We start from the raw sequence: 229,437 nt of genomic DNA, 5'->3' as shown, positions 1-229,437 counted from the left end.
CGCAACTGCGCATGGACAAGGGCACCACCGACCTGATCCTGATCGACCTGGGCCGTGGCCAGAACCGCATGGGCGCCTCGATCCTGGCCCAGGTGCACGGCAAGCTCGGCTCGCAAGCACCGGACGTCGACGATGCCGAAGACCTGAAGGCGTTCTTCGCCGTGATCCAGGGCCTGAACGCCGACGGTCACCTGTTGGCCTACCACGACCGTTCCGATGGCGGCTTGCTGACCACCGTGATGGAAATGGCTTTCGCCGGTCACTGCGGCTTGAACCTGACCCTGGACAGCGTGGCCGAGTCGGCCAGTGAGATCCCGGCGATCCTGTTCAACGAAGAGTTGGGTGCGGTGATCCAGGTTCGCCAGGACGCCACCCCGGACATCCTCGCGCAGTTCAGCGCCGCCGGCCTGGCCGAGTGCGTCTCGGTCATCGGCCAGCCGATCAACAACGCCCACATCAATATCACCTTCAACGGCGACACCGTCTTCGAAGGCCAGCGTCGCTTGTTGCAGCGCCAGTGGGCCGAGACCAGCTACCAGATCCAGCGCCTGCGCGACAACGCCGAATGCGCCGAGCAGGAGTTCGACGCGCTGCTGGAAGAAGACAACCCGGGCCTCAGCGCCAAGCTCAGCTTCGACGTCAACGAAAACGTGGCCGCGCCTTACATCAAGAAAGGCATTCGCCCGCAAGTAGCGGTCCTGCGCGAGCAGGGCGTCAACGGCCAGGTGGAGATGGCGGCGGCGTTCGACCGCGCCGGTTTCAGCGCGATCGACGTGCACATGAGCGACATCCTCGCCGGACGTGTCGACCTGAACGATTTCAAAGGCATGGTTGCCTGCGGCGGCTTCTCCTACGGCGACGTGCTGGGCGCCGGTGAAGGCTGGGCCAAGTCGGCGCTGTTCAACAGCCGCGCCCGCGATGCGTTCCAGGGCTTCTTCGAGCGCAACGACAGCTTCACCCTCGGTGTGTGCAACGGTTGCCAGATGATGTCCAACCTGCACGAGCTGATCCCGGGCAGCGAGTTCTGGCCGCACTTCGTGCGTAACCGTTCCGAGCAGTTCGAAGCCCGCGTCGCGATGGTCCAGGTGCAGGAGTCGAACTCGATCTTCCTGCAGGGCATGGCCGGTTCGCGCATGCCGATCGCCATCGCCCACGGTGAAGGCCATGCGGAGTTCCAGAGCGAGGAAGCGTTGCTTGAAGCCGACCTGTCCGGTTGTGTGTCGCTGCGTTTTGTCGACAACCACGGCAAGGTCACCGAAACCTACCCGGCCAACCCGAACGGCTCGCCGCGCGGGATCACCGGCCTGACCAGCCGCGACGGCCGCGTCACGATCATGATGCCGCACCCGGAGCGGGTGTTCCGCGCGGTGCAGAACTCGTGGCGTTCGGACGACTGGAACGAAGACGCGCCATGGATGCGCATGTTCCGCAACGCGCGCGTCTGGGTGAACTGAGGCGGTGTACAAGCTCTGTTTCTTCGTCCCGGCCAGCCACGTGGACGAGGTCAAAAGCGCCGTATTCGCTGCCGGTGGTGGGCGAATCGGCGACTATGACCACTGCGCCTGGCAAGTGCTGGGCCTGGGCCAGTTTCGCCCGTTGGACGGCAGCCAGCCGTTCATTGGCGAGGCGGGGCAGGTCGAGCAGGTCGAGGAATGGAAGGTTGAGCTTGTTGTCGCCGACGATCTGATTCGCCCCGTGGTGGAGGCATTGAGACAGAGCCATCCCTACGAGACACCGGCGTATGAGGTGTGGCGGTTGGAGGATTTCTGATCCTCCCCGTTTAAATGAAAAACCCGCTGATTGGATCAGCGGGTTTTTTATTGTGGCGAGGGGATTTATCCCCGCTGGGCTGCGCAGCAGCCCCAAATACTGATTCCCCGGTGTGTCAGGCAGATGGGGTTGCTGCTTAGGGGGCTGCTGCGCAGCCCAGCGGGGATAAATCCCCTCGCCACAGGGGTCAGACAGTCGGCGAAGGCCTAGGCTTTGACACCCGCCTGACGACTCGGCACCACCGCCTCCAACGCCCGCCACAACCCCGGCGCTTTCTCCCCCAGCAGTAAATGCCACACGCCATGCTCCAGCGAACTGACCCCCTGGCAACCCAGCGCCTTGAGCTGGCTTTCCGACAACCCCTTGCCATCGGCCAACCGCACGCGCAAACGGCTCATCGCCACGCAATCGAGCTGCAACACATTCCTGCCACCGCCCAGGGCATCGAGCCATTGCTGTGCTTCGGCCTCCGGGACAGTTGTCGTTAAGGCCGGCTCGACCACGGCGTTCGCGGGCGTACTGACGGCCTGATCGGAAGAGGGCAACGCCAAGCGAATCTCATCGGCAATGCTATCGGCCATCGGCCCCACCACCACCTGCAAGCTGCCGCCATTGCCGGGGCGGACCACCGCCATGGCGCCAAGGGCCTTGAGCTGGGTGTCGCAGGCCTTGTTGCGATCCACCATGTCCAGGCGCAAGCGCGTGGTGCAGGCGCCGACGGTAATCAAGTTGTCGGCGCCACCCAGGGCCTGGATGTAGGCGGCGGCACGTTGGTTCTCGGCGATGATCGGCTTTTCGCCCATCGCCACGTCTTCACGTCCCGGCGTCTTCAGGTCGAAGCGGCGGATGCAGAAGTCGAACACCAGGAAATAGACCGCCCCATAGACCAGGCCCACCGGTACGACCAGCCACCCATTGGTGGATTTGCCCCAGCCCAGGACCATGTCGATGAAACCGCCCGAGAAGGTAAAGCCCAGGTGAATATCCAACAGATTGGTCACCGCCATCGACAGGCCGGTGAGCAACGCATGGACCAGATACAGCAACGGCGCGAGGAACATGAAGGCGAATTCGATCGGCTCGGTGACGCCGGTCAGGAACGAGGTCAACGCCATGGACAACAGAATCCCGCCCATGACCTTGCGCCGCTGGGGCAGGGCATTGCGGTACATCGCCAGGCACGCAGCGGGTAGGCCGAAAAGCATCACCGGGAACATGCCGGTCATGAACTGGCCGCCCTTGGGGTCGCCGGCGAAATAACGGGTCAGGTCACCGGTAACCACGGCGCCGGTGGCGGGGTCAGTGAAGCTGCCGAAAATGAACCACGCCATGTTGTTGAGGATGTGGTGCAGGCCAGTGACGATCAGCAGTCGATTGAACACACCGAAGACGAACGCGCCGAAGCTGCCGCTGGCCATCAACAGCTCGCCGAAGCTGTTGATGCCGTGCTGGATCGGCGGCCAGATCAGGCCGAACATCACGCCAAGGCCCACCGCGCTGAAACCGGTCACAATCGGCACGAAGCGCCGGCCCCCAAAAAACGCCAGGTACTCCGGCAGCTTGATGTCCTTGAAGCGGTTGTACAGCCCGCCGGCCAACAACCCACTGACGATCCCGGCGAGCATGCCCATGTTGATCGTCGCGTCGAGCACCTTCAATGTCGCGACCATTACCAGGTAGCCGATGGCCCCGGCCAGTCCGGCCGTACCGTTATTGTCCCGGGCGAAGCCCACGGCGATGCCGATGGCGAAGATCAGCGCCAGGTTGGCGAAGATCGCCTGGCCGGCATCGTGGATGATCGCGATGTTCAACAGGTCCGTGTCACCCAGGCGCAGCAGCAGGCCGGCAATCGGCAAAATCGCGATCGGCAGCATCAGCGCCCTGCCGAGGCGTTGCAGCCCTTCGATGAAATGCTGGTACATGGCGTCTCTCCTTTTATTGTTCTGCGACGGTCTCAGCCCAGGGGCCAATGTTGATGACAGGCCTGGCGCACGGCGGCGGCGCTGGGCAGGTTCAGCAAATCGGTACTGACGCGGCGGCACTGCGCTGTGTCGAGGCGGCGCACGCGGTCCTTGATTTCGCCTACCTGCGGCGGGCTGACCGACAGCTCCCGTACACCCAGCCCGATCAGCACCGGTGTCGCCAGGGGATCGGAGGCCAGGGCCCCGCACACGCCAGCCCAACGCCCATGGCGGGCGGCGCCGGCACAGGTCTGGGCGATCAGCCGCAACAGCGCGGGGTGCAAGGCGTCGACGCGGGCGGCGAGACCGGCGTGGTCGCGGTCCATGGCGAGGGTGTACTGGGAAAGGTCGTTGGTGCCGATGGACAGGAAGTCCGCATGCTCGGCCAGTTGCTCGGCGAGCAATGCGGCGGCTGGCACTTCGATCATCACGCCCACCTGCGGACGTTCCTCCAGGCCCATTTGCGCACCCAGGACGTCAATGCGCTGGCGAATGTGCAGCAGCTCGGCGACCTCGGTGACCATCGGCAACAGGATCCGGCAGCGATGCAACGGACGGATTTGCAACAGCGCGCGCAATTGTTGATCCAGAAGTTCCGGGCGCACCTGGCCCAGGCGAATGCCTCGCAGGCCGAGCACCGGATTGGCTTCGGCCGGAAGCGGCAGGTAGTCCAATTGCTTGTCGCCGCCGACGTCGATGGTGCGGATGATCACCGGCTTGTCGCCCATGGCATCGAGCACGGCTTGATAAGCCTGGCGCTGCTCTTGTTCGTCGGGGGCGGTGTGACGGTCGACGAAAAGGAATTCAGTGCGCAGTAGGCCAACGCCATCGGCGCCGTTGGCAAAGGCCTGGCCGGCTTCGGCGCTGGAGGCTACGTTGGCAGCGACTTCGACATCTACGCCATCGAGGGTTCGCGCCGGGGCGTGGGCGAGGGTTTGCTGCTGGGCCCGCAGCGCTGCGCGTTGGCTTTGTGCTTGCCGCACCTGGGCCAGGCGCTCGGCGCTTGGTGTGAGTTCGAGGCGGCCACCGTCGGCGTCCAGCACCACCGGTTGACCGGGCAACTGCTCAAGCAGCGGATCGCCCAACGCAACCAGGCAGGGCAGGCCTTTGCCGCGAGCCAGGATCGCCACGTGGGACGTCGCGCCGCCCTCGGCCATGCATACGCCTGCCACGCCCTGGGCGCAGAGTTGCAACAGGTCCGACGGGGTCAGTTCCTGCGCGACAACAATGGCGCCCGCTGGGACGTCGAATTGCCAAGCCTCACCCAGTAGCGCCCGTAGGACTCGCTGGCGCAGGTCATGCAAATCATTGGCGCGCTCGGCCAGCAGCGTGCTTTGCAATTGCCGCAGCACTTGGCACTGTACGTCGATCGACCGGCTCCAGGCGTGGGCCGCCGCGCTCCCTTGCTCGATAGACAGGTACGCGGCATCCAACAGGACCGGATCTTCCAGCAACGCCAAATGAGCGCTGAAGATCGCTTGCTCATCGATGTGGCGCCGGGCCTTGGCGTTTTCGAGTGTCAGCTGGATTTCCTGACTGACTTGAGCCAGGGCATCGAGCAGTCGTTGGCGTTGTTCTTCGACATTGTGGCCGCCGGGATCTTTGGGTAATTGAATGCCATCCAATCGAACCAGCGGTCCGCTCGCCAGGCCGGGCGCGGCGCAGACGCCATGCAATACGCCTTCTTCGGCGGCGTGCCGGGTTGTCAGGACCTGCGGCGCCCTGCTGTGAGCTTCTTCGGCCAGAGCGGTGGACAAGCTCGCCAGCAGCGCTTGCAGCGCCGCTTCGGCATCGCTGCCGCGACAGCTGACATGCACTTCGGCCTGTTCGGTGATCGCCAGGCCCATCATGCCCATGACGCTGTCACAGGACGCCGACCGCCCCCCAAAGTGTAACTGCGAGCGGCTTTTGAATCCCCGTGCGGTCTGGCGAACCAAGGCCGCCGGCCGCGCATGCAAGCCGCCTCGATGGGCGATGCGAATCTGGCCGGACACTTCGATGCCGACGTCCAGGTCGTCAAGCTGTCCTGCACCGGGCGCCCTGGCGACGACGTGCAACAGAGGTTCGCCGACCTTGACCCCTTTCAGGGTGATAGGCCGTGCCTGGAAATGTTCGCCATTGGTGATGACCAACAGGCTGACCAGGCTTTTGCAGCGCTGGGCCACTTTGTCCAGGTCGTAGCGCAGCAGCGCTTGCCCGTTGCTGACGCGCGTGCCTTCCTTGACCAGCATGAAAAAGCCGTCGCCCTGCAACTCGACGGTGTCCAGCCCCAGGTGCAGCAGCAATTCGGCGCCGTTGTCGGCCCGCAGGGTCACGGCGTGGCCGGTGCGAGCGACGTGGATCACCTCGCCGTCGCAGGGGGCGTAGAGGGTGTCGTTCAGCGGGTCGATGGCGATCCCGTCGCCCATGGCGCCGCTGGCGAATACGGCGTCCGGAACGTTGGTGAGGGTGAGCACCGGGCCGCTGAGCGGGGCGCTGAGGGTCAGCTCTTTATTGTTGTTGGGCATGGGCTCGCTCTCTGTGTAATTTCATGGGCCTTGCATGGAAGAACGCCGTCGGGTCAGTGGGTCCGGGTGACCTTGCTCAAATGCCGTGGTTTGTCCGGATCCAGGCCCCGGGCAAGGGCCAGCCGGGCAGCCATGCCATAAAAGCTCTGGATCGCCAGGATCGGGTCCAGGGCCGGGTGATCGGCGCGGGACAAGGTCAAGTCGCGCTCGACGATGTCATCGGGAGCCGCCAGCAGCACCCGGGCGCCGCGCTGGCGCATATCGGCGGCCAGACCCAACACGCCGGCCTGCTCGGCACCGCGCGGGGCGAACACCAACAGCGGGTAGTTTTCATCGATCAGCGCCATCGGGCCGTGGCGGACCTCGGCGCTGCTGAAGGCCTCGGCCTGGATCGCCGAGGTTTCCTTGAATTTGAGCGCCGCTTCCTGGGCGATGGCGAACCCGGCGCCACGGCCGATCACCATGAGCCGCTGGCAATCACGGAGCGTTTCGACGGCGGCGCCCCAGTCCTGGCCTGCGGCCTCGCGCAAACCTTCAGGCAGCGCAGCGCCGGCGTCGAGCAACTCGGCGTCGTCCTTCCAGTGCGCGACCAAACGCGCGCTGGCGCTGAGGGTAGCGATGAAACTCTTGGTGGCGGCAACGCTGCTTTCGACGCCGGCGCACAACGGCACGCTGAATTCACAGGCCGCCTCCAGCGGAGAATCCTCTGCGTTGACCATCGCAACGCTCAACGCGCCGCGTTTGCGCAACAGGCGCAGGCTGTTGACCAGGTCCGGGCTCTGCCCCGACTGGGAGAACGCGAACGCCACCTGGCCACTGACCTTCAAAGGCGCCTGTTGCAGGGTCACCACCGACATCGGCAGCGACGCCACCGGCAAGCCCAATTGCTGCATGGTCAGGTAGGCGAAATAACTGGCGGCGTGGTCGGAACTGCCCCGAGCGATGGTCATCGCCACTTGCGGCGGTTGACGACGCAGGCGTCCGGCGATTTCCTCCAGCGTTGGGTCCAGCCGCTGCAGTTGGCGCTCGACGGCTTCGGCTGAGGCCTGGGCCTCTTCAAGCATTTTGCAAGTCAATGGCTTCTCCTTCGACCATCACGTCGATCAGGTTCAAGTTACGGTCGAGACGCACACAGTCGGCCCAGGCGCCGGGTTGCAGGCGTCCGCGCTCGGGCAGGCCGAGGTAGTCGGCGGGAAATTGCGACAGGCGTCGGGAAGCTTCGTCGATCGGCAGGCCGATTTTCACCAGGTTGCGCAGGGCCTGGTCCATGGTCAGGGTGCTGCCGGCCAGGGTGCCATCGGCCAGGCGCACGCCGCCCAGGCATTTGGTCACGGTGTGGCTGCCCAGCTTGTATTCGCCGTCGGGCATGCCAGCGGCGGCGGTGGAATCGGTGACGCAATACAGGCACGGGATCGAACGCAACGCCACGCGCATCGCACCGGGGTGCACGTGAAGCAAATCCGGGATCAGTTCGGCGTATTGCGCATGGGCCAGCGCCGCACCGACGATGCCGGGCTCGCGGTGATGCAGTGGGCTCATGGCGTTATACAAATGGGTAAAACTGCTGGCCCCGGCCGCGAGTGCCGCGACGCCTTCTTCATAGCTGCCGAGGGTATGGCCGATCTGCATGCGCACGCCGCGAGCGCTGAGGGCGCCAATCAAGGCATCGTGACCGGCGATTTCCGGCGCAATGGTGATCACGCGGATCGGCGCCAGGGCCAGGTACGTTTCCACCTCGGCCATCAAGGCGGTGTGGGCGAAATTCGGTTGGGCGCCGAGTTTGCCGGGGTTGATGTAAGGGCCTTCCAGGTGAACACCGAGCACCCGTGCGCTGCCGCTGGGCCGCTGTTCGCAGAATTCACCGAGGGCCTTGAGTACGCGGATGATTTCTTCGCTCGGCGCCGTCATCGTCGTGGCGAGCAACGCCGTTGTGCCGAATCGCACATGGGTGCGGGCAATGGTTTCGAACGCCGCCGCGCCTTCCATGATGTCCTTGCCGCCACCGCCGTGCACATGCAGGTCGATGAAGCCGGGCAGCAGGTAGGGCAGGTCGTTGCTCGTCGGGTCGCAGGGCTGGCCTTCGATGGACACGACCCTGCCGCGTTCATGGATCAGGCGGCCGCGTATCCAGCCGTCGGCGGTGAGGATGTTGTTTTCGGACATGGGATTCTCGGTCGTCTAGCGCCGCAACTCTGCGACGAAGTCGTAATAGTCGTTGCGGCAATAGGTGTCGGTGACTTCGATGGGCGTGTTGTCTTCCAGATAGCCGACCCGCGTCATCAACAGCATCGCGGTGCCGGGGGCGATGCCCACCAGGGCGGCGAATTCGTCCGAGGCGTTGATGGCCTGGATGTGTTGCAGGGCGCGCACTACCGGTTTGCCGATGCTGTCGAGGAATTCATAAAGCGAATCGCCCACCGCCTGCGGCTTGGCAATGATCGATGCGGGCAGGGTGCTCATCTCGATGGCCATGACCGTGTCGTCGGCCTTGCGCAGCCGTTTGAGCCGGGCGACTTTGTCGGTGGGCGAGAGGCCCAGGCGTATCAATTCCTCATGGGTTGGCGGGGTGATCTCCCGCTCCAGCCATTGGGAGCCGGGCACAAAGCCTTTGAGCCGGAGCATCTCGCTGAAACCGCTAAGGCGTGAGAGCGGTTGTTCCAGGCGTGGGGTGATGAACGTGCCCGAGCCTTGGTTGCGGCGGATCAGGCCTTGTTCGAACAGCACTTCCAGCGCCTTGCGCGCGGTGACCCGGGATATCCCCAATTGCTCGCTCAAGCTGCGCTCGGACGGCATCGCTTGTTCGGCTTTCCACTGGCCAGCATGGATGGCGGCTTCCAGATTGCGGGCCAGTTGCAGGTAGAGCGGGGTGGGTTGGGTGTCGTCGGGGCGCAGGGTCTGGATGTTCATTTGGGTGTCCGATGCGGTTTTTTGTGGGCGTTATCGCTCGGTGGCTTGGGGTGGAAGCTAATACCACTTGAATACCATGTCAACGCTGCTTTTCTAGGGTTGGCCTGTGTTTTCTGGGTATTTATTCGGGTGTTATTTAAGTGGTATTAGGGTGGTTTTTGTGGGGCGTGGAATTACAGCGTTGGGATGGGGTTTTTGAAGGTCAGTGGTATGCACGGAGGGCGGGTTGTGGAGTTTGATATTTATTTTTATGGCGACCGGTGGTAGTGCGTTTTGTGTGTATATCCGCCGGCACATCCAACATTCTCATTGACTGAGCCACCGCTATCGCGAGCAGGCTCGCTCCCACAGGGGAAACGCGAACACCCAGAACCAGGCCGCCTCGGGACGAGCCTTGATCTTCATCGCGAGCAGGCTCCCACAGTGGTTTCGTGTCGTTGACAAATATGCCAATCGACATCGAACCCTGTGGCGAGGGAGCTTGCTCCCGCTGGGCTGCGAAGCGGCCCTGAAACCTGACAGCGCGGTGTGTCAGGCAGATCGAGTTGACTACTTTGGGGTTGCTGCGCCCGAGGCGTCGGACCGTCCCAGCGGGAGCAAGCTCCCTCGCCACAAGAGCGCTTATCCACAGGAACTTCTTGCCGCAAGAAAATGGGCTACGGCCGAATCTCGATCATCGTCCCATCCGGCACAAGGTTCCACACCTCACGCATGTCCACATTGCGCATGGCGATGCAGCCGTCGGTCCAGTCCAGGGTGTGGAACAACTGCTCAGGGTTCTCCTCCGAGTCCGGCGTGCCATGAATCATGATCATGCCTCCCGGTTCCACGCCTTCGCGGCGGGCGCGGGCGGCGTCGCTGATGTTGGGGTAGGAGATGTGCATCGACAGGTAGAACCGGTCGCTGACCTTGCGCCAGTCGATCCAGTAAAAGCCTTCGGGGGTGCGCTTGTCGCCCTCGATCAACTTGGGGCCTTTCTTGGCGCCCTTGCCCAAGGAGATGCGATAGGTCTTGAGGGGCTTGCCGTCGTTGATCAATTGCAATTGATGGGCGGACTTGAGCACCAGGACTTTTTCGATGACTTTGCCGTTGTAGGTTCCCACGGCGGCGGCCTGGGACATGGCGGTGAACGACAAGCAGAACAGCACAAGCAACCAGCGCATTGAAACGATATCCCTAGAGGTGTCGCGGCTATATTGGATTTTCTGGGCTCTGTACGAAATGTATCCGCACTCGCCCATACTGCGTTGAAACGAGGCTCGGAATGCTCATGTACTCCAGTACACTGCGCTTCCTCGCCCCGTTTCGCCTTGTCTGGCCTTCGCGCGAACACATTTCGTACAGAGCCTACGTATTGGCAGGCTGAGTCAGCGGCGGAATCGACTCGGATCGCACCGGGTATTGCTCGGCCCGCCGGTCAGCGTAGAAGTATTCTAGGGTACGGCCCACGGTGCGGAAAGCCAGCTCGTCCCACGGGATGTCAGCTTCTTCGAACAGCTTCACTTCCAGGCTTTCGGGGCCCGCGGCGAAATCCTCGTCCACCAGCTCGGCGCGGAAGAACACATGCACCTGGCTGATGTGCGGAACGTCGATCAGCGTATAGATGCTCAGGTTTCGCACCCGGGCGCAGGCTTCCTCGGCGGTTTCGCGCACGGCGGCTTGCTCGACGGTTTCGCCGTTTTCCATGAAGCCCGCCGGCAAGGTCCAGTAACCACGCCGTGGCTCGATGGCGCGCCGGCACAACAGGACTTTACTGCCCCAGGTCGGTACACATCCGGCAACGATATTGGGGTTCTGGTAATGAATGGTGTGGCAGGTGTCGCAGACAAAACGCAGGCGCGAGTCGCCCTCGGGTATGCGCTGGGTCACCGGGTTACCGCACTGGCTGCAGAATTTCATGCTTGGATTCCTGAAGGCTGCGCCTATCTTGGCGTGTGCGGGCCGGTATCGGCAAGTTGTCGTTTCGCGACATGACGCGGTCCGGGGCTTGGGCCGCTTGCCTGATTGGTGCATGATGCTAGGCAGCGAATAAATCGAGAAGTCTCATGCTGGACGAGCTACTGCATCGAGTAAGCAACCATACGCCGCGCGATCTGGAGACCGATCGGCGTTTTCCTGAAGCGGCGGTGCTGGTGCCGATCACGCGCAGTGATGAACCGGAGCTGGTGCTGACCCTGCGCGCCAGCGGTCTCTCGACCCACGGCGGCGAAGTGGCGTTCCCCGGTGGACGTCGAGACCCGGAAGACCCCGACCTGATCTTCACCGCCCTGCGCGAAGCCGAAGAGGAAATTGGCCTGCCCCCCGGCCTGGTGGAGGTGATTGGTCCCCTCAGTCCACTGATCTCGTTGCACGGTATCAAGGTCACGCCTTACGTCGGCGTGATTCCGGATTACGTCGAATACCAGGCCAACGACGCCGAGATCGCCGCCGTGTTCAGCGTGCCGTTGGAATTTTTCCGCAAGGACCCGCGCGAGCACACCCACCGCATCGACTACCAGGGCCGCAGTTGGTACGTGCCCAGCTACCGTTTCGAGGGGTACAAGATCTGGGGGCTGACGGCGATCATGATCGTGGAGTTGGTCAACCTGCTGTACGACGCCGGCATCGACCTGCACACGCCGCCCAAGACTTTCATCAACACCTGATGCCCCGAGGATTCCCATGAAATACCGCTTGGGCGATGCCCGTGTCGAAACCCACCCACAGAGCTGGGTCGCGCCCAACGCCACGCTGGTGGGCAAGGTCCGCCTCGAAGAGGGCGCCAACGTCTGGTTCAACGCGGTGTTGCGTGGCGACAACGAATTGATCCTGATTGGCAAGGATAGCAACGTGCAGGACGGCACGGTGATGCACACCGACATGGGGTATCCGCTGACCATCGGCACTGGCGTGACCATCGGCCACAACGCCATGCTTCACGGCTGCACAGTCGGGGACTACAGCCTGATCGGCATCAACGCGGTAATCCTCAACGGCGCGAAAATCGGCAAGAACTGCATCATTGGCGCCAACTCGCTGATCGGCGAAGGCAAGGAAATACCCGATGGTTCGCTGGTCATGGGCTCGCCGGGCAAGGTCGTGCGAGAACTGACCGAGGCCCAGAAAAAAATGCTCGAAGCCAGTGCGGCGCACTACGTTCACAACTCGCAGCGCTACGCACGCGACCTGATCGAGCAGGAACAATGAACACACCTGAACGCCCGATTCCGTCGCCCTGCGTAAACATCTGCTCGCTGGACGATGACGACGTCTGCACCGGTTGCCAGCGCACCGTCTCCGAGATCACTCAATGGCGCAAGATGAGCAACGATGAACGGCGCAGCGTCCTGGCGTTGTGTCATGAACGGGCCAAGGCCAATGGATTGGTGTGGATGCTGCCGGCGAGGCGTTGATGTCCACTTGTGAATACAAAATCCCTGCGGAGAGGGAGCAAGCTCCCTCTCCGCAGGGGCGTCTCACAAGGCTTTAATCGATCGTCGTCCCAACCACCGATCCAACCCCACCACCCCCAGCGCAATCCCGACAAACCCGGCCAACACGCCCCCGGCATTGATGAACACCTGTGGATAACCCAGGCTCGTCACGTCGATGAAAGGGTAGGGATAGGCCGCCAGCAGATCACCCCGTAGCAGGATGTAGGCGAAGTACACCAGCGGGTAAATCATCCACAGCCCGACGTGGCCCAGGCGCAACGTGCCTTTGGGCACCCAGAGCCCCCAATAGATGATGAACAGCACCGGCATGATGTCGTGCAGCAGTTCGTCGGCGATAAATTGCCAGCCTTCCGGTTGCCAGAGATGGCGCAGCAATACGTTATAGGCCAGGCCGACCAAGGCGATGCTCACCGCGATGCCGCTGCGTACCGCTGGACGCAGGAACCAACGCCTCACCGCTGATTCACGGCGGGTCACTTCCCAAGTCAATACCACGGCGGCCAAGGTATTGGTCAATACGGTGAAGAAACTGAAGAAGTTGACCAGGCCGCCCAACAGGCTCGCGCCCAGTTCCCATCGGCCCAGCAGGATCAGGTAGAGCTGAATGCTCAATCCCACCCAGCCGAGCAATGCCAGCATCGACACGAAACCGGTTCGCACGTTCATGGTTCAGATAGGCCGCTTGGTGCGCATCAACTTGACGTACAAGCGCTCGACCTTCTCCCGTGCCCATGGCGTCTTGCGCAGGAAGGTCAGGCTCGACTTGATGCTCGGGTCGCTCTTGAAGCAACGGATGTCGATGCGTTCCGCCAGGCCTGACCATTCGTAGTGCTGCACCAGGGCATTGAGGATCTGCTCCAGGGTCACGCCGTGCAGTGGGTTGTTGTTCGGTTCGGTCATGGCAAGCCTTGCATGATGAGCTGTGAAGCCGCGCACCTTAGCCGAGGCGCTCTGCGGGGGGAAGTGCCGCCGTTATCAGGGCTTGTATCCCCGGCACACTGTTACCGAATTCGAGATGATCCATGTCAACAAAAGCGCTTTCGCTATTTGTAACAGGACATTATCCTTGCGCCGCTTGCTGAAACGCTTCTTCTGGCGTACCAGAGCCTCTGCGTCCAGCTACTCCTGTTGAAAGGTCTAAAGAATGCCGAATGTCGCGATCCTGAGAGACAGCGCTGTCTTGGTAAATTCCTGTGGGAACGAGCTTACTCACCATAGCGATTGCACATTCAACATTCGAGTCGACTGACACGCCTTGATCGCGAGCAAGTCCGTTCCCACAGCGACCGCGTCATCGAATTTGCCTTTTTCCAACTGAACCATGCCCCCTCAAGATCGTCATCTAAAGTGACTACTTGCGCGGGACTCTTTAAAACGTCACGGAGATACACACTATGAGCGCTGAGGGTGCTTTGAGTCGAAGCCGTCTGCTACCGAGCTTGCTCGGCATTCTGCTTCTATTGATGGGGCTGGCCTTGTTGGCTGGTGGGATCAAACTGAGCACGCTCGGCGGCTCGCTGTATTATCTGCTGGCGGGCATCGGCCTGGCGATTACTGGTGTACTGCTGATTCTGGCGCGCCGTGCAGCGCTGGGGATGTACGCGCTGGTTTTATTCGCCAGTACGGTGTGGGCGTTATGGGAAGTGGGCCTGGATTGGTGGCAATTGGTGCCGCGCCTGGCCATGCTGTTCGCCTTGGGCATCGTCATGCTGCTGCCGTGGTTCCGGCGCCCGTTGCTGACCGCCGATGCATCGCCGATGGGCACCCGAGCGCTGGGTGCGGCCGTTGTCATCGCGGGTATCGCCGCCCTCGCCAGCCAATTCACCAACCCTGGTGAGATCAAGGGCCAACTGGACCGCGACAGCGTGCCGGGCGTGACCAACACCGCACCGGCCATGCCGGACGGGGATTGGAACTCCTACGGCCGCAGCGCCCATGGCGACCGTTATTCGCCACTGGCGCAGATCACCCCTGAAAACGTCAGCAAGCTGAAGGAAGCCTGGACGTTCCGCACCGGTGACCTGCCAGGGCCGAATGACCCAGGCGAGACCACCGCGGAAAATACCCCGCTGAAGGTCAACGGCATGCTTTATGTGTGCACGCCCCACAGCCAGGTCATCGCTCTGGAGCCAGAAACCGGCAAGGAAATCTGGCGCTTCGATCCGAAGCTTTCTACGCAGAACGCGGAAAACTTCAAGGGCTGGGCCCACATGACCTGCCGTGGCGTGAGCTATCACGATGACGCCGTCTACGCCTCGGCCGAGCAGAGCCCGACCGGCGCCGCCAGCACTACGCCAGCCAGCACCGTTTGCCCACGGCGGATCTTCCTGCCGACGGCCGACACCCGCCTGATCGCCCTCAACGCCGACACCGGCAAGATGTGCGAAGACTTCGGCGACAAAGGCCAGGTCGACTTGAGCGCCAACATCGGTGGTTTCACGGCCGGCGGTTACTACTCCACTTCGCCACCGGCGGTCACCCAGAATTTGGTCGTTATCGGCGGCCATGTCACCGATAACGTCTCCACCGACGAGCCAAGCGGCGTGATCCGCGCCTATGACGTGCACACCGGCAAGCTGGTGTGGAACTGGGACAGCGGCAACCCGGACGACACCACGCCGATTGCCGAAGGCCAGACCTACACCCGCAACTCGCCGAACATGTGGTCCATGTTCAGCGTCGATGAAAAACTCGGCATGCTTTACCTGCCGATGGGCAACCAGACCCCCGACCAGTTTGGTGGTTTCCGTACCCCTGAATCGGAAAAATACGCCGCTGGCCTGACCGCCCTGGACATCGCCACCGGCAAGGTGCGCTGGTACTTCCAGTTCACTCACCACGATCTGTGGGACATGGACGTTGGTGGTCAACCGACCCTGATGGACATGAAAACCGCCGATGGCGTGAAGCCGGCTGTGCTGGCATCGACCAAGCAGGGCAGCATCTACGTGCTGGACCGCAGCAACGGCCAGCCGATCGTGCCGATCAAGGAGGTCCCGGTGCCCCAAGGCGCGGTGGAAGGCGACTTCACCTCGCCGACCCAGCCGATGTCCGACCTGAACTTCGTGCCGCCGGTCCTCAAGGAGCGGGACATGTGGGGCGTCACGCCGTTCGACCAGATGCTGTGCCGGATCGACTTCAAGTCGCTGCGCTATGACGGTATGTTCACACCGCCTTCGTTGCAGGGCTCGATTGTTTATCCCGGCAACTTCGGTGTGTTCGACTGGGGCGGCATTTCTGTCGATCCGGTGCGCCAGATCGCCTTCGTCAACCCGAGCTACATGGCGTTCAAATCGAAGTTGGTACCGGCGGCGGAAGTGGCCGGTGGCCCGGGTCGCAAGAGCGAGACCGAAGGTGTGCAGCCAAACAAAGGCGCGCCATATGGCGTGATCCTCGAAGCGCTGCTCTCGCCCATGGGGCTGCCGTGCCAGGCGCCTGCGTGGGGTTATGTCGCGGCCGTGGACCTGACCAACAACAAGACCCTGTGGATGCACAAGAACGGCACGGTGCGCGACAGCTCGCCGGTTCCGATCCCGCTGAGCATGGGTGTTCCAAGCCTGGGCGGCACATTCACCACCGCCAGTGGCCTGGCATTCCTCAGCGGCACGCTTGACCAGTATCTGCGCGCTTATGACGTGAAGAACGGCAAGCAACTGTGGGAAGGCCGCCTGCCTGCTGGCGCTCAGACCACGCCGATGACCTACACCGGCAAGGACGGTAAGCAATACGTGCTGGTCGTTGCAGGGGGGCACGGTTCCCTGGGCACCAAGCAGGGTGACTATGTGATTGCCTACAAATTGCCGGATTAAGCCCTACCGGCGCTCATGAAAAAGGCGACACCCTTGCGGGTGTCGCCTTTTTTTGTGCCGGAATCTGAACATAAGCGGCTTTGTGGCGAGGGAGCTTGCTCACGCTGGATGCGTCAGCATCCCCCTACGTGTGATGGCCGGCAAAGCAGGGGGCCGCTTCGCCCGAGGCGTCGGACCGTCCCAGCGGGAGCAAGCTCCCTCGCCACAGGGGTATTGTGTATGACCTTTACAACTCGATCTTGACGGCCTGGGAAGCCCGGGTCGCCTTGGCGCGGGCGGCTTCGATGGATTCGTCGCGGGCCAGGGCCACGCCCAGGCGGCGCTGACCGTTGACTTCCGGCTTGCCGAACAGACGCAGCGCCGTGTCCGGCTCGCTCAGGGCGGCGCCGAGGTTGGCAAACGCGGTCTGGGTCGATTGGCCTTCCACGAGGATCACCGCCGAAGCCGATGGGCCGAACTGGCGGATCAACGGTATCGGCAGGCCGAGGATGGCCCGGGCGTGCAGGGCGAACTGAGACAGGTCCTGGGAGATCAGCGTGACCAGGCCGGTATCGTGGGGGCGCGGGGAGACTTCGCTGAACCACACTTGGTCGCCCTTGATGAACAGCTCGACGCCAAACAGGCCGCGGCCACCCAAGGCCTCGGTCACTGCCTTGGCGACGCGCTCGGATTCGGCCAGCGCCGCCGGGCTCATGGCCTGTGGCTGCCAGGATTCCTGGTAGTCGCCCTTTTCCTGACGGTGGCCGACCGGTGCGCAGAACGTGGTACCGCCGACATGGCGCACGGTGAGCAGAGTGATTTCGTAATCGAAATCGATGAAGCCTTCGATGATCACCCGGCCCTTGCCAGCGCGGCCGCCTTCCTGAGCGTAGTCCCAGGCTTTCTGCACGTCTTCAACGCCGCGCAGCAGGCTCTGGCCCTTGCCCGAGGAACTCATCACCGGCTTGACCACGCAGGGGAAACCCAGCGTCTCGACGGCCTTGCGGTAGTCTTCCACGGTGTCGGCGAAGAAATACGGGGAAGTCGGCAGGCCCAGCTCTTCGGCGGCCAGGCGACGGATGCCTTCACGGTTCATGGTCAGTTGCGCGGCGCGGGCCGTAGGAATCACCGTGAAACCTTCGGCTTCCAGCTCCACCAGGGTGGCGGTGGCGATGGCTTCGATCTCCGGCACGATGTAGTGCGGCTTCTCGGCCTCGATCACCGCACGCAGGGCGGCGCCGTCGAGCATGTTGATCACGTGGCTGCGATGGGCCACTTGCATCGCCGGCGCGTTGGCGTAGCGATCCACGGCAATCACTTCAACGCCCAGTCGCTGCAGTTCGATTACCACTTCCTTGCCCAGCTCACCGCTGCCACACAACAAAACGCGGGTCGCGGTGGGCGACAATGGAGTTCCGATACGGGTCATCTGAAGGTCCTCAAAACAGGAGCGGATCATCGGGGGCGCGCGCCGGGCGAGCTTCCCATGGGGAGAAAGCGCGGCATTTTACATGAACCGCGTCAGCCGGCGACGGCCTGTTTGCGCAAACGCCAGGCCATGATCAGCCAGACGGCCGTGACCCCGGCGAATTTCGAGAGCAGGGCGGTGATTATCACGGCGGGCGTCAGGGCATCGATCAGGCCGAAGAAAATGAATGTGTCGAGAGGGATGCTCAGTGCCGAACTGATCCACAACCGGTCATGCAGCGGACGCTTGGTGACCGTGAACACCAGCCAGTCGATGCACTCGGAGACGGCAAACGCCGTGGCGCTGGCCAGGGCGATGGTTGGGTCGGAGGTGACGTAGGACAGCACCAGCGCCACCAGCATCGCCACGATGGCGCCATGGCCGAAGCGGGTCTGCACCATGTCCCGCAAGATAAACACCAGGCCCCCCCAGGCCGACCAGATGATGTCCAGGTGCGGCGCGGCTGAAAATGCGAAGTTGATCAGCACGACGCTGCCGATGTAGGCGATCAGGAAAAGCATGGGACCGGGTACCTGGTGGGGATGGAATGTCGGGTGAACCCTCAAGGACAACGAAGCCCCCTGTGGCGAGGGAGCTTGCTCCCGCTGGGCTGCGAAGCAGACCCAAAACCTGACAACTCGGTGGATCAGATAGATCGAGGTGACTGTTTTTTGGGGGGCTGCTGCGCAGCCAGCGGGAGCAAGCTCCCTCGCCACAAGGGCCATTAGTGTCAGAAGGTTACTTCAGCAGCAAGCCATCCCTCAATCTTCCTCACTGTCATCCAGCTTCCAATACCCCACGGCCTTCACAAAATCCTGGTCCAGGCCTTTCTCTTCCAGCAATACCTTACGGATCTGCCGGGACACCTTGCTCTCGGTCGCGACCCAGGCGTACAGCTTGCCGCCGGGCATTTCCAACTGCTGCACGGTACGTAGCAGGCTGTCCTGGCGCCCCTCACGCAATACCCAGATCACATGCACCTGCGCGGGGCTGTGGAGCACCTGCTGTTCGGCGCCATTTTCCACTTCCACTACCACCAAGGCTTTCCGGTTGGGGGCAAGGCCTTCGAGACGGCGAGCGATGGCGGGCAAGGCGGTTTCGTCGCCGATCAACAGGTAGCTGTCGAAGACGTCCGGCACAATCATCGACCCCCGTGGCCCGGCGATGTTGAGGTATTGGCCGGGCGCGGCCTGGGCCGCCCAGGTCGAAGCGGGGCCGTCGCCATGGAGCACGAAATCGATGTCCAGCTCCAGGGCGTCCAGGTCATAGCGGCGCGGGGTGTAGTCGCGCATTTCTGGCATCGGACCCTGCGCCTTGCCCGCACCGGGCGCGAAGTTCTCCAGGGCTGCGTGTTCCTCGGCGTTCTGGGGGAACAACAGTTTTATGTGATCGTCGGTGCCCAGGCTGACGAACCCGGCCAGTTCCGGCCCGCCGACGGTAATGCGGCGCATGCGCGGTGTCAGGTCGACCACCCGCAGCACTTGCAGGCGGCGGCGTTTGATCTCGTGGCTGACGCGGTGGATGGTGTTTGGATCGACTCCAGTCATGCTTTTACTCCGAAACGGTTGGACGGCCAGGGCCGTCGACAATGGCTTTGGCGGTGTCGTTGAGCAGGTCGCGTACCCGCAGGATTTCATCCGGGCTCCAGCGGCCATGGTGCATTTGCAGGGCGTGGCGCAAGTTATGGACCGCTTCGTGGATTTCAGCGGGCCGATCCTGGCCGCGCAGCGAACGCTTGCTCACTTCGATGCGCATCCTTACGCCGTCGAGCGCCACGGCTTGCTCTTCAAGGGATAGACGTCCGGCATCGGTCACGCTGTAGCGTTTTTTCCCACCGTCGGCGTCGCCGCTGATCATTTCGCTCTCTTCAAGGAACGTCAGCGTTGGGTAGATCACACCGGGGCTGGGGCTGTAGGCGCCGTCGAACATGCTTTCGATCCGGCGGATCAGGTCATAGCCATGGCAGGGTTGTTCGGCAATCAGCGCCAATAACAGCAACTTCAAGTCCCCAGGGGCGAATACCCTGGGTCCCCGGCCGCCGCGTTCGCGGCCTGGCGGGCGTTTGTCGAAGCCGTCGTGGGCGGCATGTTCGCGGTGGGGATGGAAATGCGGGTCTCTCATTTGTGTGTCCTCCAAGGTTCTTAAGATAGAACTTAAGATATATCTTTCTTTTGTGCACGCCTGTTTTCGATAAATCCGACGAGCAGCCGATTGTCCAACGGCGTGACGAGCACGCGTTGAGTGTGGGAATGGAGACGGGAATGCGTGGGAATCGGACGTCGCGTATCGCTCGTCCCTTAACGGCTCGTTACCAACGGCTGGCACTGGGTATGCGTGCCCGGTTGCAGGTAGGGAGAGAGAAACGGCGCCATGCCTTTGAGCACCTGGACCGGCAAGGCGGAGGTGAACTTGAAGTTCTGCGCCGACACGCCGGGTACGTAAGCGGTGAGCGTGCCGAAATGGCTGTCACCGATGTAAAACACGAACGTCGCGGTGCGGTTGATGGACTTGGAGCTGATGACCCGCCCACCGGAGCCGACGGCTTCGATACGGTTGTCGCCGGTACCCGTCTTGCCACCCATGGCCAGTGGCGTGCCATCGGCCAGTTTGAAGCTGCCGGCCACCCGTTTCGCGGTGCCGGCATCCACCACTTGGGACAATGCACCGCGCAACGCACGGGCCACTTCGACCGGCATTACGCGCTTGCCGTTGTCCGGATCGCTGACCACTCGCGTTTCATAGGGCGTGTCGACGGCAAACTGCAGGCTGTCGACCCGCAGCGCAGGCTGGCGGACACCGTCGTTGAGAATCGTCCCCACCAGCTCCGCAAGCGCGGCGGGGCGATCCCCAGAGCTGCCGATCGCGGTGGCAAGGGACGGCACGAGATGGTCGAACGGGTAGCCGACCTTCTGCCAGCGTTGGTGAATATCCAGGAACGCTTCGATTTCGAGCATGGTGCGGATACGGCTGTCCCGAGCGCTCTTGTGCCGGCTTTTGAATAACCAGCTATAGACTTCCTGGCGCTCGAACCGGCTGGCCTTGACGATCTGGCTGAACTTAGCGTCGGGGTTGTTCAACAGATAGCCCATCAGCCACAGGTCCAACGGATGGACCTTGGCGATGAAGCCTTGGTCCGGCAGGTCATAGGCGCCGGGGCCGTAGCTCTGGTAGAGCCGTTCCAGGCGTTCATCGGTGAGTTTTTCAGCACTCTTGGCCGACTTCAGATGAGCGCGCACGAAGCGGTTGAAGCTTTCCTGGCTGTCGCTGGGAAAGAAATAGCGGTGCACGGCGGCCAGGCGGATGGCGGTGGGGCGCATGCCGTCGAGGAAGGTCTCGAGGCGCTGGCCAGTGTCCTTTTTCTGGTACTTCTTCCAGAACCTGAGCAGGAACGAGGTGCCTTCACGATCAGCAAACTGGGCGAGGTATTCCTGGCGACGCGGGTCTTTGTCGTCCTTGAGCAGTTCGGAACTGTTATTCGGGCCGGCGTAGGTGGCGTAGCGCACCAGGTCGCGCATCAGGCGAATGAAAGGCAGGTTGATGGATTCACGCAAGGCGTCGCGCAGCGTGGGGTTGCGACCGTCGTCCTCCTTGCGAAAGTTATGAAAAGTGTGCAGCCCGCCGCCGGTGAAAAACGCCTCGCCGGGGCTGGCTGAATACGTGCGATCCAGCGCCGCTTCGAGCATCTTCGGCAGGCTGCGGTCGGTGTTTTCGATCAGGTAGTCCACGGCCCAGCGGGACAGGCGGTCCTGGTCGGCGATCTCGGTTTTTTTCAGGGCAGCCGGGGCCTGTTGCGCATAACGCTCGTGGAGTTCGGCGATGATCTGCAAGTACGTGGTCAGCACCCGCAACTTGGCGGTGGAGCCCAGTTCCAGTTTGCTGCCCTCATTGATGTCGAAGGGTTGGTCGGTGCTGTCGGTCTGGATGCGCACTCGCGAGCCGTCCGGGGTCAGTTCCAGCAAGGTGAAGCTGTAGCGCACCTGCGTGGTGCTGGTGGGGGTCAACAGGCGCTCTCCCATCAGGCCGATCTCGGCGGCGAATGCCGGGTCGGCCAATCGCTTGAGGTACTCGGTGGCCTGGGCCTGCAAATCGCTTTGCAACGTGCTGGTGGCGGACAGGTCGAGGCGGTCGAGGTCGTACAGCGGACGATTGAGCAGCGCGGCGATGCGACTGCGGGCGGCACTGATGCCCTTGTTGGTTTCGATAGGCTGGACCGTCGGGTCCTGGACCCAATCGCGGTAGCTGACCTTACTGGCTAGTGCGGCATCTGCGAGCGCGGCATCGATCACGCCGTTCTGGGCCAGCAGCCGGATGTGGCTGTCGGTGAGACGGGCGAGTTCGTCGTGCCCCTTCGAGAGATAGTGCGACGGGCGTCGCTGGGCGATCATCAACGACAACATTTCCCGCAGGGCCAGGCCTTTTTCCGCAAGGCTCTTGGGGTCGGTGGCGGTGCTGGACAATCGTTCGTTGGCCCGTCTGAAATCCGCGCCATACCAGACCCTCAGCCCTTCGGCCATGCCGTGGACCTCGCCATGCCCCGGCACGGCTGAAAGCGGCACGCTGTTGAGGTAGTCACGAATGACCCGTTGGCGGGCCTCGAGGGTTTGCGGGCCGGCCTGATAGGCGCGCACGCTAGCGGAAATCATCTGACGGATCTTCTCCGCGCCCGACACGGTCAGGCCCTCGGGGGAATGCCGGTATTTCTCCAACTGCGTCGCGAGCGTGCTGCCGCCGGCGGATTGCCCTGGCAGGCTCAACAATTTGGCGACCTGGGACCACGCCGCCATGCCGAAGCGTGGCCAGTCCACCGCGGGGTTGGCCAATGGTTGCTTTGGGTCGAGCAGGAAGCGGTTCTCGATGAACAAAAGGCTTTGCACCACGACCGGAGGAATATCATCGAAACTGGCGTAAAGCTGTTGCGGATACTTGAACTGATAGACCGGCGCGGCGCGGCAATCGGTAATGGTCAAGCCAGCCTGGATCTTTTCCGCGTAGGGCACGAACAGGCCTTTGTCGACATAGTCCATCAAGGCCGGAGAAAAACGCGCCTGGGCCTCGATCACGTAGTCACGCTTGAGCAAACGAGGCAGGAATTCCCCCAGGGAGCTGTAGCCCAATCGCTGATCGAACGGGCCCGCACCGGGGTAGACGATGGCGTCGCTGGGGCCGGGTTGCACCGCATAGGTCAGGGACGCCGCGTATTTGCTGAGCTCCTGGGCCTGGAACCGGGACGTGCGCATCTCCTTGGCCACGGCCAGGCCGACCACCACCACGATAATCAGCAACAACAACCAGAACGCCCGCCAGCCATGCCGGGCGCGGCGAGTTTTTTTGGGTAAAGGCGCTTCTTCCATACGTTCAGTCGGGACCACAGGTTTATTCGAATCGGTTTGCCACAAAGCGCCCATAGTCGACTGATCCATTCACGCAGATTGATCGGACTTGCTTGAAGCTTAGACGGTGGTTGGCGTGGGGGGAGGGGAAATTGTGGACACCGAAATCATGAGCGCTGAGGTTCCTGTGGCGAGGGAGCTTGCTCCCTCGCCACAAAAGCACTCAGAGCCAAATGACATCCCAGAGCGGGTAATCGCCAATGCGATCTACCAGGCCAGCGCGAAGGGGGTTGGCGATAATGTAGCGAGCGCAGGGCTGCAAATCCTGATTGTCGCGGATTGCCCTGTCGTGGAACCCGTTTTGCCAGATGGCGCCCGTCCGGCCCATGGCTCGATTGATCGCAAGGGTGCTGCGAGACTTGACCCCTTGCATCACTTCAGACAGTCGAGGTTGTTCCAGCTGCACCAACCAATGAAGGTGGTCCGGCATCACAACCCAGGCAAGCGAATTGACCTGATATCGCTCATGAGCCAGACGCATTTCTGCAACTAGCAAACGGCCTAGCTGAAAATCTTTGAAGATAGGTACGCGTCGGTGGATTACCGTGGTGACAAGATAACCTCGCCCCGGTTCTGATGAACGTCCATGACGTAGCCGATGAGAGTTTGGACGTAGAGGATGCATTCCGTGCTTCCTTTGGCTGAGTTAACCATAACGGTAGCCGTGCTTGTTCCGACCCGGCGCGTTGATGGTTGAACGACTTTTCCGAAAACAACGTAGTCATCGTGGCGAGGGAGCTTGCTCCCGCTCGGTCGCGCAGCGGCCGCCTGCAGTTGAAAGCTGAAAAGCGAGGGCGGCTTCGCCCCCCAGCGGGAGCAAGCTCCCTCGCCACGGGCTGGTTGGGTCTGAAAGCCTTGAGCCAGAGCCATCGACCCATGCCAGCGCATGACGCTGCACCATCACTGTGCAATACTCGGCGCAGCTTCTCAAAGATCGTCAGCTCAGATAATGCCTCTCCAGAAAGTCATTTTTGACTGAGGAACTACCTGAATTAACCTGCTTTTATAGTGAAACTTTCTGATCCGAGCTTTTTATACTGCACGACCCGCTGATCTTGAGGAATTTTCCTACAGGACGGTCTGCCCATAAGGCAGGCCCGGTTTCGGCAATGCCCGCAGGCCCATCCGCCCGCGGCTTTGGAGACTCGGTGGTCAATCCAATAACAAGACGAGGTTGTATCCCTATGCCAGTCGGCAATCCTCTGCCCCATGGCGAGACCGCGCAGGGTGGTCCGCTCAAACGTGAGCTCGGCGAGCGGCATATCCGCTTGATGGCGCTTGGCGCCTGCATCGGTGTCGGGCTGTTCCTAGGTTCGGCCAAGGCGATCGAGATGGCCGGGCCGGCGATCATGCTGTCCTACATCATCGGTGGCCTGGCGATCCTGGTCATCATGCGCGCCCTCGGCGAAATGGCCGTGCACAACCCGGTGGCCGGTTCGTTCAGCCGCTACGCCCAGGATTACCTCGGCCCGCTCGCCGGTTTCCTGACCGGTTGGAACTACTGGTTCCTGTGGCTGGTGACCTGCGTGGCCGAGATCACCGCGGTGGCGGTGTACATGGGCATCTGGTTCCCCGACGTGCCCCGCTGGATCTGGGCCCTGGCCGCATTGGTCAGCATGGGCTCGATCAACCTGATCGCGGTCAAGGCCTTCGGTGAATTCGAATTCTGGTTCGCCCTGATCAAGATCGTGACCATCATCGCCATGGTCATCGGCGGCGTCGGCATCATCGCCTTCGGTTTCGGCAACGACGGCGTGGCACTGGGCATCTCCAATCTGTGGACCCACGGCGGTTTCATGCCCAACGGCGTGTCCGGCGTGTTGATGTCCCTGCAAATGGTCATGTTCGCCTACCTGGGCGTGGAAATGATCGGCCTGACCGCGGGTGAAGCACGCAACCCACAGAAAACCATCCCCAACGCCATCGGCTCGGTGTTCTGGCGGATCCTGCTGTTCTACGTCGGCGCGTTGTTCGTGATCCTGTCGATCTACCCGTGGAACGAAATCGGCACCCAGGGCAGCCCGTTCGTGATGACCTTCGAGCGCCTGGGCATCAAGACCGCCGCCGGCATCATCAACTTCGTGGTGATCACCGCCGCGCTGTCGTCCTGCAACGGTGGGATCTTCAGCACGGGTCGCATGCTCTACAGCCTGGCGCAAAACGGCCAGGCCCCGGCCGGTTTCGCCAAGACCTCCAGCAACGGCGTGCCACGCCGCGCACTGCTGCTGTCCATCGCCGCCTTGCTGCTGGGGGTGCTGCTCAACTACCTGGTGCCGGAAAAAGTCTTCGTCTGGGTGACCTCCATCGCCACTTTCGGCGCGATCTGGACCTGGGTCATGATCCTGCTGGCCCAGCTCAAGTTCCGCAAAGGCCTGAGCGCTTCCGAGCGTGCCACGCTGAAATATCGCATGTGGCTCTACCCGGTCAGCTCCTATCTTGCGCTGGCATTCCTGGTGCTGGTGGTGGGCCTGATGGCGTACTTCCCCGATACGCGCGTGGCGCTGTATATCGGCCCGGCGTTCCTGGTGCTGCTGACGGTGCTGTTCTACACCTTCAAGTTGCAGCCGACAGCAGAGGCACCGGGTTCGGTGCGTTCGGTGTCGTAAGATAAGGCACGGTATAAACGAGAGCCCCGGTCAGACGACCGGGGTTTTTTTGTGCGTGAGCCTGACCGTCCGTCGGAATCGGTGCTCGACCTGTAAGATCTGACAGTAGACCGCCGCAGAACCGTCGCCTAGCTTGGACGCACGCCAATAGGGGAGTGGCAAGGTACCAAGATGAACGGGTCTTCTGCGTTGATGGTTATCGCACTGGTCAATGGACTGATCCATGGCCAGGTTTTTTTTCTGTTGCATGACGCCGTTGGACTGGTCCAGGCGACTAGCAACTTGGCTGCGTTCGGCGTGGCTGCGGTGTTTTCGTTTTATGTGAGTGGGCTTTACATCTTTCGGCCCGGGGAGTCGTGGCGCAGCTATCTGCTGTGCAATGGTTTGATGGGGACATTGAGTTACGCGGTCGGCTCGATGGGAGATGTCCTGGGTTCACCTGGATGGGTGACGGTGGCTTTCTATTGCCTGTTGAACCTGGCGATGGGGTACAGCTTGTTCCGGTTCAAATCGCTTCGTGCCTCTCAGCAGCCATGAACGAATTCCGAAAGGCAAGATGGAGCACTTTTTTTACTTATTCACTGGTCGGCCTCGCCAATACATTGCTTCATTGGCAAATATTCTTTGTGCTGCGCGTGGCGGTCGGTCTCGATCAGTCGATCAGTAATTTGGCTGCGTTTTGCGTGGCGGCTTCGTTCTCCTATTACCTCAATGCGCTCTATACCTTCGAGGCCAAACTCTCGGTAACGGGGTATGTGCTTTTCCTGTGTGTCATGGGAGCGCTCAGTTATGCCGTGGGGTATCTGGGCGATCGCTGGCGGGTACATGGGCTGTTGACGGTGGCGGTTTTTTCGCTGCTGAGTCTGGTGTTCGGATTTTTGCTCTCCCGGTTCGTGGTGTTTCGTGGACACCGTCCATGAAGATCTCGCTGATTGTTCCGGTGTTCAATGAAGAGCAGACCCTGGGACTGTTCTACAAGAGTGTCCGTCAGCACCCGGCGTTGGCCGGTTACAGCGTAGAGATCATCTTTATCAACGATGGCAGCGCTGACCAGACGGATGCGCTTGCACGTGACATCGCGCTGGTCGATAACCTGGTCGTGTTGATCAATTTTTCCCGAAACTTCGGCAAGGAGCCCGCCTTGTTTGCCGGAATCGAACACGCCGGCGGCGATGTGGTTATTCCAATGGACGTGGATCTACAGGACCCCATCGAGGTTATTCCCAAGCTTATTGCCGAATGGGAAAAGGGCGCAGAGGTAGTGTTGGCCAAACGTCGTGATCGGTCGTCCGACAGTTACATGAAGCGTGGATGCGCTGCGCTGTTCTATCGCCTGCTGGATCGGATCGCCTCTCCCCATATCGAGCGGAACGTCGGCGATTTTCGGCTGATGGATCGCAAGGTCGTGGATGTCATCAAGACCCTTCCCGAATATCAACTGTTCATGAAAGGCGTGTTGTCGTGGGCGGGGTTTACCACCGTTATCGTCGAATACGACCGCGCCGGCCGCGCCGCTGGTAGCAGCAAATTCAATGGCTGGAAGTTATGGAACCTAGCGCTAGAGGGGATCACTTCGTTCAGTACCGTGCCCTTGCGATTGTGGACTTACCTCGGCAGCTGCATCTCATTGGTTTCGCTGGCGTATGCCGGGTACATGGTGCTGGACAAGCTGTTCTTTGGGAATGATCTGCCCGGTTATCCATCTTTGATGACGGCGATTTTGTTTTTGGGTGGGGTGCAGCTGATCGGCATTGGTGTGCTGGGTGAATATGTCGGGCGAATCTATCTGGAGACGAAGCGTCGGCCGAGGTATGTCATTAGGGAGGTGGTCCGTGATGAACAGAGTACATCCCAAGGATGACGCTAGAGGGCGGGTGCTAAGTTATTTGTCTTCGATGTTTCGGTACAAAGTGCAATGGGCCGAAAAGACAATGAGTAAAAAAGAAGTGCTGGTCTTTTTTACTATTGCATCCTTTGTGTATGTTTTTCCTTTCGTTCATGCTGATTATGCTTATGTGGATGATAATTGGCGGTTGTTCTTGTTGGCAGACGATGATTGGTGTAATACGGGTAGGGTGCTTATTGAGGTTTTCGTAAAATTTCTTACGTTCAACAACGCTACGGTGAACATATTTCCTTTTCCTCTGTTGGTTGCCACGTTCGCTTTGGCTTTGGCGATGAGCCGCTTGACATTTCTTTTCTTTTCTCGGCCAGATTTTACGGCCTGTCTGGTTGTACTCCCCATTCTGTGCAGCCCATTTTTTATTGGCAATATAACTTACCAATACGATGGTCCGGGAATGATGCTTGCCGTGGTAGCTGCGATCTATGCAGTGACCTATAGCTTTGGTGGAGGTACATTTCGACGGCTATTAGCGGCTTTGCTTGTGACCGCTACGTTAAGTCTTTATCAGTTGGCTATCAGCGTGTACATAGGCCTATGTTTGATTGAATTTGTATGGAATATACGAAGCAGGAGAACAGCGAACGAAATTTTATGCGCTCTAACACAACGCGGACTACAACTGATGCTAGGTGCAAGTGTGTATTATTTGACGACCTTTCAGATGATTGATAATTCCCGGGGTGGGCTAATTTTTTCTGATCAAGCATGGCCGGAAATTGTAATTTCCAGATTGAGATATTCGCTGGAGAGAGTTTCCGAGCTTGTAACGGTAGGGAATTTTTATCTAGTGCTGTTGTTGTTGTTGGGGGCAGGTGCCGGATTGATGTTTGTGATTAAGGATGTTTTTTCGCTAGAAGGTAGCTGGAAGAAACGCATCTCAGTCCTAGTGTTGTTCGTATGTGTGATCCCAGCAATGATTGCTTGTATTCCTGGTGTTATGTTGTTTTTAGTGGATCAGCATCAAAACGCCCGAAACTATCTGGGTTTTTCCATTGTGTTGTTTTTCTTGTTTATTTTGAATTACGATTTTTTTGGACGTGTTTGGAGTGTGTTGAGGCTGTTTCTTATCGTTCCTGTGTTATGTATGTTTTCTTTTTGCTACGCGTATGGGCAAGTCATTATCGCAAAAAAAGAGCTTGAAACTGCAATGGCTACTTTTGTTGCTTATGACGTCATCTCAACAAAAGACTTTTGGAAGACCGATGTGGTTTACTATATTCCTTCTCTTACGAATAGGAATTGGCTGCCGAAGGGCTATCCTGCAATGAGTTATATGCCGACCTTGCGGTTTATCTTGAGCCGTGATAATGATTTACTGCACTCTCATTTTTTAGCTCGGCAGGGCATCAATAATGTAGTCGACGGAAAGAGGGCAATGTTTGATGCTGCTACATCCGTTGGCAAAACATATATGCGAATAGTGGACAAGAAGTTCTATTCTTTATATGTCACTGAAGCAGGTAATTTTATTGTCATGAAAGACATAACGGGTCCTGAAAAGTACATAGAGGATCCGCGGTGATAACATCCATCGAGCTGGGTAGGTTGTTCGCAGCCGCGTGGATCCGCGTTAAACGAGGCTGCGATCTTTCCCCAACTATTGAGTCCTAGGCGAAAGATCAAGCGATCGCAGCCTTCGGCAGCTCCTGCGCACAACCCAGCGGGAGCAAGCTCCCTCGCCACAGGGAGCGGGTGCGAATTATGCGGCGACGATTTCCTGCGGCTCAAAACTGTCCGCCCGCGCCAGTTGCCACATCCGCGAATAGAACTGTCCGTTCACTTCACCGGTCAGCAATTCCCCCGGTTTCAAGAACACATGCAGCTGCGAAAACAGTTTGATCTCGGTCGCCGACATGCGCCGCACCAGATGCTTGGGCTGCAATTGCGAGGGGTGGTCGAGGCCGGCGGCGGCGAGCATTTCGGCGAGGGCCTTGAGGGTGTTGCGGTGGAAGTTGTAGACCCGCTGGGCCTTGTCCGGGACGACCAGGGCGCGTTGGCGCAGGGTGTCCTGGGTGGCGACGCCGGTGGGGCATTTGTTGGTGTGGCAGCTTTGGGACTGAATGCAGCCGATGGCGAACATGAAGCCGCGCGCGGCGTTGGCCCAGTCGGCGCCGATGGCCAGGACGCTGGCGATGTCGAAGGCGCTGACGATCTTGCCGCTGGCGCCGAGCTTGATCTTGTCCCGCAGGTTCAGCCCCACCAGGGTGTTGTGCACGAACAACAGGCCTTCGCGCAGCGGCACGCCGATGTGATCGGTGAACTCAACCGGTGCCGCGCCGGTGCCGCCTTCCTTGCCGTCCACTACGATGAAGTCGGGCAGGATGCCGGTTTCCAGCATGGCCTTGGCGATGCCCATGAATTCCCACGGATGCCCCAGGCAGAACTTGAAGCCCACCGGCTTGCCGCCGGACAGTTCGCGCAATTGCTGGACGAACTGCATCAGCTCGATTGGCGTGGAGAACGCGCTGTGGCGGGACGGCGAAACACAGTCCTCGCCCATGAGGATGCCACGGGTCTCGGCGATTTCCCGGGTGACCTTGTGCTTGGGCAGGATCCCGCCGTGGCCGGGCTTGGCGCCTTGGCTCATCTTGATTTCGATCATCCGCACCTGCGGGTTCCGGGCCTGGGTGGCGAAGCGCTCGGGGTCGAAGCGCCCGTCACTGCTGCGGCAACCGAAATAGCCGCTGCCCAATTCCCAGGTCAGGTCTCCGCCGTGTTCGCGGTGGTAGGGGCTGATGCTGCCTTCGCCGGTGTCATGGGCGAAGTTGCCGAGCTTGGCGCCCTGATTCAACGCCCGGATCGCATTCGCGCTCAACGAGCCGAAGCTCATGGCCGAGATGTTGAACACCGAGGCCGAATAGGGCTGGGTGCATTGCGGGCCGCCGACCGTGACGCGAAAGCCGCTGGGGTCGCTCAACGGCGCCGGGCGCATGGAGTGGCCGATGAATTCGAAGCCGGCCTGGTAGACGTCGATCAAGGTGCCGAACGGTTTGTCGGCGCTTTCGTTCTTGGCCCGTGAATACACCAGCGAGCGCTGGGCACGGGAGAAGGGCAGGGCATCGCTGTCGGATTCGAGCAGGTACTGGCGGATCTCCGGGCGGATGCCTTCGACCAGGTAACGGATATTGCCCAGGATCGGATAGTTGCGGCGCACGGCATGGCGGGTTTGCAGCAGGTCGAACAACCCCAGCAGGCTCAGCAGCCCCGTCACCAGCGCTATCGGCCAGAGCCAGTCATGTTGCAGGAACGGCAAGCTGGCGAGGGTGAAGACCACGCAGCCAGCGAAGAAGGCGTAGCGGCTCAGCAACGATAGGCTCATGCGGGTTCCTTGGGGGGAGGGCGGTTGGCGAGACATTAGCTTGGAATGCAACCCTGTGGCGAGGGAGCTTGCTCCCGCTCGGCTGCGCAGCAGTCGTAAAATCGTATCCTACGCAACGACTGGATTACTGCGACGGGCCATTTGGGGCTGCTGCGCCCGAGGCGTCGGACCGTCCCAGCGGGAGCAAGCTCCCTCGCCACAAGAGCCCTCTCGCTGAAATTGGAAACTGCGGTCGCTCACCCCGCCAATTTCATCTGCCGCACCGGCAACTCCACCCGAAAGGTCGTTCCCACCCCCACTTCACTGCTCACCGTGATGTCGCCGTTGTGTTTTTTCACGATGCCGTAGGACAGCGACAATCCAAGTCCCGTGCCTTGGCCGATGGGCTTGGTGGTGAAAAACGGGTCGAAGATTTTCTGCAGGGTTTCCGGGGGGATGCCGGAGCCGTTGTCGGCGACTTCGATCCAGACGTTGTCGCCTTCCACCCCGTTGCGCAGGGTGATGGTGCCGCGTTCCGGGCCGATGGCCTGGGCGGCGTTGACGATCAGGTTCATGATCACCTGGTTGATTTGCGACGGCAGGCACTCGACCTCCGGCAACGGGCTGTATTGCTTGACCACGTCGGCCTTGTACTTGATCTCGTTGGCGACGATGTTCAAGGTCGAGTCCATGCCTTGCTGCAAATTGGCCATCTGCCATTCCTGGCTGGAGTCGACGCGGGAAAAGTCCTTGAGGTCCTTGACGATCTGCCCGACGCGGGCGATGCCGTCCTTGGATTCCTTGATCAGCACCGGGATGTCTTCCACCAGGAAGTCCAGTTCCACCTGCTCGCGCAGGCTTTTCAAATTCAGCACCAATTCCGGCGAGGCGATGGCTTGCTCGGCACTGCCGTAGGCCTGGAGCATTTCCTCCAGTTTGCTGAAGTAACCGCCGAGGGCGCCGAGGTTGGAGGAAATGAAGCCGATCGGGTTGTTGATCTCGTGGGCCACGCCGGCGGCCAGTTGGCCCAGGGAGGCGAGTTTTTCCGATTGCACCAGCTGGCTCTCGAGCATCTTGCGTTCGTCGATTTCCATCTGTAGCAACTCGCTGGCCTGTTTGAACGCCAGGGTGCGTTGTTCCACCAGGTCTTCGAGCTTGTTCATTTTCAAACGGGCGCGGGAGGTCATTTCCCATTTGGTGGTCAAGGTGTTGGCCATCTGCTGAACTTCGATGTTGTCGAAGGGCTTTTTCAGGATCAGCAGACGATCGTGGCCGTTGAGACGGTCGAGCAGCTCATCCCAGGAATAATCCGAGTACGCGGTGCAGACCACCACTTGCAGTTGCGGATCGACTTTCCACAGTTCCTCAATGGTCTTGGCGCCGTCCCAGCCTTCGGGCATGCGCATGTCGACGAACGCCAGGGCATAGGGTTGCTCCTTGGCCAGCGCCTGCTGCAATTTGGCCAGGCCTTCCTGGCCACCGTAGGCGGAGTCAAGTTCGAAAACGGTGGCGGCCACTTTCGGCGCTTCGCCGAACAGCGCGCTTTCCATGTCCTGTAGATCAGCGTTGCTCTCGTCCTCAGGCGTCAGGATCTTTCGGAAGTCGTCATGGATGGCTGGCGTATCGTCGATCAAGAGGATGCGCCGGTTGCTCAGGCTATTCATGGCTCACCTTCTGCGAGTTTCAAGGGCAGTTGCAATACGAATGTCGCCCCGGTCCCTGGCCCCTCGCTGTGCGCGGTGAGGTGGCCGTTCATTTCAATCGCCGCCAGTGCGCAACTGTGCAGGCCAAACCCGTGACCGTCCTTACGGGTGGTAAAACCGTGGGCGAAGATGCGCGTCATGTTTTCCTCCGGGATTCCTTCGCCTTCGTCCTTCACGCTGATTTGCAGCTCTTGATCTACGACCCTGGCTTTGAGCGTCATGTTCCGCGCATGGTTGGAAACCCCCGCCATGGCGTATTTGGCATTGCTGATCAGGTTGATCAGGATCAGCAGCATGCGGTGTTTGTCGCCCATGATCCGTGGCACTTCGCCGTACTCTTTGATCACCGTCACATGGTGGCGGGTCAGGGCCCCTGAGTTCATGCGCAGGGCGTCCTCGAGCAGTTCGCTGACCACCAGCGGCTCCATCAGGCTATTGGCGCCGGCGTAGGACTGCTGCGTCGAAACGATGTCCTTGATGTGGTCGACGCTCTTGCTCAGTTGCGCAAGCTCGTCGGTCAGGCTTTGTTGTTCCGTCGCGATGGCTTCCACCAATTGGTTGAGATAACCGGGTAGCAGCTTGCCTTTTTCGTCCTCGGTGAGGAAGTGCCCCAGGTCGTGGCTGTGCTCGTTGATGAGGTTCATCGCCTTGCCCAGGCCCAGGGCCTTGCTGCTGCGCAATTTTCGGCTGACCAGGTCGGCGGAAATGTTCACGCTGTTGAGCACGTTGCCGACGTTGTGCAGCACGTTGGTGGCGATCTCCGCCATGCCGGCCTGGCGGGCAGTGTCCATCAGTTCACTCTGGGTGTCCTTGAGCTGGCGGGTGCGTTCCTCGACCCGTTGTTCGAGCTCGTCGTTGGCGGTTTGCAGGGCGCTGTTGACCCGCTTGATCTCGCCGAAACTGCGCACCAGCCGAACCGCCAGCCAAATCAATATCAACGTCAGGAAGGTGGCGAACAAGAGCAAGAGAATGTGGTTGCGCTGATGTTTGGCAGCCGCTTTTTCCTGATCTTTTTCCAGCAGGCTGGTGATGGTGTCCAGGCGTGCGGCCAGGGGGACCGCCTCGAAGTCGTGCAACAGCTGATTGACCAACGGTTGCTCGCGCAAGATCAACGCGATGTGCCTGCCCAGGATGTCGACGGAGCTGACGATCCCCGCCGGCAGCCGCTCTTTGTTGACGTCCAGTTGATTGAGGCCCAGCAAGACTTCGGCGGCCTGCTCGCGGGTGGTGATCTGGGCGAACTCCATCGTGCTGAGCAGCAGGTCGTAGGTGTCGATGGCAACGTTTTGCAGTTCCAGTTTTTCACCGTCGGACAGTTGGGTGAACTGGCGCTGGATGTCGTCCTCGGCGGTGGGCAGGAATGCCAGGGAGTTGCGCAGTACCGCGTTATGGGACTTGAACTGTTCCACCAGGCGGGTTTTTTCCTTGATCGCCTTCAGGTATTCGTCGCGCTGGGATGACCAGAGCGTAGGCGCGTGGCGGCCGGGCTCCGACTCGATGGCATCGAGACGCTGCCACAGGCGCGTCATTTCACTCAATGGCGAGACCAGCGGGTCGTAATTGTGGCTCAGGGCGATCCGGGACTTGAGCACTTCGTTGTCCCAGATACCGTCCTGCTGCTTGAGCAGGCGGATCAGGTCCCGGGATTCAATGTGCGAGGCGGCTTGCTGGGCACCCGATTGGATGTACATGAACAGGAGGATCGAGGCCAGCAATACACCAATGAAAACCAGGCCGAGGCGGCGTGCGAGTGTCATAGCGGCTTGCCCTCCCATTCGCCGGTGAGGGTCTTGAGGAATTCGACGATCAGTTCGGTATCGTTCTTCAGGGGTTCGCGGCCCAATTGATACTTGAACATCACTTTTACTGCCTGCTCCAGAGTCTGTGCCGACCCTCCATGGAAATACGGCGCGGTGACGGCCACGTTGCGCAGGCTCGGCACCTTGAAGACCTGGCGGTCGGCTTCGTCGCCGGTGACGTTGAAGCGTCCTTCGTCGGCTCGGGTCGGATTGCCCCGGTCCTGAATGTAGTCGCCCATCACGCCGAATTTCTGGAACATATTGCCGCCGATGTTCACGCCTTGATGGCAAGCGATGCAGCCGTACTCCTTGAAGCGCTGGTAGCCGAACTTTTCCCGAGGCGTGAGGATGTCGGTATCGCCCAGCAGGTATTTATCGAAGCGCGAGTTGGGTGTCCGCAGGGTGCGCTCGTAGTCGGCAAGCGCCCCCTGGATATTGGGTTGGGTCACGCCGTCTGGGTACGCGTCGGCAAAATCCCTGGCATAGCCCGTATCGCCCGCGATGCGCTTGACCACCGTTTCCCAGTTACTGCCCATTTCACCGGGGCTGGTGACGACGATATGCACCTGTTCTTCCAGGGTGTCGACGCGACCGTCCCAGAACTGGTGGAAATTCAGGCTGGCATTGAACACCGTGGGCGTATTGACCTCCACTGGCTTGCCGTCGAAACCCAGGGATAAGGCTTTGTCGTCGGCGCCGCCCTTGTCCAGGCGATGGCAACTGGCGCAGGACAGGGTGTTGTTGACCGACAGCCGTGGGTCATTGAACAGCCGCTGGCCCAACTGGACTCGCTTGGGGTCCAGGGCGGGAGCGGGAGGCAGGGGTTTGAGCGGTTCGTCCAATGGCTCGGCGCGAGCGGTCACGCTCAGTCCCACCAGCAGGCCGAGAGCCAGAATCAGTCCGTGTGACGCCATGGGGTGCTTTCCTTTGAAATGCTGTCCCTTGAAACAAGGGGGTTATGACGCTGGCGCTCACGAAAACGGGTTCGGGCGTTGTTCCCATTCAGCCATCCATTGGCTGAAGGCTTGCGGTGCCACGGCCTTGCTGAAGTAGTAGCCCTGGGCTTCCTCGCACTGGTGGATCTTGAGGAATTCCAGCTGCTCCCGGGTTTCCACGCCTTCGGCAATGATGTGCAGGTTCAAACTCTTGCCCAGGCTGATGATGGTGCTCACCAGTTTCGCGTCGTTGCTGTCGATGCTCAGGTCACCGACGAACGACTGGTCGATCTTCAACACATCCACCGGAAATTTCTGCAGGTAGCTCAGGCTCGAATAGCCGGTGCCGAAGTCATCGATGGCCAGCCGTATGCCCAGATGCTTGATGGCATTGAGCGTGGCGACGGTGGTGTCGATGTTCTGCATGAGCACGCTTTCAGTGATCTCCAGTTCTAACTGTGTCGGGTCCAGACCGGTTTCCTTTAGGGTGCGCGCGATGCCATCGACGAAACCGCGCTGGCGGAAATCGATCGCCGAGACGTTGACCGACAGGTACAGCGGCCGCATGCCCTCGGCCTGCCAGCGACAGGCCTGCTGGCAGGCCTCTTGGAGCACCCACTGGCTCAGCGGGACGATCAGGCCGCTGTCCTCGGCCACGGGGATGAAATCCGACGGATAGACGAGCCCCTGATCGGGGCGATTCCAGCGCACCAACGCCTCGGCACCGACCACTTTACCGCTCGTCAGATCGAGCTTGGGCTGGTAATGCAGCACGAACTCCTTACGCTGCAAGGCCAGGCGCAAGCCAGATTCGATGGTCTGCTGCTGACGGGCGCGGCGATTCATGTCCTCGGTGAAAAAACGGAAATCGTTGGGGCCGTTTTCCTTGACGTTGCGCATTGCCGTCTCGGCCTTTTTGATCAGCGCCACGGCATCGAAACCATCGGCCGGATACACGCTGATGCCCAGGCTCGCTGTCACCGTCAGGTCGTGACCGTCGATGGGGTGCGGGGAGTTGATGGCCCCCAGCAGCTTTTCCGCCACGCCCTTGGTCAATTGTGGGTCGGCGATGTCGCCGAGGATCACCACGAACTCATCGGAGCCGTAGCGAAACACCGAGTCGGACTCGCGCACCACGGCCGCCAACGCCCGCGCCACGCGCTTGAGCATCTCGTCGCCCACCGGGTGCCCCAGCGCATTGTTGATGCGCTTGAAGCGGTCCAGGCCGATGAACATCACCGCCAACTGTCGGTCATGCCGGCGGCACTGGGCCAGGGCCTGGGTCAGGCGGTCGCCGAGCAGCATGCTGTTGGGCAGCTCGGTGAGCACGTCATATTGCAGCAGTTGGGAGACCTTGAGCAGCTCCTGGACCCGCTCTTCGATAGTGCGTTCCAGGCTGCGCATCTTGCGTGCGGCGTCCTGGGCCAATTGCCATTTCCAGGTCATGGCGCTGGCCATCTGGCGGATTTCCAGGGTGTCGAACGGCTTCTTGAGGATCAACAACTGATCGTCGAATTCGATGCGTTCCGACATGGTCTCCCAGGAGTAATCCGAATGCGCGGTGCACAGGGCGATCTGCAGGCGCGGGTCGGCTTTCCACAGTTGTTCGATGGTCTGCAGGCCGTCCCAGCCGGGCGGCATGCGCATGTCGGCGAACACCAGGGCATAGGGCTGGCCTTCGGCCTGGGCGCGCTTGACCAGTTCCAGCGCTTCCTCGCCCTGGTAGGCCGAGTCGATCTGGAATTGCACCCGGTTCACCTGCGGCGTGCCGAACAACAGGCTCTCGGTGTCGTCCAGCGAGTCATCGTTGCCTGCGCTGGGGCTGAGGATCTTTCGAAAGTCGTGGTGAATGGCGGGCGTGTCGTCCACCACCAGGATGCGCCTGTTTGCCGGTACGGACATGGGGTTCATGGGCTGCTCTCCGATAGCTGGCTCGCCGGCCGGGTCCAGTGGTCCGCCACCGGAACGATGGCGCCCGCCTTGAGCAGGGCGGCGGCCTGCTCACTGTCCACCACAGTGCTGAAATAGTGCCCCTGGGCTTGTATCGACCCGCCGCTGGACATCAGCGTCGTGCGTTGCTCCTGGGTCTCGACCCCTTCGGCGATGATTCCGATGCCCACGTCCCGGGCGAAGTTGATGATGGCCCGCAGGGTCGTGGCGTTCTCCGGATCGGCGTTGGCGCTGTCGAGGAAGCGCTGGGCGAGCTTGAGGTGGTTCACGCGGTAAGTCTTGAGGTAATCGAAGGATGAGTACTCGGTGCCGAAGTCGTCGATGGCGACCTGCACGCCCAATTCGCACAGGCGCGGCAGCACGTCGTTATGGGTCCATTTGGTCTGGGCCAGGGTTGCTTCGGTGACGTCGAAACGCAGGTCCCAGGGCGCCAGCTCCCAGCGCGCGGTGGTACGCAGCACGTCGTAGATCAGTTCCGGGCCGGTCTTGAGCTGGGTCAGGGACAGGTCGATGGCGATCACCGGTGGCGCCATTCCCTGGTCTCGCCATTGGCGCATCTGCTGGCAGGCCTGGTCCAGGACCCAATGGCCCAGGCCGATGATGATTCCGGTTTTTTCCGCGGCTGGCATGAAGGCGGCCGGTTCCAGCCAGCCGCGCGCGGGATGGTTCCAGCGCACCTGCACGCCCATGCCGAGAATCCGGCCGGTGCCAAGGTCGACTTCCGGCAGGTAGTGCAAGTGCAACTCGTTGTTTTCGATGGCCAGGCGCAGGTCATTGGCGAGGGCGACCCGATCCGTGACCTCCTGGTTAATTTCCTCGTTGTGGAAGTGATACTGGTTGCGGCCCTTTTCCTTGGAGCGGTACAGGGCCATGTCGGATTGGGCCATCAGGCTGTCGGCGCTTGGGCTCTGCGGGGAATAGAGGCTGATGCCGATGCTCACGGAAATGCGTACGTCGTTGCCATCCAGGGAATAGGGCGCCACCAGCGTGTCGCGAATCTTGGCCGCCAGCGCGGCGCAGTGGGTCGCTTCGTGGACGTCCAGTTGCAGGATGGCGAATTCGTCGCCACCCAGGCGCGCCACCACGTCGTTTTCCCGGGTGCAGCCCTTGAGCCGCGCTGCGACTTGTTGCAACAGCAGGTCACCGATGGGGTGCCCGAGGGTGTCGTTGATCCGCTTGAAGTGGTCCAGGTCCAGGTAAAACATTGCGAAGGGCGCCGCCCCCCGACGGGCGGCCGCAAAGGCCTGGTGCAGCCGCTCGATCATGGTGGCGCGGTTGGCGAGCCCGGTCAGGCCATCGGTGCGGGCCAGCAAGGCGATCTTTTCCTCGGCCAGCTTGCGCTCGGTAATGTCGAGGATGATGCCTTCGACTTCCAGCAGCAGGCCTTGCTCGTTGCGCACCGGGATGTAGCGGTTCTCTACCCAGCGGAACGTGTCGTCGCCAGTGCGCATGCGAAATTCGATGGAGGCACCCGCGGTGTCGCGGTCCAGGACGCGCACCATGGCTTCGTCGACCTTGGCCTGGTCGTCGGGGTGGATCAAGGTTTGCGCCCAGTCCGGCGAGCTGATCAGGCGCGCCGCGACATGGCCGAACTTGGTGATGTTGTGGGAGATGTACATCAATGGGAACGGCGGCTCGCCGCGCAGGCGATAAAGGATGGTCGGGCTGTTCTGCACGATGATGTTGGCGTCGGCCAGCTCCCGGGTGCGTTCTTCCACTGCCCGTTCGAGCATGTCCATTTTCAACGCGGCGTCTTCGGTCATCTGCCATTTGACGGTCAAGGTGCTCGCCATCTGGCGAATCTCGATCGCATCGAAAGGTTTCTTCAGGATCAGCAGGCGGTCGCCCAGTTCGAGACGGTCGGCGATGTCCTCCCAGGAATAATCCGAGTAGGCCGTGCACAACGCCACTTGCAACTTGGGGTCGGCGCGCCACAGCCGCTCGATGGTTTCCAGGCCGTCCCAACCCGGCGGCATGCGCATGTCGATGAAAGCCATGGCGAACGGTTTGCCCTGGGCAAGGGCGGTTTCGACCTTGTTCAGGGCTTCCATGCCCTGGAACGCCGATTCGAGCTCGAAGCTCTGGGCGCAAACCACCACGGGGGCGCCGAACAAGGCTTCTTCAGCATTGCTCAGGCTGTCTTCGGGCGCTGCGTGGGGGCTGAGAATCTTTCGAAAATCCTCATGGATCGTCGGCGTGTCATCAACGATCAGTATCCGCCGATTGGATCTTTCCATCGGCAGGCTCATGGCCGTGCACCGTCGAGATGCTGACTACGGAACCGTGGGTACATCTGATATCCCTTTCGCTGGCATGAGTATTCGGCCTGTACTTGGCCCTTCATGGGGTACAGCATAGTCGGCTCGTCGGAAGCGCGAGGTGAGTGATGGCGAATTGTGTCTAAATTTTCGCAATCTACTAGCCTGTTTTTTGGGGCTAAGGTAGAACGGTTGTCGATGACAGGAGGGGGTTCCAATGGAAGATCAAGCGCCGGGCGTTCCGGCAACAAAGCCGACGGTGTTGTTGGTAGATGACGAAGAATCGATCCTCAACAGCCTGCGTCGGCTGTTGCGCAGCCAGCCGTACGAAATCCTGGTGGCCGACAGTGGCGCCAAGGCCCTGGAAATTCTCAAGGAGCGGCCGGTCGATCTGGTGATGACCGATGCGCGCATGCCCAACATGGACGGCGCCACGCTGCTGGCGGAAATTCGCAAGCTTTATCCTTCGACATTGCGCATCCTGCTCACCGGTTATGCCGACGTGGACATGATGACCAAGGCTATCAATGAGGGGCAGCTCTACCGCTACCTCAGCAAGCCCTGGAATGACGAGGAGTTGGTGCAGGCCCTGCGCCAAGCCCTGGCCCACCAGCATTCGGAGAGCGAGCGTCAGCGCCTCGAAGCCCTGAATCGTGAGCAGAACCAGCAACTCAAGACCCTCAACGCCACCCTGGAAAAACGCGTGGCGTCGCGGACCGCCGAGCTGCAGCAGACCGCCGACATGCTCGACCTGGCCTATGAAGAGCTCAAGCGCAGCTACGTGACCGGCACCGAGGTGTTCTCGCTGATCGCCAACCTGCGCCTGCCCAAGGCCAAGCAGACCAACCGGCAGATCATCGAATTGATCCGGGTCTATAGCCGGCTCAATTTCCTCGACGAGTCCACCGACCGCGACCTGACCATGGCCGCCGCGCTCTACAACATTGGCAAGCTGAGCTGGACCGATAACATGATGGTCACGCCGGCGGACATGCTGCATCACAGCGAACTGGAGCTGTACCGCGCCTATCCGAAGCAGAGCGAATCGCTGCTGATGACCCTGGACCCGATGAAGGACGCGGCGCGGATCATCCTTCATCACCAGGAACGTTGGGACGGCAGCGGATTCCCCGATCACTTGAAGGGCGAGGCGATTCCGTTCGGCTCGCGCCTGTTGAAACTGGCGGTGGATTTCATCGAGTTGCAGCGCGGGTTGATCCTGGAGCGGCAGATGAACAGCGACGAAGCGCTGGTCTACATCCGCAAATACGCCGGCAAGCTGTACGACCCGAACATGGTCGAAGACTTCATCAAGGCCTGTGGCGAATACCTGGAAGACGTGACGCTGTCCGACCCGACCGTGAAAGTCACCAGCACTCGTGAACTGGAGGCAGGCATGGTTCTGGCGCGCAACCTCAATGCCGACAATGGCATGCTGCTACTCAACGCCGGAAAGGTCATGAGCGGCCCGCTGATCGAAAAGCTCATCGCCTTCGAAGCAATGGAAGGGGCGCGGTACAGCGTGTTCGTCAAGATCCCAGAGGAGGAGGCGGATCCTTCGGCGCCGAAGCCTATTTTGGGGTGACCGGGGTCTGACAGACCCGCTATCCCTTGTGGGAGCGAGCTTGCTCGCGATAGCTGAGTATCAGTCGGATATTTCTCGACCGACATACCGCAATCGCGAGCAAGCTCGCTCCCACAGAGGGACTGCGTCGATTTTCAGTCCGGCGCCAGGCTTTGCTCCCGCCGCTTGGATCTGTAACCTGCCCGGCATTTTCCGCCCGAGGCCCTTGTACATGACCACCCCTCTGATCCGCATCGCCGCCGCCCTGCTCATCGGCCCGGACGGCCGGACCCTGCTGGTGCGCAAGCGCGGCACCCAGGCCTTCATGCAACCCGGCGGCAAGATCGAAGCCCATGAGCAACCGATCCAGGCCCTGGCTCGGGAATTGGACGAGGAGCTCGGGCTCAGGATCGATCCGGCCCAGGCCCGTCATCTGGGGCAATTCAGCGCGCCGGCCGCCAATGAGCCGGGATTTATCGTGCAGGCCGAGGTGTTTTTGCTGGAGACCGATGCAGCGGTTTCCCCGGCTGCCGAAATTGAAGAAGTGCATTGGATCGACCCTTGCCGCGACAGCGAATTACTGCTGGCGCCGTTGACAGGCGAAGTGATCCTGCCGTTTTATCGAACCCACTGCCTCTCGACCTGCTGATTCAAGGAGCGACGCCTTCATGATCCCCTTGCCGGACCTGCTGATTTTCGCCGCCGCCGCGTTGCTGATGGTGCTCACGCCCGGCCCGAACATGATCTACCTGATTTCCCGCTCGATCTGTCAGGGGCGCAAGGCCGGCGTCACTTCTTTATTAGGCGTGGTGGCGGGGTTCTTCGTGCACATGTTCGCGGCGGCGGCGGGGCTGACGGCGGTGTTCCTCGCGGTGCCCATGGCCTATGAAGTCCTCAAGTGGGCCGGTGCGCTGTACCTGCTGTGGCTGGCCTGGCAAGCGGTGAAACCCGGCGCCCGCTCGCCGTTCCAGGCCCAGCAATTGCCAGCGGATTCGACCCGCAAGCTGATCACCATGGGCTTTCTCACCAGCGCCCTGAACCCGAAGATCGCGGTGTTCTACCTCTCGGTGTTCCCGCAGTTCATCAGCCCGGAGCACGGTTCACTGTTCACCCAGAGCATCATCCTCGGGCTGACCCAGATCAGCGTCAGTTTCAGTGTCAATCTGCTGATCGCACTGTTCGCCGCCGGCATCGCCTCATGGTTCGTCCACAACCCGACCTGGCTGGCGGCGCAACGGTATTTCATGGGCTTCGTGCTCGGTGCGCTGGCCCTGCGGTTGATGCTTGAGCAACGGCGTTCGGCGTGAGCATCCGACGGCTGAAGGCGGGTGACGCCCAGAGCTATCGGGAGCTGATGCTCCAGGCCTATGAATTCCATCCACAGGCCTTCACTTCCAGCGCCAGCGAACGGGCGACGCTGCCCATCAATTGGTGGGAGTCGCGCCTGACCAGCCGGCTCGAAGTGATCCTCGGCGCGTTCATCGCGCACGAGCTGGTGGGTATCGTCGGCCTGGCCCTGGAGCCTCGGCTGAAGGCGCGGCACAAGGCGACGCTGTTCGGCATGTACGTCGTCGAGGCCCATCGTCACGCCGGGCTCGGCGAACAGTTGATGCGGGCCGCCCTCGACGAAGCCCGTCGCCATCCCTTCCTGCGCCTTGTGCAATTGACCGTCACCGCCGGCAACGACCCGGCCATCGAGCTTTACCAGCGCTGCGGCTTTCTGTTGTATGGCCTAGAGCCGATGGCGATTCGCGTGGGGGACGAGTACCTCGACAAGATCCATATGTGGCTTGAACTCTGATCTCACCGCAAATTTGAGTGATGGAGCTTTGTGGCAATTACCGCACCGCGCTGACACCGTCGAGTGTGGAAAACGACGTGTCTTTTGCCGTCAGCAGAAAGTCGCGCATATACGGCGCGTCGAGCATGTCGGTGCGCACCGCCGCGTAGAGCGTGGCGAACAAACCTTTTTCCCCCAGCCGCTTGGCCTTCACGTAGCCCCGTGAGCTGTATTCATGCAGCGCCCAATGGGGCATGCCGCAGACGCCACGGCCGCTGGCGACCAGTTGCATCATCATCACCGTCAGCTCGGACGTGCGCACCTGGGCCGGTTCGATGTCGGCCGGTTCGAGGAAGCGGGTGAAGATGTCCAGGCGATCGCGTTCCACCGGATACGTGATCAGGGTTTCGCTGATCAGGTCTTCGGGCACGATGTAGGCCTTGCCCGCCAGCCGATGCTGGTTGGCCACCGCCAGCATCGCCTCGTAGGTGAACAGCGGCACGTAGGTAATGCCCGCCAGTTCAAGGGGATCGGAGGTGACGACCAGGTCCAGGTCGCCACGGGCCAGGGCCGGCAGTGGGGCGAAGGCGAAGCCCGAGGCCAGGTCCAGCTCGACTTCCGGCCAGGCATCGCGGAACTGGTCGATGGTGGGCATCAACCACTGGAAGCAGCTGTGACACTCGATGGCCATGTGCAAACGCCCGGCGGTGCCGCCCGCGAGCCGCGCGATGTCCCGTTCGGCGCTGCGCAGCAACGGCAGGGTGGCGTCGGCCAGTTGCAGCAAGCGCAGGCCGGCGCTGGTGAAACGGACCGGTTTGGTCTTGCGCACGAACAACTGCATACCCAGGCGTTCTTCCAATTCCTTGAACTGGTGGGAGAGGGCGGACTGGGTCAGGTGCAGGCGTTCGGCGGCTTCGACCAGGCTGTCGGCTTCGCGCAGGGCGTGCAGCGTCTTGAGGTGACGGAGTTCAAGCACCGGATTTGCTCCATGAGTAAAACTTGTGATCAACACGAAAAGATTGAGTTTGTCTCATGTGGGACTGGCTGTCGACAATGGCGTCATCTTTTACAAGGAGTACATTCCCATGGCCCTGGCCCATACCCTCGGTTTTCCCCGCATCGGCGCCGACCGCGAATTGAACGACCTGGAAGCTGATTGGAAAGGTACGCTGGGCTGGGAGCGGTTGTTCGACGAAATCGACAAAGCCCACGCCCAGGGCCATCGGGTCAAGCCTGCAGTCATCGGCCCGCTGACGTACCTCTGGCAGGGCAAGGCCAATGACGGCGACATTGACAAGCTCGACCTGCTGGAGCGCCTGCTGCCGGTCTACGGTGACGTCCTCAATCGTCTCAAGGCCCAAGGCGTGGAGTGGGTGCAGATCGATGAACCGATCCTCACGCTCGACCTGCCCCTGGCCTGGCGAAGCGCCTTCGAGCGGGCCTATCACGTCCTTCAGTACTCGCCGCTGAAAAAGTTGGTGGCGACCTGCTTCAATGGCCTGGACGACAACCTCGGCCTGGCGGTTAGCCTGCCGGTGGATGGCCTGCACATCGACGCCGTGCCCGCCCCAGACCAACTGGGCCGGGTGCTGGATCGCCTGCCGACCTACAAGATCCTCTCGGTGGGCCTGGTCAATGACCGCGATGCCTGGCGTTGCGAATTCGAGCAGGCGCTGGCGCAGTTGCGCCCGGCCCAGGAACGGTTCGGCGACAACCTTTGGGTCAGCGTCGCCAATGGGCTTGAACCATCGCCGGCCTATGGCTTCACACAACCACTCGGCAATCTTCATCAAACTGTCACGCAACTGTGGCAGCGCGCTTGAACGAACTTCATCAGACTCGCGCTCTACTGGGGTTCTGCGTTTTGGTGTTTGTTCATGCGTGTATTCATTTTCCTGGCCGCCTTGTTGTGCGGCTTGCCGTCGTTGGCGGCTTCTCGTTGTGATGTCAATGTCGCGACCCAGCGGGTCGACTTGGATCAGGTAAGCCTGGCGTACCAGAGCATCGGGCGGGCGTCCGACCCTGCGTTGCTGCTGGTGATGGGCTTGGGTGGGCAGTTGATTCACTGGCCGGATGAAGTGGTGGTGGCGCTGTGCGAACAGGGTTTTCGGGTGATCCGCTACGACAACCGGGACGTCGGTTTATCCACCTGGCGCCAGGCGCCCGGCAGCGCCAACCTGACATTCGAGGCGTTGCGCTACAAGCTCGGCCTGCCCGTGGCGGCGCCTTATTCGTTGACGAACATGGCCGCCGATGGCCTGGGCTTGATGGACGCCTTGCAGGTGCAAAGCTTCCATGTGTTGGGCGTCAGCATGGGTGGGATGATCGCCCAGCACATGGCCGCCATGGCGCCTCAGCGGGTCGAGAGCCTGACATTGCTCATGACCAGCTCCGGCGCCGCGGGCTTGCCGGCGCCCAGTGAAACGCTGGTGCAACTGTTGTCGCGGCGCAGTGCGCCGAATCGTGAAGTGGCGCTCGAACAGCAGGCCGACCTGCTGGCCGCGCTGGGCAGCCCGATGGTGGTCGACGATCGACAGGCTCTGCTGCACCAGGCTGCGGTGGCCTATGACCGGGCCTTCAACCCCGAGGGTGTGAAGCGCCAGATCATGGCGATCATGGCCGAGCCAAGCCGGGTGGCGCTGCTCAATCAGCTGCAGGTGCCGACCTTGGTGGTCCACGGCACCGCTGATCCCTTGTTGCCGGTGATGCATGGGGTGCATCTCGCGGCGCATATTCGCGGCAGCCGGTTGAAGCTGATCCCGGGCCTCGCCCATCGCTTTCAAGAGGCCTTCAAGGAACCATTGCTGGGGGCGGTGCTGCCCTATTTGCAGCAACACCGCGAAGACACCTCGCACTGGGCGCAGATCGAGCCGGCGCAGGCGCCGAATGTGCTCTAACTGACATCGGGGGGTGCTTTTGTGGCGCTACTACCGTGCTTGGGCCTGCTCCACCAACCAGTCCATTAGCTCCTGCAACTGGCCCGACACCTGCGGCCGGCGCGGATAGACCAAGTGATAACCCAGCCCGGTCCTGACCTTCAGTTCGAACGGCATCACCAGCCGGCCGGCGCTGAGGTCTTCGCCGATCAGCGACCAGTCGCCAATCGCCACGCCGGTGCCTTGGGAGGCCATGGACATCGCCAGGTCCAGGGTTTCGAAATGCTGGCCTTTGCTGACGTTGCTCAAACGCACGTCGGCCGCGGCCAGCCAGGCGTTCCAGTCGCGCTCGTCGGTGGTGGGATGCAGCAGCAGGTGTTGTTGCAGATCGAGGGGTGAATTCAACGGGACCGGACCTTCCAGCAAGGGGCGCGAGCACACCGGTGTAAGCTGCTCGTCGAACAAGTGCAGGCAGTCAAGCGAGGCGTCGGGCGGCGGGCCGTAAACCACCGCCGCGTCGAATGCCTCACGCTGGAAATCCACGCCGTGCCGGACCGTGGTGGTCAGCTCCACCGGCACGTCCGGGCGCTCTTTTTGCCATTGCAACAGGCGCGGCAGCAGCCAGCGCATCACACAGGTCGGGGCCTTGAGCTTCAGTGTCTGGCGCTTCTCGCCGATCTGCTCGACCGCCTCGCCGATCAGGCCGAACACCTGCTGCACCCGGGGCAGCCACGCCTGGCCCTCGGCGGTCAGGCTCAACCCGCGTGCCTGGCGCTGGAACAACGCATAACCCAGATGATCCTCCAGCCCTGCGATCTGCCGGCTCACCGCGCCTTGGGTGATGTGCAGCTGTTCGGCGGCGCGAGTGAAGTTGCAGCACTGGGCCGTGATCAAGAAAGTATGCAACGTCGGCAGCGGTGGGAGTCGTTTCATCTGGATCCAAGCCATGACGTGAGGACATGGCTAGTATGACTTTTTATCCATTGTTGCCGCTACGGCCTGGCCGTCCAATAACGCCATTCCCTCAGAGCAAAAGCGGCCCGCAGGTGTCGTGCGGGGTCCTTTTCAAGACAACAAAAAAGGCAATGGCAATGGCGACGTGCGGCGAAGTATTGGTCAAGTTACTGGAAGGCTATGGCGTGGAGCAGGTGTTCGGCATTCCTGGCGTACACACCGTGGAGTTGTATCGCGGGCTGGCCCGTTCAAGCATCCGCCATGTGACGCCGCGCCATGAACAGGGCGCCGGTTTCATGGCCGACGGCTACGCCCGTGTCAGCGGCAAGCCGGGCGTGTGCTTCATCATCACCGGCCCGGGCATGACCAACATCACCACTGCCATGGGCCAGGCCTATGCCGATTCGATTCCGATGCTGGTGATCTCCAGCGTACAGTCACGCAGCCAGCTGGGCGGTGGGCGCGGCAAGCTGCATGAGCTGCCGAACCAGAGCGCGCTGGTGGGCGGGGTCGCGGCGTTTTCCCACACGCTGATGTCGGCCGCCGAATTGCCGGGTGTGCTGGCCCGGGCCTTTGCCCTGTTCCAGGCCGGGCGTCCGCGGCCGGTGCACATCGAGATTCCGTTGGATGTGCTCGTTGAACAAGCCGATGACCTGCTCGCCAGCACGCCAGTGAGCATCAATCGCGCCGGGGCCGCGCCCAGTGCCGTGGAGCAAATGGCAGCCTTGCTGGCGACGGCCCGGCGGCCGTTGGTGCTTGCCGGAGGGGGGGCGATGGACGCCGGGACTGAATTGACCGAACTGGCCGAACGCCTCGGCGCCCCCGTGGCGCTGACCATCAATGCCAAGGGCCTGCTGCCGTCCCGTCATCCGTTGCTGATCGGTTCCACCCAGAGCCTGGTGGCCACCCGTGCCCTGGTGGCCGAAGCGGATGTAGTACTGGCGATCGGCACCGAGCTGGCCGAGACCGATTACGACGTCACCTTTGCCGGTGGCTTCGAGATTCCCGGTGCGTTGTTGCGCATCGACATCGACCCCGACCAGACCGTGCGCAACTACGCGCCAAGACTGGCGCTGGTGGCCGACGCACAAAGTGCCGCGCGGGCATTGCTCGATGCGTTGAAGCGCGGCGTGCCCGGCGCGAGAGACGACAGTTGGGGAGCGATTCGTGTCGAACGGCTGTGGACCGAACTCGATCAGCAATGGGACGTCCCGACCCGCGCCCAGACGGTGTTCCTCGATACGGTATTGCAGGCCTTGCCCGACGCGGTTTTCGTTGGCGATTCCACCCAGCCGGTCTACACCGGCAACCTCACCTTCAATACCGAACGCCCGCGCCGCTGGTTCAATTCGTCCACCGGCTACGGCACCCTCGGCTACGCGTTGCCGGCGGCCATTGGTGCCTGGCTGGGTGGTGTCGACAACGGCCATGGCCGCCCGCCCGTGGTGTGCCTGATCGGCGACGGTGGGTTGCAGTTCACCCTCCCGGAACTGGCCAGCGCGGTGGAAGCGCGCACGCCGGTGATCGTGCTGCTGTGGAATAACCAGGGCTATGAAGAGATCAAGAAATACATGGTCAACCGCGCCATCGAACCGGTGGGCGTGGACATCTACACGCCGGATTTCATCGGCGTTGCCAAAGCCCTGGGGTGCGGCGCCGAGACGATCGACGGCGTGCATTCCCTGCGCAGCGCATTGCTGGCCGCCAGTCACCGCCAGGGGCCGACGTTGCTCGAGATTGACCAGGCGCGCTGGATGGCGGAGGTGGCCGAATGAATTTCCCGACGACGCAAGACGGCCTGTACATCAACGGCGAGTGGTTGGCGGGCGATCAACCGCTGCGGGTGATCAACCCCGCGAACGAGGCGCTGCTGACCACTGTTTACGGCGGCGAGAAACCCGCCGTCGATCAAGCCTTGGAGGCCGCTACCCAGGCTTTTGGCCCATGGTCAAACACCTCGGGTGCCGAGCGCGGCGCGGTGCTTCGGCGTATTGCTGCCGGCGTGCGGGATGCTCGTGAGCGGCTGATGCATTTGCAATCGAGCAACAACGGCAAACCGTTGTTCGAAGCGGCCATCGACGTCGACGATGTGGTCGCGACCTTCGAGTACTACGCCGGTTTGGCCGAAGAACTGGACGCTCGTCAGGACGGTCCGCTGGCGTTGCCCAGCGATGATTTCTGCGCACGTCTACGCCGCGAACCTTGTGGGGTGGTCGGCTTGATCGTGCCGTGGAATTTCCCGATGGTCACCACCGCCTGGAAACTTGCCCCGGCCTTGGCCGCCGGCTGCTGCGTGGTGCTCAAGCCTTCGGAAGTCACGCCGCTGCCGGAGCTGGCGCTGGCCTCGGTCATCGCCGAATGCGGCTTGCCCGATGGCGTGTTCAACCTGGTCTGCGGCACGGGGTTGGCGGTCGGGGCGCCGCTGGCGTCCGACCCGCGCGTGGCGAAGATTTCCTTTACCGGCAGCAACGCGGTGGGGGTGCAAGTGATGCAACGGGCGGCGGAAACCGTGAAGGGCGTGAGCCTGGAGCTGGGCGGCAAATCGTCCTTGCTGGTGCTGGCCGACGCCGACCTGGACCTGGCGGTGGAGCTGGCCTGTGGCGGCGGTTTCTTCAACGCGGGGCAGATGTGCTCGGCCACCACTCGGGTGTTGGTCGCCGATGAGCTGGCCGATGAATTCATGCGACGGCTCAAGGCGCGGGCCGAGGCGATCCGCGTGGCCGATCCATTCGACCCGGACGTGGAGATGGGTGCGCTGGTCAACCAGGCGCAATACCAACGGGTGCTCGGGCACATCGATCGAGGCGTGAGCGACGGCGCAACGTTGGTGTGCGGCGGTCAACGACCCGCGCATCTGCAACGCGGCTTTTTTTTACAGCCAACGATCTTCACCGACGTGCCCCTCGACAGTGCGCTGTGGTGCGAGGAGATCTTCGGGCCGGTGTTGTGCGTGCGTCGTTTCGGCCACCCGGAAGAGGCGATTGCCCTGGCCAATGACAGCCGTTTCGGCCTGGTGGCGAGCGTGGTCAGCCGCGATGCCGAGGCGGCCGGGAAGGTCGCCGACGCCTTGCAGGCAGGGCTGGTGTGGATCAACGCACCGCAAGTGATTTTCCCCCAGGCCGCTTGGGGCGGCTACAAGCAGAGCAGCCTGGGTCGTGAATTGGGACCTTGGGGACTGGCCGCGTTCCAGGAAATCAAACACGTGATCCGGGCGGTCTGAAGGCTGCGAAGCCGAGGCGGCGAATGCTGTGCAAGTCCAGGATCAGACGGTCATCCGCAACCGCGCCAGATCCCGCAACGGCGGCGCGCCAAACAAACGGCTGTACTCCCGGCTGAACTGCGACGGGCTTTCATACCCCACTCGATACCCCGCCGCCGACGCTTCCAGCCCTTCGGCCAGCATCAACCGTCGAGCCTCCTGCAAGCGCAATTGCTTTTGGTATTGCAACGGGCTCATGGCCGTCATGGCCTTGAACCGATGATGCAAGGTCGAAACGCTGAGGTTGACCTCCCGAGCGAGGTCATCGATGCGCAACGGTTGTTCGAAATGGCCGTTGAGCCATTTGATCGCCTGGCTGATGCGATGGCTCTGGCTATTGGCAATGGCGATTTCATACAACCGATAGCCTTGCGGGCTGCGTAGCAGGCGGTAAAGGATTTCCCGGCGCACCAGGGGCGCGAGCATGGCGATGTCTTTTGGCGTATCGAGCAGGCGCGTCAGGCGTAGCACCGCGTCGAGCATCGGCGTGTCCAGGCGTTCCACATACAGGCCACGGCCGGCCGGGCGAGTCGGCACGCCCAAGGGGCCGGCATCGGCGATCAGCGCGGTGATTTCCGCCGGGTCGATGTCCAGGCGCAGCGCCAGGATCGGCTGCTCGGGCGAGACGTCGGCGATGCAACCGCTCAATGGCATCGAGACCGAGACCACCAGGTAATGCAGCGGGTCATAGTTGAAAAATTCGTCCGCCAGGCGCACCTGCTTGCTGCCCTGGGCCATGATGCACAGCGCCGGTTGCGCCAGCACCGGGGCAAACTTGTGTGGCTGGCTGTGGCGCGACAGGTTCAGCGAGCCGATGGCCGTGGCGTAGCTGCCGTCCTCGCTGGTGTTGCGGTCGATGATCGACGCCAGCTCGGCGCGCTGCTGTTCCAGGTACGTGTCCAGCGGGGCGTGGGCGTGATCGAGTGGCGACATGCCGGGATCCTCATGGCGAAGGGAGCGATAGGACAAAGCTTATGTTTGTGCAAGGCATGGCGGTAGTCACATCCTGTTGAAAGCTTGCCTGATCCTGCAAGGCGGCGGCGTGAAGGGCTGTGCAGCCTGGCCGAAACTTGCTTGAAACCTTTTGTTTCAACTCCCGGCAATTCCCACCCATCAGGCACGGATGGGTGAATTCCCAGGCGCAGAATCGTGCAATGAGTCGGCAGGAATCGACTAACGAAGCTGGCGGCAGCGCGCTTAACCTTTGATCCTGTCGCAGCCTGTCCCCGGCTGCCAACGGATGACCTGGGAGGGTTGAACATGACTACACAGATCCCCGTCAGTCACATGGCTTTTGTCCGGGCCCGCGCCGGTTGCTCCAAGCCATTGGGCGCACGCCTCAGCAGCTTGATCGTACCTTCGCGCCAGGCGCCCGGTTGCCTGCACTTTGCCTTGCAACAATCGCAATGCGACGCCGAGTTGTGGCTGGTGTCCGGGCTGTGGGTCAACCAACAGGCGATGGACGCTTATTTCAACTCACCGGCCATGGCGATCTTCGCCCAATTGGTGCAAGACCTGGTGGTCAGCAGCCTGGACTTCCACACCTTTCGGGAAGTGTCCGCCGCCCAGGCGACCGAAGGGTGCATGGCGAAGGTACACAAACTGGCCGGTTGAAGGTTTAATGACAGGCATTTCCCACCGCCAGGATGCGAAGTATGGCACGCAAAGCCTTTGAAACTTTTGAAGCTGTTTCCGCTGTTGTTCCCAAGGAAGGTGGCGGCTACTACGCAGCCATCGCCACCAAGGCCATCGGCAGTGCCGAGAAGCCGCGTTTCAATAAAGTGCTCGAAGAGCAGACCTTCGAGACCGCTTTCAAAGCCGATGAAGCGGCTGCCCAGCAGTTGACTCACCTCAAGGGTGTCGACGACGAAGGCGGATTGGTCTGGTAAGCAGCATTTCAAGGATTGCTGTTGTGGCGAGGGGATTTAGCGAAACGTCGCACCGCCCATCCTTATCGCGGGCGATGCATCTTGAACAACGCCTCCGGCCCCAGCTGGAAGTAATCCGCCGGCCCGCCGCCGCGCAAGATCGGCTCGGCGGCGGCGGTGTCGTAGACCCCGTCCTTCAACAGCCACTTGGCGATGTGAACGGCGACCACTTCGCCCAGAATCAACCAGCTCGGCACAGGCGCCTTGTCCGCTCGCTGCAACTGGATGATCTGCGTGACCTTGCATTCGAAGGACACCGGGCTCTCGGCGACGCGCGGCACCTGGATGATCCGCGATGCCGCCGGCGTCAGGCCCGCCAGCTCGAATTCGTTGACCTGCGGCGCGACCATCGCGCAGCTCTGGTTCATCTGCTCGGCCAGTGGGCGCGTGGCCAGGTTCCAGGCAAATTCACCGGTCTGTTCGATGTTGTTGAGGCTGTCTTTGCGACCGACACTGGAGAAGCCGATGATCGGCGGAACGTAGTTGAAAGCGTTGAAAAAACTGTAGGGCGCCAGGTTCAGGCGGCCTTCGCCATCTTGTGAAGAGATCCAGCCAATCGGCCGTGGGCCGACGATGGCATTGAACGGGTCGTGGGGCAGGCCATGGCCTTGGGCGGGTTCGTAGTAGTGAATGTCGTCGGGCATGAAGGATGTAGGTCCGGTGCGTGTCAGAAGGATCCGACGATAGTGCAGCGCCCTGACCCTTTTGTCAGCACCACAAAAAACCTGTGGGAGGTTGCTCGCTCCCACAGGTCTTGGTGTTGCCGGTTGGGATCAGTTGGTCGACGCCGCATCGCTAGGGTCGGAGCCGTCGGCAGCCACGGTGGGCTCGATGGCGTGGTTCTCGTCTTTCTTGGCAACGACGGCGGAACCGGCGCGCTCATGGCTGCTGGCGATGAAAGCGGCCGTGCCGGTACGCTCGAAGCCGTCGTCGGCGAACGCGCTACTGGCCAGTGCGGTGAGGGTCAGGGCGAAGATCAGTTTGGTTTTCATGGTCATACTCCAAGCATCGATAGTTGATGAGCGCGAGGGTGGAGTGCAGCCATTAAGTGGAAATTAATGTAGGAAATGACGCCGTCCCGGAACGACGAAAGGGGCGAACCCGTGCAGGTTCGCCCCTTTTTTTGTACGACTGGCCTGTCAGTCAGTCACGATCCGCGAGTGTTTGCGGGTGTCCTTCATGGTGATGTACACCAGCAGCGAAACCGCGATGCACGCCGTCACGTACCAGTAGTAGCCGGTCTCCATGCCGATGCTCTTGAACCACAGCGCGATGTATTCAGCGGTGCCGCCGAAGATCGATACGGTCAGTGCGTAGGGCAGGCCGACGCCCAAGGCGCGGATTTCGGTAGGGAACAGCTCGGCTTTCACCACCGCGTTGATCGAGGTGTAGCCGCTGACGATGATCAGCGCGGCCATGATCAGGAAGAACGCGCCCCACCAGGTCTCGATGGTGTGCAGGGTGGTGAGGATCGGCACGGTGAACAGCGTGCCGAGGATGCCGAAGGCAATCAGGATCGGCCGACGACCGATCTTGTCCGAGAGCCCGCCGATGACGGGTTGCAGGCACATGAACAGGAACAGCGTGGCGGCGGAAATGGTGGTGGAGTCGGAGATGCTCATGCCCACCGTGTTCACCAGGTATTTCTGCATGTAAGTGGTGTAGGTGTAGAAGGCCAGGGTGCCGCCCATGGTCAGGCCGACCACGGTCAACAATTCCTTGGGGTGGCGCATCAGGGTGCGCATGGCGCTTTCCTTGGCCTTTTCCTTCTTGGTGAACGACTCGGTTTCTTCCATGCCGCGACGCAGGTACAGCGCAACGATTGCACACAGCGCGCCGATGGCGAACGGGATGCGCCAGCCCCAGGCGTACAGCTGCTCGGTGGTCAGCAATTGTTGCAGCACGATCAGCACGCCGAGGGCGATGAGCTGGCCGGAAATCAGCGTCACGTATTGGAAGCTGGAGAAGAAACCGCGACGTTCCTTGGTCGCCATTTCACTCAGGTAAGTCGCCGAGGTGCCGTACTCGCCACCCACCGACAGGCCCTGGAGCAAGCGGGCGAACACCAGCAGGATCGGCGCGCCGACGCCGATGGTTTCGTAACCGGGGCTCAGGGCGATGATCAGCGAGCCAAAGCACATCAAGTACACCGAGGCCATCAACGCGCGTTTGCGACCGGCGCGGTCAGCGTACAGGCCCATCAGCCAGCCACCGATCGGGCGCATCAGGAAGCCGACGGCGAAGATCGCGGCGGTGTTGAGCAACTGGGCGGTGGTGTCGCCCTTGGGGAAGAAGGCTTTGGCGAAGTACAGCGAGAACGCGGCGTAGACGTACCAGTCGTACCACTCGACCATGTTGCCGACCGAGCCACTGAAGATCGACTTGATCCGGCTGGCGGTGGTTCTTTCACGGGCGGGCGCGGCAGCCGACCCAATGGGAAGGGCGTTTGAGTTATCCATTGAAGGATCCTTCGTTTAATTGTTTTTGTGGAGCGCGTAGGAACGCAGCCTGCCAGGGCTATAGCAGGAGCTGTGCCAGGTGGAAGAAGGCCGGTCTAGAGGGGATGTGGCTGTTTAGTGAGCGGAAATCCGCTTATTGCAGCCAGGGGTGTGGGCGGGGATCCGCTTATCAACAAGTAATGGGTTGGCTTCATCGCGAGCAGGCTCGCTCCCACATTCGCCCGGTATCCACAAATCCAGTGTGGGAGCGAGCCTGCTCGCGATGAGGCCAGTCCTGGCACCAAAAAATCAGGGCGACGAAGTCGAAGGCGTGAATTCCAACTTCAGCTCCCCCCGGTACTGCCCGGAATTCTTGTCGATCTGATTGAACGGCGGCGTGTCCAAGGTGATGGGCCAGGGCGTACACACCACTGGATACGGCACATTGGGTAGCTTCACGGCGCGGATTTCCGCATTGTTGATGCCGTTGAAACTCACTGGTTGCCCGGACACATGCTGCGTCTCGCCGAGGTTGGCGGTGCGGGTGCGCACCTTGTATTCAATGCGGTCACGCTCGCCGCTGCCGCTGGACGTATGGCGGACGAAGAAGCGGCCCTCCATGCCGGGCACGGGGTTGGTGCCGGTGACACGGATTTCATAACTCTGGCTGTTGGCGTTGTAGCCGTCGTAGAGGCATGCATCGACCACGGACCGACCGGAGACGATGCCGCCCGGGGCGGTGCTCAACGGGCGAGTACGCAGGTTGAGGTCCACCTGCGGTGTGCTGACGCCGTAGGCGGGCAGGTAGATCTGCATGTTGTTCTGGTCGGTGACGTCAAGCTTGAAGTCCACCGTAAAGGTATTGGCCGCGCTGATCGGTTGCGAATTGTACCGCTTGAGTTTCAGGATCATCTTGGCGGTCCAGATGCCTCCGGTGGGCAGTTTGGCGAATTCTGACTGGGGCACCCACATCGTCGTGGCCGTCCCCTCCGATCGCTGGGTAAGGTCATCTTCGTCTTCATTGCAGTAGACGGGTGATGTGGTGGTCAGGACGAATTGACGGCCATCCCATACCCCACCGCAGAGGTTGAGCGGATACCTGCGCTGGAGATAGCCTTTGACCACAAGGACATGGGTAAGACGGCTGCGCCGCTCGGTGAAGCGTAACGGGATCTCGGTAGTGCCCAGCCTGCCAAAGGACGACGTATGGCATTGGCCCGTTGCCGGGTCCGTGCTGGAGAGGCAGACAAAATGCATGTTCGTATAACCGGCGCCCGGTATGTGCTGTTCGCTCCAGCCGTGGACCATCCGATTCCAGAGGTAGTGATCGGCGGGTGGCGCCGAACGGTCGAAGTTGAGCACAACGGATTGGTAGTGGTCGCTGGGTACCACGCCCGCTAAGGCGGGTAACGGAGTGGTTGCGACGATGAGCGCGCTCAGCCGGCGGGCCCAACGGGTAAAAAATGTGTTCATTTGCGGGCTCTTATGACTGCATTGTTGAATGGAAAAAATCGGCGGCTTCACCGGCCCCATCGCGAGCAGGCTCGCTCCCACATTTGCCCGGTATCCACAAATCCAGTGTGGGAGCGAGCCTGCTCGCGATGAGGCCAGTCCAGACACCACCGATGCCTCAGGGCGAAGAGGTTGAGGGCGTAAACTCCAACTTCAGCTCCCCCCGGTACTGCCCGGTGTTCTTGTCGATCTGATTGAACGGCGGCGTGTCCAAGGTGATGGGCCACGGCGTACACACCACTGGATACGGCACATTGGGCAGCTTCACGGCGCGGATTTCCGCATTGTTGATGCCGTTGAAACTCACTGGTTGCCCGGACACATGCTGCGTCTCGCCGAGGTTGGCGGTGCGGGTGCGCACCTTGTATTCGATGCGGTCACGCTCGCCGCTGCCGCCGGACGTATGGCGGACGAAGAAGCGGCCCTCCATGCCGGGCACGGGGTTGGTGCCGGTGACACGGATTTCATAGCTTTGGCTGTTGGCGTTGTAGCCGTCGTAGAGGCAGGCATCGACCACGGACCGGCCGGAGACGATACCGCCCGGGGCAGTGCTCAACGGGCGAGTGCGCAGGTTGAGGTCCACCTGCGGCGTGCTGATGCCGTAGGCGGGCAGGTAGATCTGCATGTTGTCGCGGTCGGTGACGTCCAGCTTGAAGTCGACGGTGAAGGTTCTGGCGGCGCCAATCGGCTCCGAGTAATAGCGCTTGAGCTTGATGATCAACTTCGCCGACCAGATACCACCTGAAGGTAGCTTGGCGAGTTCTGATTGAGGGATCCAGACAGTCGACGCGGTGCCCGTGGTTCTGACCTCGTCGCACCAGCCTGACCCGGTTGCGTTCAGTACGTAGTCCTTCTCCCAGATTCCGCAACTGCTGTTCAGCGCATGCATGCGGGTGACGTAACCCTTGACCGACAAGACAGTCGACAGGCCGCTACGTCTCTCGGTAAACCGCAGCGGAATGTCTGTGATGCCATACCTCCCTGTATCGCCTCTGGTCTGGCATTGGCCGTTGGCTGGGTTGGTATCGGACAAACAAACGAAGTGCATGGTCGTATAGCCTGCGCCTGGCAAATCTTGCTCTTTCCAGCCATGGACCATTCGGGTCCAAAGGTAGTGATCGGCCGGTGGCGCCGAACGGTCAAAGTTGAGTATCACGGACTGATGATGGTCGCTGGGGATGATGTTCCCAAACGTCGGCAATGCGGTGGCTGCCACGATGAGCGCGCTCAGCCGGCGGGCCCAACGGGTTAAGAATGTGTTCATTGCGGGTTCTTATGACTGCATTTTTGAATGGGAAAAAATCGGCGGCTCCACCGGCCTCATCGCGAGCAAGCTCGCTCCCACATTCGCCCGGTATCCACAAATCCAGTGTGGGAGCGAGCCTGCTCGCGATGAGGCCAGTCCAGACACCACCGATGCCTCAGGGCGAAGAGGTTGAGGGCGTAAATTCCAACTTCAGCTCCCCCCGGTACAGCCCGGTGTTCTTGTCGATCTGATTGAACGGTGGCGTCTCCAAGGTGATGGGCCACGGCGTACACACCACCGGGAAAGGCACGTTGGGCAGGCGCACGGCGCGGATATCGGCATTGTTGATGCCGTTGAAACTCACTGGTTGCCCGGACACATGCTGCGTCTCGCCGAGGTTGGCGGTGCGGGTGCGCACTTTGTATTCGATGCGGTCACGCTCGCCGCTGCCGCCGGACGCGTGGCGGACGAAGAAGCGGCCCTCCATGCCGGGCACGGGGTTGGTGCCGGTGACACGGATTTCATAACTCTGGCTGTTGGCGTTGTAGCCGTCGTAGAGGCATGCATCGACTACCGATTGACCTGAGACGATACCGCCCGGGGCGGTGCTCAACGGGCGGGTGCGCAGGTTGAGGTCCACCTGCGGCGTGCTGACGCCGTAGGCGGGCAGGTAGATCTGCATGTTGTTCTGGTCGGTGACGTCCAGCTTGAAGTCGACGGTGAAGGTCTTGGCGTTACCGATGGGTTGCGAGTGGAACGTTTTGAGCTTCATGACCAACTGAGCGGTCCAGATGCCTCCAGAGGGCAATTTGGCAAGCTCTGTTTGGGGGATCCAAAGCGTTGAGGCGGTGCCGGTGGAGACGTTGACGCCATGACAGTCCGATGTTGTCGTTGAAGTGATCAGATAATCGAAAGGTAACCAGTCTCCGCCACAGGTGTTGTTAAGTTTCGTCCTGCGCGAGAGGTAGCCTCTGACATGCAGTACCGTGGACAAGCGACTGCGGCGCTCGGTAAACCGTAGCGCTACGTTGGTAATACCGGTTTGTCCGTAACTGCTTGTGCGGCATTGACCCGTCGCAGGGTCGGAATTGGACAAGCAGACCAAATGCATAGTCTTATAGCCAACTCCTGAGACTGGTTGCTCGTGCCAGCCATGCAGCATCTTGTTCCAGAGGTAATGATCCCCAGGTGGCGCCGCCCGGTCGTAATTGAGCGCCACCATCTGGTAATGATCGCTGGGATGAACATCGGCAAGCACCGGTAGCGTTGCAACCGAGCAAACCAGCGCTAACAGGCGACGGCTCCAACGGATGAAGGTTTCGCTCATGGCTGGTTCCTCTTGTCTGGCGAGAGCGCGGCGCTGCGGCGCGCGGTCCAGCGACCCAAGCGGTCGGGATCGTTCAGGTCCTTGGGCAAGGCGTCCAGGGTGGTGCTTTCACAGGTAAGAGTGCCGACCCGGCGCAGGCTGCTGTGGGCGGTGCGGCTTTGTACCGTGCAGGCGTGTACGCCGTTGAGGTCCAGGGCGAACAAGGGGTCGGGGTGATGGTTGAGGTCGACGACGAAGCTGCCGTCCTCGCCGGTTTCCATCATCGATGCATTGAGAATGGCGGCCTGCACCAGTGGCTCTCCCTGTGCATCCACCAGGCGGCCGACGTAGGTGTAGCTGACAGTGGACTCGATCCGTTGCACCGCCAGCTTGCCCGGTTGCAGGAACCACTCGCGGTTGCCGTTGCCGACGTTCACCGAACTGAGGTTCTGGCGCGAGGCGTCGGCGTCGCTGATCCGGGTGTGCGTGGCCTCGAAACCGTTGACCGGGATCAGCCGCTTCTCACCGAAGCCGATGCTGGTCTGGGCACCGTAGCCGCCGCTGACCTTGGCCGCCGCGCCCGTGGCGTTTTCCACCGGCGCCGCGATGATTCCCACCGCTGCGCCAGGGCCTGTGCCGCCCTGGCCCTGGCCCCAGAAAAAGCCCTCGCGGCCCAGGGCCAGGGACGAAGAGTGGTTGCCGCTGAACCCAGGTCGCGAGTCTTGTCGGTCGCCGCCACGCTGGGCCACCGCCAGGCTGCTTTCGCCCCAGTTGCGCTCGATCCGTCCGGCCAGTTCAGCGTCCCAGCGGCCCAGGTCGTCGTAACCAACCCCTGTGCTCACTTCGTTCCTGCCCTGTTCGCCGTCCCAAGCACGGGTATGGCCCAGGCTGGTGCGCAGGCTATCCGGGGCATTCTGCTCGCGGCGCGCATCCAGGCCGACGTTGCTCTGGCGATAGCCGCTGGTGGGCGAGCGCTCGTTATGTGACAGGCTCAGGCTCAGGTACAGGCCATGATCGTTCTCGCGGTTGCCGCTGGCATTGCGGAACGCGCCGACGCGATGGATGAGCTGGAACGGGCCCAGGGCATGTCCACGGGAAAAGCCCACCTGGAAAGTCCTGGCCCAGGTGGAGGTGGTCAGGTCGCGGGTGGGGTCGTCTTCTTCGGGAAAGTCGTTCCAGTAGGAAAACGGATTCACCTGGGCGTAGCGGTTGTAGTTGTAGCCGGCACTGAGGGTGCCACCGGCCAGCGGCAACGAGGCGTTGGCGGTCAATGATTCGTTGCAGCCGCTCTGCTGGTAGGCACGGGTATCGTGTTCGCACGACGGGCTCTTCAGCGAGTAGCGGTACACGCTCCAGGAGATTCCGTGGGTGAAGGTCATCTGCTGGCTGTTGCCGGTCGCGCCGTTGTTGCCGCGCAGCACGGCGCCTGACAACGACCAGCTGCTGGCGCCCAGCGTGCCGGCCCAATCCAGGCGGCTTTCGTTGTAGAACGTCGTGTCCAGCCAGGTAATCGCGCTGGTGAGCGCCAGGTCATCGCGCAACGGAATGCGCAGGCCGGTCTGGGCCACCGCGGAGGGATCCTGCTCATAAAGCGAATCTTCCGCCGTGCGCCCGCCCTGCAGGAACCATTGCACGGTGTCGTCACCCAGGCCATTGCCGTCGGTACGGCTGAAAGGCACGGTTTCGGTGCGGGTCACCTGGCCGTTTTCGATCACCCGCAAGGTCACCGGATAGCTGCCGTTGGGGAAGGTCCGGGTGTCGACATTCTGCACGCCGGCATCCAGGTAGGACGTCGACAACAGCTCTTCGCCACGGAACGCATCGACGCGCGAGCGCTGGGTCAGGATCAGCGAAATTGGCGTGCCTTGGCCGACCACCTCGCGGTTGAGGTAGGCCAGGGTGGTGCCGACTCGGGCACCGTCGATTCGCCCCAGGGGCAACAGGCTGAAGCTGAAGTTGCCGCCCTCGGCGCTGGACAGGTTGCTCATGTCCATGCGTCCGGCCTGGGCGTAGTGTTCGCGCTCGAAATCCTGGCGGTAATAGGCGTTGTTGAATTCCAGGCTGCTGTCGCTGCCGCGCTTGTTCTGATAGGCCTGGTAGTTCCAGGTAAAGCCAAAATGGCTACTTTCACCCAGGCCTACCGCGCCCAGGCCGCTGGCGCCCAGAGCGCGGTAACTGTCGGCCTGGGCGATATTGATGTTCTGTCGATGGACCAAGGCGTTCGCGGCCTCGGTCGGAGTGTGCAGGCGCAGCGCCGCCGTATCGCTGGCCGGCAGCCAATCCTTGCGCATGAGTATCTGCAGGCGCGCGCCGGCCTCGTCGAGAATCACTGCCACCGCGTCGGTGTCCAGGTAACCGCAGCTCGCTTCGCTGGCCAGGCCGTAGGAGCACGCCAACTGGCTGTTGCTGGGCAACGGTTCGGACAGCAGCGGCAGCAACTCTTCGGATGACGCCGAAGCCCCTGCCTCGATCAGCAGGGCCGCGATTCGTTCGGGCTGTTGGAATTCGATACGACCAGGCCGCACCACGACAGGGTGCAGGCCGAGATTACGGTTGAGCAATTGAAGTTCAAGTTGTTCCACCTGACCTTCAACCAGGGCCTCGAAACCGGCCGGCACCTGGGGCAGATCGGTGGACGCGACCGATACGGCATCGGCCAGCGCCCAGGTCAGGGAGATGGAAAGTGCGGTGAAGTGGCGTTTCATACAGGGCCTTGACGAAGGAAAAGGGAAGTACGACGACGCCGTACCTCCCTTTGGAGGAAAAACCGGCGGTGCTTAAGGTTGCTGGGTCAACAGCAGGGCGACGACGCCTTCGTAGCGACCCGCGTTGGTGATTGCACCCGCGTTGGTCTGCTGGATTTCCAGGAGTTGCTCGACCGAACCGCCAGAGGAGTCACCGCCAGGGAACAGTTCGACGGCGGGCAGCGTGACACCGGTGGTGTTCAGTGGGCGTCCGCCGTACCTGACACTCAGGGGCACGCCGGTGGCGGCGGGGTTGGTCGTGTTGGCCAGGACCGGACTGGCGATCAGTCGCAGGGTCATGTCCTTGTCGGTGTCATTGCTGTAGATCCGCGTACCCAACCGAGTCGGCTGGAGGCCGGAACCTGGCAGGTAGGCCATCTCCATGGAGCCCGGGAGCGGGCGGCCGTCCGACTGGAGGATTTCCAGGGTCGGGTCGACATTGGCGTAGATGGTGATGTTTTTTTCCACCGCCATGGCGGGCAGCGAGGTCAGGGCGACCAGTGCCAATGGGGCGAATTTCAACAGTTTCATGGGTGTTCCTCTTTTGCTGTGGGTGAACGGGGGCCCAACCACGTGCGCTGCACGTAGCTTGGGTCAATAAAATTGGGGTTACGGCTGAATGGCGAGGGTGCGCGGACGCCTGTCGTCGCTGGTCACGAAACGTACGATTACGTTACCGTTCGCGCCGGGGGCGGAGACGGGCAGGGTGCTGCCGGGATACAGGCTGCGGTTGACGTCATTCCAGATGCAGTCCTTCTCGCCCGCTGCGTCGGTACACCGACCCACTTGCAATACGCCGACGCGCAGGGTGCCGTCGTTGCGCAATTCGTTGCCTTTGGGTTGCAGTTTGATGCTGGTACGGCGCTCATCGGGCAGCAGGCGCACCAAGGCGCCCCAGATCAGGTTTACGCCGACCCTGGGCTGCACACCGGATTGTTCGAGGACGTCTTCATCTATCAGGTCGGGTGCTCCCACCGGTTCGAAATAGACCCGGTAGACGGTTTCCTCGGTGGGCATCGACTGGGCGATGATCCGCACCGTGCGGCTGGCGCCGGGGGCCAGTACCGTGCGTTGCGGCGATACGACGATACCCAGCGCATCGGCCGGCGACAGCGGGCTTTCATGTTCGTCCGGCGTGCCGGGACGTTGGATCTGGGTGACGCTGACCTTGATGTATTGCACTTTGTCGGACTTGGAGTGCAGCTGGATCTGGCCAATGCCGTCCTGCTCGGCGCCGATGGTGCTGTTCATCGGGTAGACCACCATGTTCGCGGCTGCCGGAAACGACAGGGTGACGGCGAGCGCCATGAGCGCCAGCTTGCCCATGACAGCCCAGCGATGGATAAACGTTTGATTCGAATGCATTTCAAACCTCAAACAAGGAAGATGGACGGTCACTGTTTTTATGCACCGAGTGCGGGTGGCCTGCTTCGACCGGACCGGCGCCAGGCAAGCAAAGCCAGCCTCTGGACAACGACCCTCGGGCCCTTTTTTTTCGTTTTTTTTGTCACTTTCACTCTCCGCTATTTTCTGTAGGAAATTTCCGGAGTAGATTCATGCTCAATGCACCCAGCGTGCGTGTTACTGCGAAATGGACAGGATTCCGAGTGCGCGCAGTCTCAGCACGGCCATGGTGCCGATTCTCTGTGAGGCAATGATGGCCGTTGTTTATGTCGGCGATTTTGGTGGGATATATACACCATGTCAATAGTTTTGGTGGAATATATCCACGTTCGGCTGCGCGAAGAGATTGATCGCTGTGGTGTTTCGCTGGCTGCCGCCTCCCGTGGGGCGGGCGAAGCGAGCCCGCAGCGCTTGAAGGAAGTCGTCTCCGGGCGGCAGAAATGTCCAGCCGATCTGGTGGCAAAACTGGCGGCTATCGGAGTGGATGTCCAATACGTCCTGACGGGCGAGCGCGTCCAGGCCGCGCCGGCATTGGCGCCTGATGAAGAGCTGTTGTTGGAAAGCTATCGCGCGCTGGATGTGGCGGGGCGCAAGCGCATGATCGCCCGTCTGATCTCGGGTTAGCCGACGGCGCTGGAGGTTCGTGCAAGACTTGGCGATGGCTTCGCGGCCAGCCGCCACGCCTCCTTAGATGTCCCGCACAAACATTTCCCGACTCAACCCATGCCGCTGCATCTTTTCATTGAAGGTGCGGCGCGGCAGTTGCAGTTCCTCGAGCACGGCTTTTACGTCGCCTTTATGCCGCGTCAGCGCGGCGCGCAGGCATTGGGCTTCGAACGCTTCCTGCTGGGCCGCGAGGGACTGGCCCGGTTCGGTGTCCAGGGCAGGCGGCTGGTCGAGTCCCAGCACTTGGCGTTCGGCGACGTTGGCCAGTTCGCGCACGTTGCCCGGCCAATCGTGGCTGAGCAGATGGCTCAGTTGCGGGCCATTCAAGGGCGCGGCGGGGCGGCCGAGGCGTTCGGCGGCGCCGTGGGTGAAATGCTCGAACAGCAATGGAATGTCTTCGCGCCGTTCACGCAAGGGCGGCAGGCGCAGCTCGGCGATGTTCAAGCGGTAGGCAAGGTCCTCACGAAATCGTCCGGCCCGGGCTTCGTCCAGCAAGTCCGGCTTGGTCGCGGCAATGATACGCAAGTCCACGTGGATGCTCTGGTTGGAGCCCAGGCGTTCGAGTTTCTTCTCTTGCAGGACTCTCAGCAACTTGGCCTGCTGGGCCAGCGGCATGCTTTCGATTTCATCGAGAAACAGCGTGCCGCCGTCGGCGTATTCGAGCTTGCCGATGCGTTTGCCCTGGGCGCCGGTGAAAGCGCCGCTTTCATGGCCGAACAGTTCAGCCTCGAACAGCGGTTCGGGGATCGCCGCGCAGTTCAGCGCAACGAAGGGTTTGCTCGCTCTCGGGCCGAAGTCGTGCAGGCAGCGGGCGACCAATTCCTTGCCACTGCCGGTTTCGCCACGGATCAACACGTTGACCGGTAATGTCGCCAGGTCCAGCACCTGGCGCCGCAGATTCTGCAAGGCGCGGGAGACACCCAGCAGCGTGGTGTCGAGCCTGACCCGAGCGTCGGCCTGCTCGTGCAGGCGACGGTTTTCCAATACCAGGAAGCGCTTGTCCAAGGCCCGACGCAGGCTGCTGAGCAGCGCTTCGGGGCTGAACGGTTTTTCGAGAAAGTCATAGGCGCCGTCGCGCATGGCTTCCACGGCCATCGGCACGTCGCCGTGGCCGGTCAACAGGATCACCGGCAGGTCCGCGTCGCGCTTGCGCACTTGCGCAAGCAGTTGGAGACCACTGAGACCGGGCATGCGTACGTCGCTGAGGATCACGCCAGCGAAGTTGTCCGGCAACCGCGCCAGGCAGTCTTCGGCACGGCTGAACAACTGCACTTGGAACCCCGACAGGCTCAGCCATTGCTCCACGGCCGTGCGGATGCTGTTTTCGTCATCGACGACTATGACCGAATCAAGCATGCAGCTGCGCCTCCTGATCGATGGGCAAGGTCACGCAGAATACCGCGCCGTTGTCATGATTGTCCGCTGTCAGCCGCCCACCGGATTCGTGGATGATCGCAAATGAAACCGCGAGCCCCAGCCCGAGGCCATCGCCCACCGCCTTGGTGGTGAAGAACGGGTCGAACACCTGGGCCAGATGTTCTTCGGCGATCCCGGTGCCGCTGTCGCTGACGGTCAGGCGCCACAGTTGTTCATCGGCTTGCAGGCGCACTTCAAGGCGCTTGAGGGGCTGTTCGACCATGGCGTCGACGGCGTTGCGCAGCAGGTTGATCAACACCTGTTCGAGACGGATGGCATCGCCGCGCACCCACGCCGGACGCGTCAGGTGCAAGACGGTACTGACGTTTTCGTCCCGCAGGCGCGTGTCGAGCAATTGCAGGGCCTGGTCGACTACCGCCGCCAGGTCAAGGCGTTCGCGAAGGCCGCTGGGGCTCTTGCGGGCGAAGGTCTTCAGGTGGCCGGTCAGGGCCGCCATGCGGGTCAGCATGTCGTCCACCGGCTTGAGGGCTTTATAGGCATCGTCGACGCGGCCGTGCTCCAGCAGCAGGCGCAGGGTCGCCAGTTGCATGCGCTGGGCGGTCAACGGTTGGTTGATCTCGTGGGCCAGCGCCGCCGACATCTGCCCCAGCGCCGCCAGCTTGGCCGATTGCACCAGGCCGTCCTGGGCGGTGCGCAATTCTCGGGTGCGTTCGTCCACCAGTCGTTCGAGTTCCTGGCGGCTGCGCTGGCGCAGTTTCGCCAGGCGCCAACGCTGGTTCAGAAACAGCAACAGAAACACCAGCGCCAGCCACAACCCGGCGGCGGCGAGCCCGGCGTTGCGCAGGTCTTCGAAGGCGATCTGTGGTCGACGCAGCAAATGCAGGGTCCAGCCTTCGCCGGCCAACGGCAGGGATTCCCAGAGGTACTGCGCCGTACCCTCGGGCGCCCCGACCAGGGTCAGGTGGCTGTTGTCGTCAAAGCGTCGCAGCGGATCGAAGGCCAGGGGTTGCAACGGTTGCTTGTCGTACTGGCGCGTGGCCTTGAGCTCGGCGCGGTCGCTGTCGGTCAAGGGTTGCAAATGGCGATAACGCCAACCGGGGCGATTGGCGATGAAAATGACCCCGCGCGCATCACTGACCAACAGGGTGTCGCTGCCCTGGCGCCATTCGCGCTCAAGCTCGGGAAACTCGAGCTTCACCACCATCGCGCCGAGGAACTCGCCGCTATCGCCAGTGACCGCGCTGGACAGAAAATAGCCCGGGATGCCGCTGGTCACGCCCACCGCATAAAAGCGCCCGGTGCCTTGGGTGCGGGTCTGGAGGAAATAAGGACGAAAGCCATAGTTGTGGCCGACGTAGCTGCTGGGCAACTGCCAGTTGCTGGCGGCGATCGCCAGGCCGGTGTGGTCCAGCAGCTCCAGGGTCGAGGACTGCGCGGCACCGTTGATTTTTTCCAGCTTGCGGTTCAAGGCATCCTGTTGCGCCGCGCTGACCGGCCCCTTGAGGGCGTCACGCAACTGCGGGTCCAGCGCCAGCACGGCGGGCAGGGCGCGGTAGCGTTCGATCAAGGTGTGCAGTGAGTTGGCGTACAGCGCCAATTGCTGGCTCGCGCGGCTGGCGTCTTCTTCCAGGGCCTCACGTTCAGCGTGGCGCACGGCCAGAGTGGCGGCCAGGGCGGCGCCGACGAGGATCAGGGCGATGGCAAGGAACAGGCGCAGGGTACGGGGAGTCGGCAGCATGCAGGCGCGAACCGGTAGAAGTCGGGGCCGAACCATACCATGTTGCTTGCGTGCGCCAAACAGGCCCGGTCGTCGTGCCAGAAAACTGGTTTCGGCTGGTTCGGATGGAGGAAGTCGTCTGGTTTCGCGGTTCACTTGTCACGGATGACTGCAATACATGACTTCTCTGCAGACAGGCCCACCTCGCCCGTTGAACACCTGAACTGGGCCCATTGCTCAGGCCCCCGGCTCCGTGTCGTTGTAATCGTGAGCACACTGGTACCACGGATGATGAACGTGCCAGGCCTCGTGCCCCTTGGCATTGATGACCTTGACCAGGCGTCCGGGTGGGTCATAGAACTGCTGGTCATGATAGCCATGCTCGCGCAGCGAGGCGTCGTTGATGTAGCGCCAGGCATCGGCGAAATAGGGGCGATAGACACGGGTCACCAGCCCCTTGTTGTTGTACTCGACCCGTTCGCTGACGCGCCAGCGCGGGTCGGCCTCGTACTGTATCGGTTTGTCATCGGGGCCCAACAGCAGCGAGCCGTTCTCGGCGACGGCGTAGGCGACGCCGGGCTCCACCAGTTGCTTGGTTTGCAAAGCGCGTCCGAATCCATCGACGGCGCCGAGGGCGATGCGGATCTGCTGCAAGGGGTCGTCCGGGTAGCGATCGGCACTCAGTACGACACGGTGGGCCGGCTCCCGGGCGGTGGCCTGCATGAGCGCCCATAGCAGCGCTTCGCCGGCGGTGCGGGTTTTCAACCGGGCCAGGCGCACCCGCGCCGAAGCGCGGATATGGCCGCTGGGCAGCACATATCGGGCATTGATCCATTCGTCGCGCTGCGCCGGCAGGACCAGCGACAAATCGAGCTCGCCCATCCAGCTCAGGTTGTCGATGCGCGCTGCGCTGGCGATATCACCCAGGGTGGCTTCGGGGTCCTCGATGGCGTGGCCGGGCGACAAATCATCGGGTGGCTCATAGTCATCGATGGGATAAAAACCTGCGGGAATGCCGTTCTCGGTCCCATGGAAACTGACGCCCAAGGGCAGGCCGGCGGGACCGTAAAGCGCCTCGTGAACGTTGTCGTTGGCGTCGATGATCCGGCAGGGCAACAGCGAGTGGTAGTCGTACCCGATATGGGTCGCACAGCCGTCCGGAAGGGTGACGGCGATGGGCATCAACTGATAGGCGTCGTATTCGCTCGTCGTGATGCCGTGGCTCAGGGTTTCCTGTAACGCGCTGATATGAAAAAAACCTTTGAGTGGCAGGTAGGTGGCGAAACCGACCTTTTTCGACCACAGGTTCCGCGCTGCGTCCTCCTCCGGGTCTTCTGGCAGGAACAGTTTCATCGGCTCGTAGCCGACCAGTTCCAGTTGCTCGCGGATATTGAACGGTTCGGGCACGACGTCGTAGGCCTCCAGCGCCTGCTTGTCGAACTCGGCCACTTCCAACGGACCGCGCAAGGCTTGGAACGGTGCGTCACTCAGGTAGCTTTGTTCTTCCAGGGCAATCAGCACGCGGGCGCTTTTCCATTCCTCGGAATCGCAATGTTCAAGCAAGCATTCGTAGCTGACCTGCTGCGGGTTCAGTCCGTTTGGAAGCGGGCCTTTTGGTAGCTGAAGCCCGTTGGTTCGTGCGCGCCAGGGTAGGCCCAGCCGTTGCCGGGGTCCATTTTCATCGAAAAGGTGTTTATAGGCGGCCAGGCTTTCGGTCAGGTGATAGACCTGCTGCTGATCGTCGTGGGCGTCACGCCACCAATTGTTCTCGTCTTCGTCCTCGAAGGGCGGCTCGTCCGCTGCGCTCAGGCGCCGGGCGTAATGGACAACGAAACCGTGTTCCAGTTGGCCGTAGAGGTCCCATCCGAGGTTGACGGTATGCAGGGCTTGGGGGTCGTTGATGAAACCGTCGTAATGGTGGAGGACCGTTTCCAGCGCCAGTATCAGCAGACTTTTATGGTGGTCATGGGGGTGGCGCAACAAATAGCGGTGCTGGGACACGGTATAGGGCTTGGTGGAGTCGGACGATTCGCCGTGGTGGGTCTCGCTGCGCAGTACATGACCGCCGAGGGCGTAGGCCATTTCCCTAGCGGTGTCCGGGTCGGGGACGATGATTTCGTCGGCTTTGTCCTGTTCATGAAGCCGGGTCAGCAGCGTGGGGCCCAGGGGCGGCGCGTCGGTGTCGGCATCGAAACAATCCCTGAGAGGCTGGTCGACGGTACGCCCGGTGTGGAACCAGGTCTTGACCAGTACCGGTGCGGTGAAATCCCTTTCCCGATTACCCGAAGGCACCTCGCTGTCGAGCTGATACAACCGGCCGAACCCTCTGAATTCGCGGTGATAGCTGTCGTAGTCGCCTTCGTAGTAAGTAAATCCCTGGGTCAGGCAGTTTCCGGTTATTTCATCCAGCTGTTGTTGCCGGGCCACCAGCGGCAAGGCCATGGGCAGATAGCAGTCCAGCGCTTCGCCCCGCGTCGCGCGCTGGGCTTTTTCGTCCAGCCAGAACTGCGCGCTGCTGCGGTGGACGACGGTGCTGCTCATGCCCATGTTGTTGTTCGTGGCGTTGAGCAAGTAGGGCCGTGCCGCGACGAAATCGTAGCGCCAATGGTGCGGTTTCATGTCCGCGCTGTGATGGGGAATACTCAGGAGCAGGCTGGCGCAGCCCAAACCTTGCAGATCGGCCAGGGTGACCTGGCAGAGGTTGTCGTAGCGCATGCCTTCCGGCCAGGGCACCCGCACGGGTGTCTGTTCAAGGCAATTGCCGCCATGGTTCAAGTAGATTTCGAAACAGTCGCTGCGCAGGTAGATCAGCGCCGGCGCGCCGGAACCGTCCAGGTCGGCGATCCGCACCCGTTCGGCGTTGAACTCGGTGTAGGTGAAGGGCAGCGCGCTCATCACAAAGCCCTTGCCGAAACGCCCATGGCCCAGGTTTGGCCAGCACTTGATTTCGTTGCAGCGGATACGGCACAGCTCGGTGCTGTCGCTCCCCAGCATATTGGCGAACAGCACCAGTTCGCTGCGATCATCGCTGAACAATGGCAGGGTGCTGTCCGGTTCGTGGGGAACGTCCACGCCGGAGGCGAACCCGAGGTGACGGAGGTTGGCGTACAGCCGCACGCTTTTGGGGCCGACCATCGCCAGGGAGCGCAGGCCGTCGCCCGTCAGATCGCCCAATTGCGCGGCGGGGTGCAGGAACTCCGTGGGGAAGCGCTTGAAGTCGTTGAACGTCGACCAGCTGCGGTCCGGGTTGAGCGTGTAGAAACCATTCATGCCGGGTTGGGCGATGACCCAATTGAGGCGGCCATCGCCGCATAGATCGGTCAGCAGTTGCATCACCGGCGTGTTGTCGGCGGCGATTGGAATGTTTGGCAGAAGTGTCCACGGGGTGTAACCGACTTCGTCTGGATCCTCACCGGGGGCGCGCTCGGGCTCGCGGTAGTACCAACCGTTGCTGTAGCGGCACAAAAAGCCGGGAATGCCTTCGCCGTAGAGATCGACGCACTGGTAGCGTCGGCTGTCCTCCAGGGCGGGCATGTTCTCCAGGGCAAAAAAAACCTTGGGTATCAGGTTCGGCTCGAACGCGTTGTATTGGAGTTCTACGGGGGGCGTGTATTCCACCCGATCCCTGGCGTCCCAGTGCTGGTAATGAGCGGCGGTCAACAGGCTGTAGCACAGGGGGGTGCTGGTGTATTCCAACAGCAGCCGGCGCACCAGCGCGGGTTCGTTGTGGGTTTCGGCGGGGAACTGATTGAACATCAACACCTGCTGGCAGAGGCGCCGCGTGCCCACCTCGAAACCATATCGATACACGTGCAACGGGTCGCTGCGCAGTTGCCAGGCGTTTTCGTCCAGGGCCGACCAAGCGGGTTTTTCATCCAGACCGAGGGCGCGTTGGCCATAATCGAACAGCAAGTGGAAGTGCCAGGGGAGGTTCGCCGGGTCTTCATCTTCGAAGCAATACAAGGTTTCGCTGGCCGTGGCGTTGCCGTAGCACACCCGCCGCAGGTAACGCTGGGCACGGTAGTCGTGAGCGCCTTGCGAGGGGCAGGGGTCGGCCTGGTACTCGTAATAGATGTGTTCGCCCAGGGGGCTGACCTCTTCCAGCAGCAGCCACTCGGCGATACGCGAGGGGACTTGCGGGTCGGCTATGCGCGAGTTCGGGCTTTTCCCATAGCAATACACGTGGCCGTTGCTGCCTTGCACCCGCCAGAACGGCTGGCTTTCGATGGATGTCCAGAGTTCGTAGATATCGAACGTGCCCTCGATCCTCGGAAAATACCGTGTCACCGCGAAGGTCTCGTCGCCGATTCTGCGGCTGGTCTGACTTTCGAGATCAGGCCAACGATCCACGCCGTCGGGGCCGACCATGACATCCTCGTCACCGTAACGGGGGACGCCTTTGCTGGTCTTGCGCCAGATGCTGGGGATCGACAGCTGCATGCCGATGCCGAATACACCGTTGCCGCCCTGGCTGTTGTATTGCAGGGTCAACGTCGGCGTCAGGTGACGGGCGCTCGATACCGGCAGGGGCAACTCGAAGGAGGCGGCGCCCCGCGTGCCGACCGGGCCGAGGCTGTTGCCGAAGGTGGCGATAGACGCACTGCCGGCGATCGTGGGCGTGATGATTTGAAGGGGGGCTTGTTCGGCCATTTGTCGTTATTCCCTTGGACCCTGGCCGGGGTTGATTCCCGGCCAGGGTGAGGATGCCAAGGGAGAGCAGGGGTGTAACCTGTCAGATCTGACAGGTCGGTGGGTTTACCCGATGAATGGTGTGCTCAATGACTTTGTGGAAGCGAGCCTGCTCGCGAAAGCGGCGGCACAGCCAACATCTTCACCAACTGACCCACCGCCATCGCGAGCAGGTTCGCTCCCACAGGGGGTTGTTGTGCGCTATAAAAAAGGCCGATGAGCGTGTCGCTCACCGGCCTTCTTCAGCGCGAGAAAATGCGTGTTACTGCACTTCCACCGCCAGGCTTTCGCTGATCTTCTGCTGCCAGATCGCCGGGCCTGTGATGTGTACCGACTCGCCTTTGCTGTCCACGGCGACAGTCACCGGCATGTCCTTGACCTCGAACTCGTAGATCGCTTCCATCCCCAGTTCGGCGAAGGCCAGGACTTTGGATTTCTTGATCGCCTGGGCCACCAGGTAAGCGGCACCGCCAACGGCCATCAGGTAGACGGCCTTGTTGTCCTTGATCGCTTCGATGGCGGTCGGGCCGCGCTCGGATTTGCCGATCATGCCCAGCAGGCCGGTTTGTTCGAGGATCTGGCGGGTGAACTTGTCCATCCGCGTGGCCGTGGTCGGGCCGGCCGGGCCAACCACTTCGTCGCCCACCGGATCAACCGGGCCGACGTAGTAGATGAAGCGACCCTTGAGGTCCACCGGCAGGGTTTCACCCTTGTTCAGCATCTCGACCATGCGCTTGTGCGCCGCGTCGCGACCGGTGAGCATCTTGCCGTTGAGCAGCACGGTTTCGCCCGGTTTCCAGCTTTGCACGTCTTCCGGGGTCAGGGTGTCGAGGTTCACGCGGCGTGCCGACGGGCCGGCTTCCCAGACGATTTCCGGGTAGGCGTCCAACGGTGGCGCTTCCAGCGAGGCCGGGCCAGTGCCGTCCAGCACGAAGTGGGCGTGGCGGGTGGCGGCGCAGTTGGGGATCATGCACACCGGCAGGGAGGCGGCGTGGGTCGGGTAGTCCATGATCTTCACGTCGAGCACGGTGGTCAGGCCGCCGAGGCCCTGGGCGCCGATGCCCAACTGGTTGACCTTCTCGAACAGCTCCAGGCGCATCTCTTCGATGCGGTTTTGCGGGCCGCGGGCCTTGAGCTCGTGGATGTCGATGGATTCCATCAACACTTCCTTGGCCATCACCGCGGCTTTCTCGGCGGTGCCGCCGATGCCGATGCCGAGCATGCCCGGTGGGCACCAGCCGGCGCCCATGGTCGGAACGGTCTTCAGGACCCAGTCGACGATGGAGTCGGACGGGTTGAGCATGGCCATCTTCGACTTGTTCTCGGAACCGCCGCCTTTGGCCGCCACGTCCACTTCCACGGTGTTGCCCGGAACGATGGAGTAGTGAATGACCGCCGGGGTGTTGTCCTTGGTGTTTTTGCGCGCGCCTGCCGGGTCGGCGAGGATCGATGCGCGCAGGACGTTTTCCGGCAGGTTGTAGGCGCGACGCACGCCCTCGTTGATCATGTCGTCCAGGCTCATGGTCGCGCCATCCCAACGCACGTCCATGCCCACGCGCACGAACACGGTCACGATGCCGGTGTCCTGGCAGATCGGCCGATGGCCGGTGGCGCACATGCGCGAGTTGATCAGGATCTGCGCCATGGAGTCACGGGCCGCCGGCGATTCTTCGCGCAGGTAGGCCTCGTGCATCGCCTGGATGAAATCCACGGGGTGGTAATAGGAAATGAACTGCAGGGCGTCGGCAACGCTCTGAATCAGGTCGTCTTGCTTGATCACGGTCATGAGTCGCGCTCCTCTCTAAGACGGGAACATTCAATAAGGTGCCGTCCGCTTGGGTGCATCGGTCGACGGACGGCACCTCTTAAGGCACGCCGGGCATGCTGGCGCGACGCTAAAAAGGCGCGGCAGTATATCGCAGGCAGGGAGGCCTGTGGGGGCGAGGTTGCTCGTGATCACGACGGATTGAACCGTTGGAAAGTGAAAACCGGTGCGAGGGAGCTTGCTCCCGCAGGGCTGCGAAGCGGCCACGGATTTTGCGATTGCTGCGCAACCGAGCGGGAGCAAGCTCCCTCGCCACGGGGGCATCGGCGAAGCCTGGCGATGCGTCAATCTGGGCCATTGCTTTGACGCCATTTTTCTGAGCCAGAATTGAATGGTCATTTGTCGAACACGCCACTAAAGTGGCGTCTGGCCTGTAGCGTAGGACAGCTCTATCAGTTCCTCTTTTCCATGGTGAGTCACCGATTGACCCATAACGCCATTCAACGTCTTTTGCTCAAACGCTTCGCCCTGGCCGCCACGACTTATGCGCTGGCACTGGTGTTGCTGTGGTTGGCGTTTTTCAGTGGCCATTACCTCGACTCGTTGCGTGGCGCCATCATCGGCACGCTGTTGGTGGTGCTGTGCCAGGCTGGTTTGTTCGCGCTGTTCATCACCGATCGCAACCTGCGCTTCGCCGACCCCAGCCTGACGGAAATACAGGTCTGGATCGGCCTGGGCTGGCAGACCTGGATGATGGCGCACCTGGACCAGGCCCGCGGCGTGTTCCTGGTGTTCTATGTGCTGATCCTCTTGTTCGGTCTGTTCCACCTGACGCGGCGGGCCTTTGTGCGCTGCGCCACGCTGGTGTTCATCAGCTTTACCGGCATCACGCTGTGGGACGGTTACTTCTTTCGGCTGCCCGATCCGACGCTGGCCGGTCTGCAAGTGTCCGTGCTGTTCATCGTGCTGGTGTGGCTGGTGTTGTATGCCCGCTATGTCCAGACCTCGCGCCAACGCATGCGCCAGCGACGGTTTGCCTTGCAGGCGCACCAGGACACCCTGCGCGGGATGATGCGCCAGCTCGAAGACCTGGTCGCCACCGACGAACTGACCGGCCTGTTCAATCGCCGGCATTTCCTGCGCCTGGCGAGTCGCGAACTCAATACCCTCAGGCCCGGCGTCGCCCATGGCCTGGCCTTGATCGACCTGGACCATTTCAAGCGCATCAACGATTTGCACGGCCATGCGGCGGGCGACCAGGTGCTCCAGGCGTTTGCCGGTGTCGCCACGGCGTGCCTGCGTGAAGGCGACGTATTGGCCCGCTACGGTGGCGAAGAATTCGTAATGTTGCTGCCCGCCTGCGACCCCGCGCGCCTGACGGCCTGTTGCGAGCGCTTGCGGCTGGCGTTCACCCAAGTGGAATTGACCGACCTGCGGGTGGGCACTCTCAGCCTGTCTGTGGGCATGACGATGCTGGAAATGGGCGATGACCTGGACAGCGCCTTGCAGCGCGCCGACCAGGCCTTGTACCGTGCCAAGCGAGACGGCCGCAACCGTTGTGCCGCCGCCTGGGAGAACGTCGATGCCTGAGTTGAAAGTCGCCGGCCGGCAATGGTCGGTGGCGGCGGGCAGTAACCTGCTGGATGCGTTGAACCAGGCAGGCGTGGCCGTGCCCTACAGTTGCCGCGCCGGCAGTTGCCATGCGTGCCTGGTGCAATGCCTGAGCGGCGACGTGCGCGACAGTCGCCCCGATGCCCTGGCCCCGGCGCAGCGTGATCAAGGCTGGCGACTGGCGTGCCAATGCCAGGTGGTGGAGGACGTGCAAATCCACACCTTCGACCCACAACGCGACGGCCAAGCCGCCAAAGTGGCGGCGGTGGATTGGCTGGGCTCCGACGTGCTGCGCCTGCGCATTACCCCGGAGCGACCGCTGCGCTATCGCGCCGGACAACACCTGGTGCTGTGGGCTGGCGACATCGCCCGGCCATACTCATTGGCGAGCCTGCCCGAAGAGGATCGCTTCCTGGAATTTCACCTCGATTGCCACGCCCCCGGTCAATTCATCGGCGCCGCTCGACGCCTGACCAGCGGCGACCCGATCCGCCTCGGTGAACTGCGTGGCGGCGCGTTGCATTACGATCCCGACTGGCATGAAAAACCGCTGTGGCTGCTGGCGTCCGGCACCGGCCTGGGGCCGCTGTTCGGCATCTTGCGCGAAGCGTTGCGCCAGCAGCATCAAGGTGCGATTCGGCTTATTCATGTGGCCCGTGATGCCGCCGGGCATTATCTGGACAAACCCCTGGCGGCATTGGCGGCCAAGCACTCAAACCTGAGCATTGAACTGTTGACCGCAGCCGAGGCGCCAGCGGCGCTCGCGAAGATGCGCCTGGCGTCGCGCCAGACCCAGGCGCTGGTTTGCGGCCATCCGGGCTGGGTCGAGGCGTTTGCCAAGCGCTTGTACCTGGCGGGTTTGCCGAGGAATCAGTTGTTGGCGGATGTGTTTCTTACCCGTGACGATGGCGGCGTCTGACCGAGCGCCATCGCGAGCAAGCTCGCTCCCACATAGGATTCGCGGCGCGCACAGAACCCCTGTGGGAGCGAGCCTGCTCGCGATAGCGCCCGTCCAGACACCCAATGTCCAAAAGCAAAAACCAAAAAGCCCCGCCATTCACATGGCGGGGCTTTTGTTTTTCAGCAGCAACCCATCATCAAACCATCGGGTCGCCAACGTGCAGGATCTTCATCCCGTTGGTGCCGCCGGTGGTGTGGTAGCTGTCGCCCTTGGTCAGGATGACCCAGTCGCCTTTTTCCACGACGCCGCGTTTGGTCAGTTCATCGATGGCTTTCTGGCTGACTTCGTGCGGCTCCAGCGAAGCCGGGTCGAACGGAATGGTGTACACGCCACGGAACATCGCGGCGCGCGCCTGGGCTTCGCGGTGCGGGGTGAAGGCGTAGATCGGCACCGAGGAGCGGATACGCGACATGATCAGCGGCGTGTAGCCACTCTCGGTCAGGGCGATGATCGCCTTGACGCCCGGGAAGTGGTTGGCCGTGTACATGGTCGCCAGGGCGATGCTTTCGTCGCAGCGGGTGAATTCCTTGCCGATGCGGTGGCTGGAGGTCTTGCCGGTCGGGTGCTTCTCTGCGCCGATGCAGATACGCGCCATGGCCTGCACCGCTTCGAGCGGGTAGAGGCCGGCGGCGCTTTCGGCCGACAGCATCACCGCGTCGGTGTAGTCCAGCACGGCGTTGGCTACGTCGGACACTTCGGCGCGGGTCGGCATCGGATTCTGGATCATCGACTCCATCATCTGGGTCGCGACGATCACCGCTTTGTTGTGGCGGCGTGCGTGCAGGATGATCTTCTTCTGGATGCCCACCAGCTCGGCGTCGCCGATCTCCACGCCCAGGTCGCCACGGGCCACCATCACGGCGTCGGACGCCTTGATCAGGCCGTCCAGCGTCTCGTCGTCGGCCACGGCTTCGGCGCGTTCGATCTTGGCCACCAGCCAGGCGGTGCCGCCGGCTTCGTCGCGCAGTTGACGGGCGTATTCCATGTCTGCTGCGTCACGGGGGAAGGACACGGCGAGGTAGTCGACTTCCATTTCCGCGGCCAGCTTGATGTCGGCCTTGTCTTTATCGGTCAGGGCCGGTGCCGTCAGGCCGCCGCCGCGACGGTTGATGCCTTTGTGGTCCGACAGCGGGCCACCGATGGTCACGACGCAGTTCAGTTCAGTGGCGGTGGCGGTTTCGACGCGCATCACCACGCGACCGTCGTCGAGCAGCAGTTCGTCGCCTACGCCGCAATCCTTGACCAGGTCCGGGTAGTCGATGCCGACTACCTGCTGGTTGCCTTCGGTCAGCGGGTGGCTGGTGGAGAAGGTGAATTTGTCACCGATCTTCAGCTCGATGCGCTTGTTGGCGAATTTGGCGATACGGATCTTCGGGCCTTGCAAGTCGCCCAGCAGGGCAACGAAACGGCCGTGCTTGGCGGCCAGGTCACGCACCAGCTTGGCGCGAGCCTTGTGCTCGTCGGGGGTGCCGTGGGAGAAGTTCAGACGGGCAACGTCCAGGCCAGCCAGAATCAGCTGTTCGAGAACTTCCGGCGAGTTACTGGCCGGGCCAAGGGTAGCGACGATTTTGGTGCGACGGACGGACATGCAAGACTCCTCAAGTTCAAGCGCCAGCGAAGGCTACTATGGTCTTTGGGTGTAGTCATTGTTCATATGCACTACTTATTCGTTTCTTTTTCGAAATGAACATTCCTGAAAATTTTTGCGCCTTTAACTGCTTAAGCCGAACATCGCTCTTGTGGCGAGGGAGCTTGCTCCCGCTCGGTTGCGTAGCGACCGCAAAAACCCGGGGCTGCTCTGCAGCCCAGCGGGAGCAAGCTCCCTCGCCACACACGTGTTCACCGAGGAGGTTTTTCATGCTGAAGATTTTCCCCGCCAGGTCGATACAGAGCTCAAGACAGGAGAACCTCCCCATGCGATTCGTGCTTTTTATTGCCCTGGCCCTGAGTATCACGGGCTGCACCCGTTGGTCGATGAACCACCACATGAACCTGGCCTACAAGGCCTATGAGCGGGGCAACTGCGAGCAGGTGATGCTCGAGCTGTCCAAAGTCGACCGCGCCAGCCGTGCCCGTCGCTACATGCAGCCGGAAGTCTCGATGATGCGCGGCCAGTGCCTGGAGCGGCAGAAGCTCTACGTCGACGCGGCGCAAACCTACCAGTTCATCCTCACCCAATACCCCAACAGCGAGTACGCCTACCGCGCCCGCGCACGGCTCGAGACCCTACAGAGCCTGGGTCATTACCCCACCCGCAGCGCCTCGGCGATCCGTCCCACGTCGTTCTGAATTTGATTTATTCGAAACCCTTCCGTGAGCCAGTTGTCGACCGATGACTGGTATCGAATCCGGCTGGCCGATGCTCCCGCTTGGACTATAGTTGTACAAAACGTGGCTAGAGCCAGAACTCTAATTTCGAAGCGTCACCTGTCACCGGTAGCATTTGGCCAGCCAGTATGAGGGTGTCTGGCATCGGGGTCGGGGAGAGCGGGCAGGGATGAGCCCGTTCCGAAGCACTGGATTGGCCGGGTTATCGGCTACTCAAAAAGTGATACAAGACATGTACAAAGAGCGGCAGATTGCACGACATCAGCTGGCGTATTTCCTTGAGGTGTTCAACGGCATAAACGGCAAACCCATTGGTTTTTTGGGCAACGTTTCGGAAAACGGCCTGATGCTCATCAGCCATTTGCCCTTGATGATCGGTGCGGATTTCGACCTGCGCCTGAAACTGCCCGCCGAGGAAGGACCGCAGCAACAGATCCGTTTGAAAGCCCATTGCCTGTGGTGCCGCGAGGACGTGACACCGCAACATTTCGACGCGGGCTTCAGCCTGCAGTGGGCACCGCCTGAATACGGACAACTGGTGAGCGCATTGCGGCAGTACTTCAGCTTCTATCAGCTACCAGAATCGGCGTGAGCCCTACCGCGTTGCGATAACCCCGTGGCGAGGGAGCTTGCTCCCGCTGGGGTGCGTAGCAGCCCCCTGGTTATCAACTGACACACCGCATGGGACGCTTCGCGTCCAGCGGGAGCAAGCTCCCTCGCCACGGGGACTTCATCGCCCGACGTATCGCGTTGCTATCAGCGCAGCACCTTCGCCTCGCCATCCAACAACTTCTCCAGCAACAACACCCCCATCTCGCCCATCTGATGAATCGCCAACGCCAGGTTGCGCGGGGCGCCTTCCAGTTCTTCCGATAAATCCAGAATCAGCGTGCTCACCGAGCAGAAGGTTTCGTAGCTGTGTACCAGCAAGCCTTCCGGGTCGGCGTCGGGGGCGACGATGAAACAGTCCAGTTGTCGTTGGTTTTTGGCTGGTTGGGTGGGGGCGGGTTTCAAGTAGTGGTCGAGGGCTTTTTTCGCGGCTTTGTCGAGTTTTTGCTCGTCGACGGTTTTGCGGGGAGCGGGTTTTGGGGGATTTGGGGTTGGTTTGATCATGAACGTTTTTCCGTAATTGGGGCTGCCACCCGTTTCGCGACTAAACGAGGGGTGGCGGCTGGACGCAGGTTAGTCGACCGGTGGAAAAACGAAGCCCGGCGCGCCCGAGGGCGCCCTGCGAACAGCCACCATCAAGTGCAGGACTTTGGCCCGACTGGATGACGCTTGTGCACACCGTTTTTCATAGCCGAGCGACTAAACCCGATCGCTGAGAGGTCAGCGACGCGAATCACGTTACGGGGCAAGGCCAAGGCGCACAAGCCGGCGGATTCTGGCGGATGTGTAGTCCGTTGCGCAAGGTGGTGTAGTCGGTTGGGCGTGGTTGGGGTTGCCGTTGGTCGAGACTGTCAGATCTGTCAGGTGTGGGAGGGGCGAGCGTCACGTTTACTGCGTTCATATCTCCCTTTCGAACAAGGTGGAGTTTGACCATGGAAACTGACGATAAAAATAACGAAGCTGAAGGCGCATCAGCAAATGAGACGGTAGCTCTTGTTACATCGGAAGTGGTCCGTGATGAAGGCCTGCTATCTATACATCAAATAATAGGTAGAAATGGGAACTATTATGCGATTCTCGAAGTTGAGGTTGTCTGGTCTGACGATGGAACTCGCTGTACTGTAAATACTCTGCGGTACTGGGCGTTAGGCAATGGACGGAACAAAGGAAATATTCATCTGCGACTTGTTTCTAAAGTCGACACCGGTTGGGAGGAGATCCTACATGAAGGAGGTAATCAAAACGGGCAATGGCATGATTTTTCACGCACCAAAAGGGTAGAGGGTAATGCGCATTCGGTATTTGTCGATTTTAGCTTTATTTACGATAGGGATAATGTAGGCGACGTCAATCTCACAGGAGATGTTACGGTTGAATACAAAGTTCCCATGCCTAGAATGAACGAACCTCGGGACGGACAAACAGTTCTACCAAACTTTGAAATGAGCGGCACCGGTATACATCGAGCCGAGATCCATATACATCGGGAAGGGTCAGGGCAAGTGCTCGCTGATCCAGTCACTGTAACTAATGGATCCTGGAGAGCCTCTTTGCTCCAATACCTGCATCCTGGGCGCGTTCCTATCACTTGCAGGCAGCTACACGCTGGCCTATGGTCGCCTTGGATTCCTGCCGTCAATGTCACAGTTCATTTTCCAGGACCCACTATCTCCGCGCCTGGTAATGGCGAAACAGTCGGGCAGCGGCCGGGGGTAAGTGGCTCCGGTGAAAATGGCGCGACGGTGCAGGTTTTCAGAGGTAATGACGCAGTAAGTAATAAGGCTAATATTACGGGCCGTGCATGGAATACAGTGCTGACCGTCGATTTGCCATGGGGGTCTAACACACTTACCGCTCGGCAATATTTCGGCGATGTACCTTCAGAGTTGTCAACTGCCGTTACCGTAAGAGTCCGAGCCGGGACGCCTGTTATCACTGGACCGGACCCATCAATCCCCCAGAACGAAACGTTTACTTTGTCAGGCACCGGTGGAGTCCCAGGCACCTTTATCCATGCTTATCGTTACCTGGGTGATGATAGTACGGAATTCGGGAACGGCCGAGTAACAGCAGATGCATGGAGCTGTGAGGTTAGGGTGACGCCTGGAGGCGAGTCACTGGTAGTCAGCTTAAAAAAAGATTCAGTTGATATATCGGACCGTAGCAATCCAGTCGCATTCAAGATAAAGCCACCAAAACTGACCGATATACAAGTGGACTACTCCAGCGAAAATACGGTTAGCTTTTCGGGCACCGGGTACAACGGTGCCAGAGTAGACCTACATATTCAGGGTAACGGTACACCGCAGGATAATACTGACGTAGCCTCGGGTGCGTGGCAGATCGATTGGCGCGACCAACCCCCCGAAAGTTACCGGATGCACATCCGGCAAAGTATTACCGATGGGGCGGGCGGCCGGATTTATTCTGATTGGGCTGACATCGTGCCGGTCACGATCCCCGTTCCGATACCGACGCTATATGTTCAACCCGGCCAGGATCGCAAGCCGGTGTTTTCCGGCACCGGCAGAACTTGGGACAGCAATATTACGTACATCGAGCTGCACGTCGCGGGACCTGTGACGCCTGAGATCCCTGAAATCCGTGTCAATGGAGTCAACTGGAGCTATACGCCAACGGCTGCGTGGCCTCCGGGGAGCTATGGAATTGAAGCCCGTCAAGTGTTCAAGGGCGTGCCATCGCTCCCGACTGTCGAAGTTACCTTGGTCCTTCCTGCTCCGCCACCCGTGGTAAATGTGGGAGATAACGGTCTGGAACCGAACTTCTCCGGTACGTGCCTGGCCGGTGCGCAAGTGAATCTCAGCTTTGAAGATGATCCCGATTCGCCCTATCCGGCGATCGTTGACGGTACAGACTGGACCTTCACCCGGCCAGAGGCCTTCATGCCCGGCGCTTATCTGGTCAGCGTGACGCAGACCATTAACCTGCAAACCTCCGTTCCGGTCGAGAGGCGCTTCAACGTAGCCGTCTTGACGCCGGTCATCACGGCTCCCATCGATGTGGAGGTGGACCACAACCCTGTCGTTCACGGCACCGGCGGGGTGCCCGGGGCGATCATGCGCGTGCTTGACGCGGTGTCGGAGGTGCAACTAGGCCAGGCATCCGTAGAAGCGAACGAATGGTCAGTCACTATCTCGCAGGATCTTCCATTTGGTACGTGCCAGGTGATACCCCATCGAAAGGAAGCACTACGATGAAGGCTTCACCGGTAGACATTGCCAAGAGTTTTTATGCACCGCTGGCCGATGAGCAGAACACTCGACAATTGGCTGCGCTTGACCAGTATCTTGACGACGGCGGATCAATTTGTGCGCTGGCGCGTAAAGGCATCATGGGGCTCGTGAGCGAGTATGAGCTTGACATTGAAGACGCCCAAGCCATCTCACTGCGTCTCAACGGTTTGGCTACTTGGGTGCTGCGCCGCTTCATCGAAAGCCAATTGGTTCTTGACGAACCACTACCCGCGCACTTGCGCCAGGGGCTCTTGGCATTGGTCGACGGGCCGACCTATGCGGATGTCTTCAAGCCAAAATTTGGCGCCAGGTGCCCGTGGGATGCGATCGAAGCCATCCATTCTCCGGTGGCTTATACGGTATGGCTCAAACACTGGTCTGAACAACGCTTTAGGCCTACCGAAAAGGCTTACCCCCTCTACACCCGACGGGTCGACCTCGGCCGTATGAGCATCGATCCGGTGGCCGTCCATGGTGTTGTGTCATCCGTGGAAGTGGTCAGCGGGGTGCTGGAAGCATCGATCAAGGACTCCCTGGGGCAGAGCACTGATATCGACAGGGCGCTGAGCGAGCGTCGCTACCCTAACGGACTGCCCTATCACCACCCCTGGACATCACTGGACGAGTTTGCCCGGGATCTGGGCATGTCCGTGGGGACGGTCGTGGAGATGTGTGATCCGGTGTCACCTTATTTCCTGCGGGAAGAGTTGCCTTGGGGAGCGACAGCCGATAATGCGCTGATTCAATCTGCCCGACTTAATCCTGGCTTGCGAGAGATCCTGACGGAAGATCGCCATTTCCCAAACGACAACGACACCAACGATGAAAAGGAGGCGTTCTATAAAGCCAATTTCGGGCTGCTGGATCTTGAACCGCTGAATCTGAACCAGGCTTATTTTTTCAACCAAAGGACCAAACTCAATCAATCGGCATTGGAAGCTCTGTTATCGGTTGAGTTGTTCGCCACAACCGTATCTGAGCATGTAGTACAGAAAGACGAACAGGTGACGCCTGGACATGCAGGCTCGGTGTTCGTCAACGACGGGCCGGCGAACACAATGAGCATTGACTACGGCGCAATCGAGCCACTCAATTTTATTCGCAACTACTCGGAGGACAGGGTCGATCGCCTCAACCGCAAAATCCGCTTGGACAACGCAACGCAGTTGCCCAGCCACGAAACCGATGCATTGCTCAGTGCGATCATCCGCGCGGAGCTAGACCCTACGTCTAGAGACACCTCGGCGCCCAGCTATTGGATGACATCCAACACGGTTCGGGCCATGGGGCTGTTTCAGCGGTTACCGGCGGCGACGTGAAGAATGGGCCCTGGCGCGAGATCAGGCAGCCTCTGAGCTGGTGATGATCGATGACAATATCATCGCCCAGGAACATGCGGTCGCGGCGGCGCAAGCCAATCTGGAGTACATCCTAAAAATCAATACCCAGACCCAGGTGCTCTATGACTTCCTGCTTACCCGGACTACAAGTGTCGAGTTGTATCGCTGGTACCTGGGGCGATGCAAGACGTTCCATTATCAGGCCTATGATCAAGTCGTCAGTTTGTGCCTCAGCGCGCAAACAGCCTTGCAGCTGGAGACGGCGGAGTTTGGCCTTTCCCACATACGCACCGATGCCTGGCTGGACAATCATTACGGCTTGACCGCCGGGGATGCGCTACGGCTCGATTTGCTCCGTATGGAAGCCGATTATCTGTTGCGCTACGAGCGACGCCTCGAATTGGTCAAAACCGTGTCTCTGCGCCAATTGTTCGACGATTACGATCAAGACGACGCTGATGATTGGGCCGGCGCACTGGCACAGTTGCGCGAAAGCGGCGTGTTGAATTTCAGCCTGTCTCAGTTGCTGTATGACCGTGATTATCACAACCACTATTGCCGCCAGATCAGCGCGGTGGACGTCACCCTGCCGACGTTGCTCGGTCCCCATGAAAATGTCTGTGCAACGCTGACACAGGTCAGCAGCGCGACGGCCATCAATCCCTCGCTTCAGTCGTTGCAATATTTCTATGAAGACGACGTCGTGATTGCCCCCCCCGACGTACTGTTGAACGTTAGCAGCGGTGAACACATGGCCATTTCCATCGGAGTGGATGATTTCGGCATGGCTGCGTTGAGACCCGAGGAGGGGTTGCGCAACCCCTTTGAAAACACCGGGGCCGTGTCTCGATGGACGCTGGCCTTCCCATGGGCAGACCAACCACGGGCGGAACAACAGTTGCAGGCCCTCACTGATGTCATCGTGAAGATCCGGTACACCGCCAAAACGGGCGGGCCGGCCTTTTCCAGCCGAGTCCAAACGTACGTGAAAGACTACACCGCCCGCGCAAGAGGTGAAAAATGAGCCAGGAACCCATCAACACCCGGACCAATATTTGCCTCAATGGGCATTTTGAGACGTCTGCACATTGGAACTTCGGCAGGCAGCCCCCTGCTAGGAAATTGGGCCAATGGGAGGGGCAGAGCATCTACTATTGTTCTCTCTGGAGTGGGGCACCATTGCATCAACAGGTATGTGCCCCTGCAACGCAAGCGACGGGTGCGCAATACACACTGAGCTTTCTCTACGGAAACCGTGGCGATGCCGCCGGTACTTTTTCTCTACGTCGGATCGACACAGAGGACTGCCTGGAAATCTCCCTGCCGCCGACGGGCAGCCGCATGGGCGATAGCGAACCTCTGGCACTGGAGCTGACACGCTGCACCTCGCTGGTACAGTTTGATGTCGATCAAGGCGACCAGTTCGAATTTGAAATAAAGAGTGACTCCACGGCCACACAAAGCACGGATCTCATCATCGCCCGGATCGATTTCCACCTTGAACTTGAACCGCTTGAACTCACCCACATCGTCAACGATGGCGAGGTGCACGCTGTCAATGGCAACCCCACCCTTTACCTTTGTCACGGTGCGACGGGCGATAGAAGCCACCCAATATCCTTCGAGCTCGCGGCGGATAGCCCATGGGCTGGAACCGAAGTGTTGTTGTGGAGCCTGGACAACCCTGAGGAAATGGTGGTCTTGGACCCAGATTGGGATGAAACCCAATCGATCGACGAGGTGTGGCTGGCCGACTGTCCGACGCCCACCAGTAATGACACGCTGCATTTCAACCTATCGATATACAGCAAGTACCACGCTGATCCTTATGAGATTGCCGTGTCGCTGGGGCACCATCGGTTACTGGTAGAGAGTGCTAGGGAACCGGCTTGCCAACCGGTGATCGAGCACAACCAGTCGGTCAAAATGGCCGTTTATGTGAAATCGTATTACCTGCGCGGGGCCATGCAAAATCATCCGGTGTCCTGGATGTTGGGTGAGGAGGAGCTTGGTATCAGCCATACCGATGCCGGCGGCTACGCCGAATTCGTGTTCGCTCCCACTATCGGGGGCACGCATGAGATAGAGGCCCGCGTTGACAGTCTCTTCCATGCCGGAGGTCATGCAGCGCACGCCTTCACGGTGCGAGCCCATGACGAAGATCCCTTGAAGGCTGTGCTGGTCAAGTTCCCCGATAGGGACACCCCACTTCCTTGGGGTAAAGAGCCTGGCCGACCTGAGCGTGGCGCAACGTATGAAATCGAGGTGATATTTCCCCACGACAGCCCTTTGCTCGGGGGCGATGTCTGGCTGGAGTATGACGGTAGCGACCCTGCGTTGATGGGCGTCACGGTCTCGCCTGACTTTAAACATGAAGTGCCTATCGAAACTTCATTAGCCTGGACTCTGGTTTCCGCAGAAGGGAAGAACGAGGAGTTCCAATTGCGCCTTGTCAGCGCCGACTTGGAGGAGCCTTCGGTACGAAACCACATGTTGTTGGCCCGCCACGGTCTTGAACTCCAGATCGGTGACGTCCGCGAAGCCAACCGGGTGCCGGTGGTGGATGAGCAAGACTACGTCTGGTGCATGTTGCAAGTGGTGGACCGAAGTGAAGAGCCCCTCGCGGATGTGCCGGTGGAGTGGGAAACCTCTGTAGGAATACAGCGCACCTATACCGGCGCGAGCGGCTGGGCCAGCGTGGTCGATCGACCTACGACAGACGGTGATTACACCCTGGTGGCACGGGTCAATCCCAAAGAGGGCGAGTCAGCGCTGGAGCAGGAGTTTGCGATCGAGACATTGCCGACCAGTGCATGGAGCACGGCGAGTTTCATGCTCGATGAAGTTGCGGTCGAGCGGGTGGGCGCGGGTGTGGTTTGCCGGATGGGGCAGACGTATCAATTGCATCTGAAGGTCGAGGCCGATAGTTCTCTGATCGGCAAAGAGGTTTCCCTGCGTTGGCAAGATTTGGCCAGTGCAGAGTCGATAGTCATTGCCGATATGGAAATCCCGATTCCCATTACCGAAGCTGGCGCGCAATGGAGCGTCGAAGCTTCGGTGGCAGAAACCAGCGGCGTGTTTGATTTGCATGTGATATCGGACGATATGGAGGCGCTGGACCTGGCGTTTCGTTTGCTTCCGGACGACTTGAGTGCCGAGGTCCAGTTGTTCTTCGACCAGGTGCCCCAAAACTGGGACGCCGATGTCACGTTGTACCCCTGCATCGGCACGACCCACGACCTGACGGTCGTACCCCTGAATAACCTAGGCGGTTTGCATGGGTTATTGCTCGAAACCACCGTGGAGCCCAGCTTGCCCTCGGACTGGATCATCAACCCACCGTTGTCGGAGCCTGCCGCCATGACAGCTGGCGGCGTGCGCTTTCACTGCGATTTCACCAGCGCGAGCATTGCCGCGCAGCATCGCTGGACGATCAATCTCCTGGGCGTTGGCGAGCTAGCCCAACCCTCGGCTTTGGAGGTGAACCTGGGCCACAACCTGGTCAGGCTCGATACGCCTTATGAGGTCGCGTTTGATCCAGTGTTGAGCAACGACGAAAGCGCGCGGTTGGCCCTGCGCTACGTATCGGGATTCACTGGCAAACCAGCGAGCGGTGTCAGCGTGGTTTGGGACGATGGCGAATCCTCCCTGAGCGCGGCGGACGGCATTGCCCAACACAACTATCAGCCATCGTCGGGGGGAGACCATGAGGTCGAGGCGTTGGTGCGCAATCCTTATGACGGGAGCGTGGTCAGGCACACGTTTAACGTTTACGCCCATGAGGAAGATCCTTGGCTTGACCTGAAGGTGCGAAGTTTTTCGAACAGCGAACGGCCTTGGGGGGAGCAGGCATTCTTCCCTCGTCTGCCGGACAGAACGGAATTGACGCTCAGCGTTCCTGAAGGCAGTCCGTTGCTCGACCAAAGGCTGGTGCTGGGGATGAGCGGCGCCCACGAGTTGGAGACGGGATTGATGTTCGAGCCGGTGGGCTTGGGGATAGAGCGGTCTTGGGACGACAAGGAGGAGCTGTCAGTCTTCCTCTCCAGTGGGCAGACCGACGCCGCGTTCTACTTGCAGCTATCGGCCTCGCGCTTGTTGGCGCGTTCGCCGTTGAATGCTTTTTCCCTGGGGAGCCAAGAGCCGACGGAGGTCCTGGCGAGCAGCGGTCAGGAAGGAAAGGTCGCCGACTGGGGCGAAACCTTGTCGTTTGAAGTTACCTTGATCAGTGCTTTGACGGGACAGCCGGCCAGAAGGGTCCCGGTGTCATGGGAAAGCACCGATGAAACGATGGAGTCTGCCGCCACAACGACGAACTTTTATGGCGTGGCTCGTATCAGTTTCATCGCAACGGCAGCCGGGTCGGGCAGTGTGACGGCCCGCTCAGCCGGGGGCAGCGAAGTTGTGACGTTCGATTACTATGTGAACGAGCCCTGTGTGATTGAAAGCCTGACCAGCGATAGGCTTGAAGGTGAGCCGGGAGAAGAGATCACCGCCGAGGCCGTGGTGGTCAGTGCCACTACCGGTGAATTGGTCGAAGGGGTGCGGGTGCACTGGTTTTTCAAAGGTGTCGTGCTGGAACCGGTTGTTACGGATGCGCAGGGCAAGGCTCAGATTACTTTTGTGATACCGCCAAGGAGCGGCGATTGCACGTTGAGTGCGTCTGTGCGAGGGGAGTTTGGTTGGGAATCAGCCAGTCTGTTGATAACGGTCAATAGCGAAAATTTTTGGCCTCGGCACTTCAATCTTTTCGTGGAGGGGCATTTTGTAGAATGGCCCCATGCGTATCTCACTCTAGAAGCTCCCGTCGAGATCACGATAGAGCTGGAATACGGCGACAGTTTTTTAGCGGGTGCTCCGGATGCCCAGGTCTGTCTTAAATACGTGCGAGGGAGTGAGTCCGAGAACCTGGTGTTTGATCCGCCGTTGGGAGAACTTTTGGTAATGGAGCGGGGGAGCAGTCCGTTGAGGTGGACTGTTTCAACCAACACGGTGCGAGACTATTCGTTTGCGTTGCAATTCTTGATGCCCTTATTCAGAGAGATTTCCCCGTCTCCCCCAATTTCTGGCACTGTCTTGAGTAAGATCTGACGTTATGTTCGATCACTTCCATTGGCTTTGGGCAACGGCTACCGGGACAGTGCTTTGTTTTTTATGACGACTGAACCGTCTGTTGCCTACAAATTCCCACCCTTCTTCCACCCCAGATACAACGTCACCAGCTCGGCCCCCAACTCCCCGGGCCGAGCTTGCAACACCGCCATCCCATGGGCACTCAACCGCTCATGCAACGTCGCCCGCGCACTCAAATATTCCACCGTCCCGCAATAAGCCAGCGCGTCAGACACGGTGTGCACCGGCGCTTGGCGCAGGCGGTCGAGGGCTTCTTCGCGCAGGCTTGCCACCAGCACGCGATGGCGTTGGCCCAGGCGTTTGACGGCGGCCAGCAGTTCTTCGTCGTCCTCGTCCCGCAGGTTGGTCACCAGCACTACCAAAGCCCGGCGTTTCTGCCGGGCGAGCAGTTGGGTGACGGCGGCCTGGTAGTCGGCGGGGTGTTGGCTGCTGTCCAGGTCGTAGACGCTGTTGAGCAACACGTTGAGTTGATCTGTGCCCTTGACCGGGGCGAGGTAGCGCGGCTGTTCGCTGGCGAAAGTGCTCAGGCCCACCGCATCGCCTTGGCGCAGGGCGGTGTAGCTGAGCAGCAGGCAGGCGTTGAGGGCGTGGTCGAAATGCGACAGCTCGCCGTCCTGGCTGCGCATGCGCCGGCCGCAGTCGAGCATGAAGATGATTTGCTGATCGCGTTCGTCTTCGTATTCCCGGGCGATGGGCGTGCGGTGGCGGGCGGTGGCTTTCCAGTCGATCTGGCGCAGGCTGTCGCCCTCGCGGAATTCGCGCAATTGATGGAATTCCTGGCCTTGGCCGCGGCGTTGCCGCTGGCGGATGCCGAGCTGGCTGAGCCAGTTGTCCACCGCCAGCAGTTCGCCGTCGTACAGACGGGCGAAGTCCGGGTAGACGCGGGTGCTGTCGAGCGTGTCGATCAGGCGTTTGTCGCTCCACAGGCCCATTGGGCTGGGCAGGTTGATTTCGCAATGTTCGAAGGTGAAGTGCCCGCGCTTGAGCGGGCGGACGCGGTAGCCCAGCTGGGTGAGCTGGCCGGGTTGTAGTTGTGCTGAAACAGGCAGTTGTTCGAAGTCCAGGCCATTGGGCACGTGATCGAAAATCTCGATTTCCAATGGCTGGGGCAGGTCGTGGCGGATGCCCAGGCGCACTTCGCTCCATCGGCCCAGGGCCAGGCTGCCGGGCAAATGGCGTTGGACTCCGGGCGAGGGCAGGCGCCGGACGCGCACCGCGTCGAGTATCGACAGGGCCAGCAGCGCCAACAGCAAGCCCCAGTGGATCGACAGCAAAGTCGAGGGCACCGCGATGCCCAGCGCGCGCAATGCACCCAGCACAATGCCGACGGTCAGCAGGATCGCGAGCCAGGCGAGCAGCAGGCGGGAGGGTTTCATGGTCGCGACTTTCCCGTGGCGAGGGAGCTTGCTCCCGCTGGGCTGCGAAGCGGCCCCCTGGATTTGACTGACACACCGCAAGGGGAGGCTGCGCCTCCAGCGGGAGCAAGCTCCCTCGCCTCGCAGAGCACTTCGGTCCGAGAGAAATTCACAACCTTGGCGCCGACACTTGATCGAGCAACTGCCCCAGCACCTGGTCCACCGAAAGCCCTTCGATGTCCAGCTCCGGCGCCAGCCGTACGCGGTGGCGCAGCACGGCCAGGGCGCAGCCCTTGATGTCGTCCGGAACCACGAATTCGCCGCCGCGCAACATCGCGCGCGCGCGGGCGCAACGCACCAGGGCAATCGAAGCCCGAGGCCCGGCCCCCAGGGTCAGGCCCGGCCAAGTGCGGGTGGCGCGGGCCAGGCGCACGGCGTAGTCGAGCACCTGGTCGTCCATCGGCAGCTCGCTGGCGATGCGTTGCAGCGCTTGCACGTCCTTGGCTTGCAACACCGTGCGCAACGGCTGAACGTCGAGCATGTCGGCGCGGGTCGAGCGGCTGACCTGGCGCACCATGTTCAATTCCTGATCGGCGTCGGGGTAGTCCATGCGCACCTTGAGCATGAAACGGTCGAGCTCGGCCTCCGGCAACGGGTAGGTGCCTTCCTGTTCGATCGGGTTCTGGGTCGCGAGCACCATGAATGGCTGGGCGATCGGCAGCGCGCGGCCTTCGAGGGTGACCTGGCGCTCCTGCATGGCTTCGAGCAACGCCGCCTGGGTCTTGGCCGGCGCGCGGTTGATCTCGTCGGCGAGCAGCAGGTGGGTGAACACCGGCCCCTTGCGCAACTTGAACTGCTCGCTCTGCAGGTCGTACACCGCATGGCCGGTGACGTCGCTGGGCATCAAGTCCGGGGTGAACTGGATACGCGCGAACTCCCCGCCAAAACAGCGGGCCAGGGCGCGCACCAGCAACGTCTTGCCCAGCCCGGGAACGCCTTCGAGCAGGACATGACCGCCGGCGATCAGCGCCGTGAGCACATCATCGATCACGGCTGCCTGGCCGACCACGGCCTTGTGCAGCTCGGTGCGGATCGCCTGGGCCAGTTGACTGGCGCGCTGGCGTTGCTGGGCGGCGTGGGCCTGGTTGTCTGAGGGCTCGTTCTGTTCAGTCGTCAATTCTGGCGTTCTCCTAACGGTTTATAAGGCATTCCTAAGGGTTTGCAAAAGGCCGACCTGACGGCAGAAGTCGGCGCTGGACAGGCGTTGTTTCGGCCGAGGGCTGAGGGCCTGGCTGATGGTTCGCGTGGGTTGGCGCGTCAGACGAGCTAGCACTTGCCATTGTTCGGCGACCACCAGTTGTTCGAAACCCGGATGAAGCTGGCGCGCCCGGCGCAGCACGTCCTGTTGCAGGCTGTGCAACAGGTGTTGCTGGCCGTTGTGGCGCAACTGGAAGGCGGCGCTGGCTTGCAGGTGTTCTTGCAGTTGGCGTCGCGCCTTGGGCGCCGGTTGTTGCAGCGGGCCATGGCGCACCGCCGACCGCCACAGCCAAAGGGTGATCAAGGCCAGCAGCGCCACGATGGCCTGAGGGAAGTAGCGCAGCAGCAGGGTCAGCAGGTTGTCGTGGTCGGTATTGAACAGCAGCGTGACGTCGTTATCGGCGCTCAGGTACCAGAGCAGCCAGGCGTTGTCGTACTGGTCGATCTGGTCGTTCTTCCACAGCTCGGCGTCGGTCAGCACGGTGATCGTGCCCAGACCGTGACTCAGTTGCATCAGGTGAGTCGCCGCCGCGCTGTTGGCCCAGGCCTGGGCGAGGTTCAGCGGGTCTTCGAGGTGAAAGTCGGTGTCGAAGCCGATGTAGGCCGGCGCCTCTTCGTCTTCCAGGTACAGTTTGGTCAATTCGGGGTAGGGATCCTTGATTAGCTCCGGCTCCGGTGCCTTGAGGTCCTTGCTCAAAAGTTGGCGCAGGCGCACGCGGTCCAGCAGCAGGTCGCCGCTGCTGTTCGTGCTGTCGTCCCACAAGGCCTCGGCGACGAACAGCAGGCGCCCGCCGGCGCGGGTCCAGTTCATCAACTGGTCGACTTCCCGTGGCGTCATGTTGCTGCGTTCGCCCAATAGCAACAGGCTGCGTTGGTGCGGTTCGAGCGTGGGCAGCACGTCCAGGCTGTTGGCGTGTTCAACGTTGATGCCTTGCTGGCGCAAGAATCGTTCGGCGGCCAGGTACGGGTTGGCCTGGGCTTCGGGGGAGGGGCCGTGCTCGATGGTTTCCTGATAGGGCACGGCCTTGAGGTACAGGTACACCGCCAACGCACAGGTCAACGCGGCACCGACTGCGCCGATCACCCACCCCGTGCGCTGGCTCATCGGGACGCTCCGGGGCCGAACAATTCGCGCCAGCCATTGCACAACTGCTGTTGCAGATGGGCGGGGGGAGGGCGGTGTCCATAGGCAATGTTCTGCCAATGCAGGGTCAGGTGCCTGCTGAAGGCCATCAGCGGTTCGTGCTGGAGCTGTTCAACCCGTTGCAACACCTGGCCTTCGGTGTCGGCCGGCTTGAGGGGCATGTTGAACTCATGGTGCAAACGGCTGAGCAGCGCTCGGTACAACAGGCCCAACGCCTCGCGTGGCGCGTCGGACCACAACTGCTCGGCGCTGGCCGCGACATCGTTCGGCAAGCTCTCTTCGCGGATATCCAGGCCAAACATGCGTGCCGGCGCGGGGCGCTCCGCCGGCAGGCGTTTCGTTGGCCGGTAGTTGGCGAGCGCCTTGAGCCGTTCACGATAGTGCCAGGCCAGCCAGACGATCGCGCCCACCAGCGTGGCCCAGAGCAGCGCCTGGATCAGCGCAGCGATCGTTTCGAAGCGTTTGGCGCTCCAGTTGAACATCGATTTCAGCCAGCCGGGGGCTTCATCGGTTTCGGCCGATTCGGTGGCTTCTTTGCCGAATCGATAGCGCGTCACGGTTTCCGGATTCTTGAAAGGGGGTGCGTCGAGGATCGCCTTGATGCGCTCGCGAGAGGCTTGGCTGGTGACGGGTTGGTTGAGCAGGCGAGGGCTCTGGGGTGCGTTGCTGTTGTCATCGGCCCATGCGGGTGGCGCCAGCGGCAGGAGGGTCAGGGCGAGCAGCGCCAGGGCAGGCGCTACGGTGCCCAGGCGTTGGCGCAGGCGGCGGAACACCAGCTCGATGTCCCAGGCTTCCAGCAGGGTGCGTCGATTCAGGTAGAGGCTGAAGCCGCAGGCGACGTAGATCGGCTCCCAGACAATCAATAGCAGCGGATAGAGGACATTGAGCAGGTGTTCGAGCCACAGCCAATCGTGTTCGGCGACGGCGATCAGGGTTTGCCAGTCCCATTCCAGTTCGACTTGTTGCGGCACGAATAGATAGAACAGGGCCATCAGGCCGAACCACAAGACGGTCTCCAGGTGCACGCCGAGGATGGTCAACCATTGCGCGGCGCCGCCGTTGCGTTGCAGCAGCACGCGCAAGCGCTGCTCTCGTGCCTCGCCGGCGAGCCCTTCGAGTTGCACGACGGGCATCAGGAAGCTGCGGCTCAGGCTCAGCCGGCGCCAGGTCAGGCTGGCCAGCAATTGTGGCTTGAGCAGCGTCGGCCATTGGCGCAAGGCCTGTTTCAAGGTCGGCGTCTCGCCAAACAGCGCCTTGGACAAGATGTACAGGGGCAGGCGTTCGAAGGCCGGTTTCAGCCACCAGAATATAAACACCACCAAGGAGGGCGAGTCCCACAGCAACAAGGTCAGTAGCGCATACACCGGCAGTGTGACGATGGCCCAGCTGGCCATCAGCAGCCGCCGGTGCTGCTGGGTCATCAGTACGCCGAGGTCCATGGCTTCCCAGGTGGTGCGTGGGCGGATCGCTACCGTGACGTCACTCAGGCGCATGCTGGCCTCGCCCGGCGAACAGCAGGTAACCGATCACCAGCAGCCACAGTAGCGCGCCGATGGTGTATTTGGTGGAGGGTGTCGCGGCGCTGGAGGACCAATAGGCCTCGACGAACGCTGCAATGAGCAGGAAGAGGATCACCCCGGCGATGATCAGCACGCTTTTGCCGGCGGCCAGTCGCAAGGCTTCGCCCCGCGTGAGGCGTCCCGGCGCGATCAGCGCCCAGCCCAGTTGCAGGCCCGCGGCACCGGCCAGGGTGATGGCAGTCAACTCGAAAGCGCCATGGTCAATGACGAACGACCAGAACGTCCCGCCCGAGCCGATCTGGGTCAGGTGCCCGGCCACCGCGCCAATGGTCAGGCCATTGAAGAACAGGAAGAACGCGCTGCCCAGGCCGAACAGCAAACCACTGGCGAATGTCTGAAAGGCAATCCCGATGTTGTGCATGATGTAGTAGCCGAACATCACCCAATCCTCGCTGGCGGCCCGTTCGATCGAGCGCCCCAGGTGCCCCGCCGCCGGGTCGTACATGCCGCGGATCTGGCTGACTTCCTCGACGCTCAGCAGGCTGTAGACCAGCTCGGGGAACAGGTACACCAGCAAGCCGACGCCGACGAGGCTGCCGATGAACATCAGGCCCGCCGCCAGGACGAATCGCCATTGTTCGCGCACCAGGCGGGGGAAGCCGGCCAGGATAAAAGTCGACAGGCCGGTCGAGGGGTGGCTGCGGTCCCGGTAGAGTTGCTGGTGTCCGCGCAGCGCCAGTTGCTGCAAGGTGTCCACCAGCAAGCTGCTGTAGCCCCGGGCCTGGGCCAGCGCCAGGTGTTGGCAGAGCTGTCGATAGGCGTGGGGAAAGTCGCTGCTCTGGGGGACGTTGCGGCGGCGCTCCAGTTGGTCGAGCAGGCGGGACAGGTGTTCCCATTCCCCTTGGTGGCGGCTTTCGAACAGGCTTTGCTTCATGTCGGCCCCAACAGGCCGCGGGCGATGCCATTGAGTTCAGCCACGGCCCCGGTGGGGTGCACCTTCAATGGCGCGGCCAGGATTGCCGCCAGTTCGGTGACCCTGGCGTCGGACAATTGTGCCTGGCGCTCGGCGAAACCCAGCACGGCGCGTTGTTCCACCAGGGCCAGGGCAAAGGGCGGGCGTAGCGGCCGGGCCATTGGCAATTCGGGACGCTTGACCGGTTGCTCGCGATAAACCACCAGCGTGCCAGCGGCCAGGTCGCCCAAGCGCTTGAAGGTCGGGTGTTGCAGGCAGCAGAGCGCTCCAAAGGTGTAGCCGAACGGCAGCATGTCGACGAAGCGCAGCAGGTTGCGGATCAACGAGGCCGACCAGCCGATCGGCCGACCATCATCCTGCACCACGCGCAACCCCATGATCTGCTTGCCGGGGGAGCGGCCCTGGTTCAGCACCTCGAACAACACCATGTACCACCAGCTGACGATGAACAGCAGGATCGAGCCCAGGCCGATCCCCAGTTCGCCGAAGAACGCCAGGACGACAAAGAACAGGCCGAGCACCAGCCCGCGTATCACCAGGTCGATGGCGAAGGCCAGCGCACGAGGCATCAGCCCCGCCGGGCGCAGTGGCAGGTCGATGCCTTCGGGCGTTTCGACCTGGTAACGCGTGTCCAGTGGCGGCGGCAGCGGCGCGTTCCTTTGCAGTGCTGTTGTCTCGAGCATGGGCAACCTGTGATGGCCGTTCGAACGTTCGATCTCGGCGCAGATGCTAGGGTCTGTATGAATGTGTTCGCGCGAAGGCCAGACAAGGCGAAACGGGGCGAGGAAGTGGAATGTACTGGAGTACATGAGCATTCCGAGCCCCGTTTCAACGCAGTATGGGCGAGTGCGGATACATTTCGTACAGAGCCTATCAGTCTTCGGGCGGGCGCACGATATGGCCGTGTATGTCATTTCATGGCCTGCAACAGGATTAAAGGCGCGAAGGCTGGCGGGCGCAGGGTACGAACGCCTAGACTTCGCCAGTCCTCAGCCCAGGAACACCCCGTGACTTCCATCTTCTGGTACGACTACGAAACCACCGGCATCAACCCACGGTGCGACCGCCCCTTGCAGGTGGCGGGAATACGTACCGATTTCGACCTCAACGAAATCGACGAGCCGGTGAACCTGTATTGCCGGCCCAGCGATGACATCCTGCCCCACCCGGCGGCCTGTGCCATCACCGGCATTACGCCCGCGTGCCTGGCGGAAAAGGGCTTGAGCGAAGCCGACTTCATGACACGCGTCCATGCGCAGTTGGCTGCGCCTGGGACCTGTGGTGCCGGCTACAACACCTTGCGCTTCGACGACGAAATGACTCGCTACAGCCTGTATCGCAATTTCTTCGATCCGTACGCTCGGGAATGGCAGGGCGGCAATAGCCGCTGGGACCTCATCGACCTGGTGCGCGCCGCCTATGCGCTGCGCCCCGAGGGCATCGTCTGGCCGCAGGAGGATGGCCGCGTCACCCTCAAGCTCGAACGCCTGACGGCCGCCAACGGCATCGATCATGGCCAGGCCCATGACGCGCTGTCGGACGTGCGTGCGACCATCGCCCTGGCCCGGTTGATCCGCGAAAAACAGCCCCGGCTCTACGACTGGTTGTTCCAGTTGCGCGGCAAGCAGAAGGTGATGGACCAGATCCGCCTGTTGCAGCCGATGGTGCATATATCCGGGCGCTTCTCGGCGGCGCGAAACTACATTGGCGTGGTGCTGCCGCTGGCCTGGCACCCGAAGAACCGCAACGCCTTGATCGTCTGTGACTTACACCTGGACCCCCAGGGCTTGCTTGACCATGACGCGCAGCTTTTGCGCCAGCGGTTGTACACCCGCCGCGAAGACTTGCTCGACGGTGAGCTGCCGGTCCCCCTTAAACTCATCCACATCAACAAATGCCCGGTGGTTGCGCCGCTGGCTGTCTTGCGCGCCGAGGACCAACTACGGCTGCAGCTGGACATGGAGAGCGTGCATCAGCGGGCGCTGCGGCTAAGTGACGCACAACACGTCTGGCAAGACAAACTCCAGGCTATTTACGGGCAAGAAGACTTCACTGCCAGCGAAGATCCCGAGCAGCAATTATATGCAGGGTTTCTCGGTGATCGTGATCGCCGTTTATGTGAACAAGTTCGCATGGCGGATCCGTCTGATTTGGCCCAACAGCAGTGGCCATTCGATGATGAACGCCTGCCGGAATTATTGTTTCGATATCGTGCGCGCAACTTTCCGGAGACCTTGGATCCAGCGGAACAACAGCGTTGGACACTTTTTTGCCAGCAACGCCTGTCTTTGCCTGAATGGGGCGCGCCGAATACGCTGAGCAATTTTGATGAGGCGATGACAGAATGGATGGACCTATCTTCGCCGTTGCAGCGCGATGTGCTGATGCAATGGCAGGGCTACAGCCAACAATTGCGCAAACGTTTTAGCCTCTAAACTGCCACGCAGCTATTGAAAGCCAGGGTAAAAACCCAGGCATAAAAAAACGCCAGCAAATCGCTGGCGTTTCTGCTTGCAGGCTCCACCTCTTAACGCGCGGCGCCGCTGGCGAGGCTTAGCCAAGCAGGGTTGCCCAGCCTTCTACCACGTCACCGCCCCACTTGGCTTTCCACTCTTTCAACGTCTTGTGGTTGCCACCTTTTGTTTCGATGACTTCGCCATTGTGCGGGTTTTTGTATTGCTTAACTTTACGAGCACGTTTGGTGCCGGTCGTTTTTACCGCGCCGCGGGGTGCTTTACCCGACTTGGCTTCTGGATCCAGCAGGGCAATGATATCGCGCAGGGACTTGGAATATTCGCCCATCAGCGTGCGCAGTTTGCCTTCGAATTCCAATTCTTTTTGCAGTTTGTCGTCTTTGGAGAGGTCGGCCAGACGTTGTTGCAATTCTTCAATAGCTTGTTTTGTGGCGTTGTATTCGGTGATCAGAGACATGGGGACTACCTTATGTAGGACGCTGGTGACAAGGAGACAGTGAAGCAATAGTAATCAGACAGTTTCATCAAGTAAACATTTAAGCCGTGTTTATTTAGTTAAATAGTGCGGGTGCCATGGAAATGGGCATCGCAAATAAATACTCGATGCTGTCTTCATATCCGTTCACACAATTGCGGCGCAGCCACAGGCCACGTCGCGCGCAGCCTCGGTGGTCCCGGGCGGGCAGGGTGTGCGATCGATACTGCAGTTTTGCTACGCAATGGCTAGAATGGCCGCCTTTTTGCGAAGTTCTGGAGTTCCCCTCATGCGCACTTTTCGGCTGGTGATCGCTTGCCCGGACCGCGTCGGTATCGTTGCTAAAGTCAGTAACTTTCTGGCGTCCCATAATGGCTGGATCACTGAAGCGAGCCATCACTCGGACAACCAAAGTGGCTGGTTCTTCATGCGCCACGAGATCCGCGCCGACTCGCTGCCCTTTGGCCTCGAAGCCTTTCGCGAGGCATTCGCCCCGATTGCTGAAGAGTTCTCGATGGATTGGCGTATCACCGATACCGCGCAGAAAAAGCGCGTGGTGCTGATGGCCAGCCGCGAGTCTCATTGCCTGGCTGACTTGCTGCACCGCTGGCACAGCGATGAGCTGGATTGCGACATCGCGTGCGTCATTTCCAACCATGACGACTTGCGCAGCATGGTGGAGTGGCACGGCATTCCTTATTACCACGTCCCCGTCAATCCGCAGGACAAGCAGCCGGCGTTCGCTGAAGTCTCGCGGCTGGTCAAGCAGCATGACGCTGAAGTGGTGGTGCTGGCCCGCTACATGCAAATCCTGCCGCCATCGCTGTGCAGCGAATACGCGCACAAGGTCATCAATATCCACCACAGCTTCCTGCCGTCTTTCGTCGGCGCGAAGCCGTACCACCAGGCATCGATGCGCGGCGTGAAACTGATCGGCGCAACGTGCCACTACGTCACCGAAGAGCTGGACGCCGGCCCGATCATCGAGCAGGACGTGGTGCGTGTCAGCCACAGCGACAGCATTGAAGACATGGTGCGATTCGGTCGCGACGTGGAGAAGATGGTGCTGGCGCGCGGCTTGCGTTATCACCTGGAAGACCGCGTGTTGGTACACGGCAACAAGACCGTCGTATTCTGATCCAACGCAGAACCCGGTGAGGGAGCAAGCTCCCTCGCCACGATTAGCCTTGAGAGGGCGTGGACCATGACCGATCCCTTGGACAAAGCCACCGCCAAAGCTCCGCCAACCGTGGGCGAGGGCTGCCTGAGCCGCTACGATCCCGACGCGTTGAGCCCCGAGGACGGCACTGAGTTTCCCGACGCCGCGAAGCTCTGGGACGAGCTGAACGACAAGCCTCAGGGCGACTCCGAACCCAATCAATAAAGGGTCAGGCCTGCCTGAGCCTGATCAGCTTCTTGATCAATGGTCGCCCGACCATCAGGAAAAACACTGGCCCTCCGGCCAGCAGATAAAAGTAATAGGTCACCGCTCGCCAGATCAGAATCGCCGCCGCCGCGGTGGATTTTCCTACCATGGGCGCCAGTAGCGCCGCCGAGGTCAACTCCGCCGCTCCGGCGCCGCCCGGCAGCAGGCTGAACTGCCCCGCGCTCAGAGAGAGCATCTGGATCAGGAAACTCCACGCCCATTGCAAATCCGCCCCCAGCCCTTTTAATGCCAGATAAAGCACGCTGTAGCGCAGCGCCCAGTGCAGGCAGGTCAGGCCGAACACTTGGAAAAGTGTCATTCGGGGCAACTTCAACGTATCGGTGAACGCCGCCAGGAAATTGAGGATCTTGCGTCCCCAACGCCGGCGAGTGCTGGTTTTCACCCGTAGGTGGCGCAGCACTCGGGCACCCAGCAGAATCAGCCGGCGATGGTAGCGCGCGACCAGGGCGCAGCAGGCCAGGCCGCCGAACATCGAAATCGCGCTCAACGCCAGCATCCATTCCATGCGCTGGCTGAGGTTCTGGAACAGCGCGTAGAACAGGATGCCCAGCAAGGCACACAGGAAAAACAGCAGATCGCTCAACTGATCCATCGCGAATACGGCGCTGCCATGGGCCGGGCGCACGCCGTTGCGCGCCAGCAGGGCCATCAGCGTCAAGGGGCCGCCGCTGCCGCCGGGCGTCGCGCACATGGCGAACTCGGTGGACATCACCACGCCCATGCTTTTGACCGCGCCGATGCGCCCACGGTGCTCGCCCAGCAGCAAACGCAGGCGCATCGAGTTCAGCGCCCAGCACAGCACAATCATGCCGAGCATGACCAACAGCAGCGACAACGGAAAGCGCTGCACCCGCGACCACATTTCCCCACCGCCCACCAGCATCGGCACCACAAGCGCGATGAGCAGGGCGGCGACCAGCCAGATCAATCGCTTCATGCGGCGTTACTGACCCGCAGGCTCTGGGTTGCCAGCCAGCCGGCCTTGGTCATCGGCACACGTCCGTCCTCAAGCAGGCGCTGCAGGGTGCATAGCCAATAATCCCGGGAAAAACCGTGGCGCATGTCCACCGGGTGCAGCCCCAGGCGAATCACAGGTGCCTGGCGCCAGCGCTGTTCGCGCTGGTCGCTGATGATTTTCGACAGGCCCCGGCGCCAGGCGCTGCGCGCGCTCCAGACCAGGCCCGGCGCATCGATCTGGGTGAACTCGGGCAAACGGTAAAGGTGTTGGGTATCGCTGGTGTAGCTCAGAGGCAGCTGGCGCAAGGCTTGCCGGGTGCCTTCGCTCATCAGCCAGGCGGGCGCGACGAAACCTTGGAGCGGCCATTGGTACCGCTGGAAGATTTCGATACCGGCTCGTAGGCGAGCGAGGGCGGCCTCTTCGGACAATCCATAGAACTCGCCTTCGTGGGTGTAGACCCGCCGCATGAAAAAGTCCTTGGGATGAAGGGCGGGCGGGCCGTCGTCGCAATGGTAGTAACCGTGCAAGACCAATTCATCGCCGCGCTCGACCCGGCCGTCCAGCAAGCGCCTGAAGCCGGGGTGATCGTCCAGCGCATTGGCATGATGGAAATCCGGCACCACCAGCCAGGTCATCGGCACCTGGCCAAGGGCGTCGACGGCTTCAACGAAGGGCTGGTAGTCGGGCCAGGTCTGGGGCGCGACGTCATGGAGCACCAACAGCAGGCTGGGGGTGGGATTCATTGCCATCGACGTCGCCTCAACCATTGGCCAGCAGCGGCATCTCTGCGCCGAGCACACTGTAGTAATGGCCCAACAGGCTATTGACCACCGTGTCCCAGGCGTAATGACGCTCTACGTGTCGCCGAGCCCTGGCGCCACGTTGCTCGCAACCTTCGGCGAACAGCTGTCGAACGGCATTAGCCATGGCCTGCGGATTGTCAGGTGTGCACAGCAGACCGCAGTCCTCCTGGACGATTTCGCTGAACGCGCCTGCGGCGACCGCTACCACCGGGATGCCGCTGGCCATCGCTTCGAGGATCACCAGGCCAAAGGTTTCCTGGTCGCCAGCATGTAGCAACGCGTCGGCGCTGGCCATCAGCCGGGCGACCTGGGGCGCCGGGCAGAATTCGTCGATGACGGTGACATTGTCCGGCACCAGGGCGGGCATCGAAGAACCGACCAACAACAAGTGGTAGCGCTCGCCCAGGCGTTTCATGCACTTGAGCAGCACCGGCAGGTTTTTTTCCTTGGAGCCGCGACCGGCGAAGATCAGCAATCGCGCGTCTTCGGCGATGCCCAGCTCCGCCCGCAATTCGGGGTCGCGGGCGGCGGGGTTGAAGGTCTGGAGGTCTACGCCCAAGGGCTGTACATAGACGTTCTTGACGCCCAGCCCGGTCAGTTTGTCGGCCATGACCTGGCTGGGGGCCAGGACTCGGTCGAAGTTGCCGTACAACTTGCTGACGTAGGCCTCGATGTTGGGCGTGAACCAGCTTCCCATGCGGTTGCTGACCAGCAGCGGCAAGTCTGAATGATAAAAACCGATGACAGGCACATCGAGCTGGCGCCGGGCATCGAGGGCCGCCCAGGCGGTGAGATAGGGATCGCCTACTTCAATGAGATCAGGCTGCAAGTCGCGCAGGACATTACGCCAGGGCGCCAGGCGAAGCGGGAAGCGATAACCCTTGCCGAAGGGGAGCGGAGGGGCTGGAACTTTATAGATTCCGTCCTGCTCACTCAGGTGAGCGCCAGGAATCAAGAGGCTATGGCGGATACCGGGCCGATTGCCCAGGCGCCGGTGCTTGGCATCCAGATAAGTGCGCACGCCACCGCTGGCGGGGGCGTAGAACATGGTTATGTCCGCTATATGCACGATGAACGTCCCTCCGGTCTGTGTTCTCCTGTGTTGACCTTTAGTAAGAATAGATGTTCGGTTGGGGTTGTGAGGGCGGGTTGTCAGCGGAGTATTGCTGGGTTTGACAGGGCCTCATCGCGAGCAAGCTCGCTGCCACATGGGACCTGTGCGTACCACAACCCTGTGCGAGCTTGCTCGCGATAGGGCCCGCCCTGATTCGCAGCTATTATTCCTGCTGCCAACGCCCTAATGCCCAGGCATGCTTTTATATAAGCGCGCAAAATGGCGTCATATCGCAAACACCACGGGTGACGAAATGCCTGACTCATCGCAACTGATCATCGGGGCCGACCTTGCCGGCCAACCTGTCGCCCAGGCCATGCGCCTGGCGAACCGCCATGGACTGGTGGCGGGTGCCACCGGCACGGGCAAGACCGTTACTCTGCAGCGCCTGGCCGAGATGTTCAGCGATGCCGGCGTGGCCGTCTTCGCGGCAGACATCAAGGGCGACTTGTGCGGCCTCGGTGCTGCCGGCGCTCCCCAGGGCAAGATCGCCGAGCGTATCGCCGGCATGCCTTGGCTTGGCCACAAGCCCCAGGCTTATCCGGTGACGCTGTGGGACATTCACGGCCAATCGGGTCATCCGCTGCGCACTACCTTGAGTGAAATGGGCCCGTTGTTGCTCGGCAGCCTTTTGGAACTGACGGACAGCCAGCAATCGGCGTTGTACGCGGCGTTCAAGGTCGCTGATCGGGAAGGCCTGTTGCTGCTGGACCTCAAGGACTTGAAGGCGCTGCTCAACCACCTCAAGGACAACCCCGAATTGCTAGGGGACGATGCCGCCCTGATGACCACGGGTTCCAGCCAGGCGCTGATGCGACGCTTGTCCACGCTGGAACAGCAAGGGGCCGACGCCTTGTTCGGTGAGCCGGCGTTGCAGTTGGAGGACATTCTGCAACCGGCCAGCGATGGTCGCGGCCGTATTCATCTGCTGGACGCCAGCCGCCTGGTCCATGAAGCGCCGAAGGTCTACGCGACATTCCTGCTGTGGCTGCTGGCCGAGCTGTTCGAGCAACTGCCCGAGCGCGGCGACGCGGACAAACCCTTGCTCGCGCTGTTCTTCGACGAGGCGCACCTGTTGTTTGCCGGCACGCCCAAGGCGCTGCAGGATCGCCTGGAACAAGTGGTGCGACTGATCCGCTCCAAGGGCGTCGGGGTGTATTTCGTGACCCAGTCGCCGGGGGATCTGCCGGACGATGTGCTGGCACAGTTGGGATTGCGCATCCAGCACGGCCTGAGGGCTTTTACCGCCAAGGAACAGAAGTCCTTGCGGGCGGTGGCGGAGGGTTTCCGACCGAACCCGCAATTCGATGCCTTGGCGGTACTCACCGAACTGGGCATCGGTGAAGCCCTGGTCGGCACCCTGCAAGAAAAAGGCACGCCGGAAATCGTCCAGCGCGTGCTGGTGGCGCCGCCGCAGTCGCGTATCGGGCCGCTGAGCGAGGCCGAGCGGGCCGGGTTGATTGCCAGTTCACCGTTGCAGGGACGTTACGACAAGCCTATTGATCGCGAGTCGGCCTATGAAGTGCTGATGGGCCGCAAGGGGCTGGAACCACAAGCCGAAGCGACGCCGGGCAAGCCCACCGCTGAAGAGCCAAGCTTTACCGAAAAGGCCGGGGAGTTCCTTGGCACCGCGGCGGGCCAGGCCTTGAAATCAGCGATGCGCCAAGCGGCCAATCAACTGGGCCGGCAGTTGGTGCGGGGGTTGATGGGGTCGCTGCTTGGGGGCAGCAAGCGGCGGTAGTCGAGACCGAGTCGCCCCATCGCGAGCAAGCTCGCTCCCACAGTAGGTTTCTGCCAGATACAAAATTTGTGTTCGCCTAGATCCCCTGTGGGAGCGAGCTTGCTCGCGATAGCTATCTAACAGGCGCCAGAAATCTCAATCCTTGGGCCGCGCATGTGCCGCCAACCGCTCCAGCGCCGCCTTCAGGTTAGGGTCGCTGATGCCCTCGGCGGTGGCCTGGATGGTCGCGGCCGCGTCGGTGGACAGGTCCAGGGTATGTCCCTTGGCGCCGGCCTGTACGGTCGGCGGCTGGACCTTGAACAGGATCCGCGTCAGGTTGGCGAATTCATCGAATGCCTGCAATTGACGCAGCAGGCGCTTCTGTTGGTAGCGCAGGCGCGTGGCCCAATGGCCGTCAGTGACGATCAGCAACAAGCTGCCTTCGCGCCAGGACGCTACGTGGCAATGCTCACGCGCGGCGGGCTGCAACTGGCTGTCCACCAGCCGTTGCAGATGACCGAGGCGCCTGGCGTGGCCGAAAATGGCTTTCAGCGGCTTGGCTTCGCGCAGCAGAACGGCGGGCGCCTTGGCTGGAAGAGGGCGGAAGGCCATGGTTGAATACCGCAAAATGACAGAGGCGCCATGGTAGCAGAAGCACCGGTCGCCCCGCCGCCCTGTCGCCCAGCGGCTTTTATCCCACACAATCAATAAGTAACTTATGCGCTTTGTGGGTTGAAGTTCGCGCAAAAGCCCTTATTTTAGGGAGGCCCCGTCACAGCGCTGTGCCAGCATCGTGGAATAACGCCACTTTCCTCACCATCGTTTCCGGGTAGAATGCTCGTTCGCATGCGGCCATGAGGGCTGCACGGGCGACTCACGGGGCCGCCCTCCATCCCTTTAGTGTGGAAGATCCTGCCGATATGTTTGCGCCTTTGTTAAAGAAACTTTTTGGAAGCAAGAATGAGCGTGAAGTCAAGCGCATGCTCAAGACGGTACAGATCGTCAATGCCTTCGAAGAGCAAATGGTGGCCCTTTCGGACGATCAGTTACGCGCCAAGACCGCCGAATTCAAGGACCGCATCGCCAAGGGTGAGACCCTTGACCAGATCCTGCCCGAAGCCTTTGCGGTCTGCCGCGAAGCCGGCAAGCGGGTCATGGGCATGCGTCACTTCGACGTCCAGTTGATCGGCGGCATGACCTTGCACGAAGGCAAGATCGCCGAAATGCGTACCGGTGAGGGCAAGACCCTCGTGGCGACCCTGGCGGTGTATCTCAATGCATTGTCCGGCAAGGGCGTACACGTGGTCACGGTCAACGATTACCTGGCCCGCCGCGACGCCAACTGGATGCGCCCGCTCTACGAGTTCCTCGGCCTGACCGTCGGCGTCGTCACGCCGTTCCAGCCGCCGGAAGAGAAACGCGCCGCCTACGCCTCGGACATCACCTACGGCACCAACAACGAATTCGGCTTCGATTACCTGCGCGACAACATGGCGTTCAGCATGGAAGAAAAATTCCAGCGTGAACTCAACTTTGCCGTCATCGACGAAGTCGACTCCATCCTCATCGACGAAGCCCGTACCCCGCTGATCATTTCCGGTCAGGCCGAGGACAGCTCCAAGCTGTACATCGAGATCAACAAGTTGATCCCGCAGCTCAAGCTGCACGTGGAAGAAGTCGAAGGCGAAGTCACTCAGGCCGGTCACTACACCGTCGACGAGAAGACCCGCCAGGTCGAGCTCAACGAATCCGGCCACCAGTTCATCGAAGAGATGCTGACCCGCGTCGGCCTGCTGGCAGAAGGCGAAAGCCTGTACTCGGCCCATAACCTGGGCCTGCTGACCCACGTCTATGCCGGCTTGCGTGCCCACAAGCTTTTCCACCGCAATGTCGAATACATCGTGCAGGACGGCCAGGTCGTGCTGGTGGACGAGCACACCGGCCGCACCATGCCGGGCCGTCGCCTGTCCGAAGGTCTGCACCAGGCCATCGAGGCCAAGGAAGGTCTGAACATCCAGGCCGAGAGCCAGACCCTGGCCTCCACCACCTTCCAGAACTACTTCCGCCTGTACAACAAGCTGTCCGGCATGACCGGTACCGCTGACACCGAAGCGTTCGAATTCCACCAGATCTACGGCCTGCAAGTGGTGGTGATTCCGCCGAACAAGCCGCTGGCGCGCAAAGACTACAACGACCTGGTGTTCCTGACCGCCGAAGAGAAATACGCGGCGATCATCAATGACATCAAGGAAGGCATGGCCCAGGGCCGTCCTATCCTGGTGGGCACCGCCACCATCGAGACCTCCGAGCACATGTCCAACCTGCTCACCAAGGAAGGCATCGAGCACAAGGTCCTGAACGCCAAGTTCCACGAGAAAGAAGCCGAGATCATCGCCCAGGCCGGTCGCCCGGGTGCGTTGACCATCGCCACCAACATGGCCGGCCGTGGTACCGACATCCTGCTGGGCGGCAACTGGGAAGTGGAAGTCGCTTCCCTGGAAAACCCGACCCCCGAGCAGATCGCGCAGATCAAGGCCGACTGGCAGAAGCGTCACCAGCAAGTGCTCGAATCCGGCGGCTTGCAGGTGATCGCTTCCGAGCGTCACGAATCCCGCCGTATCGACAACCAGCTGCGTGGCCGTGCCGGTCGCCAGGGTGACGCAGGCTCCAGCCGCTTCTACCTGTCGTTGGAAGACAGCCTGATGCGCATCTTCGCCTCTGACCGGGTGAAGAACTTCATGAAGGCCCTGGGCATGCAGCCAGGCGAGGCGATCGAGCACCGCATGGTGACCAACGCCATCGAAAAGGCCCAGCGCAAGGTCGAAGGCCGCAACTTCGATATCCGCAAGCAATTGCTGGAGTTCGACGACGTCAACAACGAGCAGCGTAAAGTGATCTATCACATGCGCAACAGCTTGTTGGCCGCCGACGACATTGGCGAAACCATCGCCGATTTCCGTCGTGAAGTACTCGACGCGACCATCAGCGCCCACATCCCGCCGCAATCGTTGCCGGAACAGTGGGACGTCGCTGGGTTGGAAGCCTCCCTGCGCAGCGATTTTGGCGTGTCGTTGCCGATCCAGCAGTGGCTCGACGAAGACGACCACCTGTACGAGGAAACCCTGCGCGAGAAGCTGCTGGCCGAACTGATCGCCGCGTACAACGAAAAAGAAGACCAGGCCGGCGCCGAGGCGCTGCGTTCCTTCGAGAAGCAGATCGTGCTGCGCGTGCTGGACGACCTGTGGAAAGACCACTTGTCGACCATGGATCACCTGCGCCACGGTATTCACTTGCGCGGCTACGCCCAGAAGAACCCGAAGCAGGAATACAAGCGCGAGTCCTTCACGCTGTTCTCCGAGCTGCTGGATTCCATCAAGCGCGACTCGATTCGTGTGCTGTCCCACGTTCAGGTTCGCCGCGAAGACCCGGTTGAAGAAGAAGCTCGCCTGCGCCAGGAAGCCGAAGCCTTGGCTGCCCGCATGCAGTTCGAACACGCCGAAGCGCCAGGGCTGGAAGTGGCCCAGGCGATGGAAGAAGGAGTCGACGTGGATGTTGCACTGGCCACCGCGCCGGTGCGCAACGAGCAGAAGCTAGGCCGTAACGAGCTGTGCTATTGCGGCTCGGGCAAGAAATACAAGCATTGCCACGGGCAGATTCAATAATCCCGTTTCAACGCTGAACGACCCGCGCCGCGACAGGTAACCCCTGTCGCGGCGTTTTGCCATTTGATTCGCCGTTTCGATGAAGACGGCGTCGATTTATCTATTAAGGAGCGCATTCATGGCTGTTGGTCTTGGTCCGTTGCCAACGTTGCACCCGGTTGCCGGTTTTGAACTCGGTATCGCCTCGGCGGGCATCAAGCGCCCCGGGCGCAAGGATGTGGTGGTGATGCGTTGCGCCGAGGGTTCGACGGTCGCGGGCGTGTTTACCCTCAATGCGTTCTGCGCCGCGCCGGTGATCCTGGCCAAGCAACGCGTGCAGGGACCGGTGCGTTACCTGCTGACCAACACCGGTAACGCCAATGCCGGCACCGGCGCGCCAGGCCTGGCCGCTGCCGAGCGCACCTGCGCCAAGCTGGCTGAACTGACGGGCGTCGACGCCAACCAGGTACTGCCTTACTCCACCGGTGTAATCGGCGAACCACTGCCGGTGGAGAAAATCGAAGGCGCGTTGCAAGCCGCCCTTGATGACCTCTCGGAAAACAACTGGGCCGCCGCCGCCACCGGCATCATGACCACTGACACCCTGCCCAAGGGCGCGAGCCGCCAGTTCCAGCACGACGGCGTCACCGTCACGGTCACCGGCATCAGCAAAGGCGCCGGCATGATCCGCCCGAACATGGCGACCATGCTCGGCTACATCGCCACCGACGCCAAGGTTTCGCGCCAGGTGCTGCAAGACCTGATGCTCGACGGCGCCAACAAGTCGTTCAACCGCATCACCATCGACGGCGACACGTCTACCAATGACTGCTGCATGCTGATCGCCACTGGCAAGGCCAACCTGCCGCAGATCACCGAGGCCAGCGGCCCGCTGTTCATGGCCCTCAAGCAGGCGGTGTTCGAAGTGTGCATGGAAGTGGCCCAGGCCATCGTCCGTGACGGCGAAGGCGCGACCAAGTTCGTGACCGTGCAGGTCAATGGTGGGGGCAATCACCAGGAATGTCTGGACGTCGGCTACACCGTGGCGCACTCGCCACTGATCAAGACCGCATTGTTCGCCTCCGACCCGAACTGGGGCCGTATCCTCGCCGCTGTCGGCCGTGCCGGCGTGCCTGAGCTGGACGTGAGCAAGATCGACGTGTTCCTTGGCGAAGTGTGCATCGCCAGCCAGGGCGCCCGCGCCGCAACCTACACCGAAGCCCAGGGCGCGGCCGTGATGCAGCAGGAAGAGATCACTATCCGCATCGAGCTGGGACGGGGTGATTGCAGCGAAACCATCTGGACCACTGACCTGTCCCACGAGTACGTAAAGATCAACGCTGAGTATCGGACTTAAGACCGAGGCGCTCCTATCGCGAGCAAGCTCGCTCCCACAGGGCAACAGTGTCGTTCGTGTGGGAGCGAGCTTGCTCGCGATGGGCCGGAACCGACTCCATCAACGCTGAGGAATAGCGCGGTGAAACGAATCCACGTAGCGGCGGCGGTCATTCGCGATGCCGCCAGCAGAATCCTGATCGCCCGGCGGGCCGATACCCAGCACCAAGGTGGCCTGTGGGAGTTTCCTGGCGGCAAGGTCGAGGCGGATGAATCCGTCGAGATCGCCCTGGCCAGGGAGCTTCATGAAGAATTGGGCATCGTTGTCGGCGCCGCTCGGCCGCTGATCAAGGTGCGTCATGACTACCCGGACAAGCAGGTGTTGCTGGACGTCTGGGAAGTCTCGGCGTTCAGTGGCGAGCCCCACGGTGCCGAAGGCCAGCCGTTGGCCTGGGTGACGGCCCGTGAGTTAACGAATTATGAATTTCCGGCGGCCAATCAGCCGATCGTCGCGGCGGCACGTTTGCCGGGCGAGTACCTGATTACGCCCGAAGGCCTCGAAACGCCGGCCTTGCTGCGCGGCTTGCAGAAGGCGATAGGGGGTGGGATCAAGCTGGTCCAACTGCGCGCGCCCAACGGCTACGATCCGCAATACCGTGATCTGGCGGTGGACGCGGTGGGGCTGTGTGCCGGCAAGGCCCAGCTGATGCTCAAGGGGCCGTTCGAATGGCTGGGGGATTTCCCGTCGGCCGGCTGGCACATCACCGCCGCACAACTGCGCAAGCATGCGGCGGCCGGTCGACCGTTCGGCAAGGATCGCTGGCTGGCAGCCTCGTGCCATAACGCAGAAGAGCTGTCCCTGGCGCAGCAGATGGACGTGGATTTCGTGACGCTCTCGCCGGTGCAGCCGACCCAGACCCATCCCGATGCCAAGCCGCTGGGATGGGACGAAGCGGCGCGGTTGATCGAGGGCTTCGACAGGCCGGTCTACCTGTTGGGCGGAGTAGGGCCGGATGAGCGGCAAAAGGCATGGGACGCCGGGGCCCAGGGCGTGGCGGGGATTCGGGCGTTTTGGCCTGAGGCGTGACAGTGTGGTGCAACAACTGACGCCATCGCGAGCAAGCTCGCTCCCACATTGGATTTTTGGCGGTCACAAAACCCCTGTGGGAGCGAGCTTGCTCGCGATGGCGGACTGACAGATCAGCCCCCAGGCTTGGCCGCCGCCTCCCAAAGTACCTCAGCCACCCCTTGGCGCCGGGCAATGACCCGCGCGGCCACGAACAATAGATCCGACAACCGATTGATGTAGGCCAGCCCCGGCCCGGCCAGCGGCTCTACTGCGTTCAATTGCTGGCAACGACGCTCGGCGCTGCGTGCCATGCTTCGGCAGACGTGGGCTTGGGCGATCAGGGAAGAGCCGCCGGGCAGGATGAAATTTTCCAGCGGCCCGAGCTCTTCATTCCATACGTCGATAGCCGCTTCCAGCCGTTCGACTTCCGCGTTGTCCAAAGCCTGGTAAGCCGGCATCGCCAATTCACCGCCCAGGTCGAACAAGCGGTGCTGACATGGCGCCAACACGGTGATGACGTCTTCCAGCGCGGGATGCCGGGCCGTTTCCTCGGCCAGACCGGCCAGCAACAGGCCCAACTGGCTGTTCAACGTATCCACTTCGCCGATCGCCTCGACCCGCGGGTGGTCCTTCGCCACGCGGCGACCATCCCCCAGCCCGGTTTCACCTTTGTCACCGGTGCGGGTGTAAATCTTCGACAGGCGAAAACCCATTGTTCAGCGCTCCACTTGCTTGTGTTCCTGGGCCACGATCGAAGTGCCCGCCAGCGGCAGGCGCAGGGTGAAGCAAGTGCCCTGGCCTGGCGCGGATTGCACTTCCATCTGGCCCTTGTGGTTGTTGGTGATGATGAAATACGAGACCGACAGCCCGAGGCCCGTGCCCTGGCCGATTTCCTTGGTGGTAAAGAACGGTTCGAAGGTGCGTTTGCGCACGTTCTCGCTCATGCCGATGCCGTTGTCCTCGACCTGGATTTCCGCCCACGGTGGATTCAGCCGGGTACGCAGGATAATACGGCCGGGCTCGCCGTCGTCCTGGCGCTGATGGATGGCCTGGGCAGCGTTTTTCAGCAGGTTGAGCAACACCTGCTCCAGTTCGTTGGCGGTGCCGGGCACCGGTCCCAGGTTCGGGTCGAACTGACGGATGATGGCCTGGCCTTTGAAGTCGAAACCGATCGCCAGGTCGAAATCGTTGCCGGCAATCTCCACGGCCTGGTCGATCAAAGCGGGCAAGTCGCAGGGGGCCATCTGCCGGGTGCTGCGTCGACTGAAGCTGAGCATGTGGGTGACGATCTTCGCGGCCCGGGCACCGGCCTGCTGGATGCCGTCGAGCAGTTGCGGGATTTCCCGGCTCTCCAGGTAACGGTAGATCACCGGCAACTCGATGCCCAACTGCTCGGCCTGTTCGAGGTTCTTCGGCAGTTCCGCCGACAGGCGTCGGCGGATGTTCTGCACGTTGTGCAGGATCGCTCCGAGCGGATTATTGATCTCATGGGCCATGCCCGCCGCGAGGCCACCGACCGAGAGCATCTTCTCCGATTGCACCATCATTTCTTCCAGCGACAAGCGCTGGGTAATGTCATCGATACGGATCACCACGCCCCGCCCGGCACCGCCCATCAACGGATAGAACGTGAGGGCGTAGTGCCGGGCTTCGTCGTCCTTGGTCCAGGTGACACGTTCGATCTTGGCCACCGTGTGCTGTTCGACCGTCTGCTTGAGCTGTGGCAGATAGGGCTTGAGCGGTTCGAAGGCGAGGAAGATCGGCTGGTTCAGCGCTTCGTCCAATCGTGTGCCGGAGAGCGCGCTGGCTTCCTGGTTCCATTGGGTGACGTAGAGCTGTTCGTCGAGGGCGATCAGGGCCGACGGCATGGAGTCGATGATGCTGTTGAGGTAGTTCTGGAAGCCGGTGAGTTTTTTCTCGATCTTGCTGCGCACTTGGACTTCCAGTTCCAGCTTGCGGTTGGTGTGGCGGGTTTCCTCCGCCAGCCCCTGGGCCTGGTCATAGGCGGCCTGGGAATCGTCACGGGCTCGCTTGAGTTGCTGTTCGCGGGCTTCGATGCGCGACAGCATGGTGTTGAACGCCTCGGCCAGGCTGCCGATTTCGTCGTGGTTGCCCCGGGCGGCGCGCAGGGAATAGTTTTCCTCGCGGGTCACCTGGCGCGACAACTCTTCGAGCTGGTGGATCGGTTGGGTGATCAGCCGCTTGATCTGCTGGGCAATGACCAGCCACAGCAGCACGCTGAAGATGAGGATGCCGAGGCTGGCGGTCAACGTGCCGGTGTAGAACGCGGTGGGCAATTCGCTGCTGGCGACCAGCAAGAGATGGCCCGGCGTGGTGCCGGGACGGGGCAGGGTAATGACCTGGTTGCTGCGGAACTCGCCGGCCTGCCAGGTTTGCATGTGGCGGAAATGTTCCGGCAGCCTGAGTTTTTCGCCCTGTTGCAGCTGGGCCAGCCGTTGGCCTTGGCCATCGTAGAGTGCCGCTGCTCGCAGCGGGGCGTAGCTGTTGAGCTCATCGAGCAGGCGTTGGGCGCTTTGCGGCGATTGCAGCGCGTCGGCGATCAGGCTCGGGTTGGCCACCAGCCGGCCAATGGTCTGCAACGCCTGGGGGGCCATGCTTTCCTGGGAAATGTAATAGGCCGCGCTGATGAAGGTCAGGTTGGCCACCAGCAAAACGGTGGTCAACAACACCAACAGGGCCGCCAGCAGTTTCTGGCCGACCGGTAGATTTTCAAGGCGCTGGCGCAATGGCATGGGACTCGTCGCTAACAAGGAACACGAGGGCCAGCGTAGCCGCTGCTCAGTCGCTGGGCAATCCAAGGTTGTGCAAGTGGGCGATCAGTCGCTCGCGCATTTGTCCGAGATGCGGCACCGTTACGCCATGCCGCTGGGCGACCGCGCAGGCATGGCCGAGCAGGTAGCTGATTTCGGTGCGCCGCTGGTTGGCGACGTCCTGGTACATCGAGGAATAATTGGCGGCGGTGGCCTGGATCACCCGTTCGACTTCCGTCTGCAAGTCTTCGGCCGCCGCTGGCTGGCCGCAACGTTCAAGCAGGTCGGTGAGTTCGGCGCAAAGGGTCGCCACTTCGCAGCGGTGGTCCTGCAGGCCACCGTTCTTACAATGGTGCAGTACCGTGAGTGGGTTGATCGCACAGTTGAGGGCCAGTTTGCGCCAAAGGCGGGTGAGGATATCGGCGCTCCATTCATGGGGGATGCCGGCGGCGGCCAAGTCATCCAGCCAGACCGGTGCCACCGGCTGGGCCGGATCGCCCAGCCAGGTGAAGCCGTGGCCGGCGAACACCACGCGCCAATCGCCATCGCGAAACGCGCCTTCGGTGCTGGAAGCGCTGATGCAGCGGGCCTGGGGCACGCGGTTCGCCACGGCGTCCTGGCTGCCGAGGCCGTTCTGCAACAGGATCAGTTCCGACTCGGCGCCCAGTCGATGGGCAATCGAAGCCACGGCTGCTTCCGCGTCGTAGGCCTTGCACGCCAGGAGCAGCCGCTGAATAGGCTCGGTGCCTTGCGCGGTTTCGCCGGGCACCGGGTAGCACTGCGCCTGGCCTTGTTCCACCAAGGTCAGGCCGCCGGCCTCGCGGTAAGCCTGCAACCGCTTTTCATTGCGCAGCACCAGCCGCACCGGCAGGCCGGCCCGGGCCAGGCGCGTCGCCCATAACGTGCCGAGGCTGCCGGCTCCCAGGACATGCCAGGTGGTGGACATCAGTTTTTTACTCGGTTTGGCGCAGGCATCTGAAGGGCTCGCGGTAAAGGCGGGAAAAGACCCGTTATAATGAGCCCGATTTTAACCACAAGCCAAGTGCGCGCCTTTGTCATGAGCGCGCCTTTTTATTTGGAGAACACTACATGCCGTCATTCGACGTGGTATCCGAACTGGACAAGCACGAAGTCACCAACGCCGTTGAAAACGCCGTCAAGGAACTCGACCGTCGGTATGACCTCAAGGGCAAGGGCAGCTTCGAGTTCAAGGAAAAGGATCTGACTGTCAACCTGACCGCCGAGGCCGACTTCCAGCTCGAGGCGATGATCGAAATCCTCAAGCTGGCGCTGGTCAAGCGCAAGATCGATGTGCAGTGCCTTGAAGTCAAGGACGCCTATGCGTCGGGCAAGCTGATGAAGCAGGAAGCCGTGCTCAAGGAAGGCATCGACAAGGAACTGGCAAAGAAGATCGTTGCCCACATCAAGGACGCCAAGCTCAAGGTCCAGGCCGCCATCCAGGGCGAGCAGGTGCGGGTGACCGGCAAGAAGCGTGACGACTTGCAGGAAGCCATCGCCGCGCTGCGCGGCAAGGAGTTCGGCATGCCGCTACAGTTCAATAACTTCCGCGACTGACACCAGGCTGTTCGCAATGACAGTGGCCCGATGCTGCTCACGCCGGTAAGGCAGCGACCAATCAAAAGGCGCTGCTGGGTCACCAGCGGAGGCGATGTTTGGCCACACAGTGTTTGCACGGGTGTTGCGTGCAACGGGAAAAAAGGAGAGCACGATGGACTTGAACGCTGAAGTGGACCACCTGGTCAAGGCCTCCCAGGCTTGGATACCGATGATCATGGAGTACGGCAGTCGTGTACTGCTGGCAATCGTTACCCTGGCCATCGGTTGGTGGCTGATCAACAAGGTTACGCAGAAACTCGGGGCGCTTTTGGCTTTGCGCAACGCCGACCTCGCCTTGCAAGGGTTCATCGGTACCCTGGCAAACATCATCCTCAAGATATTGCTGATCGTCAGCGTCGCGTCGATGATTGGCGTGGAAACCACGTCGTTCGTCGCGGCCATCGGTGCGGCAGGCCTGGCGATTGGCCTGGCCTTGCAGGGCAGCCTGGCGAACTTCGCCGGCGGCGTGCTGATTTTGCTGTTCCGTCCGTTCCGCATTGGCGATTGGATCGAAGCCCAAGGCGTGGCCGGCACGGTCGACAGTATCCAGATCTTCCACACGGTGCTGCGTACCGGTGACAACAAGACAGTTATCGTGCCGAACGGCAACCTGTCGAACGGCATCATCACCAACACCAATCGCCAGCCCACCCGCAAAGTCGTGTTCGACGTGGGCGTGGATTACCAGGCCGACCTGCAAAAGGCTCGGGAAGTATTGCTGGAGTTGGCCAAGGACGAGCGCGTATTGGCTGATCCTGCGCCAGAAGCGGTGATTTCGACCTTGGGCGATAGCTCGATCACGGTTTCCCTGCGTATCTGGGTCAAGACCGCGGATTACTGGAACGTGATGTTCATGCTTAACGAACAGGCGCGGGACCGCTTGAAGGAGGCGGGCATTGATATTCCGTTTCCGCAGCGGGTGATTCGGATGGTTCATGAATCCACGTCGGCGTAACCGCTTCGCTTGTCGGAACCGATCAGGCATCCAAAAGTAGCGAGCATAAAAAAGGCCCATCCGAAGATGGGCCTTTTTTTGATTACCGCAAACTGACTTTCGGCAATTACAGAACCGAAATCGGGTAGTCGACGATCAGGCGGAACTCTTTCACGTCGCCTTCGCCTTCGTCTTCGTTAGCGTAGTGCCAAGCTTGACGAATGCGGAAGGAGAGGTCTTTCGCTGGGCCAGACTGGACAACGTACTTGGCTTCGAAGTTGGTTTCGTTGTGCTTGCCGTTGTCGCCGTAGATGCCGGCGTAAGCGCTGCCTGTTGGGGTGTTGGTGCCGTCGATGTCCCAACCTTTGACGTAGCGAGTCATGAAGCTCAGACCTGGAACGCCGTACTCAGCCATCTTCAGGTCATAACGGACCTGGGCAGACTTCTCGTTAGGTGCGTTGAAGTCGGAGTACTGGATGGAGTTGGCGAGGAAGATCGAGTCGCCGCCGCGGTTGTTCTTGCCCACGCCGATGTAGTCGAACGGCGTGTCGCCGTTGACCTTCTGGAAGGCCACGGTGACGGTGTGTGCTTTCAGGAACGAGAAAGCAGCTGCCAGGGAGAACGTCGTGTTGCTGATGTCACCGGCTTCGGCGCTGCCGGCATCGGTGGTGCGGTAGATGTTACCGTCCAGGTTCAACGACTGATCGCCACCCATTGGGATGGTGTAGTTCAGGTTGGCGTAGTACTGGTTCCAGATGTCTTCCAGCTTGGCGCCGTACAGCGATGCGCTCAGGTTGTCGCTGATCGCGTATTTGCCGCCCAGGTAGTCGATGGTGTTGGCTTCGACGCCAGCGTAGGTTGCGTACAGGCCGCCATTGCGGGAGTTACGATCCTGGCTGGTACCCGAGTAGAAGTGACCGGCTTCGAGGTCAAGGTCTTTGACTTCGCTGCTCTGCAGTTGGAAACCGCTGGCAGTTTGAGGAAGGATACGGGAACCGCCAACGGCAAACACTGGAGCAGTGCTTGGCTGCATGTCACCGACTTTCAGCTCGGTCTTGGAGACGCGGAATTTGATCGCTGCGCCGGCCTTGCCCTGGCTGTCGTTTACATCGCCATCGGCGTCGCGGCTCATGTTGCCGGTGCCGCCGGTGCCGTCGCCACCGTCCAGTTTCAATGCCAGGTAACCGAATGCATCGACGCCGACGCCAACAGTACCTTGGGTGTAGCCGGAGCTGAAGTTGCCCCAGATACCCTGGGTCCAGTCTTTCTGGTCGTCGCCACCGTTCTTGTTATCACGGTTGAAGTAATAGTTGCGCAGCAGCAAGTCGAACTTTGCGTCTTCGACAAAGCCTTTGGCTTCAGACTGGTCACTTACGAAAGGTGCGGCCGTAGCCATTTGAGTACTGGCTGCTGCAGCAACGGCCAGTGCGATCATGCTCCACTTCATCACGCGCATCGTGATTTGCTCCTTTGGTTTTAAGAGTACTGCCGTCCCACCTGTTTTATTATCTGGGCGGCTCTTTCTTTTTGTGTCGGCGCAAACTTATATCACGCCGACATTCTTTGGCGATACTTGCCCATTCAACCTTTCAGCTTCTTTACGACCATGTCGCCAATGGCTCGATCCATGTCGTAATTCAGCTGCTCCGAGGTAGGTGGAAGACAACTTCAAGTTGCTCTTTTTTCCACCATCGGCGTAAAGAGTCCATAAGTACAACGCTTGAAGCTCCTGAGGGCAGCCTTGCCACTTTAATTCTCATGCCTGCAGGTTTCGCGTCCGGCGATGCCCTGTAGGCGATATGGGCATGAATGCAACAAGCATGCACAAACCCGGTTTTCGTTCACATTTTTTCACATTTTAGCTGCGGTTGCGGCGAAACCTCATGAAACCGGGCTCCAAAGGCCTTGTTTTAAATGGGGTTGACTGCTGGGCAGCTGACATGTTTGAAGCCGATAAACCTCGCGGGACAACCAAAAACGTTACCGGTTCACCCCGTCAGTGGGTAAAACACGGATGCCACGAACACAAAGCGTAGACGCATTGTGCCGTTTTGGTGCAAAAATTCTCAACGCTGGACGAAAAGAGAACAGCGCTTGTGCCAGCTACCTGCAAAATGCGCTTTTACGATTCCGGGCGCCCGGTATTGGTGCGCAGTGAACGTTGCGCCGTTCACAGGTATGCTGGCGGCCTGCGTCCGGTGGCAGCCCGAAGGGCGTCGCATCGGGCCATCGATCAACGAGCGAGGAGTACGCCGGTGTTTGCCTTAGATCCACGATTGCAACAAGACACATTGCCCATCGGCGATTTCCCGCTGTGCCGCTTGCTCTTGTCCAATGACTCGAACTACCCGTGGTTCATCCTCGTGCCGCGACGGGAAAATATCAGTGAATTGTTTCAATTGGATGACGCTGATCAATCGCAGTTGTGGAAAGAAACCACGGCACTGGCTGAAACGCTCAAGGACTCGTTCGATGCCGACAAGCTGAATGTTGCAACCTTGGGTAACGTCGTCAGTCAATTGCACATGCATGTGATCGTACGCAAGCGAGAGGATGCCGCCTGGCCGGCGCCGGTCTGGGGCAAGCACCCGGCCCAGCCTTATGATGCCGGGCAGGTAGCGGCCATCCGCGAACGGTTGCGAGCGGTGTTGACCGATGATTTCAAGTTTCTGGAGGGCTGAGACCATGAATCTTGAAGAGCGCGTAACAGACCTGGAAAGCCGCCTGGCGTTTCAGGATGACACTATCCAGGCATTGAATGACGTGCTGGTGGAGCAGCAACGAGTCGTTGAGCGTTTGCAGCTGCAGATGGCGGCGCTACTCAAGCGCCAGGAGGAAATGGCCGGGCAGTTCGAATCCTTCGAGGAAGACGCGCCACCGCCGCATTACTGACCGGTCCGAACGGCAGTCGATAAAAAACCGCGAGCAGCCAGGCTGCGTCGCGGTTTTTTTTTCGCCCGGATCAGCGGCGCGGTAGCGCGGCGATCACGTCTTCGGCCTGTAGGCCCTTGTCGCGATGCATCACCGAGAACTCCACGCGCTGGCCTTCGACCAGAACGCGGTGGCCTTCGCCACGAATGGCCCGGAAATGCACAAAAATGTCATCGCCGGAGTCGCGGGAAATGAAGCCGAACCCCTTGGAAGTGTTGAACCACTTCACGGTGCCGGTATCGCGGTTGGACATGTCGTAGTTCTGGGAGGCGGCCGCTGGCGACGACTTCTTGTAGAAGCTGACGGCCAGGTGCAGCAAGACAGCGAGCAATGCCGCGGCCAGGCTGGACAGGATGGCGGGTTGGCCGCCGATTTCCGGCATGGGCGCCAGCAGGGACAGGGTTTGCAAGGCAACAGCCAGTACCAGCAAGCCGCTGACAAGGTTTTGCAGTTGATGACGTGGACCTTTGTTCCAGTAAGGGATGACGGGTGCCAGGGTCAGGTTGAGCAGGCCGAAAAAGGCCAGGTACAGCGCGTCGGGATGTTGCAGGTAAGGTGTGGCTTCGGAACCCAGGCTAGGGATGAAGGACAGCAGCAGGGCAGCTGCGCCCATTAGCAAGTGGACGATTTTCAACATTTTGATTGGCTCACGGTTAAGACAGATCACAAGGAAGAGCTGGTCGGGGGCGGTTCGCTCCAGAAATGAGAGGCGTAGGAACACGCACCCGGATCAGCCTATGCGCGACGCCCGGAAAAATAGGCGTAGCGACACACTGCCTATTTAACAGCAAAGCCGGGGCCTTCTCAAACGTGTTACAGAGGCGCGGCACGCTGTTCGTCGGCCAGGGGCATGGGAGGGACGCTTGCCGGCGACGGGCAATGGATGTTGAATTTTCACCGTCTTGCCGGAACCGTCCGACGTCCCAGCTTGTCGGTTCAGGATGGCTGGCGATTTGTCGCAGGCTATCGACGGCGACACCCGCTAGAGTGAATTCACCATCGTCAGGAGATCAACCATGGCAATTGATATCGGTATCAGCGAAGAAGATCGCAAGTCCATCGTCGACGGACTTTCGCGGCTGCTGTCGGACACCTATGTGCTGTACCTCAAGACCCACAACTTCCACTGGAACGTTACCGGGCCGATGTTCCGCACCTTGCACCTGATGTTCGAAGAACAATACAACGAGCTGGCGCTGGCGGTGGATTCGATCGCCGAGCGAATCCGTGCGCTCGGCTTCCCGGCGCCTGGCGCTTATTCGGTGTATGCGCGTTTGTCTTCCATCAAGGAGGAAGAGGGCGTACCGGCGGCAGAGGATATGATCCGGCAATTGGTCGAGGGGCAGGAAGCGGTGACGCGCACCGCTCGCGGTATCTTTCCTTTATTGGACAAGGTCAGCGACGAGCCCACCGCCGACCTGTTGACGCAGCGTATGCAGGTTCACGAAAAAACCGCGTGGATGTTGCGTTCGTTGCTGGAAGATCGCTAGCCCCGGGCCGGCGATGGTGCTGCCGTTGGCGTCATCGCCCGCCACTGCGTGTAGGAACGCATGATTCATCGCCAGCGCCCTGTTGGCTTGTCCTACGTTGATGGTCAAAAAGTCATCTGGAACTGGCGATCCAGTTGAGCTTCCATAGCACCACAGATCGGTTGTTCCGACTGAGGTTCGTATGGCAAAGGAGTGTCAACGGTATGATCCAAGGAAAAGACCCCAGGGAAAGTGTGCGCGGACGACCGCAGTCCGTGAAGATCGACCCGTTCGTCAGTGGTTTTGACATGCAACTGGCGCGGCCGCTGGCCCGCTCCATCCGACTCAACGGATTCGCCACCTGCCTGCGGCTGGAGCAGGTCTATTGGGATATTCTCGGTGACCTGGCGCAGCTCAACAGCTGCTCCGTCAGCACCTTGCTGTCCCATGTGGACAGGGAGGTCCACCTGCGTCATGGCGGCGTGCGTAATTTCAGCGGGCTGGTGCGCGTTGTCTGCGTGGTTCACAGCCTGAAGGAAATGCACGGGAGTGATCCAGGTCTTGGCTGAACGATATTATCGGCAATGACTGTGCGGTCTTACGGCTGCACAGGCCGCATTTAATGGATATAATCCCGCTCTTTGCCGCAAAGCCGGGCTTTGCGTGAATAACCTGATCGCCGAGACAACCCCCATGCCGATGTACGACTATCAATGTGCTTCCTGTGGTCATCAGATGGAAGCCATTCAAAAAATCAGCGCGGCACCGCTGGTCGATTGCCCCGCCTGCCAGGCGCCGGAGCTGAAAAAGATGCTGTCCATGCCTGGTTTCCGCCTCGGCGGCACGGGCTGGTATGAAACCGACTTCAAGACCGGCGCCAAGAAGAACCTGGCCGGTGGCGACAAGGCTGACTGAGTTGAACACGCGCGGGTTCTTGCACGGGCAGGGCCTCCAACCGAATTTCGAATTACGAGAAGTGAAACCACTACCATGATGCGCAGCCATTATTGCGGCCAACTGAACGAAAGCCTGGAAGGTCAGGAAGTTACTCTTTGCGGATGGGTCCATCGTCGCCGTGACCATGGCGGGGTGATTTTCCTCGATATCCGTGATCGTGAAGGCCTGGCCCAGGTAGTGTTCGATCCTGACCGCGCCGAAACCTTCGCCACCGCCGACCGCGTGCGCAGCGAATACGTCGTCAAGATCACCGGCAAGGTGCGCCTGCGCCCGGCTGGCGCTGGCAACGCCAACATGGCGTCCGGCATGATCGAAGTGCTGGGCTACGAGCTGGAAGTGCTCAACGAGGCGGAAACCCCGCCGTTCCCGCTCAACGAATATTCCGACGTAGGCGAGGAAACCCGCCTGCGCTATCGTTTCATCGACCTGCGTCGTCCGGAAATGGCCGAGAAGCTGCGCCTGCGTTCGCGCATGACCACCAGCATCCGTCGTTACCTGGACGAGAACGGCTTCCTCGACGTCGAGACGCCGATCCTGACCCGCGCCACGCCGGAAGGCGCCCGCGATTACCTGGTGCCGAGCCGTACCCACCCCGGCAGCTTCTTCGCCTTGCCGCAATCGCCACAGCTGTTCAAGCAACTGCTGATGGTGGCCGGGTTCGATCGCTACTACCAGATCGCCAAGTGCTTCCGCGACGAAGACCTGCGTGCCGACCGTCAGCCTGAGTTCACCCAGATCGACATCGAGACCAGCTTTCTCGATGAAAAAGACATCATGGGCCTGACCGAAGGCATGATCCGCAACCTGTTCAAGGAAGTGCTGGACCTGGAATTCGGCGATTTCCCGCACATGACCTTCGAAGAAGCCATGCGCCGCTACGGTTCCGACAAGCCAGACCTGCGTATTCCGCTGGAGCTGGTGGACGTGGCCGATCAGCTCAAGGAAGTGGAGTTCAAGGTATTCAGCGGCCCGGCCAACGATCCGAAATGCCGTATCGCTGCCCTGCGCGTTCCCGGTGGCGCGAGCATGCCGCGCAAGCAGATCGACGACTACACCAAGTTCGTCGGCATCTACGGTGCCAAGGGCCTGGCCTACATCAAGGTCAACGAGCGCGCGGCGGGTGTCGATGGCCTGCAATCGCCGATCGTGAAAAACATCCCGCAGGACAACCTCAACGTGATCCTCGATCGCGTGGGCGCGGTCGATGGCGACATCGTGTTCTTCGGCGCCGACAAGGCCAAGATCGTCAGCGAAGCCTTGGGCGCATTGCGCATCAAGCTGGGTCACGACCTGAAGCTGCTGACCTGCGAGTGGGCTCCGCTGTGGGTCGTTGATTTCCCGATGTTCGAAGAAAACGACGACGGCAGCTTCTCCGCGCTGCACCACCCGTTCACCGCGCCGAAGTGCTCGCCACAAGAGCTGGAGGCCAACCCGGCCACCGCCCTGTCGCGTGCCTACGACATGGTCCTTAACGGCACCGAGCTGGGTGGCGGTTCGATCCGTATCCACCGCAAGGAAATGCAGCAGGCCGTGTTCCGCCTGTTGGGTATCGATGAAGCGGAACAGGAAGAGAAGTTCGGCTTCCTGCTGGACGCCTTGAAGTACGGCGCGCCGCCCCATGGTGGCCTGGCCTTCGGCCTGGATCGCCTGGTGATGCTGATGACCGGCGCCCAGTCGATCCGCGAAGTCATCGCGTTCCCGAAAACCCAGAGCGCGGCGGATGTCATGACCCAGGCGCCTGGCGTCGTGGATGCCAAGGCATTGCGCGAGTTGCACATTCGTCTGCGTGAACAGCCAAAGGCTGAGTAAGGCTGGCTCTTGAGAGGGCGCATCTTCGGATGCGCCTTTTCATTGGGGTCGATATTTTTGCTTGTCGGCTACCGCGCATGCGCGAAGGCGGGCAATGTTCCAGAGAAAAACCGGAGCGAGTTATGGCAGGTCATTCCAAGTGGGCGAACATCAAGCACCGCAAAGAACGTCAGGATGCCAAGAGAGGCAAGATCTTCACCAAGTGGATCCGTGAATTGACAGTCGCGGCCCGCCAGGGCGGCGGCGATCCGGGCTCCAACCCGCGCTTGCGCCTGGCATTGGATAAGGCCTTGGGCGCGAACATGAGTCGCGACATCATCGACCGAGCGATCGCCCGTGGCGCCGGTGCGACCGAGGCCGACAATGTCGAGGAGCTGACTTATGAAGGCTACGGCCCGGGCGGCGTGGCGGTGATGGTCGAATGCATGACCGACAACCGCAACCGCACCGCCGCGGCCGTGCGCCACGCATTCAGCAAATGCGGCGGCAACCTGGGCACTGACGGTTCGGTGGCTTATCTGTTCGAGCGCAAGGGGCAGATCAGCTTCGCGCCGGGTATTGATGAGGATGCCCTGACCGAAGCGGCCCTGGAGGCCGATGCCGATGATGTGGTCGGTCACGAGGACGGTTCGTTCGACGTGTTCACGTCGTTCGCCAGCTTCTATGCCGTGCGCAACGCCCTTGAGGCGGCCGGTTTCAAGCCTGCCGACGCGGAAATCGTGATGCAACCGACCACCAGCGCCGAACTCGACCTGGAAGGCGCCGAGAAAGTGCTCAAGCTGATCGACATGCTGGAAGACCTGGATGACGTGCAGAACGTTTATTCCAACGCTGATATTCCTGAGTCGGTGGCTGAACAACTCGGCTGATAGGTTCGTTGTAACTGCACGATCATCAATGTGGGAGCGAGCTTGCTCGCGATAGCGGTAGATCACCCAACGCTATGTTTGCTGACCCGACGCCATCGCGAGCAAGCTCGCTCCCACAGGCCCAGGTAACCCCCTTCAAACCGCAGGCGTTATGACTTTAATCCTTGGTATCGACCCTGGTTCGCGCATCACCGGCTATGGCGTGGTTCGCGACACCGGTCGCGGCTGCGTGTACGTCGCCTCTGGTTGCATCCGCACCGGCGCGGGCGAGCTGCACGAGCGCTTGCAGATTGTTTATCGCGGCGTGCGCGAAGTCATCCAGACCTACGGTCCGGTGACGATGGGCATCGAAAAGGTTTTCATGGCCCGCAATGCCGACTCCGCCCTGAAGTTGGGGCAGGCCCGGGGGGCGGCCATTGTGGCGGGCGCCGAGGAAAGCCTGGAGATTGCCGAATACACGGCGACCCAGGTCAAGCAGGCGGTCGTCGGCACTGGCGCGGCGAACAAGGAGCAGGTGCAGATGATGGTAATGCACTTGTTGAAACTGGTCAGCAAGCCGCAGATAGATGCCTCTGACGCCCTGGCCATCGCCATTTGCCATGCCCACACCCGTTCCAGCCTGTTGCCCCATGGCCTGGGAACCGCACGCAGTCGTGGCGGGCGCCTGCGTCTCTGATAGCATCAGCGCTTCATTCATGAGCCCGAGCGAATTGCGCCTGTGTCGTCGGCCTTCTGCTCGTGTTGTTATTCGCCAGCCAGTGGCTGGCCAACGCCCAAGGATCTGAAACGTGATTGGACGCTTGCGCGGCACCCTGGCTGAAAAACAGCCGCCGCACCTGATTCTGGATGTAAACGGCCTGGGCTATGAGCTCGAGGTGCCGATGACCACGCTGTATCGCTTGCCGTCGGTCGGTGAGCCGCTGACGCTGCACACTCATCTGGTCGTGCGCGAGGATGCGCAGTTACTCTATGGCTTCGTCGGCAAACGCGAGCGCGATTTCTTCCGCGAGTTGATCCGTCTCAACGGTGTTGGCCCGAAACTCGCCCTGGCCTTGATGTCGAGCCTGGAAGTCGACGAGCTGATTCGTTGCGTGCAGTCCCAGGACACCTCGGCCTTGACCAAGGTGCCGGGGGTCGGCAAGAAAACCGCCGAGCGTTTATTGGTGGAGCTCAAGGACCGCTTCAAGGCCTGGGAAGCCGTGCCGGCAATGTTCGCGCTCGTTCCGAACCAGCCGGATGCGCCCGCACCGGCAGCCAGTGCTGAAAACGATGCGGTCACCGCGCTGATATCCCTGGGCTACAAGCCTCAAGAAGCCAGCAAGGCGATTTCCGCGATCAAGGAAAAAGGCTTGAGTACCGAAGACATGATTCGCCGCGCCCTGAAGGGAATGATTTAAGTGATTGAAGCCGATCGTCTGATTGCCGCCACGGGCGCGCCCCGAGACCGCGAGGAAGTTCAGGACCGCGCGATTCGCCCCGTCAGCCTGGCCGACTATATCGGCCAACCGACCGTGCGCGAGCAGATGGAACTGTTCATCCAGGCAGCCCGTGGACGCAGCGAATCGCTGGACCACACCCTGATCTTCGGCCCGCCGGGCCTGGGCAAGACCACCCTGGCCAATATCATTGCCCAGGAGATGGGCGTGTCGATCAAGAGCACGTCCGGGCCGGTGCTCGAGCGCCCAGGCGACCTTGCGGCGCTGCTGACCAATCTGGAACCCCATGACGTGCTGTTCATCGACGAAATCCACCGGCTGTCGCCGATCGTCGAGGAAGTGCTGTACCCGGCCATGGAAGATTTTCAGCTCGACATCATGATCGGCGAGGGGCCTGCGGCGCGCTCCATCAAGCTCGACTTGCCACCTTTTACCCTGGTGGGCGCCACCACCCGCGCCGGCATGCTGACCAATCCGTTGCGGGACCGTTTCGGCATCGTCCAGCGCCTGGAGTTCTACAGCAACGCCGACCTGGCAACGATTGTCAGCCGCTCGGCCGGCATCCTCGGGTTACCGCTGGACCCGGACGGTGCGTACGAAGTCGCCCGGCGCGCCCGGGGTACACCGCGTATCGCCAACCGCCTGCTGCGTCGGGTCCGGGACTTTGCCGAAGTCCGGGCCAAGGGCCACATCACCAAGCCGATCGCGGACCTGGCCTTGAACCTGCTGGACATCGACGAGCGCGGTTTCGATCATCAGGACCGGCGCCTGCTGTTGACCATGATCGAGAAATTCGACGGTGGCCCAGTGGGCGTGGACAGCCTGGCGGCCGCCATCAGCGAAGAGCGTCACACCATTGAAGACGTGCTGGAACCCTACCTGATCCAACAAGGCTATATCATGCGCACCCCACGCGGGCGCGTGGTGACGCGTCATGCTTATCTGCACTTCGGCTTAAACATCCCGACACGAATGGGGGAGATGCCGGTGGTAGACGAGTTCCTCGATGCGGTAGACGATTGAGCGCGCGCTGTACGACGACTTTTTTTCAGTTCGTGCTGTCCCAGACCACGCCTGGAGCGTCAATGCGTTCGAGAATGAAAAAACAGTTGCCTGGCCGGATTGGCAACCTGAGGAGTAAGCACTAGAGTATGCGCGCGCAAAACGGGCTGGAGTCGTTCGCACATCGCTGTCGCGTTTATTACGAGGACACCGATGCCGGCGGCATCGTTTACTACGTCAATTACCTCAAGTTTATGGAACGGGCTCGAACCGAACGGCTGCGGGAACTGGGTTTCGCCCAATCCGCGCTGGCAGGGGAGGACCTGTTATTCGTCGTGCATTCCAGCGAAGCGCGCTACCACGCGCCGGCGCGACTGGACGACGAGCTTGTGGTGACTGCCGATGTCATCGAATTGAACCGCGTCAGCCTGCGCTTCAAGCAGCAGGTCAGGCGCGCTGCGGATAATGTGCTGCTCTGCGAAGGGCAGTTTTTGGTCGCCTGTGTGCGCACCCATAGTTTGAAACCCCGGGCCATTCCCGAAGCTCTACGCGCGGCCTTTGCCGGCGTGAGCGGCGCGGGTACACACTCAGAGCAGGAGATAAAGCGTGGAAGCTAACGTCGTCGACCATTCCTCCATGTGGAGCCTGGTCAGCAATGCCAGCGTCGTGGTGCAACTGGTAATGCTGACCCTGGTAGCCGCATCGGTGACCTCATGGATCATGATTTTTCAGCGCAGCAACATGCTGCGCGCCGGTCGTCGTGCCTTGGAGAGCTTCGAAGAGCGCTTCTGGTCCGGTATCGACCTGTCCAAGCTGTACCGCCAGGCCGGCAGCAACCCTGACCCGGATTCGGGCGTCGAGCAGATCTTCCGCGCCGGCTTCAAGGAGTTCTCCCGTCTGCGCCAGCAACCGGGCGTCGACCCTGAAGCGGTGATGGAAGGCGTGGCCCGTGCGATGCGCGTGGCCATCTCCCGCGAAGAAGAAAAGCTCGAACAAGGTTTGCCGTTCCTGGCGACCGTCGGTTCGGTCAGCCCGTACATCGGCCTGTTCGGTACCGTCTGGGGGATCATGAACTCCTTCCGTGGCCTGGCATCCGCCCAGCAAGCGACCCTGGCCACCGTGGCCCCGGGCATCGCCGAGGCACTGATCGCCACCGCCATCGGCCTGTTCGCGGCGATCCCGGCCGTTATCGCCTACAACCGTTTCGCTGCCCGCAGCGAAACGCTGACCAGCCGCTACTACACCTTCGCCGATGAATTCCAGGCGATCCTGCACCGCAAAGTGCACACCAGCGAAGAATAAGCAGGTATTTCCCGATGGCTTTAATCGCTCGAGCCCGAAACAAGCGCAAGCCGGTTGCCGAGATGAACGTGGTGCCCTACATCGACGTGATGCTGGTGCTGCTGGTCATCTTCATGGTGACCGCGCCCATGCTCAATCAGGGCGTGAAGGTCGATCTGCCCAAGGTTTCCAGCGAAGCCTTGCCGCAGGACAACAACACCCAGGTACTGACCATTTCGATCAAGGCTGACAAGACCTACTACTGGAATCTTGGCAGTGAAGTGGACACCGAGAAGCAGCAGGACCGGGCCATGACCTTGCCGCAGATGACCGACGCGGTGACCAAGATCATCAATGCCGGCAACAGCAATGGCAAGCGTACGCAGGTGTTCATTCGTGGCGACAAGACCGTCGACTACGGCGCCGTGATGGGCGCCATGGGCGGCCTGCAGAAAGCCGGGGTCGGTAATGTTGGCTTGATCACCGAGGCCCCCTGATGCAGCAACAGCGAGAGCCGTCCGCCTCGGAAAGCTACTTCTGGCCCAGTGTTCTGGCAATCGGCCTGCATGTGCTGGTGTTCGGCATGCTGTTTGTCAGCTTTGCCATGACCCCGGAGCTGCCGCCGGCCAAGCCGATCGTGCAGGCGACCCTGTACCAGCTCAAGTCAAAAAGCCAGGCCACCACGCAGACCAACCAGAAGCTTGCCGGCGAGGCGAAGAAATCCGCTGCGCGCCAGACCGAAGTCGAGCAGATGGAGCAGAAAAAGGTCGAGCAGGAAGCCGTAAGGGCAGCGGAACAAAAGAAAGAGGAAGCTGCTCAAAAGGCCGAAGAAGCGAAAAAGGCCGATGAGGCAAAAAAAGCGGACGAGGCTAAAAAGGCAGACGAAGCCAAGAAAGCCGATGACGCGAAGAAAGCCGCCGAGGCCAAGAAGGCAGAAGAGAAACAATTGGCTGATATAGCCAAGAAGAAAGCCGAAGAAGAAGCCAAGAAAGCCGCTGAAGAAGAGGCCAAGAAAGCGGCCGCTGAAGAAGCGAAGAAAAAGATTGTCGAGGACGCGAAGAAAAAAGCGGCCGAGGACGCCAAGAAGAAAGCTGAAGCTGAAGAGGCGAAGAAGAAAGTCGCCGAAGACGCGAAGAAGAAAGCCGCCGCCGACGCCGCCAAGAAAAAGGCCCAGGACGCAGCGCGTAAATCCGCCGAAGAGAAAAAGGCCCAGGCCCTGGCAGATTTGCTTTCCGACACGCCGGAACGCGAGCAGGCATTGGCCGACGAGCAGGGCGATGAAGTCGCCGGTAGCTTCGACGATCTGATTCGCGCCCGGGCGGCGGAAGGCTGGGCTCGTCCACCTTCGGCGCGCAAAGGCATGACAGTTGTATTGCAAATTGGCATGTTGCCCGACGGTACGGTTACCTCGGTCAGCGTAGCCAAGTCCAGTGGCGATGGTCCGTTCGACGCTTCGGCGGTCGCGGCGGTCAAGAACATTGGGCGATTGACGGAAATGCAAGGGATGAAGCCGAGCGATTTTGCTCCGTATCGTTCGTTCAAGATGACATTCACACCTGAGGATCTAGCCTTGTGAGAAACCTTCTTCGATCAATGCTCGTCGTTATCTGCTGCTTGGCAGGGATAGCGGTAGCAGAGGAAAAGAACATCCTGGTCACCAGCGGCAGCGACCGGGCGACGCCGATCGCCGTCGTTCCGTTCGGTTGGCAGGGCGGCAGTGTCTTGCCGGATGACATGGCTGAGATCATCGGCAACGACCTGCGTAACTCCGGTTACTACGCGCCGATTCCGAAGCAGAACATGATCAGCCTGCCGACCCAGGCCAGCGAAGTCATCTACCGTGACTGGAAGGCGCTGGGCGCCCAGTACATCATGGTCGGCAGCATCGTTCCGGCGGGCGGTCGCCTGCAGGTGCAGTACGCCTTGTTCAACGTCGCCACCGAGCAGCAAGTGCTGACCGGCAGCGTATCGGGCAGTGTCGACCAACTGCGCGACATGGCCCACTACATCTCCGACCAGTCGTTCGAAAAACTCACCGGCATCAAGGGCGCGTTCTCTACCCGCATGCTTTACGTGACGGCCGAGCGCTTCTCCGAGAACAACACCCGCTACACCCTGCAACGCTCCGACTATGACGGCGCGCGCGCGGTGACCTTGCTGCAATCGCGCGAGCCGATCCTGTCGCCGCGTTTTGCCCCCGATGGCAAGCGCATCGCCTACGTATCGTTCGAGCAGAAGCGTCCGCGTATCTTCGTGCAACACATCGACACCGGTCGCCGTGAGCAGATCACCAACTTCGAAGGCCTGAACGGCGCGCCAGCCTGGTCGCCGGACGGTTCGCGCCTGGCGTTCGTACTGTCCAAGGACGGCAACCCGGACGTCTACGTGATGAACCTGGCTTCGCGCTCGATCTCGCGCGTGACCAATGGCCCTGGCATCAACACCGAACCGTTCTGGGGCAAGGATGGTTCGACCATCTACTTCACCTCCGACCGCGGTGGCAAGCCACAGATCTACAAGACCAGCGCCGGTGGCGGTGGTGCCGAGCGAGTGACTTTCGTAGGCAACTACAACGCCAACCCTAAATTGTCGGCGGACGAAAAGACTCTGGTGATGATCCATCGCCAGGACGGTTTCACCAATTTCAAGGTGGCGGCCCAGGATTTGCAGCGCGGTAGCGTAAAAATCCTAACTGATAGCACTCTGGACGAGTCACCTACTGTTGCGCCCAACGGCACCATGGTAATCTACGCCACCCGCCAGCAGGGCCGGGGAGTCTTGATGCTCGTGTCCATTAATGGACGCGTGAGGCTCCCGCTTCCTACCGCTCAAGGCGAAGTCAGAGAACCGTCCTGGTCCCCTTACCTGAACTGACGCGGCGCAATACGTTTTACTTAACACACTGGGGTTCATTAGGAGTTTCACGATGGAAATGCTGAAGTTTGGTAAATTTGCTGCGCTGGCTCTGGCCATGGCTGTAGCTGTAGGTTGCTCGTCCAAAGGCGGCGACAACGCCGGTGAAGGCGCTGTTGATCCAAACGCTGGTTACGGCGCTAACACTGGTGCAGTTGACGGCTCCCTGAGCGAAGAAGCTGCTCTGCGCGCAATCACCACCTTCTACTTCGAATACGACAGCTCGGACCTGAAGCCAGAAGCCATGCGCGCTCTGGACGTTCACGCCAAAGACCTGAAAGGTAACGGCGCTCGCGTTGTTCTGGAAGGCAACACCGACGAACGTGGTACTCGTGAGTACAACATGGCACTGGGCGAGCGTCGTGCGAAAGCCGTTCAACGCTACCTGGTTCTGCAAGGTGTTTCCCCAGCTCAGCTGGAACTGGTTTCCTACGGCGAAGAGCGTCCAGTTGCTACCGGCAACGACGAGCAGTCCTGGGCTCAAAACCGTCGCGTCGAACTGCGTAAGTAATTCGTCATGCGAACGTGCCGTCGTGCTGTAACTGTCCTGGCTCTCAGCCTCGCGCCGCTTGCGGCGTGGGCTGCGGTTCCTGTGGTCGATAACGACTCCGGCTATAACAATAGCGGGAGCAGCTATCCGCCTGCGGGTTACGGTACGAACGGCGCCTATGCCGGGGGAGGGGTTTCGGCCCCTGTCTCGGCACAGGGCGAGCTGTTCAACCAACTGCAGCAAATGCAGGATCAACTGTCACGCCAACAAGGCGCGATTGAAGTTCTGCAAAATGAAGTGTCGCGCATGAAGCAGGAAAGCCTGGAGCGATACCAGGATCTTGATCGGCGCATAGGAACCGGCGTTGCACCTGCCGCGACTCCTGAGAATTCTCCAGCCGGTGGCGACTTGAACGCCCCCGGTGCAGCCGCAGGCGCTGGGGCTAGCGCTCCAGCAGCACCTGCAGCCGGTGGCGAACCGGCGGATCCGGCGAAGGAAAAGCTCTATTACGATGCTGCCTTCGACCTGATCAAGGCCAAGGATTTCGACAAGGCCAGCCAGGCCTTTACCGCTTTCTTGCGCAAATACCCCAACAGTCAATATTCGGGTAACGCCCAATACTGGCTGGGCGAAGTGAACCTGGCCAAGGGCGACCTGCAAGGCGCCGGCCAGGCGTTCGCCAAGGTTTCGCAGCTGTATCCCAAGCACGCCAAGGTGCCGGATTCGCTGTACAAGCTCGCTGACGTAGAACGCCGCCTCGGTCACACCGACAAGGTCAAGGGCATTCTGCAGCAGGTGGTGGCCCAGTATCCGGGGACTTCCGCCGCCCAGTTGGCCCAGCGTGATCTGCAACGCATGTAAGGCTGTTTGACCTACTTTGAAGAAACCCGCGCCTGTCGCGGGTTTTTTCGTTAGAATTCACGCCCTTTTTATGAAACACGCTTCCTGGGATCTACGCGTTGGCGGGGTTCCTCGAAGTGCCTGACGGAGGCGGACAGCCTGTTTAGCTGTTACGCCCGTGGCGACTATGCAAGACACATTGAGAATTACCGAAGTTTTTTACTCTTTGCAGGGTGAAACGCGAACGGCCGGGCTGCCCACTGTTTTTGTGCGCCTCACCGGCTGCCCGTTGCGTTGCCAGTACTGCGACAGCGCCTATGCCTTCAGCGGCGGCACAATGCGAACCCTCGACGATCTTCTCGAACAAGTGGCCGGCTTCCGTCCGCGCTATGTTTGCGTCACTGGGGGCGAGCCATTGGCGCAGCCCAATGCCATCCCTTTGCTCAAGCAGCTGTGCGACGCCGGCTATGAGGTCTCCCTGGAAACAAGCGGTGCGCTGGATATCTCGGCGGTCGATCCCCGCGTCAGTCGCGTCGTGGACCTCAAGACGCCTGGTTCCAAGGAAGCACATCGCAACCGCTACGAGAACATTGAACTGTTGACCCGCAACGACCAGGTCAAGTTTGTCATCTGCTCCCGGGAAGACTATGACTGGGCGGTGTCCAAGCTGATCCAGCATGGACTCGACCAGCGAGCCGGCGAGGTGCTGTTTTCGCCAAGTCATCACGACCTCAATGCGCGGGATCTGGCGGATTGGGTGGTGGCGGACAATTTGCCGGTGCGCCTGCAATTGCAGTTGCATAAATATCTTTGGAACGACGAGCCGGGGCGCTGACATGACTGAACATTCAACCACTGCTGAAAAACGCGCGGTCATCCTGCTGTCGGGCGGCCTGGACTCGGCAACCGTCGTGGCCATGGCTCGTGCCGAAGGTTATCGCTGCTACACCATGAGTTTCGATTACGGCCAGCGCCACCGTGCAGAATTGCAGGCCGCTGAACGGGTCGCCCGGGATCTGGGCGTGGTCGAGCACAAAGTCATCGGCCTGAACCTCAACGGCATTGGCGGTTCGGCCCTGACCGACAGCGCCATCGACGTTCCCGAAGCGCCGAGCGAAGGTATCCCGGTGACGTACGTGCCGGCGCGCAACACCGTGTTTCTGTCCCTCGCGCTGGGCTGGGCCGAGGTGCTGGAGGCGCGGGATATTTTCATCGGCGTCAATGCGGTGGACTATTCCGGTTATCCGGATTGTCGACCGGAGTTCGTCGAGGCGTTCGAGCGCATGGCCAACCTGGCGACGAAGGCCGGTGTAGAGGGGCAGGGTTTCCGCATCCTGGCGCCGCTGCAAAACCTCAGCAAGGCCGAAATCGTCAAGGCGGGCGTGAGCCTTGGCGTCGACTATGGGCTTACCGTTTCGTGCTATCAGGCCGACGATCAAGGGCGCGCTTGCGGCAAGTGCGACAGCTGCCGGCTGCGTGCCGAAGGCTTCGCTGCGGCGGGTGTGAGCGATCCAACACCTTATTTTTGATTTTTTTGAAATTAGGTGTTGAATAGTCCTTAAAAATCAGTATTATACGCGCCACCACACAGAGGGTCGTTAGCTCAGTTGGTAGAGCAGTTGGCTTTTAACCAATTGGTCGTAGGTTCGAATCCCACACGACCCACCATTTTCTGTAGTTTTAAAAGTCTGGAAGGCCCACGAAAGTGAGGATTTCCGGATTTTTTTTTGCCCGCGAAAAAGTCGGATCGATGCCGTGGTCAGCGCTGGCCGACCTCGGCGCAAACGTCCATGACCTGCTGGCGCAGCCAGGTGTTCCGGTTGTCCTGGCTCGCTTTTTCGCTCCACATCATCTCAAGCGTAAAGCCCGGCAGCCCCGGTGGCGGCTGGCGCTCGCCGAATCGTTGGTCGTCGCAAAGCAATGCCTGGATGCGTTTGGGCAGGGTCAGGATATAGTCGGTTCCGGTGACCAGGGCCAAGGCTGTCACGTAGCTGTTGGCGCGCGCGACGATCTGTCGCCTGGAGCCCTGGCGAGCGAGCCAGCCATCGATCATGTTGGTGTCGGATGTCCAAGGGGTCGGAAATACATGCTGCCCCGCGACAAATGCGTCGAGGCTGAACGCTTGCCCAGGGCCCGGGAAATGTTTATCCACCACGCACACCAGCTCATCCGTCAGCAGTACCCGTGATTGCAGACCCTTGGCATCGCCATGGAAATGCGGGCCGAAACCCACTGCAAGATCGAAGCGATCGTCCCTCAGCGCGTCGACCGGAATATCGCGCTGGAACTTCGTGGTGTTGATCACCACCGGAACACGGTTGCCGATGAAGCGCTTGACCAGCTTCGGAAGGATCAGGAGTTCGAAGTATTCAGGCGCGCAGAGATTGAATGTGATCTCTTCCTGATGTGGATCGAATGGCTGGATGCCGGAGTGGCATTGGTTGATCGTGTTGAGCACCCCCAGCACCTGGCCATACATGACGATGGCCTTCTGAGTGGGGCTCATGCCTGCGCGTGTCACGGTGAACAGTTCGTCTTCGAAGCTGGTGCGCAGTTTTTTCAGGCAGTAGCTGACGGTCGACTGGCTGACACACAGGGCTTCGGAAACCTGGGTGACGCTGCGCTGTTCGAACACGGCGACGAACACCATCAGGTCTTGCATATCCAGCTTTCGAAGCAGGTTACTAATGAGCATCAGCTAATCTCGGCGCCATCCTTGCGTAACATCCTGTTCCCACGAAGGTCTCCTTTATACAGGAGCCTTGGCCGTTTATCTTTCGGCAGGGTAGATGTTTTGCTACGACAGCGACGACTAGCCAATATGCCGCGCGTATTGCCTGGGGTTGAAGCGCAACACCATCAGGATCATCAGCCCCATCACCACCGCAAGCGACCACCACGCCCATTCGAAACTGCCCGATTGGTCACGGATCACTCCGGCAATCAATGGCGACAGGCCGGCGATCAGGTAACCGATGCCTTGCACGAATGCCGTCAACGCGCCGGCCCGGCGCGGGTCGTCCAGGTGGTCGAGGGAGACGATCAGGCTCATCGGGAACAGACCGCCGATACCGAGCCCCAGCAAGCATGGCCACAGCAGGCTGAAGCGATCCGGGCTGAGGATCAAGCCGCAGAAGCCAGCCATGATCAATGTCAGCAGTACCGTCAGTATCGGGCGTTTGTCTTGGCTGCGGTTGGCGATTGCCGGGGTGACCAGGCCGGACAACACTTCCATCGCTGTGAGGAAACCCAAGACCAGGCCGGCCTGCTGTTCGCTCCAGCCTTTTTCCAGGTAATACGGCGCCAGCCAGGCCAGTACGCACGTATAGGACGCGGTGCCCAGGCCGAAGAACAGGGCCAGCAGCCAAGCCCGGCGGTTGGCAAAGAACGAGCCCTGTTGTCGTCCCGGTGCTCTGGGTAATGGCATGACGACCGAGCGTTGAGCGTGCCAGCAGCCCAGCGCGACCAGCACCAGCAATGCCCAGATCGCCAGGCCGATGCGCCAGCTGCCCGTCTGCGCCAGGACGAACGGGGAAAATGACGCCGCGATGGCCGCGCCACCCATGATCGACGTGACGTACAGCCCCATGAACAACGAGACGTTATCGCCAAGCCGCGACTTGATCAGGGCTGGCAGCACCGCCTGGATCAGGGCGATGCCGATGCCGGCCAAAACGGCGCTGATGATCAGCGCTTCGGCGCTATCCAGGTACAGGCGCGAGACCGTGGCAAGGCCGATGACTACCAGCGACAGGACAATGGTGCGGTGTTCGCCAATGCGCAGGGCGACTCGCAGGCCCAGGAACATTGCCAAGCCCATGGCCATGACCGGCAACATCGTCAGCAACGATGCCATGCTGAACGTCAGGGGCACTTCGCCCCGAATGGCGGATAGCAAAGGCCCGACCGCCGCCATCGAAGGGCGCAGATTCAGCGCCACGCATACGATGCTGGTCATCAGCCAGAATACGCGGGTACTTGAGGCTTGAACGTTTTCCATGACAAGGCCTTGGCGGGGAAGAAAGCGCCATTTAGGCCCGGCCGCGTTGGGCTCGGCAAACTGAAAACTGGCTGGAGGAATTGAATAATCAAATACGTCACGCTCAGAACCACAGGCGCAGGCGCAAAGTCGTCTGCCGGGGCACAGGTCAGAATGATCTTTTGCAACGGCGGGATATTCTGTAGCCTTGCCGGCTTCACGCTGTCCCGTGCCTGATGACACTCACTTTCCCGGCGGTACCCGAGTGGTCCGGAGCCGGGTGTATACTCGACTTTCGCGCTAAACGCGCCTATAGGTCTTGCGAACATGACGCAGATTTCCGAACGCCTTCTGGTCCAGGCTCACCTCGATGCCAAGCAGCCCAAGCCGCTGTCCGCCGAGCAAGAGGCCTGGTACCGCGCCGCCATTGCCGCCGAGCTCAAGGCTCAGGACGCAGTGCTGGTTGCGCATTTCTACTGTGACCCGGTCATTCAGGCCCTGGCCGAGGAGACTGGGGGCTGTGTCTCCGACTCCCTGGAAATGGCCCGCTTTGGCAACGCCCATCCGGCCAAGACCGTGGTGGTGGCCGGGGTCAAGTTCATGGGCGAGACCGCCAAGATCCTCAACCCAGAAAAACGCGTGCTGATGCCGACTCTGGAAGCCACTTGCTCCCTCGATCTGGGTTGCCCAGTGGATGAATTCTCGGCGTTCTGCGACCAGCATCCGGAGCGCACCGTGGTGGTGTATGCCAACACTTCGGCGGCCGTGAAGGCCCGTGCGGACTGGGTGGTGACGTCCAGCTGTGCCCTGGAAATCGTCGAGAGCCTGATGGACAACGGTGAGACGATCATCTGGGGTCCGGACAAGCACTTGGGCACTTACATCCAGCGCAAGACCGGCGCCGACATGTTGCTCTGGGACGGCGCCTGCATCGTCCACGAAGAGTTCAAGTCCAAGCAGTTGGAAGATATGAAGGCGCTGTACCCGGACGCCGCCATCCTGGTGCACCCGGAGTCACCGACGTCGGTGATCGAACTGGCGGATGCCGTGGGTTCCACCAGCCAGTTGATTGCCGCCGCCCAGAGCTTGCCGAACAAGACGCTGATCGTCGCCACCGACCGCGGCATTTTCTACAAAATGCAGCAGCTGTGCCCGGACAAGGTCTTCATCGAAGCCCCTACCGCCGGCAACGGCGCGGCATGCCGCAGTTGCGCGCACTGCCCATGGATGGCGATGAACACGCTGGAGCGCACGCTTCAGGCGCTCAAGGAAGGCAGCAACGAAATATTCGTCGACCCGGCATTGATCCCCCAGGCGATTCGCCCGCTCAAGCGCATGCTGGACTTCACCCAGGCGGCGCGAATGAAGTTGGCGGGTAATGCCTGACGCTGAACAGATTTGAGGCCTGCCAGGCTTTTTGTGGCGAGGGAGCTTGCTCCCGCTGGGCTGCGAAGCAGCCCCAAACGAGACACTGCGGGGTTATTCAGTCATACCGCATTGGCTGGATTACGACTGCTGCGCAGCCGAGCGGGAGCAAGCTCCCTCGCCACGGGGTTTGTGTGCGTTCCTATTTGCTCTTCTTCGGGACCCGCACCAACTGCGTATCCGAATAGATGTCATGCCAGCTGCGCTTGCGCTTGTCGAACAGCGCCCAGATGAAGCCCAGCCCCACCAGCAGCAATGACGCAATCGATACCACGAATCGCAACAACGCCTGCCACAGGCTGATGGCCGTGCCATCGGCGTTCTGTACGCGAATGCACCAGACCTGCATGCCCAGGGTCTGGCCGTTGTGGGTCCAGAACTTGGCGAAGAAGCCGAACAGCACGAACAGCAACACCGTGGACAGCAGCGGATCGCCATCCAGCGCGCCGGCGTCGGTAAGGGCACGCATCTTTTCTTCGCCGATGATCATCATCTGGATCATCTTGTACACGCCACCGGTGACGATCAGCAGCGCCGTGCACAGCAAAAAATCATAGAACATCGCGGCCAGGCGACGGCCCAGGCCGGCGGGAGGGAAGTCACCCTGTGGGGTGAGCAGGTGTTTCGACATGACGGCCTCGAACCAAAAAAGAAGCCATTTTACGGATTTACGCCCATAAAAAAGCCCCTGATATCAATCAGGGGCTTTTTAGTTTGCGAAAGCTTAGCCTTCGGCTTGAACCTCGTCAGCCTGCATGCCTTTCTGGCCTTGCACAGCAACGAAAGTGACTTTCTGGCCTTCTTTCAGGCTCTTGAAGCCGTTGCCCTGGATGGCGCGGAAGTGCACGAACAGATCCGGACCGCTTTCAGGAGTGATGAAACCAAAACCTTTTTCGTCGTTGAACCACTTGACGGTACCGCTCTGACGTTCAGCCATTTTCTTATTTCCTTGACGCTAAATTAATGACAGCCTCTTTCCAGACGAAAGAGTACTGGGGCTGGGTTGCAGGAAAGTAAGATGACGTCGAACGGGTTGTAGCTAACTTCTTAGGCTACTGCCCAGGTCACGATCCAAGCGACCCATGCAAACACAGTGACGAAACTCTACGCCAACTTCCAAGGAAAAAACAACCCCCCTGAAGGCCCCGGATTTGCTCAGCTTGCTGGCGTTTTAGATGTTTTGCGGGAGGGGGCTTATTCAAAAGGCTAGTCCGATAGTTCCGTAGCGTTATAAGCCCGGTTGAATATCACTACATGCACCTTTTTATGGCGGTTGCGTTACACATTAGTGCACGTATAACGAAACCGCGTTACTTATAGAAACAACCAATCAACCACGGTAGTAGCGCTGCGGAACGAATGGCATTTTGCTTACAAGCAAAGACACTTTTTTCCCACGCACAATGGCCCAGACCGGCGTGTCCAAGGCGACGAAGGCGCTGTCCAGATAACCCATCGCCAATGGACCGCCCAATGTCGGCCCGAACCCGCCGCTGCAAACCGTGCCGATGATCTCGCCGGCTTCGTTGACGATCTCCGCGCCTTCACGCACCGGTGTGCGTTCCTGGGGCAGCAGGCCGACACGTTTGCGCTTCACGCCTTGCTGTTGCTGGGCAAAAACAGTTTCCGCTCCGGGGAAGCCCCCGGCGCGCGCGCCATCGGCGCGGCGGACCTTGGATATCGCCCACAGCAGGCTGGCTTCAATGGGTGTGGTCTCGGTGTTCATATCGTGGCCGTAGAGGCACAGGCCCGCTTCCAGGCGCAGGGAATCACGGGCGCCAAGGCCGATGGCGGCGACTTCCGGTTCGGCCAGCAGGGCGCGGGCGAGTTTCTCCGCATCGGCGGCCGGCACGGAAATCTCGAAACCGTCTTCACCGGTGTAGCCCGAACGGCTGACAAAGCAATCCACGCCCAGCAGAGTGACGCGCTGGAACTGCATGAAGGTCATCTTCGCCACTTCCGGCGCCAGACGCGCGAGCACGGTCACGGCCGCTGGGCCTTGCAGCGCGAGCAGGGCGCGGGCTTCGAACAGCGGCTCGATGCTGCACTGACCGCCGATGTTCGCTTGCAGGTGGGCCAGGTCCTGATCCTTGCACGCCGCGTTGACCACCAAAAACAGCTCATCATTGCCCAGGTTCGCGACCATCAAATCGTCGAGGATGCCGCCGTTGTCGTTGGTGAACATGGCGTAACGCTGCATGCCCACGGGCAAGTCGATGATGTCCACCGGCACCAGCGTCTCCAGTGCCTTGGCCGCACCCGCGCCGGTCAGGCGGATCTGGCCCATGTGGGACACATCGAACAGCCCGGCCTGATCCCGGGTGTGCTGGTGTTCTTTCATCACGCCCAAGGGGTATTGCACCGGCATGTCGTAGCCGGCGAATGGCACCATGCGGGCGCCGAGTTCGAGGTGCAGCGCGTGCAGCGGGGTTTTCAACAGTTGTTCGGTGGACATATCAGCTCCTGGAAAATGAAAGGGGCACGCATCAGCATTCGATGATGTTGACCGCCAGACCGCCGCGGGCGGTCTCCTTGTATTTGCTTTTCATGTCGGCGCCGGTCTGGCGCATGGTGCGGATGACTTTGTCGAGGGAGACGAAGTGATGACCATCGCCGCGCATGGCCATGCGCACCGCATTGATGGCCTTTACCGAGCCCATGGCATTGCGTTCGATGCAGGGCACCTGGACGAGGCCACCGATGGGGTCGCAGGTCAGGCCGAGGTTGTGTTCCATGCCGATCTCGGCGGCGTTCTCCACTTGTTGCACGGTACCGCCCAGCACTTCGCAAAGCGCACCGGCGGCCATGGAGCAGGCCACGCCAACTTCACCCTGGCAGCCGACTTCAGCACCGGAGATGGAGGCGTTTTCCTTGTAGAGGATGCCGATGGCGGCGGCGGTCAGCAGGAATCGCACCACGCCATCTTCGTTGGCCCCGGGAATGAAGCGCATGTAGTAGTGGAGCACGGCCGGAATGATGCCCGCCGCACCGTTGGTGGGCGCGGTGACGACACGGCCGCCGAAGGCGTTTTCTTCGTTGACGGCCAAGGCATACAGGTTGACCCAGTCCAGCACGGACAGCGGATCGCGCAAGGCCGCTTCAGGGTTCTTGCACAACTGGCGATGCAACGCCGCAGCCCGGCGCTTGACCTTGAGGCCGCCCGGCAAGATCCCCTCGTTGCGACAGCCCGCCGCCACGCAATCCTGCATGACCTGCCAGATCTTCAGCAGGCCGGCGCGGGTCTCGGCTTCGGGGCGCCAGGCGCTTTCGTTGGTCAGCATGACCTGGCTGATGGACAGACCGTAGGTGGTGCAGTGGGCCAGCAGATCTTTTGCGCTCTTGAACGGGAAGGTCAGGGGCGTGGCATCTTCGACGATACGGTCGGCGCCGGCGGCGTCTTCATCCACGACGAAGCCGCCGCCCACCGAATAGTACTCGCGGCTGCGCACTTGCAGGCCGGCGGCGTCGAAGGCGCGGAAGATCATGCCGTTGGGGTGGTAGGCCAACGGTTTGCGGATCATCGCCAGGTGCAGTTTTTCATTGAATTCGATGGTGTGCTCGCCGAGCAGGTTCAGGCGACCGCTGCTGCGGATCTCCTGGAGCCGGGCGGTCACTGTTTCGGTGTCCACGGTGTCCGGATGCTCGCCTTCCAGGCCCAGCAGCACGGCCTTGTCACTGCCGTGGCCCTTGCCGGTGGCACCGAGCGAGCCGTACAGCTCGACTTTGACGCTGGCAGTGGTATTGAGCAACTCATCACGACGCAACCCTTCGACGAAACGGGCCGCGGCACGCATCGGACCGACCGTGTGGGAGCTGGAAGGACCGATGCCGATCTTGAACAGGTCGAACACGCTTAACGACATGGTGTTTCTCCGGTTTCTTTTTATGGGATCGACGGTTTACAAGATTTGAAAACAGATTCCCTGTGGGAGCGAGCCTGCTCGCGAAGGCGGCGTGTCAGTTGACATCTGATTGGCTGACATATCGCCTTCGCGAGCAAGCTCGCTCCCACAGGGGGAGATTCGGAGGGCGGATGGACCGCCCTCCACTTACCTCAAGCGTAGCTTTCGATCGACGGGCAGGCGCAGACCAGGTTGCGGTCGCCGAACACGTTGTCGACCCGACCGACTGGCGGCCAGTATTTGCCTTCGATCAACGACGCCACCGGGTACACCGCCTGCTCACGGCTGTAGGGGTGAGTCCAGTCGCCGACGAGTTCCGCCGCGGTGTGCGGGGCGTTCTTCAGCGGGTTGTCGTCTTTGTCGAGGCTGCCGTTTTCCACCGCGCGGATTTCTTCGCGGATGCAGATCATGGCGTCGCAGAAGCGGTCCAGCTCTTCCTTGGATTCGCTTTCGGTCGGCTCGATCATCAACGTGCCGGCCACCGGGAACGACATGGTCGGGGCGTGGAAACCGAAGTCGATCAGGCGCTTGGCCACGTCATCGACACTGATGCCGCTGCTGTCCTTGAGCGGGCGCAGGTCGAGGATGCATTCGTGGGCCACCAGGCCGTTGCTGCCGGAGTAGAGCACCGGATAATGCTCTTCCAGGCGACGGGCGATGTAGTTGGCGTTGAGAATCGCCAGCTGCGAAGCGCGCTTGAGGCCCGCGCCGCCCATCATGCGGATGTACATCCAGGTGATCGGCAGGATGCTCGCACTGCCGAACGGCGCCGCGCACACCGCGCCTTCCTTGCGTTCCATGTTGGCGTGGCCCGGCAGGAACGGCGCCAGGTGCGACTTGACGCCAATCGGGCCGACGCCCGGGCCGCCACCGCCGTGGGGAATGCAGAAGGTCTTGTGCAGGTTCAGGTGCGAGACGTCGCCGCCGAATTTGCCCGGGGCGCAGAGGCCGACCATCGCGTTCATGTTGGCGCCGTCGATGTACACCTGGCCGCCGTTGTCATGAATGATGCCGCAAATCTCGCGGATGCCTTCCTCGAACACGCCGTGGGTGGACGGGTAGGTGATCATCAGCGCGGCGAGGTGCTCGCGGTGCTCGATGGCCTTGGCCCGCAGGTCTTCGATGTCGACGTTGCCACGGGCATCGCAGGCGGTCACGACCACGCGCATGCCGGCCATGTTGGCGGTGGCCGGGTTGGTGCCGTGGGCCGAAGACGGGATCAGGCAGATGTCGCGACGGTCTTCGCCAAGGCTCTGGTGATAGGCGCGGATCGCCAGCAGGCCGGCGTATTCACCCTGGGAACCGGCGTTGGGTTGCAGCGACACCGCGTCATAGCCGGTGGCGGCGCAGAGCATGGCTTCGAGCTCGTCGGTCAGTTGCTGATAGCCGGCGCTTTGCTCGGCCGGGGCGAACGGGTGCAGGGCGCCGAACTCTGCCCAGGTCACCGGGATCATTTCGCTGGCGGCGTTGAGTTTCATGGTGCAGGAACCCAGCGGGATCATGGTGCGATCCAGCGCCAGGTCCTTGTCGGCGAGCTTGCGCAGGTAGCGCATCAGCTCGGTTTCGGAGTGGTAGCGGTTGAACACCGGGTGGCTGAGGATCGCCGATTGGCGCACCAGCTCGGCCGGGATGCGGCTTTGCATGCTGGTAGCCAGTGCGGTGAAGTCCGGCAGAGGCTTGCCGTCGGCCAACAGGCTCCACAGTGCTTCGATGTCAGCCTGGTTGGTGGTTTCGTCCAGGGACAGGCCCAGGCGTTCGGCGTCCACTGCACGCAGGTTGATGCGCTGGGCGCGGGCCTTGTCGTGCAGCGCGGCGGTTTGCGCGCCAGTGTGCAGCGTCAGGGTGTCGAAGAAGCTTTCTTGCTCGACTTTCAGACCCAGCGCGCCCAGCCCCTTAGCAAGGATCACGGTCAGGTGATGGATGCGGTTGGCAATTTGCACCAGGCCCTTGGGACCGTGGTACACAGCGTACATGCTGGCGATGTTGGCGAGCAGAACCTGGGCGGTGCAGATGTTGCTGGTGGCTTTCTCGCGGCGGATGTGTTGCTCGCGGGTCTGCATCGCCAGGCGCAGGGCCGGCTTGCCGAAACGGTCCACGGAAACGCCGACCAGCCGGCCCGGCATGTCGCGCTTGAACGCATCCTTGGTGGAGAAAAAGGCCGCGTGCGGACCGCCGAAACCCAGGGGAACGCCGAAGCGCTGGGCGCTGCCGATGGCAACGTCGGCACCGAACTCGCCCGGAGGGGTCAGCAGGGTCAGGGCCAGCAGGTCGGCGGCCACGGCCACCAGGGCATTGGCGGCGTGGAAGCGTTCGGTCAGCTCGCGGTAGTCGAACAGGTCGCCATTGCTGGCCGGGTACTGCAAGAGTGCGCCGAAGAAGCTGCTGACGTCGCTCAGTTCGCGCTCGTCGCCCACGACCACGTCGATGCCCAGGGGCTCGGCACGGGTGCGCAGCACGTCGAGGGTCTGCGGGTGGCTGTGCACGGAGGCGAAGAACGCATTGCTGCCCTTGTTCTTGCTCAAGCGCTTGCAGAAGGTCATGGCTTCGGCGGCGGCGGTGGCTTCGTCCAGCAGGGAGGCGTTGGCGATCGGCAGGCCGGTGAGGTCGCTGATCAAGGTCTGGAAGTTCAGCAGTGCTTCGAGACGGCCCTGGGAGATTTCCGGCTGGTAAGGGGTGTAGGCGGTGTACCAGGCCGGATTTTCCAGCAGGTTGCGCAGGATCGGTGCCGGCGTATGGCAGTTGTAGTAGCCCTGGCCGATGTAGGTCTTGAACAGTTGGTTCTTGCCGGCGATGGCCTTGATCGAGGCCAGTGCATCGGCTTCGCTCTGGCCGTCGTCCATGTCCAGGACGCTGGTGCCCTTGATGCTTTCCGGGATGACGCTGGCGCTCAGGGCTTCCAGGGAGTCGTAGCCCAGGCGTTCGAGCATGGCTTGCTCGTCGCCTGCACGCGGGCCGATGTGGCGGGCGATGAATTCGTTGGCGGTGCCGAGATTAACGGTCATGGTGCGCTCCTCAGGCTTCGGCGTTGGCTTTGATCAGGCGGTCGTAGGCGTCTTGATCCAACAGCTTAGCCACTGCATCGGCGTCGGTCGGTTTAAAACGGAAGAACCAGCCTTCGCCCATCGGATCTTCGTTGACCAGCTCCGGGCTGTCGCCGAGTGCTTCATTCACTTCCAGCACTTCACCATCCAGTGGCATGTACACGCCGCTGGCGGCCTTGACGGATTCCACGGTGGAGGCCTCGTCGCCTTTGGCGTAGGCCTGCAATTCAGGCAGTTGCACAAAAACCACGTCGCCCAACGCGTTCTGCGCGAAAGCGGTAATGCCTACGGTGACGCTGCCGTCGGCTTCGGCGCGCAGCCATTCGTGATCTTCAGTGAAACGCAACTCGCTCATGGAAACTCCTGGGGCCAGACTCGTCTGGTGGACGCGAAGAAAGGCGCGGGGCTTGGCCCGGCCGAATGGTTAAACCCTTAGCAAGAACGTGGCCAATGTTTAAAAGTCTTTGTTTATCAATGCATTGGATGGTTTTTCAGCGCGCTCGCTATTACAAGCTGTAGCGAAAACGCTACAGCTAGGCGCCTGGAAAAAATCGTTGCGGGATCAAAGCCTTGCGCAGAGCAGGTCAGCGCGGGGTGTAGCGATATCGTTCCGCTGTAGCGCTTTCAGTACAGATGGAGGTCGTTTGTGACTAACTTTCAAATACGCCTCAGACCAATGTGGGAGCGAGCCTGCTCGCGAAAGCAGTTTTTCAGTCAATGATGATGTTGGCTGATATACCGCTTTCGCGAGCAGGCTCGCTCCCACAGGTAGCCGAGTAAAGCTACGGCTTCCCGGAAATCCCGTACTTGCGCAACCGATGGGCAATTGCGGTATGGGAGGTCTGCAGTCGGCTGGCGAGCTGGCGAGTAGAAGGGTAATTGGCGTAGAGGCTTTCGAGCAGGTGCTTCTCGAAGCTTTCCACCGCCTGCTCCAGGCTTTCGACTTCGACGTCGCCCTGACGCGCCACGGAGGTGCCGGCGATGTCCAGGTCGCCGATATCCACGAGGCTGCTTTCGCAGATGGCGGCGGCGCGGAAGATCACGTTCTGCAATTGCCGCACGTTGCCCGGCCAGCGGTTGCCCAGCAAGGCCGGGTAAGTGCCAGGGGCCAGGCGGCAGACCGGGCGCTGGATCTGCGCGCAGGCCTGCTGCATGAAATACCGCGCCAGCAGCAGGATGTCCTGGCCGCGTTCACGCAGCGGCGGGACTTCGACATTGAGCACGTTCAAGCGATAGAACAAGTCTTCGCGGAACGAGCCTTCGTTGACCATTTTCTCCAGGTTACGGTGGGTCGCGCTGAGAATCCGCACGTTGACCTTGATTTCCCGGTCGCCGCCGACCCGGCGGAAGCTGCCATCGTTCAGGAAACGCAGCAGCTTGGCTTGCAAGTACGGCGACATTTCGCCGATTTCATCGAGGAATACCGTGCCCTGGTTCGCCAGCTCCATCAGCCCGGGCTTGCCGCCCCGTTGCGCGCCAGTGAAGGCGCCCGGGGCGTAGCCGAACAGTTCACTTTCGGCCAGGTTTTCTGGCAGTGCCGCACAGTTGAGGGCCAGGAACGGTGCGCTGTGTCGGGCACTGATGGCGTGGCAGGCGCGGGCCACCAGTTCCTTGCCGGTGCCCGTCTCGCCTTGGATCAGCAGCGGTGCATCTAGGGCCGCGACCCGTTGGGCGCGGGCCTTGAGGGTGCGAATCGCCGGGGATTCGCCCAGCAGCGCGTCGAAGCCTTCGGCGTGATCGTGGTGCAGCGCCGACAGGCGTTCGCCGATACGGTTGGGCTGATAAAGCGTCAGCAGCGCCCCGGCATCGGTGATGGGCGTGGCATCGAGGAGCAGCGTCTGGCCGTTGACGGTGATTTCCCGCAGCGGCAAGCGAAAGCCGTTTTCCAACAGCGCATCCAGCAGCGCCGCGTCATCGAACAGCTCCGCGACGCTTTCCCCGGCCGGTTCGCGACCGTACAGGGCGATCAGCGCCGGGTTGGCGAGCAACACCTTGCCGGCGCTGTCCAGGGCGAGCACCGGGTCGGTCATGGCGGCGAGCAAGGCATCGAGCTGCAAGTGCCGGCGCTGGCCCGGCAGGATGTCCACCACCGTGACCGCCTGCACGCCGCGCACGCTGAACAGCGCCTCGCGCAACTCATCCAGCACCTGTGGGCTGAGAGTCGGGGCATCGATGTAGACGTTGGGCGGGACCATTTCCACCGCATCCAGGTTGAGATTGCGCCCGCCAAGCAAGGCCAGGACTTCCTGGGTGATGCCGACGCGGTCGATGAAACTGACGTGGATACGCATGGGGCGGCTTTGGGTTCTGGAATGCGGAGGGTGGCAAGTATGCCTTGGGGCGGGCTAATGGTGAAATCCTGGCGCAAGGCTTAAGGCTGTACAGAGATCCCTTGTGGGAGCGAGCTTGCTCGCGATGGCTGAGTGTCAGCCACCCTTTTATTGACTGATACACCGCTATCGCGAGCAAGCTCGCTCCCACAAAGGTTCCCGCAGAGGTAGCTACAACCCCACATCCCATTCAGGTGTTTCGGGAAACCTGAGCACCAGAAAATCCAGCAGGCTGCGCAACGCCGAGGGCATGTGCTTGCGTGAGGTATACACCGCATACATGTTCATCCGGCGCGGTTCGGCGTGGGGCAGCAGGCGCACCAGTTCGCCGTTCTGGATATGAGGGCCGGCCTGGTAGCTGGGCAGCATCGCCACACCGGCGCCGGCTATCGTTGCCTGGAGCAAGGTGCTGGCTTCGTTGGCGCTGATGTTGCCCTGCACCGGCACCGACAGCTGTTCGCCGTCCTGCTCGAAATGCCAGAGGCTTTTGCCTACGTAGGAATGGGTCAGGCAGTTGTGCTGGCTCAGGTCTTCCACCCGTTGCGGTGTCGAATGTTCGCGCAGGTAGCGGGGGGAGGCGCAGATGACCGAACGGCAGACCGTGAGACGCCGGGCGATCAGGTTCGGATCGAGATCGTTGCTCATGCGGATCGCCAGGTCGATGCGTTCGTCCACCAGGTTGACGGTGCGATCGAGCATTTGCAGGTCAACGCTCACGCCCGGGTAGCGCTGGACGTATTCGGCCATCGCACTCGCCAATTGCGACTGGCCGAACGAGGGGCTGGCGCTGATGCGCAGCATGCCCCGTGGCGCGTCTTCGGGCGTGCTGACGGCCGCTTGCATGTCGCCGCACAGCTCCAGCATCTGCCGACAGCGGGGCAGGGTCTCCGTGCCTGCGGCCGTCAGGCTCAGCTTGCGCGTGGTGCGGTGCATCAGCCGGGCACCGACCCAATCTTCCAGCTCCGCCAGATAGCGCGATACCACCGGCCGCGACAGGTCCAGGTGCTCGGCCGCCGCCGACTGGCTGCCCAGGTCCACCACGGTGACGAACACTCGCATTGCTTGTAGACGATCCATGATCTGCCCGATTTTAGAAACAAACTATGTCCCAGCATCGCATTTTTTGTACTGAGTCTGGCAACTAAGCTCCGTCCATTCCCTTGCGGGCCATTGCACAACGGAGCACCTCATGACCGGTTTCACTCTTCTAAAACGCTTGTCGCTGGCGGCCGCAGCGCTGGCCATCACGGCCCAGGCCTGGGCCGCCGACTTGACGCTCGACGTCTACAACCCCGGCGCGGCGGCGATTTTTCCGGTGACTTCGGTATTGGTCAGCGGTGAAAAAGAGGCAATCCTGGTGGACGCCCAATTTGGCAAAACCCAGGCCGAGCAGGTCGTGGAAAAAATCCGCGCCAGTGGCAAGCGGTTGACCACGATCTACATCAGCCACGGCGACCCCGACTACTATTTTGGCCTGCAAACCCTGGTAGGCGCTTTCCCGGAAGCCAAAGTCCTCGCATCCGCGCCAACCGTGGAGCACATCAAGGCCACTGCCGATGGCAAGTTGAAATATTGGGGGCCGATCCTGAAGACCGACGCGCCGTCCAAGACGCTGGTGCCCCAAGTGCTCAAGGGCGACAGCTTGACGCTGGAAGGCAAGCGCTTGCAGGTCATCGGCCTTGACGGCCCTCAGCCGGACCGCAGTTTCGTGTGGATTCCGTCGATCAAGGCGGTGGTGGGAGGTGTGGTGGTGGCGGAGAACATTCACGTCTGGATGGCCGATACCCAGACGCCGCAATCCCACCAGGATTGGCTGGCGACGCTGGATAACATGCAAAAGCTGCAACCGACCACCGTGATCCCCGGCCATTACCTGGGCGAAAGCGCTCGTTCCCTGGCGCCAGTGCGCTTCACCGCCGATTACATCAAGGCCTTCGACGAAGAAACCGCCAAGGCCAAGAATTCCGCCGCACTGATCGCCGCCATGAAACTACGCTATCCACAGCTGGGGGAGGACAGTTCCCTGGAGCTGAGCGCCAAGGTGGCGAAGGGCGAAATGAGGTGGTGAAACCCGAACTTTGATCTGGACGCTTTTGTGGCGAGGGAGCTTGCTCCCGCTCGGCTGCGAAGCAGTCGCAAAAATACTGGGTCTGCTGCGCAGCCCAGCGGGAGCAAGCTCCCTCGCCACGAACGTGTTCATGGTTCTAGAACGCGTTGAAGTAATCACTACGAATAACCATAGGAGAATCCCATGAGCACCATCGCAATCATCGGCGCTACAGGTCGGGCCGGCAGCCAACTGCTGGAAGAAGCCTTGCGCCGTGGTCACAGCGTGACGGCCATTGCCCGCAACACCGGAAAAATCGGCACACGGGCGGGAGTGGTCAGCAAGCAGTTGGACGTACTGGACAGCGAGGCACTGACCGCAGCGGTAGCAGGCCACGACGTAGTCATCAGTGCCGCGCATTTCGCCACGGTGCCGGCCGACAAGGTTGTCGCACCGGTGAAGGCCGCCGGAGTCAAGCGCCTGCTGGTTGTGGGCGGTGCCGGTTCGTTGTTGTTGCCGGATAACAGCCGCGTGATTGACAGCAAAGGCTTCCCGGAGGAATACCTGGCCGAAGCCACGGCCGGAGCGTTGTTCCTGGACGTGCTGGGAAAGGAGCAGGACCTCGATTGGACCTTCCTTTCGCCCTCGGCGGAGTTCGTCGAAACCGAACGCACCGGCCAGTTCCGCGTCGGCAAGGATCACTTGCTGTTCGATAACGCCGGGCGCAGTTGGATCGGCTTCGCCGACTACGCCATTGCGATGATCGATGAGGTCCAGGCGCCGCAGTTTTCGCGGACGCGGTTCACCGTCGGCTATTGAGCCATCGATCCGTGCAGCGAATCAGCCGTGGATCCTCACCCAGACACTGACCAGCACCGTCGCCGCCATCAACCAGGCGACGGCAGCCACGGCCAATGACGCTTCGAGGCGCATCCGGTCGACCGTCACGTACAGCGTCGCGAGATAGACGAAATACGGAATGATCGACCACATGCCGAACACGATGGTGGTCTTCAGGTCATCCACCGAGCGGCCCTTGCCGACGATATAGTGGGCAATCAGCGCAAAGGTCGGAAACAGCGGCACCAGCCCGGCAATGTAATAGTTCTTGGTCTTGGCGAGCATCGCCAGGATGACGACAACGGCTGCGCCGAGCGCGGCCTTGAAAATAAGATCCACAGGTTCATGTCCCAGGTCAGTGGCTCAAGCCATATTTTTTGACTTTGTCGAAGAGCGTGGTCTTGGCCATGCCCAGTTCCTGGCTGGCCTGGGTCAGGTTGCCGCCGCTGCGTTGCAACGCATCCACCAGCAGGTTGCGCTCGAAGGCTTCAACCGCTTCGGCGAAGGCCAGGCCTTGGCTACCGGTGCTGGTGCCGGCTTTCTTGAACGCCGGCAAGCCCAGGGCGTAACGTTCGGCGACGTTGCGCAGCTCGCGCACGTTGCCCGGCCAATCGTGGCTCATCAGGTTCGACAGAGTGTGGTTGTCCAGCTCCGGCACGGTACGGTCGAAGCGCAGGGACGATTGCTGGAGAAAATGTTCGAACAGTTGCAGGATGTCTTCGCGCCGCTCCCGCAGGGGCGGCAGCTCCAGCGTCACCACATTGAGGCGGTAATACAGGTCGCTGCGGAACTGCCCGGTCCGACCCATTTCGTCCAGGTCGGACTTGGTGGCGGCAATCACTCGACAATCCACGGCCACGCTCTGGTTCGACCCCAGGCGTTCGAGGGTGCGTTCCTGCAACACGCGCAATAGCTTGATCTGCAAGGGCAGGGGCATGCTCTCCACTTCATCGAGAAACAGCGTGCCGCCATCGGCGTGCTCGATTTTGCCGATCCGGCGCTTACCCGCGCCAGTGAAAGCGTTGGCCTCGTGGCCGAAAATCTCGCTTTCAAACAGGTTCTCCGGCAGGCCACCGCAGTTCAGCGCGACGAACTGCTTGTCGTGGCGCCGGCTGAAATCATGCAGGCAACGGGCGACCAATTCCTTGCCGGTGCCGGTTTCGCCTTCGATCAACACGTTGGCTGAGGTGTCGGCGACGTTGGCGATCAGCTCGCGCAGGTGCTGCATGGCCGGCGAGCGGCCGATGATGCGGCCTTCCAGGGAATCACGCTCGGCCAGTTGCCTACGCAGCGAAGAAACTTCCCGGGCCAGGCTGCGCTGTTCCAGGGCGCGGCGTGCAACGTCCACCAGGCGCTCGGGGGAGAACGGTTTTTCCATGAAATCGTAGGCGCCTTTCTGCATCGCGCCAACGGCCATGGAAATATCGCCGTGGCCGGTGATCAACACCACCGGCAGGCTGCGGTCCCGGGCCTTGAGACGGGTCAGCAGTTCCAGGCCGTCGATGCCCGGCAGGCGGATGTCGCTGATGACGATGCCGGCAAAATCTTCGCCGACCCGCTCAAGGGCCTCTTCGGCGCTGCCCACGCCAATGCAGGGAATATCTTCCAGGCTCAAGGCCTGCTGGCAGCCCAGCAGGACGTGGGGGTCGTCTTCGACGATCAATACGCTCAGGTCGTTGTTCATAGCGGCTCGGCAGGTAAAAGGCTTACCAACGGTAAACTGAGGATAAACGTGGTGCCACCATCCTCCGGATGCTCGACTCCCAAATGTCCGCCGGCGGCGGCACATAGGCTTGCCGAAAGCGTCAAGCCAAGGCCCAGGCCTTGTTCGCCGGGTTTGGTGGTGAAGAACGGTTCGAACAGATGCTTGCGAGCCTCCGGGTCGATGCCGTGGCCATTATCCCGCACCCGCAGGCGATATTTGCCATCGCTGCCTTGGCCTTCGAGCCACAGCTTCGGCGCGGGTTGCAGCTGCATGGCGTCAAGGGCATTGCCGATCAGGTTCACCAGGATCTGTTCCAGGCGCGTCTGGTCGATCTGGACCTGAACGTCTTCGAATGCCGTGTGGATCTGGATGTCGAGTTTTTCAAGGCGCGCGCCCAGCAATTGCAGCGCGGCCCCGACAGCCTTGCCCAGGCTCGCCCGGCCCTTGTCGTCGCCGCGCCGGGCGAAGGCGCGCAGGCTGGCGGTGATCCGACCCATGCGATCGATCAGGTCGTTGATGGTCCTGAGGTTGGCGCTGGCGATATCCAGCTGGCCCCTTTCCAAAAAGCGCACGGTATTGCCCGACAGGGTGCGCAGGGCGGCCAAAGGCTGGTTGAGTTCATGGGCGATGCTGGTGGACATCTGGCCGATGGCCGCCAGCTTGCCGGCTTGCACCAGTTCGTCCTGGGCGCGCCGCAAGGTCTCTTCGGCCTGCCGTCGTTCGCGGATCTGGCCCTTGAGTCGTTCGTTGCTGGCCCGCAGGTCGGTGGTGCGTTCGGTAATCCGACGTTCGAGCTGATTGTTGGCCTCTTGCAACGCTTCGCGAGCGGCGAGGCGGGTGGCGATGACTTTGCGACGTTCGTTCCAGGCGATCAGCAGGAAAGCCACCAGGGCAAACGCCACGGCCACCAGGATGCCTTGGTTGATCGCTTGGCGGCGCAGGTCTTCGAGCGGGGTCAGTAACGTGAAATTCCACGGTGTGTCGCTCAGCGGCCGGGTCTGGGAAAGGTAGCTGGTGGCGCGCTGGTCAGCCGCGATTTCAGTGTTGGCGGGGAAAGTCAGCTTCTCCATGCCCTCGGCCAGCCGTTCCCGCGCCAGAGGGATCAGCTCGTTGAGCGGGAACCAGTAATACTGCAGGCTGCGGGCCAGGCGCTCCTTGGTTTCGTCGCTCAGCGGACGCACCGATTTGAGCCGCCGCGCCGGATCGCTGGAGAGGATGATGATGCCGTTCTCATCGCTGACGAAGGCTTCCAGGCGGGCCCGCTGCCAGCGCTCCTCCATGGCTTCGAGGCGGACCTTGACCACGGCCACGCCGATGATCTTGCCTTGTTGCTCCAGGCCATGGGCCAGGTAATAGCCGGGTTCGCCGCTGGTGCTGCCGATGCCATAGAAGCGCCCCGGCTGGCCGCGCACGGCGTTCTGGAAATAGGCGCGGAAAGACAAGTCTTCCCCCAGGTAGCTGTCGACGTCGCGCCAGTTGCTGGTGGCCATGACGCGGCCGGTGGTGTCCATGACGTAGATGGCCCGGCTGCGACTGCGCCGGTTCAGGCCCTCAAGGTATTCGTTGACGGTCTTGCGATGCTCGGGCGTCGGGTCGTCGAGCAATTTCGAGACGCTGGATTCAAGTTCCAGCAGGCTGGGCAAATAGGTGTATTTGCTGATTTCGCTCTCCACCGCGCGGGCGTGCAGCTCCAACTGGCGCTCGCCATTCTCGGCGAGGCCGCGAATGCCATAGTGCTCGCTGATCCAGAAGCCGAGGTAACCCAGGCCGATCATCAACGCAATGACCAGCGGCGGCAGGAACAGATGGCGGATCAGGCGGGGTTTCACGGCGAGTGATGGCGGCGCGGCGCGATAAAGAGTGGGGTCGCATTTCATCACAGAAGCCTTGGGTCAACCAGTGTGGCGGCGGTCGTCCTTCGAACGCGGTCCTGTGGCGAGGGAGCTTGCTCCCGCTCGGCTGCAAAGCAGCCGCAAAACGGTTCATGCGGTATGCCAGAGACATTGCATTTCCGGTTTAGGGCCGCTGCGCGACCCAGCGGGAGCAAGCTCCCTCGCCACAAGGACAAGCGCGCCTAGAAAAGGCGATGCTTAGTGCTGCAGAATCTTCTCAAGGAAATGCTGTGCACGTTCGGAGCGGGCGCTGATGTCGCCGAAGAACTCTTCTTTCGGGCAGTCTTCGATGATCTGGCCCTGATCCATGAAGATCACCCGGTTCGCCACTTTGCGGGCGAAGCCCATTTCGTGGGTCACGCACATCATGGTCATGCCTTCGTGGGCCAGTTGCACCATCACGTCGAGCACTTCGTTGACCATTTCCGGGTCAAGCGCCGAGGTCGGTTCGTCGAACAGCATTACCACCGGGTCCATCGCCAGCGCACGGGCGATCGCCACGCGCTGCTGCTGGCCGCCGGAGAGCTGGCCCGGGTGCTTGTGGGCGTGGGCCGACAGACCGACGCGCTCTAGCAGTTGCAGGCCTTTCTTGGTGGCTTCTTCCTTGCTGCGGCCCAGCACCTTGATCTGCGCGATGGTCAGGTTTTCGGTGATGGTCAGGTGCGGGAACAGTTCGAAGTGCTGGAACACCATGCCCACCCGCGAACGCAGTTTTGGCAGGTTGGTCTTCGGGTCGGCGATGGACGTGCCATCGACCACGATGTCGCCTTTCTGGAAGGGCTCAAGGGCGTTCACGCACTTGATCAGCGTGGACTTGCCCGAACCCGACGGCCCGCACACCACCACAACCTCGCCTTTGCTGACCTCGGTGCTGCAATTGGTCAGTACCTGGAAGTCCCCATACCACTTGTTGATGTTTTTGATAGAGATCATACGGCGAACCTTTTTTGCAGACGCTTGACCAGCAGCGAGGCGGCAAAGCTGATTGTGAAGTACACGAGACCTGCGATGATCAGGAACTCATTGGAGCGGCCGATGATGTCGCCATTGGCTCGCGAAGCATTGAGGAAGTCCACCAGACCGACCGTGTAGACCAGCGAGGTGTCCTGAAACAGGATGATGCTCTGTTGCAGCAACAGCGGGGTCATCTTGCGGAACGCCTGGGGCAGGATGATCAGGCGCATGACCTGGCCATAATTCATGCCCAGTGCCTGTGCCGCGCCCATCTGGCCCTTGGGGATCGACTGCACGCCGGCCCGGACGATTTCGCAGAAGTACGCCGCCTCGAACATCATGAACGCCACGACGCAGGAGCCGAACGCGCCGATCGGCGTGTCTTCGCCAGTGATCCAGCGCAGCACGAACGGGACCGCCAGGTAGAACCAGGTGATGACCAGCAGCAGCGGGATCGAGCGGAAATAGTTGACGTAGGCGCCAGCGATGTTGGAGATCAGCTTGTTGTGGGACAGGCGCATCAGCGCCAGGATCGTCCCCAGGATAATCCCGCCGACGACACCCAGGGCCATCAGCTTGAGGGTCATCACCATGCCGTTCCACAAGCCGGGAATGGCCGGGATGATGCCTGTGAAGTCGAATTCCATTATTTACCCCCCACGGAGATCAGGCCGGGCACCGCGACTTTCTTCTCGACCATGCGCATGAGCAGCATCAGGCTCATGTTCAACGTGAAGTAGATCAGCGTCGCCAGGGTAAAGGCTTCGAACAGGTTGGCCGAGAATTCGGCGGTCTGCTTGGTCTGCGCGAGCAGCTCCATCAGGCCGATCAACGACGCCACGGAGGAGTTCTTGAAGACGTTGAGGAATTCCGAGGTGAGCGGCGGAATGATGATCCGGTAAGCCTGGGGCAGCAGCACGTTCCAATAGATCTGCGGCAGTTTGAAGCCCATGGCCCGGGCAGCGGATTCCTGGCCGCGCGGCAGCGCCTGGATGCCGGTGCGCACCTGTTCGCAGACCCGCGCGGCGGTGAACAGGCCCAGGCACACGACAACGCTCAGGTAGGCCGAGGTGGTCGGGTTCAGGTCCTGCTTGTACCACTCCTGCATGTCGGCGGGCAGCAGGTCCGGCACCAGGAAGTACCAGATGAACAGTTGAACCAGCAGTGGCACGTTACGAAAGAGTTCCACGTAGCAAGTCGCGATGCCCGATACCAGCCGGTTCGGCACGGTACGCATCACACCCAGGATCGAGCCCAGCAGCAGGGCAATGATCCAGGCGACGACGGCGATGGCGATGGTCCAGCCCAGGCCGGCCACGTACCAGTCGAGATAAATCTCGCTGCCCACGCCGGTGGACTTGAAGAACACGCCCCAGTCCCAGTTGTAATTCATTAGGGTCTCCCCTCAGATCGTTCGATGTACAAGTATCTGCAGGGGGAAATCCTTTCCCGCCCAATCTTGAGGATCGGGCACACACTCACGGCTCGACTTACCGTTGCGAGTGTTTCCTTTGGTTCCAGCAGGGAATGACACACTCCTGGAAAGGGCCGGGCCCTTCCAGGAGGTAAGGTTAGTCAGAAATCAGGATTTCTTATCGTCAGCCGCTTTATCGGTCGGGTTGGCGATCAAAGCCTTGAGCTCGTCGCTCATCGGGAAGTTCAGGTTCAGATTTTTAGGCGGGATAGGTTGGGTGAACCATTTGTCGTAGATCTTGTTGATCTCGCCAGACTTGTAGCTGGCGACAATGGCGTCATCGACAACCTTTTTGAACGGCTCGTCGCCCTTACGCATCATGCAGCCATAGATTTCGTAGGATTGGGGAGTACCGGTTACTTCCCAGTCGGTCGCCCTCTTGGCCTTGGCGGCTTCGCCGGCCAGCAGGGCGTCATCCATCATGAACGCGACGGCACGGCCCGATTCCAGCATCTGGAAGGATTCGCCGTGGTCCTTGGCGGAGATGACGTTCATGCCCATTTGCTTGTCGGCATTCATCGCCTTGAGGATGCGCTCGGACGTGGTGCCGGCGGTGGTCACGACGTTCTTGCCCTTGAGATCGTCGAAATCCTTGTATTTGGAATCTTTCTTGGAGAGCAGCCGGGTGCCGATCTCGAAGATGCCAACCGAGAAGGCGACTTGTTGCTGACGCTCGACGTTGTTGGTGGTGGAGCCGCACTCCAGGTCCACGGTGCCGTTCTGCACCAGTGGGATGCGGGTCTGCGAGGTGACCAGGTTGTACTTGACCTGCAGGTTCGGCACGTCCAGCTCTTTTTTCAGGGCTTCGACGACTTGCAGCTGGATGTCATGGGAGTAGCCGACGGGCTTGCCGGAAGCGTCCGCGATATAGGAAAACGGAATGGAGGCGTCGCGGTGGCCGAGCGTGATGACGCCGGACTCTTTGATCTTTTTCAGCGTGCCGGTCAGTTCGGCTGCGAAAACCGGAGTGCTGATCAGAGCGGCAGCAACGGCTGCGCCCAGGAGATGGGGAACGATGCGCATCGATGTTTCCTCGACATTGTTTTTTTTGTATTCGGCCGGTTCACCGGCCCTGAGTGCTTCGAATGCCTGAAAGCTCCTGTTGTGTTGGCGTAACAGGCGTTCGTCTCCACGAGTGTAGAGCATGACTCGTGCCAGGCCAGTGGCCTATCACTATCATGTTGTTTTTAAAGGAAATTAATGTTTTGTTTCAGCTTTTTGGTCTTTTGTTTATCCGGTTTGCCGAACTGACCGCTGGGTCGTGTTCGGAAAACCGAATGGCTTGAGCCCCACTAATCCGTGGGATAGGCGGTGTGTTCCAAAATGCAAAAAGCCCCTGGATCGTAGATTCAGGGGCTTTTTTTGGTCTTGCGGGTACTGTCACGCCGCTTCAATCTTGCGCCGATTGTGCTCGACCTTCTGCAGATACTGCTGGAGCTTGTCCTGCTCGGCGGCGGTGGTGAACAAGCCCAGCTTGCTGCGGCGCCAGAGGATGTCCTGGGCATCGATGGCCCACTCGTCGCTGCACAGGTAATCGACTTCGCGGGTGTAGAGGCCTGCGCCGATGTGCTCGCCCAGGTCGACGAGGTTGTGTACGCCTTCGAGCATGCGCCAGGTGCGGCTGCCATACGTGGTGGCCCAGCGTCGGGCGATGTCGGTCGGCAGCCAGTCGAACTTGTCGCGAATCGCCGAGCACAGCGCCTGCGGGGTCGTCATGTTTTCGCCCCCCGGCAAGGTTGCCAGGGCGGTCCAGCTTGGACGCATCTGCGTAAAGTATGGCGCCAGTTGCGCCATCGCCGATTCGGCCAGCTTGCGGTAAGTGGTCAGCTTGCCACCGAATACCGAAAGCAGTGGCGCCTCTTGACCTGCGGCAGAAAGCGCCAGGGTGTAATCCCGGGTTACGGCGGAAGGGTTGTCGGACTCGTCGTTGCACAACGGCCGGACGCCGGAATAACTGTGCAGGATGTCGTCGCGGCTGACCTGTTTCTTGAAGTGGGCGTTGACCACTTTCAGTAGGTAATCGGTTTCGCCTTCGGTAATCGCGACCTTCGCCGGATCGCCGGTGTATTCGCGATCTGTCGTGCCGATCAGGGTGAACTGGTTCAGGTAGGGGATAGTGAAGACAATGCGCTGGTCCTCGTTCTGGAGAATATGCGCATGCTCGCCTTCGTAGAGTTTCGGAACGATCAAGTGGCTGCCCTGAATCAGGCGGATACCGTAAGGCGATTCCATCTTCAGGTCGTCACGAATGAACTTGGCCACCCACGGGCCGGCGGCGTTCACCAGGGCCTTGGCCTGGATCGAAAACAGGCTGCCGTCGGCACGCTCCAGATGCAACTGCCACAGGCCCTTGCTGCGACGGGCGCTGACGCAGCGGGTGCGGGTATGGACGTGGGCGCCTTTTTCCCGTGCCGCCATGGCGTTGAGTACCACCAGTCGGGCGTCGTCAACCCAGCAGTCCGAGTATTCGAAGCCCTTGGTGATTTCGCTTTTCAGTACGCTGTCAGCGTCAAATTTCAAACTCCTGGAGCCGGCGAGCTGCTCGCGCTTGCCCAGATGATCGTAAAGGAACAGGCCGGCGCGGATCATCCAGGCGGGGCGAAGGTGCGGCCGATGGGGCAGCACGAAGCGCATCTGCTTGACGATGTGTGGGGCTTTGGCCAGGAGGACTTCGCGCTCGGCCAGCGCTTCGCGCACCAGGCGGAATTCATAATGTTCGAGATAGCGCAGGCCGCCATGTATCAGCTTGCTGCTGGCGGAAGAAGTATGGCTGGCGAGGTCGTCCTTTTCGCAAAGGAACACCGAAAGGCCGCGACCGGCCGCGTCCGCAGCGATCCCCACGCCATTGATGCCGCCGCCTATAACGGCGATGTCATAGATCTCTGCGAGAGGGGGCGTAGGCAAGGTGGTAGTGGGCATCGGCTGGCCTCGGGCTCTTTTCGAAATATTTGAATTCGAACATTAATGTTCATTTGCGAAAAATACTAGCCCATAAAAACGGCAACGGCCAGTTGGATTCGATTGAAAATACTGATCGAATGCCGCCGAAAGGAAAATTTTCGAACAAAAAGAGAATTGCGGAATGCTTCTGTGGCGAGGGGATAAACCCCCTCGCCACCGGGGTTCTGGGAACGGGCGCGGAGCTAGACCACTTCCAATCGAATCTTGTGCTGGGTCAGCAGATGCGCCAGGGCTGGCACGGGCTGCTGGTCGGTTACCAGGCAATCGATCAGGCTGATCGGGCCGAGGCGGACCATGGCGTTGCGCCCGAATTTGCTGGAATCTGCTGCCAACAGCACCTGCCGAGCGTTGGCGATGATGGCTTGGGACACCCGCACTTCCTGGTAATCGAAGTCCAGCAGGCTTCCGTCCTCATCGATGCCGCTGATGCCCACCAGGGCGAAGTCGACCTTGAACTGGCTGATGAAGTCGACACTGGCCTGGCCAACCACGCCGCCGTCGCGTCGCACATTGCCGCCGGCGATCAGGACTTCGAAATCATCCTTTGCGCTGAGGATCGACGCCACGTGCAGGTTGTTGGTGATGACTTTGAGGTGGTTGTGATTGAGCAGCGCCCGGGCGATGGATTCGGTGGTGGTGCCGATGTTGATGAACAGCGACGCGTGATCGGGAATCTGGGCGGCGATGGCTTCGGCGATGCGTTGCTTCTCATCGCGCATCTGGTCCGCGCGCATGGCGTAGGCGGTGTTTTCCACGCTTGAATCGTAAGCCGCGCCGCCGTGATAGCGGCGCAACAGATTCGCTTCCGCCAATTGATTGATGTCGCGGCGGATGGTCTGTGGGGTGACGACGAATAATTGCGCCATTTCCTCGATGCTGACATAGCCGCGTTCGCGGACCAGTTCGAGGATTTGTTGCTGGCGGGGAGGCAGATTCATGGGGCTTCCTTTGGGCTGCCATTCAAAATTTGCCCATGATGCCGCAGGAATCCCCTCCCGACCAGTTTCAGAACTTTAGCGGGCCTTATTCGGCGTCTTCGTGGGGCTCCCAATCGCGGGTGCGGCTGACGGCTTTTTTCCAGCCGGCGTAGAGTTTTTCCTTGGCTTGCTCGTCCAGTTGCGGTTCGAACTCACGCTCGATTACCGCTTTGCCGCGCAGTTCTTCCAGGCTGCTCCAGAAACCGCACGCCAGCCCGGCCAGGTACGCTGCACCGAGGGCAGTGGTTTCGCGCATTTTTGGGCGTTCGACCTGGGTGCCAAGGATATCCGCCTGGAATTGCATGAGGAAGTTGTTGGCCACCGCGCCGCCGTCTACGCGCAAGGACTTGAGGCGCTCGCCGGAGTCTTGCTGCATGGCGTCGAGCAGATCGCGGGTCTGGTAGGCGATGGATTCCAGCGTGGCCCGGATAATATGGTCGACCCGCACGCCACGGGTCAGGCCGAACAGCGCGCCACGGGCATAAGGGTCCCAGTAAGGCGCGCCCAGGCCAGTGAACGCCGGGACCAGATACACCCCATTGCTGTCCTTGACCTTGTTGGCGAAGTACTCGGTGTCGAGCGCATCGTTGATGATCTTCAGTTCATCGCGCAGCCACTGAACGGTAGACCCGCCATTGAACACTGCGCCTTCCAGGGCATAGGCCACTTCACCGCGAGGGCTGCAGGCGATGGTGGTGAGCATGCCGTGATTGGATTTGACCGCTTTGTCACCGGTATTCATCAGCAGGAAACAGCCGGTGCCGTAGGTGTTTTTCGCCTGGCCCGGTTCCACGCACATCTGGCCGAACAGGGCGGCCTGCTGGTCACCGGCGATACCGCCGATGGCGATGCCGCTCTTGGTGCGGCCGTAGATTTGTGAGGACGATTTGACCTCCGGCAGCATTTCCCGAGGGATGTTGAGGATGTCGAGCATCTTCGCGTCCCACTCCAGCGTATGGATGTTGAAAAGCATGGTGCGCGAGGCGTTGGTGTAGTCGGTGACATGGACCTTGCCGCCGGTAAATTTCCAGATCAGCCAGCTGTCCACGGTGCCGAACAGCAACTCGCCGTTGCGTGCGCGCTCGCGGCTGCCTTCGACGTTATCCAGGATCCACTTGAGCTTGGTGCCGGAAAAATACGGATCGGTGACCAGGCCGGTGGCTTCGCTGATGTACTGCTCATGGCCGTCACGCTTGAGCTGCTGACAGATTTCAGTGCTGCGCCGACATTGCCAGACAATGGCGTTGTAGATCGGCCTGCCGGTCGACTTGTCCCAGACCACCGTGGTTTCGCGCTGGTTGGTGATGCCGATGGCGGCGACCTGGTCGTGATGCAGCCCGGCCTGGGCAAGCGCTTCGACCATGACCGCGCTCTGGGTGGCGAAGATCTCCATCGGATCGTGTTCGACCCAGCCTGGCTGTGGGTAATGCTGGACGAATTCTCGTTGGGCCGTGCAGACCACGTTGGCGTCACGGTCGAAAATAATGGCACGTGAGCTGGTCGTGCCCTGGTCGAGGGCAATGATGTAGTTCTTATTCTCAATGTCGGTCATGTCGATTGCCTTGGGACTTAGGTAACGTAATTAAGGAAGAGGCCAGGGCGGGAGCTCGAATGACAGGCGCCCGCGCCGACTGTTTCAGGACGTTCTGGGCTTGCCATCAATGGCCGGCTCTGGCTCCTTTGCAGCAACCACGGCGCTGGGCAGGTGGCGAGCGATGAGCCCGCGATAAGCAGCAGCACCCAGGCATGCGCCAAGGATCGGCGCAAAAATCGGTACGAGGAAGTATGGAATGTCACGCGCCCCGGTGAGTGAAATTTCACCCCAGCCAGCGAAGAAAGTCATCAATTTCGGACCGAAATCACGCGCCGGGTTCATCGCGAAACCTGTCAGTGGCCCCATCGAACTGCCGATCACGGCGATCAGCAAGCCGATCAGCAGCGGCGCCAGCGGGCCGCGCGGCAGGCCGTTGTTATCATCGGTCAAGGACATGATCACGCCCATCAGGATGGCGGTGATGATCATCTCGACCAGGAAAGCTTGGCCGGTGGACAGTGCCGGGTGGGGGTAGGTGGAGAACACCGACGCCAGTTCGAGGCTGGCCACGGTGCCCCGGATCATGTGGCGGGACTGTTCGAAATCGAAGAATAAATTGCTGTACAGCGTGTAGACCAGCAGTGCGCCGCAGAACGCGCCGGTCACTTGGCAAACGATATAGAAAGGCAGTTTGCGTTTTTCGAAGTCAGTGAAAATGCACAGGGCGATGCTGACGGCGGGGTTCAGGTGTGCGCCGGAAATGCCCGCGCTGAGATAAATCGCCATGCTGACACCGACGCCCCAGATGATGCTGATTTCCCACAAGCCGAAACTGGCGCCCGCGACCTTGAGCGCTGCAACGCAACCGGTGCCGAAAAAAATCAACAGGGCCGTACCCAGGAACTCCGCCAGGCATTGGCTGGAGAGCGAAGGTTGTTGTAAAGCAGTCGTCATTCAAACCTCGGTTCTTTTTGTTGTCCTGCGCGGCGGAAAACAACCCGTCGTCGCCTTTTCGCCGAGTGCCGGATCCCCATCCTGCGCTCGGGGTGTTGCTTGAGACACGCGTTTCTGCTTTCAGTTTCGAAAAAATATAGACAAGAAACGCCGCTGTCAAAGGTCGAAAGTGAACCGTCGGTCATATTGGGATTATTCGTTCCATGAATGAATTTTTCCGGCGTGGCGCGGCGTCGCCATCGGCCGTCTGCGCAGCCTTTTGTCTGGGGATCGCTTAGAATTCTCGCCACTCTTTTTGTTGTTTCCCTGTCAGGAGCGGTCATGACCCCCGCATTGGATCTGCTGAAAAAAGTGCGTGCCGAACATCGTATTCACAGTTACGAACATGACCCCAAGGCCGCGTCCTATGGTCTGGAAGCCGCAGAGAAACTGGCTCTGGAACCGGCGCGAGTGTTCAAGACGCTGTTGGCCGCGAGCGAGAAAGGTGAATTGCTGGTGGCGGTGGTGCCGGTCGCCGGGAGTCTGGACCTCAAAGCGCTGGCCCATGCGGCCGGGGTAAAGAAAGTCGAGATGGCCGATCCAGCCGCCGCGCAGCGTTCGACAGGTTATTTGCTGGGGGGCATCAGTCCGCTGGGACAGAAGAAGCGCCTGCGCACGTTTATCGACTCATCCGCACAGCCGTTCCCCACTGTGTTCGTCAGCGCGGGAAGACGAGGCCTGGAGGTGGAGTTGGCGCCCGCGTTGCTGGCGGAGCATACCGGAGCGGCGTTTGCGGATATTGGCCGCGGGTGAGGAGCAAGCGCCTCTGCCAGGATGAATCTTTCCAACCGACCAGGCGTCCAACCCTTCAATGTGTAAGGCGAAAATTGTGTCGATCTGTCACTGGATAAACGGTGCCTGCGCAGCTCATGCTCACGCATCATAAAAAAGGAGATGTGCCATGCAGCTTGCGTTTCATCAGGTCGATGCGTTCAGTGACCGGCCCTTTGGCGGTAACCCGGCGATGGTCTATCGGCTCGATGCCTGGCTTGCCGATGACCTTATGCAAAAGATTGCCGCCGAACATAACCTGGCTGAAACCGCGTTTTTGGTGCGCGAAAACCAGCACTGGCATATCCGCTGGTTCACCCCGACCACCGAGGTGCCCTTGTGTGGTCATGCCACGTTGGCCAGCGCTTATGTGTTGTTCGAGGTCTATCACGAAACCGTGGAGCGGCTGGACTTCATCTGCAAATCCGGAGCGCTGAGCGTCACGCGCGAGGGCGAACGGCTGTGGTTGGATTTCCCTGCCATCGTGCCGGCTGAATTGGGCGCGTCCCTGGCGGTCCAGAGTGCCTTGGGTGTCGAGGCGGTGGATGTGCTGAGTTCCAACGAATTGTTCGTGGTATTGGAGTCGGAGCAGGCGGTGCTCGAATGCAAGCCGGACATGGCGGCCCTGGCGAAACTGCCATGGCCTGGCGCGATCGTGACCGCGCCGGGAAGCAAGCACGATTTCGTCTCGCGCTATTTTGCTCCGGCGATTGGTATCAATGAGGATCCGGTCACCGGGTCGACTCATTGCAGCCTTATTCCCTACTGGTCCAAGCGGCTGAACAAGCTCGGGCTGACGGCGTATCAATGCTCGGCCAGGGGAGGGGCATTGTTCTGCCGGCTGGAAGGTGACCGGGTGAAGATCGGTGGGCATGCCACGTTGGTGGCCAGCGGGACTCTATCAGTCGGTTGAGGTCAATGAGGTTCTGTGGGGGCGCGCTTGCTCGCTCCCACAGGGTGTAGCGTCAATTGGCGACGCTATGCCGTCGCACGCCGCTGTCGATCGACGGCAAATGCGCTGCCGTACTGCCCGAGGCCTGGAACAGCACCAGGTGTTCGGCGGCCACGCGAATACCGACAGTCGCCCCGACCTGATGGTCGGCGTGGCTTGGGAAAATCGATTCCAGTTGCGCACCCGTCGGCAATTGCAGGCGATACAAAGTCGAAGCGCCCAGAAAAGTCTTACCGACGATGGTAGCCGTGAGCGGGCTGTCAGGCGCGTAGACGATATCGTCCGGGCGCAGCAGCACATCCACGGCGCTGCCGATGGGCCAGGTATAGGCCCGGTTTCCCCGTAGCGTCCCCAATTCGGTCTGCACTGATTCCGGGCTGTCGAGCTGGCCTCGGATGAAATAGCCCTGGCCGATAAAGCTGGCGACATAAGGCGTCAGGGGTTCGTGGTAAAGGTTGTAGGGCGTATCCCACTGTTCCAGCCGACCCTCCCGGAATACGCCGACATGATCACTCACGGCGAAGGCTTCTTCCTGGTCATGGGTCACCAGAATCGCGCTGGTGCCGCGAGCCTTGAGGATGTCCCGCACCTCATGGCTGAGCTTGCGTCGCAGCTCGCCATCGAGGTTGGAGAAGGGCTCGTCGAGCAGCAGCAATTGCGGCTCGGGCGCCAATGCCCTGGCGAGCGCCACGCGTTGTTGCTGGCCTCCGGAGAGCTCATGGGGAAAACGTTTACCGAGGTTCTTCAGGTTGACCAGTTCCAGCAGCTCTTCGACCACACGGTTCTTGCCAGGGTGTTTACGAATGCCGAATGCCATGTTCTCGGCGACGCTGAGGTGCGGGAACAGTGCATAGTCCTGGAATACCATGCCGATGCGACGTTTTTCCGGGGCCAAGGTGAAACCCGCGCGGGAAATGATTTCCCCGGCCAACTGGATCTCGCCTTCGTGTACCGGTTCGAAACCGGCGATGGCCCGCAGGGTCGTGGTCTTGCCGCACCCGGACGAGCCCAGCAAGCAGCCGATGTCGCCCGCATTGAGGTGCAGGTTGAGGTTCTGGACGACTCGCTGGTCCTGGTACCCGCAGGCCAGGTTATGCAGATTCAGTAACAAGGAGTGACTCATGCGTGGTGATACGCCGGCTCGACGAGGAATTCGAGCAGGGCCTTCTGTGCGTGGAGACGGTTTTCTGCCTGGTCCCAAGCGACGGATCGCGGGTCTTCCAGCAGGTCGAGGCTGATTTCCTCGCCGCGATGGGCGGGCAGGCAATGCATGAACAGCACCTCGGCGTCCGCCAGGTCGAGCAGGGCCCGTGTGACCTGCAACGGCGCGAACAGCTTGACGCGCTTGGCGGCTTCCTCTTCCTGGCCCATGGAGGTCCAGACGTCGGTGCTCACCAGGTGCGCGCCGGCCACGGCCAGCTTCGGATCACGGACCAGCGACACTCGGTCCCCGGCCTTGGCGAGAAGTTCTGCATCCGGGTCATAGCCTTCAGGGCAAGCGATCCGTAGCTGGAAGTCGAATTGCATCGACGCTTCTATATAGCTGTTGCACATGTTGTTGCCATCGCCGACCCAGGCAACGGTTTTGCCCTGGATCGAGCCGCGGTGCTCGAGGAAGGTCTGCATGTCGGCCAACAGCTGGCAAGGGTGCAGATCGTCGGATAGGCCGTTGATCACCGGCACGCGGGAATAGGCGGCGAATTCGGTCAGGGTGCTGTGGGCAAAGGTACGGATCATCACGGCGTCGAGCATGCTCGACATGACAATGGCGCAATCGCTGATCGGCTCGCCACGTCCCAGTTGAGTGTCGCGGGGCGACAGGAAAATCGCCTGGCCGCCAAGCTGGATCATGCCGGCTTCGAAAGAGATGCGCGTGCGCGTGGATGACTTCTCGAAAATCATCCCCAGCACACGGTTTTTCAAGGGCTCGAACAGTACGCCGCGTTTACGCAGGTCCTTGAGCTCAACGCCTCGACGGATCACGGCGAGCAACTCATCGGGCGTGAAATCCATCAGGGAGAGAAAGTGCCTTGCGCTCATGATTGACTACCTTTTTGTAACGGACCGCAGATGCTCAGAGCCTTGTTTCATGGAAAAACGGGCGAGACCTGCGGCAAAAGCCGCACGGGGCGACGAAATAGGGGAAAGGCGCGATATTGACATTAAATGTCGCGTCTTACCAATAGGGCTACGGTTATGAGGGATTTCAGCGAGGCCAATGCAGAGTTGCATTGGCGCGGTTGAGGCCGGTTTCCTGACAGCAGCGGGTTCATTTGTACACTGGCGTTGCGTCGCTTGGCAATCGAGCAGGGCGGGCATCGGGTGGTTGGCGGTCGGTTTTTGACCCGCTGGCCCGGGTCGTCGGTCTGTTGCCCAATGTGAAATATTTCCTAATGCGGGACCCTGGGTTATAAATGAATCCCTAGCCGCAGGAGCCCCGAAATGGATTCGAAAGAGCAACGACTGATGGAACTGTTGGGGCTGACGGCACGCACCCTGACCCACCTGACCGCTTCGGTGACGTCCATGTCATTCGAATTGCTGCGCAGCGATGACGAAGTGACCAAGGCGGCGGGGCGCCGCATGATCGATCGGATGGCCACGATCAGCGGTGGTCTCGATGAGCACTGGCGCTTGATTGGCGAGTTGACCGGGGTGCCCATGGCCCAGGAGGAAGTGCAGACCATCGAGGAAATCCAACTGCTGGCGCCTCCTCCCGAGCAGCCTTGACAGCGACGCATCGGCGGGCCTGATGCCTGGCGATTCACAGGACGAACGTCGCTGGCGCTACCGGGCATCCCGCGCCATAGTTTTGTTCCCGCGGCCCAAAGTGCCCGCTACGAATAAAACAGAGGCTGGCCATGACCAAGACCCTCCATCACCGTGCGTGCCATCTGTGCGAGGCCATCTGTGGCCTGACTCTCGAAACCACCGAAACCGAAGGCCAAGGCCTGGCGATCACCTCGATCAAGGGTGATCCGCTGGACAGTTTCAGTCGTGGGCACATCTGCCCCAAGGCCGTGGCGTTGCAGGATATCCAGAACGATCCGGACCGCCTGCGCCAGCCCGTGCAACGAGTCGGCGGCGAGTGGCAGCCCATCGCCTGGGACGACGCCTTTGCCTTGGTGGCCGAACGCCTTGCGGCGATCCAGGAGCGCCACGGCCAGAACGCGGTGGGGGTCTATCAGGGCAACCCCAGCGTGCACAACTATGGATTGATGACCCACAGCAACTATTTCCTCGGCTTGTTGAAAACCCGCAGTCGCTTTTCGGCGACTTCGGTTGATCAATTGCCTCATCACCTGACCAGTCACTTGATGTACGGTCACGGCTTGCTGCTGCCGATACCGGACATCGATCACACCGATTTCATGCTGATCCTGGGGGGTAATCCGCTGGCTTCCAATGGCAGCATCATGACCGTGCCGGATGTGGAGAAACGGCTGAAGGCAATCCAGTCCCGGGGCGGCCGGGTGGTGGTGGTCGATCCGCGGCGCAGCGAGACGGCGGCCATCGCCGACCAGCATGTATTCGTACGCCCCGGCGGCGATGCCGCGCTGCTGTTTGGCTTGCTTGGCACCTTGTTCAGCGAAGGACTGACGCGTGACAGTCATTTGCCGGTGGACGGCCTCGAAGAGGTGCGCCAGGCCGTTGCACCTTTCACCGCAGAGGCCATGAGCCCGCTTTGTGGGGTGCCTGCCCCGCAGATCCGCCAATTGGCCCGTGATTTCGCTGCCGCGCCGTCGGCCGTGTGCTATGGCAGGATGGGTGTTTCGACCCAGGCTTTCGGCACGCTGTGCCACTGGCTGATCCAGGTGATCAACCTGGTGACCGGCAATCTCGATCGAGTGGGCGGGGCACTGTGCACCGAGCCAGCGGTGGATTTGGTGGCGACCACTTCGGGCGGGCATTTCAATCGCTGGCAAAGCCGTGTATCCGGGCGTCCCGAATATGCGGGCGAGTTGCCTGTATCGACCCTCGCTGAAGAAATGCTCACCGAGGGCGAAGGGCAGATCCGTGCGCTGGTCACCGTGGCCGGCAACCCCGTGCTGTCCACGCCTAACGGACGGCAGCTCGAGCAAGCGCTGGATGGGCTTGAGTTCATGGTCAGCATCGACTTGTACATCAACGAAACCACGCGCTACGCCGACTTGATCCTGCCGTCGACCTCGGCCCTGGAAAATGATCATTACGACACCACGTTCAACCTGTTCGCCGTGCGTAACGTCAGCCGCTTCAACCGGGCCATCCTGCCCAAGCCCGAGGGAGCGCTGCACGATTGGGAGATTTTTGTCGGCCTGGCCAAGGCTTTTGCCGCCCGGACCGGCAAGGAGCTCAAGCCGACGATGCCGCCGGCGCAGATGATCGATTTCGGCCTGCGAGCCGGGATGTATGGCGATGCTTCGCCCTACAGGTTGTCCTTGGCAACGCTGTTCGATCATCCCCACGGTATCGATCTCGGAGCGCTCAAGCCCAATCTGACGGCCCGGTTGAAAACCGAAAATGGCCGCGTGCAGGCTGCGCCCGCCGTCATCCTCGCCGACCTGGCGCGCTTTGCCGCGTTGCGAGCGCCGGCAGCGGACGAGTTGCTGATGGTTGGCCGGCGCCATGTGCGAAGCAATAACTCATGGATGCATAATTTCCACCGGCTGGTGAAAGGCAAGCCGCGTCATCAATTGCTGATGCATCCGCAAGACCTTGCCAGCCGGGGGCTTGTCGATGGGCAGCGCGTGAAGGTCAGCTCCCGGGTCGGCGTGATTGAAGTGGAGGTCCAGAGCAGCCCGGACATGATGAAAGGCGTGGTCAGCCTTCCTCACGGTTGGGGGCATGCTCGTCCTGGCGTGCAGATGACCATCGCCAGCGGACAGCCTGGGTCCAGCGCCAACGACCTGACCGATGAGCGCCAGCTCGATGAGTTATCCGGCAACGCGGCGCTGAACGGTGTTCCGGTGAAGGTGGCGGCTGCGTAAAATTGTCCCCGGGGCGGACCGAGCAAGGTGCTCGGCTTTCCGTTACAATGCGCCACCGTGTCGACATCTGTAGTCGCAAAAGTTCAAGCCGAGGTGCTCCGTGGATATCATCGAAACGATCAAAGAACAGATTGCCAACAACACCATCCTGCTCTACATGAAAGGCTCGCCGAACGCCCCACAGTGCGGCTTCTCGGCCAAGGCTGCTCAGGCGGTGATGGCGTGTGGCGAGAAGTTCGCCTACGTGGACATCCTGCAGAACCCGGAAATCCGCGCCAACCTGCCCAAGTACGCCAACTGGCCAACCTTCCCACAGTTGTGGGTTGGCGGTGAGCTGATCGGCGGCAGTGACATCATGACTGAGATGGCCGCCGACGGTTCGTTGCAGTCCACGATCAAGGCAGCTGTGGAAGCAGCGGCGGCTAACAAGTCCGAAGCCTGATCGACCGCAGCCCGATATGAGAGCGAGCCTGGTTGCGATGAAGGCCTGTCAGTCAATGTGCTGATGACTGATACATTGCTATCGCGAGCAGGCTCGCTCCCACTAGGGATTTAAGCGAGCCTGGAATCCAGGTATTAAAAAGCCCCGCACCTCGAAAGAGGGCGGGGCTTTTTAATGGCTTGCTTTCGAGGGCGCTTATTCTTCGCCCATCTGCGATTGCAGGTAATTTTCCAGACCGATCTTGTCGATCAGGCCCAGCTGGGTTTCGAGCCAGTCGATGTGCTCTTCCTCGGATTCGAGAATGTCTTCCAGCAGTTCGCGGCTACCGAAGTCGCCAACGCTTTCGCAATGGGCAATGGCGGCTTTCAGGTCGGCGTGGCCGGTACGCTCGATGCGCAGGTCGCATTCGAGCATTTCACGAGTATGTTCGCCGATGTGCAGCTTGCCCAGGTCCTGGACGTTCGGCAGGCCTTCGAGAAACAGGATTCGCTTGATCAGCTTGTCCGCATGTTTCATTTCATCGATGGATTCGTGGTACTCGTGCTTGCCCAGCTTGTTCAGGCCCCAATCCTCGTACATGCGTGCATGCAAGAAGTACTGATTGATCGCGACCAGCTCATTGGCAAGGATCTTGTTGAGATGCTGGATGACTGTAATGTCGCCTTTCATGATGAGGGCCTGCCCTGATAACTGTGTATTAAGGCGGAGTTTGAGCCGAGCTATTACGAGTGTCAAACCTAAGTTATTGAATAATAAATGAAAATTAATCGGAATAAGAATGTTTGTGTTCCGCGTCTGGAAGCTAAGCATTTGATTTTCGGGCATAAAAAAACCGGACATTGAGTCCGGTTCTTTGAATATCTGGATTTATGCGGCCGTAAATTCTGCCGGATAAGGGATCGAGGCTTGCGCGGTCTGAACTTTGGCGAGGGTTTCACGCACCACTTCCTTGGCGAGGCAGGCGCATTTGCCGCATTGGCTGGCTACGCCGGTGGCCTGGCGGACTTCCCGGTAGCTGCAGCAACCCTCATAGATCGCTTCGCGGATTTGTCCATCGGTGACGCCAGTGCAGAGGCATACATACATAAGTGAGAACCGTCGCTGGTTGTGACTCAATTGAGACGGATCTTAATGTTAACGAGAATGATTGTCAAAGTGGTTTCCTGCGCTGGTTGACGAACGGCGTCGAGCGCCTGCCATCAAGCGGGCATCGGATTTCCAGGGCCGCCAAAAAACCGTTGAGGACAGGCCAAACGTGCGGTGTATGATGGTCGGTCCTTGCAAAGCGGGTTCGTGTCACAGGGCTGTCGCCTGAGGGTGGCAGGCTGGCGCGGACCTTGTTTTCACGTTACTACACCAGGAGATATCCAATGAGCGTACTCGTAGGCAAACAAGCCCCTGACTTCACCGTTCCCGCCGTCCTCGGCAATGGCGAAATCGTCGACAGCTTCACCCTGTCCTCGGCCATCAAAGGCAAATACGGCCTGGTGTTCTTCTACCCGCTGGACTTCACTTTCGTTTGCCCGTCCGAGCTGATCGCACTGGATCACCGCATGGACGACTTCAAGGCGCGCAACGTTGAAGTGGTCGCCGTTTCGATCGACTCGCACTTCACCCACAACGCCTGGCGCAACACCGCCATCAATGCCGGTGGCATTGGCCCGGTGAAATACACCATGGCTGCCGACATGAAGCACGAAATCGCCAAGGCCTACGACGTTGAGTCCGAAGGCGGCGTGGCCTTCCGTGGCGCGTTCCTGATCGACGACAAAGGCGTGGTCCGTTCGCAGATCATCAACGACCTGCCGCTGGGACGTAACATGGAAGAGCTGATCCGTCTGGTTGACGCCCTGCAGTTCCACGAAGAGCATGGCGAAGTCTGCCCGGCCAACTGGAAAAAAGGCGACAAGGGCATGACCGCATCGCCTGAAGGTGTAGCTGCCTACCTGGGCGAGCACAGCGACAAGCTGTAAGCGCACCCATGCATAAAAAAAACCGGCCCTCGATGGGCCGGTTTTTTTATGGACGTTTCTTGGCGCAGCACAGATCCCTCGCCACAAAGAGCCAGGCTGATGTCAGTCGTCGAAATCCTGCCAGCCACCCATTTCCTTCCACCGGTTGACGATGCCGCAAAACAGCTCGGCGGTTTTCTCGGTGTCGTAGCGGGCCGAATGGGCTTCACGGCCATCGAAATCGATGTCGGCTGCCTGGCACGCCTTGGCCAACACGGTCTGGCCATACGCCAGGCCCGCAAGGGTGGCCGTGTCGAAGCTGGAGAACGGATGGAAAGGGTTGCGCTTCATGTCCAGGCGCGCCACGGCGGCATTGAGGAAGCCCAGGTCGAAGCTGCTGTTGTGGCCAACCAGGATCGCTCGCTTGCAACCGTTGGCCTTCAGCGCCTTGCGCACACCACGGAAGATGTCGGTCAGCGCAGTCTCTTCGCTGACGGCCATGCGCAGCGGATGATCGAGCTTGATCCCGGTGAACTCCAGGGCAGCCGCTTCGATGTTGGCGCCTTCGAACGGTTCGACCCGGAAGAAATAGGTGTGGTCGGGGAAGACGAAGCCTTTCTCGTCCATGCCGATGGTCGTCGCGGCGATTTCCAGCAGCGCATCGGTGGCCGAGTTGAAACCGCCGGTTTCTACATCGACCACGACCGGCAGATAACCCCGGAAGCGAGCCGCCATTGGATGGCGCGGGCCGCCTGAGCCGCCGTTGCCGTCCAGTTCGTCATCGAAATGATCTTCACTCACGCGTTTTCCTCCAGCAGGCGCCAGCGCAGTTTTTCACCGGCGCGCAGCGGGATGACAGTCTGCTCGCCAAACGGCAGGCTGGCAGGGGCGGTCCACTCATCGCGAACCAGGGTAATACGATCGGTGTTCACCGGCAGGCCATAGAAGCGGGGGCCATGCAGGCTGGCGAAACCTTCGAGCTTGTCCAGGGCGTTGCGCTGCTCGAATGCCTCGGCATACATCTCGATGGCGGCGTAGGCGGTGTAACAGCCGGCGCAACCGCAGGCGGCTTCCTTGGCGTGACGGGCGTGGGGCGCCGAGTCGGTGCCCAGGAAGAACTTGGCGCTGCCGCTGGTGGCGGCGTCCAGCAAGGCTTCCTGATGGGTGTTGCGCTTGAGGATCGGCAGGCAGTAGAAATGCGGCCGGATCCCGCCCACCAGCATGTGGTTGCGGTTGTACAGCAGGTGGTGTGCGGTAATGGTCGCGCCGACGTTGGCCGAGGCCTCGTTGACGAATTGCACGGCATCGCCGGTGGTGATGTGCTCGAACACCACCTTTAGCGTCGGGAAGCGTTCGACGACGCGACGCATGTGTTCGTCGATGAAGATCTTCTCGCGGTCGAACACATCGACGTCGCCCCGGGTGACCTCGCCATGGATCAACAATGGCATGCCGACTTCGGCCATGACCTCCAGCGCAGGGAAGATCTTGTCGATGCTGGTGACACCGGAATCCGAGTTGGTGGTGGCGCCAGCGGGGTACAACTTGGCCGCGTGGACGAAACCACTGGCCTTGGCCTCGCGTATTTCTTCGGGCTGGGTGCGGTCGGTGAGGTAAAGCACCATCAGCGGTTCGAAGCGGCTGCCAGCCGGGCGTGCAGCCAGGATGCGCTGGCGATAGCCATCGGCCTCGGCAGCGTTACGCACGGGCGGAACCAGGTTAGGCATGATGATGGCGCGGCCAAAAGTGCGCGCGACATCGGCGACGGTATGGGTCAACACAGCACCATCGCGAAGATGAATATGCCAGTCGTCGGGACGCAGCAGGGTCAGGCGGTCGGACATGGGGGGCTTCCAGGCGGGTAAATCTCTGGCGAATGCTACCGGAAAAGACCGATCCGGGCACCCGCTATCAAGTTTTGCCGCAAGTTACCGATAGCCCCTTCAGGTGTGCCACGATTGCGTGCAGTGTCTAGGCCAAGCGGCATGCCCAGCGTTTTTCGATTTCCGTATAAAAGCCAGTGGAGCCTCCCGTGCGCCAGCGTTATCTAGCCTTGCTCAGTGTGTTTGCCAGCCTTCCTGCGATGGCGCTCACTTTCCAGACCCGTCTGGAGAGCATTGAGTGGACGGTCGAAGGCGATAAGTTCGAGTGTCGGCTGAGTCAGCCGATCACCGATTTTGGCAGCGGCGAATTCGTGCGCAAGGCGGGCGAGCAGGCCACGTTCCGGCTCAAGGCCTATAATCCGATGCTCGGTGGCGGCTCCGCGACGTTGCTGGCGGCGGCGGCGCCCTGGCAGCCAGGACGAGGCGATATCAACCTGGGCTCGGTCAGGATCGGTAGCGGCGATGTGCTGTTCAACAGCTCCCAGGTGCAGGCGGGCCGCTTGATCAGCGGGCTGATGGAAGGTCGCAGCCCCGTGGTGCGGCGTAACACCGACGATGGGCGGGTGTCGGAAGTCCGGTTGTTGCCCGTGCGCTTCAACAAGGCGTTCAGCGATTACCAGGGCTGTGTCGCGAAGCTGTTGCCGAAGAACTTCGAACAGATCAAGCAAACCCAGATCGGTTTTCCCGGCGAAGGCATCGAGCTCGACGCCCAGGCCAAGGCTCAGTTGCAGGTCATGCTCGACTTCATCAAGGCTGACCCGAGCGTCAATCATGTCGAACTCGACGGCCACTCCGACAACAGTGGCAACCGCCTGACCAACCGCGAGCTGTCGCGCCGCCGGGCCCTGGCCGTCCAGGACTTCTTCAAGGCCAACGGCTTCCAGGAGTCTCAGTTTACCGTTCGCTTCCATGGCGAGCGTTATCCGCTGGTGCCCAATACCAACGCCGCCAATCGGGCCAAGAACCGTCGTGTGCTGGTAAAACTGGAGCGGGGCGCCGCACCGGCCTCGGCCCCACAGCCGCCAACCCCTGCGACAACGCCTGCGGTGCCTGCCGTGGCGCCCGCTGCCGCGCCGGGCAAGCCGGCGACGCCAGTGGCCCCGGCCAAGGCGGCTACGCCTGCTGCGGCTACTGCGCGCACTTCCTGATCGCGCCTTGATCGTCGCGCAGCTGACATAATCTGTCGCTTCGTCGTCATAAGCTGTCGCGCCTCTGTAAATTATCCGCGGTGGACGTTAGACTTGCCGGCTTTCCGTACAACCCGTGGAGTGATGGCATGGCGGACGTAAACAAGGTCGTTCTGGCGTATTCCGGCGGCCTGGACACTTCGGTGATCCTCAAGTGGCTGCAGGACACATATAACTGCGAAGTGGTGACCTTCACCGCTGACCTGGGACAGGGCGAGGAAGTCGAGCCTGCACGCGCCAAGGCCCAGGCCATGGGCGTCAAAGAGATCTATATCGATGACCTGCGCGAAGAATTCGTCCGCGACTTCGTCTTCCCGATGTTCCGCGCCAACACTGTTTACGAAGGCGAATACCTGCTGGGCACGTCCATCGCCCGTCCGCTGATTGCCAAGCGCTTGATCGAAATCGCCAACGAAACCGGTGCCGATGCCATTTCCCATGGGGCGACCGGCAAGGGCAACGACCAGGTACGTTTCGAGCTGGGTGCCTATGCCCTCAAGCCGGGCGTGAAGGTCATTGCTCCATGGCGCGAGTGGGACTTGCTGTCCCGTGAAAAGCTGATGGACTACGCCGAGAAGCACGCGATCCCGATCGAGCGTCATGGCAAGAAAAAATCTCCGTACTCGATGGATGCCAACCTGTTGCACATCTCCTATGAAGGCGGCGTGCTGGAAGACACCTGGACCGAGCACGAAGAAGACATGTGGCGTTGGACCGTCTCCCCCGAGAAGGCTCCCGATACCCCGCAATACCTGGAACTGACCTATCGCAATGGCGACATCGTTGCGCTCGATGGCGTGGAAATGAGCCCGGCCACTGTGCTGGCGACCCTGAACCGCATCGGTGGCGAACACGGCATCGGTCGCCTCGACATCGTCGAGAACCGCTATGTCGGTATGAAGTCCCGTGGTTGCTACGAAACCCCAGGCGGCACCATCATGCTGCGCGCCCACCGGGCGATCGAATCGATCACCCTGGATCGCGAAGTGGCTCACTTGAAGGATGAGTTGATGCCCAAGTATGCCAGCCTCATCTACACCGGCTACTGGTGGAGCCCTGAGCGTCTGATGCTGCAGCAGATGATCGATGCCTCCCAGGTCAACGTGAACGGTGTTGTGCGCCTGAAGCTGTACAAGGGCAACGTGATCGTGACCGGGCGCAAGTCCGACGACTCGCTGTTCGATGCCAACATCGCCACTTTTGAAGAAGACGGTGGTGCCTACAACCAGGCCGACGCGGCCGGCTTCATCAAGCTCAACGCCCTGCGCATGCGCATCGCGGCGAACAAGGGTCGCAAGCTGTTCTGATGCAATCCGAAAACGGCCTGCCGCATGGCAGGCCGTCTTCTGTTATTTCCCCGTCCCGTGTGTCGCTGCAGCCGTTTCCCTTATGGCTCACCCCGCCTGTTTATCCGGCAGTGTCCCTGCGCCGTTCCCGTTGTAAACAACGAAGACGATGATGGTCTTGCCCTCAAGACGCCGTCCCGAGTCCTTAGCCCAATACATGTCGACCGACGGGTGGGATGAAGTGTGCTTGAACGCATCGTCCAGAGCCGTGCACTTATTCCATCGATAAGACTGCGACAGGAAATCAGCCTTGCTTCCTTGGCGTGATCTACGTCTACGCCGACAGGATGACTCAGCCGCACCCCTTATGAAGTGCTTGGTCTTGTGGAAATCCGAGGGCGAGTACAAGGAACGGTAGTTGAAGTTGAGTGTGATAAAGAAAAGAAATAACAGGTAAAACGGGAAGCTGATGAGGAACCATACATAGTACTCTCGCTCTTCATCATCCAGAAACGGCAAGGAAATAGCTGCGGAAGTTTCGGAGATCGTTGCGAATACAGCGATCAGTGTCAGGGGGTTGGCGATGGTTCTTAATGATCTTTTCATGGTGAGTGCTCATAAGTAATAGTGTGCTCGATTGTTTGAGTTGATCGAATATATGAAATTGCCGGGCCGCTAGAATAACCCTGCGATCAGGCAGCGTTCTCTTTCGTGTGCTGGTAAGTGGAGTCTTTTTTATACAGAAAACTGAATCTTCCGAGCTAAACTTTTGCGGTTTGTCTTTAAATAAATCGGTAACTTTTTATGAGGGAAATGCTTTTCCCTGGGTGGCAGGTAATCAGGTTTTTGACGAGAAGGCGCATTATTCATAGGGTGTTCGACGCGTGAGAATTGCCGTTCGCACCCCTCGGGAAAATTCATGGCACATTATTTCGAAGGTTATTTGTAGGATTTTTCTGCGTTGCTTGTAGGTTGCGTCTTTCGCTGCGAGCGGTAAGGGGGGACGACATGCCAAGGAAGAAATGACTAGGCTATTGTGCGTGCTCTAAAAATTCGAACAGCGAAGTTGGATTTGCCCATGAATAAAGTGCTGATCGTGGATGATCATCCCGTCATTCGTCTTGCTGTACGTTTGCTGATGGAGCGTCATGGATATGAAGTTATTGCCGAAACGGATAACGGCGTCGATGCATTGCAGATTGCCCGGGAACAAATGCCCGACATCGTTATTCTGGATATTGGAATTCCGAAGTTGGATGGATTGGAGGTTATCGCTCGCCTGACCATCAATCCTTCGCCATTGAAAGTGCTGGTGCTGACTTCCCAGGCCCCTGGACATTTTTCGATGCGCTGCATGCAAACGGGGGCCGCCGGCTATGTATGCAAACAGCAAGACCTGACCGAACTGTTGAGTGCGATAAAAGCGGTGCTGTCGGGCTATAGCTATTTTCCCAACCAGGCATTGCACACGGTGCGTTCAAGCCTTGGCAATGCCAGCGAGTCGGATATGGTGGAACGTTTGTCCGGGCGAGAGATGATGGTGCTGCAGCAACTGGCTCGCGGTAAGACCAACAAAGAGATCGCGGATGGGATGTTCCTGAGCAACAAGACCGTCAGCACCTACAAAACCCGCTTGTTGTTGAAGCTCAATGCCCGTTCGCTGGTGGACCTGATTGAACTGGCACAACGAAATGGACTGGTCTGAATCGGGCACGCGTACAGTAAAAAGCCTCCATCTGGGAGGCTTTTACGTGTCAGAGATCAAAATCGTAATCGGCGAGTTGCTTTTGGAGACGACGCTCTTCCAACAGGTTGTCGATGGTGCGGCGTTTACTCAGGTTGGTTTTTGCCACTTCCACGACAACAGGTTCCGCATCGTCACCTTCAACGGCGACGAAATCGTCTTCCACTACATCCAGTTGTTCTTTGCCAGTACTCATGGGGTCGACTCCAGGCTAAGACTGCCATTGGCGCTCCTTATATCGATAAACAACCGGCGGGTAAAAAAGATTTTTTCAATCGGCGGATGCGTAAAAGCAATAGCGCATCAATCGTCCGATGTCTTGTGCTTATATTCACATAGATCTTCGATCCGGCAGCTCCCGCAACGGGGCTTGCGGGCCAGGCAGACGTAACGCCCATGCAGGATCAGCCAGTGGTGTGAATCCAGAAGGTAATCCTTGGGGACGAATTTCATGAGCTTCTTTTCCACTTCCACCACGTTCTTGCCCGGCGCCAGCCCAGTCCGGTTACTGACGCGGAAAATGTGGGTGTCGACGGCCATCGTCAATTGACGGAATGCGGTATTGAGAACCACATTGGCCGTCTTGCGACCGACACCTGGAAGAGCTTCCAGCGCTTCGCGGGACTGGGGAATCTCACCGCCGTGACGCTCGATCAGCAGGCGACAGGTCTCGATCACGTTTTTCGCCTTGCTGTTGAAAAGCCCGATGGTCTTGATGTACTCGGACAGCCCTTCGACGCCCAAGGCAAGGATCGCCTGCGGTGTATTGGCTACGGGAAAAAGCTTGGCCGTGGCTTTGTTGACACCGACGTCGGTGGATTGGGCCGATAGAATCACCGCGATCAGCAACTCGAAAGGGGAAGAGTAGGCCAGTTCGGTCTTTGGCTCGGGGTTGTCTTCATGAAAACGACGAAAGATTTCCAGGCGTTTTGCGGCGTTCATGGGCGCGGCGTTTCCTCTTGGGTCGAACGGGGGTTGGTGCCTGTCCAGGCTTGATAGGCGGCGAGCAGCAGGCCGAGCAGAATGAATCCGCCGGGAGCGAGCAGGGCCATTGGCACGCCTATGCCAATCAGCTCGCGCAAAGCGCCCAGGCTGACGATCAAGAGGCCGAACTGCGCCGCCAACCTGAGGTGAGCAATCCAGCGGCGCTCGACGACAGCGGATTGTTCCAGGGTCACGCAGCTCAGTGCGATCCATGCGGTGTACATGCTCAGCGCGCCATGGCGCTCCAACATCCAGGCCTGGACGAGGAGGTCGGCGCAGGCGGTCATGGCGGCGGCCACGACGCAGGATGCGATGAGTCGCTGGCGGTCCGTGAGGCGCGGCCCCAGCAATGCCAGTGTCGAGCCGTGGGCGAGGCTGATCAAGACCCAGGCGAGCCACAGGACCAGCGCATTCACCAGCGAGTCGCTGGCTCCCACCAGAGGAACGAGCACGAGGCCGCGGGACCAGGGTAGGGAGTTATTCATGACTGATTGCTCCCGTCAGCTGCGTCTTATGCCCGTCGAAGTAACGCAACGCATCGTGGACAGCCTGGAGCACCGCCCTGGATGTGACCGTCGCGCCAGCCAACTGGTCGAACTGGCCGTGATCCTTTTTCAACGCCCAACTCTCATCGGCGGGCACCTGGCTCGACTTGCCCTCGAAGGTTTGCAGCCAGGCATTCGGCCAGCCGGCTATCGCCGCGCCGAGGCCGGGAGTTTCCGACTGGCGCAGGGTTTTTACGCCCAACACGCGTCCTGTCGGATCCACGGCGATCAGTAGCTCGATGCTGCCCTCGTAGCCCTGTACCTGGCTGCTTAGCAACACGGCGCTGGGCACTGCGTCGCGAGTTGCCAGGTAAGCGCCCAACAATGTGCTGCGGGGCAGCGCCACCGGAGCCGCGATGAGCGGTTGCGCCATCGGCTGATTGTCGTAACGGTCGGGCGGCAGTATGTCGAGCAAGGTCCGGTTGGCGATGGCTTGGCGCTGCGCCTCGATGCGCCCGGCGGTGCCGGTTTGCACCAGGTACGTGGCGCCGATGGCAAGGCCGCCAAGCAACACCAGGATCGCAACGCCGGCGATTTTTTTCATGTCAGCGGGCGCCTTTGTCGTGCCTCGACGAAGCGCTCCAGGGCCGGCACGCCGAGATTCATCAACAACACCGCAAACGCTATGCCGTCCGGCAACCCACCCCAGGCGCGGATCACGTAGACCAGCACCCCCGCGCCTACGCCGAACAACAGTCGGGCAAACGGGGCTTTGGCGCCCGACACGGGTTCGGTCACGATGAAAAACGCGCCGAGCATGGTTGCGCCGGTCAGCAGATGAAACAGTGGCGAACCGTGGGAGTCCGAGCCCGAACCGTTCCAGAACAACAGGCTGACGGTGAACAGGCTGGCCAGCATGCCCACTGGGGCGTGCCACGTGAAAATCCGTTGTTGCAACAGGAACAGGCCGCCGGCAAGGAACCCCAGGTTGATCCACTCCACACCGTGTCCGCCCCAGCGGCCGAACGCCGGGTCGCTGGCAAACAGCTCGTCGATGGTCAGGCTGGTGTTGACCCGCAGGCTGTCCAACGCGGTGGCGCCGGCCCAGCCATCGGGGGGCTGGCCCATGTCGGCGACCAGGCGCAAACCGTCCATCAGGCCCAGGCCATGGGTCGTTGGCCATTGGCTCATGTATTGGGGGAACGCCATCAGTACCAGGGCATACCCGAGCATTGCTGGGTTGAACGGATTGCTGCCGACCCCACCCCAAAGGTGCTTGCCAAACAACAAGGCGCAGGCGACCGCCGTGACGGTCAGCCACCAAGGGCAATACGCTGGCAAGGCCAGGGCCAGCAAGGTGGCACTGACCAACGCGCTGCCGTCGCCCAGGTCTGGCTTGATGGGTCGTCGCCGCAAACGCAATATCAGCGCCTCGATCGCCAGCGCGGTCAGCCCGGACAACAACAGGTTCAGCAACACACCCCAACCGAAGAACCACATCGAGGCCAGTACGCCGGGCAACGTTGCCAGCAGTACACGCCGCATCGCCTGGCGCAGCCGTTCGTCCAGCGGATCAGCGAGCGGCATGGACATCCACCTGCCGCTCGGCGTCCTTGACGGCTTGCTCCAATGCTTGAAGCTGCTCCGCAGAGGCAGCGGCCGCCCGGGCCTTGCTGAGTTCGGCGCGACGCATCGCCAGCTGAATCTTGGCCCGCTTCAGTTCGGCGTCATTTGCCGGCACCGGTGCCGGTACCGGCGTGGCGGGCGACGCAGCGCTTTCCAGTTGGGCCAATGCCTGTTCTGCCGCTTCGAACTGGCGTTGCAGCACGATCAGCCGTGACTGTTGCTCGTAGGTCGGCGGATGGCCGAACGCTCTCAAGGACTTGTGCAACTGTGCCCGACTCATGGCCAAATCGACCTTGGCTTTCTTCAGGGCGGCATCCGCAGTGGCGGCTTTCTGCGCGCGCACTCGCTCCAATGCTGCCTGCACGGGATCGAGTGGCTGCGCCCGGGCCGGTTGGGCGTTCCGCTGGATTCTGGCCAGGCGCTCGGCTTGGCGCGCCTCGTCTTCACGACGCAAGCGCGCGTTGCGTTGCTCGAAACGCTGACGAGCGTGATTGCGCTTGGCGGCTCGCGCTTGCCGCTCCTCGTCGCTGGAGGCGAGTCCTCCCACGATCGGCGTTACCGTCGCCACCGGCAATGGCCGCATCTCGATGCAATCCACCGGGCAAGGCGCCACGCAAAGATCACAGCCGGTGCATTCGTCGATGAGAACGGTGTGCATCAGCTTTGCCGCGCCGACAATCGCATCCACCGGGCAGGCCTGGATGCACTTGGTGCAGCCGATGCATTCGGCTTCCCGGATAAACGCGATTTGCGCCGGTGCCGCGCCGCGACTGGCGTCCAGCTCCAAGGCCGGCACCCGCATCAGTTCGGCCAAGGCTGCGATGGTTTCCCGTCCGCCAGGCGGACATTTGTTGATCGGCTCACCCTGGGCGATCCCTTCGGCATAGGGCTTGCACCCGGGGTGACCGCACTTGCCGCATTGAGTTTGCGGAAGCAGGGCATCGATGTGTTGAATCAGGTTCATGTCTTGACCAGCCCGCGCAATCCGAGAAACGCCACTGCCATCAGGCCGGCGCTGATCAGTTGGATCGGCAGCCCCCGCAAGGGCATGGGAATATCGTTGTCGTGGATTCGCTGTCGCAAGTCTTCGAACAGGCTCAACACCAGCCAGAAACCCAGTCCACCACCCAGGCTCAAGGACATGGCGTGGCCCAGGCCGGTGGCCTCCCGGCTATTGAGCAGCGTGACGCCCAATATGCCGACATTGCCGAGTAGCAGCGGCCACAAGCCAGCAAGCGACAGCATGGGCAGCCAGTGCTTCAGCAGCCCCAGCACCGGCCTGATCAGCAAGACACTCAGGGGCAGCCATAGCAAGAGCCGCATTGACGCCAGGCCGGCCGGGACCAGCAACCATTGGTCGATCAGATAGCCCACGCTCCCGACACAGAGCATCAGGCACGCCGTCGCCAGGCCCAGGGCATGCACCTGGCTTCGACCCTTGGCTGCCAGCAACGGATCGACGCCCAGCGGCCAATGCAACACCAGGTTGTTGATCAGGGCCGCGCTCAACAGGGATAAGAGGATTTCGGTCATGGCTATGGGGCGATAGGGCCTGTGACAGGATGGGCATTATCCGGCACACCGTGACGGCGAGCCAGATATGAAAAATCCCACAGTCACTCGTTAGCGACTGTGGGATCGGTGCCGCGTGCAGTCGCGTTACTTGATCCGCTGGCCCGGCTTGGCGCCGCTATCGGGGCTCAGCAGGTAGATCTCTTCGCCGCCGGGGCCCGCCGCCATCACCATGCCCTCGGAAATACCAAAACGCATTTTGCGTGGCTTGAGGTTGGCGATCATCATCGTCAGCCGGCCTTCAAGCTTGGCTGGGTCAGGGTAGGCGCTCTTGATGCCGGAGAAGACGTTGCGCTGCTCGTCACCGATGTCCAAGGTCAGGCGCAACAGCTTGTCGGCCCCTTCGACCGCTTCAGCCTTGACGATCAGCGCCACGCGCAGGTCGATCGCCGCGAAAGCGTCGAAGTCGATTTCAGGCGACAGCGGGTCCTTGGCCAGTTCGCCGTTGCCGCTCGGGCCGCCGGTGTCGGTCTGGCTGGCGGCCAGGTCTTCCTTGGAGGCGTCGATCATCGCTTGCACCTTGGTCGCGTCGATGCGGGTCATCAGCGGCTTGAACTCGTTCAACTGATGATCGCTCAGCAGGGTCTGGTGATCGTTCCAGGACAGGGGCGCGACGTTGAGGAACGCTTCGGCATCGGCGGCCAGCAGCGGCAGCACCGGCTTGAGGAAAATCACCAGTTGGCGGAACAGGTTAATGCCCAGGGCGCAGATCGCCTGGACTTCATCCTGCTTGCCGTCCTGCTTGGCCAACGACCAGGGTGCCTTGTCGGCGATCCACGCGTTGGCGCGGTCGGCCAGGGCCATGATCTCGCGCATGGCGCGTGCAAAGTCGCGGCTCTCATAGGCATCGGCGATGCTTGGCGCGGCGGCGAGGAAGGCGTCGGTCAGTTCCGGCGCGGCGTTACCGGCAACCAGCACGCCAGCGTTGCCTTTGTGGATGAAACCGGCGCAACGGCTGGCAATGTTGACGACCTTGCCCACCAGGTCGGAGTTGACCTTCTGCACGAAGTCTTCGAGATTCAGGTCCAGGTCGTCGACGCCACGGCCGAGCTTGGCGGCGTAGTAGTAACGCAGGTATTCCGGCGACAGGTGGTCCAGGTAGGTCCGCGCCTTGATGAACGTGCCGCGGGACTTGGACATCTTCTGGCCGTTGACGGTCAGGTAGCCGTGGACGTTGATGCCGGTCGGTTTGCGGAAACCGGCGCCTTCGAGCATGGCGGGCCAGAACAGCGCGTGGAAGTTGACGATGTCCTTGCCGATGAAGTGATACACCTCGGCGGTGGAATCCTTGGCCCAGAAGGCGTCGAAGTCCAGCCCCGGGGTGCGGTCGCAGAGGTTCTTGAAACTCGCCATGTAGCCAATGGGCGCGTCCAGCCACACATAGAAATACTTGCCTGGCTCGCCAGGGATCTCGAAGCCGAAGTACGGCGCATCGCGGGAAATGTCCCACTCCTGCAGGCCCGAGTCGAGCCACTCGGCGAGCTTGTTGGCAACCGCGTCCTGCAGCGTGCCGCTGCGGGTCCAGGTCTGCAGCATCTGCTGGAAATCCGGCAGCTTGAAGAAGAAATGCTGGGAGTCCCTGAGCACCGGGGTTGCACCGGAAATCGCCGATTTCGGGTCTTTCAGGTCGGTCGGGGCGTAGGTGGCGCCGCATTTTTCGCAGTTGTCGCCGTACTGGTCCTCGGTGCCACATTTCGGGCAGGTGCCCTTGATGAAGCGGTCGGCCAGGAACATTTTCTTTTCCGGGTCGAAATATTGGGTCACCGACCGGGTGGAAATATGCCCGGCGTCACGCAGCTTCAGGTAGATCTGGCTCGACAGCTCACGGTTTTCTTCGGCGTGGGTGGAGTGGAAGTTGTCGAAGTCCACCAGGAACTCGGCAAAGTCGGCGCTGTGTTCAGCCTGGACGTTGGCGATCAGTTGTTCCGGGGTGATGCCTTCTTTTTCCGCGCGCAACATGATGGCCGAGCCGTGGGCGTCGTCGGCGCAGACATAAATGCATTGGTTGCCGCGATGTTTCTGGAAGCGCGTCCACATATCGGTCTGGATGTATTCCAGCATGTGGCCAAGGTGGATCGAACCATTGGCGTAGGGCAGGGCGCTGGTGACGAGGATCTTGCGTGGCTCGGACATGGGGCTCGGCTACTTGATGAAACGGAGGTCGGCCACTATAAAGCGCCGGGAAATATATTTCACCCCACGGGCCTGTTTCCAGATGCATTGCTGGAGAGCACAGGCCCAACCTTTGGCGAGGGGATAAATCCCCTCGCCAAAGAAGGTCAGCGTTCGAATGGTAATCGGGTCGCCACAAAAGCATGCGCGGCGTAGGATAGCGGCCTGTTTTCAAGTCTTGCTATCGGAGTTGCCCATGAGCGCCGTCAATCGCGCAGCGGTGGAAGCCGTCCTTCGCCAGTACACCGACCCTTACCTGAACCAGGACCCGGTCAGCGCCGGATGCGTGCGGGCCCTCGATATCCAGGGCGATCGCGTCACTGTCCATTTGGAAATCGGCTACGCCGCCGACCTGTTCAAGAAGGGTTGGGCGCAAATGCTGCAAATGGCCATCGAGGGGCTGGACGGTGTCACGGCCGCCAAGGTCGAAGTGACCAGCGTCATTGCCGCTCACAAGGCCCAGGCCCAAGTGCCTGGACTTGCGAACGTCAAGAATGTCATCGCGGTCGCCTCGGGCAAGGGCGGCGTGGGCAAGTCCACCACTGCCGCCAACCTGGCGCTGGCGCTTGCCCGTGAAGGTGCGAAGGTCGGGATTCTCGATGCGGATATCTATGGTCCGAGCCAGGGCATCATGTTTGGCATCGCCGAGGGTACTCGCCCACAGATAAAAGATCAGAAATGGTTCGTGCCGATCCAGTCACACGGCGTGGAAGTCATGTCCATGGCGTTCCTGACCGATGACAACACCCCCATGGTCTGGCGCGGGCCGATGGTGTCCGGCGCCTTGTTGCAGTTGGTCACGCAAACCGCCTGGGGCGACCTGGATTACCTGGTCATCGACATGCCGCCAGGCACCGGCGATATTCAGCTGACCCTGGCACAGAAAGTCCCGGTGGCCGGCGCGGTGATCGTCACCACGCCCCAGGACCTGGCCTTGCTGGATGCGCGCAAAGGCGTGGAGATGTTCCGCAAGGTGAACATCCCGGTGCTGGGCGTGGTGGAGAACATGGCCGTGCACATCTGCTCGAACTGCGGGCACGCCGAGCATCTGTTCGGTGAAGGCGGTGGGGAAAAACTGGCGACCCAGTACGGCGTCGAACTGCTGGCCTCGCTGCCGTTGTCGATGGTGATCCGCGAACAGGCAGACGGTGGCAAGCCAACCGTCATCGCCGAACCGGACAGCCAGATCGCCATGGTCTACCAGGAGCTGGCTCGCCACGTCGGCGCGCGGATCGTATTGCAGGAAGCCGCGTCGCCTGTGATGCCGAACATCACCGTCAGCGACGATTGATAGAGTGAAACCCTATCCACTGTGGGAGCGAGCCTGCTCGCGATAGCGGTCTGACATCCAACATTGATGCAAGCTGACCCGGCGCCATCGCGAGCAAGCTCGCTCCCACATTTTGCTAGGCGGTGGGTTTAGATCCGCATTCCACCATCCATCTCCAGGATCCGACCGGTGTAGTAGTCGTTTTCGAAGATGTAGGCCGCCGAATGCGCGATCTCCTCAGGCTTGCCCATGCGCTTGAGCGGGATCACCGAAGTCATTCGTTCCAAGGCCTCTGGTTTCATGCCCAGGGTCATTTCGGTTTCGATGAACCCCGGTGCGATGCCCGCCACACGGATGCCGTAGCGCGCCAGTTCCTTGGCCCAGGTCACGGTGGCAGCGGCCACGCCGGCCTTGGCGGCCGAGTAGTTGGTCTGGCCGATGTTGCCGGCGCGGGAGATCGACGAGATATTGATGATCGCGCCGCTGTTCTTCAGCTCGACCATCTTGGCCGCCACTTCACGGGTGCACAGGAACACACCTGTAAGGTTCACGTCGATCACGGCCTGCCACTGGGCCAGGCTCATCTTGGTCATTTCGCCGTCCTTGACCTTGAGCAACAGGCCATCGCGCAGGATGCCAGCGTTATTGATCAGCCCATGGATCGCGCCGAAGTCCTGCGCAACGCGGGCCACCATGTCGATCACCTGGTCTTCATTGGCGACGTTGCACAAGTAGGCGCGAGCCTCGACGCCCTTGGCGGCGCAGGCGGCGACCGCTTGGTCGAGTTTCTCCTGATTGAGGTCGACCAGCGCCAGCTTCGCGCCCTTGCCGGCGAAATACTCGGCCATGGAACGCCCCAGGCCCTGGCAACCGCCAGTGATAATGATTACTTTGTCAGTGAGTTGCATTCTCATGTCCAGATGGCGCAGCGGTGGAGGGACTGTTTAGGTAGCGCTCGATTTGCGGGTTTGGCCCGGCTGCAAGCGAGACAGTCCAGAGGTGTCGGAACATTACTCCACTCGCCTGATCGTTTTCTAGACGGATTTCATTAAAGGAGTCATAAATTGAGCGTCGAAGCAGCCAAGCATGCCCGGGAACTGTTGCTCAAGGAGTACCGTGGAGTGCTCTCCACCCATTCCAAATCCATGCCCGGCTTTCCGTTCGGCTCCGTGGTCCCCTATTGCCTGGACGACCAGGGCCGGCCGCTGGTCTTGATCAGCCGTATCGCCCAGCACACTCACAACCTGCAAAAAGACCCCAAGTGTTCCATGCTGGTGGGCGAGCGGGGCGCTGAGGATGTACAGGCCGTGGGGCGCCTGACCTACCTGGCCGAGGCCCGTAAACTCGAAGATAGCGTTGCCATCGATGCCGCCGCCGAGCGTTATTACCGCTACTTTCCCGAGTCGCAGAACTATCACAAGGCCCACGACTTCGACTTCTGGGTGCTCGATCCGGTGCGCCATCGCTACATCGGGGGTTTCGGCGCAATTCACTGGATCGATCAGGTAACCCTCTCCAACCCGTTCGCCGGCAAGGCTGAAACCAGCATGATCGACCATATGAACGCTGATCACGCCAAGGCCATCGCCCATTACGTGGAGTTGAGCGGCCTGCCGAAAAACGAACCGGCGCGTTTGGTCGGCATCGACAGCGAAGGTATGCACCTGCGCATCGGACAAGGACTGTATTGGCTGGCGTTTCCGAACCCTTGCAACACGCCGACACAAGTGCGCGAAGCCTTGGTTTATCTGGCTCACGCCGAGCAATGGCCAAAAAATGCCGAGGTCGATGCTTGAATTCACGAAAGGGCGACGTCATTTAGGTTTTCATAGCAAGGTCTTCTTGCGTTGAGGAACCCTTTGATGCGCCCATTTTTATTGCTCTTTCTGCTGTTCCCGGTGTTGGAGCTGTTCGTATTCGTCAAGGTCAGCGGTGCGATCGGGTTTTTCCCGGCGCTGTTGCTGGTCATTCTCGGCTCGATGCTCGGCGTCTTCGTGTTGCGCATCGCCGGCCTCGCCACGGCGTTGCGTGCCCGTGAAAGCCTGAACCGTGGCGAGCTGCCTGCGCAGACCATGCTCGAAGGACTGATGCTGGCCTTGGGTGGCGGCCTGTTGATCCTGCCTGGTTTTATCAGCGACGTGCTGGGCCTGGTCATGTTGTTGCCGTTCACCCGCCGCTTGCTCGCCAACAAGATGCGCCAGCGTGCCGAAGAGCAGGCGATGCGCCAGCGAGCGTTCGCCGATGATCTTCAGTCCCGGGGCGGCCCGGCCCCCAGGGAGCCCGTAGGTCGCGAGCCGAACGTGATCGAAGGCGAATTCGAACATCGCGATCCCAAGTGACCCTTCAATCATCTTTCCCAAGCAACTATCGAGCAGCACGGCACCTTCGGGTGCCGTGTCCGTTTGAGCCTTCGTAAAGCAAAAATTTTCATCGCCGCCCCTTGTAATCGACTTGCACGCCCTTATGTATGGGTCACCGCAAGGTTTCCGGTGGCGACACTGGACAGACTTCCGCGGTTCGCTTGACGAACCGCACCCCGGCTCCGCCGGCTTTTGTTAAACCCGCCGGGACTACACCGGCCGATGAAAACCAAAATTAGGAGAGATCGACAATGAAGCTTCGTCCTCTGCATGACCGCGTCGTCATCCGTCGCAGCGAAGAAGAGAAGAAAACCGCTGGCGGTATCGTCCTGCCAGGTTCGGCTGCTGAAAAAGCCAACCACGGTGAAGTTCTCGCTGTAGGTCCAGGCAAGGCACTGGAAAACGGTGAAGTACGTGCGCCGGCCGTGAAAGTGGGTGACAAGGTTGTGTTTGGCCCTTACTCCGGCAGCAACACTGTGAAAGTCGACGGCGAAGACCTGCTGGTCATGAGCGAGAACGAAATCCTCGCTGTTCTCGAAGGCTGATTTCCCCGCTCATTTTCCCGCTACTACAAAGTATTTAAGGAATATCGATCATGGCTGCTAAAGAAGTTAAATTCGGCGATTCCGCCCGCAAGAAAATGCTCGCCGGTGTCAACGTCCTGGCTGACGCAGTAAAAGCGACCCTGGGCCCGAAAGGCCGTAACGTGATCATCGAGAAGAGCTTCGGCGCTCCGACCATCACCAAGGACGGCGTTTCCGTAGCCAAGGAAATCGAGCTCAAGGACCGCTTCGAAAACATGGGCGCGCAACTGGTCAAAGACGTTGCCTCCCGTGCCAACGATGACGCTGGTGACGGTACCACCACCGCGACCGTACTGGCCCAGTCGATCGTCAACGAAGGCCTGAAAGCCGTCGCTGCCGGCATGAACCCGATGGACCTCAAGCGCGGCATCGACAAGGCGACCATCGCCATCGTCAAGGAACTGAAGGGTCTGGCCAAGCCTTGCGCTGACTCCAAGGCGATCGCCCAGGTTGGTACCATTTCCGCCAACTCCGACAACTCCATCGGCGACATCATTGCCGAAGCCATGGAAAAAGTCGGCAAGGAAGGCGTGATCACCGTTGAAGAAGGCTCGGGCCTGGAAAACGAACTGTCGGTTGTAGAAGGCATGCAGTTCGACCGTGGCTACCTGTCCCCGTACTTCGTCAACAAGCCAGACACCATGGTTGCCGAGCTGGACAGCCCGCTGATTCTGCTGGTCGACAAGAAGATCTCCAACATCCGCGAAATGCTGCCAGTGCTGGAAGCCGTTGCCAAAGCCGGCCGCCCACTGCTGATCGTGGCTGAAGACGTCGAAGGCGAAGCCCTGGCGACTCTGGTTGTGAACAACATGCGTGGCATCGTCAAGGTTGCAGCCGTCAAGGCTCCAGGCTTCGGCGACCGTCGCAAGGCCATGCTGCAGGACATCGCCGTTCTGACCGGCGGTACCGTTATCTCCGAAGAGATCGGCCTGAGCCTGGAAAGCACCACCCTGGAGCACCTGGGTAACGCCAAGCGCGTGATCCTGTCCAAGGAAAACACCACCGTGATCGACGGTGCTGGCAACGATGCCGACATCCAGGCTCGTGTGACCCAGATCCGTGCACAAGTGGCCGAGACCTCGTCCGACTACGACCGTGAAAAACTGCAAGAGCGCCTGGCCAAACTGTCCGGCGGCGTTGCGGTGATCAAGGTTGGCGCCGGTTCCGAAGTTGAAATGAAAGAGAAGAAAGCCCGCGTTGAAGACGCCCTGCACGCAACCCGCGCAGCCGTTGAAGAAGGCGTGGTGCCTGGCGGCGGCGTGGCACTGGTTCGTGCTCTGCAAGCCATCAGCGAGCTGAAAGGCGACAACGACGACCAGAACGTCGGTATCCAACTGCTGCGTCGCGCTGTCGAAGCACCTCTGCGTCAGATCGTTGCCAACTCCGGCGACGAGCCAAGCGTAGTGGTCGACAAGGTCAAGCAGGGTTCGGGTAACTACGGTTACAACGCTGCTACCGGCGAATACGGCGACATGATCGAAATGGGTATCCTGGACCCAGCCAAAGTGACTCGTTCGGCTCTGCAAGCGGCTTCGTCGATTGCCAGCCTGATGATCACCACCGAGGCGATGATCGCTGAAATCAAGGAAGACGCTCCAGCTGGCGGCGGCATGCCAGACATGGGCGGCATGGGTGGCATGGGCGGCATGATGTAAGCCAGCCTTACCCCTGTAGCGAAAAACCCCGCCTGCGAAAGCAAGCGGGGTTTTTTATTGCCTTGGATTTTGGCGCGGGGGCGCATTTTTCCTGGGGGGACCTGTGGGAGCGAGCTTGCTCGCGATGACGGTACATCAGTGCCAGATATGGAAACTGACACACCGCAATCGCGAGCGAGCTCGCTCCCACAGGGTTATTCCCATGCTCAGGCGTTAGCGGGTTGGTTCAGCGCTGCGCGATCAGCCATGGCAGCCGGTCGATACAGCACGAAGTAGTAACACCCCAGGCAGATCAGCCAACAGAACACCGCTGTCCACACGTTATGGGAGAAAAAATGCGCCCCTTGCATCATCCGACCCACGGAGAAAACGGTGCCCAGTGCGAAGGCAAACACCAGTGATTGACGGGCCAGGCGGGGTCGGCGGTCGCGTAATACGAAGAACAGCGCAAACAGCGTGAACCCCGTTGCGGCATGTCCGCCGGGCCAGCAACGGCCGGGCTTGTCAGTGGCCGGGCGCGGGCTCAGCAATTCACTGTAGGTTTCCTTGCCGCCAAACTCCTTCAGGCTCCAAGGGCATTGCACCGCCGTCACGGCCTTCAGCGGCGTGACAAACGCCGTTGCCAGCGCTAGCGATAAGACCAGGCAACCGAGTTCACGCTTGAACGGTTTGAGGCGATCGACAAAAAACGAAGCGATGAACCCCGCGACCGCCAGGATGCAGAAGACGATGACCATCTGCTTGGCCCGGTCGTGCAGGATGTCTTCGAGAAAAAAACTATGCCGCCCGATGAATCCGCCCTCGGCCGCACTGTAGAAAAGCCTGGCAAGATCCATGTCAAGCGTAGTCAGTTCCAGCACCACCAGGATCAGCGCAACAACTACAGGCACCCCCAGCGCGATTTCGAAATTCAATGGCCTTGAAACAGGGCGAAGGCTAGCGCAAACCATGGGCAGTACCTTTGGTGGATGTTCTTGAGTAGCGGGTTGCGCCCAGTCTCGTCCGCGTCGCGTTGGGCAGGCGTGAATGCGGGGTGAAAAACTCGTCAATGCCCCAACCCCAGCCGAGACAACCCTAGCCGCGGAACACGCTTGGCCTTAAGCTGCGCGGGCCACGACGATCGCCTACGTGTGCAGGAGAGATGCCCATGCGAATTCTATTGGTCGAAGACAACCGCGACATCCTGGCCAACCTGGCCGATTACCTGGGACTCAAGGGTTATACCGTCGATTGTGCCCAGGATGGTTTGTCGGGTTTGCACCTGGCCGCGACCGAGCACTACGACCTGATCGTGCTCGACATCATGCTGCCAGGCATCGATGGCTACACCTTGTGCAAGCGCCTGCGTGAAGACGCCCGGCGTGATACGCCGGTGATCATGCTCACCGCGCGGGACCAGTTGGACGACCGCCTGCAGGGATTCAAGTCCGGGGCTGACGATTACCTGGTCAAGCCTTTTGCGTTGTCGGAGCTGGCCGCGCGGATCGAAGCGGTGATGCGTCGGGCCCAGGGTGGCGGGCGTCGCGCGTTGCAGGTCGGCGACCTGAGCTACGACCTCGACACGTTGGAAGTGACCCGCGAGGGCCGGTTGCTCAAGCTCAACCCCGTTGGCCTCAAGTTGCTCGCGGTACTGATGCAGAAAAGCCCCCACGTGCTGCGCCGGGAAATCCTCGAAGAAGCCCTGTGGGGCGATGATTGCCCGGACAGCGACAGCCTGCGCAGCCACGTCCACCAACTGCGCCAGGTGATCGACAAACCGTTCGAGAAACCACTGCTGCACACGGTGCATGGCGTCGGTTACCGCTTGGCCGAGGGCCGGGATGGAGTTTAAGCAGAGCCTTGCCCAACGGATCATCATTGCGTTCGCCTTGATGAGCGCGTTGGTGGCGGGCGCATTTGCCATGGGCATCGTGGCAACCGTTCACCTGGTGGAGGAAAAACTGATTTCCGCCGGCCTTGGCGGTGACCTGCAACGTCTACTGCTGATGGACAGCGTCTCCGACTGGAGTCATCGGCCTGAACCCGATCAGTTGTTCTATTTCAGCGGCGGTCCGGGTGACTTCGAGTTGCCCAAGGACCTGCGTCACCTGGATCGGGGTTTTCATGAAGTGTTTCGTGAGCAACTGTCCTACCACGCGATGGTGGAAATCGTTGACGGTCGCCATTACGTATTGTTGCAAGACCAGAGCGATTTCGAGGAGCGCGAACGGGTACTGTTCGCCGTGGTGTTGGTGGGCTTCGTGCTCAGCCTGGCGCTGGCGGTATTCCTCGGATGGGTGCTGGCACGTCGAGTGATGGCACCTGTGGTGCGTCTGGCTCGCCAAGTGCGGCATCGCGACCAGCTCCTTGGACTTGCCCCGCCGCTCGCGCCGGACTATGCCGCCGACGAAGTGGGCGAGCTGGCCGTGGCGTTCGACGCTACGTTGGGCCGATTACGCCAAGCCTTGACCCGTGAGCGTTTATTCACCAGCGACGTCAGCCATGAATTGCGCACGCCGTTGATGGTCCTGGCCACGTCTTGCGAATTGCTGTTGGAAAACCCGGCGCTTGACCAGCGGGGGCGTACCCAGGTTGAACGCATCAACCGGGCCAGTGAGGAGATGCGTGAGTTGGTGCAGACCTTCCTCATGCTTGCCCGGGCCCAGCGCGAAGACAATGGAATCTCCCCTCGCTCGACCCTTGGACAGGTAGCGGACAACCTGCTCGGTGTCTGGCGCGCGCCGATCGAGTCCAAAGGTTTGACGTTGATCTTCGAGCCCGGGCAAACGGCCGATACGCTGTACAACGCCACATTCCTGACCGCCGTCATGGGCAACTTGCTGCGTAATGCCTTGCATTACACCGACCAGGGGTTTATCCGCGTCTCCCTGACGGTCACTGGGTTCATGGTCGAGGACAGCGGCGTGGGCATCCCCGAAGAGAAGCGCGAGGCGATGTTCGAGCCATTCGTGCGAGGTAATGAAAAGCGTGGCGAGGGCTTGGGGCTGGGCCTTTCGCTGGTACAGCGAATCTGCGAGGACCAGGGCTGGACAGTGAGCCTCAGTACGATGGAGCCCAACGGTTGCCGTTTCGAGGTGGAGCTGAATCCAAAGGGTTGAAGTGCGTCCCGGAAAAGCCTTGAAATGATTGGTTCAGATCCATGACGGTTTTTTCACGAGGCGATGACACATCTGTTCATAGGCTGGGCCCATCAATAACGGAGGGGCCCCCATGTCCAAAGCCATCAAGCTGGATTTTTCCGAAAAGTACGACGAGCAACACGCCAGGCAATATTTCCACAAACACCGCAGCGGGTTCAGCCGCCGCCTCTCCAATCGGCGCGACCAGCAACTGGCGCGCCGCGCCTTGGCCCTGGCCGGTGACCCTGGCCTGGTACTGGACCTTCCCTGTGGCGCCGGACGTTTCTGGCCCTTGTTGGCCGAGAAATCGAACCGGGTCATCATCGGCGCGGACAATTCCGCAGCCATGCTGCAAACCGCAATGAGCGTCCAACCCGCCGATGTCGTAAAACGGGTACAACCTTTGCACACTTCTGCGTTCGACATCGCCTTGCCTGATAACGCCGTTGACAGCATTTTTTGCATGCGTTTGTTGCACCACATCGGTGAACCCGCGCATCGCCTGGCAATCCTGCGTGAATTCGGGCGTGTCAGCCGCGACAGCGTCATCGTTTCATTGTGGGTCGATGGCAATTTCAAGGCTTGGAAACGCAAGCGTCTTGAGCGAACCCGTGGGCAGAAAGACTACCAGAACCGATTTGTGTTACCGGTTGCTACAGTGGAGGCCGAATTTCGACAAGCTGGCTTCCGCATCCAGGAACAACTGGATTTCCTACCGCTCTATGCCATGTGGCGAGTTTATGTATTACGCAAGGGGTAATGGGCATGGTTGTACAAGCAGTAGAAGCCCCGGCGGCTTCTCGCAGTTGCTTTGATCATTTTTGGAATCAAAGGGGTGACTGGGTAGAGGAACCCAACACGCGGCGGGGCGGTGAAAGCGGTGTGCAACGGATCAACGACGGCGACGGATTGCTCTATTCCAAGCGCCAGACCGGCCATATCTACCGCAGCTTGTTGCACCCCTTCGGCCGTCCGACTGTCTTGCGCGAAGAGCGAGCCTTGGTGGCCCTGACAGAACTCAATGTCACGGTGCCTCAGGTGGTTTTCTGCGGTGCGCAGAGGGACCCGGTACATAAATGGCGCGCGCTGTTGGTTACCCAAGCGTTGGACGGTTTCGAGGAAATCGAACAATGGTACGCCGCGGGTGGGCGCGAACGTCATGGCGAGGCGGTGCATGACCGTATCCTCCAGGCGTTGGCCGAAAACCTGGCTCGCATGCACAAAGGGCGCTGGCAGCATGGCTGTCTTTATATCAAGCACGTATTCGTGCGTGTAACCGGGGAGGGCGAGTCGGCCAAGGCTGAAATCGCACTGCTGGACCTGGAAAAATGCCGTCAACGCCTGACTGCCCGCAGCGCGGCCGCCCATGACATGAGGCAGCTGCGGCGCCATTCGTCGTTCCACGATGGCGACTGGAAAAAACTCGTCTACTTTTATACAACGGCGTTTGGCAGCGCTATCAAAGGTTTATAGCGATGAAAGTAGAAATTGCTAGAGGTTTGTTCTTGATCGGAGCCCTGGCAGTTACGTCAATGGCGGTGGCGGTATGGGAACAGCCGCGCTCGCAGATTCTCAGTGCCTCCACGGTGGGCGCCCATTGCCCTGTGCCTCGGATTGCCAAGGCCAGCGAGGCGATCCAACCGGACAACGATCTGCTGTTGTTCATGTTTGGCCTGTCTCAAGGCATGAAGCCGCAGAGTTGAGTTTCATGACTTAAAACAAAGGCCTCGCATTTGCGAGGCCTTTGTTTTTTTAGGTCAGCATTGTTCCGGCAGCCTGTCTTACCGCTTCTGCGGTTTTGCCAGCAAGGTGTAGACGCAAGGCAATACGAACAGTGTGAACAAGGTACCCACCGACATTCCCGTGGCGATCACTGTGCCGATGTCGAAGCGGCTCACCGCCCCGGCACCGGTGGCCAGGATCAACGGCACCATGCCGAATACCATCGCCGCAGTGGTCATCAACACTGGCCGCAGACGAATCGATGCGGCTTGTTCCACGGCCTCGCGCGGGCTCAGCCCTTGTTCCTTGCGTAGCTGGTTAGCGAACTCGACGATCAGGATGCCGTGCTTGCTGATAAGCCCGATCAACGTCACCAGACCTACCTGGGTATAGATGTTCATGCTCGACCAGCCGAGGAACAGCGGGATCAATGCGCCGCAGATTGACAAGGGCACCGTCACCAGGATTACCAGCGGATCCCGGAAGCTCTCGAACTGCGCCGCCAGCACCAGGAAAATGATCGCCAGGGCCAGGGCGAAGGTTCCCCACAACGCGCTGCCTTCTTGTACGAATTGGCGTGAAGCCCCTGCGTAGTCGAAGGCGAACCCCACCGGTGCTTCCTCGCGAGCGATCTGGCGGACCGTCTCGATGGCCTCGCCCATGCTCACCGTGGGGAAACCCGAGATCGTCACGGCGTTGAGCTGCTGGAACTGGTTCAGTTGCCGCGGTCGTGCCTGGTCGCTGACCTTGATCAGTGTCGAGAGCGGGAGCGATTCACCCTGGGCATTCTTGACGTAGTAGTTGTTCAGCCAGTCCGGATTGTCCCGGAACGGTCGTTCGACCTGGGCTATTACCTTGTAGCTGCGTCCTTCCAGGGTAAAGCGGTTGATCTCCGACTCACCCAGCAACGTCGCCAGGGTTCCGCCCAGGTCCTGCATGGAAACACCCATCTGGGCAGCCTTGGCCCGATCGATATCCACCACGACCTCGGGCTTGTCGAAAGCCAGATCAATGTCCATGAATGCGAACTTGCCGGACTCCAGCGCCCGTTTCTTGACTCGCTCGGCAATTTGCAGAAGCGTCGTGTAGTCCTTCGGCGAATTGATGACGAACTCGAAGGGCAACCCTTCGCCCGTGCCCGGCAGCGAGGGCAGGTTGAAGCCAAAGATCTGCAGGCCCGGGATGCTTTCCAGCTTGGCCTGGACCTCCGGCAGGATCTCCATCTGGGTGCGGTTGCGTTCATTCCAGGGCTTGAGCAGGAAGCCGCCAATGCCCGACTGCACGCCGTTATAGCCGTTGATCTGAAAGGAAGAATAGTACTCAGGGAATTCCTTGAAGATCGTGATGAAGTGATCGGTATAGGCGTTCAGGTAATCGAGGTTGGTCGTCTTTGGCGCATTGGCCATCATGAATATGATGCCCTGGTCTTCGTCTGGCGCCAGCTCGGACTTGGTGAACATGATCAATACCGGTATCAACAGCAGCACGATCACCGCAAACACCAGCACCACTGGCCTGGTTTCGAGCGTGGCATGAAGCATGCGCTGGTAACGGTTCTTCAGGCGTTCGAAGATTACGTCCAGCCGATGGGCCAGCCCCGAGGAATTCTGGTCATGGCGCAGCAGCATCGCGCACATCATCGGCGACAGGGTCAGGGCGACGATGCCGGATATCACCACCGCCCCGGCCAAGGTCAGGGCGAACTCCTTGAACAGCGCGCCCGTCAGGCCTTCGAGCAGGCCGATAGGCGCGTAAACCGCCGCGAGCGTGATGGTCATCGAAACCACCGGCATGGCGATTTCCCGGGCGCCTTCTATGGCAGCGTCGAACGGGGTCTTGCCTTCCTCCATATGTCGATGGATGTTCTCCACCACCACGATGGCATCATCCACCACCAGGCCGATCGCCAACACCATGGCCAGCAGTGTCAGCAGGTTCATGGAATAGCCCATCAACTGCATGAAGAACATGACCCCGATCATCGACAGGGGAATGGTCACCACCGGGATGAGCACCGAACGCAAGGCGCCGAGGAACAGGAACACCACGACAATGACGATCAGGACCGCCTCAAACAGGGTTTTTACCACCTCGTCGATGGAGGCCTGGATGAAGAGCGTGGCGTCGTAGGCGATCTCGGCCTTGAGGTTGGTCGGAAGCTGGGCTTCCATCTCGGGCATGATCTTGCGAACTTCCTTGATCACATCCAGCGGGTTGGCGCCGGGCGTGGCCTTGATGCCGATGTACACCGAGGGCGTGCCGCCAAAGGAACTGATGGTGTCGTAGTTTTCGGCGCCCATCTCCACCCGCGCCACGTCCTGTAGCAAGACGCGGCTGTCACCGTCGGTCTTGAGGGGTATGCCTGCGAAGGCTTCGGCGGACTTTAGTTCGGTGTTGGCGTTGATGCTGGTGACGACGTATTCGCCTTTCACCTCGCCGGCGGCGGAGACGAAGTTGTGCTGGCGCACGGCGTTGGTCACGTCGGCGGCGGTCAGGCCAAAGCCCGCGAGCTTGACCGGGTCCAGCCACAAGCGCATGGCAAAGACCTGGTTGCCGAGGATCTCCGCTTCGGCCATGCCGGGGAGTGTCGCCAGCTTCGGCTGGATCACCCGCGACAGGTAGTCGGTAATCTGCGGGTTGTTCAGTTCCTTGCTGAAGAAACTGATGTACATCAGCGCCGAGGCATCGGCAGCCTCACGGCTGAGCACCGGGTCCTCGGCATCCTGGGGCAACTGGTTCTTGACTTCGTTGGCCTTGGCCAGCAGTTCGGTGAAGAGCCGGTCGCTGTTGGAGCCAATGCGGGCATAGACCGAGATCACCGAGAAATTCTGCCGACTGACCGAGGTCATGTAGTCGATGCCCTCGGCACTGGCCAGGCTCTGTTGCATCGGCTGGGTGATGTAGCCCTGGATGGTCTCGGCGTTGGCGCCGGGATAGGCGGTGGTCACCGTGATCAGCGCGTTTTCCATTTGTGGATACTGACGCAGGGGCAGTTTGCTCCAGGCCTGGAAGCCCAGCAGCACGATCAACAGGCTGACCACGGTGGCGAGCACCGGGCGGCGGATGAACGGATCGGTAAAAGCCATGGGGGTTCCTTGATCAGTCCGCGCGCGGCGAGCTGTTCTGTTCGGTCAGGGTCTTGTCGTCACTGATGGCGACGGGCGTACCGTTGTCCAGCTTGATCTGGCCGCCGATGACCACTTCCTCGCCACTTTGCAGGCCCTTGGTCACCAGGACTTGCCCGTCCCGGCGCTCTCCCGTTTCGACGAAGCGGCGCTCGGCAATCAGGACCGGCTGGCCCTTGTCATCTTTCTCGACATTGCCGTCGGCGGCTTTCTTCTGGGTCACTACGTACATGGAGTTGCCGTAGAGGGTGTAGGTCACGGCGCTTTCCGGTACGACGATCCCGGCAGCCACGTCCGGCAGGATCACCTGCAGGTCGGCGAACATGCCGGGCAGCAGCTTGCCGTCGGGGTTGGCGAGGGTCGCGCGCACCAGCACGTTGCGGGTGCTGTCCTCGACCTTGGGATTGATGGCGCTGATGGTGCCGACGAACGTCTGGCCTGGGTAGGCCGAGACATTGACATTGACGGGTTGGGCCACGGCGAGTCGAGGCACCGACTGTTCCGGGACATAGAAATCCACATACAGGCTGCTGAGGTCCTGCAGGGTGGCGATCACCGTGCCGCTGGCCAGGTAATCGCCGATGTCTACCTGGCGAATGCCGATGGTGCCGCTGAACGGCGCGACGATGTGTTTCTTTGCCAGCGAGGCCTTGAGCTGGTTGACCGTGGCCTGGTTTTTCTTCAACTGGGCTGAGAGCCGGTCGAACTCACCCTTGGAAATCGCCTGGCTGCCTACCAGTTGCCGGCCCCGGCCGAAATCCAGCTGCGACAGGCCAAGGTCCGCCTGGGCGGTTTCCAGCAGGGCGCTTTCGACTTCGGTGTCCAGTTGCAGGAGCGGTTGGCCGGCCTTGACCTTCTGCCCCGATTCGAACTGAAGCTTTTGTACCGTCCCGGCAATTTCCAGGCTCAGGTCAACGCCTTGCGAGGCCTTGAGGCTGCCGACGGTGGGCAGGCGAGACTGCCAGGGCTGCTCGGTGGCCTTGGCCACGGCAACGCTGACTGGTGGTTTCGGGGCAGAAAACATCTGGATCTGCTGGTAGATGGAGAAGGCCTTGTAGCCTGCCAGCAACAGCACCACCAGCAGGACAACACCCAACATGATCAGCATGCGGCGTCGCAGCATGTTCCACTTCCTTGGAAAAGAGCTGAGAGAAAATACAGATAGGCGGGCACATTACTCTGAGTGCGCGGGGTATTCCAGATGCTCTAGGGGCGGTGGGGTGTAGGATTGTTCCGAAAAATCAGGGCGCCTTGCACCGACGCCCTTCGCTCCCTCGCTCAGGCCAGGTGCAAATGGTTGTCCCAGAGCCCTGCCGGCAGGTCCAGCGGTTTTGCAACCAGTTGTGATTGACGGCAATCGTAGTAGCGGCAGCGCCCTTGGCCCGACGTCACGATGAAGCCGTCGGCCACCGCGCCGACTCCGGCGCAATCCGGCAAAGGCGCGTCCAGGCGAACCTCGCCGCTGTCCAAGTCCCAAATGAAAAAGCGGTTGCCCCGTGGAGCCGTCAGGGCCACCAGGCGCAGTTCGCTGTGCACGGCGACGCTGGCGGTGTAGTGCCCCATGGCTTGCAATTGGTATTCGGGCACCGGGAACGCCTTGAAGGGTTGGCCCGGGCGCTTGATCGCCAGCAGTTCCGACGGCTCGTGGGCCGCCCCCATGAATTGCTGGCCGGAGACGATGGTCCCGTCGCTGGCAATGCCCAAATGGCGCACGCTGTTCATTTGCTGAGGGAGGGTTTCCTTGCTCAACAACGTGCCGTCGCGCTGCATCAGCACCAGGCTGGGTTCCATGGCATCGAGATTCATCTCGACCCGGCTCTCGGCCTCGGTGCGGATGCCGCCGTTGGCCACCACCAGCGTCTCGCCGTCGGGCATCCACGACACCTGATGAGGGCCGATGCCATGGGTTGGAATTTCGCCGCTGTGCACCAGCCGGTCTCCTTCGAAGCGGTACATGCCCAGCAGGCCGCGGCCCGGATCGCGAGTGTCGTTCTCCGTGGTGTACAACCATTCGCCACCCTTGTGGATCACCGCATGGCCGTAGAAATGCCGGTTCGGCCGCGAGGCGATGGTTTGTAGCAGCCTGCCGTCGCGCAGGTCGATCAGATAGCTTTCGGTGCCTGGACGGCGGGCAACGAAAAACGCGATCGGCAGCGTCGGATGATTGATGATGTCATGGCAGCGCTGGCCGACCTGGGTGGCGAACACCCGGGTGCCGTCCAATCGATAGCCGACGGCGAAGTGATTGCCTTCACCATCGTCCCGTGCCGAAAGCAGCAGCGGACTCTTGTCCTTTTGCTTGAACAGCGTCCAGCCGCCCAGGGTAACCGCGCCCAGCAGCAAGCTGCCGAGCGCCAGAGCCTGACGTCGAAACATGATCAGTCACCGTCGTTGGCGTTGAAGCCCAGTTGAATGCCCAGCGCCTTGGCCAATTCGCCTTCATGCAGGCGGTGGACGACGTTGAGGCTGTCGTACAACTCGTTGAGTTGCTGGCGCCCGGCGTCGTCGCCAAGCATTTCGGTCAGCGAACGTTGGCTGCCGGCGAAAAGCTTCAGCGACGCGTCGTAGGCAGCGTCGATTTTGTCGGCCAACGGTTTCTGGTCGCTTGGCAGCAGGCCGCGCAGGCCTTTGTTGTCGACGCCGGCCCACACGGTCCTGGCGGCTTTCAGGCTGGCTTCCAGCCCTTGCAACGAAGACTGGCTGCGCCAGGCGTCGGCCTGGAATGGTTGCGGCACGCCCTTGCTCTGGCGGCCCATCGGCGTACCGAGTTTTTTCTTCAGGGTGTCCAGCGCAGTGACCTGGACCCGTAGCAGATCGGCGATCGCTTCGTGGGAATCGGCGTAGCGTTGGTTGGGAAACTTGCTCATCTGGGCGAGCATGCCGTCGTTGCTGTTCCAGCCCGACAGGATTTCTTCGGCCAGTTGCTTCTGACGTTCGCCGATGGCGGTAAGCAGCGGGCAGTACTTGGCTTTCTGAGCGCTGTCGGCCATGTCGATTTTCGCGTCGAACAACAGGTATTCATAGGCCGAAAGCCCTTGCACGACCACGCTGGACTTGGCCAGGCCGGCGGCGTCGATCTGCGGCTGGCTGTTGACCAATTGCTCGACTTGGCGACCGACCAGGTTCTTCTTGTCGGGCCAGAATTGCACCTGCCAGGCGCGGTTGCCCTCGGCCAGCGGACCGATCAGCAGCGGTTGCAGCTCTGCCCAGGCTTTTTGCGCCTTGAGGAAATCGGCGCGCGCGGTTTCCAGGTTTTCCTTGCCTTGGCAGAACGCCAGGGCGCTGGTCGCCAACTGCCGGTCAGCTTCGACCCAGCGGCTGTAGGTCGGCAGGATCACCTGCTTGGCAATGGCGGCCGACGTGACCGCCTGCGGGTCCTGGGGCGAGCAAGCGCCGAGGGCGATGGCGGCGAGACTGGTGAATAACAGCTTGGGACGGAACATGTCGGGCTCCCGTTTCGGAAATCAAGTTTAAAGAGAATTCAGGAAAGCCAACAACGCAGCGCGCTGCTCGGCATTGAATGCTAGAACCTGTCGCTGCGCCGCCTGGGCTTCGCCGCCATGCCACAGCACGGCTTCGAGCAGGTTGCGGGCGCGACCATCATGCAGGAATTGGGTATGGCCGTTGACGGTCTCGGTCAGGCCGATGCCCCAGAGCGGCGGGGTCCGCCAGTCACGACCGCTGGCCTTGAACTCGCTGCGGTTGTCAGCCAGGCCTTCGCCCATGTCGTGCAGCAGCAGGTCGGTGTAGGGGCGGATGACCTGGTTCGCCAGCTCCGGTTCGGCAGCATTGGCGGACGTAGTGTATTTGGGGGTGTGGCAGGATTGGCAGCCCGCCTGGAAAAACAGATTCTTGCCCGCCAGCACCTGGGGCGAATCCACATCGCGGCGGGCCGGCACCGCGAGGTTGCGACTGTAGAACAACACCAGGCGCAGGATGTTATCGCTGACTTCCGGCTCGCCCTGTGGGCCGTTGCCGTTGGGCGCGCGCTTGCAATCGGCCTGGGCCTCGGTGCAATCGTCGAACGGCCGCAGACTGGTTGTCAGGCCCATGTCCCCGGAAAACGCATGAACGTTCTGTTGATTGAGGTTCGGCTGGCCGGCCTTCCAGCCGAACCTCCCCGGCACGGCCTTTTGCTGGACATCGTCCCAGACCATGTTCGGACGGCCGGCGATACCGTTTTTCGCCCGCGCCTGAGCCTGGGCATTCGCCAGGATGGCGTCTTCAGGGATGGCCTCGAGCAAACCCAGGCCGATCATGGGCGGGGCGACGCGAGCCGAAAAACGCGTGTCGGGGTGCATCGGGCCATAACCCAATCGAGTGATCTGCAAGGCCGGCTTGCGCAGCTCCACGACGGTGCCGTCGGCAAAACGCACCGGCACCGGAGTGTAGTCGACTCGTACCTTGCCCTCCGGCGCGACGCCAGGAACCGACATGTCTTGCAATTGCGCGCCATAGACCGGCTCCGGCACGACGCCGAGCTGCTCGATGACCTTGGCGTAGGGGGGCGCGTCAGGAATCGACAGGCGCACCAGCATCGATACCGCGCTGCTCGCATCGGGTGCCGGTGGATGGCCGCGTCCATCCTTGATATGGCAATTCTGGCAGGCGTTGGTATTGAATAGCGGTCCGAGGCCGTCGCGGGCGGTCGTGGTCGAGGGCGCAATCACCCACGGGCTGCGGAAGAAACTGTTACCGACGCTGAAATCCACGCGTCGCGAGGGGGGCAGGTTGGCCGAAGGCAGGGAGAACGCGTTCTGATCAGCCTTGCGCACCGTCGCGCCGCCGCCGGACTTGGCTTCGCCGGGTTCGGCCTGGGTGAAACGCGGGGCGTCATCGCAGGCACTCAGGCCCAGGGCCAGGAACAGAGCGCATAAGCGAAGAGGCAACGACAACATCGGAAATCCTGCGGGACGAGTGAAACGCGGGCGCAAAGTCTAACAGGGCGGGGCAGTTTGAATAAGAGGAATTATCGTTTGGTTTGATCGGGGTGCACTTGATTTCCTGTGGCGAGGGAGCTTGCTCCCGCTGGGGTGCGAAGCAGCCCCAAAACCAGGCGCCGCGGTGCAACAGGTAAATCCAGCCAACCGGTTTGCGACTGCTGCGCAGCCGAGCGGGAGCAAGCTCCCTCGCCACGGGTTCACTGTTGTTCTGTAGGGGAGACCACAGCCCCTGGCACCAACGGTAATTCCAGCGTCGCAATGAATCCGCCCTCGGGATGGTTGGCCAGTCCCAACGTGCCGCCATGGCGTTCGGCGGCGCGGCGGGCGATCGCCAGGCCCAGGCCGTGGCCGGCGGCGGTCTGGCCGGGGGCGCGGTAGAACGGTTCGCCCAACTGGCCCAGATGCTCCGCCTCCACGCCAGGCCCGTGATCGCGCACGCTGATAAGAATTCGTTCCCCCTGGCGCACCGCGCGCATTTCAACGGGCTGCCCGTTGGGACTGAAGCGCTGTGCATTGCGCAACAGGTTGTCCACGGCCCGCTCGATCATGGTCGGCCAGCCCTTGAGGGTCAGGCCCGGTTCCGTTTCCAACTGCACGATCTGCTCCGGTGAAGCCATCTGGGCGTCTTTTTGCAGGTTGATCAGCAGACCGTTGAGATCAACTTCTTCGGCGCTGGCGTTGTCGGCATCGACCCGCGCCAGAACCAGGATTTCACTGATCAGCGCTTCCAGGCGATCACATTCGCGGGTCAGGCGCGGCCAGAGTTTTTCGCGCTCTTCGGGGCTGGCCCGCTCCGCCAGCGCCAGGGCGATGCGCAGTCGGGCCAAGGGCGAGCGCAGTTCATGGGACACGTCGCGCAGCAATTGGCGCTGGCTGGCGATCAGGCTCTGCAGGCGCGCACCCATGCGGTTGAAATCGGTGGCCAACACGCCGAACTCGTCCCGTCGGTTGGCCAGCTTGGCGAGGCTGTTCTGCTGGTAGGTCGCTTGTCCCAGATCGTGCACCGCGCCGCGCAGCCGGCTCAACGGCCGGGTGATGGAAAGCGTCACCAGCAGGCTGAACAGGGTCAGCACCACCAGCGCAATCGCCAAGGCGCTGAGGGGCCAGAGCAGGCTGTCGCGATGCCAGGCGTCCAATTCGGGGTGGGGAATGCGATAGATGAACAGATAGGTGTCGCCGGTCTTGGCGCTGGTGAATTCGTCGGTCAGGCGCCGCCAGGGCAGGCGGCGTTCGTCGTTGTTCTGTCGCGCCTCGAAGGCCGCGGCCCGATGTGGGAACGTGCCGCGCACCACCGGGTCGCCGCTTTCGTTGAGCACCTGGACATCGACGTGATACTCGCGCTTGCGTTGTTTTAGGATGTCCTGGGCGGCATCTTCGCCCTGGCTTTCGTAAGTCTGCGTCCACTCTTCGGCCAGGGTGTTGAGGCCCGGATGGCGGCTGAGGATCCAGGCGTCCTGGTTCAACATATGGCCCAAGAGAATCGAAAGTCCCGCCACCAGAGCGATGGCCAACCAGAAGCTGGCCAGGACGCGCCAGAACAATGAACGCACGGAGTTATCCTCGAAAACAAAGAAAGCCCAACGGCGATGTGCCGTTGGGCTGATGGTGCTTCAGTGCATTATTGCGCTTTTTGCGGCTGTTGCGCTTTCCAGGCCTTGAATTCGGCCCACTCGGCCCGACGTTCGGCGCGTTTTTTCTGGAGCGCATCAAACGCCTTTTGCTGCTCGGGTTTCAACAGACCGCGGATCTGCGCATCGACTTTCTGATGCCGAGCGTCCATTTCATCTTTCATGGCTTTCTGGTCGGCTGGCGAGAGCTTGGCCAGGTATTTGTCCACCAGTTCCCGTTGTTCGTGGCGTTGCTCGCCCATGATCTGGCGGATCTGCTGGCGTTGTTCACGGCTCAGGTCCAGTTGGCTGTACGGGCCTTTATCGTGCATCTGGCCGCCGTGGCGCGGGCCATCCATCGGGCCCATCGGGCCTGGACCTTCGGGCATGGCCATGGCGACGGTCGGCAGGGCAGCGGCGAACAGCAGGGCGGTAAGGGTCTTGCGCATGGTGTCTCTCCTTGTCTCATTCCCGGTCAGTTCCGGATGTGTGCAGATTACGGAGATCAAGGTCAGCGGCGGTCAGGGGTGGGTAAAGCTTGGGTAAAGACGTTTTTGTGCAGACCTGACAAATCTCGGAGTCTGAACACAATCCCCGTGGCGAGGGAGCTTGCTCCCGCTGGGCCGGTCCGACGCTTCGGGCGAAGCGGCCCCAAAGATCTTGCGGTTGCTGCGCAACCGAGCGGGAGCAAGCTCCCTCGCCACAGGGTTAGCCATGTCTCTTGGTCCAAGCGTGTTCAAAGGCTGTAGTAATACCCCCGGCTACGCAGGGCCACGATGCGCGGCCTGCCGTCGGGGTGGGGGCCGATTTTCTTGCGCAGGTTGCTTACGTGCATGTCGAGGCTGCGGTCGTACAGGGTCAGCTTGCGGCCCAGGGCGATCTGCGCCAGCTCCTGCTTGTCCAGGGGCTCGCCCGGCTGCTTGAGCAACGCTTCGAGCAGGCGGCTTTCAGATACGGTGAGGGTTTGTTCCTGTTCATCGATGTTGACCACCCCCCGCACAGGGCTGAAGGTCAGGTCACCCAGTTCGATCTGGCTGGAAACCGCCGCCGGATGGCTGCGGCGCAGCACGGCCCGCAGGCGGGCGGTCAATTCCCGTGGGTCGCAGGGCTTGGCCAGGTAATCGTCAGCACCCAGCTCCAGGCCGAGGATGCGGTCCAGCGGCTCGCCACGGGCCGAGAGCATCAGCACCGGCAGCTCCGGGTGATCGTTGCGCAGTTGCTTGAGCAGTTCCAGGCCGCTGCCGTCGGGCAGCATCACATCCAGCACCACCGCCGACGGGGCGGTTTCGGCCAGGGCCTTGCGGGCGCTCAGGCCATCGTGGCAAGCACGGACCTGGAAACCTTCCTGGCCCAGCCAACTGCCAAGGAGCTCACACAGCTCCTGGTCATCATCTATCAGTAACAGCTCGCTCATGACTCACTCAATTTAGCCATTGCCGACGTTGTCTACGTCCACCGCTGGCAAAGATACCGCAGAGCAGGGCCAATAGCGCTACCCCGGCGCCAATGACGAACCATTGCTGTTGGTCAGTCAGCAGGCGTGGCAGGGGGTTGGCCTGGGCTTCCTTGAGTTGCAGCCTCAGGCGCTGGTTTTCCTGGCGCAGCCGTCCCACCAGCGCGGTTTCGCGCTCGCCGTTGGCGTTCTGCAGTTGTTGAGTCAGTTCTTCACGCATGCGCTCGCTGTCTTTCAAGCGTTGCTGCAGTTCGGTGATATGGCCACCCGCGCTCAAGGACAAGGGCGCCGAATGAGCGGCCTCCGTGCTTTCCTCGCCGTGGGCGGGCGCCCCGATCGCTAACGTGACCAACAACAGGCACAACGGACCTTTGCGCATTGCAACTCCTGAATTCCAATCGAGATTAGGCTGATTAGACAGGTTGTCGGCAGGCCGACGAGAACAATGAGCAAATGAGCAAATGAGCGCAATGAGCCAGGACGGCTCATCGCGCCCGGAGGGTTACGGCAGGACTTGCTTGAACGGCTTGACCATGACATTGGCATAGACGCCGGCCGTCACGAACGGGTCGGCCTCGGCCCAGGCTTGCGCGGCGGCCAGCGAGTCGAACTCCGCCACGATCAGGCTGCCAGTGAAACCGGCGGCGCCTGGGTCGTTGCTGTCCACCGCAGGGTGCGGCCCGGCCAGCACGATGCGACCTTCGGCCTTGAGCTTTTGCAGGCGCTCCAGGTGCTCGGGGCGGGCGGCCAGGCGTTTTTCCAGGGAATCGGCAACATCGGTAGCAATGATTGCGTAGAGCATGTCAGTCCTCGGTTTTTGGCGTGGTGGGGTCGGCATCGTGCAGGTGGCGGGACAGGTAGATCCCCTGGCCGATCAGGAACAGCAACGTCATGCCCAGGCTGCCGAAGACCTTGAAGTCGACCCAGTACGCCTGGAACGTGAACGCAACGAACAGATTGGCGGCGCCGCAGAACAGGAAGAATGCGATCCAGGCGATGTTCAAGCGGGTCCAGATCACTTCTGGCAGGTTGATGGCGTGCCCCATGATGCGCTTGATCAACAGGCGATCACCGATGAAGTGGCTGCCGATGAAGGCCAGCGCGAACAGCCAGTTGACCACCGGGGCTTTCCATTTAAGGAAGGTCTCACTGTGGAAGGCCAAGGTCAGGCTGCCGAATACAAGGCAGGCAATCAGGGTCAGCCACTGGCTTTTCTCCAGCTTGCGCTGGGAGATGAACAGCGCGCCGTAGACCACCAGGGAGCTGATGATCAACACCGCGGTGGCGCTGTAGATACCGCCTACAGTCAAGGAGTGACCGGCAATGTCGACGGTTCGGGGATCAAGCTTGTAGACGATGAAAAACAGCAGGAGCGGGATGAAATCGATGAATTGTTTCACAGTGGCAGCCAGGAGCAGGATGTGGCGGCATAATAACAAACATCCTTGGCCGCGATAGGGCCAGCTGATTTGAGGTAACAAAGTCTCGTGAATGTTGATTTGCACTGCCATAGCACGGCCTCCGATGGCGCCCTGGCGCCTGCGGTTCTGGTGGCGCGGGCGTACGAGCACGGCGTGCGAGTCCTGGCCCTGACCGATCACGATACCCTGGAAGGCCTCGATGAGGCGCGTAGCGCCGCGACCGCCTTGGGCATGCAGTTGGTCAACGGGGTCGAATTGTCCTGTACCTGGGGCGGAGCGACCATCCACGTGCTGGGCTACGGTTTTGATGTCAACGCACCGTCCCTGGTCCAGGCCATTGCCGAGCTGCGCGACGGTCGTTGGCTGCGTTCCGAAGAAATCAGCCGCAAGCTCGCCCTCAAGGGCATGCCCGGTGCGCTGGAAGGCGCCCGGCAGATCCAGCAGGAGCTGGGCGATAGCGGCAACGCGCCGGCCCGGCCACATTTTGCCGACTGGATGGTGCGCGAAGGTTTCGTCAAGGACCGCGCCGAAGCCTTTCGCAAATGGCTGGGGGCCGGCAAGCTGGGGGACGTCAAGCAGCATTGGCCGACGCTCGAGGAAACGGTCGGGACGCTGCGGGCCGCCGGAGCCTGGATCAGCCTGGCGCATCCCTGGCACTACGATTTCACCCGCAGCAAACGCCGGCGCCTGATAGCCGACTATATTCAAGCAGGGGGCCATGCCATCGAAGTGGTCAATGGCCATCAGCCGGCCGAACAGGTCGGCAGCCTGGCGATCCTCGCCCGGGAGTTTGGACTGCTGGTGAGCGCCGGCAGCGATTTCCATGGCCCGGGGGGCTGGTCCGAGATTGGCGAATACCGCCCGTTGCCGGAAGATCTGCCACCACTATGGTGTAGATTCAAACATGATCCCGTTATCGCTGACGTCTGAACAGGTAGAACACGTGAGTCAATTTTTCCAGATTCATCCGGAAAACCCGCAAGCGCGCCTGATCAAACAGGCGGTGGAAATCATCCGTAGCGGTGGCGTAGTGGTTTATCCCACCGACTCGTCCTACGCCATTGGTTGCCAGATCGGCGATAAAAACGCCGTCGAGCGGGTAAGACGCCTGCGTCAGTTGGATGACAAGCACAACTTCGCGCTCATCTGCAGCGATCTTTCACAGTTGGGGTTGTTCGCCAAGATCGATACCGGCACCTTCCGCTTGCTCAAGGCCCATTTACCGGGACCGTACACCTTCATTCTCAATGCCACGCGGGAAGTCCCGCGGCTGCTGCTGCACCCGAAAAAGCGCACCATCGGCCTTCGGGTGCCAAGCCATCCCATTGCCCTGGCGCTGTTGGCGGAGCTGGGTGAGCCCTTGATGAGCGTGACACTGATCATGCCCGGCGAGACCGATCCGTTGACCGACCCCTACGAGATTCGCCAGTTGCTCGAACACCAGGTCGACCTGATCATCGACGGCGGTTCCGGTGGCATGAAAGCGTCCACCGTGATCAATCTGGCTGACGGCGAGCCGCAAGTGGTGCGCGTCGGTTGCGGTGATCCGACGCCGTTCATGGTCGAGGCCTGAATGTCGGTGGTGGAAACGGTTGTCGACAGCGTAGACAGCCAGGCCGGCGCGCAGCAGGAGTTGCCGTTCGCCATGGTCTACGGCCAGGCGGTCATGGAAATGCCGTTGGACCTGTACATTCCGCCGGATGCGCTGGAGGTTTTCCTTGAAGCCTTCGAAGGCCCGCTCGACCTGCTGCTGTACCTGATCCGCAAACAGAACATCAATATCCTCGACATTCCCGTGGCGGAAATCACCCGCCAGTACATGGGTTACGTCGAGTTGATGCAATCGGTGCGTCTGGAGCTGGCGGCGGAATACCTGGTGATGGCGGCGATGCTGGCCGAGATCAAGTCACGCATGCTGCTGCCGCGCTCGGCCGAGGTCGAAGAGGAAGAAGACGATCCCCGGGCCGAGCTGATCCGCCGCTTGCAGGAATACGAACGCTTCAAGGCGGCCGCCGAAGGCATCGACGGCTTGAGCCGGGTGGGGCGCGATGTGGTGGTGCCCAAGCTCGATGCCCCCGAGGCGCGGGCGCGCAAGTTGTTGCCCGACGTCAGCCTCGAAGAGTTGTTGATGTCCATGGCCGAGGTTCTGCGCCGGGGCGATATGTTTGAAAGTCACCAGGTCAGCCGCGAGGCGCTGTCCACCCGCGAGCGCATGAGCGATGTGCTGGAGCGGCTCAAGGGCGGCGGTTTTGTGCCCTTCGTCGAGCTGTTCACCGCCGAAGAGGGGCGGCTGGGCGTGGTGGTAACGTTTATGGCGGTCCTGGAATTGGTCAAGGAATCCTTGGTCGAGCTGGTGCAGAATGAGCCGTTCGCAGCGATCCATGTGCGAGCCCGAGCCGAATAACGAGCAAATCAATGAACCTGACTGAACCCCGCGAGCTGGCGCCGTTGCTTGAAGCTTTCCTGTTGGCCTCTGGAAAGCCGCAATCGATGGAGCGGCTGTTCGAACTCTTCGAAGAAGGCGAGCGGCCCGAGCCCGCCGTGTTCAAAAAAGCCCTGACGCTGTTGGGCAAATCCTGCGAGGGTCGGGCTTTCGAGCTTAAGGAGGTGGCGTCCGGGTACCGCCTGCAAATCCGTGAGAAATTTGCCCCGTGGGTAGGGCGCCTGTGGGAAGAGCGGCCTCAGCGTTATTCCCGGGCGCTGCTAGAAACCATGGCGCTGATCGCCTATCGCCAACCGATCACGCGCGGCGAGATCGAGGACGTGCGCGGCGTGGCGGTCAACAGCAACATCGTCAAGACGTTGCTGGAGCGCGAGTGGATCCGCGTCGTCGGCTATCGCGACGTGCCGGGCAAGCCGGCAATGTTCGCCACCACCAAGGCTTTTCTCGATCATTTCAACTTGAAGAACCTCGACGACTTGCCGCCGCTGGCCGAATTGCGTGAGCTGGAGCCCGAGCCGATGCTGGAATTCGACGATGCTCCAGTGCCCCAGGGCCTGCAGGAATTGGCCGATGCCAGTGCCGAGCCGGAGGAACCGAAGGAAGAGACCAGTTTCCATTCGTTGCTCCTGGAACTGGACAGCATGGAGGAGGGCCTTAAGACCGACTTCGACGACCTGCTGCGTGAAGGTCCGGCCCCTGAGGAGGAGACGGATGAACCGACGCCGCTGTTGAGTGAAACCGAGCACGCGCCGCAGCCAGAGCCCCAAGGGGACATTCTCGGCGTTGCCGAGGCCCGGGAAAAACTGCTGGCCGCCGTCGCCGCCCTTGCGCCGCCGGAACCCGAACTGAGCGAGGAGGAGGCCGAAGCCCGCGCCCTGGCTGAAGCGATCGAAAACGAACGGCGTCAGTTTGAGGATTGAGTCTATCGACTGACACACCGCTGTCCCCTTGTGGTAGCGATGAAACTCCACCAACCTGCGCACCACCGATCAGCGGAAAAAACGCTGCGTGCATTCAGATCAGCTAGTCTCTGATGCGCAATCACCTCAACGAGCGTATGATTCGCGACCCTTTGGCGATCCCTTCGCCGAACGACCTGTTTTCAAGTGCCAGGCCAAGCCTGGCTCGACCACACCGGGAGGTGCCCAGAAATGAACGACCAAGACCAGAACGACAGCCAGGAAATCGGCCCAGCAGGCGAAAAGCTGCAGAAGGTCCTTGCCCGCATCGGCGTCGGTTCGCGCCGTGACGTGGAAGCGTGGATCTCCCAGGGCCGCATCAAGGTCAATGGCAAAGACGCCACCTTGGGCCTGCGCGTCGACATGCACGACGCCATCACCATCGATGGCAAGGTGATCAAGCGTGAAGAGGCCGCCGAAACGGTGCGCCGCGTGATCATGTACAACAAACCCGACGGCGAAATCTGCACCCGTGACGACCCGGAAGGCCGTCCGACCGTGTTCGACAAGATGCCGCGCCCCAAAGAAGGCCGCTGGATCAACATCGGCCGCCTGGACATCAACACCACCGGTTTGCTGATGTTCACTACTGACGGTGAGCTGGCGAACCGTCTGATGCACCCTTCCTACGAAATGGACCGCGAATACGCCGTGCGTGTGCGTGGCGAAGTCGACGACGAGATGATCGAGCGCCTCAAGGCCGGCGTCGTGCTGGAAGACGGTCCCGCGCGTTTCACCGACATCAAGCAGGCGCCGGGCGGTGAAGGTTTCAACCATTGGTACCACTGCGTGGTGATGGAAGGTCGCAACCGTGAGGTGCGGCGGCTGTGGGAATCCCAGGGACTGGTGGTCAGCCGCCTGAAGCGCGTGCGTTTCGGCCCGGTGTTCCTCAACTCCGACCTGCCGATGGGTCGCTGGCGTGAAATGACCCAACAGGAAGTCGACATCCTGGCGGCCGAAGTGGGACTCAAGCCTGTGGCGATGCCGCAGATGACCGCCAAGAGCAAGGATAAGCTGGAGCGGATGCAGCGCAAATCCTCGCGTCCGATGGGCAAGACCGAGCGCGTGCGTACGCTGCGCCCGGCGGCCGACGGCGTAGCGACCGGCCCGCGTCCTTCCCGCGAGCCGCAGATCGAAGGCGAGCGCCCGGCGCGCAAGCCAGCACCTCGCCAGGACGGCGAGCGTGGTCCTCGCGCACCGCGTCCGGCCAACGGTCGTACCGAGCGTGGCGAAGGCCGCGCCCCGGCTGGCCGTGGTACGCCCGTCGCGGATCGCCCGGCCGACACCAAGCGTCCGGCCAAGCCTGCGCCGAAAAAGCGTCCGGGCATCATCCTGGCCGATCGCGATGCACCGTCGGGCAAGCGTCGTGGTGCGCCGGCGGGTTCGGGACAGCGTCCGGTGTTTGGGCGTCGTAAGCCGGAGTAAAACAGCTGCGGGCTTCTGGCTTTTAGCTGCAAGGAAAAACGCCAACCGTTGGGTTGGCGTTTTTTTTGCCTGGCTTTTAGTGATGTGATGCCTTTGAGTCAGCCTTCGCGAGCAGGCTCGCTCCCACAAGGACCGCGTCGAGCACAGCCCCATGGTTCACTGATGATCAACTGCGGCAGCAAGCTTGCTCGCGATGGCACCAGCAGCCCCCACGATCAATTTCAGCCTAAAGCACAAACCGCCCGTCGAACATCGGCTCGTTATCCAGCGCCAGCACACCGCCTTCGAAAATCAGATCCAGATGATGGCTGCCCTTGGCCCCGCCACCGAGGCCCAGGTGCAAGCCGCAATGGCGCTCCTCGAAACCGGCATTGCGGGCGTACAGGCTCTTGACCCCTTCGTTGGTGCCGATCCCCAGTTCCTCGATGCGCCGGTTGGAAGGATTGGCGTCCAGGTACCGGTTGAAATCGTGTTCCAGGCCTGGGACATCGGTGGCGATTTTCTGGATCGTGGAATCTTCGATCCACAGCTCCAGTGGCGATTGCAGCACGCCGTATTTGCGGGCGAATGGGATCGTGCTGAGGAAGGTCCCGACGAACTTCACACGGCCATTGATGGTGTCGCTGTGGGTGGCGATTTCACCAGGCGCAAGGTCGTAGTTGCCGACGCCGTTGATGTCCGTCCACTTCTTGACACTGTTCAGTGGGGTGTCGAAATACGATCCATGGTGGTCCTCGAAGCTCAACGTGGTGGCCTGGGACATGCGGCGGATCAGGTGGCTGTTGAGCCCGGCGATGCGCTGGGGAATAACGCTGAAGGTGTCATGGAAGTACTCGCCGTAGTCCTTGAACAGCAGCGATTTCTTCCAGTTATCCGCCATCACACCCTGCAATGCGCGGACGAAGTCCGGGCCATCGGGGCGCGGGTTGGGAAGGGTGGATGAGTCGTAGAAGAAAATGTAGAGATCGCTGTCGGCAATGGCCTGGGACAGCCGCTCGGTGGTTTCAATGTCCAGGCGCATGGTGCTGAACCGGAACGGCGAGGCGCCGGCCTGTTCGGAAATGCTGGCGACCAGCGCTTCGTAGTCTGCGGTGTGGCCGAGCAAGACCTTGGCGGACTGGATACCGGCCAGGGCGGGATGATGTTCGAGGTAGTAAAGGAAATGTGAGATGGCTCGTTGTGTGTCCATGCTTATTCTTCCCTGACGATTGATTTGGCGTCCTGACAGCAAGTGGCGGAGCCGACCGGCCGGATCAGCTCCGCCGGGTATCGCTTACAGAGGCCACATCGCCGTGCCGAACGGAACGACGGCGTCGGCTTGCATCATTTCAACGGCGGCTTCATGGGTCGGTGCCTCGAACCATTCGTCCAGTTGCAGTTCGGTTTCCAAGTCTTTGTCCAGTGCTTGCATAGTGAATCTCCTAGATGACTTTTGCGGAAAACGCGGGCCGATCCGGCGAGCCATGCCCGGCGGAATCGGCACCGCAAAAACTCGCCGGCAAGATGCCTTGGCAAGTGGCTGAAAACCTAGTCGACGGTTTTTTGGAATGCAAAAAATTATTCTATTTTTTTCGTTTGAACTTTTTGTTCCATTTTCTGCGACCCGGTTTACCCCTTTCAAAACAGCCGACTGGCATTCCTTTTTGGTTAGGTAGCTATCTACCGTCAATTTGCAGGCAGCTTCTGAAAACTTCCTGAACGGAAAGTTTGCGTTACGGCTTGTAAAGAAATGCTTACGGAGATTGCCCGTCTCGCTGGCAATGCCCGGCGCTTCTCCCAGCTGTAAGAAAAAACTTCCGCGCCGGCTTGGCGTTCCTATTTCGAAAGGCGCCGGGCCGCTTGTTTCACGGGCGCTTCAAGGGTGAGATGCGTCCCATGCCTGTCGTGCAGGCGAATAACAAAAAGGAGGCGCAATGAACGCCGTAGCTCCGTTTCCATTCTTCTGTGGTGACGCTTTTTGCATCGCTCACATCAACGGCTCGCAAGAGCCCGGACATCTTTTCGCAGCCGCCCGACACGTTCGAGGCGGCCCCGTGCGATCCCGGCAAACGACACGCTGATCCGGTGATGTCTGGCAGCAGGGGGTCAGCGGTGTACAATGCGCCGCGTTTTACTGTGACCCTTCGCGTACCCACGCATTTTCAAGGTTATCCGCCTTGTTCATTCCGCCACGCCACAAGCGTGTCGGGTTCGATTTCGTCACAGATAAAAACAAACAGGTGACGCATGACCGTTGTAAAAACGCTGAATTCCTGGTGCCTGCGCTGGGGTTTGATCGGCGCTGCTTGAGATCCGATTCGAGCGGCAACGTCTAACGAACATCATCAAACCTTGCGTGAGACCCTTTTCATGAATGGACAAAACTCGCATTCGGGCGAGCTGAAACGCGGCCTGAAAAATCGCCACATTCAACTGATCGCCCTTGGTGGCGCGATCGGCACCGGCTTGTTCCTCGGCTCGGCGGGGGTGCTGAAATCAGCCGGCCCGTCGATGATCCTCGGCTATGCCATCTGCGGCTTCATCGCCTTCATGATCATGCGCCAGTTGGGCGAAATGATCGTCGAAGAGCCGGTGGCCGGCTCCTTCAGCCATTTCGCCCACAAATACTGGGGCGGTTTCGCCGGGTTCCTGTCGGGTTGGAATTGCTGGATTCTGTATATCCTGGTGGGCATGTCCGAGCTGACCGCGGTCGGCAAGTACATCCATTATTGGGCCCCGGATATCCCGACCTGGGCGTCGGCGGCGGCGTTTTTCATCCTGATCAATGCGATCAACCTGGCCAACGTCAAGGTCTTCGGCGAGGCCGAGTTCTGGTTCGCGATCATCAAGGTCGTGGCGATTGTCGGCATGATTGCCCTGGGTAGCTATCTGCTGGTGAGCGGTGACGGCGGCCCGCAAGCGTCGGTGACCAACCTCTGGTCCCACGGAGGGTTCTTCCCCAATGGCGTGAGCGGGCTGGTCATGGCGATGGCGATCATCATGTTCTCCTTCGGCGGCCTGGAGATGCTCGGGTTCACCGCGGCTGAAGCCGACAAGCCGAGAACCGTGATCCCCAAGGCCATCAACCAGGTGATCTACCGGATCCTGATCTTCTACATCGGTGCCTTGGTGGTGCTGTTGTCCCTGACGCCATGGGACAGCCTGCTGACCACGCTCAACGCCTCGGGCGACGCCTACAGCGGCAGCCCGTTCGTGCAGGTGTTCTCGATGCTGGGCAGCGACACCGCGGCGCACATCCTCAACTTCGTGGTGCTGACCGCTGCACTGTCGGTGTACAACAGCGGCACCTACTGCAACAGCCGCATGTTGCTGGGCATGGCCGAGCAGGGCGATGCGCCCAAGGCGCTGGCGAAAATCGACAAGCGGGGCGTGCCGGTGCGTTCGATCCTGGCTTCGGCGGCGATCACGCTGGTGGCGGTTCTGCTGAACTACCTGATCCCGCAGCAGGCGCTGGAGTTGTTGATGTCGTTGGTGGTCGCCACGCTGGTGATCAACTGGGCAATGATCAGCTACTCGCACTTCAAGTTCCGCCAGCACATGAACCAGACTGGCCAGGCGCCTTTGTTCAAGGCGTTGTGGTATCCGTATGGAAACTACGTCTGCCTGGCTTTCGTGGTGTTCATCCTCGGCGTGATGTTGCTCATCCCTGGCATTCAGATCTCGGTCTACGCGATTCCGGTGTGGGTGGTGTTCATGTGGGTGTGCTATGTGATCAAGAACAAGCGCGAGGCTCGGCATGAGCTGGCTGTGGCGGCTGCCGCCAAGTAAGCACTGCTGAAAGAAGACAAACCCGGCCGAGTGCCGGGTTTGTTGTATCTGGCAGGGATCAGGTGTTGTCTTGGGAATTCGCGGTATCCTGTGGGCCCTGACACCGGACACTTTCCATGCTGGTCATCTCCAATACCGTGCACATCCCGGACGCCGAGATCGAGCTGACGGCCATTCGCGCCCAGGGCGCCGGCGGGCAGAACGTCAACAAGGTTTCCAGCGCCGTGCACCTGCGGTTCGATATTCCGGCCTCGTCGTTGCCCGAGTTCTACAAGGAACGGCTGCTGGCCCTGCGCGACAGTCGCATTACCAGCGACGGGGTATTGATCATCAAGGCCCAGCAGTACCGCACGCAGGAACAGAACCGGGCGGACGCACTGGAGCGCCTTGTCGAACTGATCCTCAGCGCTACCAAGATCGAAAAGAAACGCCGTCCGACCAAACCGACCCTGGGCTCGAAAAAGCGTCGCCTCGAATCCAAGACCAAACGCGGCTCGATCAAGGCCGGACGCGGCAAGGTGGATTTCTAGTTCTTCTCCCGCTCTTCGCGGTAGCGAGGGGCCTGCCGGTACAGGTAGACGCTCAGGCCCAGCCCACCCAGGGCCGCCAGCGCAGCGAACAGGAAAATCGAGGCAAAGCCGAAACCGGCGGCGATTGCTCCGGCCAGTGGTCCGGTGATGCCCAGCGACAAATCGATGAACAGCGAATAAGCCCCCACCGCGGCTCCACGGCTGGAGGCCGGCACCAGGTTGACCGCTTCCACGCCCAACGCCGGGAACACCAGGGAAAAGCCGAAACCGCTCAACGCCGCGCCTGCCAGGGCCCACTGCGCATCCGGCGCCAGCCACAACAGCAACAAGCCCAGGGTTTCCACCGACAGGCAGGCAATCGCGACCCTGAACCCGCCGAGGCGGTTGATCAAATTGCCGAACAGCAGGCGCGCACCGATGAAGCAGGCACCGAACAGGCTCAGGCACAGCACCGCGTTGTCCCAATGCTGCGTGGCGTAATACAGGGTGATGAAGGTGGCGATGGTGCCGAAACCGATGGAGCCCAGGGCCAGGCCGCAGCCGTGGGGCAATACTCGCCCCAGCACATGCATGAACGGAAGGCGTTCGCCGACGACGATGGGGGCCGCGGTTTTTGGCCAGGCCAACGCCAGCCCGAGCACGGCCAGCAGGAGGATGCTGACGCCCATGCTCCAAAGTCCCAGGGATTTCACCAGCCAAACCCCCAACGGCGCGCCGATCGCCAGCGCGCCGTAGCTGGCGATGCCGTTCCACGAGATGACCTTGGCGGTATTCGCCGCGCCGACCCGGCCGATGCCCCAGCCAATCGAGCCCGAGCCCACCAGGCTTTCCGCGCTGCCCAGCACCAGGCGACCGATCAACAGGCTGGTCAGGCTCAGGACCGGCATGCCGGCGGTCCAGGCAGAAACCAGCATGAACACGCCGCTCAAACCACACCCGGCCAGGCCGAACATGACAGCGCGCTTGCTGCCGAGGTTGTCGATGATGCGTCCCGCATAAGGACGGCTGAGCAGAGTAGCCAAATACTGGACGCTGATCACCAGCCCGGCGATCACCGCGCCGAATCCCAGCTCACCGTGGACGAATCCGGGCAACACGGCCAACGGAATGCCGATGTTCAGATAGCCGATGAAGGTAAACAGGACAATGGAAACGACTTGCAGCGTGACCGCCATGGGGCGCTGGGAATCTGGCATGGGGGAAGGTCCACGGGGCAGCAGGATAGATAGGCTGCTTATGATAACGGCGACCGACAGGATGGAGCGTGGAAAAGTAAAACTATTTGCCGGACGGAGATTCAGGTGTGGTCTTGCCAGCGACCAGGTGCGTGGTGACAAGTGCCGCCAAGGCATTTTCCTGCGTGCCGAACCGCGCCAGCAGGGCGGCCTGTTTCTCGGGAGAGAGGCGGGTCCAGATCTCGACCATTTTCTCGGCGGTGCCGATCAACACGCTGGCCTGGGCCGGGCTGAAGGAGGAAGTTTCGTCGGTCATGGTGGGGCTCGGATTCAGGCGGTGTGGAAAGCGCATCTTAGCGCTTTCCACACAGTCTGGTGGTGCGGGTGGATCAGTCTTCGCTGTCGGCCTGACGGCGTTCAGTGGCTTGCTGCGGCTCGGTTTGCTGGGAGGCGGGTTGCCCTCCGGCTTGTAGCGGGGTCGTCTGCTCAGGTTCGTGCAGGCTAGGGAAGGGGAGATTAGGAATCTCGTGCATATCGCGCTCCTCGCAAAGTCTGTTGGATAGATCTGGTAGATCCGCGCTTTTAAAAAGCCTGGGCAGGATACCCCAGTGGAAATGACAAAAAGACTTTTAAATTCAGATGGAGCGACCGATGGGCTTGTCTGGACAGGTCATGTCCAGCCAGCGAAAGCAAGCTTGCTACCGGTGGTCGGCGAGGCTCAAGAACAGGGCATTCAAGCCGATCTCGTCTAGGAATTCTGCACATGCAGTTGCGAGAGCAGACCCAGGACATGGACGTCCTTTTATTCGAAGAGATCGATTCCATGTTTGTACAAAAATCCCTGAGAGCCCAGATTCTGGCTCTCCTGAGCGGCAGCCTGCTGGCGATGCTGTTGATCGCCCTGGCGTCCTTTCACTTTCTTTCCGATGGCATCCACAATTATCGAAACCTCATCGATGGCCCTTTGCGCGCCTCGCAGTTGATCGACGAGGCCAACCTGCAATTCAAGGTGCAGGTCCAGGAGTGGAAAAACGTTCTGTTGCGCGGCAAGCAGCCGGCAGAGTTGGAAAAATACTGGAAGGAGTTCGACGATCGCCAGCGCGATGTCCAGAACCTTTTGGGTGAGTTGATCAAGCATGACGGTGTTCCCGCACCGATCAGGACACGCATCGAACGTCTGCAAAGCGAGCACGCACAACTGGGCGCCGCCTATCAAAAAGGCCGTAATGCGTTTGTCGCCTCTGGCGCAGATGCCGCGGCGGGGGATGCGGCGGTCAAGGGCTTCGACCGTGCCGCCAGTGACCAGATGAGCGAGTTGGTGGTGGAGCTGCATAAATTGGGCAATGAGCAATCGGCGCTGATCAGTGCCGGTGCTGATCGCACGATCCTGCTGGGCACCGTGATCATGCTGGTCTCGGCTTTGCTGGTCGGCATGCTGAGTCTCTGGCTGGTCAACCGCAACCTGGTGCAGCCAATCCGTAACCTCATCGAATACGTGACTCAACTGAGCCGTGGGCGTTTCGCCGCGCGTGTGTCGAGCACGCGTCAAGATGAACTGGGCGACCTGGCCCTCGCGGCAAATACGCTGCGTGACTTCCTCGCTGAAACCTTCAACCGCCTGCAACGCAGCGCCACGGAGCTGGACAGCGCCAGCGGCGAGCTCAACGCCATCGCCAGCCTGATGAGCCAGGGCACCAGCGAGCAATTCGAACGCACCGATCAAGTGGCGACCGCGATGAATGAAATGTCCGCTACCGCCCAGGAAGTCGCCCGCCATGCCGCCGACGCGGCGCGGGCGGCCGATGATGCCGATCACTCGGCACAGTTGGGCGAGAAGGTCATGCACGGCACCATCCACACCATCACCCAGATGCGCGGCGAGATTGCGAACACCGCCACGGTGATCCGTCGCCTGGAAACCGACAGCGGGCGCATCGGCAAGGTGCTGGAAGTGATTCGCGGGATCGCCGAACAGACCAACCTGCTGGCCCTCAACGCCGCCATCGAAGCGGCCCGGGCCGGTGAAGCCGGGCGCGGTTTTGCGGTGGTGGCCGATGAGGTGCGCAGCCTGGCCCAGCGTACGGCGGCGTCCATCATCGAGATCAACCAGATCATCCAGACGGTACAAACCGGTGCGGTGGACGCGGCCCAGGCCATTGAAAGCGGGCAGTCGCGCAGCGAGGAAAGTGTCGAGCAAGTGACCCAGGCCGGCGAAATGCTCGAACGCATTACCCAGGCCGTCGAAGCGATTCGCGACATGAACCGCCAGATTGCCACGGCGGCCGAAGAGCAGACCTCCGTGGCTGAGGACATCTCGCGCAACCTGACTGAAATCACCTGTATCGCCAGCACCAACCTGGATAACGTCCAGCGTACCGAAGCGGCCAGTCGGGATTTGCAAGGGTTGTCGGGCCAACTGAACGAAGTGACGGCGCGGCTGAGTGCCTGATGGCATTGATCTGTTTTGAATAGGGCTTGGTAACACCCGTGGCGAGGGAGCTTGCTCCCGCTGGGCTGCGCAGCTGCCCCAAAGCCATTCAGCGCGGTGCGACAGCTTTTACGACTGCTGCGCAGCCGAGCGGGAGCAAGCTCCCTCGCCACAAGGTTCCATGCAAACTTGAAGTGAACCAGTTCAATAATCGCGCCGCTTGCGAAACGCCCAGCGGCCGGCGAACAGTGTGAAGGTGGCGACCAGCGCCACCAGGATCCAGAAACCCTCGGGATCGCTCGCCAGCGGCACGCCACCGACATTCATGCCGAAGAAACCGGCGATGATGTTGATCGGCAGTGCCAGCACCGTGACCACCGTCAGGGTGAACAGTGTGCGGTTGCTTTGTTCGTTGAGGTTGGCGGCGATTTCTTCCTGCAGCAGCTTGATCCGCTCGCCCAACGCGGTGAGGTCGTTGATGATCAGGGCGAACTCCTCGGTGGATTTGCGCAGCTCCTTGACGTCTTCTTTCTGCAACCATTGCGGCGGGCGATTGAGCAGCCGCAGCAACGACCCCGGTTCCAGCGCCAACAGGCGTTGCAGGCGCACCAGCACTCGGCGTTGGCTGCCCAGTTCGGCGCGGTTGGTCGAGACCCGCGAAGACAGCAACTGGTCCTCGATCTGGTCGACGCTGAGGCTGGTCTTGCGCACGATCTGGGTCAGTACCTCGCCCTGGTCGCGCAGCAGATGCACGAGCAATTCCAGTGGCGAGCGAAAGCTTTCCCCGGCCTTGACCGATGAGCGCAGCTTGTCGACCGAGTGCAAGGGCTGCAACCGTGCGCTGACGATCAGCCGACTGCTCACGCAAACCCATAACGTGGACACATCCGAAGACACCATGTTGCTGAGGTTGAATACGACGTCGTTCACCACCGCGAGCAAGGCCGAATCCACGTGCTCGATGCGGGTCGAGCGCGAGCCTTCGTGCAAGGCTTCGAAGAACTCTTGGGGCAAGGCCAGGTGATTTTTCATCCAGCGCTCGCACGCGGCGTGGGCAAGGTTCAAGTGCAACCAGAGGAATTCATCAGGATCCTGGGGTTGCTGCAGGCTTTGCAGGGCCTGGACTGAACCGATCTCTCGCCCGCGCTCGCCGGGGCGGAAGCTGAATCCGTAGAGCAGGCCGAACAGATCCGGGTCGCGATGGCTTTGGTCGATGCTGTGGTTCATTGAGGCTCGCTGGCGGGGAGTGCCCGTCGCGGCGACAGGTTCACTTGAGCGGCATCATTGCAGGGATTTTTGAAGGTTTTGTGACGGTTGGGCTGTGGCGTCCCGGCCTGGCACAGCTTTACATACGTACGTGAAAAAGCCGCGCAACTTGAAAGTTGGGCGGCTCTTTTCGCGACTGATTAATTATCTTGCTTGTTGCTCAGAACTTTACCAGTGGTGGCGTCAAAGTCTACATCCCATTCTTGACCTTTGGCGTCGCGCAGTTCCACCTCATATTCGTAGCCGTTGAAGTGATTATCCAAATCGGTATCGGTGATGGTCGCGCCCGGGTGCAACTTCAGGGCTTCGGCATTCATCGATTCCAGGGATTTGATCTTGCCTTCCTTTACCAATTGAGGAATCTGGTCGACGCGAACATCAGCCTGGGCAAGGCCAGCGGTGAGGGTCAGGGCAGCAGCGGTGAACAGGGCAGTCAAAGTTTTCATGTTGTATTTCCTTGGTGTCGTCAAAGGGTGAGTCGTTTAAGTGGGTTCAGATTATCTCTGGCAACTTAATTCATCCTTAATTCGAAAAACTTTGTTAAATGCCCTGATCCTGCACTCGCTCAGTAACCGTTCTTCTTCAGTAGTTGCGCCACGGTTCCTGTTTCGGGACGCTTGAAGTACTTGAGCAACTCGCTGGCCCGATTGGTGAAAATGCCATCCACGCCGGCATCCATCACTTTCTTGAAGTCCACCGGCTCATCCACGGTGTAGACATGTACCAGCAAACCCTGGTCGTGGGTGTACTGGTTCATCCACGGTTTCACCAGGTCCGCATAGCTCTGGCTGCCGCCATGGGTCAACGCCGCCGAAGGACCGGTGCCGATGGCGCCGTGGGCCTTGGCGTATTGGACCCATTGTTCGAACTCGGCCTTGTCCTTGGGCTCTTGCTTGGCGTAGTACACGGCTTTGTCGGTTTCCCCGGACTCGCCGAACGTCACTTTGGATTTAGGCTCGATGTTGCCTTCGCCCACCCACAGCAGCAGGATTTTCGGAACCTTCGGCATTTCCTTGTGCAGCAGTTCCAGGCTGCTTTTCTCGAAGGTCTGCAAGACCACTTTGCCTTTGCCCTGGCCCACGCCGAGGGCGCGCTTGGCCAGCTTGGAGCCGGATGGGCTCAGCCAGCCTCGGTCCTGCAATTTATCCTTCAGGTCGCGCTCGATGCCGGGAAACAGCTTGGGCTCCTTGGTCTCGATGTACAGCCCTGGCTTTTGCTGAGGGTTGCCCTCGGCGATGTTGATGACTTCGTCCAGCGTAAGGATTTTCAAGCCCACGAAGGAAGGCCGCGCACGGTCCGGGTAGGCCGCGTTGAACCAGCTGCCGGCGTCCAGCGTCTTGAGTTCGGCCATGGTGAAGGCGTTGGCGGTGCTGTCCTTGCGTTCTGGAAACTTGGTCGCGACATCGGTGGTGCGCAGCAGGCTGTCGTCGTGCAAGACGAACAGAACGCCGTCCTTGCTGCGTTGCAGGTCGAGCTCAAGGTAGTCGGCACCCAGGTCGCGGGCCAACTTGTAGGCGGCGGCGGTGGATTCCGGTGCGTCGAACGATGCGCCGCGATGGGCGATGACCGCTGGATGTGGAATGCCCTGACGGTTCGCCAGGGCTTTGGGTTGCGGCGCCTCGGCGGCATGTGTCGGACCGAGTCCGAGCAACAGGCTCAACATCAGGGCGCTACGAGTAAAGGTGAGGGGCATGCTCGAGATCCTTTCGCAGGTTTCTGTAAACCTCTCTTTTAACAACTGAACGCTGCGGACGCTATCGCCATACCGACATTGATCTGCGTAAAGCAGATTTTTCCCACGCCACTAGCTCACAATAACGGTCGATCAGCCAGCATCATCGTGACTGACACACCGCCATCGCGAGCAGGCTCGCTCCCACAAGGAATTGGTGCTCAACAACGAAGGTGTGACCACCGGGGAATAGTGTGGGAGCGAGCTTGCTCGCGATAGCGGTGGACCAGCCAGCATCATCGTGACCCGGCACGCCGCCATCGCGAGCAAGCTCGCTCCCACTAGGAATTGGTACTCAACAACGAAGGTGTGACCACCGGGAATAGTGTGTGGGAGCGAGCCTGCTCGCGATAGCGGTGGATCAGCCAGCATCATCGTGACTGACACACCGCCATCGGGAGCAAGCTCGCTCCCACTAGGAATTGGTACTGACCAATGACTGCGTGCAGCCCGGGGAATAGTGTGGGAGCGAGCCTGCTCGCGATAGCGGTGGATCAGCCAGCATCATCGTGACTGACACACCGCCATCGCAAGCTCGCCCACACTGGTTTTGAGGCCGATATCAAGTCTGGCGTTGGAAGGCATAGTCCCGTTCGACTTTGCACACCCTCGTCTGGCAATGGGCATACCAGGTCGCGCGGCCTCGCTCACGGATCGCGCTGTGTTCGGGATGCTGCTTCCACGCCAGGATTGCAGCTTCATCGCGCCAATAGGACACGGTGATTCCCAGGCCGTCGTCGCCACGGGCTGATTCGATGCCGAGAAATCCGGGTTGCTCCTGGACAAGGTTCAACATGTGCTCGGCGGCTTCGGCGTAGCCTTGGTCTGCGGCGGTACGCAGGGAAGTGAAAATCACGGCGTAATAATGGGCGCTCATGGCGTTTGCTCCGCGCAGGCTTCGACAAACGCGCTTACCAGCGGAGGCACGCGGCCTTCCAATGCTGCGCGTTCAGGCTGGAACAGCGTCGCGACAAAAAACGGATGGCCTTGAAGTTCAACCGCTCGCAGGCCGCCGTCCGAATCCCGGGCAACGGCGTGCAGCCGCTGATTCAACAAATCCTTTTCCAAATCCGGGTTGACGCCGAAACGGCAATGGTAGCCCTCTGATACCGTCCGGCGGCCGTAAGCCTTGGCAATCAACGACTCCGCATCGAGTTGAAGGCTGTCGATGGTTTCCACCAGCGCACAGCTCAGCGGCGTCAACAGTGCCCGTTCAGCTTCGGGAGAAGTTTCGCCGTGGACGGCGTCGGCCCAGCCCATCACGTTGCGGGCGTATTCCAGCACCGCATGCTGAAAACCGCCGCAGGTGCCGAGGAAAGGCCGATGCTGTTCGCGGGCAAAACGAATGGCCCGTAAGGCCCCTTCTTCATGTTGGTACGGGCTGCCGGGTACGCACCAGACACCGTCGAAATCCTCCAGCACGGCGGTGTTGGTGATGTGCGACGTTCCCAGCCATTGAAACCGGATTTCATGGCTGGTTTGCTTGCTCGCGAGCTCGAATGCGAGGGGGATCGCCCGGTGGGCGGTGATTTGAGGGTCGTGATCGCCGATCAGGGCGATGTTTAAAGGACGTTGTTTATCCATGGGAGGCTCGCCGCTTGTTGATTCCTGGTGGCCACTATAGATTGGCGTTCACGCAATCAATATTGGCGTTCACCCAAGTGATCAATGCAGCGGCGCACTATCGTCTGGACTACCCCGATCTATCCCTGATCCTCGCGCTGGTCCGTGGCGGCTCGCTGTCCCGGGCCGCTCGCCTCCTGCAGGTGGACGTGTCCACGGTGTTTCGTTCGGTACGTCGGCTGGAGGCGGCCTTGGGCCTGCCCTTGTTTGAAAAAAGCCGCTCTGGATATTTGCCCACGAGCCTGGCCCAGGCGTTGGCCGAACAAGCCGAGCGCGCCGAGCAGGCGTTGGAGGCGGCGCGAGTGGGCGTGGAGCAGGGCGGTGAGGTGATCAGCGGGACGGTACGCCTGACCTGCAGCGACTCAGTCCTGCAAACGTTGTTGCTGCCGGCGCTGGCGCGTTTCATGCCCGCTTATCCGGCGTTGAGTCTTGAGTTGAGCACTTCGAACGACTTCGCCAACCTCAGCCGCCGCGATGCCGACATTGCGTTGCGACTGACCCGTACACCGCCGGAACACCTGGTCGGTCGCAACCTGGGCCATGTGGCTTACCGGGTATGCGCCGGCGCTACGTATCTTCGCGCGGCGAATGCGGATGACCTGGCCGCCATGACCTGGATCGCACCGGACGATTTCCTCCCCGACCACCCCACGGTGGCCTGGCGTCGCCAGCATCTACCCGGCGTAGTGCCTGCCTATCGCTGCAACAGCATGCTGTCGGTCACCGAACTGGTGAGGGCAGGTCTGGGGATTGCGGCACTGCCTGACTTTCTGATCAATGAAGATGAAGGACTGATCCCACTTGGCGAACCGTTGAAGGGCTATGACACGGCTTTGTGGCTCCTGACCCGACCGGACTGCCGGGCCCTGCGCTCGGTGGTGACCTTGTTCGATGAATTGGGGCGCAATTTGCGGTGGGGCTGAGGTTCAGGCTTGGTACCGATTCAGGAACATGTCGAGGGCCGATTCGATCACGTGGGTCTGTTCCTCCTGGGTCAGGCTCGGTTGCCCCATCGACACCTGTGGCCAGAACGCAAACGTCTTGAGCAACCCGTGCATCTGTTGGGCGGCAAATGCCGGCTCCACGGGTTTCAAGCGGCCATCGGCCTGGGCTTGGCGAATCCAGGCAGCCAGGCCTTCCTCGCGCTGCCCCATGCGCGACACCATGTCCTGGGCTCGCTCCGGGGAATGAATGGTTGCGGCGATGGCGATGCGCGCCAGGTCGAGAAAATTCTCGTTCGCCAGCAATTGCAGTTTGGCTTGCAGCAACGTTTGAAGCTGCTCCCGTAGCGGCGTTTGCGGGCTGTAGGGCATGTCCTGTTCTGCGGTGATGCTGTTCCATAACCGATTCAGGATTTCGGCAAACAGTTCTTCCTTGCTTGGGAAGTGGTTGTACACCGTGCGCTTCGACACGCCTGCCGTCGCCGCGATCTTGTCCATGCTGGTGATTTCGAAACCGCTGTTGCGGAATTCAGCAATCGCGGCCTGGAGAATGGCTTCGCGTTTTCGCTCGGTAAGGCGCTGCGGTGCGGTCATGGGCAGTTCGTCGGCAAAGGAAAATTACACTCGGTAGTTTACTTGCTCTTTCGATTCATGCAATCTGGAAACTACACCGAGTGGTGTAGTTTTGAATAAGGCGGCTGAGGGTACATGCAACGGCCATTCAGCGTCCCGCAACGGCGAAGCGCATACGTGCGGACGCCCTTGGAGTTATCGCACCATGACCCATCCCTCTTGTTCGACCAACCATCCTCCTGCCCATGAGTCCTCGCGGCAAGACCAGGGCAAATATCGCAACCATGCCTTCACGCCGCGTGAAGGATTTGGCACGACCCTGCGCATCATCTGGAACATGATTTTCCACAAGCCCCGCTCCACCCGTCCTGCGGGCGCCATCGATGTACAACTGTTGAGTCGAGCCGCGCTGCTGGCCGCGCCGAACCACAGCGCCTTCCGCCTCGGTCATTCCACGGTGCTGCTCAAGCTGCGGGACAAGTTCTGGCTGACCGACCCGGTGTTCTCCGAGCGTGCTTCACCCGTGCAATGGGCAGGCCCGAAGCGTTTTCATCAACCACCCATCAGCCTGGAGGAATTGCCGCCGATCGAAGCGGTGATCCTGTCCCACGATCATTACGACCACCTCGACCATCAAGCCATTCTCAAGCTGGCGGCCAAGACCCGTCACTTCCTGGCGCCCCTGGGCGTGGGCGACACTCTGGTCAAATGGGGCGTCGACGCCGGCAAGGTGCGCCAGTTGGACTGGTGGCAGGGCACCGAGGTGGACGGTATCGATTTCATCGCCACGCCTTCCCAACATTTTTCCGGTCGAGGCCTGTTCGACAGCAACAGCACCTTGTGGGCCTCATGGGTAATAATCGATGGCGACACGCGAATCTTCTTTAGCGGCGACACCGGTTACTTCGAAGGTTTCAAGCGCATCGGCGAGCAATACGGCCCTTTTGACCTGACGCTGATGGAAACCGGCGCCTATAACGTGGATTGGCCCCATGTCCATATGCAGCCGGAGCAGACCTTGCAGGCCCATATCGATCTCAAGGGTCGTTGGCTACTGCCAATCCACAACGGCACATTCGACCTGGCGATGCATGCCTGGTACGAGCCTTTCAATCGCATCCTGGCCCTGGCCGGGGAACGCAACGTTTGTATCACCACGCCGCAAATGGGCGAAGCCTTCACCCTGACGCAACCGCAACGTGGCCGTGCCTGGTGGCTGGATGTGGAACCCTCGGCGTACCAGGACCAAGCGGGTATCGCCTAGCACTTGCACAAACGGTGTTATTCGATCATCGCGTAATCAGGCCGCCCCATCGGGTCCGGCGTCGCACCCTTGATGTTCATGCCGCGCCCCGGTGCGAAGCCGGGGAAGAACACCAGGCCCTCGGCCTCCAGGCGAAAGGCCAGGGCCAAGCGGGTCACATCGAGCAACTCGCCACCAGCCTCGAAGCGGCGGATAGCCTGGACCGATACACCGGATTGCCGGGACAGCTCCTCGACACTCCAGCCCAGCATGGCTCGGGCCTGCGCACTGTGGGCGGGGGTGAATTGATAGACAGCGATGCGTTCCAGGGTGGTTTTGATTGCGAGAGAGGCCATGGGGTGCTCCAAAGCTATAGGATTCGAAAATACTGTGTTTTTGTACAGTTGTTTTGAGTCCCGATCAATCTCATTTTTTTGATCAATGACCGGCGGTCATCTCCAGCCAGGTGCTCGGAGCATGGCCGAGCGTCCGGCGAAACATGGTGGAAAACGCCGCTGGGCTGTCATCGCCCAGGTCCAGGGCAATGGGTTTACGCAGGCTCGTACGGGCCTTCAGCCGGATCAGTCTTCAGCCAACCCCGGCGCTTCCCGAATAATGAAGTGATCCAGGTTCTCGATATTGGCACTGAACACCCCGAACGTTTCTTCGGGGTTCTTCTTGCTCGGCACCTGCCTCAACTCGGGCGTGACGCCATAAAAGAAGCAATACAACGGCGCATCACTGTCGATGGCGTGCTTGATCTCTGCCAGGAACGCCTTGCGCTTGCGGTAGTTGTCGATCAGCTTCTTGCTCAGGTAAACGTTGACCGAGTAAGGCTTCTTCTTCGCCTCGTCCGGCTGCTTGAACCAGACCTTTGCTTCGAAATCGATGCGAAAGCTCAGGGTGTAATCCTTGATCTCCTTGATCTTGCCCCAGTAAATCAAGCCCTTGTTGTCCTGCAAATACTCGATCTTCTTGAAGAACGATCCGTAGGGCGCCGTGTGCTCGCCAATCTTCAACGGCATGCGCTTGAGCAGGTCCTTGTTATCGAAATTCGAAACGAAACATTCCACGGGGTGGGCGAAGACACTGGTTTTGTCCGGTGTTGAATCCTGCGCGGAATGAGCGTTATCACCGTGGGAAGATACGGATGAGAGCGTAGGCCGATTCGCTTCAACGTTGTCAGACGGGGCGGACGGCTTGCGCACGTACTGACGCCGAGTCAGTAACAACTCCGACGGAAAATGCTCCTCGCGGTCGTCATCTGCTTCAACGCTTTGCGCATCAAGCCCTGGCATTTTCGGACTGACATAAGGGCAGCCCTCGATATGCCGGGTAGTGGGCTGGTTCTTGAAATGCGGCGTGCGGATGTAATTGACGTTCTTGGCATTGAACGTCGTCAGCCGATTCCCCTCATCAAACGCCGCCCGACAGGCATCGTTGGGGCACTGAAAGCGCTCCTTGGCCGAATCGAAGGCCATGGTCTCGTCGAAATTCAGGTCCCGAACGTCATAGATCGAAAGCTTGGCATCGAGGCTGAGGCAATAGGCGGTGTCGAATTTCATCGGGGCTCGGGTCCGTGAGAGGAAGTGTATTAATACCGAAGGACGTGGCGGGCTGCACCCAAAGTTTCAACCCACCAAAGAACTCCTGTGGGAGCGAGCCTGCTCGCGATTCCCAAACCCAACCCAACCATCAAGCCTGCCGCCCACCTGTGCCCTGACATCAACCCGTGGCGAGGGAGCTTGCTCCCGCTGGGCTGCGAAGCGGCCCCTTTTCCGGTCCCAGATTGACGTAATCGGTATCATAATACCGGTTATGGCCTGACCTTCCGGATAACCGGCATTATATTGCCGAAACAACAAATAGAATTGCGATGAAAGAGAACACGGGTGAACGACGCAGGGCGATCATTGACGACATCGTCATGCAACATGTGACAGGGACCCAAACCCTGGGAACCTCTATTCGCCGGCTGAGACTTGAGGTTACTGGTCTCGACCAAGAGACCTTCGCAGTTATGTGCAAGATGTCGACAAAGGCTCTCTACCAGATCGAAAAGGACAAGGGTAATCCGAGCATCAGCACCCTCGACGCGATCCTGAGAAAGTTTGGACTGCGCTTGGGGTTGATGGCTGCTGTACCTCTTTACACGCCGCCACCCCGACCGCAAAAACCGGACCCCAAAGCGCCCGCTCGCGGCGCCAACCCTAAACGAAAGTCCACAGAGCAGCCCGGTAGAGTTGCTACTCTCAGAGCCACTAAAAAGGTAAAGGGTGGCGAGAATGGCCCAGGCGAATGAGCGAAGACGGTGTATGAGCGAACAGGTTCAAGTAACCCTGCACGAAGCGAGGTCCCAGCTCTTACAACTGGGTGCGCGTGCATGGCAGGGCGACAGAGTGGTGATCACCAAGGCCGGCAAGCCTTATCTGGATCTGCTGCCTCATGTCGATACACCGCAGGCGCGCAAGCCTGGGCGGTTAAAGGGGCAGATTCGGATGCCGGCGGATTTCGACCGCACCCCTGAGGACATCCTCAAGGGTTTTGAGTGCCGGCTCTGACTGTAGGTAAATCCTCTTGATCTGAGATTTCAGCAGATACCTCAGCCATGCACGCCTCGTCGAACTCTCGCATGGTGACCTCGTTGATAGCGCCGATTTTCAGCAGCGCTTCGGCCGAGCTGTGAATCGACTCGAAGGCCTCACTTCTTATCTTTTTCGTCATTACATATCCCCATCAATTCTTTTCTATCAACAGACGCTGAAGCTCTCAGAGCCTACACCCGTGGCGAGGGAGCTTGCTCCCGCTGGGCTGCGCAGCAGCCCCAATTCAATATTCCCAACAAAAAAACCGCCGCCCGAACACGGACGGCAGCTAATGATTGAATACTCAAAACCCTCGCAAAATCCGAGAAGCTTTCCGCCACCAAGAGACTCATGCTGACTAAACGGATCATCCACCAGCACCGCCGGCATATCCCGCAAGCGAATCCATGGCTCATCCTGCCAGTTCAGCATGCAGAGCGACATCCTCGGCCAATCCAACACGCTCAATTTAGGCCGTTCCACCTTATGGGAGTAGCGTTCATCCCGCAGGGTTGGCACCACCTGATGCGTGACCCACTCACGCAGCAACCGATACTCAGGGCAGTAGTGATAAACCAGTAACGCTAGACGCCCGACTCGCTCAGCATCAGATGCTCTTCGGTCAAGCCGTGGACATGCACGAGCATGATCCGGCGCTGGGCAGG

At 60.8% G+C, this 229,437-nt stretch carries 208 protein-coding genes, 1 tRNA gene and 5 pseudogenes (2 of these 214 running past the window's edge); 94 read left to right on the top strand and 120 right to left on the bottom strand.

What is annotated here, in order from left to right; genetic code table 11:
- Together purL and J3P81_RS19710 are read left to right on the top strand one after the other, a co-directional pair.
- Positions 1-1,454 carry the final stretch of a phosphoribosylformylglycinamidine synthase gene (gene purL, locus J3P81_RS19715; RefSeq protein ID WP_420765357.1) on the top strand. It extends 2,443 nt beyond the left edge of the window, so 1,454 of the gene's 3,897 nt are visible here — the last part of the coding sequence; its start codon lies off the left edge, out of view; its stop codon occupies positions 1,452-1,454.
- A gap of 4 nt (positions 1,455-1,458) precedes the next feature.
- On the top strand, positions 1,459-1,770 hold the full coding sequence (locus J3P81_RS19710) for an NGG1p interacting factor NIF3 (protein ID WP_434560437.1): 312 nt from the start codon (positions 1,459-1,461) through the stop codon (positions 1,768-1,770).
- Positions 1,771-1,976: 206 nt separating this feature from the next.
- On the opposite strand, the gene nagE is transcribed toward J3P81_RS19710, so the two are convergent.
- From nagE to J3P81_RS19675, 7 genes are all read right to left on the bottom strand, one after another.
- Positions 1,977-3,692, bottom strand: coding sequence for an N-acetylglucosamine-specific PTS transporter subunit IIBC (gene nagE, locus J3P81_RS19705; RefSeq protein WP_434560435.1), 1,716 nt, complete (start codon positions 3,690-3,692; stop codon positions 1,977-1,979).
- Between the two features lie 32 nt (positions 3,693-3,724).
- Positions 3,725-6,238, bottom strand: coding sequence for a phosphoenolpyruvate--protein phosphotransferase (gene ptsP, locus J3P81_RS19700; RefSeq protein ID WP_434560433.1), 2,514 nt, complete (start codon positions 6,236-6,238; stop codon positions 3,725-3,727).
- Positions 6,239-6,291: 53 nt separating this feature from the next.
- Positions 6,292-7,314 carry an SIS domain-containing protein gene (locus J3P81_RS19695; protein ID WP_420765353.1) on the bottom strand — a complete coding sequence of 341 codons (1,023 nt, stop codon included), beginning with the start codon at positions 7,312-7,314 and terminating at the stop codon, positions 6,292-6,294.
- A complete protein-coding gene (nagA, locus tag J3P81_RS19690) occupies positions 7,295-8,401 on the bottom strand; it encodes an N-acetylglucosamine-6-phosphate deacetylase (protein ID WP_434560431.1) in 1,107 nt (368 codons plus the stop codon). The genes J3P81_RS19695 and nagA overlap by 20 nt, the downstream gene beginning before the upstream one ends.
- 15 nt (positions 8,402-8,416) lie before the next feature.
- Complete coding sequence (locus tag J3P81_RS19685) at positions 8,417-9,145, bottom strand: GntR family transcriptional regulator (RefSeq protein ID WP_420765351.1); 729 nt, start codon at positions 9,143-9,145, stop codon at positions 8,417-8,419.
- Positions 9,146-9,801: 656 nt separating this feature from the next.
- Positions 9,802-10,308 (bottom strand): L,D-transpeptidase family protein, encoded by a 507-nt coding sequence (locus J3P81_RS19680; protein WP_434560429.1) that lies wholly within the window; start codon positions 10,306-10,308, stop codon positions 9,802-9,804.
- A 184-nt stretch (positions 10,309-10,492) separates the two neighbouring features.
- Entirely contained in the window at positions 10,493-11,044 is a 552-nt protein-coding gene (locus J3P81_RS19675) for an NUDIX hydrolase (protein WP_434560427.1), read from the bottom strand.
- Between the two features lie 146 nt (positions 11,045-11,190).
- Between J3P81_RS19675 and J3P81_RS19670 the strand changes: the two genes are divergently transcribed.
- From J3P81_RS19670 to J3P81_RS19660, 3 genes are read left to right on the top strand one after another with little or no spacing between them, the layout of a single operon-like run.
- A complete protein-coding gene (locus J3P81_RS19670) occupies positions 11,191-11,790 on the top strand; it encodes a CoA pyrophosphatase (RefSeq protein ID WP_420765348.1) in 600 nt (199 codons plus the stop codon).
- Positions 11,791-11,806: 16 nt separating this feature from the next.
- Complete coding sequence (locus J3P81_RS19665; protein WP_420765347.1) at positions 11,807-12,331, top strand: gamma carbonic anhydrase family protein; 525 nt, start codon at positions 11,807-11,809, stop codon at positions 12,329-12,331.
- Positions 12,328-12,537 carry a DUF1289 domain-containing protein gene (locus tag J3P81_RS19660; RefSeq protein ID WP_420765346.1) on the top strand — a complete coding sequence of 70 codons (210 nt, stop codon included), beginning with the start codon at positions 12,328-12,330 and terminating at the stop codon, positions 12,535-12,537. The genes J3P81_RS19665 and J3P81_RS19660 overlap by 4 nt, the downstream gene beginning before the upstream one ends.
- 63 nt (positions 12,538-12,600) lie before the next feature.
- Here the strand turns inward: J3P81_RS19660 and J3P81_RS19655 are convergent, their stop codons facing one another.
- Both J3P81_RS19655 and J3P81_RS19650 read right to left on the bottom strand, forming a co-directional pair.
- Positions 12,601-13,245 (bottom strand): Pr6Pr family membrane protein, encoded by a 645-nt coding sequence (locus J3P81_RS19655; protein ID WP_434560425.1) that lies wholly within the window; start codon positions 13,243-13,245, stop codon positions 12,601-12,603.
- Positions 13,246-13,248: 3 nt separating this feature from the next.
- Positions 13,249-13,479 (bottom strand): VF530 family DNA-binding protein, encoded by a 231-nt coding sequence (locus J3P81_RS19650; RefSeq protein WP_420765344.1) that lies wholly within the window; start codon positions 13,477-13,479, stop codon positions 13,249-13,251.
- A gap of 494 nt (positions 13,480-13,973) precedes the next feature.
- Between J3P81_RS19650 and J3P81_RS19645 the strand changes: the two genes are divergently transcribed.
- Positions 13,974-16,388: a glucose/quinate/shikimate family membrane-bound PQQ-dependent dehydrogenase gene (locus J3P81_RS19645; protein WP_434560423.1), complete on the top strand. Its 2,415-nt coding sequence runs from the start codon at positions 13,974-13,976 to the stop codon at positions 16,386-16,388.
- Between the two features lie 226 nt (positions 16,389-16,614).
- Here the strand turns inward: J3P81_RS19645 and purT are convergent, their stop codons facing one another.
- From purT to J3P81_RS19615, 6 genes are all read right to left on the bottom strand, one after another.
- A complete protein-coding gene (gene purT / locus J3P81_RS19640) occupies positions 16,615-17,796 on the bottom strand; it encodes a formate-dependent phosphoribosylglycinamide formyltransferase (RefSeq protein ID WP_434560421.1) in 1,182 nt (393 codons plus the stop codon).
- Between the two features lie 92 nt (positions 17,797-17,888).
- On the bottom strand, positions 17,889-18,356 hold the full coding sequence (locus tag J3P81_RS19635) for a VUT family protein (RefSeq protein WP_420765341.1): 468 nt from the start codon (positions 18,354-18,356) through the stop codon (positions 17,889-17,891).
- A gap of 240 nt (positions 18,357-18,596) precedes the next feature.
- The gene (locus J3P81_RS19630) at positions 18,597-19,382 is read right to left on the bottom strand and encodes a siderophore-interacting protein (protein ID WP_434560419.1); all 786 of its coding nucleotides are present in this window, start codon (positions 19,380-19,382) and stop codon (positions 18,597-18,599) included.
- A 4-nt stretch (positions 19,383-19,386) separates the two neighbouring features.
- Positions 19,387-19,956, bottom strand: coding sequence for a PadR family transcriptional regulator (locus J3P81_RS19625; RefSeq protein ID WP_434560417.1), 570 nt, complete (start codon positions 19,954-19,956; stop codon positions 19,387-19,389).
- Between the two features lie 176 nt (positions 19,957-20,132).
- Positions 20,133-23,240, bottom strand: a complete 3,108-nt coding sequence (locus tag J3P81_RS19620) for a transglycosylase domain-containing protein (RefSeq protein WP_434560415.1) — start codon at positions 23,238-23,240, stop codon at positions 20,133-20,135.
- Between the two features lie 148 nt (positions 23,241-23,388).
- On the bottom strand, positions 23,389-23,850 hold the full coding sequence (locus tag J3P81_RS19615; RefSeq protein WP_420765337.1) for an REP-associated tyrosine transposase: 462 nt from the start codon (positions 23,848-23,850) through the stop codon (positions 23,389-23,391).
- 559 nt (positions 23,851-24,409) lie between these two features.
- Between J3P81_RS19615 and J3P81_RS19610 the strand changes: the two genes are divergently transcribed.
- The 5 genes from J3P81_RS19610 to J3P81_RS19590 all read left to right on the top strand — a co-directional run bounded on the left by J3P81_RS19610 (position 24,410) and on the right by J3P81_RS19590 (position 29,259).
- Positions 24,410-25,831, top strand: a complete 1,422-nt coding sequence (locus J3P81_RS19610) for an amino acid permease (protein WP_420765336.1) — start codon at positions 24,410-24,412, stop codon at positions 25,829-25,831.
- Positions 25,832-26,002: 171 nt separating this feature from the next.
- Positions 26,003-26,368: a GtrA family protein gene (locus J3P81_RS19605; protein WP_434560413.1), complete on the top strand. Its 366-nt coding sequence runs from the start codon at positions 26,003-26,005 to the stop codon at positions 26,366-26,368.
- On the top strand, positions 26,365-26,751 hold the full coding sequence (locus J3P81_RS19600) for a GtrA family protein (protein WP_434560411.1): 387 nt from the start codon (positions 26,365-26,367) through the stop codon (positions 26,749-26,751). The genes J3P81_RS19605 and J3P81_RS19600 overlap by 4 nt, the downstream gene beginning before the upstream one ends.
- Positions 26,748-27,692, top strand: a complete 945-nt coding sequence (locus J3P81_RS19595) for a glycosyltransferase family 2 protein (protein WP_434560409.1) — start codon at positions 26,748-26,750, stop codon at positions 27,690-27,692. The genes J3P81_RS19600 and J3P81_RS19595 overlap by 4 nt, the downstream gene beginning before the upstream one ends.
- A 70-nt stretch (positions 27,693-27,762) precedes the next feature.
- Positions 27,763-29,259: a glucosyltransferase domain-containing protein gene (locus J3P81_RS19590; RefSeq protein ID WP_434560407.1), complete on the top strand. Its 1,497-nt coding sequence runs from the start codon at positions 27,763-27,765 to the stop codon at positions 29,257-29,259.
- 177 nt (positions 29,260-29,436) lie between these two features.
- Here J3P81_RS19590 and J3P81_RS19585 read toward each other — a convergent pair whose 3' ends face one another.
- The 7 genes and pseudogenes from J3P81_RS19585 to J3P81_RS19555 all read right to left on the bottom strand — a co-directional run bounded on the left by J3P81_RS19585 (position 29,437) and on the right by J3P81_RS19555 (position 39,671).
- Entirely contained in the window at positions 29,437-31,056 is a 1,620-nt protein-coding gene (locus J3P81_RS19585) for an FMN-binding glutamate synthase family protein (RefSeq protein ID WP_434560405.1), read from the bottom strand.
- Between the two features lie 236 nt (positions 31,057-31,292).
- On the bottom strand, positions 31,293-31,610 hold the full coding sequence (locus J3P81_RS19580) for a sensor histidine kinase (RefSeq protein WP_434564141.1): 318 nt from the start codon (positions 31,608-31,610) through the stop codon (positions 31,293-31,295).
- Positions 31,611-32,018: 408 nt separating this feature from the next.
- A pseudogene (locus J3P81_RS19575) lies at positions 32,019-32,105 on the bottom strand (hypothetical protein); the annotation flags it as partial.
- A 590-nt stretch (positions 32,106-32,695) separates the two neighbouring features.
- Positions 32,696-34,495: a DAHL domain-containing protein gene (locus J3P81_RS19570; protein WP_420765328.1), complete on the bottom strand. Its 1,800-nt coding sequence runs from the start codon at positions 34,493-34,495 to the stop codon at positions 32,696-32,698.
- Positions 34,492-35,451: a cytochrome-c peroxidase gene (locus J3P81_RS19565; protein WP_434560403.1), complete on the bottom strand. Its 960-nt coding sequence runs from the start codon at positions 35,449-35,451 to the stop codon at positions 34,492-34,494. Before J3P81_RS19565 ends, J3P81_RS19570 begins: the two co-directional genes overlap by 4 nt.
- Before the next feature lie 57 nt (positions 35,452-35,508).
- Positions 35,509-37,383 (bottom strand): EAL domain-containing protein, encoded by a 1,875-nt coding sequence (locus J3P81_RS19560; RefSeq protein ID WP_434560401.1) that lies wholly within the window; start codon positions 37,381-37,383, stop codon positions 35,509-35,511.
- Complete coding sequence (locus J3P81_RS19555; protein WP_420765325.1) at positions 37,380-39,671, bottom strand: GGDEF/EAL domain-containing response regulator; 2,292 nt, start codon at positions 39,669-39,671, stop codon at positions 37,380-37,382. Before J3P81_RS19555 ends, J3P81_RS19560 begins: the two co-directional genes overlap by 4 nt.
- A gap of 226 nt (positions 39,672-39,897) precedes the next feature.
- On the opposite strand from J3P81_RS19555, the gene J3P81_RS19550 reads away from it, so the two are divergent.
- The 4 genes from J3P81_RS19550 to J3P81_RS19535 all read left to right on the top strand — a co-directional run bounded on the left by J3P81_RS19550 (position 39,898) and on the right by J3P81_RS19535 (position 43,045).
- Entirely contained in the window at positions 39,898-41,265 is a 1,368-nt protein-coding gene (locus tag J3P81_RS19550) for an HD domain-containing phosphohydrolase (RefSeq protein ID WP_434560399.1), read from the top strand.
- 211 nt (positions 41,266-41,476) lie between these two features.
- Complete coding sequence (locus J3P81_RS19545) at positions 41,477-41,893, top strand: NUDIX hydrolase (RefSeq protein ID WP_434560397.1); 417 nt, start codon at positions 41,477-41,479, stop codon at positions 41,891-41,893.
- Positions 41,894-41,912: 19 nt separating this feature from the next.
- Entirely contained in the window at positions 41,913-42,551 is a 639-nt protein-coding gene (locus tag J3P81_RS19540; RefSeq protein WP_047230397.1) for a LysE family translocator, read from the top strand.
- The gene (locus tag J3P81_RS19535) at positions 42,548-43,045 is read left to right on the top strand and encodes a GNAT family N-acetyltransferase (RefSeq protein WP_420765321.1); all 498 of its coding nucleotides are present in this window, start codon (positions 42,548-42,550) and stop codon (positions 43,043-43,045) included. Before J3P81_RS19540 ends, J3P81_RS19535 begins: the two co-directional genes overlap by 4 nt.
- Positions 43,046-43,082: 37 nt before the next feature.
- On the opposite strand, the gene metR is transcribed toward J3P81_RS19535, so the two are convergent.
- Positions 43,083-44,000: a transcriptional regulator MetR gene (gene metR, locus J3P81_RS19530; protein ID WP_420765320.1), complete on the bottom strand. Its 918-nt coding sequence runs from the start codon at positions 43,998-44,000 to the stop codon at positions 43,083-43,085.
- A 166-nt stretch (positions 44,001-44,166) separates the two neighbouring features.
- On the opposite strand from metR, the pseudogene J3P81_RS19525 reads away from it, so the two are divergent.
- Both J3P81_RS19525 and J3P81_RS19520 read left to right on the top strand, forming a co-directional pair.
- A pseudogene (locus tag J3P81_RS19525) lies at positions 44,167-44,778 on the top strand (5-methyltetrahydropteroyltriglutamate--homocysteine S-methyltransferase); the annotation flags it as partial.
- A 123-nt stretch (positions 44,779-44,901) separates the two neighbouring features.
- Complete coding sequence (locus tag J3P81_RS19520; protein WP_434560395.1) at positions 44,902-45,921, top strand: alpha/beta fold hydrolase; 1,020 nt, start codon at positions 44,902-44,904, stop codon at positions 45,919-45,921.
- 30 nt (positions 45,922-45,951) lie between these two features.
- Here the strand turns inward: J3P81_RS19520 and J3P81_RS19515 are convergent, their stop codons facing one another.
- Entirely contained in the window at positions 45,952-46,833 is an 882-nt protein-coding gene (locus tag J3P81_RS19515; RefSeq protein ID WP_434560393.1) for a LysR substrate-binding domain-containing protein, read from the bottom strand.
- A gap of 158 nt (positions 46,834-46,991) precedes the next feature.
- Between J3P81_RS19515 and J3P81_RS19510 the strand changes: the two genes are divergently transcribed.
- Both J3P81_RS19510 and J3P81_RS19505 read left to right on the top strand, forming a co-directional pair.
- Positions 46,992-48,629, top strand: coding sequence for a 5-guanidino-2-oxopentanoate decarboxylase (locus J3P81_RS19510; RefSeq protein ID WP_434560391.1), 1,638 nt, complete (start codon positions 46,992-46,994; stop codon positions 48,627-48,629).
- Positions 48,626-50,074 (top strand): aldehyde dehydrogenase family protein, encoded by a 1,449-nt coding sequence (locus J3P81_RS19505; RefSeq protein ID WP_434560389.1) that lies wholly within the window; start codon positions 48,626-48,628, stop codon positions 50,072-50,074. Before J3P81_RS19510 ends, J3P81_RS19505 begins: the two co-directional genes overlap by 4 nt.
- Before the next feature lie 42 nt (positions 50,075-50,116).
- On the opposite strand, the gene J3P81_RS19500 is transcribed toward J3P81_RS19505, so the two are convergent.
- Complete coding sequence (locus tag J3P81_RS19500; protein WP_420765315.1) at positions 50,117-51,046, bottom strand: AraC family transcriptional regulator; 930 nt, start codon at positions 51,044-51,046, stop codon at positions 50,117-50,119.
- 327 nt (positions 51,047-51,373) lie between these two features.
- Here J3P81_RS19500 and J3P81_RS19495 point away from each other — a divergent pair, with 327 nt between their 5' ends.
- Positions 51,374-51,727, top strand: coding sequence for a putative quinol monooxygenase (locus J3P81_RS19495; protein ID WP_434560387.1), 354 nt, complete (start codon positions 51,374-51,376; stop codon positions 51,725-51,727).
- 41 nt (positions 51,728-51,768) lie between these two features.
- Complete coding sequence (locus J3P81_RS19490; protein WP_434560385.1) at positions 51,769-52,002, top strand: hypothetical protein; 234 nt, start codon at positions 51,769-51,771, stop codon at positions 52,000-52,002.
- 62 nt (positions 52,003-52,064) lie between these two features.
- On the opposite strand, the gene J3P81_RS19485 is transcribed toward J3P81_RS19490, so the two are convergent.
- From J3P81_RS19485 to J3P81_RS19445, 9 genes are all read right to left on the bottom strand, one after another.
- Entirely contained in the window at positions 52,065-52,685 is a 621-nt protein-coding gene (locus J3P81_RS19485) for a flavin reductase family protein (protein ID WP_420765312.1), read from the bottom strand.
- 129 nt (positions 52,686-52,814) lie between these two features.
- On the bottom strand, positions 52,815-53,033 hold the full coding sequence (locus J3P81_RS19480; protein ID WP_420765311.1) for a hypothetical protein: 219 nt from the start codon (positions 53,031-53,033) through the stop codon (positions 52,815-52,817).
- A gap of 147 nt (positions 53,034-53,180) precedes the next feature.
- Positions 53,181-54,500: an MFS transporter gene (locus J3P81_RS19475; protein WP_420765310.1), complete on the bottom strand. Its 1,320-nt coding sequence runs from the start codon at positions 54,498-54,500 to the stop codon at positions 53,181-53,183.
- A 288-nt stretch (positions 54,501-54,788) separates the two neighbouring features.
- Positions 54,789-55,952: a CfaE/CblD family pilus tip adhesin gene (locus J3P81_RS19470; protein WP_434560383.1), complete on the bottom strand. Its 1,164-nt coding sequence runs from the start codon at positions 55,950-55,952 to the stop codon at positions 54,789-54,791.
- Between the two features lie 157 nt (positions 55,953-56,109).
- Entirely contained in the window at positions 56,110-57,255 is a 1,146-nt protein-coding gene (locus tag J3P81_RS19465; protein WP_434560381.1) for a CfaE/CblD family pilus tip adhesin, read from the bottom strand.
- A 157-nt stretch (positions 57,256-57,412) separates the two neighbouring features.
- Positions 57,413-58,564 (bottom strand): CfaE/CblD family pilus tip adhesin, encoded by a 1,152-nt coding sequence (locus tag J3P81_RS19460; RefSeq protein WP_434560379.1) that lies wholly within the window; start codon positions 58,562-58,564, stop codon positions 57,413-57,415.
- A complete protein-coding gene (locus J3P81_RS19455) occupies positions 58,561-61,248 on the bottom strand; it encodes a TcfC E-set like domain-containing protein (protein ID WP_434560377.1) in 2,688 nt (895 codons plus the stop codon). Before J3P81_RS19455 ends, J3P81_RS19460 begins: the two co-directional genes overlap by 4 nt.
- 72 nt (positions 61,249-61,320) lie before the next feature.
- A complete protein-coding gene (locus tag J3P81_RS19450; RefSeq protein WP_434560375.1) occupies positions 61,321-61,818 on the bottom strand; it encodes a CS1 type fimbrial major subunit in 498 nt (165 codons plus the stop codon).
- 78 nt (positions 61,819-61,896) lie between these two features.
- The gene (locus tag J3P81_RS19445; RefSeq protein ID WP_434560373.1) at positions 61,897-62,652 is read right to left on the bottom strand and encodes a hypothetical protein; all 756 of its coding nucleotides are present in this window, start codon (positions 62,650-62,652) and stop codon (positions 61,897-61,899) included.
- A 336-nt stretch (positions 62,653-62,988) separates the two neighbouring features.
- Between J3P81_RS19445 and J3P81_RS19440 the strand changes: the two genes are divergently transcribed.
- Positions 62,989-63,315, top strand: coding sequence for a hypothetical protein (locus J3P81_RS19440; protein ID WP_420765304.1), 327 nt, complete (start codon positions 62,989-62,991; stop codon positions 63,313-63,315).
- A gap of 63 nt (positions 63,316-63,378) precedes the next feature.
- Here the strand turns inward: J3P81_RS19440 and J3P81_RS19435 are convergent, their stop codons facing one another.
- From J3P81_RS19435 to J3P81_RS19420, 4 genes are all read right to left on the bottom strand, one after another.
- Positions 63,379-64,713 carry a sigma-54-dependent transcriptional regulator gene (locus tag J3P81_RS19435; RefSeq protein ID WP_434560371.1) on the bottom strand — a complete coding sequence of 445 codons (1,335 nt, stop codon included), beginning with the start codon at positions 64,711-64,713 and terminating at the stop codon, positions 63,379-63,381.
- Positions 64,706-66,472 carry a sensor histidine kinase gene (locus J3P81_RS19430; RefSeq protein ID WP_434560369.1) on the bottom strand — a complete coding sequence of 589 codons (1,767 nt, stop codon included), beginning with the start codon at positions 66,470-66,472 and terminating at the stop codon, positions 64,706-64,708. The genes J3P81_RS19435 and J3P81_RS19430 overlap by 8 nt, the downstream gene beginning before the upstream one ends.
- Positions 66,473-66,688: 216 nt before the next feature.
- Positions 66,689-71,101, bottom strand: coding sequence for a SpvB/TcaC N-terminal domain-containing protein (locus J3P81_RS19425; RefSeq protein ID WP_434560367.1), 4,413 nt, complete (start codon positions 71,099-71,101; stop codon positions 66,689-66,691).
- A 301-nt stretch (positions 71,102-71,402) separates the two neighbouring features.
- Entirely contained in the window at positions 71,403-72,926 is a 1,524-nt protein-coding gene (locus J3P81_RS19420) for a fumarate hydratase (RefSeq protein WP_039591419.1), read from the bottom strand.
- Positions 72,927-73,388: 462 nt separating this feature from the next.
- Between J3P81_RS19420 and J3P81_RS19415 the strand changes: the two genes are divergently transcribed.
- Entirely contained in the window at positions 73,389-74,495 is a 1,107-nt protein-coding gene (locus J3P81_RS19415) for a GGDEF domain-containing protein (RefSeq protein ID WP_420765296.1), read from the top strand.
- The gene (locus J3P81_RS19410; RefSeq protein ID WP_434560365.1) at positions 74,488-75,435 is read left to right on the top strand and encodes an iron-sulfur-binding ferredoxin reductase; all 948 of its coding nucleotides are present in this window, start codon (positions 74,488-74,490) and stop codon (positions 75,433-75,435) included. Before J3P81_RS19415 ends, J3P81_RS19410 begins: the two co-directional genes overlap by 8 nt.
- A 178-nt stretch (positions 75,436-75,613) precedes the next feature.
- On the opposite strand, the gene pyk is transcribed toward J3P81_RS19410, so the two are convergent.
- A complete protein-coding gene (gene pyk / locus J3P81_RS19405; protein ID WP_039591415.1) occupies positions 75,614-77,065 on the bottom strand; it encodes a pyruvate kinase in 1,452 nt (483 codons plus the stop codon).
- 326 nt (positions 77,066-77,391) lie between these two features.
- On the opposite strand from pyk, the gene J3P81_RS19400 reads away from it, so the two are divergent.
- Together J3P81_RS19400 and J3P81_RS19395 are read left to right on the top strand one after the other, a co-directional pair.
- A complete protein-coding gene (locus J3P81_RS19400) occupies positions 77,392-77,766 on the top strand; it encodes a tetratricopeptide repeat protein (RefSeq protein WP_420765293.1) in 375 nt (124 codons plus the stop codon).
- Positions 77,767-78,037: 271 nt separating this feature from the next.
- The gene (locus J3P81_RS19395; protein WP_420765292.1) at positions 78,038-78,397 is read left to right on the top strand and encodes a PilZ domain-containing protein; all 360 of its coding nucleotides are present in this window, start codon (positions 78,038-78,040) and stop codon (positions 78,395-78,397) included.
- 164 nt (positions 78,398-78,561) lie between these two features.
- On the opposite strand, the gene J3P81_RS19390 is transcribed toward J3P81_RS19395, so the two are convergent.
- On the bottom strand, positions 78,562-78,918 hold the full coding sequence (locus tag J3P81_RS19390; protein WP_434560363.1) for a DUF6124 family protein: 357 nt from the start codon (positions 78,916-78,918) through the stop codon (positions 78,562-78,564).
- Positions 78,919-79,346: 428 nt separating this feature from the next.
- Between J3P81_RS19390 and J3P81_RS19385 the strand changes: the two genes are divergently transcribed.
- The 4 genes from J3P81_RS19385 to J3P81_RS19370 are packed head-to-tail and all read left to right on the top strand — an operon-like array spanning position 79,347 to position 88,096.
- Positions 79,347-81,632: a hypothetical protein gene (locus J3P81_RS19385; protein WP_434560361.1), complete on the top strand. Its 2,286-nt coding sequence runs from the start codon at positions 79,347-79,349 to the stop codon at positions 81,630-81,632.
- The gene (locus tag J3P81_RS19380) at positions 81,629-82,987 is read left to right on the top strand and encodes a Tc toxin subunit A (RefSeq protein WP_434560359.1); all 1,359 of its coding nucleotides are present in this window, start codon (positions 81,629-81,631) and stop codon (positions 82,985-82,987) included. Before J3P81_RS19385 ends, J3P81_RS19380 begins: the two co-directional genes overlap by 4 nt.
- A 43-nt stretch (positions 82,988-83,030) precedes the next feature.
- The gene (locus J3P81_RS19375; RefSeq protein ID WP_434560357.1) at positions 83,031-84,032 is read left to right on the top strand and encodes a hypothetical protein; all 1,002 of its coding nucleotides are present in this window, start codon (positions 83,031-83,033) and stop codon (positions 84,030-84,032) included.
- On the top strand, positions 84,029-88,096 hold the full coding sequence (locus J3P81_RS19370; RefSeq protein WP_434560355.1) for an Ig-like domain-containing protein: 4,068 nt from the start codon (positions 84,029-84,031) through the stop codon (positions 88,094-88,096). Before J3P81_RS19375 ends, J3P81_RS19370 begins: the two co-directional genes overlap by 4 nt.
- An 86-nt stretch (positions 88,097-88,182) precedes the next feature.
- Here J3P81_RS19370 and J3P81_RS19365 read toward each other — a convergent pair whose 3' ends face one another.
- From J3P81_RS19365 to J3P81_RS19340, 6 genes are all read right to left on the bottom strand, one after another.
- Positions 88,183-89,514 carry a DUF58 domain-containing protein gene (locus tag J3P81_RS19365; RefSeq protein ID WP_434560353.1) on the bottom strand — a complete coding sequence of 444 codons (1,332 nt, stop codon included), beginning with the start codon at positions 89,512-89,514 and terminating at the stop codon, positions 88,183-88,185.
- A 148-nt stretch (positions 89,515-89,662) separates the two neighbouring features.
- Positions 89,663-90,670 carry an AAA family ATPase gene (locus J3P81_RS19360; protein WP_434560351.1) on the bottom strand — a complete coding sequence of 336 codons (1,008 nt, stop codon included), beginning with the start codon at positions 90,668-90,670 and terminating at the stop codon, positions 89,663-89,665.
- A gap of 21 nt (positions 90,671-90,691) precedes the next feature.
- Entirely contained in the window at positions 90,692-91,855 is a 1,164-nt protein-coding gene (locus J3P81_RS19355; protein ID WP_434560349.1) for a DUF4350 domain-containing protein, read from the bottom strand.
- Positions 91,852-93,387: a DUF4129 domain-containing protein gene (locus J3P81_RS19350; protein ID WP_434560347.1), complete on the bottom strand. Its 1,536-nt coding sequence runs from the start codon at positions 93,385-93,387 to the stop codon at positions 91,852-91,854. The genes J3P81_RS19355 and J3P81_RS19350 overlap by 4 nt, the downstream gene beginning before the upstream one ends.
- Positions 93,374-94,348: a stage II sporulation protein M gene (locus J3P81_RS19345; RefSeq protein WP_434560345.1), complete on the bottom strand. Its 975-nt coding sequence runs from the start codon at positions 94,346-94,348 to the stop codon at positions 93,374-93,376. The genes J3P81_RS19350 and J3P81_RS19345 overlap by 14 nt, the downstream gene beginning before the upstream one ends.
- Positions 94,345-95,070 carry an RDD family protein gene (locus J3P81_RS19340; RefSeq protein ID WP_434560343.1) on the bottom strand — a complete coding sequence of 242 codons (726 nt, stop codon included), beginning with the start codon at positions 95,068-95,070 and terminating at the stop codon, positions 94,345-94,347. Before J3P81_RS19340 ends, J3P81_RS19345 begins: the two co-directional genes overlap by 4 nt.
- A gap of 324 nt (positions 95,071-95,394) precedes the next feature.
- On the opposite strand from J3P81_RS19340, the gene sbcB reads away from it, so the two are divergent.
- Entirely contained in the window at positions 95,395-96,822 is a 1,428-nt protein-coding gene (sbcB, locus tag J3P81_RS19335; RefSeq protein ID WP_434560341.1) for an exodeoxyribonuclease I, read from the top strand.
- 118 nt (positions 96,823-96,940) lie between these two features.
- Here the strand turns inward: sbcB and mvaT are convergent, their stop codons facing one another.
- On the bottom strand, positions 96,941-97,318 hold the full coding sequence (mvaT, locus tag J3P81_RS19330; protein ID WP_420765277.1) for a histone-like nucleoid-structuring protein MvaT: 378 nt from the start codon (positions 97,316-97,318) through the stop codon (positions 96,941-96,943).
- Between the two features lie 307 nt (positions 97,319-97,625).
- Here mvaT and purU point away from each other — a divergent pair, with 307 nt between their 5' ends.
- Both purU and J3P81_RS19320 read left to right on the top strand, forming a co-directional pair.
- Positions 97,626-98,474 carry a formyltetrahydrofolate deformylase gene (gene purU / locus J3P81_RS19325; RefSeq protein ID WP_420765276.1) on the top strand — a complete coding sequence of 283 codons (849 nt, stop codon included), beginning with the start codon at positions 97,626-97,628 and terminating at the stop codon, positions 98,472-98,474.
- A gap of 66 nt (positions 98,475-98,540) precedes the next feature.
- A complete protein-coding gene (locus J3P81_RS19320; RefSeq protein ID WP_420765275.1) occupies positions 98,541-98,720 on the top strand; it encodes a hypothetical protein in 180 nt (59 codons plus the stop codon).
- Positions 98,721-98,724: 4 nt separating this feature from the next.
- On the opposite strand, the gene J3P81_RS19315 is transcribed toward J3P81_RS19320, so the two are convergent.
- The 3 genes from J3P81_RS19315 to J3P81_RS19305 are packed head-to-tail and all read right to left on the bottom strand — an operon-like array spanning position 98,725 to position 101,592.
- A complete protein-coding gene (locus J3P81_RS19315) occupies positions 98,725-99,720 on the bottom strand; it encodes a lysylphosphatidylglycerol synthase transmembrane domain-containing protein (protein WP_420765274.1) in 996 nt (331 codons plus the stop codon).
- Positions 99,717-100,490 carry a DUF2334 domain-containing protein gene (locus J3P81_RS19310; RefSeq protein ID WP_434560339.1) on the bottom strand — a complete coding sequence of 258 codons (774 nt, stop codon included), beginning with the start codon at positions 100,488-100,490 and terminating at the stop codon, positions 99,717-99,719. The genes J3P81_RS19315 and J3P81_RS19310 overlap by 4 nt, the downstream gene beginning before the upstream one ends.
- A 10-nt stretch (positions 100,491-100,500) precedes the next feature.
- Positions 100,501-101,592, bottom strand: coding sequence for a glycosyltransferase family 4 protein (locus tag J3P81_RS19305; protein WP_420765272.1), 1,092 nt, complete (start codon positions 101,590-101,592; stop codon positions 100,501-100,503).
- Positions 101,593-101,911: 319 nt separating this feature from the next.
- Here J3P81_RS19305 and J3P81_RS19300 point away from each other — a divergent pair, with 319 nt between their 5' ends.
- Positions 101,912-103,399 carry a helicase HerA-like domain-containing protein gene (locus J3P81_RS19300; protein WP_420765271.1) on the top strand — a complete coding sequence of 496 codons (1,488 nt, stop codon included), beginning with the start codon at positions 101,912-101,914 and terminating at the stop codon, positions 103,397-103,399.
- Positions 103,400-103,534: 135 nt separating this feature from the next.
- Here the strand turns inward: J3P81_RS19300 and J3P81_RS19295 are convergent, their stop codons facing one another.
- Complete coding sequence (locus J3P81_RS19295; RefSeq protein ID WP_420765270.1) at positions 103,535-103,990, bottom strand: DUF721 domain-containing protein; 456 nt, start codon at positions 103,988-103,990, stop codon at positions 103,535-103,537.
- Between the two features lie 308 nt (positions 103,991-104,298).
- Between J3P81_RS19295 and secA the strand changes: the two genes are divergently transcribed.
- The 3 genes from secA (at position 104,299) to J3P81_RS19280 (ending at position 109,441) form a co-directional block, all read left to right on the top strand.
- Complete coding sequence (gene secA / locus J3P81_RS19290; RefSeq protein WP_420765269.1) at positions 104,299-107,040, top strand: preprotein translocase subunit SecA; 2,742 nt, start codon at positions 104,299-104,301, stop codon at positions 107,038-107,040.
- Between the two features lie 118 nt (positions 107,041-107,158).
- The gene (argJ, locus tag J3P81_RS19285; RefSeq protein WP_420765268.1) at positions 107,159-108,376 is read left to right on the top strand and encodes a bifunctional glutamate N-acetyltransferase/amino-acid acetyltransferase ArgJ; all 1,218 of its coding nucleotides are present in this window, start codon (positions 107,159-107,161) and stop codon (positions 108,374-108,376) included.
- A gap of 120 nt (positions 108,377-108,496) precedes the next feature.
- The gene (locus tag J3P81_RS19280; protein WP_420765267.1) at positions 108,497-109,441 is read left to right on the top strand and encodes a Nudix family hydrolase; all 945 of its coding nucleotides are present in this window, start codon (positions 108,497-108,499) and stop codon (positions 109,439-109,441) included.
- Between the two features lie 113 nt (positions 109,442-109,554).
- On the opposite strand, the gene J3P81_RS19275 is transcribed toward J3P81_RS19280, so the two are convergent.
- The 3 genes from J3P81_RS19275 to J3P81_RS19265 are packed head-to-tail and all read right to left on the bottom strand — an operon-like array spanning position 109,555 to position 113,140.
- Positions 109,555-110,136, bottom strand: coding sequence for a cob(I)yrinic acid a,c-diamide adenosyltransferase (locus tag J3P81_RS19275; protein WP_434560337.1), 582 nt, complete (start codon positions 110,134-110,136; stop codon positions 109,555-109,557).
- 3 nt (positions 110,137-110,139) lie between these two features.
- The gene (locus J3P81_RS19270) at positions 110,140-112,176 is read right to left on the bottom strand and encodes a sensor histidine kinase (protein WP_434560335.1); all 2,037 of its coding nucleotides are present in this window, start codon (positions 112,174-112,176) and stop codon (positions 110,140-110,142) included.
- A 46-nt stretch (positions 112,177-112,222) separates the two neighbouring features.
- Positions 112,223-113,140 (bottom strand): putative 2-dehydropantoate 2-reductase, encoded by a 918-nt coding sequence (locus J3P81_RS19265; protein WP_434560333.1) that lies wholly within the window; start codon positions 113,138-113,140, stop codon positions 112,223-112,225.
- Positions 113,141-113,283: 143 nt separating this feature from the next.
- On the opposite strand from J3P81_RS19265, the gene J3P81_RS19260 reads away from it, so the two are divergent.
- Together J3P81_RS19260 and J3P81_RS19255 are read left to right on the top strand one after the other, a co-directional pair.
- On the top strand, positions 113,284-113,769 hold the full coding sequence (locus J3P81_RS19260; RefSeq protein WP_003205057.1) for a YajQ family cyclic di-GMP-binding protein: 486 nt from the start codon (positions 113,284-113,286) through the stop codon (positions 113,767-113,769).
- Positions 113,770-113,923: 154 nt separating this feature from the next.
- Entirely contained in the window at positions 113,924-114,766 is an 843-nt protein-coding gene (locus J3P81_RS19255) for a mechanosensitive ion channel family protein (RefSeq protein WP_420765263.1), read from the top strand.
- 106 nt (positions 114,767-114,872) lie between these two features.
- Here J3P81_RS19255 and J3P81_RS19250 read toward each other — a convergent pair whose 3' ends face one another.
- Positions 114,873-116,201: an OprD family porin gene (locus tag J3P81_RS19250; protein ID WP_434560331.1), complete on the bottom strand. Its 1,329-nt coding sequence runs from the start codon at positions 116,199-116,201 to the stop codon at positions 114,873-114,875.
- Positions 116,202-117,000: 799 nt separating this feature from the next.
- On the opposite strand from J3P81_RS19250, the gene J3P81_RS19245 reads away from it, so the two are divergent.
- Complete coding sequence (locus J3P81_RS19245; RefSeq protein ID WP_420765261.1) at positions 117,001-117,426, top strand: HIT family protein; 426 nt, start codon at positions 117,001-117,003, stop codon at positions 117,424-117,426.
- Between the two features lie 4 nt (positions 117,427-117,430).
- Positions 117,431-117,637, top strand: a complete 207-nt coding sequence (locus J3P81_RS19240) for a SlyX family protein (protein ID WP_420765260.1) — start codon at positions 117,431-117,433, stop codon at positions 117,635-117,637.
- Between the two features lie 70 nt (positions 117,638-117,707).
- Here the strand turns inward: J3P81_RS19240 and J3P81_RS19235 are convergent, their stop codons facing one another.
- Positions 117,708-118,313, bottom strand: a complete 606-nt coding sequence (locus J3P81_RS19235) for a cold shock domain-containing protein membrane protein (RefSeq protein WP_420765259.1) — start codon at positions 118,311-118,313, stop codon at positions 117,708-117,710.
- Between the two features lie 379 nt (positions 118,314-118,692).
- Here J3P81_RS19235 and J3P81_RS19230 point away from each other — a divergent pair, with 379 nt between their 5' ends.
- The 18 genes from J3P81_RS19230 (at position 118,693) to J3P81_RS19145 (ending at position 132,410) form a co-directional block, all read left to right on the top strand.
- Complete coding sequence (locus J3P81_RS19230; RefSeq protein ID WP_039591690.1) at positions 118,693-119,166, top strand: Dps family protein; 474 nt, start codon at positions 118,693-118,695, stop codon at positions 119,164-119,166.
- Between the two features lie 203 nt (positions 119,167-119,369).
- On the top strand, positions 119,370-119,714 hold the full coding sequence (locus tag J3P81_RS19225; protein ID WP_434560329.1) for a ribbon-helix-helix domain-containing protein: 345 nt from the start codon (positions 119,370-119,372) through the stop codon (positions 119,712-119,714).
- A gap of 124 nt (positions 119,715-119,838) precedes the next feature.
- Positions 119,839-120,060 carry an FmdB family zinc ribbon protein gene (locus J3P81_RS19220; protein WP_003178589.1) on the top strand — a complete coding sequence of 74 codons (222 nt, stop codon included), beginning with the start codon at positions 119,839-119,841 and terminating at the stop codon, positions 120,058-120,060.
- 75 nt (positions 120,061-120,135) lie between these two features.
- Positions 120,136-121,911, top strand: a complete 1,776-nt coding sequence (aspS, locus tag J3P81_RS19215) for an aspartate--tRNA ligase (RefSeq protein ID WP_420765257.1) — start codon at positions 120,136-120,138, stop codon at positions 121,909-121,911.
- A 122-nt stretch (positions 121,912-122,033) separates the two neighbouring features.
- Positions 122,034-122,780: a YebC/PmpR family DNA-binding transcriptional regulator gene (locus tag J3P81_RS19210; RefSeq protein WP_434560327.1), complete on the top strand. Its 747-nt coding sequence runs from the start codon at positions 122,034-122,036 to the stop codon at positions 122,778-122,780.
- A 151-nt stretch (positions 122,781-122,931) separates the two neighbouring features.
- Positions 122,932-123,456 (top strand): crossover junction endodeoxyribonuclease RuvC, encoded by a 525-nt coding sequence (ruvC, locus tag J3P81_RS19205; RefSeq protein ID WP_024776477.1) that lies wholly within the window; start codon positions 122,932-122,934, stop codon positions 123,454-123,456.
- Positions 123,457-123,568: 112 nt separating this feature from the next.
- Positions 123,569-124,177: a Holliday junction branch migration protein RuvA gene (gene ruvA / locus J3P81_RS19200; RefSeq protein ID WP_039591695.1), complete on the top strand. Its 609-nt coding sequence runs from the start codon at positions 123,569-123,571 to the stop codon at positions 124,175-124,177.
- Entirely contained in the window at positions 124,178-125,239 is a 1,062-nt protein-coding gene (gene ruvB / locus J3P81_RS19195) for a Holliday junction branch migration DNA helicase RuvB (protein WP_175363048.1), read from the top strand. It abuts the gene before it with no gap.
- Positions 125,240-125,367: 128 nt separating this feature from the next.
- Positions 125,368-125,835, top strand: coding sequence for a tol-pal system-associated acyl-CoA thioesterase (gene ybgC / locus J3P81_RS19190; RefSeq protein ID WP_030140799.1), 468 nt, complete (start codon positions 125,368-125,370; stop codon positions 125,833-125,835).
- Positions 125,825-126,520 carry a protein TolQ gene (gene tolQ / locus J3P81_RS19185; RefSeq protein WP_030140798.1) on the top strand — a complete coding sequence of 232 codons (696 nt, stop codon included), beginning with the start codon at positions 125,825-125,827 and terminating at the stop codon, positions 126,518-126,520. The genes ybgC and tolQ overlap by 11 nt, the downstream gene beginning before the upstream one ends.
- Before the next feature lie 23 nt (positions 126,521-126,543).
- Positions 126,544-126,996, top strand: a complete 453-nt coding sequence (gene tolR / locus J3P81_RS19180; RefSeq protein ID WP_162254906.1) for a protein TolR — start codon at positions 126,544-126,546, stop codon at positions 126,994-126,996.
- Entirely contained in the window at positions 126,996-128,075 is a 1,080-nt protein-coding gene (tolA, locus tag J3P81_RS19175; RefSeq protein WP_045156747.1) for a cell envelope integrity protein TolA, read from the top strand. The genes tolR and tolA overlap by 1 nt, the downstream gene beginning before the upstream one ends.
- A complete protein-coding gene (gene tolB / locus J3P81_RS19170; protein WP_039591701.1) occupies positions 128,072-129,373 on the top strand; it encodes a Tol-Pal system beta propeller repeat protein TolB in 1,302 nt (433 codons plus the stop codon). The genes tolA and tolB overlap by 4 nt, the downstream gene beginning before the upstream one ends.
- 52 nt (positions 129,374-129,425) lie before the next feature.
- A complete protein-coding gene (gene pal / locus J3P81_RS19165; RefSeq protein ID WP_042121796.1) occupies positions 129,426-129,923 on the top strand; it encodes a peptidoglycan-associated lipoprotein Pal in 498 nt (165 codons plus the stop codon).
- Between the two features lie 6 nt (positions 129,924-129,929).
- Positions 129,930-130,763: a tol-pal system protein YbgF gene (gene ybgF, locus J3P81_RS19160; protein WP_420765254.1), complete on the top strand. Its 834-nt coding sequence runs from the start codon at positions 129,930-129,932 to the stop codon at positions 130,761-130,763.
- 166 nt (positions 130,764-130,929) lie between these two features.
- Positions 130,930-131,577: a 7-carboxy-7-deazaguanine synthase QueE gene (queE, locus tag J3P81_RS19155; protein ID WP_420765253.1), complete on the top strand. Its 648-nt coding sequence runs from the start codon at positions 130,930-130,932 to the stop codon at positions 131,575-131,577.
- 1 nt (position 131,578) lies between these two features.
- A complete protein-coding gene (gene queC / locus J3P81_RS19150) occupies positions 131,579-132,271 on the top strand; it encodes a 7-cyano-7-deazaguanine synthase QueC (protein WP_420765252.1) in 693 nt (230 codons plus the stop codon).
- A 63-nt stretch (positions 132,272-132,334) separates the two neighbouring features.
- Positions 132,335-132,410: transfer RNA gene (locus J3P81_RS19145), tRNA-Lys, on the top strand.
- 91 nt (positions 132,411-132,501) lie between these two features.
- Here the strand turns inward: J3P81_RS19145 and J3P81_RS19140 are convergent.
- The gene (locus J3P81_RS19140) at positions 132,502-133,437 is read right to left on the bottom strand and encodes a LysR family transcriptional regulator (RefSeq protein WP_434560325.1); all 936 of its coding nucleotides are present in this window, start codon (positions 133,435-133,437) and stop codon (positions 132,502-132,504) included.
- A gap of 117 nt (positions 133,438-133,554) precedes the next feature.
- Positions 133,555-134,742, bottom strand: coding sequence for a cyanate transporter (locus tag J3P81_RS19135; protein WP_434560323.1), 1,188 nt, complete (start codon positions 134,740-134,742; stop codon positions 133,555-133,557).
- A gap of 306 nt (positions 134,743-135,048) precedes the next feature.
- Here J3P81_RS19135 and nadA point away from each other — a divergent pair, with 306 nt between their 5' ends.
- A complete protein-coding gene (nadA, locus tag J3P81_RS19130; protein ID WP_420765249.1) occupies positions 135,049-136,107 on the top strand; it encodes a quinolinate synthase NadA in 1,059 nt (352 codons plus the stop codon).
- Between the two features lie 181 nt (positions 136,108-136,288).
- Here nadA and J3P81_RS19125 read toward each other — a convergent pair whose 3' ends face one another.
- The 8 genes from J3P81_RS19125 to J3P81_RS19090 form a co-directional block, all read right to left on the bottom strand.
- The gene (locus J3P81_RS19125) at positions 136,289-136,777 is read right to left on the bottom strand and encodes an RDD family protein (RefSeq protein ID WP_434560321.1); all 489 of its coding nucleotides are present in this window, start codon (positions 136,775-136,777) and stop codon (positions 136,289-136,291) included.
- Positions 136,778-136,870: 93 nt separating this feature from the next.
- Positions 136,871-137,083 (bottom strand): cold-shock protein, encoded by a 213-nt coding sequence (locus J3P81_RS19120; RefSeq protein WP_003365337.1) that lies wholly within the window; start codon positions 137,081-137,083, stop codon positions 136,871-136,873.
- A 393-nt stretch (positions 137,084-137,476) separates the two neighbouring features.
- Complete coding sequence (gene gcvT, locus J3P81_RS19115; protein ID WP_434560319.1) at positions 137,477-138,601, bottom strand: glycine cleavage system aminomethyltransferase GcvT; 1,125 nt, start codon at positions 138,599-138,601, stop codon at positions 137,477-137,479.
- A 31-nt stretch (positions 138,602-138,632) separates the two neighbouring features.
- On the bottom strand, positions 138,633-140,009 hold the full coding sequence (locus tag J3P81_RS19110) for an L-serine ammonia-lyase (RefSeq protein ID WP_434560317.1): 1,377 nt from the start codon (positions 140,007-140,009) through the stop codon (positions 138,633-138,635).
- 191 nt (positions 140,010-140,200) lie between these two features.
- Positions 140,201-143,050 carry an aminomethyl-transferring glycine dehydrogenase gene (gene gcvP, locus J3P81_RS19105; RefSeq protein WP_434560315.1) on the bottom strand — a complete coding sequence of 950 codons (2,850 nt, stop codon included), beginning with the start codon at positions 143,048-143,050 and terminating at the stop codon, positions 140,201-140,203.
- 10 nt (positions 143,051-143,060) lie between these two features.
- Entirely contained in the window at positions 143,061-143,444 is a 384-nt protein-coding gene (gene gcvH / locus J3P81_RS19100; RefSeq protein WP_434560313.1) for a glycine cleavage system protein GcvH, read from the bottom strand.
- Positions 143,445-143,871: 427 nt separating this feature from the next.
- Positions 143,872-145,380, bottom strand: a complete 1,509-nt coding sequence (locus J3P81_RS19095) for a sigma-54-dependent transcriptional regulator (protein WP_420765243.1) — start codon at positions 145,378-145,380, stop codon at positions 143,872-143,874.
- 210 nt (positions 145,381-145,590) lie between these two features.
- Positions 145,591-146,496: a LysR family transcriptional regulator gene (locus J3P81_RS19090; protein ID WP_434560311.1), complete on the bottom strand. Its 906-nt coding sequence runs from the start codon at positions 146,494-146,496 to the stop codon at positions 145,591-145,593.
- A 112-nt stretch (positions 146,497-146,608) separates the two neighbouring features.
- On the opposite strand from J3P81_RS19090, the gene J3P81_RS19085 reads away from it, so the two are divergent.
- Complete coding sequence (locus tag J3P81_RS19085) at positions 146,609-147,487, top strand: MBL fold metallo-hydrolase (RefSeq protein ID WP_434560309.1); 879 nt, start codon at positions 146,609-146,611, stop codon at positions 147,485-147,487.
- 183 nt (positions 147,488-147,670) lie between these two features.
- On the top strand, positions 147,671-148,285 hold the full coding sequence (locus tag J3P81_RS19080) for an NAD(P)-dependent oxidoreductase (RefSeq protein WP_420765240.1): 615 nt from the start codon (positions 147,671-147,673) through the stop codon (positions 148,283-148,285).
- A 21-nt stretch (positions 148,286-148,306) separates the two neighbouring features.
- Here J3P81_RS19080 and J3P81_RS19075 read toward each other — a convergent pair whose 3' ends face one another.
- The 11 genes from J3P81_RS19075 to J3P81_RS19025 form a co-directional block, all read right to left on the bottom strand.
- Positions 148,307-148,636, bottom strand: coding sequence for a GlpM family protein (locus J3P81_RS19075; protein WP_434564140.1), 330 nt, complete (start codon positions 148,634-148,636; stop codon positions 148,307-148,309).
- A 25-nt stretch (positions 148,637-148,661) separates the two neighbouring features.
- On the bottom strand, positions 148,662-149,942 hold the full coding sequence (locus J3P81_RS19070) for a sigma-54-dependent transcriptional regulator (protein WP_434564139.1): 1,281 nt from the start codon (positions 149,940-149,942) through the stop codon (positions 148,662-148,664).
- A 44-nt stretch (positions 149,943-149,986) separates the two neighbouring features.
- Positions 149,987-151,888 (bottom strand): sensor histidine kinase, encoded by a 1,902-nt coding sequence (locus J3P81_RS19065; RefSeq protein WP_434560307.1) that lies wholly within the window; start codon positions 151,886-151,888, stop codon positions 149,987-149,989.
- Positions 151,889-152,101: 213 nt separating this feature from the next.
- Entirely contained in the window at positions 152,102-152,836 is a 735-nt protein-coding gene (locus J3P81_RS19060) for an amino acid ABC transporter ATP-binding protein (RefSeq protein ID WP_018614195.1), read from the bottom strand.
- Positions 152,833-153,504 carry an amino acid ABC transporter permease gene (locus J3P81_RS19055; protein WP_030140772.1) on the bottom strand — a complete coding sequence of 224 codons (672 nt, stop codon included), beginning with the start codon at positions 153,502-153,504 and terminating at the stop codon, positions 152,833-152,835. The genes J3P81_RS19060 and J3P81_RS19055 overlap by 4 nt, the downstream gene beginning before the upstream one ends.
- Entirely contained in the window at positions 153,504-154,250 is a 747-nt protein-coding gene (locus tag J3P81_RS19050) for an amino acid ABC transporter permease (RefSeq protein WP_053124568.1), read from the bottom strand. The genes J3P81_RS19055 and J3P81_RS19050 overlap by 1 nt, the downstream gene beginning before the upstream one ends.
- A 189-nt stretch (positions 154,251-154,439) precedes the next feature.
- A complete protein-coding gene (locus J3P81_RS19045) occupies positions 154,440-155,354 on the bottom strand; it encodes a glutamate/aspartate ABC transporter substrate-binding protein (protein WP_420765237.1) in 915 nt (304 codons plus the stop codon).
- Between the two features lie 357 nt (positions 155,355-155,711).
- Entirely contained in the window at positions 155,712-157,250 is a 1,539-nt protein-coding gene (glpD, locus tag J3P81_RS19040) for a glycerol-3-phosphate dehydrogenase (protein WP_434560305.1), read from the bottom strand.
- A 224-nt stretch (positions 157,251-157,474) separates the two neighbouring features.
- Positions 157,475-158,230, bottom strand: a complete 756-nt coding sequence (locus J3P81_RS19035; RefSeq protein ID WP_420765235.1) for a DeoR/GlpR family transcriptional regulator — start codon at positions 158,228-158,230, stop codon at positions 157,475-157,477.
- Positions 158,231-158,315: 85 nt separating this feature from the next.
- Complete coding sequence (gene glpK, locus J3P81_RS19030; RefSeq protein ID WP_434560303.1) at positions 158,316-159,821, bottom strand: glycerol kinase GlpK; 1,506 nt, start codon at positions 159,819-159,821, stop codon at positions 158,316-158,318.
- Positions 159,822-159,905: 84 nt separating this feature from the next.
- Positions 159,906-160,757: an MIP/aquaporin family protein gene (locus tag J3P81_RS19025; RefSeq protein ID WP_420765233.1), complete on the bottom strand. Its 852-nt coding sequence runs from the start codon at positions 160,755-160,757 to the stop codon at positions 159,906-159,908.
- Positions 160,758-161,078: 321 nt separating this feature from the next.
- Between J3P81_RS19025 and ybaK the strand changes: the two genes are divergently transcribed.
- Positions 161,079-161,549 carry a Cys-tRNA(Pro) deacylase gene (gene ybaK, locus J3P81_RS19020; protein ID WP_420765231.1) on the top strand — a complete coding sequence of 157 codons (471 nt, stop codon included), beginning with the start codon at positions 161,079-161,081 and terminating at the stop codon, positions 161,547-161,549.
- Between the two features lie 148 nt (positions 161,550-161,697).
- Positions 161,698-162,480 carry a PhzF family phenazine biosynthesis protein gene (locus J3P81_RS19015; RefSeq protein ID WP_420765230.1) on the top strand — a complete coding sequence of 261 codons (783 nt, stop codon included), beginning with the start codon at positions 161,698-161,700 and terminating at the stop codon, positions 162,478-162,480.
- Positions 162,481-162,532: 52 nt separating this feature from the next.
- On the opposite strand, the gene J3P81_RS19010 is transcribed toward J3P81_RS19015, so the two are convergent.
- Positions 162,533-163,642 carry an ABC transporter ATP-binding protein gene (locus J3P81_RS19010; protein WP_434560301.1) on the bottom strand — a complete coding sequence of 370 codons (1,110 nt, stop codon included), beginning with the start codon at positions 163,640-163,642 and terminating at the stop codon, positions 162,533-162,535.
- Positions 163,639-164,559, bottom strand: a complete 921-nt coding sequence (gene argF / locus J3P81_RS19005) for an ornithine carbamoyltransferase (protein WP_434560299.1) — start codon at positions 164,557-164,559, stop codon at positions 163,639-163,641. The genes J3P81_RS19010 and argF overlap by 4 nt, the downstream gene beginning before the upstream one ends.
- Positions 164,560-164,961: 402 nt before the next feature.
- On the opposite strand from argF, the gene J3P81_RS19000 reads away from it, so the two are divergent.
- From J3P81_RS19000 to grxD, 3 genes are all read left to right on the top strand, one after another.
- The gene (locus J3P81_RS19000; protein ID WP_420765227.1) at positions 164,962-165,249 is read left to right on the top strand and encodes a hypothetical protein; all 288 of its coding nucleotides are present in this window, start codon (positions 164,962-164,964) and stop codon (positions 165,247-165,249) included.
- Between the two features lie 131 nt (positions 165,250-165,380).
- A complete protein-coding gene (locus tag J3P81_RS18995) occupies positions 165,381-167,489 on the top strand; it encodes a molybdopterin oxidoreductase family protein (protein WP_434560297.1) in 2,109 nt (702 codons plus the stop codon).
- 100 nt (positions 167,490-167,589) lie between these two features.
- The gene (gene grxD, locus J3P81_RS18990; RefSeq protein WP_186569763.1) at positions 167,590-167,931 is read left to right on the top strand and encodes a Grx4 family monothiol glutaredoxin; all 342 of its coding nucleotides are present in this window, start codon (positions 167,590-167,592) and stop codon (positions 167,929-167,931) included.
- Positions 167,932-168,126: 195 nt separating this feature from the next.
- Here the strand turns inward: grxD and bfr are convergent, their stop codons facing one another.
- Positions 168,127-168,600, bottom strand: a complete 474-nt coding sequence (gene bfr, locus J3P81_RS18985) for a bacterioferritin (RefSeq protein ID WP_053124544.1) — start codon at positions 168,598-168,600, stop codon at positions 168,127-168,129.
- Positions 168,601-168,798: 198 nt separating this feature from the next.
- Positions 168,799-169,017, bottom strand: a complete 219-nt coding sequence (locus J3P81_RS18980; RefSeq protein ID WP_039591750.1) for a bacterioferritin-associated ferredoxin — start codon at positions 169,015-169,017, stop codon at positions 168,799-168,801.
- A gap of 284 nt (positions 169,018-169,301) precedes the next feature.
- Between J3P81_RS18980 and J3P81_RS18975 the strand changes: the two genes are divergently transcribed.
- A complete protein-coding gene (locus tag J3P81_RS18975) occupies positions 169,302-169,904 on the top strand; it encodes a peroxiredoxin (RefSeq protein WP_039591751.1) in 603 nt (200 codons plus the stop codon).
- A gap of 102 nt (positions 169,905-170,006) precedes the next feature.
- On the opposite strand, the gene rnt is transcribed toward J3P81_RS18975, so the two are convergent.
- Both rnt and pyrC read right to left on the bottom strand, forming a co-directional pair.
- The gene (gene rnt, locus J3P81_RS18970) at positions 170,007-170,684 is read right to left on the bottom strand and encodes a ribonuclease T (protein WP_420765224.1); all 678 of its coding nucleotides are present in this window, start codon (positions 170,682-170,684) and stop codon (positions 170,007-170,009) included.
- Positions 170,681-171,727 carry a dihydroorotase gene (pyrC, locus tag J3P81_RS18965; protein ID WP_420765223.1) on the bottom strand — a complete coding sequence of 349 codons (1,047 nt, stop codon included), beginning with the start codon at positions 171,725-171,727 and terminating at the stop codon, positions 170,681-170,683. Before pyrC ends, rnt begins: the two co-directional genes overlap by 4 nt.
- 188 nt (positions 171,728-171,915) lie before the next feature.
- Between pyrC and J3P81_RS18960 the strand changes: the two genes are divergently transcribed.
- A complete protein-coding gene (locus J3P81_RS18960) occupies positions 171,916-172,914 on the top strand; it encodes a flagellar protein MotY (RefSeq protein WP_434560295.1) in 999 nt (332 codons plus the stop codon).
- A gap of 128 nt (positions 172,915-173,042) precedes the next feature.
- Entirely contained in the window at positions 173,043-174,260 is a 1,218-nt protein-coding gene (locus J3P81_RS18955) for an argininosuccinate synthase (RefSeq protein WP_024779511.1), read from the top strand.
- Positions 174,261-174,347: 87 nt separating this feature from the next.
- On the opposite strand, the gene J3P81_RS18950 is transcribed toward J3P81_RS18955, so the two are convergent.
- Positions 174,348-174,845: a hypothetical protein gene (locus tag J3P81_RS18950; RefSeq protein ID WP_434560293.1), complete on the bottom strand. Its 498-nt coding sequence runs from the start codon at positions 174,843-174,845 to the stop codon at positions 174,348-174,350.
- Between the two features lie 472 nt (positions 174,846-175,317).
- On the opposite strand from J3P81_RS18950, the gene J3P81_RS18945 reads away from it, so the two are divergent.
- On the top strand, positions 175,318-175,944 hold the full coding sequence (locus J3P81_RS18945; protein WP_420765220.1) for a response regulator: 627 nt from the start codon (positions 175,318-175,320) through the stop codon (positions 175,942-175,944).
- Between the two features lie 49 nt (positions 175,945-175,993).
- Here the strand turns inward: J3P81_RS18945 and J3P81_RS18940 are convergent, their stop codons facing one another.
- The 8 genes from J3P81_RS18940 to metG form a co-directional block, all read right to left on the bottom strand.
- Positions 175,994-176,179: a PA3496 family putative envelope integrity protein gene (locus J3P81_RS18940; protein ID WP_420765219.1), complete on the bottom strand. Its 186-nt coding sequence runs from the start codon at positions 176,177-176,179 to the stop codon at positions 175,994-175,996.
- A gap of 107 nt (positions 176,180-176,286) precedes the next feature.
- Complete coding sequence (gene nth, locus J3P81_RS18935; protein ID WP_420765218.1) at positions 176,287-176,925, bottom strand: endonuclease III; 639 nt, start codon at positions 176,923-176,925, stop codon at positions 176,287-176,289.
- Positions 176,922-177,452, bottom strand: coding sequence for an Rnf-Nqr domain containing protein (locus tag J3P81_RS18930; protein ID WP_434560291.1), 531 nt, complete (start codon positions 177,450-177,452; stop codon positions 176,922-176,924). Before J3P81_RS18930 ends, nth begins: the two co-directional genes overlap by 4 nt.
- Complete coding sequence (locus J3P81_RS18925) at positions 177,445-178,056, bottom strand: RnfABCDGE type electron transport complex subunit G (RefSeq protein WP_434560289.1); 612 nt, start codon at positions 178,054-178,056, stop codon at positions 177,445-177,447. Before J3P81_RS18925 ends, J3P81_RS18930 begins: the two co-directional genes overlap by 8 nt.
- Positions 178,053-179,039, bottom strand: coding sequence for an RnfABCDGE type electron transport complex subunit D (locus J3P81_RS18920; protein WP_434560287.1), 987 nt, complete (start codon positions 179,037-179,039; stop codon positions 178,053-178,055). The genes J3P81_RS18925 and J3P81_RS18920 overlap by 4 nt, the downstream gene beginning before the upstream one ends.
- Positions 179,026-180,042, bottom strand: coding sequence for an electron transport complex subunit RsxB (gene rsxB / locus J3P81_RS18915; RefSeq protein ID WP_434560285.1), 1,017 nt, complete (start codon positions 180,040-180,042; stop codon positions 179,026-179,028). The genes J3P81_RS18920 and rsxB overlap by 14 nt, the downstream gene beginning before the upstream one ends.
- Positions 180,039-180,611: an Rnf-Nqr domain containing protein gene (locus J3P81_RS18910; protein ID WP_434560283.1), complete on the bottom strand. Its 573-nt coding sequence runs from the start codon at positions 180,609-180,611 to the stop codon at positions 180,039-180,041. The genes rsxB and J3P81_RS18910 overlap by 4 nt, the downstream gene beginning before the upstream one ends.
- 126 nt (positions 180,612-180,737) lie before the next feature.
- Positions 180,738-182,783, bottom strand: a complete 2,046-nt coding sequence (gene metG / locus J3P81_RS18905) for a methionine--tRNA ligase (RefSeq protein ID WP_420765212.1) — start codon at positions 182,781-182,783, stop codon at positions 180,738-180,740.
- Between the two features lie 235 nt (positions 182,784-183,018).
- On the opposite strand from metG, the gene apbC reads away from it, so the two are divergent.
- Complete coding sequence (gene apbC, locus J3P81_RS18900) at positions 183,019-184,113, top strand: iron-sulfur cluster carrier protein ApbC (protein WP_420765211.1); 1,095 nt, start codon at positions 183,019-183,021, stop codon at positions 184,111-184,113.
- A gap of 128 nt (positions 184,114-184,241) precedes the next feature.
- Here apbC and J3P81_RS18895 read toward each other — a convergent pair whose 3' ends face one another.
- A complete protein-coding gene (locus J3P81_RS18895) occupies positions 184,242-185,000 on the bottom strand; it encodes an SDR family oxidoreductase (RefSeq protein ID WP_434560281.1) in 759 nt (252 codons plus the stop codon).
- A 156-nt stretch (positions 185,001-185,156) separates the two neighbouring features.
- Here J3P81_RS18895 and J3P81_RS18890 point away from each other — a divergent pair, with 156 nt between their 5' ends.
- From J3P81_RS18890 to groL, 4 genes are all read left to right on the top strand, one after another.
- A complete protein-coding gene (locus tag J3P81_RS18890; protein WP_420765209.1) occupies positions 185,157-185,888 on the top strand; it encodes a HugZ family protein in 732 nt (243 codons plus the stop codon).
- Positions 185,889-185,954: 66 nt separating this feature from the next.
- Positions 185,955-186,431 (top strand): FxsA family protein, encoded by a 477-nt coding sequence (locus J3P81_RS18885; protein ID WP_420765208.1) that lies wholly within the window; start codon positions 185,955-185,957, stop codon positions 186,429-186,431.
- Positions 186,432-186,703: 272 nt separating this feature from the next.
- A complete protein-coding gene (locus J3P81_RS18880) occupies positions 186,704-186,997 on the top strand; it encodes a co-chaperone GroES (protein ID WP_039591772.1) in 294 nt (97 codons plus the stop codon).
- Between the two features lie 50 nt (positions 186,998-187,047).
- Positions 187,048-188,691 (top strand): chaperonin GroEL, encoded by a 1,644-nt coding sequence (gene groL / locus J3P81_RS18875; protein WP_030142514.1) that lies wholly within the window; start codon positions 187,048-187,050, stop codon positions 188,689-188,691.
- A gap of 206 nt (positions 188,692-188,897) precedes the next feature.
- Here the strand turns inward: groL and J3P81_RS18870 are convergent, their stop codons facing one another.
- Entirely contained in the window at positions 188,898-189,641 is a 744-nt protein-coding gene (locus tag J3P81_RS18870; RefSeq protein ID WP_434560279.1) for a phosphatase PAP2 family protein, read from the bottom strand.
- Between the two features lie 197 nt (positions 189,642-189,838).
- Here J3P81_RS18870 and colR point away from each other — a divergent pair, with 197 nt between their 5' ends.
- The 5 genes from colR (at position 189,839) to J3P81_RS18845 (ending at position 193,513) form a co-directional block, all read left to right on the top strand.
- Positions 189,839-190,522: a two-component system response regulator ColR gene (gene colR / locus J3P81_RS18865; RefSeq protein ID WP_039591775.1), complete on the top strand. Its 684-nt coding sequence runs from the start codon at positions 189,839-189,841 to the stop codon at positions 190,520-190,522.
- Entirely contained in the window at positions 190,512-191,789 is a 1,278-nt protein-coding gene (locus J3P81_RS18860; RefSeq protein ID WP_434560277.1) for a sensor histidine kinase, read from the top strand. Before colR ends, J3P81_RS18860 begins: the two co-directional genes overlap by 11 nt.
- Positions 191,790-191,901: 112 nt before the next feature.
- Positions 191,902-192,570, top strand: a complete 669-nt coding sequence (locus tag J3P81_RS18855) for a class I SAM-dependent methyltransferase (protein WP_420765204.1) — start codon at positions 191,902-191,904, stop codon at positions 192,568-192,570.
- Positions 192,571-192,575: 5 nt separating this feature from the next.
- Positions 192,576-193,283, top strand: a complete 708-nt coding sequence (locus J3P81_RS18850; RefSeq protein ID WP_420765203.1) for a lipopolysaccharide kinase InaA family protein — start codon at positions 192,576-192,578, stop codon at positions 193,281-193,283.
- A 2-nt stretch (positions 193,284-193,285) separates the two neighbouring features.
- Positions 193,286-193,513, top strand: a complete 228-nt coding sequence (locus J3P81_RS18845; RefSeq protein WP_420765202.1) for a hypothetical protein — start codon at positions 193,286-193,288, stop codon at positions 193,511-193,513.
- Positions 193,514-193,591: 78 nt separating this feature from the next.
- Here J3P81_RS18845 and J3P81_RS18840 read toward each other — a convergent pair whose 3' ends face one another.
- The 11 genes from J3P81_RS18840 to J3P81_RS18790 all read right to left on the bottom strand — a co-directional run bounded on the left by J3P81_RS18840 (position 193,592) and on the right by J3P81_RS18790 (position 206,060).
- Positions 193,592-196,618 carry a multidrug efflux RND transporter permease subunit gene (locus tag J3P81_RS18840; RefSeq protein ID WP_420765201.1) on the bottom strand — a complete coding sequence of 1,009 codons (3,027 nt, stop codon included), beginning with the start codon at positions 196,616-196,618 and terminating at the stop codon, positions 193,592-193,594.
- Between the two features lie 13 nt (positions 196,619-196,631).
- Positions 196,632-197,780 carry an efflux RND transporter periplasmic adaptor subunit gene (locus J3P81_RS18835; protein WP_420765200.1) on the bottom strand — a complete coding sequence of 383 codons (1,149 nt, stop codon included), beginning with the start codon at positions 197,778-197,780 and terminating at the stop codon, positions 196,632-196,634.
- A gap of 155 nt (positions 197,781-197,935) precedes the next feature.
- Positions 197,936-199,033, bottom strand: coding sequence for a DUF1513 domain-containing protein (locus J3P81_RS18830; RefSeq protein ID WP_434560275.1), 1,098 nt, complete (start codon positions 199,031-199,033; stop codon positions 197,936-197,938).
- Positions 199,034-199,035: 2 nt separating this feature from the next.
- Positions 199,036-200,100, bottom strand: coding sequence for an imelysin family protein (locus J3P81_RS18825; RefSeq protein ID WP_420765198.1), 1,065 nt, complete (start codon positions 200,098-200,100; stop codon positions 199,036-199,038).
- A 27-nt stretch (positions 200,101-200,127) separates the two neighbouring features.
- Positions 200,128-201,555 (bottom strand): di-heme oxidoredictase family protein, encoded by a 1,428-nt coding sequence (locus J3P81_RS18820; protein ID WP_434560273.1) that lies wholly within the window; start codon positions 201,553-201,555, stop codon positions 200,128-200,130.
- Between the two features lie 242 nt (positions 201,556-201,797).
- Positions 201,798-203,150 carry a sensor histidine kinase gene (locus tag J3P81_RS18815; RefSeq protein ID WP_434560271.1) on the bottom strand — a complete coding sequence of 451 codons (1,353 nt, stop codon included), beginning with the start codon at positions 203,148-203,150 and terminating at the stop codon, positions 201,798-201,800.
- 68 nt (positions 203,151-203,218) lie between these two features.
- Entirely contained in the window at positions 203,219-203,656 is a 438-nt protein-coding gene (locus J3P81_RS18810) for a Spy/CpxP family protein refolding chaperone (protein ID WP_420765195.1), read from the bottom strand.
- Positions 203,657-203,943: 287 nt separating this feature from the next.
- Positions 203,944-204,621 (bottom strand): response regulator transcription factor, encoded by a 678-nt coding sequence (locus tag J3P81_RS18805; RefSeq protein WP_434560269.1) that lies wholly within the window; start codon positions 204,619-204,621, stop codon positions 203,944-203,946.
- A gap of 7 nt (positions 204,622-204,628) precedes the next feature.
- The gene (locus tag J3P81_RS18800; RefSeq protein ID WP_420765193.1) at positions 204,629-205,039 is read right to left on the bottom strand and encodes a translation initiation factor 2; all 411 of its coding nucleotides are present in this window, start codon (positions 205,037-205,039) and stop codon (positions 204,629-204,631) included.
- Positions 205,040-205,162: 123 nt separating this feature from the next.
- Complete coding sequence (locus tag J3P81_RS18795; RefSeq protein WP_434560267.1) at positions 205,163-205,462, bottom strand: YciI family protein; 300 nt, start codon at positions 205,460-205,462, stop codon at positions 205,163-205,165.
- A gap of 1 nt (position 205,463) precedes the next feature.
- The gene (locus J3P81_RS18790) at positions 205,464-206,060 is read right to left on the bottom strand and encodes a septation protein A (protein ID WP_420765191.1); all 597 of its coding nucleotides are present in this window, start codon (positions 206,058-206,060) and stop codon (positions 205,464-205,466) included.
- A gap of 87 nt (positions 206,061-206,147) precedes the next feature.
- On the opposite strand from J3P81_RS18790, the gene J3P81_RS18785 reads away from it, so the two are divergent.
- From J3P81_RS18785 to rluB, 5 genes are all read left to right on the top strand, one after another.
- The gene (locus J3P81_RS18785) at positions 206,148-207,011 is read left to right on the top strand and encodes a PHP domain-containing protein (RefSeq protein WP_420765190.1); all 864 of its coding nucleotides are present in this window, start codon (positions 206,148-206,150) and stop codon (positions 207,009-207,011) included.
- Positions 207,012-207,024: 13 nt separating this feature from the next.
- Entirely contained in the window at positions 207,025-207,654 is a 630-nt protein-coding gene (locus J3P81_RS18780) for an L-threonylcarbamoyladenylate synthase (RefSeq protein ID WP_039591791.1), read from the top strand.
- Between the two features lie 132 nt (positions 207,655-207,786).
- Positions 207,787-208,485, top strand: coding sequence for a segregation and condensation protein A (locus J3P81_RS18775; RefSeq protein WP_186706403.1), 699 nt, complete (start codon positions 207,787-207,789; stop codon positions 208,483-208,485).
- A gap of 11 nt (positions 208,486-208,496) precedes the next feature.
- Positions 208,497-209,444, top strand: coding sequence for an SMC-Scp complex subunit ScpB (gene scpB, locus J3P81_RS18770; protein WP_420765189.1), 948 nt, complete (start codon positions 208,497-208,499; stop codon positions 209,442-209,444).
- A gap of 231 nt (positions 209,445-209,675) precedes the next feature.
- On the top strand, positions 209,676-210,908 hold the full coding sequence (rluB, locus tag J3P81_RS18765; protein WP_434560265.1) for a 23S rRNA pseudouridine(2605) synthase RluB: 1,233 nt from the start codon (positions 209,676-209,678) through the stop codon (positions 210,906-210,908).
- Positions 210,909-211,134: 226 nt separating this feature from the next.
- On the opposite strand, the gene J3P81_RS18760 is transcribed toward rluB, so the two are convergent.
- Positions 211,135-212,097 (bottom strand): leucyl aminopeptidase, encoded by a 963-nt coding sequence (locus J3P81_RS18760; protein WP_420765187.1) that lies wholly within the window; start codon positions 212,095-212,097, stop codon positions 211,135-211,137.
- Positions 212,098-212,181: 84 nt separating this feature from the next.
- On the bottom strand, positions 212,182-212,319 hold the full coding sequence (locus J3P81_RS18755) for a hypothetical protein (RefSeq protein WP_003178782.1): 138 nt from the start codon (positions 212,317-212,319) through the stop codon (positions 212,182-212,184).
- A 938-nt stretch (positions 212,320-213,257) separates the two neighbouring features.
- On the opposite strand from J3P81_RS18755, the gene J3P81_RS18750 reads away from it, so the two are divergent.
- Positions 213,258-214,676, top strand: coding sequence for an amino acid permease (locus tag J3P81_RS18750; protein WP_434560263.1), 1,419 nt, complete (start codon positions 213,258-213,260; stop codon positions 214,674-214,676).
- 116 nt (positions 214,677-214,792) lie between these two features.
- Positions 214,793-215,206, top strand: coding sequence for an alternative ribosome rescue aminoacyl-tRNA hydrolase ArfB (gene arfB, locus J3P81_RS18745; RefSeq protein WP_420765184.1), 414 nt, complete (start codon positions 214,793-214,795; stop codon positions 215,204-215,206).
- Here arfB and J3P81_RS18740 read toward each other — a convergent pair.
- From J3P81_RS18740 to J3P81_RS18730, 3 genes are all read right to left on the bottom strand, one after another.
- Positions 215,203-216,402 carry an MFS transporter gene (locus J3P81_RS18740; protein WP_434560261.1) on the bottom strand — a complete coding sequence of 400 codons (1,200 nt, stop codon included), beginning with the start codon at positions 216,400-216,402 and terminating at the stop codon, positions 215,203-215,205. The genes arfB and J3P81_RS18740 overlap by 4 nt on opposite strands.
- Before the next feature lie 82 nt (positions 216,403-216,484).
- Positions 216,485-216,733 carry a hypothetical protein gene (locus J3P81_RS18735; protein WP_434560259.1) on the bottom strand — a complete coding sequence of 83 codons (249 nt, stop codon included), beginning with the start codon at positions 216,731-216,733 and terminating at the stop codon, positions 216,485-216,487.
- A gap of 37 nt (positions 216,734-216,770) precedes the next feature.
- Positions 216,771-216,914 carry a hypothetical protein gene (locus J3P81_RS18730; RefSeq protein ID WP_420765181.1) on the bottom strand — a complete coding sequence of 48 codons (144 nt, stop codon included), beginning with the start codon at positions 216,912-216,914 and terminating at the stop codon, positions 216,771-216,773.
- A gap of 230 nt (positions 216,915-217,144) precedes the next feature.
- Between J3P81_RS18730 and J3P81_RS18725 the strand changes: the two are divergent.
- A pseudogene (locus J3P81_RS18725) lies at positions 217,145-217,897 on the top strand (methyl-accepting chemotaxis protein); the annotation flags it as partial.
- Between the two features lie 165 nt (positions 217,898-218,062).
- Positions 218,063-218,830, top strand: a complete 768-nt coding sequence (locus J3P81_RS18720) for a methyl-accepting chemotaxis protein (protein ID WP_420765413.1) — start codon at positions 218,063-218,065, stop codon at positions 218,828-218,830.
- A gap of 183 nt (positions 218,831-219,013) precedes the next feature.
- Here J3P81_RS18720 and J3P81_RS18715 read toward each other — a convergent pair whose 3' ends face one another.
- The 5 genes from J3P81_RS18715 to J3P81_RS18695 all read right to left on the bottom strand — a co-directional run bounded on the left by J3P81_RS18715 (position 219,014) and on the right by J3P81_RS18695 (position 223,391).
- The gene (locus tag J3P81_RS18715; protein WP_434560257.1) at positions 219,014-220,036 is read right to left on the bottom strand and encodes a transporter; all 1,023 of its coding nucleotides are present in this window, start codon (positions 220,034-220,036) and stop codon (positions 219,014-219,016) included.
- A gap of 179 nt (positions 220,037-220,215) precedes the next feature.
- Positions 220,216-220,521 carry a PepSY domain-containing protein gene (locus J3P81_RS18710; RefSeq protein WP_420765179.1) on the bottom strand — a complete coding sequence of 102 codons (306 nt, stop codon included), beginning with the start codon at positions 220,519-220,521 and terminating at the stop codon, positions 220,216-220,218.
- A gap of 119 nt (positions 220,522-220,640) precedes the next feature.
- Complete coding sequence (locus J3P81_RS18705) at positions 220,641-221,768, bottom strand: glycerophosphodiester phosphodiesterase (RefSeq protein ID WP_434560255.1); 1,128 nt, start codon at positions 221,766-221,768, stop codon at positions 220,641-220,643.
- Between the two features lie 601 nt (positions 221,769-222,369).
- Positions 222,370-222,684 (bottom strand): antibiotic biosynthesis monooxygenase family protein, encoded by a 315-nt coding sequence (locus J3P81_RS18700; protein ID WP_434560253.1) that lies wholly within the window; start codon positions 222,682-222,684, stop codon positions 222,370-222,372.
- Complete coding sequence (locus J3P81_RS18695) at positions 222,681-223,391, bottom strand: CTP synthase C-terminal region-related (seleno)protein (protein ID WP_434560251.1); 711 nt, start codon at positions 223,389-223,391, stop codon at positions 222,681-222,683. Before J3P81_RS18695 ends, J3P81_RS18700 begins: the two co-directional genes overlap by 4 nt.
- A gap of 14 nt (positions 223,392-223,405) precedes the next feature.
- Here J3P81_RS18695 and J3P81_RS18690 point away from each other — a divergent pair, with 14 nt between their 5' ends.
- On the top strand, positions 223,406-224,353 hold the full coding sequence (locus tag J3P81_RS18690; RefSeq protein ID WP_434560249.1) for a LysR family transcriptional regulator: 948 nt from the start codon (positions 223,406-223,408) through the stop codon (positions 224,351-224,353).
- Between the two features lie 3 nt (positions 224,354-224,356).
- On the opposite strand, the gene J3P81_RS18685 is transcribed toward J3P81_RS18690, so the two are convergent.
- Positions 224,357-224,965 (bottom strand): TetR/AcrR family transcriptional regulator, encoded by a 609-nt coding sequence (locus J3P81_RS18685; RefSeq protein ID WP_420767515.1) that lies wholly within the window; start codon positions 224,963-224,965, stop codon positions 224,357-224,359.
- A gap of 184 nt (positions 224,966-225,149) precedes the next feature.
- On the opposite strand from J3P81_RS18685, the gene J3P81_RS18680 reads away from it, so the two are divergent.
- Complete coding sequence (locus J3P81_RS18680; protein WP_434560247.1) at positions 225,150-226,208, top strand: MBL fold metallo-hydrolase; 1,059 nt, start codon at positions 225,150-225,152, stop codon at positions 226,206-226,208.
- A 17-nt stretch (positions 226,209-226,225) separates the two neighbouring features.
- On the opposite strand, the gene J3P81_RS18675 is transcribed toward J3P81_RS18680, so the two are convergent.
- From J3P81_RS18675 to J3P81_RS18665, 3 genes and pseudogenes are all read right to left on the bottom strand, one after another.
- The gene (locus J3P81_RS18675) at positions 226,226-226,543 is read right to left on the bottom strand and encodes a helix-turn-helix domain-containing protein (RefSeq protein WP_060740988.1); all 318 of its coding nucleotides are present in this window, start codon (positions 226,541-226,543) and stop codon (positions 226,226-226,228) included.
- 82 nt (positions 226,544-226,625) lie between these two features.
- Positions 226,626-226,733 (bottom strand): annotated as a pseudogene (locus tag J3P81_RS18670) (AraC family transcriptional regulator); the annotation flags it as partial.
- 35 nt (positions 226,734-226,768) lie between these two features.
- Positions 226,769-227,752, bottom strand: coding sequence for a hypothetical protein (locus J3P81_RS18665; protein ID WP_434560245.1), 984 nt, complete (start codon positions 227,750-227,752; stop codon positions 226,769-226,771).
- Between the two features lie 311 nt (positions 227,753-228,063).
- Between J3P81_RS18665 and J3P81_RS18660 the strand changes: the two genes are divergently transcribed.
- Both J3P81_RS18660 and J3P81_RS18655 read left to right on the top strand, forming a co-directional pair.
- Positions 228,064-228,489, top strand: coding sequence for a helix-turn-helix transcriptional regulator (locus J3P81_RS18660; RefSeq protein WP_434560243.1), 426 nt, complete (start codon positions 228,064-228,066; stop codon positions 228,487-228,489).
- Positions 228,490-228,502: 13 nt separating this feature from the next.
- The gene (locus tag J3P81_RS18655; protein WP_434560241.1) at positions 228,503-228,748 is read left to right on the top strand and encodes a type II toxin-antitoxin system Phd/YefM family antitoxin; all 246 of its coding nucleotides are present in this window, start codon (positions 228,503-228,505) and stop codon (positions 228,746-228,748) included.
- Between the two features lie 328 nt (positions 228,749-229,076).
- Here the strand turns inward: J3P81_RS18655 and J3P81_RS18650 are convergent.
- Positions 229,077-229,437, bottom strand: a pseudogene (locus tag J3P81_RS18650) (BRO-N domain-containing protein); its annotated part runs 87 nt beyond the window's last position; the annotation flags it as partial.

Origin of the sequence: Pseudomonas sp. R1-6 (genome assembly GCF_051132115.1) — a bacterium.
Taxonomy (GTDB): Bacteria; Pseudomonadota; Gammaproteobacteria; order Pseudomonadales; family Pseudomonadaceae; genus Aquipseudomonas.
This window is presented reverse-complemented; position numbering and strand designations above follow the sequence as displayed.

Bases quoted from the DNA above. Each gene is read 5' to 3' on its own strand.
- J3P81_RS19475 (WP_420765310.1), bottom strand. From the start codon at position 54,500: ATGGATAACTCAAACGCCCTTCCCATTGGGTCGGCTGCCGCGCCCGCC.
- J3P81_RS19515 (WP_434560393.1), bottom strand. From the start codon at position 46,833: ATGAAACGACTCCCACCGCTGCCGACGTTGCATACTTTCTTGATCACG.
- J3P81_RS19455 (WP_434560377.1), bottom strand. From the start codon at position 61,248: ATGAAACGCCACTTCACCGCACTTTCCATCTCCCTGACCTGGGCGCTG.
- J3P81_RS19465 (WP_434560381.1), bottom strand. From the start codon at position 57,255: ATGAACACATTCTTAACCCGTTGGGCCCGCCGGCTGAGCGCGCTCATC.
- J3P81_RS19485 (WP_420765312.1), bottom strand. From the start codon at position 52,685: ATGCCCGACGACATTCACTACTACGAACCCGCCCAAGGCCATGGCCTG.
- J3P81_RS19400 (WP_420765293.1), top strand. From the start codon at position 77,392: ATGCGATTCGTGCTTTTTATTGCCCTGGCCCTGAGTATCACGGGCTGC.
- J3P81_RS19610 (WP_420765336.1), top strand. From the start codon at position 24,410: ATGCCAGTCGGCAATCCTCTGCCCCATGGCGAGACCGCGCAGGGTGGT.
- J3P81_RS19305 (WP_420765272.1), bottom strand. From the start codon at position 101,592: ATGTTCTACGCCCCCGCCAGCGGTGGCGTGCGCACTTATCTGGATGCC.
- J3P81_RS19060 (WP_018614195.1), bottom strand. From the start codon at position 152,836: ATGATCTCTATCAAAAACATCAACAAGTGGTATGGGGACTTCCAGGTA.
- J3P81_RS19050 (WP_053124568.1), bottom strand. From the start codon at position 154,250: ATGAATTACAACTGGGACTGGGGCGTGTTCTTCAAGTCCACCGGCGTG.
- J3P81_RS19505 (WP_434560389.1), top strand. From the start codon at position 48,626: ATGAATTTCCCGACGACGCAAGACGGCCTGTACATCAACGGCGAGTGG.
- purT (WP_434560421.1), bottom strand. From the start codon at position 17,796: ATGACCCGTATCGGAACTCCATTGTCGCCCACCGCGACCCGCGTTTTG.
- tolA (WP_045156747.1), top strand. From the start codon at position 126,996: ATGCAGCAACAGCGAGAGCCGTCCGCCTCGGAAAGCTACTTCTGGCCC.
- J3P81_RS19015 (WP_420765230.1), top strand. From the start codon at position 161,698: ATGCAGCTTGCGTTTCATCAGGTCGATGCGTTCAGTGACCGGCCCTTT.
- J3P81_RS18705 (WP_434560255.1), bottom strand. From the start codon at position 221,768: ATGCCCCTCACCTTTACTCGTAGCGCCCTGATGTTGAGCCTGTTGCTC.
- secA (WP_420765269.1), top strand. From the start codon at position 104,299: ATGTTTGCGCCTTTGTTAAAGAAACTTTTTGGAAGCAAGAATGAGCGT.
- J3P81_RS18695 (WP_434560251.1), bottom strand. From the start codon at position 223,391: ATGGATAAACAACGTCCTTTAAACATCGCCCTGATCGGCGATCACGAC.
- J3P81_RS18710 (WP_420765179.1), bottom strand. From the start codon at position 220,521: ATGAAAACTTTGACTGCCCTGTTCACCGCTGCTGCCCTGACCCTCACC.
- J3P81_RS19345 (WP_434560345.1), bottom strand. From the start codon at position 94,348: ATGAAGCAAAGCCTGTTCGAAAGCCGCCACCAAGGGGAATGGGAACAC.
- nth (WP_420765218.1), bottom strand. From the start codon at position 176,925: ATGAACGCCGCAAAACGCCTGGAAATCTTTCGTCGTTTTCATGAAGAC.
- J3P81_RS19420 (WP_039591419.1), bottom strand. From the start codon at position 72,926: ATGACCGTGATCAAGCAAGACGACCTGATTCAGAGCGTTGCCGACGCC.
- J3P81_RS18730 (WP_420765181.1), bottom strand. From the start codon at position 216,914: ATGCACGAGATTCCTAATCTCCCCTTCCCTAGCCTGCACGAACCTGAG.
- J3P81_RS18830 (WP_434560275.1), bottom strand. From the start codon at position 199,033: ATGTTTCGACGTCAGGCTCTGGCGCTCGGCAGCTTGCTGCTGGGCGCG.
- J3P81_RS19685 (WP_420765351.1), bottom strand. From the start codon at position 9,145: ATGAACATCCAGACCCTGCGCCCCGACGACACCCAACCCACCCCGCTC.
- J3P81_RS19250 (WP_434560331.1), bottom strand. From the start codon at position 116,201: ATGCGCGTGATGAAGTGGAGCATGATCGCACTGGCCGTTGCTGCAGCA.
- J3P81_RS19140 (WP_434560325.1), bottom strand. From the start codon at position 133,437: ATGCTCATTAGTAACCTGCTTCGAAAGCTGGATATGCAAGACCTGATG.
- aspS (WP_420765257.1), top strand. From the start codon at position 120,136: ATGATGCGCAGCCATTATTGCGGCCAACTGAACGAAAGCCTGGAAGGT.
- J3P81_RS18795 (WP_434560267.1), bottom strand. From the start codon at position 205,462: ATGCTCTACGCAATCATTGCTACCGATGTTGCCGATTCCCTGGAAAAA.
- J3P81_RS18800 (WP_420765193.1), bottom strand. From the start codon at position 205,039: ATGCGCAAAGGTCCGTTGTGCCTGTTGTTGGTCACGTTAGCGATCGGG.
- J3P81_RS19265 (WP_434560333.1), bottom strand. From the start codon at position 113,140: ATGTCCACCACCTGGCATGTCCTGGGAGCCGGCAGCCTCGGCACGTTA.
- J3P81_RS19615 (WP_420765337.1), bottom strand. From the start codon at position 23,850: ATGCATCCTCTACGTCCAAACTCTCATCGGCTACGTCATGGACGTTCA.
- J3P81_RS18755 (WP_003178782.1), bottom strand. From the start codon at position 212,319: ATGCAAGCACTGGACAAAGACTTGGAAACCGAACTGCAACTGGACGAA.
- J3P81_RS19590 (WP_434560407.1), top strand. From the start codon at position 27,763: ATGAGTAAAAAAGAAGTGCTGGTCTTTTTTACTATTGCATCCTTTGTG.
- J3P81_RS19110 (WP_434560317.1), bottom strand. From the start codon at position 140,009: ATGTCGTTAAGCGTGTTCGACCTGTTCAAGATCGGCATCGGTCCTTCC.
- J3P81_RS19480 (WP_420765311.1), bottom strand. From the start codon at position 53,033: ATGAAAACCAAACTGATCTTCGCCCTGACCCTCACCGCACTGGCCAGT.
- J3P81_RS19095 (WP_420765243.1), bottom strand. From the start codon at position 145,380: ATGCGTATCCACGTCAGTTTCATCGACCGCGTCGGCATCACCCAGGAA.
- J3P81_RS18750 (WP_434560263.1), top strand. From the start codon at position 213,258: ATGAATGGACAAAACTCGCATTCGGGCGAGCTGAAACGCGGCCTGAAA.
- J3P81_RS18860 (WP_434560277.1), top strand. From the start codon at position 190,512: ATGGAGTTTAAGCAGAGCCTTGCCCAACGGATCATCATTGCGTTCGCC.
- J3P81_RS19235 (WP_420765259.1), bottom strand. From the start codon at position 118,313: ATGTTGAAAATCGTCCACTTGCTAATGGGCGCAGCTGCCCTGCTGCTG.
- J3P81_RS19540 (WP_047230397.1), top strand. From the start codon at position 41,913: ATGATCCCCTTGCCGGACCTGCTGATTTTCGCCGCCGCCGCGTTGCTG.
- J3P81_RS19675 (WP_434560427.1), bottom strand. From the start codon at position 11,044: ATGAAATTCTGCAGCCAGTGCGGTAACCCGGTGACCCAGCGCATACCC.
- J3P81_RS19605 (WP_434560413.1), top strand. From the start codon at position 26,003: ATGAACGGGTCTTCTGCGTTGATGGTTATCGCACTGGTCAATGGACTG.
- J3P81_RS19355 (WP_434560349.1), bottom strand. From the start codon at position 91,855: ATGAGCCAGCGCACGGGGTGGGTGATCGGCGCAGTCGGTGCCGCGTTG.
- nagE (WP_434560435.1), bottom strand. From the start codon at position 3,692: ATGTACCAGCATTTCATCGAAGGGCTGCAACGCCTCGGCAGGGCGCTG.
- J3P81_RS19270 (WP_434560335.1), bottom strand. From the start codon at position 112,176: ATGCCATTGCGCCAGCGCCTTGAAAATCTACCGGTCGGCCAGAAACTG.
- J3P81_RS19240 (WP_420765260.1), top strand. From the start codon at position 117,431: ATGAATCTTGAAGAGCGCGTAACAGACCTGGAAAGCCGCCTGGCGTTT.
- J3P81_RS18820 (WP_434560273.1), bottom strand. From the start codon at position 201,555: ATGTTGTCGTTGCCTCTTCGCTTATGCGCTCTGTTCCTGGCCCTGGGC.
- metG (WP_420765212.1), bottom strand. From the start codon at position 182,783: ATGTCCGAGCCACGCAAGATCCTCGTCACCAGCGCCCTGCCCTACGCC.
- J3P81_RS19025 (WP_420765233.1), bottom strand. From the start codon at position 160,757: ATGACGACTGCTTTACAACAACCTTCGCTCTCCAGCCAATGCCTGGCG.
- J3P81_RS18700 (WP_434560253.1), bottom strand. From the start codon at position 222,684: ATGAGCGCCCATTATTACGCCGTGATTTTCACTTCCCTGCGTACCGCC.
- J3P81_RS19430 (WP_434560369.1), bottom strand. From the start codon at position 66,472: ATGCTGCCGACTCCCCGTACCCTGCGCCTGTTCCTTGCCATCGCCCTG.
- argJ (WP_420765268.1), top strand. From the start codon at position 107,159: ATGGCTGTTGGTCTTGGTCCGTTGCCAACGTTGCACCCGGTTGCCGGT.
- J3P81_RS19375 (WP_434560357.1), top strand. From the start codon at position 83,031: ATGATCGATGACAATATCATCGCCCAGGAACATGCGGTCGCGGCGGCG.
- rsxB (WP_434560285.1), bottom strand. From the start codon at position 180,042: ATGAACCTGATTCAACACATCGATGCCCTGCTTCCGCAAACTCAATGC.
- J3P81_RS19445 (WP_434560373.1), bottom strand. From the start codon at position 62,652: ATGCATTCGAATCAAACGTTTATCCATCGCTGGGCTGTCATGGGCAAG.
- J3P81_RS18995 (WP_434560297.1), top strand. From the start codon at position 165,381: ATGACCAAGACCCTCCATCACCGTGCGTGCCATCTGTGCGAGGCCATC.
- gcvP (WP_434560315.1), bottom strand. From the start codon at position 143,050: ATGACCGTTAATCTCGGCACCGCCAACGAATTCATCGCCCGCCACATC.
- J3P81_RS18880 (WP_039591772.1), top strand. From the start codon at position 186,704: ATGAAGCTTCGTCCTCTGCATGACCGCGTCGTCATCCGTCGCAGCGAA.
- J3P81_RS18855 (WP_420765204.1), top strand. From the start codon at position 191,902: ATGTCCAAAGCCATCAAGCTGGATTTTTCCGAAAAGTACGACGAGCAA.
- argF (WP_434560299.1), bottom strand. From the start codon at position 164,559: ATGAGCGCAAGGCACTTTCTCTCCCTGATGGATTTCACGCCCGATGAG.
- ruvC (WP_024776477.1), top strand. From the start codon at position 122,932: ATGACTTTAATCCTTGGTATCGACCCTGGTTCGCGCATCACCGGCTAT.
- ybgC (WP_030140799.1), top strand. From the start codon at position 125,368: ATGCGCGCGCAAAACGGGCTGGAGTCGTTCGCACATCGCTGTCGCGTT.
- ybgF (WP_420765254.1), top strand. From the start codon at position 129,930: ATGCGAACGTGCCGTCGTGCTGTAACTGTCCTGGCTCTCAGCCTCGCG.
- J3P81_RS19500 (WP_420765315.1), bottom strand. From the start codon at position 51,046: ATGTCGCCACTCGATCACGCCCACGCCCCGCTGGACACGTACCTGGAA.
- J3P81_RS19395 (WP_420765292.1), top strand. From the start codon at position 78,038: ATGTACAAAGAGCGGCAGATTGCACGACATCAGCTGGCGTATTTCCTT.
- ptsP (WP_434560433.1), bottom strand. From the start codon at position 6,238: ATGCCCAACAACAATAAAGAGCTGACCCTCAGCGCCCCGCTCAGCGGC.
- J3P81_RS18720 (WP_420765413.1), top strand. From the start codon at position 218,063: ATGAGCCAGGGCACCAGCGAGCAATTCGAACGCACCGATCAAGTGGCG.
- J3P81_RS18870 (WP_434560279.1), bottom strand. From the start codon at position 189,641: ATGGTTTGCGCTAGCCTTCGCCCTGTTTCAAGGCCATTGAATTTCGAA.
- J3P81_RS19600 (WP_434560411.1), top strand. From the start codon at position 26,365: ATGAACGAATTCCGAAAGGCAAGATGGAGCACTTTTTTTACTTATTCA.
- J3P81_RS19545 (WP_434560397.1), top strand. From the start codon at position 41,477: ATGACCACCCCTCTGATCCGCATCGCCGCCGCCCTGCTCATCGGCCCG.
- J3P81_RS19665 (WP_420765347.1), top strand. From the start codon at position 11,807: ATGAAATACCGCTTGGGCGATGCCCGTGTCGAAACCCACCCACAGAGC.
- J3P81_RS19490 (WP_434560385.1), top strand. From the start codon at position 51,769: ATGGCACGCAAAGCCTTTGAAACTTTTGAAGCTGTTTCCGCTGTTGTT.
- J3P81_RS19595 (WP_434560409.1), top strand. From the start codon at position 26,748: ATGAAGATCTCGCTGATTGTTCCGGTGTTCAATGAAGAGCAGACCCTG.
- J3P81_RS18835 (WP_420765200.1), bottom strand. From the start codon at position 197,780: ATGCTGCGACGCCGCATGCTGATCATGTTGGGTGTTGTCCTGCTGGTG.
- rluB (WP_434560265.1), top strand. From the start codon at position 209,676: ATGAACGACCAAGACCAGAACGACAGCCAGGAAATCGGCCCAGCAGGC.
- J3P81_RS18940 (WP_420765219.1), bottom strand. From the start codon at position 176,179: ATGAGTACTGGCAAAGAACAACTGGATGTAGTGGAAGACGATTTCGTC.
- J3P81_RS18840 (WP_420765201.1), bottom strand. From the start codon at position 196,618: ATGGCTTTTACCGATCCGTTCATCCGCCGCCCGGTGCTCGCCACCGTG.
- J3P81_RS18910 (WP_434560283.1), bottom strand. From the start codon at position 180,611: ATGACCGAAATCCTCTTATCCCTGTTGAGCGCGGCCCTGATCAACAAC.
- J3P81_RS19425 (WP_434560367.1), bottom strand. From the start codon at position 71,101: ATGGCCGAACAAGCCCCCCTTCAAATCATCACGCCCACGATCGCCGGC.
- J3P81_RS18945 (WP_420765220.1), top strand. From the start codon at position 175,318: ATGAATAAAGTGCTGATCGTGGATGATCATCCCGTCATTCGTCTTGCT.
- pyrC (WP_420765223.1), bottom strand. From the start codon at position 171,727: ATGTCCGACCGCCTGACCCTGCTGCGTCCCGACGACTGGCATATTCAT.
- J3P81_RS18715 (WP_434560257.1), bottom strand. From the start codon at position 220,036: ATGAACCACAGCATCGACCAAAGCCATCGCGACCCGGATCTGTTCGGC.
- J3P81_RS18680 (WP_434560247.1), top strand. From the start codon at position 225,150: ATGACCCATCCCTCTTGTTCGACCAACCATCCTCCTGCCCATGAGTCC.
- J3P81_RS19470 (WP_434560383.1), bottom strand. From the start codon at position 55,952: ATGAACACATTTTTTACCCGTTGGGCCCGCCGGCTGAGCGCGCTCATC.
- J3P81_RS18955 (WP_024779511.1), top strand. From the start codon at position 173,043: ATGGCGGACGTAAACAAGGTCGTTCTGGCGTATTCCGGCGGCCTGGAC.
- J3P81_RS19555 (WP_420765325.1), bottom strand. From the start codon at position 39,671: ATGAGCCTGCCGATGGAAAGATCCAATCGGCGGATACTGATCGTTGAT.
- J3P81_RS18845 (WP_420765202.1), top strand. From the start codon at position 193,286: ATGAAAGTAGAAATTGCTAGAGGTTTGTTCTTGATCGGAGCCCTGGCA.
- J3P81_RS19410 (WP_434560365.1), top strand. From the start codon at position 74,488: ATGCCTGAGTTGAAAGTCGCCGGCCGGCAATGGTCGGTGGCGGCGGGC.
- J3P81_RS19680 (WP_434560429.1), bottom strand. From the start codon at position 10,308: ATGCGCTGGTTGCTTGTGCTGTTCTGCTTGTCGTTCACCGCCATGTCC.
- J3P81_RS18675 (WP_060740988.1), bottom strand. From the start codon at position 226,543: ATGGCCTCTCTCGCAATCAAAACCACCCTGGAACGCATCGCTGTCTAT.
- queE (WP_420765253.1), top strand. From the start codon at position 130,930: ATGCAAGACACATTGAGAATTACCGAAGTTTTTTACTCTTTGCAGGGT.
- J3P81_RS18885 (WP_420765208.1), top strand. From the start codon at position 185,955: ATGCGCCCATTTTTATTGCTCTTTCTGCTGTTCCCGGTGTTGGAGCTG.
- nadA (WP_420765249.1), top strand. From the start codon at position 135,049: ATGACGCAGATTTCCGAACGCCTTCTGGTCCAGGCTCACCTCGATGCC.
- J3P81_RS19300 (WP_420765271.1), top strand. From the start codon at position 101,912: ATGCCTGACTCATCGCAACTGATCATCGGGGCCGACCTTGCCGGCCAA.
- J3P81_RS18930 (WP_434560291.1), bottom strand. From the start codon at position 177,452: ATGAATAACTCCCTACCCTGGTCCCGCGGCCTCGTGCTCGTTCCTCTG.
- J3P81_RS18975 (WP_039591751.1), top strand. From the start codon at position 169,302: ATGAGCGTACTCGTAGGCAAACAAGCCCCTGACTTCACCGTTCCCGCC.
- J3P81_RS19010 (WP_434560301.1), bottom strand. From the start codon at position 163,642: ATGAGTCACTCCTTGTTACTGAATCTGCATAACCTGGCCTGCGGGTAC.
- J3P81_RS19225 (WP_434560329.1), top strand. From the start codon at position 119,370: ATGATCCAAGGAAAAGACCCCAGGGAAAGTGTGCGCGGACGACCGCAG.
- J3P81_RS19390 (WP_434560363.1), bottom strand. From the start codon at position 78,918: ATGATCAAACCAACCCCAAATCCCCCAAAACCCGCTCCCCGCAAAACC.
- gcvT (WP_434560319.1), bottom strand. From the start codon at position 138,601: ATGTCCACCGAACAACTGTTGAAAACCCCGCTGCACGCGCTGCACCTC.
- J3P81_RS18740 (WP_434560261.1), bottom strand. From the start codon at position 216,402: ATGCCAGATTCCCAGCGCCCCATGGCGGTCACGCTGCAAGTCGTTTCC.
- J3P81_RS19655 (WP_434560425.1), bottom strand. From the start codon at position 13,245: ATGAACGTGCGAACCGGTTTCGTGTCGATGCTGGCATTGCTCGGCTGG.
- pal (WP_042121796.1), top strand. From the start codon at position 129,426: ATGGAAATGCTGAAGTTTGGTAAATTTGCTGCGCTGGCTCTGGCCATG.
- J3P81_RS19660 (WP_420765346.1), top strand. From the start codon at position 12,328: ATGAACACACCTGAACGCCCGATTCCGTCGCCCTGCGTAAACATCTGC.
- J3P81_RS18810 (WP_420765195.1), bottom strand. From the start codon at position 203,656: ATGCGCAAGACCCTTACCGCCCTGCTGTTCGCCGCTGCCCTGCCGACC.
- nagA (WP_434560431.1), bottom strand. From the start codon at position 8,401: ATGTCCGAAAACAACATCCTCACCGCCGACGGCTGGATACGCGGCCGC.
- J3P81_RS19045 (WP_420765237.1), bottom strand. From the start codon at position 155,354: ATGCGCATCGTTCCCCATCTCCTGGGCGCAGCCGTTGCTGCCGCTCTG.
- J3P81_RS19565 (WP_434560403.1), bottom strand. From the start codon at position 35,451: ATGGCGTCACACGGACTGATTCTGGCTCTCGGCCTGCTGGTGGGACTG.
- J3P81_RS18665 (WP_434560245.1), bottom strand. From the start codon at position 227,752: ATGAAATTCGACACCGCCTATTGCCTCAGCCTCGATGCCAAGCTTTCG.
- ybaK (WP_420765231.1), top strand. From the start codon at position 161,079: ATGACCCCCGCATTGGATCTGCTGAAAAAAGTGCGTGCCGAACATCGT.
- J3P81_RS19260 (WP_003205057.1), top strand. From the start codon at position 113,284: ATGCCGTCATTCGACGTGGTATCCGAACTGGACAAGCACGAAGTCACC.
- J3P81_RS19460 (WP_434560379.1), bottom strand. From the start codon at position 58,564: ATGAGCGAAACCTTCATCCGTTGGAGCCGTCGCCTGTTAGCGCTGGTT.
- J3P81_RS19255 (WP_420765263.1), top strand. From the start codon at position 113,924: ATGGACTTGAACGCTGAAGTGGACCACCTGGTCAAGGCCTCCCAGGCT.
- bfr (WP_053124544.1), bottom strand. From the start codon at position 168,600: ATGAAAGGCGACATTACAGTCATCCAGCATCTCAACAAGATCCTTGCC.
- J3P81_RS19230 (WP_039591690.1), top strand. From the start codon at position 118,693: ATGGCAATTGATATCGGTATCAGCGAAGAAGATCGCAAGTCCATCGTC.
- J3P81_RS18760 (WP_420765187.1), bottom strand. From the start codon at position 212,097: ATGGACACACAACGAGCCATCTCACATTTCCTTTACTACCTCGAACAT.
- J3P81_RS19120 (WP_003365337.1), bottom strand. From the start codon at position 137,083: ATGGCTGAACGTCAGAGCGGTACCGTCAAGTGGTTCAACGACGAAAAA.
- J3P81_RS19000 (WP_420765227.1), top strand. From the start codon at position 164,962: ATGGATTCGAAAGAGCAACGACTGATGGAACTGTTGGGGCTGACGGCA.
- J3P81_RS19510 (WP_434560391.1), top strand. From the start codon at position 46,992: ATGGCGACGTGCGGCGAAGTATTGGTCAAGTTACTGGAAGGCTATGGC.
- J3P81_RS18895 (WP_434560281.1), bottom strand. From the start codon at position 185,000: ATGCAACTCACTGACAAAGTAATCATTATCACTGGCGGTTGCCAGGGC.
- pyk (WP_039591415.1), bottom strand. From the start codon at position 77,065: ATGTCCGTCCGTCGCACCAAAATCGTCGCTACCCTTGGCCCGGCCAGT.
- J3P81_RS19055 (WP_030140772.1), bottom strand. From the start codon at position 153,504: ATGGAATTCGACTTCACAGGCATCATCCCGGCCATTCCCGGCTTGTGG.
- purU (WP_420765276.1), top strand. From the start codon at position 97,626: ATGCGCACTTTTCGGCTGGTGATCGCTTGCCCGGACCGCGTCGGTATC.
- J3P81_RS18735 (WP_434560259.1), bottom strand. From the start codon at position 216,733: ATGCGCTTTCCACACCGCCTGAATCCGAGCCCCACCATGACCGACGAA.
- J3P81_RS19085 (WP_434560309.1), top strand. From the start codon at position 146,609: ATGACCGGTTTCACTCTTCTAAAACGCTTGTCGCTGGCGGCCGCAGCG.
- J3P81_RS18825 (WP_420765198.1), bottom strand. From the start codon at position 200,100: ATGTTCCGTCCCAAGCTGTTATTCACCAGTCTCGCCGCCATCGCCCTC.
- J3P81_RS19550 (WP_434560399.1), top strand. From the start codon at position 39,898: ATGGAAGATCAAGCGCCGGGCGTTCCGGCAACAAAGCCGACGGTGTTG.
- J3P81_RS18805 (WP_434560269.1), bottom strand. From the start codon at position 204,621: ATGAGCGAGCTGTTACTGATAGATGATGACCAGGAGCTGTGTGAGCTC.
- colR (WP_039591775.1), top strand. From the start codon at position 189,839: ATGCGAATTCTATTGGTCGAAGACAACCGCGACATCCTGGCCAACCTG.
- J3P81_RS19275 (WP_434560337.1), bottom strand. From the start codon at position 110,136: ATGGGTTTTCGCCTGTCGAAGATTTACACCCGCACCGGTGACAAAGGT.
- J3P81_RS19625 (WP_434560417.1), bottom strand. From the start codon at position 19,956: ATGAGAGACCCGCATTTCCATCCCCACCGCGAACATGCCGCCCACGAC.
- arfB (WP_420765184.1), top strand. From the start codon at position 214,793: ATGCTGGTCATCTCCAATACCGTGCACATCCCGGACGCCGAGATCGAG.
- J3P81_RS18980 (WP_039591750.1), bottom strand. From the start codon at position 169,017: ATGTATGTATGCCTCTGCACTGGCGTCACCGATGGACAAATCCGCGAA.
- groL (WP_030142514.1), top strand. From the start codon at position 187,048: ATGGCTGCTAAAGAAGTTAAATTCGGCGATTCCGCCCGCAAGAAAATG.
- apbC (WP_420765211.1), top strand. From the start codon at position 183,019: ATGAGCGCCGTCAATCGCGCAGCGGTGGAAGCCGTCCTTCGCCAGTAC.
- J3P81_RS18950 (WP_434560293.1), bottom strand. From the start codon at position 174,845: ATGAAAAGATCATTAAGAACCATCGCCAACCCCCTGACACTGATCGCT.
- J3P81_RS19220 (WP_003178589.1), top strand. From the start codon at position 119,839: ATGCCGATGTACGACTATCAATGTGCTTCCTGTGGTCATCAGATGGAA.
- gcvH (WP_434560313.1), bottom strand. From the start codon at position 143,444: ATGAGCGAGTTGCGTTTCACTGAAGATCACGAATGGCTGCGCGCCGAA.
- J3P81_RS18920 (WP_434560287.1), bottom strand. From the start codon at position 179,039: ATGCCGCTCGCTGATCCGCTGGACGAACGGCTGCGCCAGGCGATGCGG.
- glpD (WP_434560305.1), bottom strand. From the start codon at position 157,250: ATGCCCACTACCACCTTGCCTACGCCCCCTCTCGCAGAGATCTATGAC.
- J3P81_RS19365 (WP_434560353.1), bottom strand. From the start codon at position 89,514: ATGAAACCCTCCCGCCTGCTGCTCGCCTGGCTCGCGATCCTGCTGACC.
- J3P81_RS19370 (WP_434560355.1), top strand. From the start codon at position 84,029: ATGAGCCAGGAACCCATCAACACCCGGACCAATATTTGCCTCAATGGG.
- J3P81_RS19635 (WP_420765341.1), bottom strand. From the start codon at position 18,356: ATGCTTTTCCTGATCGCCTACATCGGCAGCGTCGTGCTGATCAACTTC.
- J3P81_RS19560 (WP_434560401.1), bottom strand. From the start codon at position 37,383: ATGAACCCCATGTCCGTACCGGCAAACAGGCGCATCCTGGTGGTGGAC.
- J3P81_RS19295 (WP_420765270.1), bottom strand. From the start codon at position 103,990: ATGGCCTTCCGCCCTCTTCCAGCCAAGGCGCCCGCCGTTCTGCTGCGC.
- J3P81_RS19495 (WP_434560387.1), top strand. From the start codon at position 51,374: ATGACTACACAGATCCCCGTCAGTCACATGGCTTTTGTCCGGGCCCGC.
- queC (WP_420765252.1), top strand. From the start codon at position 131,579: ATGACTGAACATTCAACCACTGCTGAAAAACGCGCGGTCATCCTGCTG.
- glpK (WP_434560303.1), bottom strand. From the start codon at position 159,821: ATGACCGACATTGAGAATAAGAACTACATCATTGCCCTCGACCAGGGC.
- J3P81_RS19320 (WP_420765275.1), top strand. From the start codon at position 98,541: ATGACCGATCCCTTGGACAAAGCCACCGCCAAAGCTCCGCCAACCGTG.
- J3P81_RS19385 (WP_434560361.1), top strand. From the start codon at position 79,347: ATGGAAACTGACGATAAAAATAACGAAGCTGAAGGCGCATCAGCAAAT.
- J3P81_RS19350 (WP_434560347.1), bottom strand. From the start codon at position 93,387: ATGCGCCTGAGTGACGTCACGGTAGCGATCCGCCCACGCACCACCTGG.
- J3P81_RS19670 (WP_420765348.1), top strand. From the start codon at position 11,191: ATGCTGGACGAGCTACTGCATCGAGTAAGCAACCATACGCCGCGCGAT.
- J3P81_RS19450 (WP_434560375.1), bottom strand. From the start codon at position 61,818: ATGAAACTGTTGAAATTCGCCCCATTGGCACTGGTCGCCCTGACCTCG.
- J3P81_RS19645 (WP_434560423.1), top strand. From the start codon at position 13,974: ATGAGCGCTGAGGGTGCTTTGAGTCGAAGCCGTCTGCTACCGAGCTTG.
- J3P81_RS18655 (WP_434560241.1), top strand. From the start codon at position 228,503: ATGAGCGAACAGGTTCAAGTAACCCTGCACGAAGCGAGGTCCCAGCTC.
- J3P81_RS18850 (WP_420765203.1), top strand. From the start codon at position 192,576: ATGGTTGTACAAGCAGTAGAAGCCCCGGCGGCTTCTCGCAGTTGCTTT.
- J3P81_RS19380 (WP_434560359.1), top strand. From the start codon at position 81,629: ATGAAGGCTTCACCGGTAGACATTGCCAAGAGTTTTTATGCACCGCTG.
- scpB (WP_420765189.1), top strand. From the start codon at position 208,497: ATGAACCTGACTGAACCCCGCGAGCTGGCGCCGTTGCTTGAAGCTTTC.
- J3P81_RS19065 (WP_434560307.1), bottom strand. From the start codon at position 151,888: ATGAAATGCGACCCCACTCTTTATCGCGCCGCGCCGCCATCACTCGCC.
- J3P81_RS19435 (WP_434560371.1), bottom strand. From the start codon at position 64,713: ATGCTTGATTCGGTCATAGTCGTCGATGACGAAAACAGCATCCGCACG.
- J3P81_RS19210 (WP_434560327.1), top strand. From the start codon at position 122,034: ATGGCAGGTCATTCCAAGTGGGCGAACATCAAGCACCGCAAAGAACGT.
- J3P81_RS19580 (WP_434564141.1), bottom strand. From the start codon at position 31,610: ATGAACCTGATCGTCAACGCCGCCCAGGCCATCGGCCCGGAACGCGGC.
- J3P81_RS18925 (WP_434560289.1), bottom strand. From the start codon at position 178,056: ATGAAAAAAATCGCCGGCGTTGCGATCCTGGTGTTGCTTGGCGGCCTT.
- J3P81_RS19125 (WP_434560321.1), bottom strand. From the start codon at position 136,777: ATGTCGAAACACCTGCTCACCCCACAGGGTGACTTCCCTCCCGCCGGC.
- J3P81_RS19340 (WP_434560343.1), bottom strand. From the start codon at position 95,070: ATGCTCGAGACAACAGCACTGCAAAGGAACGCGCCGCTGCCGCCGCCA.
- mvaT (WP_420765277.1), bottom strand. From the start codon at position 97,318: ATGTCTCTGATCACCGAATACAACGCCACAAAACAAGCTATTGAAGAA.
- J3P81_RS19520 (WP_434560395.1), top strand. From the start codon at position 44,902: ATGCGTGTATTCATTTTCCTGGCCGCCTTGTTGTGCGGCTTGCCGTCG.
- J3P81_RS19090 (WP_434560311.1), bottom strand. From the start codon at position 146,496: ATGGATCGTCTACAAGCAATGCGAGTGTTCGTCACCGTGGTGGACCTG.
- J3P81_RS19440 (WP_420765304.1), top strand. From the start codon at position 62,989: ATGTCAATAGTTTTGGTGGAATATATCCACGTTCGGCTGCGCGAAGAG.
- J3P81_RS19620 (WP_434560415.1), bottom strand. From the start codon at position 23,240: ATGGGCGCTTTGTGGCAAACCGATTCGAATAAACCTGTGGTCCCGACT.
- J3P81_RS19035 (WP_420765235.1), bottom strand. From the start codon at position 158,230: ATGAATCTGCCTCCCCGCCAGCAACAAATCCTCGAACTGGTCCGCGAA.
- J3P81_RS19310 (WP_434560339.1), bottom strand. From the start codon at position 100,490: ATGGCAATGAATCCCACCCCCAGCCTGCTGTTGGTGCTCCATGACGTC.
- J3P81_RS19630 (WP_434560419.1), bottom strand. From the start codon at position 19,382: ATGACTGGAGTCGATCCAAACACCATCCACCGCGTCAGCCACGAGATC.
- J3P81_RS19650 (WP_420765344.1), bottom strand. From the start codon at position 13,479: ATGACCGAACCGAACAACAACCCACTGCACGGCGTGACCCTGGAGCAG.
- J3P81_RS19315 (WP_420765274.1), bottom strand. From the start codon at position 99,720: ATGAAGCGATTGATCTGGCTGGTCGCCGCCCTGCTCATCGCGCTTGTG.
- J3P81_RS19585 (WP_434560405.1), bottom strand. From the start codon at position 31,056: ATGAGCCTATCGTTGCTGAGCCGCTACGCCTTCTTCGCTGGCTGCGTG.
- J3P81_RS19080 (WP_420765240.1), top strand. From the start codon at position 147,671: ATGAGCACCATCGCAATCATCGGCGCTACAGGTCGGGCCGGCAGCCAA.
- J3P81_RS18685 (WP_420767515.1), bottom strand. From the start codon at position 224,965: ATGACCGCACCGCAGCGCCTTACCGAGCGAAAACGCGAAGCCATTCTC.
- J3P81_RS19570 (WP_420765328.1), bottom strand. From the start codon at position 34,495: ATGACACTCGCACGCCGCCTCGGCCTGGTTTTCATTGGTGTATTGCTG.
- J3P81_RS19135 (WP_434560323.1), bottom strand. From the start codon at position 134,742: ATGGAAAACGTTCAAGCCTCAAGTACCCGCGTATTCTGGCTGATGACC.
- J3P81_RS18660 (WP_434560243.1), top strand. From the start codon at position 228,064: ATGAAAGAGAACACGGGTGAACGACGCAGGGCGATCATTGACGACATC.